Annotated in this window: 191 protein-coding genes, 1 tRNA gene and 2 riboswitches; of the genes, 77 read left to right on the forward strand and 115 right to left on the reverse strand. The window is 64.6% G+C overall.

Annotated elements, in window-relative coordinates; genetic code table 11:
* Positions 1–238: hypothetical protein (locus V8U06_RS14785; RefSeq protein WP_427141304.1), on the forward strand; the 238-nt coding region annotated here is incomplete at its 5' end.
* Positions 239–248: 10 nt separating this feature from the next.
* Here the strand turns inward: V8U06_RS14785 and V8U06_RS14790 are convergent.
* The 8 genes from V8U06_RS14790 to V8U06_RS14825 all read right to left on the reverse strand — a co-directional run bounded on the left by V8U06_RS14790 (position 249) and on the right by V8U06_RS14825 (position 9,505).
* A complete protein-coding gene (locus tag V8U06_RS14790; RefSeq protein ID WP_226917536.1) occupies positions 249–656 on the reverse strand; it encodes a F0F1 ATP synthase subunit epsilon in 408 nt (135 codons plus the stop codon).
* 70 nt (positions 657–726) lie between these two features.
* Positions 727–2,253: a F0F1 ATP synthase subunit beta gene (gene atpD, locus V8U06_RS14795; RefSeq protein WP_427141305.1), complete on the reverse strand. Its 1,527-nt coding sequence runs from the start codon at positions 2,251–2,253 to the stop codon at positions 727–729.
* A 26-nt stretch (positions 2,254–2,279) separates the two neighbouring features.
* Complete coding sequence (locus V8U06_RS14800; RefSeq protein ID WP_226917534.1) at positions 2,280–3,161, reverse strand: F0F1 ATP synthase subunit gamma; 882 nt, start codon at positions 3,159–3,161, stop codon at positions 2,280–2,282.
* A gap of 100 nt (positions 3,162–3,261) precedes the next feature.
* Positions 3,262–4,791, reverse strand: coding sequence for a F0F1 ATP synthase subunit alpha (atpA, locus tag V8U06_RS14805; RefSeq protein WP_427141306.1), 1,530 nt, complete (start codon positions 4,789–4,791; stop codon positions 3,262–3,264).
* Entirely contained in the window at positions 4,791–5,357 is a 567-nt protein-coding gene (locus tag V8U06_RS14810; protein ID WP_427141307.1) for a F0F1 ATP synthase subunit delta, read from the reverse strand. The genes atpA and V8U06_RS14810 overlap by 1 nt, the downstream gene beginning before the upstream one ends.
* 262 nt (positions 5,358–5,619) lie before the next feature.
* Positions 5,620–6,003 carry a DUF4345 domain-containing protein gene (locus V8U06_RS14815; protein ID WP_427141308.1) on the reverse strand — a complete coding sequence of 128 codons (384 nt, stop codon included), beginning with the start codon at positions 6,001–6,003 and terminating at the stop codon, positions 5,620–5,622.
* Between the two features lie 105 nt (positions 6,004–6,108).
* Positions 6,109–8,313: a primosomal protein N' gene (locus V8U06_RS14820; protein WP_427141309.1), complete on the reverse strand. Its 2,205-nt coding sequence runs from the start codon at positions 8,311–8,313 to the stop codon at positions 6,109–6,111.
* 58 nt (positions 8,314–8,371) lie between these two features.
* Complete coding sequence (locus tag V8U06_RS14825; RefSeq protein ID WP_427141310.1) at positions 8,372–9,505, reverse strand: AAA family ATPase; 1,134 nt, start codon at positions 9,503–9,505, stop codon at positions 8,372–8,374.
* Positions 9,506–9,665: 160 nt separating this feature from the next.
* On the opposite strand from V8U06_RS14825, the gene V8U06_RS14830 reads away from it, so the two are divergent.
* The gene (locus tag V8U06_RS14830) at positions 9,666–10,601 is read left to right on the forward strand and encodes a tyrosine recombinase XerC (protein WP_427141311.1); all 936 of its coding nucleotides are present in this window, start codon (positions 9,666–9,668) and stop codon (positions 10,599–10,601) included.
* A gap of 62 nt (positions 10,602–10,663) precedes the next feature.
* Positions 10,664–11,746 carry a TraB/GumN family protein gene (locus V8U06_RS14835; protein WP_427141312.1) on the forward strand — a complete coding sequence of 361 codons (1,083 nt, stop codon included), beginning with the start codon at positions 10,664–10,666 and terminating at the stop codon, positions 11,744–11,746.
* On the opposite strand, the gene V8U06_RS14840 is transcribed toward V8U06_RS14835, so the two are convergent.
* From V8U06_RS14840 to sdhC, 18 genes are all read right to left on the reverse strand, one after another.
* Complete coding sequence (locus V8U06_RS14840) at positions 11,730–12,248, reverse strand: DUF2867 domain-containing protein (RefSeq protein ID WP_427141313.1); 519 nt, start codon at positions 12,246–12,248, stop codon at positions 11,730–11,732. The genes V8U06_RS14835 and V8U06_RS14840 overlap by 17 nt on opposite strands.
* A gap of 58 nt (positions 12,249–12,306) precedes the next feature.
* Positions 12,307–13,713, reverse strand: coding sequence for a dihydrolipoyl dehydrogenase (gene lpdA, locus V8U06_RS14845; protein WP_427141314.1), 1,407 nt, complete (start codon positions 13,711–13,713; stop codon positions 12,307–12,309).
* A 23-nt stretch (positions 13,714–13,736) separates the two neighbouring features.
* Positions 13,737–14,489: an SDR family oxidoreductase gene (locus V8U06_RS14850; RefSeq protein WP_427141315.1), complete on the reverse strand. Its 753-nt coding sequence runs from the start codon at positions 14,487–14,489 to the stop codon at positions 13,737–13,739.
* Positions 14,486–14,971, reverse strand: a complete 486-nt coding sequence (locus V8U06_RS14855) for a hypothetical protein (protein WP_427141316.1) — start codon at positions 14,969–14,971, stop codon at positions 14,486–14,488. The genes V8U06_RS14850 and V8U06_RS14855 overlap by 4 nt, the downstream gene beginning before the upstream one ends.
* Positions 14,972–14,974: 3 nt before the next feature.
* Entirely contained in the window at positions 14,975–15,619 is a 645-nt protein-coding gene (locus V8U06_RS14860; protein ID WP_427141317.1) for a LysE family translocator, read from the reverse strand.
* Entirely contained in the window at positions 15,616–16,038 is a 423-nt protein-coding gene (locus tag V8U06_RS14865; RefSeq protein ID WP_427141318.1) for a VOC family protein, read from the reverse strand. The genes V8U06_RS14860 and V8U06_RS14865 overlap by 4 nt, the downstream gene beginning before the upstream one ends.
* A gap of 9 nt (positions 16,039–16,047) precedes the next feature.
* Positions 16,048–16,455 carry an MAPEG family protein gene (locus tag V8U06_RS14870; RefSeq protein WP_427141319.1) on the reverse strand — a complete coding sequence of 136 codons (408 nt, stop codon included), beginning with the start codon at positions 16,453–16,455 and terminating at the stop codon, positions 16,048–16,050.
* An 11-nt stretch (positions 16,456–16,466) separates the two neighbouring features.
* Positions 16,467–17,693 (reverse strand): 2-oxoglutarate dehydrogenase complex dihydrolipoyllysine-residue succinyltransferase, encoded by a 1,227-nt coding sequence (odhB, locus tag V8U06_RS14875; protein WP_427141320.1) that lies wholly within the window; start codon positions 17,691–17,693, stop codon positions 16,467–16,469.
* A gap of 53 nt (positions 17,694–17,746) precedes the next feature.
* Entirely contained in the window at positions 17,747–20,743 is a 2,997-nt protein-coding gene (locus V8U06_RS14880; RefSeq protein WP_427141321.1) for a 2-oxoglutarate dehydrogenase E1 component, read from the reverse strand.
* 143 nt (positions 20,744–20,886) lie between these two features.
* Positions 20,887–21,789, reverse strand: coding sequence for a succinate--CoA ligase subunit alpha (gene sucD, locus V8U06_RS14885; RefSeq protein WP_226917518.1), 903 nt, complete (start codon positions 21,787–21,789; stop codon positions 20,887–20,889).
* Positions 21,790–21,806: 17 nt separating this feature from the next.
* Positions 21,807–23,000, reverse strand: coding sequence for an ADP-forming succinate--CoA ligase subunit beta (sucC, locus tag V8U06_RS14890; protein ID WP_427141322.1), 1,194 nt, complete (start codon positions 22,998–23,000; stop codon positions 21,807–21,809).
* 26 nt (positions 23,001–23,026) lie between these two features.
* Entirely contained in the window at positions 23,027–23,989 is a 963-nt protein-coding gene (gene mdh / locus V8U06_RS14895) for a malate dehydrogenase (RefSeq protein ID WP_226917516.1), read from the reverse strand.
* Positions 23,990–24,155: 166 nt separating this feature from the next.
* Positions 24,156–25,349, reverse strand: coding sequence for a cell division protein ZapE (gene zapE, locus V8U06_RS14900; protein ID WP_427141323.1), 1,194 nt, complete (start codon positions 25,347–25,349; stop codon positions 24,156–24,158).
* Positions 25,350–25,383: 34 nt separating this feature from the next.
* Entirely contained in the window at positions 25,384–25,929 is a 546-nt protein-coding gene (locus tag V8U06_RS14905; RefSeq protein ID WP_427141324.1) for a protease inhibitor Inh/omp19 family protein, read from the reverse strand.
* Positions 25,930–26,072: 143 nt separating this feature from the next.
* Positions 26,073–26,852 (reverse strand): succinate dehydrogenase iron-sulfur subunit, encoded by a 780-nt coding sequence (locus V8U06_RS14910; protein ID WP_226917513.1) that lies wholly within the window; start codon positions 26,850–26,852, stop codon positions 26,073–26,075.
* 18 nt (positions 26,853–26,870) lie between these two features.
* A complete protein-coding gene (gene sdhA, locus V8U06_RS14915) occupies positions 26,871–28,712 on the reverse strand; it encodes a succinate dehydrogenase flavoprotein subunit (protein WP_427141325.1) in 1,842 nt (613 codons plus the stop codon).
* Between the two features lie 6 nt (positions 28,713–28,718).
* Positions 28,719–29,099: a succinate dehydrogenase, hydrophobic membrane anchor protein gene (gene sdhD, locus V8U06_RS14920; protein ID WP_226917511.1), complete on the reverse strand. Its 381-nt coding sequence runs from the start codon at positions 29,097–29,099 to the stop codon at positions 28,719–28,721.
* A gap of 10 nt (positions 29,100–29,109) precedes the next feature.
* On the reverse strand, positions 29,110–29,502 hold the full coding sequence (gene sdhC / locus V8U06_RS14925; RefSeq protein ID WP_226917510.1) for a succinate dehydrogenase, cytochrome b556 subunit: 393 nt from the start codon (positions 29,500–29,502) through the stop codon (positions 29,110–29,112).
* 300 nt (positions 29,503–29,802) lie between these two features.
* Between sdhC and V8U06_RS14930 the strand changes: the two genes are divergently transcribed.
* Positions 29,803–30,252: a hypothetical protein gene (locus V8U06_RS14930; protein WP_427141326.1), complete on the forward strand. Its 450-nt coding sequence runs from the start codon at positions 29,803–29,805 to the stop codon at positions 30,250–30,252.
* A 70-nt stretch (positions 30,253–30,322) separates the two neighbouring features.
* On the opposite strand, the gene V8U06_RS14935 is transcribed toward V8U06_RS14930, so the two are convergent.
* The 5 genes from V8U06_RS14935 to tsaD are packed head-to-tail and all read right to left on the reverse strand — an operon-like array spanning position 30,323 to position 33,848.
* Complete coding sequence (locus V8U06_RS14935; RefSeq protein WP_427141327.1) at positions 30,323–30,985, reverse strand: class I SAM-dependent methyltransferase; 663 nt, start codon at positions 30,983–30,985, stop codon at positions 30,323–30,325.
* 34 nt (positions 30,986–31,019) lie between these two features.
* Positions 31,020–31,451, reverse strand: a complete 432-nt coding sequence (locus tag V8U06_RS14940; RefSeq protein WP_427141328.1) for an EVE domain-containing protein — start codon at positions 31,449–31,451, stop codon at positions 31,020–31,022.
* Between the two features lie 5 nt (positions 31,452–31,456).
* Positions 31,457–31,750, reverse strand: a complete 294-nt coding sequence (locus V8U06_RS14945; RefSeq protein ID WP_427141329.1) for a YciI-like protein — start codon at positions 31,748–31,750, stop codon at positions 31,457–31,459.
* 20 nt (positions 31,751–31,770) lie between these two features.
* Positions 31,771–32,757 (reverse strand): NAD(P)H-dependent glycerol-3-phosphate dehydrogenase, encoded by a 987-nt coding sequence (locus tag V8U06_RS14950; RefSeq protein ID WP_427141330.1) that lies wholly within the window; start codon positions 32,755–32,757, stop codon positions 31,771–31,773.
* Positions 32,754–33,848: a tRNA (adenosine(37)-N6)-threonylcarbamoyltransferase complex transferase subunit TsaD gene (gene tsaD / locus V8U06_RS14955; RefSeq protein ID WP_427141331.1), complete on the reverse strand. Its 1,095-nt coding sequence runs from the start codon at positions 33,846–33,848 to the stop codon at positions 32,754–32,756. Before tsaD ends, V8U06_RS14950 begins: the two co-directional genes overlap by 4 nt.
* Positions 33,849–33,921: 73 nt before the next feature.
* Here tsaD and hemC point away from each other — a divergent pair, with 73 nt between their 5' ends.
* The 8 genes from hemC (at position 33,922) to V8U06_RS14995 (ending at position 40,582) form a co-directional block, all read left to right on the forward strand.
* The gene (gene hemC, locus V8U06_RS14960) at positions 33,922–34,851 is read left to right on the forward strand and encodes a hydroxymethylbilane synthase (protein ID WP_427141332.1); all 930 of its coding nucleotides are present in this window, start codon (positions 33,922–33,924) and stop codon (positions 34,849–34,851) included.
* A 3-nt stretch (positions 34,852–34,854) separates the two neighbouring features.
* A complete protein-coding gene (locus V8U06_RS14965; RefSeq protein ID WP_427141333.1) occupies positions 34,855–35,583 on the forward strand; it encodes a uroporphyrinogen-III synthase in 729 nt (242 codons plus the stop codon).
* Positions 35,584–35,686: 103 nt separating this feature from the next.
* The gene (locus V8U06_RS14970) at positions 35,687–36,922 is read left to right on the forward strand and encodes a COG4223 family protein (protein ID WP_427141334.1); all 1,236 of its coding nucleotides are present in this window, start codon (positions 35,687–35,689) and stop codon (positions 36,920–36,922) included.
* A 13-nt stretch (positions 36,923–36,935) separates the two neighbouring features.
* Positions 36,936–38,552, forward strand: coding sequence for a heme biosynthesis protein HemY (locus tag V8U06_RS14975; RefSeq protein WP_427141335.1), 1,617 nt, complete (start codon positions 36,936–36,938; stop codon positions 38,550–38,552).
* Positions 38,553–38,674: 122 nt separating this feature from the next.
* Positions 38,675–39,160 (forward strand): TerB family tellurite resistance protein, encoded by a 486-nt coding sequence (locus V8U06_RS14980; protein WP_427141336.1) that lies wholly within the window; start codon positions 38,675–38,677, stop codon positions 39,158–39,160.
* 3 nt (positions 39,161–39,163) lie between these two features.
* The gene (locus V8U06_RS14985; protein WP_427141337.1) at positions 39,164–39,880 is read left to right on the forward strand and encodes a glutamine amidotransferase; all 717 of its coding nucleotides are present in this window, start codon (positions 39,164–39,166) and stop codon (positions 39,878–39,880) included.
* 100 nt (positions 39,881–39,980) lie between these two features.
* Positions 39,981–40,271, forward strand: a complete 291-nt coding sequence (locus tag V8U06_RS14990; protein ID WP_226917498.1) for a YggT family protein — start codon at positions 39,981–39,983, stop codon at positions 40,269–40,271.
* On the forward strand, positions 40,268–40,582 hold the full coding sequence (locus V8U06_RS14995) for a DUF167 family protein (RefSeq protein WP_427141338.1): 315 nt from the start codon (positions 40,268–40,270) through the stop codon (positions 40,580–40,582). The genes V8U06_RS14990 and V8U06_RS14995 overlap by 4 nt, the downstream gene beginning before the upstream one ends.
* Before the next feature lie 43 nt (positions 40,583–40,625).
* Here the strand turns inward: V8U06_RS14995 and ppa are convergent, their stop codons facing one another.
* Complete coding sequence (gene ppa / locus V8U06_RS15000) at positions 40,626–41,159, reverse strand: inorganic diphosphatase (protein WP_226917497.1); 534 nt, start codon at positions 41,157–41,159, stop codon at positions 40,626–40,628.
* Between the two features lie 134 nt (positions 41,160–41,293).
* On the opposite strand from ppa, the gene V8U06_RS15005 reads away from it, so the two are divergent.
* Positions 41,294–41,920 carry a hypothetical protein gene (locus V8U06_RS15005; RefSeq protein WP_427141339.1) on the forward strand — a complete coding sequence of 209 codons (627 nt, stop codon included), beginning with the start codon at positions 41,294–41,296 and terminating at the stop codon, positions 41,918–41,920.
* A gap of 3 nt (positions 41,921–41,923) precedes the next feature.
* Here V8U06_RS15005 and V8U06_RS15010 read toward each other — a convergent pair whose 3' ends face one another.
* The 5 genes from V8U06_RS15010 to V8U06_RS15030 form a co-directional block, all read right to left on the reverse strand.
* The gene (locus V8U06_RS15010) at positions 41,924–42,430 is read right to left on the reverse strand and encodes an N-acetyltransferase family protein (protein ID WP_427141340.1); all 507 of its coding nucleotides are present in this window, start codon (positions 42,428–42,430) and stop codon (positions 41,924–41,926) included.
* 215 nt (positions 42,431–42,645) lie between these two features.
* The gene (typA, locus tag V8U06_RS15015) at positions 42,646–44,472 is read right to left on the reverse strand and encodes a translational GTPase TypA (RefSeq protein ID WP_427141341.1); all 1,827 of its coding nucleotides are present in this window, start codon (positions 44,470–44,472) and stop codon (positions 42,646–42,648) included.
* A 134-nt stretch (positions 44,473–44,606) separates the two neighbouring features.
* Entirely contained in the window at positions 44,607–46,169 is a 1,563-nt protein-coding gene (locus tag V8U06_RS15020) for an alkaline phosphatase D family protein (protein WP_427141342.1), read from the reverse strand.
* Between the two features lie 115 nt (positions 46,170–46,284).
* Positions 46,285–47,502: a multidrug effflux MFS transporter gene (locus V8U06_RS15025; protein WP_427141343.1), complete on the reverse strand. Its 1,218-nt coding sequence runs from the start codon at positions 47,500–47,502 to the stop codon at positions 46,285–46,287.
* Positions 47,499–47,984 carry a MarR family winged helix-turn-helix transcriptional regulator gene (locus V8U06_RS15030; RefSeq protein WP_427141344.1) on the reverse strand — a complete coding sequence of 162 codons (486 nt, stop codon included), beginning with the start codon at positions 47,982–47,984 and terminating at the stop codon, positions 47,499–47,501. The genes V8U06_RS15025 and V8U06_RS15030 overlap by 4 nt, the downstream gene beginning before the upstream one ends.
* A gap of 176 nt (positions 47,985–48,160) precedes the next feature.
* Between V8U06_RS15030 and V8U06_RS15035 the strand changes: the two genes are divergently transcribed.
* On the forward strand, positions 48,161–48,802 hold the full coding sequence (locus V8U06_RS15035) for a LysE family translocator (RefSeq protein ID WP_226917490.1): 642 nt from the start codon (positions 48,161–48,163) through the stop codon (positions 48,800–48,802).
* A 49-nt stretch (positions 48,803–48,851) separates the two neighbouring features.
* Here V8U06_RS15035 and V8U06_RS15040 read toward each other — a convergent pair whose 3' ends face one another.
* Both V8U06_RS15040 and V8U06_RS15045 read right to left on the reverse strand, forming a co-directional pair.
* Positions 48,852–50,237 (reverse strand): sensor histidine kinase, encoded by a 1,386-nt coding sequence (locus tag V8U06_RS15040; protein WP_427141453.1) that lies wholly within the window; start codon positions 50,235–50,237, stop codon positions 48,852–48,854.
* 2 nt (positions 50,238–50,239) lie between these two features.
* A complete protein-coding gene (locus V8U06_RS15045; protein WP_226917488.1) occupies positions 50,240–50,914 on the reverse strand; it encodes a response regulator in 675 nt (224 codons plus the stop codon).
* 77 nt (positions 50,915–50,991) lie between these two features.
* On the opposite strand from V8U06_RS15045, the gene V8U06_RS15050 reads away from it, so the two are divergent.
* The 5 genes from V8U06_RS15050 (at position 50,992) to V8U06_RS15070 (ending at position 55,565) form a co-directional block, all read left to right on the forward strand.
* Positions 50,992–52,059, forward strand: coding sequence for an ABC transporter substrate-binding protein (locus V8U06_RS15050; RefSeq protein ID WP_427141345.1), 1,068 nt, complete (start codon positions 50,992–50,994; stop codon positions 52,057–52,059).
* A gap of 225 nt (positions 52,060–52,284) precedes the next feature.
* A complete protein-coding gene (locus tag V8U06_RS15055; RefSeq protein WP_427141346.1) occupies positions 52,285–53,229 on the forward strand; it encodes a Bug family tripartite tricarboxylate transporter substrate binding protein in 945 nt (314 codons plus the stop codon).
* A complete protein-coding gene (locus tag V8U06_RS15060; RefSeq protein WP_427141347.1) occupies positions 53,226–53,714 on the forward strand; it encodes a tripartite tricarboxylate transporter TctB family protein in 489 nt (162 codons plus the stop codon). Before V8U06_RS15055 ends, V8U06_RS15060 begins: the two co-directional genes overlap by 4 nt.
* A 15-nt stretch (positions 53,715–53,729) precedes the next feature.
* Positions 53,730–55,247: a tripartite tricarboxylate transporter permease gene (locus V8U06_RS15065; protein ID WP_427141348.1), complete on the forward strand. Its 1,518-nt coding sequence runs from the start codon at positions 53,730–53,732 to the stop codon at positions 55,245–55,247.
* Positions 55,248–55,400: 153 nt separating this feature from the next.
* Positions 55,401–55,565, forward strand: a complete 165-nt coding sequence (locus V8U06_RS15070; RefSeq protein ID WP_226921787.1) for a hypothetical protein — start codon at positions 55,401–55,403, stop codon at positions 55,563–55,565.
* A gap of 129 nt (positions 55,566–55,694) precedes the next feature.
* Here V8U06_RS15070 and V8U06_RS15075 read toward each other — a convergent pair whose 3' ends face one another.
* Positions 55,695–56,813: a DUF475 domain-containing protein gene (locus V8U06_RS15075; protein WP_226921786.1), complete on the reverse strand. Its 1,119-nt coding sequence runs from the start codon at positions 56,811–56,813 to the stop codon at positions 55,695–55,697.
* Positions 56,814–57,189: 376 nt separating this feature from the next.
* Here V8U06_RS15075 and V8U06_RS15080 point away from each other — a divergent pair, with 376 nt between their 5' ends.
* Complete coding sequence (locus V8U06_RS15080; RefSeq protein ID WP_427141349.1) at positions 57,190–59,262, forward strand: M3 family metallopeptidase; 2,073 nt, start codon at positions 57,190–57,192, stop codon at positions 59,260–59,262.
* A 56-nt stretch (positions 59,263–59,318) separates the two neighbouring features.
* Here the strand turns inward: V8U06_RS15080 and V8U06_RS15085 are convergent, their stop codons facing one another.
* The gene (locus V8U06_RS15085) at positions 59,319–60,542 is read right to left on the reverse strand and encodes an argininosuccinate synthase (protein ID WP_226921784.1); all 1,224 of its coding nucleotides are present in this window, start codon (positions 60,540–60,542) and stop codon (positions 59,319–59,321) included.
* 180 nt (positions 60,543–60,722) lie between these two features.
* On the opposite strand from V8U06_RS15085, the gene V8U06_RS15090 reads away from it, so the two are divergent.
* Together V8U06_RS15090 and V8U06_RS15095 are read left to right on the forward strand one after the other, a co-directional pair.
* Complete coding sequence (locus V8U06_RS15090) at positions 60,723–61,574, forward strand: SDR family NAD(P)-dependent oxidoreductase (protein ID WP_427141350.1); 852 nt, start codon at positions 60,723–60,725, stop codon at positions 61,572–61,574.
* A 190-nt stretch (positions 61,575–61,764) separates the two neighbouring features.
* Positions 61,765–62,406, forward strand: coding sequence for a LysE family translocator (locus V8U06_RS15095; protein WP_427141351.1), 642 nt, complete (start codon positions 61,765–61,767; stop codon positions 62,404–62,406).
* A gap of 6 nt (positions 62,407–62,412) precedes the next feature.
* Here the strand turns inward: V8U06_RS15095 and V8U06_RS15100 are convergent, their stop codons facing one another.
* The 6 genes from V8U06_RS15100 to V8U06_RS15125 all read right to left on the reverse strand — a co-directional run bounded on the left by V8U06_RS15100 (position 62,413) and on the right by V8U06_RS15125 (position 68,330).
* On the reverse strand, positions 62,413–63,009 hold the full coding sequence (locus V8U06_RS15100) for a DUF1287 domain-containing protein (protein ID WP_427141352.1): 597 nt from the start codon (positions 63,007–63,009) through the stop codon (positions 62,413–62,415).
* Positions 63,010–63,068: 59 nt separating this feature from the next.
* The gene (locus V8U06_RS15105) at positions 63,069–63,863 is read right to left on the reverse strand and encodes an ABC transporter ATP-binding protein (RefSeq protein ID WP_427141353.1); all 795 of its coding nucleotides are present in this window, start codon (positions 63,861–63,863) and stop codon (positions 63,069–63,071) included.
* Positions 63,863–64,741 carry an ABC transporter permease gene (locus V8U06_RS15110; protein ID WP_226921779.1) on the reverse strand — a complete coding sequence of 293 codons (879 nt, stop codon included), beginning with the start codon at positions 64,739–64,741 and terminating at the stop codon, positions 63,863–63,865. Before V8U06_RS15110 ends, V8U06_RS15105 begins: the two co-directional genes overlap by 1 nt.
* A 123-nt stretch (positions 64,742–64,864) precedes the next feature.
* A complete protein-coding gene (locus tag V8U06_RS15115; RefSeq protein ID WP_226921778.1) occupies positions 64,865–65,818 on the reverse strand; it encodes an ABC transporter substrate-binding protein in 954 nt (317 codons plus the stop codon).
* Positions 65,819–66,042: 224 nt separating this feature from the next.
* A complete protein-coding gene (gene rlmN / locus V8U06_RS15120; protein WP_226921777.1) occupies positions 66,043–67,281 on the reverse strand; it encodes a 23S rRNA (adenine(2503)-C(2))-methyltransferase RlmN in 1,239 nt (412 codons plus the stop codon).
* Positions 67,282–67,409: 128 nt separating this feature from the next.
* Entirely contained in the window at positions 67,410–68,330 is a 921-nt protein-coding gene (locus V8U06_RS15125; RefSeq protein WP_427141354.1) for a LysR family transcriptional regulator, read from the reverse strand.
* 127 nt (positions 68,331–68,457) lie between these two features.
* Here V8U06_RS15125 and V8U06_RS15130 point away from each other — a divergent pair, with 127 nt between their 5' ends.
* On the forward strand, positions 68,458–69,855 hold the full coding sequence (locus V8U06_RS15130; RefSeq protein WP_427141355.1) for an MFS transporter: 1,398 nt from the start codon (positions 68,458–68,460) through the stop codon (positions 69,853–69,855).
* Between the two features lie 58 nt (positions 69,856–69,913).
* On the opposite strand, the gene V8U06_RS15135 is transcribed toward V8U06_RS15130, so the two are convergent.
* From V8U06_RS15135 to V8U06_RS15155, 5 genes are all read right to left on the reverse strand, one after another.
* Positions 69,914–70,417, reverse strand: coding sequence for an invasion associated locus B family protein (locus V8U06_RS15135; RefSeq protein WP_427141356.1), 504 nt, complete (start codon positions 70,415–70,417; stop codon positions 69,914–69,916).
* 316 nt (positions 70,418–70,733) lie between these two features.
* A complete protein-coding gene (locus V8U06_RS15140; protein ID WP_427141357.1) occupies positions 70,734–71,123 on the reverse strand; it encodes a YkvA family protein in 390 nt (129 codons plus the stop codon).
* 171 nt (positions 71,124–71,294) lie between these two features.
* Positions 71,295–71,603 carry a 4a-hydroxytetrahydrobiopterin dehydratase gene (locus V8U06_RS15145; RefSeq protein WP_427141358.1) on the reverse strand — a complete coding sequence of 103 codons (309 nt, stop codon included), beginning with the start codon at positions 71,601–71,603 and terminating at the stop codon, positions 71,295–71,297.
* Between the two features lie 72 nt (positions 71,604–71,675).
* Positions 71,676–72,401 carry a beta-ketoacyl-ACP reductase gene (locus V8U06_RS15150; protein ID WP_226921771.1) on the reverse strand — a complete coding sequence of 242 codons (726 nt, stop codon included), beginning with the start codon at positions 72,399–72,401 and terminating at the stop codon, positions 71,676–71,678.
* An 86-nt stretch (positions 72,402–72,487) separates the two neighbouring features.
* Positions 72,488–73,669 carry an acetyl-CoA C-acetyltransferase gene (locus V8U06_RS15155; RefSeq protein WP_427141359.1) on the reverse strand — a complete coding sequence of 394 codons (1,182 nt, stop codon included), beginning with the start codon at positions 73,667–73,669 and terminating at the stop codon, positions 72,488–72,490.
* A gap of 289 nt (positions 73,670–73,958) precedes the next feature.
* Between V8U06_RS15155 and phaR the strand changes: the two genes are divergently transcribed.
* Entirely contained in the window at positions 73,959–74,543 is a 585-nt protein-coding gene (phaR, locus tag V8U06_RS15160; RefSeq protein ID WP_427141360.1) for a polyhydroxyalkanoate synthesis repressor PhaR, read from the forward strand.
* Between the two features lie 36 nt (positions 74,544–74,579).
* Here phaR and V8U06_RS15165 read toward each other — a convergent pair whose 3' ends face one another.
* The 4 genes from V8U06_RS15165 to mtgA all read right to left on the reverse strand — a co-directional run bounded on the left by V8U06_RS15165 (position 74,580) and on the right by mtgA (position 76,948).
* Positions 74,580–74,987 (reverse strand): hypothetical protein, encoded by a 408-nt coding sequence (locus V8U06_RS15165; protein ID WP_064331869.1) that lies wholly within the window; start codon positions 74,985–74,987, stop codon positions 74,580–74,582.
* Positions 74,988–75,143: 156 nt separating this feature from the next.
* Positions 75,144–75,329: a 50S ribosomal protein L32 gene (rpmF, locus tag V8U06_RS15170; protein WP_226921767.1), complete on the reverse strand. Its 186-nt coding sequence runs from the start codon at positions 75,327–75,329 to the stop codon at positions 75,144–75,146.
* A 146-nt stretch (positions 75,330–75,475) separates the two neighbouring features.
* Complete coding sequence (locus tag V8U06_RS15175; protein WP_427141361.1) at positions 75,476–76,123, reverse strand: glutathione S-transferase family protein; 648 nt, start codon at positions 76,121–76,123, stop codon at positions 75,476–75,478.
* 69 nt (positions 76,124–76,192) lie between these two features.
* Positions 76,193–76,948 (reverse strand): monofunctional biosynthetic peptidoglycan transglycosylase, encoded by a 756-nt coding sequence (gene mtgA / locus V8U06_RS15180; protein WP_427141362.1) that lies wholly within the window; start codon positions 76,946–76,948, stop codon positions 76,193–76,195.
* A gap of 136 nt (positions 76,949–77,084) precedes the next feature.
* Here mtgA and V8U06_RS15185 point away from each other — a divergent pair, with 136 nt between their 5' ends.
* The 3 genes from V8U06_RS15185 to V8U06_RS15195 all read left to right on the forward strand — a co-directional run bounded on the left by V8U06_RS15185 (position 77,085) and on the right by V8U06_RS15195 (position 79,933).
* Positions 77,085–78,002, forward strand: a complete 918-nt coding sequence (locus V8U06_RS15185) for a polyprenyl synthetase family protein (RefSeq protein WP_427141363.1) — start codon at positions 77,085–77,087, stop codon at positions 78,000–78,002.
* Positions 78,003–78,006: 4 nt separating this feature from the next.
* Positions 78,007–79,062 carry a histidinol-phosphate transaminase gene (hisC, locus tag V8U06_RS15190; protein WP_427141364.1) on the forward strand — a complete coding sequence of 352 codons (1,056 nt, stop codon included), beginning with the start codon at positions 78,007–78,009 and terminating at the stop codon, positions 79,060–79,062.
* A 226-nt stretch (positions 79,063–79,288) separates the two neighbouring features.
* Positions 79,289–79,933, forward strand: a complete 645-nt coding sequence (locus V8U06_RS15195; RefSeq protein ID WP_427141365.1) for a LysE family translocator — start codon at positions 79,289–79,291, stop codon at positions 79,931–79,933.
* On the opposite strand, the gene ispG is transcribed toward V8U06_RS15195, so the two are convergent.
* From ispG to V8U06_RS15225, 6 genes are all read right to left on the reverse strand, one after another.
* Positions 79,934–81,187, reverse strand: coding sequence for a flavodoxin-dependent (E)-4-hydroxy-3-methylbut-2-enyl-diphosphate synthase (ispG, locus tag V8U06_RS15200; protein ID WP_427141366.1), 1,254 nt, complete (start codon positions 81,185–81,187; stop codon positions 79,934–79,936).
* A 133-nt stretch (positions 81,188–81,320) separates the two neighbouring features.
* Positions 81,321–82,514 carry an MFS transporter gene (locus V8U06_RS15205; protein WP_427141367.1) on the reverse strand — a complete coding sequence of 398 codons (1,194 nt, stop codon included), beginning with the start codon at positions 82,512–82,514 and terminating at the stop codon, positions 81,321–81,323.
* Entirely contained in the window at positions 82,511–83,311 is an 801-nt protein-coding gene (locus V8U06_RS15210) for a DeoR/GlpR family DNA-binding transcription regulator (RefSeq protein WP_427141454.1), read from the reverse strand. Before V8U06_RS15210 ends, V8U06_RS15205 begins: the two co-directional genes overlap by 4 nt.
* A 216-nt stretch (positions 83,312–83,527) precedes the next feature.
* Positions 83,528–84,271: a Bax inhibitor-1/YccA family protein gene (locus V8U06_RS15215; protein ID WP_427141368.1), complete on the reverse strand. Its 744-nt coding sequence runs from the start codon at positions 84,269–84,271 to the stop codon at positions 83,528–83,530.
* Between the two features lie 188 nt (positions 84,272–84,459).
* Positions 84,460–87,012 carry an ABC transporter permease gene (locus V8U06_RS15220; protein WP_427141369.1) on the reverse strand — a complete coding sequence of 851 codons (2,553 nt, stop codon included), beginning with the start codon at positions 87,010–87,012 and terminating at the stop codon, positions 84,460–84,462.
* Complete coding sequence (locus tag V8U06_RS15225; protein WP_427141370.1) at positions 87,009–87,722, reverse strand: ABC transporter ATP-binding protein; 714 nt, start codon at positions 87,720–87,722, stop codon at positions 87,009–87,011. The genes V8U06_RS15220 and V8U06_RS15225 overlap by 4 nt, the downstream gene beginning before the upstream one ends.
* Positions 87,723–87,781: 59 nt before the next feature.
* Between V8U06_RS15225 and V8U06_RS15230 the strand changes: the two genes are divergently transcribed.
* From V8U06_RS15230 to V8U06_RS15260, 7 genes are all read left to right on the forward strand, one after another.
* Complete coding sequence (locus V8U06_RS15230; RefSeq protein ID WP_427141371.1) at positions 87,782–88,426, forward strand: arylesterase; 645 nt, start codon at positions 87,782–87,784, stop codon at positions 88,424–88,426.
* 82 nt (positions 88,427–88,508) lie between these two features.
* Entirely contained in the window at positions 88,509–89,090 is a 582-nt protein-coding gene (gene thpR / locus V8U06_RS15235) for an RNA 2',3'-cyclic phosphodiesterase (RefSeq protein ID WP_427141372.1), read from the forward strand.
* Positions 89,091–89,366: 276 nt separating this feature from the next.
* Positions 89,367–92,396, forward strand: coding sequence for a helicase-related protein (locus V8U06_RS15240; protein WP_427141373.1), 3,030 nt, complete (start codon positions 89,367–89,369; stop codon positions 92,394–92,396).
* Positions 92,397–92,400: 4 nt separating this feature from the next.
* A complete protein-coding gene (locus V8U06_RS15245; protein WP_427141374.1) occupies positions 92,401–92,820 on the forward strand; it encodes an RNA-binding S4 domain-containing protein in 420 nt (139 codons plus the stop codon).
* Between the two features lie 192 nt (positions 92,821–93,012).
* Positions 93,013–93,351 carry a ferredoxin FdxA gene (gene fdxA, locus V8U06_RS15250; protein ID WP_427141375.1) on the forward strand — a complete coding sequence of 113 codons (339 nt, stop codon included), beginning with the start codon at positions 93,013–93,015 and terminating at the stop codon, positions 93,349–93,351.
* 369 nt (positions 93,352–93,720) lie between these two features.
* The gene (locus tag V8U06_RS15255; protein WP_226921750.1) at positions 93,721–94,290 is read left to right on the forward strand and encodes a CarD family transcriptional regulator; all 570 of its coding nucleotides are present in this window, start codon (positions 93,721–93,723) and stop codon (positions 94,288–94,290) included.
* Positions 94,291–94,525: 235 nt separating this feature from the next.
* Positions 94,526–95,386, forward strand: coding sequence for an RNA polymerase factor sigma-32 (locus tag V8U06_RS15260; protein WP_427141376.1), 861 nt, complete (start codon positions 94,526–94,528; stop codon positions 95,384–95,386).
* 181 nt (positions 95,387–95,567) lie between these two features.
* On the opposite strand, the gene V8U06_RS15265 is transcribed toward V8U06_RS15260, so the two are convergent.
* The 4 genes from V8U06_RS15265 to thiB all read right to left on the reverse strand — a co-directional run bounded on the left by V8U06_RS15265 (position 95,568) and on the right by thiB (position 100,595).
* Positions 95,568–97,046 carry a M48 family metalloprotease gene (locus tag V8U06_RS15265; RefSeq protein WP_226921748.1) on the reverse strand — a complete coding sequence of 493 codons (1,479 nt, stop codon included), beginning with the start codon at positions 97,044–97,046 and terminating at the stop codon, positions 95,568–95,570.
* 193 nt (positions 97,047–97,239) lie between these two features.
* Positions 97,240–97,959, reverse strand: a complete 720-nt coding sequence (gene thiQ / locus V8U06_RS15270; RefSeq protein ID WP_427141377.1) for a thiamine ABC transporter ATP-binding protein — start codon at positions 97,957–97,959, stop codon at positions 97,240–97,242.
* Positions 97,952–99,574 (reverse strand): thiamine/thiamine pyrophosphate ABC transporter permease, encoded by a 1,623-nt coding sequence (thiP, locus tag V8U06_RS15275; protein WP_427141378.1) that lies wholly within the window; start codon positions 99,572–99,574, stop codon positions 97,952–97,954. Before thiP ends, thiQ begins: the two co-directional genes overlap by 8 nt.
* A gap of 13 nt (positions 99,575–99,587) precedes the next feature.
* Entirely contained in the window at positions 99,588–100,595 is a 1,008-nt protein-coding gene (gene thiB / locus V8U06_RS15280) for a thiamine ABC transporter substrate binding subunit (protein ID WP_427141379.1), read from the reverse strand.
* A 39-nt stretch (positions 100,596–100,634) separates the two neighbouring features.
* Positions 100,635–100,747: riboswitch (TPP riboswitch) on the reverse strand.
* Between the two features lie 132 nt (positions 100,748–100,879).
* Here thiB and V8U06_RS15285 point away from each other — a divergent pair.
* On the forward strand, positions 100,880–101,056 hold the full coding sequence (locus tag V8U06_RS15285; protein WP_226921744.1) for a hypothetical protein: 177 nt from the start codon (positions 100,880–100,882) through the stop codon (positions 101,054–101,056).
* Positions 101,057–101,131: 75 nt separating this feature from the next.
* On the opposite strand, the gene V8U06_RS15290 is transcribed toward V8U06_RS15285, so the two are convergent.
* Both V8U06_RS15290 and V8U06_RS15295 read right to left on the reverse strand, forming a co-directional pair.
* Positions 101,132–102,436 carry an NAD(P)/FAD-dependent oxidoreductase gene (locus V8U06_RS15290; RefSeq protein WP_427141380.1) on the reverse strand — a complete coding sequence of 435 codons (1,305 nt, stop codon included), beginning with the start codon at positions 102,434–102,436 and terminating at the stop codon, positions 101,132–101,134.
* On the reverse strand, positions 102,436–103,779 hold the full coding sequence (locus V8U06_RS15295; RefSeq protein WP_427141381.1) for a glutamine synthetase family protein: 1,344 nt from the start codon (positions 103,777–103,779) through the stop codon (positions 102,436–102,438). Before V8U06_RS15295 ends, V8U06_RS15290 begins: the two co-directional genes overlap by 1 nt.
* 140 nt (positions 103,780–103,919) lie before the next feature.
* Here V8U06_RS15295 and V8U06_RS15300 point away from each other — a divergent pair, with 140 nt between their 5' ends.
* Both V8U06_RS15300 and V8U06_RS15305 read left to right on the forward strand, forming a co-directional pair.
* The gene (locus V8U06_RS15300) at positions 103,920–104,615 is read left to right on the forward strand and encodes a GntR family transcriptional regulator (RefSeq protein WP_226921741.1); all 696 of its coding nucleotides are present in this window, start codon (positions 103,920–103,922) and stop codon (positions 104,613–104,615) included.
* A gap of 57 nt (positions 104,616–104,672) precedes the next feature.
* Positions 104,673–105,926 (forward strand): NAD(P)/FAD-dependent oxidoreductase, encoded by a 1,254-nt coding sequence (locus V8U06_RS15305; RefSeq protein WP_226921740.1) that lies wholly within the window; start codon positions 104,673–104,675, stop codon positions 105,924–105,926.
* A gap of 40 nt (positions 105,927–105,966) precedes the next feature.
* On the opposite strand, the gene V8U06_RS15310 is transcribed toward V8U06_RS15305, so the two are convergent.
* On the reverse strand, positions 105,967–106,407 hold the full coding sequence (locus tag V8U06_RS15310; protein WP_226921739.1) for an Lrp/AsnC family transcriptional regulator: 441 nt from the start codon (positions 106,405–106,407) through the stop codon (positions 105,967–105,969).
* Between the two features lie 112 nt (positions 106,408–106,519).
* On the opposite strand from V8U06_RS15310, the gene V8U06_RS15315 reads away from it, so the two are divergent.
* Positions 106,520–107,620, forward strand: a complete 1,101-nt coding sequence (locus V8U06_RS15315; protein ID WP_427141382.1) for a saccharopine dehydrogenase NADP-binding domain-containing protein — start codon at positions 106,520–106,522, stop codon at positions 107,618–107,620.
* Positions 107,621–107,756: 136 nt separating this feature from the next.
* On the opposite strand, the gene V8U06_RS15320 is transcribed toward V8U06_RS15315, so the two are convergent.
* The 5 genes from V8U06_RS15320 to hglS all read right to left on the reverse strand — a co-directional run bounded on the left by V8U06_RS15320 (position 107,757) and on the right by hglS (position 114,483).
* Entirely contained in the window at positions 107,757–108,725 is a 969-nt protein-coding gene (locus V8U06_RS15320; RefSeq protein WP_427141383.1) for a MerR family transcriptional regulator, read from the reverse strand.
* 130 nt (positions 108,726–108,855) lie between these two features.
* The gene (locus V8U06_RS15325) at positions 108,856–110,088 is read right to left on the reverse strand and encodes a pyridoxal phosphate-dependent aminotransferase (RefSeq protein ID WP_427141384.1); all 1,233 of its coding nucleotides are present in this window, start codon (positions 110,086–110,088) and stop codon (positions 108,856–108,858) included.
* A 21-nt stretch (positions 110,089–110,109) separates the two neighbouring features.
* Positions 110,110–111,633 carry an L-piperidine-6-carboxylate dehydrogenase gene (amaB, locus tag V8U06_RS15330; protein ID WP_427141385.1) on the reverse strand — a complete coding sequence of 508 codons (1,524 nt, stop codon included), beginning with the start codon at positions 111,631–111,633 and terminating at the stop codon, positions 110,110–110,112.
* Between the two features lie 22 nt (positions 111,634–111,655).
* Positions 111,656–113,074 carry an FAD-binding oxidoreductase gene (locus V8U06_RS15335; protein ID WP_427141386.1) on the reverse strand — a complete coding sequence of 473 codons (1,419 nt, stop codon included), beginning with the start codon at positions 113,072–113,074 and terminating at the stop codon, positions 111,656–111,658.
* A gap of 11 nt (positions 113,075–113,085) precedes the next feature.
* Complete coding sequence (hglS, locus tag V8U06_RS15340; RefSeq protein WP_427141387.1) at positions 113,086–114,483, reverse strand: 2-oxoadipate dioxygenase/decarboxylase HglS; 1,398 nt, start codon at positions 114,481–114,483, stop codon at positions 113,086–113,088.
* Between the two features lie 166 nt (positions 114,484–114,649).
* On the opposite strand from hglS, the gene V8U06_RS15345 reads away from it, so the two are divergent.
* Complete coding sequence (locus V8U06_RS15345) at positions 114,650–115,546, forward strand: LysR family transcriptional regulator (RefSeq protein WP_427141388.1); 897 nt, start codon at positions 114,650–114,652, stop codon at positions 115,544–115,546.
* Positions 115,547–115,665: 119 nt separating this feature from the next.
* Positions 115,666–116,949: an NAD(P)/FAD-dependent oxidoreductase gene (locus V8U06_RS15350; protein ID WP_427141389.1), complete on the forward strand. Its 1,284-nt coding sequence runs from the start codon at positions 115,666–115,668 to the stop codon at positions 116,947–116,949.
* Positions 116,950–117,088: 139 nt separating this feature from the next.
* On the opposite strand, the gene V8U06_RS15355 is transcribed toward V8U06_RS15350, so the two are convergent.
* Complete coding sequence (locus V8U06_RS15355; RefSeq protein ID WP_427141390.1) at positions 117,089–118,291, reverse strand: MFS transporter; 1,203 nt, start codon at positions 118,289–118,291, stop codon at positions 117,089–117,091.
* Between the two features lie 106 nt (positions 118,292–118,397).
* Here V8U06_RS15355 and V8U06_RS15360 point away from each other — a divergent pair, with 106 nt between their 5' ends.
* The 6 genes from V8U06_RS15360 to V8U06_RS15385 all read left to right on the forward strand — a co-directional run bounded on the left by V8U06_RS15360 (position 118,398) and on the right by V8U06_RS15385 (position 123,594).
* Positions 118,398–119,219 (forward strand): AraC family transcriptional regulator, encoded by an 822-nt coding sequence (locus tag V8U06_RS15360; protein WP_226921729.1) that lies wholly within the window; start codon positions 118,398–118,400, stop codon positions 119,217–119,219.
* 140 nt (positions 119,220–119,359) lie between these two features.
* Complete coding sequence (gene cobF, locus V8U06_RS15365; RefSeq protein ID WP_427141391.1) at positions 119,360–120,133, forward strand: precorrin-6A synthase (deacetylating); 774 nt, start codon at positions 119,360–119,362, stop codon at positions 120,131–120,133.
* Positions 120,130–121,467 carry a precorrin-3B synthase gene (gene cobG / locus V8U06_RS15370; RefSeq protein ID WP_427141392.1) on the forward strand — a complete coding sequence of 446 codons (1,338 nt, stop codon included), beginning with the start codon at positions 120,130–120,132 and terminating at the stop codon, positions 121,465–121,467. The genes cobF and cobG overlap by 4 nt, the downstream gene beginning before the upstream one ends.
* Positions 121,464–122,096, forward strand: a complete 633-nt coding sequence (locus tag V8U06_RS15375) for a precorrin-8X methylmutase (protein ID WP_226921726.1) — start codon at positions 121,464–121,466, stop codon at positions 122,094–122,096. The genes cobG and V8U06_RS15375 overlap by 4 nt, the downstream gene beginning before the upstream one ends.
* A 5-nt stretch (positions 122,097–122,101) precedes the next feature.
* Positions 122,102–122,833 carry a precorrin-2 C(20)-methyltransferase gene (locus V8U06_RS15380; RefSeq protein ID WP_427141455.1) on the forward strand — a complete coding sequence of 244 codons (732 nt, stop codon included), beginning with the start codon at positions 122,102–122,104 and terminating at the stop codon, positions 122,831–122,833.
* Positions 122,830–123,594, forward strand: coding sequence for a precorrin-3B C(17)-methyltransferase (locus V8U06_RS15385; protein ID WP_427141393.1), 765 nt, complete (start codon positions 122,830–122,832; stop codon positions 123,592–123,594). Before V8U06_RS15380 ends, V8U06_RS15385 begins: the two co-directional genes overlap by 4 nt.
* On the opposite strand, the gene V8U06_RS15390 is transcribed toward V8U06_RS15385, so the two are convergent.
* Complete coding sequence (locus V8U06_RS15390; protein WP_427141394.1) at positions 123,558–124,328, reverse strand: cobalt-precorrin-6A reductase; 771 nt, start codon at positions 124,326–124,328, stop codon at positions 123,558–123,560. The two genes, V8U06_RS15385 and V8U06_RS15390, sit on opposite strands and share 37 nt — an antisense overlap.
* Here V8U06_RS15390 and cbiE point away from each other — a divergent pair.
* Both cbiE and cobM read left to right on the forward strand, forming a co-directional pair.
* A complete protein-coding gene (gene cbiE, locus V8U06_RS15395) occupies positions 124,312–125,577 on the forward strand; it encodes a precorrin-6y C5,15-methyltransferase (decarboxylating) subunit CbiE (protein ID WP_427141395.1) in 1,266 nt (421 codons plus the stop codon). The genes V8U06_RS15390 and cbiE overlap by 17 nt on opposite strands.
* Before the next feature lie 2 nt (positions 125,578–125,579).
* Positions 125,580–126,362: a precorrin-4 C(11)-methyltransferase gene (cobM, locus tag V8U06_RS15400; protein ID WP_427141396.1), complete on the forward strand. Its 783-nt coding sequence runs from the start codon at positions 125,580–125,582 to the stop codon at positions 126,360–126,362.
* Between the two features lie 76 nt (positions 126,363–126,438).
* Here the strand turns inward: cobM and V8U06_RS15405 are convergent, their stop codons facing one another.
* Positions 126,439–127,296 carry a LysR substrate-binding domain-containing protein gene (locus V8U06_RS15405; protein WP_427141397.1) on the reverse strand — a complete coding sequence of 286 codons (858 nt, stop codon included), beginning with the start codon at positions 127,294–127,296 and terminating at the stop codon, positions 126,439–126,441.
* Between the two features lie 75 nt (positions 127,297–127,371).
* Between V8U06_RS15405 and V8U06_RS15410 the strand changes: the two genes are divergently transcribed.
* A complete protein-coding gene (locus V8U06_RS15410; protein WP_427141398.1) occupies positions 127,372–128,406 on the forward strand; it encodes a YeiH family protein in 1,035 nt (344 codons plus the stop codon).
* A 6-nt stretch (positions 128,407–128,412) separates the two neighbouring features.
* Here the strand turns inward: V8U06_RS15410 and metH are convergent, their stop codons facing one another.
* Positions 128,413–132,204: a methionine synthase gene (metH, locus tag V8U06_RS15415; RefSeq protein ID WP_427141399.1), complete on the reverse strand. Its 3,792-nt coding sequence runs from the start codon at positions 132,202–132,204 to the stop codon at positions 128,413–128,415.
* 81 nt (positions 132,205–132,285) lie between these two features.
* On the reverse strand, positions 132,286–132,501 hold the full coding sequence (locus V8U06_RS15420; protein WP_226921718.1) for a hypothetical protein: 216 nt from the start codon (positions 132,499–132,501) through the stop codon (positions 132,286–132,288).
* A 100-nt stretch (positions 132,502–132,601) separates the two neighbouring features.
* Positions 132,602–132,817: riboswitch (cobalamin riboswitch) on the reverse strand.
* A 409-nt stretch (positions 132,818–133,226) separates the two neighbouring features.
* Here V8U06_RS15420 and V8U06_RS15425 point away from each other — a divergent pair.
* Both V8U06_RS15425 and V8U06_RS15430 read left to right on the forward strand, forming a co-directional pair.
* Positions 133,227–141,710: a GH36-type glycosyl hydrolase domain-containing protein gene (locus V8U06_RS15425; RefSeq protein WP_427141400.1), complete on the forward strand. Its 8,484-nt coding sequence runs from the start codon at positions 133,227–133,229 to the stop codon at positions 141,708–141,710.
* Positions 141,711–141,734: 24 nt separating this feature from the next.
* Positions 141,735–142,907 (forward strand): OpgC family protein, encoded by a 1,173-nt coding sequence (locus V8U06_RS15430; RefSeq protein ID WP_427141401.1) that lies wholly within the window; start codon positions 141,735–141,737, stop codon positions 142,905–142,907.
* Between the two features lie 208 nt (positions 142,908–143,115).
* On the opposite strand, the gene V8U06_RS15435 is transcribed toward V8U06_RS15430, so the two are convergent.
* Positions 143,116–144,873, reverse strand: coding sequence for a glucan ABC transporter ATP-binding protein/ permease (locus V8U06_RS15435; protein WP_427141402.1), 1,758 nt, complete (start codon positions 144,871–144,873; stop codon positions 143,116–143,118).
* A 303-nt stretch (positions 144,874–145,176) separates the two neighbouring features.
* Here V8U06_RS15435 and V8U06_RS15440 point away from each other — a divergent pair, with 303 nt between their 5' ends.
* The 3 genes from V8U06_RS15440 to V8U06_RS15450 all read left to right on the forward strand — a co-directional run bounded on the left by V8U06_RS15440 (position 145,177) and on the right by V8U06_RS15450 (position 150,323).
* Positions 145,177–145,917 (forward strand): helix-turn-helix transcriptional regulator, encoded by a 741-nt coding sequence (locus V8U06_RS15440; RefSeq protein WP_226921714.1) that lies wholly within the window; start codon positions 145,177–145,179, stop codon positions 145,915–145,917.
* A gap of 219 nt (positions 145,918–146,136) precedes the next feature.
* Positions 146,137–149,595, forward strand: coding sequence for a pyruvate carboxylase (pyc, locus tag V8U06_RS15445; protein ID WP_427141403.1), 3,459 nt, complete (start codon positions 146,137–146,139; stop codon positions 149,593–149,595).
* 176 nt (positions 149,596–149,771) lie between these two features.
* The gene (locus V8U06_RS15450) at positions 149,772–150,323 is read left to right on the forward strand and encodes an N-acetyltransferase family protein (protein ID WP_427141404.1); all 552 of its coding nucleotides are present in this window, start codon (positions 149,772–149,774) and stop codon (positions 150,321–150,323) included.
* 45 nt (positions 150,324–150,368) lie between these two features.
* On the opposite strand, the gene V8U06_RS15455 is transcribed toward V8U06_RS15450, so the two are convergent.
* The 3 genes from V8U06_RS15455 to acnA all read right to left on the reverse strand — a co-directional run bounded on the left by V8U06_RS15455 (position 150,369) and on the right by acnA (position 154,781).
* On the reverse strand, positions 150,369–150,743 hold the full coding sequence (locus V8U06_RS15455; RefSeq protein WP_427141405.1) for a DUF2794 domain-containing protein: 375 nt from the start codon (positions 150,741–150,743) through the stop codon (positions 150,369–150,371).
* 415 nt (positions 150,744–151,158) lie between these two features.
* The gene (locus V8U06_RS15460; protein WP_226921710.1) at positions 151,159–151,914 is read right to left on the reverse strand and encodes a DUF1223 domain-containing protein; all 756 of its coding nucleotides are present in this window, start codon (positions 151,912–151,914) and stop codon (positions 151,159–151,161) included.
* A 173-nt stretch (positions 151,915–152,087) separates the two neighbouring features.
* The gene (gene acnA / locus V8U06_RS15465; RefSeq protein ID WP_427141406.1) at positions 152,088–154,781 is read right to left on the reverse strand and encodes an aconitate hydratase AcnA; all 2,694 of its coding nucleotides are present in this window, start codon (positions 154,779–154,781) and stop codon (positions 152,088–152,090) included.
* 266 nt (positions 154,782–155,047) lie between these two features.
* On the opposite strand from acnA, the gene ccmA reads away from it, so the two are divergent.
* The 5 genes from ccmA to V8U06_RS15490 all read left to right on the forward strand — a co-directional run bounded on the left by ccmA (position 155,048) and on the right by V8U06_RS15490 (position 158,173).
* On the forward strand, positions 155,048–155,689 hold the full coding sequence (ccmA, locus tag V8U06_RS15470) for a heme ABC exporter ATP-binding protein CcmA (RefSeq protein WP_427141407.1): 642 nt from the start codon (positions 155,048–155,050) through the stop codon (positions 155,687–155,689).
* 169 nt (positions 155,690–155,858) lie between these two features.
* On the forward strand, positions 155,859–156,518 hold the full coding sequence (gene ccmB / locus V8U06_RS15475; RefSeq protein ID WP_427141408.1) for a heme exporter protein CcmB: 660 nt from the start codon (positions 155,859–155,861) through the stop codon (positions 156,516–156,518).
* Positions 156,519–156,621: 103 nt separating this feature from the next.
* Positions 156,622–157,383 carry a heme ABC transporter permease gene (locus V8U06_RS15480; RefSeq protein ID WP_427141409.1) on the forward strand — a complete coding sequence of 254 codons (762 nt, stop codon included), beginning with the start codon at positions 156,622–156,624 and terminating at the stop codon, positions 157,381–157,383.
* Entirely contained in the window at positions 157,380–157,562 is a 183-nt protein-coding gene (gene ccmD / locus V8U06_RS15485; RefSeq protein WP_427141410.1) for a heme exporter protein CcmD, read from the forward strand. The genes V8U06_RS15480 and ccmD overlap by 4 nt, the downstream gene beginning before the upstream one ends.
* Positions 157,559–158,173, forward strand: a complete 615-nt coding sequence (locus V8U06_RS15490) for a DsbE family thiol:disulfide interchange protein (protein WP_427141411.1) — start codon at positions 157,559–157,561, stop codon at positions 158,171–158,173. Before ccmD ends, V8U06_RS15490 begins: the two co-directional genes overlap by 4 nt.
* 136 nt (positions 158,174–158,309) lie before the next feature.
* Here V8U06_RS15490 and V8U06_RS15495 read toward each other — a convergent pair whose 3' ends face one another.
* The 4 genes from V8U06_RS15495 to dapF are packed head-to-tail and all read right to left on the reverse strand — an operon-like array spanning position 158,310 to position 162,684.
* Positions 158,310–158,960, reverse strand: coding sequence for a septation protein A (locus V8U06_RS15495; RefSeq protein WP_427141412.1), 651 nt, complete (start codon positions 158,958–158,960; stop codon positions 158,310–158,312).
* Positions 158,957–160,492, reverse strand: coding sequence for a signal recognition particle-docking protein FtsY (gene ftsY / locus V8U06_RS15500; protein WP_427141413.1), 1,536 nt, complete (start codon positions 160,490–160,492; stop codon positions 158,957–158,959). Before ftsY ends, V8U06_RS15495 begins: the two co-directional genes overlap by 4 nt.
* A 12-nt stretch (positions 160,493–160,504) precedes the next feature.
* Positions 160,505–161,788, reverse strand: coding sequence for a tRNA (N(6)-L-threonylcarbamoyladenosine(37)-C(2))-methylthiotransferase MtaB (mtaB, locus tag V8U06_RS15505; RefSeq protein ID WP_427141414.1), 1,284 nt, complete (start codon positions 161,786–161,788; stop codon positions 160,505–160,507).
* The gene (dapF, locus tag V8U06_RS15510; RefSeq protein WP_427141415.1) at positions 161,785–162,684 is read right to left on the reverse strand and encodes a diaminopimelate epimerase; all 900 of its coding nucleotides are present in this window, start codon (positions 162,682–162,684) and stop codon (positions 161,785–161,787) included. Before dapF ends, mtaB begins: the two co-directional genes overlap by 4 nt.
* Positions 162,685–163,043: 359 nt before the next feature.
* Here dapF and ffh point away from each other — a divergent pair, with 359 nt between their 5' ends.
* The 5 genes from ffh to trmD all read left to right on the forward strand — a co-directional run bounded on the left by ffh (position 163,044) and on the right by trmD (position 166,760).
* A complete protein-coding gene (gene ffh / locus V8U06_RS15515) occupies positions 163,044–164,588 on the forward strand; it encodes a signal recognition particle protein (protein ID WP_226921699.1) in 1,545 nt (514 codons plus the stop codon).
* Positions 164,589–164,599: 11 nt separating this feature from the next.
* Positions 164,600–164,920, forward strand: coding sequence for a chorismate mutase (locus V8U06_RS15520; RefSeq protein WP_226921698.1), 321 nt, complete (start codon positions 164,600–164,602; stop codon positions 164,918–164,920).
* A 31-nt stretch (positions 164,921–164,951) separates the two neighbouring features.
* Complete coding sequence (gene rpsP / locus V8U06_RS15525) at positions 164,952–165,317, forward strand: 30S ribosomal protein S16 (RefSeq protein WP_249228422.1); 366 nt, start codon at positions 164,952–164,954, stop codon at positions 165,315–165,317.
* A gap of 170 nt (positions 165,318–165,487) precedes the next feature.
* Entirely contained in the window at positions 165,488–166,063 is a 576-nt protein-coding gene (rimM, locus tag V8U06_RS15530) for a ribosome maturation factor RimM (RefSeq protein ID WP_427141416.1), read from the forward strand.
* Position 166,064: 1 nt separating this feature from the next.
* Complete coding sequence (trmD, locus tag V8U06_RS15535; protein WP_226921696.1) at positions 166,065–166,760, forward strand: tRNA (guanosine(37)-N1)-methyltransferase TrmD; 696 nt, start codon at positions 166,065–166,067, stop codon at positions 166,758–166,760.
* Here trmD and V8U06_RS15540 read toward each other — a convergent pair.
* Positions 166,742–167,488, reverse strand: a complete 747-nt coding sequence (locus V8U06_RS15540) for a sulfite exporter TauE/SafE family protein (protein ID WP_226921695.1) — start codon at positions 167,486–167,488, stop codon at positions 166,742–166,744. The two genes, trmD and V8U06_RS15540, sit on opposite strands and share 19 nt — an antisense overlap.
* Before the next feature lie 299 nt (positions 167,489–167,787).
* Here V8U06_RS15540 and rplS point away from each other — a divergent pair, with 299 nt between their 5' ends.
* A complete protein-coding gene (gene rplS / locus V8U06_RS15545) occupies positions 167,788–168,306 on the forward strand; it encodes a 50S ribosomal protein L19 (RefSeq protein ID WP_427141417.1) in 519 nt (172 codons plus the stop codon).
* Between the two features lie 75 nt (positions 168,307–168,381).
* On the opposite strand, the gene V8U06_RS15550 is transcribed toward rplS, so the two are convergent.
* Positions 168,382–168,972, reverse strand: a complete 591-nt coding sequence (locus V8U06_RS15550) for a peptidoglycan recognition protein family protein (RefSeq protein ID WP_427141418.1) — start codon at positions 168,970–168,972, stop codon at positions 168,382–168,384.
* Positions 168,972–170,285: a caspase family protein gene (locus tag V8U06_RS15555; RefSeq protein WP_427141419.1), complete on the reverse strand. Its 1,314-nt coding sequence runs from the start codon at positions 170,283–170,285 to the stop codon at positions 168,972–168,974. The genes V8U06_RS15550 and V8U06_RS15555 overlap by 1 nt, the downstream gene beginning before the upstream one ends.
* Positions 170,286–170,427: 142 nt before the next feature.
* Here V8U06_RS15555 and V8U06_RS15560 point away from each other — a divergent pair, with 142 nt between their 5' ends.
* Complete coding sequence (locus V8U06_RS15560; RefSeq protein ID WP_427141420.1) at positions 170,428–171,225, forward strand: transporter substrate-binding domain-containing protein; 798 nt, start codon at positions 170,428–170,430, stop codon at positions 171,223–171,225.
* Between the two features lie 9 nt (positions 171,226–171,234).
* A complete protein-coding gene (locus V8U06_RS15565) occupies positions 171,235–172,041 on the forward strand; it encodes an amino acid ABC transporter permease (RefSeq protein ID WP_427141421.1) in 807 nt (268 codons plus the stop codon).
* Positions 172,042–172,082: 41 nt separating this feature from the next.
* Here V8U06_RS15565 and V8U06_RS15570 read toward each other — a convergent pair whose 3' ends face one another.
* Complete coding sequence (locus V8U06_RS15570; RefSeq protein WP_427141422.1) at positions 172,083–173,981, reverse strand: CASTOR/POLLUX-related putative ion channel; 1,899 nt, start codon at positions 173,979–173,981, stop codon at positions 172,083–172,085.
* A gap of 358 nt (positions 173,982–174,339) precedes the next feature.
* Here V8U06_RS15570 and leuC point away from each other — a divergent pair, with 358 nt between their 5' ends.
* Positions 174,340–175,749 (forward strand): 3-isopropylmalate dehydratase large subunit, encoded by a 1,410-nt coding sequence (gene leuC / locus V8U06_RS15575; RefSeq protein WP_427141423.1) that lies wholly within the window; start codon positions 174,340–174,342, stop codon positions 175,747–175,749.
* A 72-nt stretch (positions 175,750–175,821) separates the two neighbouring features.
* Positions 175,822–176,334: a SixA phosphatase family protein gene (locus tag V8U06_RS15580; protein WP_427141424.1), complete on the forward strand. Its 513-nt coding sequence runs from the start codon at positions 175,822–175,824 to the stop codon at positions 176,332–176,334.
* A 45-nt stretch (positions 176,335–176,379) separates the two neighbouring features.
* Here the strand turns inward: V8U06_RS15580 and V8U06_RS15585 are convergent, their stop codons facing one another.
* Both V8U06_RS15585 and V8U06_RS15590 read right to left on the reverse strand, forming a co-directional pair.
* Positions 176,380–177,210, reverse strand: a complete 831-nt coding sequence (locus V8U06_RS15585) for an aldo/keto reductase (RefSeq protein WP_427141425.1) — start codon at positions 177,208–177,210, stop codon at positions 176,380–176,382.
* A 136-nt stretch (positions 177,211–177,346) separates the two neighbouring features.
* Positions 177,347–177,892 (reverse strand): L,D-transpeptidase family protein, encoded by a 546-nt coding sequence (locus tag V8U06_RS15590; protein ID WP_427141426.1) that lies wholly within the window; start codon positions 177,890–177,892, stop codon positions 177,347–177,349.
* 110 nt (positions 177,893–178,002) lie between these two features.
* Here V8U06_RS15590 and V8U06_RS15595 point away from each other — a divergent pair, with 110 nt between their 5' ends.
* Together V8U06_RS15595 and V8U06_RS15600 are read left to right on the forward strand one after the other, a co-directional pair.
* Entirely contained in the window at positions 178,003–178,686 is a 684-nt protein-coding gene (locus V8U06_RS15595) for a response regulator transcription factor (protein ID WP_226921685.1), read from the forward strand.
* Positions 178,687–178,756: 70 nt separating this feature from the next.
* Positions 178,757–179,212, forward strand: coding sequence for a cyclic nucleotide-binding domain-containing protein (locus V8U06_RS15600; RefSeq protein ID WP_427141427.1), 456 nt, complete (start codon positions 178,757–178,759; stop codon positions 179,210–179,212).
* A gap of 3 nt (positions 179,213–179,215) precedes the next feature.
* Here the strand turns inward: V8U06_RS15600 and V8U06_RS15605 are convergent, their stop codons facing one another.
* The 6 genes from V8U06_RS15605 to tesB form a co-directional block, all read right to left on the reverse strand.
* Positions 179,216–180,022 (reverse strand): exodeoxyribonuclease III, encoded by an 807-nt coding sequence (locus V8U06_RS15605; RefSeq protein WP_427141428.1) that lies wholly within the window; start codon positions 180,020–180,022, stop codon positions 179,216–179,218.
* A 111-nt stretch (positions 180,023–180,133) separates the two neighbouring features.
* Entirely contained in the window at positions 180,134–180,808 is a 675-nt protein-coding gene (locus V8U06_RS15610; RefSeq protein WP_427141429.1) for an outer membrane lipoprotein carrier protein LolA, read from the reverse strand.
* A gap of 97 nt (positions 180,809–180,905) precedes the next feature.
* Complete coding sequence (locus V8U06_RS15615; protein WP_427141430.1) at positions 180,906–183,581, reverse strand: DNA translocase FtsK 4TM domain-containing protein; 2,676 nt, start codon at positions 183,579–183,581, stop codon at positions 180,906–180,908.
* Between the two features lie 189 nt (positions 183,582–183,770).
* The gene (locus tag V8U06_RS15620) at positions 183,771–185,123 is read right to left on the reverse strand and encodes an ammonium transporter (protein ID WP_427141431.1); all 1,353 of its coding nucleotides are present in this window, start codon (positions 185,121–185,123) and stop codon (positions 183,771–183,773) included.
* A 30-nt stretch (positions 185,124–185,153) separates the two neighbouring features.
* Complete coding sequence (locus tag V8U06_RS15625) at positions 185,154–185,504, reverse strand: P-II family nitrogen regulator (RefSeq protein ID WP_427141432.1); 351 nt, start codon at positions 185,502–185,504, stop codon at positions 185,154–185,156.
* Between the two features lie 206 nt (positions 185,505–185,710).
* Complete coding sequence (tesB, locus tag V8U06_RS15630; protein ID WP_427141433.1) at positions 185,711–186,598, reverse strand: acyl-CoA thioesterase II; 888 nt, start codon at positions 186,596–186,598, stop codon at positions 185,711–185,713.
* A 99-nt stretch (positions 186,599–186,697) separates the two neighbouring features.
* Between tesB and V8U06_RS15635 the strand changes: the two genes are divergently transcribed.
* On the forward strand, positions 186,698–187,918 hold the full coding sequence (locus tag V8U06_RS15635) for a ubiquinone biosynthesis hydroxylase (RefSeq protein ID WP_427141456.1): 1,221 nt from the start codon (positions 186,698–186,700) through the stop codon (positions 187,916–187,918).
* Between the two features lie 120 nt (positions 187,919–188,038).
* Here the strand turns inward: V8U06_RS15635 and V8U06_RS15640 are convergent, their stop codons facing one another.
* The 4 genes from V8U06_RS15640 to V8U06_RS15655 form a co-directional block, all read right to left on the reverse strand.
* Positions 188,039–188,227 (reverse strand): Trm112 family protein, encoded by a 189-nt coding sequence (locus tag V8U06_RS15640; RefSeq protein WP_226921671.1) that lies wholly within the window; start codon positions 188,225–188,227, stop codon positions 188,039–188,041.
* 9 nt (positions 188,228–188,236) lie between these two features.
* The gene (locus tag V8U06_RS15645; RefSeq protein ID WP_427141434.1) at positions 188,237–188,917 is read right to left on the reverse strand and encodes an LON peptidase substrate-binding domain-containing protein; all 681 of its coding nucleotides are present in this window, start codon (positions 188,915–188,917) and stop codon (positions 188,237–188,239) included.
* A gap of 124 nt (positions 188,918–189,041) precedes the next feature.
* The gene (trxA, locus tag V8U06_RS15650; RefSeq protein ID WP_427141435.1) at positions 189,042–190,004 is read right to left on the reverse strand and encodes a thioredoxin; all 963 of its coding nucleotides are present in this window, start codon (positions 190,002–190,004) and stop codon (positions 189,042–189,044) included.
* A gap of 99 nt (positions 190,005–190,103) precedes the next feature.
* Positions 190,104–190,613 (reverse strand): prolyl-tRNA synthetase associated domain-containing protein, encoded by a 510-nt coding sequence (locus V8U06_RS15655; RefSeq protein ID WP_427141436.1) that lies wholly within the window; start codon positions 190,611–190,613, stop codon positions 190,104–190,106.
* A gap of 219 nt (positions 190,614–190,832) precedes the next feature.
* Between V8U06_RS15655 and V8U06_RS15660 the strand changes: the two genes are divergently transcribed.
* From V8U06_RS15660 to rfbC, 5 genes are all read left to right on the forward strand, one after another.
* Positions 190,833–190,907: transfer RNA gene (locus V8U06_RS15660), tRNA-Gly, on the forward strand.
* A gap of 293 nt (positions 190,908–191,200) precedes the next feature.
* Positions 191,201–192,262: a dTDP-glucose 4,6-dehydratase gene (rfbB, locus tag V8U06_RS15665; protein WP_427141437.1), complete on the forward strand. Its 1,062-nt coding sequence runs from the start codon at positions 191,201–191,203 to the stop codon at positions 192,260–192,262.
* A 3-nt stretch (positions 192,263–192,265) separates the two neighbouring features.
* On the forward strand, positions 192,266–193,156 hold the full coding sequence (gene rfbD, locus V8U06_RS15670; RefSeq protein WP_427141438.1) for a dTDP-4-dehydrorhamnose reductase: 891 nt from the start codon (positions 192,266–192,268) through the stop codon (positions 193,154–193,156).
* A gap of 2 nt (positions 193,157–193,158) precedes the next feature.
* The gene (gene rfbA / locus V8U06_RS15675; RefSeq protein ID WP_427141439.1) at positions 193,159–194,040 is read left to right on the forward strand and encodes a glucose-1-phosphate thymidylyltransferase RfbA; all 882 of its coding nucleotides are present in this window, start codon (positions 193,159–193,161) and stop codon (positions 194,038–194,040) included.
* A complete protein-coding gene (gene rfbC, locus V8U06_RS15680) occupies positions 194,040–194,582 on the forward strand; it encodes a dTDP-4-dehydrorhamnose 3,5-epimerase (RefSeq protein WP_427141440.1) in 543 nt (180 codons plus the stop codon). The genes rfbA and rfbC overlap by 1 nt, the downstream gene beginning before the upstream one ends.
* A gap of 74 nt (positions 194,583–194,656) precedes the next feature.
* Here the strand turns inward: rfbC and V8U06_RS15685 are convergent, their stop codons facing one another.
* From V8U06_RS15685 to V8U06_RS15740, 12 genes are all read right to left on the reverse strand, one after another.
* The gene (locus V8U06_RS15685; RefSeq protein WP_427141441.1) at positions 194,657–196,867 is read right to left on the reverse strand and encodes a glycosyltransferase family 2 protein; all 2,211 of its coding nucleotides are present in this window, start codon (positions 196,865–196,867) and stop codon (positions 194,657–194,659) included.
* 6 nt (positions 196,868–196,873) lie between these two features.
* A complete protein-coding gene (locus V8U06_RS15690; protein WP_427141442.1) occupies positions 196,874–197,614 on the reverse strand; it encodes an ABC transporter permease in 741 nt (246 codons plus the stop codon).
* A gap of 67 nt (positions 197,615–197,681) precedes the next feature.
* Positions 197,682–198,773 carry a hypothetical protein gene (locus tag V8U06_RS15695; RefSeq protein WP_427141443.1) on the reverse strand — a complete coding sequence of 364 codons (1,092 nt, stop codon included), beginning with the start codon at positions 198,771–198,773 and terminating at the stop codon, positions 197,682–197,684.
* Between the two features lie 29 nt (positions 198,774–198,802).
* Positions 198,803–200,077 carry a capsule biosynthesis protein gene (locus tag V8U06_RS15700; protein ID WP_427141444.1) on the reverse strand — a complete coding sequence of 425 codons (1,275 nt, stop codon included), beginning with the start codon at positions 200,075–200,077 and terminating at the stop codon, positions 198,803–198,805.
* A 51-nt stretch (positions 200,078–200,128) separates the two neighbouring features.
* Positions 200,129–200,782, reverse strand: a complete 654-nt coding sequence (locus tag V8U06_RS15705) for an ABC transporter ATP-binding protein (RefSeq protein ID WP_427141445.1) — start codon at positions 200,780–200,782, stop codon at positions 200,129–200,131.
* A gap of 8 nt (positions 200,783–200,790) precedes the next feature.
* Complete coding sequence (locus V8U06_RS15710) at positions 200,791–202,068, reverse strand: capsule biosynthesis protein (RefSeq protein WP_427141446.1); 1,278 nt, start codon at positions 202,066–202,068, stop codon at positions 200,791–200,793.
* A complete protein-coding gene (locus V8U06_RS15715; RefSeq protein ID WP_427141447.1) occupies positions 202,065–203,078 on the reverse strand; it encodes a hypothetical protein in 1,014 nt (337 codons plus the stop codon). The genes V8U06_RS15710 and V8U06_RS15715 overlap by 4 nt, the downstream gene beginning before the upstream one ends.
* Before the next feature lie 196 nt (positions 203,079–203,274).
* Positions 203,275–204,708 (reverse strand): SDR family NAD(P)-dependent oxidoreductase, encoded by a 1,434-nt coding sequence (locus tag V8U06_RS15720; RefSeq protein WP_427141448.1) that lies wholly within the window; start codon positions 204,706–204,708, stop codon positions 203,275–203,277.
* A 20-nt stretch (positions 204,709–204,728) separates the two neighbouring features.
* Positions 204,729–204,983, reverse strand: a complete 255-nt coding sequence (locus V8U06_RS15725; RefSeq protein WP_427141449.1) for an acyl carrier protein — start codon at positions 204,981–204,983, stop codon at positions 204,729–204,731.
* Positions 204,980–206,887, reverse strand: coding sequence for an HAD-IIIC family phosphatase (locus tag V8U06_RS15730; RefSeq protein ID WP_427141450.1), 1,908 nt, complete (start codon positions 206,885–206,887; stop codon positions 204,980–204,982). Before V8U06_RS15730 ends, V8U06_RS15725 begins: the two co-directional genes overlap by 4 nt.
* 2 nt (positions 206,888–206,889) lie before the next feature.
* A complete protein-coding gene (locus V8U06_RS15735) occupies positions 206,890–207,732 on the reverse strand; it encodes a class I SAM-dependent methyltransferase (protein ID WP_427141451.1) in 843 nt (280 codons plus the stop codon).
* A 24-nt stretch (positions 207,733–207,756) separates the two neighbouring features.
* Positions 207,757–209,187 (reverse strand): tetratricopeptide repeat protein, encoded by a 1,431-nt coding sequence (locus tag V8U06_RS15740; protein WP_427141452.1) that lies wholly within the window; start codon positions 209,185–209,187, stop codon positions 207,757–207,759.
* Positions 209,188–209,472: the final 285 nt, after the last annotated feature.

Consider the following 209,472-nt stretch of genomic DNA (forward strand, 5'->3'; position numbering starts at 1 on the left):
GATGACGGGGACGATCTTGCTGCTCATGATTTCCATCCTGGTCTCAAAGCCCGCCGTCATGGCGATCGGCAATTTCCGGCAGTCTCAAGGGTGTCCCGTAAAGAAACAGACAATCCGGGTGCTTGCCGCCCGCCGGGCCGCAACCATTCTCGCAGACAAGGTAAAGAGGAAGTTGCGGGCAGGTGCGATGCGGCCAACAAAAAACCCGCCGGAGGCGGGTTCGATGTTTCGCGTCTGAAAGCCGGCGATCAGACCGGCATCACGATACCCTGGAGGGTCGTCAGTTCCGCGAGGTAGCTTTCGATGCCGAACTTCTGGTCGTCCGACTTCGCATGTTCGAGCTCCTTGCGGGCAGCTTCGATGCGGCGCGTGATGTCTTCGTTGTTGAACTCGTCGACATGAACGGCCGATTCGGCCAGCAGCGTGCAACCGGTCGGGACGATATCGGCAAAGCCGCCGAAGACCACATAGCGGTCCTTCTTGCCATCCGCGGACTTCACGGTAACGACGCCAGGCTTGATCGTCGTCATGGTCGGCGCATGGTTGGCCATGACGGTCATCTCGCCCTCGGTCGCCGGAATGACGACTTCGCTGACGCTGCCGGAAACCAGCAGGCGCTCGGGAGAAACGAGTTCAAAGTTGAAACTGTCAGCCATGACCATTCACTTCTTCTGATTTCATACGGCCGGGGAAAGAGGGCGCCCGCTCGGGCGCCCGCCAATCAAATCAAGCGGCTTCGGCAGCCAGCTTCTTGGCCTTCTCGATGGCTTCTTCCATGGAGCCGACCATGTAGAAGGCCGCTTCCGGAAGGTGGTCGTACTCGCCGTTGACGAGGCCCTTGAAGCCCTTGATCGTGTCTTCGAGAGCGACGAGCTTGCCCGGCGAACCGGTGAAGACTTCGGCCACGAAGAACGGCTGGGACAGGAAGCGCTCGATCTTGCGGGCGCGGGCAACGGCCAGCTTGTCGTCTTCCGACAGTTCGTCCATGCCCAGGATGGCGATGATGTCCTGCAGGGACTTGTAGCGCTGCAGCGTACCCTGGACCTTACGGGCGACTTCGTAGTGCTCTTCGCCGACGATCATCGGGTCGAGCATGCGCGAGGTCGAGTCGAGCGGGTCAACGGCCGGGTAGATGCCCTTTTCGGCGATCGAACGCGACAGAACGGTCGTGGCGTCGAGGTGGGCGAACGAGGTTGCCGGCGCGGGGTCGGTCAAGTCGTCGGCGGGAACGTAGATGGCCTGAACCGAGGTGATCGAACCCTTGGTCGTCGTCGTGATGCGTTCCTGCATCGCGCCCATGTCCGTGGCCAGCGTCGGCTGATAGCCCACGGCCGACGGGATACGGCCGAGCAGAGCCGACACTTCGGAACCAGCCTGCGTGAAGCGGAAGATGTTGTCGACGAAGAACAGAACGTCCTGGCCCTTGTCGCGGAAGTCTTCGGCGATCGTCAGACCCGTCAGGGCGACGCGAGCGCGGGCGCCCGGCGGTTCGTTCATCTGACCGTAAACGAGAGCAGCCTTGGAGCCTTCGCCGCCGCCGTGCTTGTTCACGCCCGATTCGATCATTTCGTGGTAAAGGTCGTTGCCTTCGCGGGTACGCTCACCCACGCCGGCGAACACCGAATAACCACCGTGCGCCTTGGCGACGTTGTTGATCAGTTCCATGATGAGAACGGTCTTGCCGACGCCTGCACCGCCGAAGAGGCCGATCTTGCCGCCCTTTGCGTAAGGCGCGAGAAGGTCGACGACCTTGATGCCGGTGACGAGGATCTGCGCTTCCGTGGACTGCTCGACATAGGCCGGAGCGTCCTGGTGGATGGCGCGCCGGCCCTTGGTGACCAGCGGACCGGCTTCGTCGACGGGCTCGCCGATGACGTTCATGATGCGGCCGAGCGTTTCGTCGCCGACCGGAACGGAGATCGGGGCGCCCGTGTCGGCGACCGGCTGACCGCGGACGAGACCTTCGGTCGAGTCCATGGCGATCGTGCGGACGGTGTTTTCACCGAGGTGCTGAGCGACTTCGAGAACGAGGCGGTTGCCGTTGTTGTCGGTTTCCAGCGCGTTCAGGATGAGCGGCAGAGCGCCGTCGAAGGCGACGTCAACGACGGCGCCGATAACCTGGGTAACGCGACCGGTCGCGCCGGCTGCGACCGGAGCCGCCGCCTTGGTTGCAGCAGCGGTCTTCGCTGCCGGCTTGCGCGCAGCCGGCTTCTTTTCCGCTGCGGTTTCCTTCGGGGTAGCTGCCTTAGCCATGTCTCTTACCCTCTTTGTCCTGGTCCTTAGAGCGCTTCAGCGCCCGAGATGATTTCGATGAGTTCCTTGGTGATCTGAGCCTGGCGCTGACGGTTGTAGTTCAGCGTCAGCTTGTTGATCATTTCACCGGCATTGCGGGTCGCGTTGTCCATGGCGCTCATCTTGGCACCCATTTCGCCGGCGACGTTCTCGAGCAGCGCCCGGAAGATCTGCACGGAAATGTTGCGCGGGATGAGGTCGCCGAGGATCGCGCTGGCGTCCGGCTCGTAGTCGTAGATCGCCGTGGCGCCGGTCGTTTCGGCGACAGCCGCGGGAGCGGAGGCCGGAACGAGCTGCAGCGCGGTCGGGACCTGCGCGATGACCGACTTGAACTCGGAATAGAACAGCGTGCAGACGTCGAATTCGCCCTGCTCGAACAGGCCGATGACCTTGCGGCCGATCTGGTCGGCATTGGCAAAGCCGATGCGCTTGACTTCGCGCAGGTCGACACGGTCGATGATCAGCGAAGCGTATTCGCGACGCAGGATATCGAAGCCCTTCTTGCCCACGCAGATGATCTTGACCGTCTTGCCGCTCGCCAGAAGCTTGCGGGTGTGGTCACGCGCCAGACGCGCGATCTGCGAGTTGAAGCCGCCGCACAGACCGCGTTCGGCCGTGCAGACGACGAGCAGATGAACCTGGTCCTTGCCCGTGCCGGTCATCAGACGCGGCGCCGAATCGTCCTGGCCGACAGCCTGGGCGATGTTGGCGAGAACGGCGCTCATGCGCTGCGAATAGGGCCGGGCGGCCTCGGCCGCTTCCTGGGCACGCCGAAGCTTCGCCGCGGCGACCATCTTCATCGCCTTGGTGATCTTCTGCGTCGCCTTGACGGAGGCGATCCGGTTTTTCAGATCCTTAAGTGAAGGCATCCGTTTTCCGTCCTGTAACACGATCCCGGAGGGTCATGCGTCAAATCCAAAGTTCGGGGCGCCTGCGCGCCTGTCAGCGCGCAGGGCTTGAACCGTCAGCTCAGCCGAAGGTCTTGGCGAAGGCGTCCAGAGCAGCCTTGAGCTTGCCCTTGGTGTCGTCGCTGATGGCCTTGTCGGTGCGGATCTTGTCGAGGATGTCCTTGCCCTCGGAGCGCATGTAGCCGAGCAGGCCCTGCTCGAACTTGCCGACCTGTGCGACCGGAAGCTTGTCGAGGTAGCCGTTGACGCCAGCGAAGATCACGACGACCTGCTCTTCCGTCTTCAGCGGCGAGAACTGCGGCTGCTTCAGGAGTTCGGTCAGGCGTGCACCGCGGTTCAGCAGGCGCTGCGTTGCGGCGTCGAGGTCCGAGCCGAACTGGGCGAAGGCTGCCATTTCGCGATACTGGGCGAGTTCGCCCTTGATCGAGCCGGCGACCTGCTTCATCGCCTTGATCTGAGCGGACGAGCCCACGCGGGAAACCGACAGACCGACGTTAACGGCCGGACGGATACCCTGGTAGAACAGGTCCGTTTCAAGGAAGATCTGGCCGTCGGTGATCGAGATCACGTTGGTCGGGATGAACGCCGAAACGTCGTTACCCTGGGTTTCGATGACCGGCAGAGCCGTCAGCGAGCCAGCGCCCATGTCGTCGTTCAGCTTTGCAGCGCGCTCGAGGAGACGCGAATGCAGGTAGAAAACGTCGCCCGGGTAAGCTTCGCGGCCCGGCGGGCGGCGCAGCAGCAGCGACATCTGGCGGTAGGAAACGGCCTGCTTGGAAAGGTCGTCGTAGCCGATGAGGGCGTGCTTGCCGTTGTCACGGAAGTATTCGCCCATCGTGCAACCGGCGAACGGTGCGAGGTACTGCATCGGCGCCGGGTCGGAGGCGGTTGCAGCAACGATGATCGAGTACTGGAGAGCGCCGCGCTCTTCGAGAACCTTCACGAACTGGGCGACGGTCGAACGCTTCTGGCCGATAGCGACGTAGACGCAGTACAGCTTGTCGCCGTCCGGGCCGTTGTCGTGGATCGCCTTCTGGTTCAGGATCGTGTCCAGGATGATGGCGGTCTTGCCGGTCTGGCGGTCGCCGATGACGAGCTCGCGCTGGCCACGACCAACCGGGATGAGGGCGTCGATGGCCTTGAGGCCGGTCGACATCGGCTCATGAACCGACTTGCGCGGAATGATGCCCGGAGCCTTGACGTCAACGCGGGCGCGCTGCTTGGCATTGATCGGGCCCTTGCCGTCGATCGGGTTGCCGAGCGCGTCGACGACGCGGCCGAGCAGTTCCGGACCGACCGGAACGTCAACGATGGCGCCCGTACGCTTGACGGTGTCGCCTTCCTTGATGTCACGGTCCGAACCGAAGATAACGACACCGACGTTGTCGCTTTCCAGGTTCAGCGCCATGCCGCGGATGCCACCGGGGAACTCCACCATTTCACCGGCCTGGACATTGTCGAGGCCGTAAACGCGGGCGATGCCGTCACCGACGGAGAGCACCTGGCCGACTTCCGAGACTTCCGCCTCTTTGCCGAAGTTTTTGATCTGATCTTTGAGAATTGCGGAAATTTCCGCGGCGCGGATATCCATCAGCCGACCTCTTTCAGTGCAAGCTTAAGGGTAGAGAGTTTGGTGCGAAGGGAAGTGTCGATCTGGCGGGACCCGACCTTGACGATCAGACCACCGAGAATGGACGGGTCGACAGTGACGGCAACCGCCACGTCTTTGCCGGTGACGCCTTTCAGCGCCGCCTTCAATTCGTTTTCCTGCGCTGCGGTGAGCGCATGGGCCGAGGTAACGTCGGCCGTGATTTCGCCGCGGGCACGGGCCGCGATGACGCGGTAAGCCTGGATCATGCCGGGAACGGCGAAGAGGCGGCGATTTGACGCAACCACCTTGAGGAAGTTTGCCACGAGACCCGTGATGCCGGCCTTTGCCGCGATGGCCGCAATGGCCTTGGTCTGATCTTCGGCGGAGAAGACAGGGCTGACGATCAGCCGCTTCAGGTCATCGCTTTCGTTGATCAGCGCCTGGAAACGGGCGAGATCGGCACCGACACTGTCAGCCGAACCGGCTTCCTGAGCGAGGTCGAAAAGCGAAGACGCGTATCTTTCTGCAACACCGGAAACAAGCTGGGATGTGTCTGCCACGGGCACAAGCTTCTCTTCTTATCATCCAGAGCGCAGGGCTGTAGCAGCGCTACGGTCCTAACACACTGAAATCGTTGCGGTAATCTTCAGCTCCCACAGGCTTTCGCGCCCGCTTTTTCTGAATTTCGCGGTTCGTCTAGCATAGGAAACCGGGACTCGCAACACGCCCGACGCAGGAATGCGCCATAAGTCGGCCACAGTCGGAGCAAAAGTTGACTGGGCGGACTATGTTCTGGCGCTGATATGCGTCGAAAGCCGGATTTTCAGGTCAGAGAAAGCCGAAAGCGTAGCCGAGCGGCAGTGCGGCGAGCACCGCCTGCACGAGGAGCACGAGAAGGTTCTTCATCGAGAAGGACCCATCCGACATCAGCGAGAGAATGCGGCCGAACGCGGCGAGTGCAAAGCCGCCGCCGATCGCCATGTAGATCCAGCTCTGCGCCATCATCAGCGCCACGACGGCAAGGCCGGCATAAAAGCCACCGGTGGAGCGCACGAAGGCGAGGCCCTCGCGGCTGGCGTCCTTCGTCTCAAGGCCGGAGAGCTTCAGCGCGATACCGGGAGCGAACAGGGCGAACAGGCCGAAAAGCCCCGTCGCAATGGCTGCGCAGAAGGCCAGGAACTCGCCCGTTTCGGTGGGGATGTAGAATTCCATCTCGGCGTTTCTCCCGTGGATGCGCTGCGATTCTCTATTGCACAGGCGTCCGGACGGCAGAAGCCGGCCATCCGAATTCGCACAACTCTTTGTTAACCACGCCGCTCACAGGAAGCTCTGCGGATCGATATCGAGCTGCACCTGCAGCGATGCCCGCTCCTTCGGCCCGTTGGCCAGCATGGTGCGCAGGAAGGTCTGCATGTCGCTGCCCCGCCGCCCGTGCACCAGCAGGCGGAAGCGATGCCGCCCGCGCACCAGCGCCAGGGGGGCCTCCGCCGGACCGAGGATGGAGATGCCGTCGACATGGGGCGCGGCCTGCCGGAGGCCGCGCGCATGGGTTTCCGCCTCGCCGCGGCTGTCGGCCGACACGATGACGGAGGCAAGCCGGCCGAAGGGCGGCAGCAGCGCCTTTTCCCGTTCGCCGATTTCCCGGTCATAGAAGGCCTCCGCATCGCCGGAGACGATGGCCTGCATCACCGGATGCGTCGGCTGATAGGTCTGGATGAGGCCGTGGCTCTTGAGACCCGAACGCCCGGCCCGGCCCGTCACCTGCGAGAGAAGCTGGAAGGTCCGTTCGGCCGCGCGCGGATCGCCGTTGGAAAGACCGAGATCGGCATCCACGACGCCGACCAGCGACATCAGCGGGAAATTGTGCCCCTTGGCGACGAGCTGCGTGCCGATGACGATATCCGCCTCGCCGCGCGCGATGGCCTCCAGCTCCAGCCGCAGGCGCTTGACGCCCATGAGGTCGGAGGAAAGCACGATGGTCCGCGCTTCCGGGAAGTGTCGCTCCACCTCTTCCGCGATGCGCTCGACGCCCGGCCCGCAGGCCGCGAGGTGATCGAAGGTGCCGCATTCCGGGCAGGCCTCGGGCGTGCGCTCGGCATAGCCGCAATGATGGCACTGGATCTGGCCGCGGAAACGATGTTCGACCAGCCAGCTCGAACATTGCGGGCATTGGAAGCGGTGGCCGCAGACCCGGCAGAGCGTCAGCGGCGCATAGCCGCGCCGGTTGAGGAAGAGCAGTGCCTGCTGCTCCTTTTCGATGGTGCGGGCGATGCCGCGCAGCAGGATGGGCGAAAGGAAACCGCCCCGCGCCGGCGGATGCCGGCGCATGTCGACGAGATGCAGGTCCGGCAGGGCGGCATCGCCATAGCGCGTCGGCAGATGCAGTTTCCGGTAACGGCCGACATCGCTGTTGACCCGGCTTTCCACCGAAGGCGTCGCCGAGACGAGCACGGCCGGGAAGTCGCCGATCCGCGCCCGCACCACCGCCATGTCGCGCGCGTTGTAGAAGACGCGGTCTTCCTGCTTGTAGGCCGGGTCGTGCTCCTCATCGACGATGACGAGGCCGAGATTCTCGAAGGGGAGGAACAGCGCAGAACGCGCGCCAGCCACCACCCGCACGTCTCCCGTCGTCACCTGCCGCCAGACCTTTTCGCGGGTCCGTGGCGCAAGGTCCGAATGCCATTCGGCGGGCTTGGCGCCGAAGCGGTCGTGAAAGCGCTCCAGGAAGCTTGCGGTCAGCGCGATCTCCGGCAGCAGGATCAGCACCTGCCGCCCCTGCCGCAGCGTCTCGGCAATCGCCTCGAAATAGACTTCCGTCTTGCCCGAGCCGGTGATGCCGTCGATCAGCGAGACGGAAAAGACACCCTTGCGGACACTCTCGACCAGGTCCGCCGCGCTCTCCGTCTGCGGCCCTTCCAGCCGCGGCGCGACATAGTCGGGGTCGGGCATCGCCACGACGGGCGGCGGCGGCAGAAAGACGGTCTCGAAGCTTCCCTGCTTCACCAGCCCGTCGACCACGCTGGTCGAAGTGCCCGAGGCATGGGCAAGGCCGGAGCGGGTCCAGGGAATGCCGTCCTCGACCAGTTCCAGCACCCGTTCGCGGGCGCTCGTCAGCCGCTCCGGCCGGTGGCCGGTAAAGCGCAGGCCCTCGATCATCGGCTCGGGATCGAAGGCCGTCGGCGCGCGCAGCGCCATGCGGGCGACGAGGCCCGGCGGCGTCACGGTATAGGCCGAAACCCAGTCGAGGAAATCGCGCATCTCCCTGGAGAGCGGCGGGCAGTCGAAGACCTTTTCGATGGGCCGCAGCTTCTTCGGGTCGACCTTGCCGTCATCGCCGCCGTCCCAGACGACGCCCGGCACCAGACGCGGCCCGAGCGGCACCTGCACGATGGAGCCCGGTTCGACCGCCATGCCCTCGGGCACCGTATAGGAATAGGGCACAGGCGTCGGCACGGGCACCATCACTGGCACCGTACGCGGAAAGAGTTTCTCCCCGAAGAGGTTGGTCGAATCGCTGCTCATCGCCCGGCAAGATGCCCCCGCGACCGCGCGAAGAAAACCGCAAAGATCGCCGGCCCCGTCATTCGTCGTCATCCGCAATTTCGCCGGTCAGCCGCATGCCGTCGATCCAGGTCGCCCCGTCATTGCGCACGACGCGTTTGGCCCGGACGCCGCAGCGCATCTCCACCTCCCGCGCCAATCGTTCGGAATGGGTGACGATCCACAGCTGGCTCGATTGTGCGGCCCGCGCGATCATCGCGGCCAGCGGCGACAGCATGTCCGGATGCAGGCTCGCCTCCGGCTCGTTGAGCGCGATCAGCGGCGGCGTGCGATAGGAAAGCAGCGCGGCGGCGAGCGCCAGGAACCGGATCTGGCCGTCGGAAAGCTCGCGCGGCTGGAAGACGCGCTGCGGAAACTGCGGGAAGACAAGGCCGTAGGAAGCAAATTCCTCGGGTTCGGCAACGGAGAGCTTCGCTCCGCCGAAGGCATCCGCGACGGCGCGGTCGAGATCGACCGTGTCCTGCCGCGTCCAGGCCAGCGTGGCGAAGACCGCGGCCATATTCGCCCCGTCTTCGTCGAGCAGCGGCGCGGTGACGGCGAGGCAAGGCTGGCGCAGCGCCGAATCGCGATCCGAGCGGAAACCATGGAAGAAGCGCCATTGCGAGACCGCGCGGCGGAAGGTGCCGATCTCCGGATAGTGCCCGGCATCGCCGAGAAGCGCGACGGCGGTCTCAGAGGTCAGGGCCTGTTCGGGATGTTCCACCATGCGGCCCGCGTCGTTGCGCACCGTGATGCCTGGTCCTGCCCGTTTCATCACCGTCACCGGCCGCCGTCCGGTCTCGATGGAAAGCTCCTCGGCCTTCACCTGCGGCTCGAAGGCGAAGCCCGCGGCAGCCGGCGGACGCAGCCCGGCCTCGACCCTGTAGCGAAACGTGATCGCCCGGTCCTCGTCCATGAGTTCGGCTTCAAGTTTGATGCGCACCGGCTCGTTCGGCCGCCGCTTGCCCGTCCAGAGCGCCGACCCCATGCCCCCTTCCGCCGCGATCTCGTTGGCGAAGGTTCCGCGCACCGCCGCCTGAACCAGTTGCAGCGAGCGGTAGAGGTTCGATTTGCCGACCCCGTTCTCCCCCACGAACAGGTTCACGCGCCCGAGATCCATGCGGATCGCGCGCAGGGAACGATAGTTTTCGGCGGACATGGAACGCAGCAGCATGATGGACCCGGATCAGGAAGAAAGAACGTCTCTATACAGGTCACCGTGTCTAGAGGAAGGCGACGCCGCTTGCCCAGCCCTCCGGCGGAACGTTAGCAAATCCCTAACGCAATTCGCCGATCCTGCCGCAAACGCTGAGTGCGAACGCCAAGAGCAGGACATGACCGAACTTCTCATCATCGCCGATCCGGCGCTCATGGCCGAACGGCAGGGCTGGCTTGCCGCACTGGCCGACGAGCGCCGCCTTTCCGACAACACGCTGGAAGCCTACGAGCGTGACACGCGCCAGTTCCTCGCCTTCCTCACCGGGCACCTCGCCGCCCCCGCCCGCCTCAAGGACATCGGCGCCCTGCGCCCCGCGGACCTGCGCGGCTTCCTCGCCGCCCGCCGCCGCGATGGCGCGGGCGCGCGCACGCTCGGCCGGGGTCTCGCGGGCCTGCGCTCGTTCCTGCGCCATCTGGAGCGCAAGGGCCTTGCCAATGCGGCGGGCGCCGCCGCCGTCCGTTCGCCGAAGCAGCCGAAGTCGCTGCCCAAACCCCTTTCCGACCGCCAGGCCATCGCCGTGGTCGATGCCAGCGAGCAGCTGGCCGACGAGCCGTGGATCCGCACGCGCAACGCCGCCGTGCTCGCCCTTCTCTACGGCTGCGGCCTGCGCATTTCCGAGGCGCTGTCGCTGACCCCGGCGGATTTCGCCGGCAGCCCCACGTCGCTGCGCATCACCGGCAAGGGCGACAAGACCCGCATCGTGCCGCTGATCGCGCCTGCCCGCGCAGGTGTGGAAGATTACATCAAGCTCTGCCCCATCCCGCTTGCCGACGACAAACCGCTCTTCCGCGGCGTGCGCGGCGGCCCCTTGCAGCCGGCCATCATCCAGCGCGAGATGCAGCGGTTGCGCGGCGCGCTCGGCCTGCCGGACAGTGCGACGCCCCATGCGCTGCGCCATTCCTTCGCGACTCATCTGCTCGCCGGCGGCGGGGACCTGCGCACCATTCAGGAACTGCTCGGCCATGCCAGCCTGTCCACGACCCAGGTCTATACCGGCGTCGATTCGGCCCGATTGCTCGAAATCTACGACCGCGCGCATCCCCGCGCGTGATCCGTTAAGGGATTGTGAGGATGAGACGACTAGGGTCCGCCCCACATGCAGGGAGTTCGACCATGACAGTCCTTCTTCACAAAAGCCGGCTGATGCTCGCCGACCGCCTGGCCGATACGGGCCTGTGGGCACTGGCCGCGATCAACGTGCTCGTCGCGCTCGCCTTTCTTTTCGTGCTGGCGACGCTTTCCCCGGCGAAGGCTGAGGAACCGGCGGCCTGCGGCGGGGAAAACCTGCTGGCAAAATACGAGAAGGATGACCCAGCCGCCTTCGCAAGGCTGCGCGCCGAGGCCGATGCCGTGCCGAACGGCAAGGGTATCCTCTGGAAGATCGAGAAGGATGGCAAGCCGGCGTCCTGGCTGCTCGGCACCATGCACGTGACCGACCCGCGCGTGCTCGCCATGCCCGAGGCCGCGCGCACCGCTTATTCCGCCGCCGGCACGGTCATCGTCGAATCCGACGAGATCGCCGACGAGAAGAAGGCCGGCGCGGCGATCATGGCGCGTCCGGACCTCACCATGTTCACCGATGGCAAATCCATCACCGATTTCCTCGACAAGGACGATGCGGAGAGATTGGCCGAAGGTCTGAAGAGCCGCGGTCTGTCGCTGGCGGCCGTCGGCCGCATGAAACCGTGGATGATCGCGAGTTTCGTCGCGCTGCCCGCCTGCGAGATCACGCGCAAGGCATCCGGCGCCGCCTTCCTCGACCAGCGCCTGGCCAGGGACGCGCTGACGGAGGGCAAGACCCTGAAAGGCCTGGAAACCCTGATCGAACAGATTTCGGCGCTCGATTCCCTGCCCCTCGAACCGCAGATCCAGGGCCTCGTGCAGACGGTTGAGCTCGGCGATACCCTGGAAGACGTCATCGAAACGATGAGCCAGCTCTATCTTGCCGGCGATACCGGCATGATCATGCCCATGATGCGCGCCGCCAGCCCGGAGACCGACGAGGACGCCGAGGCCTATGCCGAATTCGAGCAGCGCATCATCGTCGACCGCAACCACGTCATGGCGACGCGCGCCGCGCCGATCCTTTCGGGCGGCAACGTCTTCATGGCCGTCGGCGCCCTGCACCTGCCGGGGCCGGAGGGCGTCGTCGAACTGCTGCGCAAAGAGGGCTTTGCCGTTACCGCCGTGAAGTGAGAAGCCGCCGGCCGATGCCCGACAGCATCCGTCGCACGATCAGCTTGTGAAACGGCATGACGACGGCAAGATAGAGCCGCCCCAGCAGATTGTTGCGATGGACGAGCGTCATGACGCTGAGGGTCTGCCCGCTCGGCCGGTCCTGCCGCACGTCGATGACGATGCGGAAATCGAGATGCCGGTCGTCGAAGCCGAGCACCACCCGGTCGTCGCTGGCACTGACCACGGGAAAGCCGCCGATCTCCGCCTCCGACGTCCTTACCTCCTCCGCCGCGCCCTTGAGACCGAACGGCGCGACAAGGGCGTTGCGCAACACCATCAGTTTGCGGACCCAGCCCGGCGGATGCTCCAGCGCCAGCCGCGCCGCCTCGCGCGCCGTCAGGTTTTCGACAGGCAGGCCGAGCGTGAAGCGGTCCGCCCAATCGGCGGCGGGCAGGATGGGATGGGGAAGTGAGACGGGTCTCGACACGGGCGACATGAAGGCCTCCTTGGCGGTCTTCATGCTGCCCCTGTTCGCGCAATGAAAACAGGCGGCTGGTTGTCGCAGCCGCCCGACCGGATCACATGTGGATCGGCTTGGCGAAGGTAGCCAGCGCGGCTTCCTTGACCGCTTCCGACATGGTCGGATGCGCGTGGCAGGTGCGGCCGAGGTCTTCGGAGGAGCCGCCGAATTCCATCAGCACGGCGGCCTCGTGGATCATCTCGCCGGCACCGAAGCCGACGATGTGCACGCCGAGAACGCGGTCCGTCTCCTTGTCGGCGAGAACTTTCACGAAACCGTCGGTCGCGAGCATGGCGCGGGCGCGGCCGTTGGCGGTGAAGGGGAACTTGCCGACCTTGTAGGCGATGCCCGCGGCCTTCAGTTCCTCTTCCGTCTTGCCGACGGAGGCGACTTCCGGCTGGGTGTAGACGACGCCCGGGATGACGTCGTAGTTCACGTGACCGGCCTGGCCGGCGAGGATTTCGGCAACGGCGACGCCTTCGTCTTCCGCCTTGTGAGCGAGCATCGGGCCGCGGACCACGTCACCGATGGCGTAGATACCGGCAACGTTGGTCTGGAAGTGCTTGTCGATCTCGACGCGGCCACGGTTGTCGAGCGCGACGCCGGCCTCCGTGAGGCCGAGGCCCTCGGTGTAGGGCTTGCGGCCGGTGGCGATCAGCACGATGTCGGCATCGATGGTGGTGGCGTCACCGCCCTTGACCGGCTCGAAGGTCACCTTGGCGCCCGAACCTGCCTTTTCGACACCCGTCACCTTGGCGCCGAGCTTGAAGTCCATGCCCTGCTTGGCGAGCATGCGCTGAAACTGCTTGGAGACCTCGCCGTCCATGCCGCCGAGGATGGCGTCGAGATATTCGACGACCGTGACCTTCGCGCCGAGGCGGGCCCAGACCGAGCCGAGTTCGAGGCCGATGACGCCGCCGCCGACGACGACGAGATGGCCCGGCACCTTGTCGAGTGCAATGCCACCCGTGGAGGAGACGATGACCTTTTCGTCGATCTCGACCGGAACGCCGGGAATGCCGGCGACGTCGGAGCCCGTGGCGATCACGATGTTCTTCGTTTCGAGGACCTGCTCCTCGCCCTTGTCACCGATGACGGCGACCTTGCCGGCGCCGAACACCTTGCCGGTGCCCTGGATGCCGTCGATCTTGTTCTTCTTGAACAGGAAGGCCACGCCGTCGACGTTCGACTTCACCGTCGCATCCTTGTGCGCCATCATCTTGGCAAGGTTCAGCGTCGGCTTCACGCCCTCGATGCCGAGCGCGTCCATGCCGTGGGCGGCGTGGCTGTAGGTCTCGGAGGCATGCAGCAGCGCCTTGGAGGGGATGCAGCCGACATTGAGGCAGGTGCCGCCATAGGTGGCGCGCTTTTCGACGACCGCGACCTTCAGGCCGAGCTGGGCCGCCTTGATGGCGCAGACATAGCCGCCGGGGCCGGAACCTATAACGATGAGATCATATGCCATGACAAGTCCTTCCTGCGCGGAGCCTAGCGGCCGCCGCTGACGTTGAGGGCGGCACCCGTCACATAGGATGCCGCGTCGGAGAGAAGATAGAGAATGGAATGGGCGACTTCGTCGGCCGTGCCCGGCCGCTGCAGCGGGATGAGCGAGGCCATGTCGCGCGCACGGTCCGGCAGGCCGCCGGAGGCGTGGATTTCGGTATCGATGATGCCGGGGCGCACAAGGTTGACGCGCACGCCCTCCGCCGCCACCTCGCGGGCAAGACCGATGGTGAAGCTCTCGATGGCGCCCTTGCTGGCGGCATAGTCAACATATTGCCCGGCCGCGCCGAGCAGCGCGGCGACCGACGACAGGTTGACGATAGCCCCGCCCTGCCCGCCATGGCGCGTCGACATGCGGCGCACGGCCTCCTGCGCGCAGCGGATCGACCCCATGATGTTGACGGCGAACATGCGCTCCAGCCGTTCGGCGGACATCTCGTCGACACGCTGGGGCGTCGCGACGATGCCGGCATTGTTCACAAGACCGTCGAGCCGGCCGAAGGTGCCGTCGATGGTGGAGAAGATGTTGGCAAGGCCAAGCTCGCTGCCGACGTCGCCCTGAACGGGGATCGCCGAACCACCGGCATCGCGGATTTCGGCCACCACGGCCTCGGCGGCCGCAAGATTGGAAACGTAGTTCACCGCGACCTGCCAGCCGGCCGCGCCGGCAAGGCGGCACACGCTGGCGCCGATGCCGCGGCTGCCGCCGGTGACGAGAAGAACGGGCGCTTCGCTCATGCCGCGCATCCTTTCCGTTTCAGAACGTCCCACGGGACGACCGTCGCCTTGCCGTCCTCCCAGAGCCTGGAATAGCGCAGCGACGCGCCGAAGCCGGCAAGAAGCAGGTTTTCCGCCGCCTTGCCGCCCTCATCGGGCAGGAGCGCGGCATCGCCACCATCGAGCGCATAGATCACGCCTTCCCAGACCGTGCAGGCGGCGATCTCCTCGCCGGTCGCATCGCCCTCGGGGCAATTGTGCATGACCATGCCGTTGGACCGCGCGGGATCGCCCGGCATGACGATGCCATCCAGCACCACGCCGCTCGAGAGAACCTTCAGCTTGAAATGATGGCTCGTCGCCGCGGCATTCGAGCCGACGGGTTCGAAGGTCAGCTCGTAACCCTGGTCGCGATCGGCATAGATCGCACGGTCCTGCCGGCATTCCGCCGCCGAGGCGGCGGTCGCGACAGAAAGACCGATGAGAACGAGGACGGCGCGCATTCTTCAGTGCGCCTTTTCCGTCGCGAGCTTGATGCCGAGCGCGATGAAGACGAGGCCGCTGGCGCGGTCGATCCACTGGCTCATGCGGGCAAAGGTCGCGCGCATCTTCGGCGTCGTCATGAAAAGCGAGACACCGACGAACCACGCGATGAGGCAGGTCGCCATGACGAGGCCGTAACCGAACTTGATGGCAATCGGCGTATGGGCGCTGACGACGGTGGAAAAGATCGACAGGAAGAAGAAGACGGGCTTGGGGTTCAAAGCATTGGCCAGGAAGCCGAGACCGAAGGCGCGCAGGGCGGACTGTTCGTCCTTGCCGTCCTCGTTGCCCTTCACCGCCTCGACGGAAAGGTCTGCCTTGCCCGCGCGCAGCGCCTTGATGCCGATATAGACGAGATAGGCGACACCGCACCACTTCACGATGTTGAAGAGATAGATCGACTGGGAGATGATGAGGCCGAGGCCAAGGATCGTATAGGTGACGTGGAACATCAGCGACGTGCCGATGCCGAAGGACGTCACGATGGCCGCGCGCCGCCCGTGCACGATGGACTGGCGCATGACCATGGCAAGATCCGCACCGGGCGAGACGATGGCGAAGGCGAAGATCGCCATCAGCGAGGCGAGTTCGAGAAGATACTGGCTCATGCGCGCTCCAGAGGTGCGTTGAAGGCCCAGACATGGCCGAAGGGATCGGTGATGCGGGCGTAGCGTGCGCCCCAGAAGACGTCGGCCGGCGGCATCAGGTCCCGTGCGCCGGCAGCGGCCGCCCTCGCATAGGCCGCATCGACGGCGGCCGGATCCTTCAGGTTGATGTTGATCGTCACGGATGCACCGCCGATGGTCGTCGGCGCGCTGACGGGCAGGCCGAACTCCGGAAACTCGTCATGCAGCATCACCTCGCCGCCGTAGATGGCGAGATTGGCATGTATGACGCGCCTGCCGTCTTCGGCGAGCTGGCAGAACGTCTTTTCCGCGCCGAAGGCCCGCTCATAGAAGGCGATCGCTTCGAGGCCATCCGCCACGCAGATATGCGGTTGAAGCGGGGGAACATTGGTGAAAGCCATGCCTGTCTCCTAGACGACGACGGTGGCAGCCATGATCGCAAGACCTGCCAGCGCGACGAGCCAGACGAGCGATCGGATATAGGGAATGCCCGCCAGATAAAGCGGAATATAGACGAGCCGGGCGGCAAGCCACAGCCATGCGCCGACAAGGTCCCAGCCCGATGGATCGTTTGCGATGGCCACCGCCAGCGCGAGCGCCACGAAGCCGGGATAGGTCTCGCGGAAATTGGCCGACGCGCGGGCCGCGCGTCCGGCGAGGATGCCTTTCGGTTCCCGCGCCTCGTCGCGCGGGCCGGCATTCCATTGGGAGCCAAGCTCCCGCGTGGCAAGCATGCCCTGAAGGGCGATATGGAAGACGAGCAGCGCCACGCTCAAAACGAGCGGCACGAGAATGGGCGAAGCCGCCGCCGTCTCCATCGATGCCTCCCTTAGAGATCGAGAACGAGGCGTTCCGGATCTTCCAGGCTGTCCTTGACGCGCACGAGGAAGGTCACGGCTTCCTTGCCGTCGACGATGCGGTGATCGTAGGAGAGCGCGAGATACATCATCGGACGGATGACGATCTGGCCGCCGACGACGACCGGGCGTTCCTGTATCTTGTGCATGCCGAGGATGCCCGACTGCGGCGCATTCAGGATCGGCGAGGACATCAGCGAGCCGTAGACGCCGCCGTTCGAGATGGTGAAGGTGCCGCCCTGCATGTCGGCCATGGAAAGCTCGCCGTCACGGGCGGCCTTGCCGAGGCGGCCGATTTCCTTCTCGATCTCGGCGATCGACATCTGGTCGGCATCGCGCACGACCGGAACGACGAGACCCTTGTCCGTGCCGACGGCGACGCCGACATGGCAGTAGTTCTTGTAGATGATGTCGGTGCCGTCGATCTCGGCGTTGACGGCGGGCAATTCCTTCAGCGCGTGGGTCACGGCCTTGGTGAAGAAGCCCATGAAGCCGAGCTTGACGCCATGCTTCTTCTCGAAGAGGTCCTTGTAGCGGTTGCGCAGGTCCATCACGGCCGACATGTCCACCTCGTTGTAGGTGGTCAGCATGGCGGCGGTGTTCTGGGCATCCTTGAGGCGCTTGGCGATGGTCTGGCGCAGGCGCGTCATCTTCACGCGTTCTTCGCGCGGCGCATCGGCTTCGGAAGACGCCGGGCGGGCAGCGACCTTGACCGGCTCGGCGGCAGCAGCCCCCGACGCCGTGATGCCCTTGGCGACGGCAGCGATGACATCGCCCTTCAGGACCTGACCGCGCTTGCCGGAACCGTCGACCTGATCGGCCGAGAGCTTGTTTTCGGCGAGCAGCTTGGCGGCGGCCGGAGCAGCCGGCATGGCCGCGGCAGCGGCAGGCTTTGCTTCGGCGGCGGGCGCTGCGGCAACGGCCTTCTCGGCGGCAGCCGGTGCGGCGGCGCCGGCGGATGCGCCAGCGGAAATCTGGCCAAGCAGACCGCCCGGCTCGACGGTGTCGCCGGCATTGGCGGTGATTTCGGCGAGAACGCCGGAGGCAGGCGCCGGTACTTCGATCGTCACCTTGTCGGTTTCGAGCTCACAGAGCGGCTCGTCGGCCTTCACGGTATCGCCGACCTTCTTGAACCAGGTGCCGACGGTCGCTTCACTGACGGATTCGCCCAAAGTCGGGACGCGGATTTCGGTAGCCATGAGTTGAGTTCCGTTGTTCGTGTCTTTGTCGTGAGTACATAGGGCCGGGCGGATCAACCGCCCAGCGCGTCCTCGAGGAAGGCGGCAAGCTGCGCGAGGTGCTTGGACATCAGGCCCGTCGCCGGCGAGGCGGCGGCCGGACGGCCGGTGTAGCGCACGCGCTGGTACTTGGCGTCGATATGCGCCAGCACCCATTCCAGATAGGGGTCGATGAAGGCCCAGGCGCCCATGTTCTTGGGCTCTTCCTGGCACCAGACCATCTCGGCGTTGCGGAAGCGCGAAAGCTCGTTGATCAGCGCCTTGGCCGGGAACGGGTAGAGCTGTTCCAGACGCAGCAGGTAGACGTCGTCAATGCCGCGCTTCTCGCGCTCTTCCAGAAGGTCGTAATAGACCTTGCCCGAGCACATCACGACGCGGCGGATCTTGGCATCCTTCTGGAGCTTGATCGGGCCGTCCTTGATGACCTCGGCGTCGTCCCACAGCAGGCGGTGGAACGAGCTTTCGCCCGCCATTTCCGACAGCGAGGAGATCGCCCGCTTGTGACGCAGCAGCGATTTCGGCGTCATCATGATCAGCGGCTTGCGGAAGTCGCGCTTCACCTGACGGCGCAGGATATGGAAGTAGTTCGCCGGCGTCGTGACGTTGGCGACCTGCATGTTGTCTTCCGCGCAGAGCTGCAGGAAGCGTTCGAGGCGGGCGGAGGAGTGTTCCGGACCCTGGCCCTCATAGCCGTGCGGCAGCAGGCAGACGAGGCCCGACATGCGCAGCCACTTGCGTTCGCCCGACGAGATGAACTGGTCGAAGACGACCTGCGCACCGTTGGCGAAGTCGCCGAACTGGGCTTCCCAGAGGGTCAGCGCATTCGGGCGGGCCAGCGAATAACCGTACTCGAAGCCGAGCACCGCTTCTTCCGAGAGCATCGAGTTGATGACCTCGTAACGGGCCTGCGTCGGCGAGAGGTTGGCAAGCGGGATGTAGCGGTCTTCGCTCTCCTGATCGTAGAGAACCGAATGGCGCTGCGAGAAGGTGCCGCGTTCGCAGTCCTGGCCGGAGAGACGGATCTTGGTGCCCTCGACGCAGAGCGTACCGAAGGCAAGCGCTTCGCCCATTGCCCAGTCGATGCCTTCGCCCGTCTCGACCATCTGCATGCGGTTGTCCATGAACCGCTGGATCGTCTTGTGGGCCTTGAAGCCTTCCGGGATCGTCGCGATCTTGCGGCCGATCTCCTTGAGCTGCTTCATCGGCACGGAGGTCTTGCCGCGGCGCTGTTCGTCCTGGTTGTCGGCCGAGCGCAGGCCCGACCAGGCGCCGTCCAGCCAGTCGGCCTTGTTCGGCTTGTAGGACTGGCCGATCTCGAATTCGGTTTCGAGATTGGCGCGCCAGTCGGCCTTCATCTTCTCGAATTCGCCCTCGCTGATGACGCCCTCGGCGATGAGGCGCGCGCCATAGAGATTGACGACCGTCTTGTGGGCGCGGATCGCCTTGTACATCTTCGGCTGGGTGAACGCGGGCTCGTCGCCTTCGTTATGGCCGAAGCGACGGTAGCAGAAGATATCCAGCACGACCGGCTTGTGGAACGTCATGCGGAATTCGGTCGCGACCTTGGCGGCATAGGTCACCGCTTCCGGGTCGTCGCCGTTCACATGGAAGATCGGCGCCTCGATCATCTTCGCCACATCCGACGGATAGGGCGAGGAGCGCGAGAAGGCCGGGTTCGTGGTGAAGCCGATCTGGTTGTTGATGATGACATGCACCGTGCCGGCGACGCGGTGGCCGCGCAGGCCCGAAAGGCCGAGGATTTCGGCGACGACGCCCTGGCCCGCGAAGGCCGCATCGCCGTGCAGCAGCAGCGGCATGACCTTGGCGCGCTCACGCAGCGGGATGATGTCGCCCTCGAAGACGGTCGCCATCTGGTCCTGCTTGGCGCGGGCCTTGCCCATGACGACCGGGTTGACGATCTCGAGATGCGAGGGGTTGGCGGTCAGCGACAGGTGCACCTTGTTGCCGTCGAACTCGCGGTCCGAGGAAGCGCCGAGGTGGTACTTCACGTCGCCCGAGCCTTCCACGTCGTCCGGCGCGTAGGAGCCGCCCTTGAACTCGTGGAAGACGGCGCGGTGGGGCTTGGCCATCACGTTGGTCAGAACGTTGAGGCGGCCGCGATGCGCCATGCCGAGCACGATTTCCTTCAGGCCCATCTGGCCGCCGCGCTTGATAATCTGCTCCAGCGCCGGGATGAGCGCTTCGCCGCCGTCGAGGCCGAAACGCTTGGTGCCCTTGTACTTGACGTCGATGAACTGCTCGAAGCCTTCCGCCTCGATCAGCTTCTGCAGGATCGCCTTCTTGCCCTCGGTCGTGAAGTCGACGCCCTTGTCCGGGCCTTCGATACGTTCCTGGATCCAGCCCTTCTCTTCCGGGTTGGAGATATGCATGAATTCGACGCCGATGGTCGAGCAATAGGTGCGCTCGAGGATTTCGACCATTTCGCGCACGGTCGCGTATTCGAGGCCGAGCACGTTGTCGATGAAGATCTTGCGGTCGAGATCCTTGTCCTCGAAACCGTAGTTCGAAGGCGAAAGCTCGTTATAGTCCTCGACCGGTGCGGCAAGGCCGAGCGGGTCGAGTTTGGCATGCAGGTGACCGCGGGCGCGATAGGCGCGGATCATCATGATGGCGCGCACCGAGTCGCGCGTCGCCTGGTTGACGTCGGCCTGGTTGACGGGCGTGCCGGTCTGGGCGGCAGCGGCCTCGGCCTTTGCCTGCACCTTCTTCTCCAGCACCTTCTCGACGACGCCCCAGTTGCCGTCGAGCGCCGAGACGAGTTCGCCGTTGGCGGCGATGGGCCAGTTCGCGCGCTTCCACGAGGCGCCCTTGGCCGCCTTGATCACGTCGGAGGGCTGGTCTTCGAGGGCCTTGAAGAAGGCCTGCCATTCCTCGCCGACGGAGGCGGGGTTCGCCTCGTACTTGGCGTAGAGCTGTTCGATATAGGCTGCGTTCGCCCCGTCGAGGAAGGACGTGGCCAGGAATTGTTCGTTGGCGTCTTGCCGTGCCATGGTGTTTTGCGGGCGCCGCGCCCGCCTCCCGAACGATCGTGTTGACCGGGCTTTCCCCGGCTTGCCGCCCGGCGCCGCTGTCGCTTCGCGCCGGGAAGAGACGGATCGGCCGGCATTTCAGCCGGCCCATCCAGTTTCGTTTCTCAGCCCTTGAGGACTTCGACGAGGGTCTTGCCGAGGCGCGCCGGCGAAGGCGAAACGCGGATGCCCGCCGCTTCCATCGCCGCGATCTTGGATTCCGCATCGCCCTTGCCGCCGGAAACGACGGCGCCGGCGTGACCCATGGTGCGGCCCTTCGGCGCCGTACGGCCCGCGATGAAGCCGGCCATCGGCTTCTTGCGGCCCTTCTTGGCTTCGTCGATGAGGAACTGCGCCGCATCTTCTTCGGCCGAACCGCCGATTTCGCCGATCATGATGATGGAGGTCGTGGCTTCGTCGGCCAGGAACATCTCCAGCACGTCGATGAACTCGGTGCCCTTGACCGGGTCGCCGCCGATGCCGACGGCCGTCGTCTGACCGAGGCCCTCGTTGGAGGTCTGGAACACGGCCTCATAGGTCAGTGTGCCCGAGCGCGAGACGATGCCGACCGAGCCCTTGCGGAAGATCGAACCCGGCATGATGCCGATCTTGCATTCTTCCGGCGTCAGGATGCCGGGGCAGTTCGGGCCGAGCAGGCGCGAGGAGGAGCGGTCGAGGCGAGCCTTGACGCGCACCATGTCGGCAACCGGGATGCCTTCGGTGATGCAGGTGATGAACGGGATCTCGGCTTCGATCGCCTCGATGATCGCGTCCGCGGCGCCTGCCGGCGGAACGTAGATCACGGAGGCGTCCGCGCCGGTCTTCTCGCGGCCTTCGGCGACCGAAGCGAAGATCGGCAGGGTTTCGCCCTTGGAGCCGGTCCAGGTTTCGCCGCCCTTCTTCGGGTGGATGCCGCCGACCATCTGCGTGCCGTAATAGGCGAGCGCCTGTTCGGTATGGAAGGTGCCGGTCTTGCCGGTCAGGCCCTGAACGAGGACCTTGGTGTTCTTGTTGACGAGAATCGACATGAGGTCTGGTCCTTCGGTTAGCCGTTGATCGCGGCGACGATCTTCTTGGCAGCATCATCCAGATCGTCGGCGGCGGTGATCGCCAGACCGGATTCGTTCAGGATCTTCTTGCCAAGCTCGACATTCGTGCCTTCGAGACGAACGACCAGCGGAACCTTGAGGCCGACTTCCTGCACGGCCGCAACGACACCCTCGGCGATGACATCGCACTTCATGATGCCGCCGAAGATGTTGACGAGGATGCCCTCGACCTTCGGATCTGCCGTGATGATCTTGAAGGCCGCCGCAACCTTCTCCTTGCCGGCGCCGCCGCCGACGTCGCAGAAGTTCGCCGGCTCCTTGCCGTAAAGCTTGATGATGTCCATCGTCGCCATGGCAAGGCCTGCGCCGTTGACCATGCAGCCGATATTGCCGTCGAGCGCCACATAGGCGAGGTCCCACTTGGAGGCCTCGATTTCCTTGGCGTCTTCCTCGGTCTCGTCGCGCAGCGCCTTGATGTCGTCGTGGCGGAACAGCGCGTTGCCGTCGAACGAGACCTTGGCGTCGAGAACGCGCATGCGGCCGTTCTTCATGACGATCAGCGGGTTGATCTCGAGCAGGCTCATGTCCTTCTCGACAAAGGCCTTGTAGAGGATCGGGAAGAGCTTTTCGGCGTCAGCCTTGGCTTCGCCGTCGAGCTTCAGGGCCGCGGTGAGCTTGGCGAGATCGGCGGCGGTGACGCCGGCTTCCGGGTTGATCGCGACATTGACGATCTTTTCCGGCGTATCATGCGCAACAGCCTCGATGTCCATGCCGCCTTCCGTCGAAACGACGAAGGCGACCTGGCCGACGGAGCGGTCGACGAGCAGCGACAGATAGAGTTCACGGTCGATGTCGGCGCCGTCCTCGATGTACAGGCGGTTCACCTGCTTGCCGGCAGGGCCGGTCTGCGCGGTGACGAGCGTGTTGCCGAGCATTTCCTTGGCATGGGCCTTGGCTTCGTCGATCGAGAAGGCAAGACGGACGCCGCCCTTGGCTTCCGCCGGCAGTTCCTTGAACTTGCCCTTGCCGCGGCCGCCGGCATGGATCTGGCTCTTGACCACGTAGAGCGGGCCGGGCAGCGACTTCGCAGCCGCTTCAGCCTCGTCGGCGGAGAAGATCGCAACGCCCTCGGCGACCGGCGCGCCAAAGCTCTTGAGCAGAGCCTTGGCCTGATATTCATGAATGTTCATCGGGAAAATCCTGTCTGGCTACCGGATTACTTCAGGGCGGGAGCGATGTTGATGCAGGCTTCGCAGAGGCCGGCAACGGCAGCGACCGACTTGTCGAAGGCTTCCTGTTCGGCCTTGTTCAGGTCGATCTCGACGATGCGCTCGACGCCGCCGGCACCGATGACCGTGGGAACGCCGACATACATGTCCTTGACGCCGTACTGGCCCGAGAGGTGGGCGGCGACGGGCAGGACGCGCTTCTTGTCCTTGAGGAAGGATTCGGCCATCTCGATGGCGGAAGCGGCCGGGGCATAGTAGGCCGAGCCGGTCTTCAGCAGGCCGACGATTTCGGCGCCGCCATCACGGGTGCGCTGGATGATCTCTTCCAGACGTTCCTTGGTGCACCAGCCCATCTTGACGAGGTCGGTCAGCGGGATGCCGGCGACGGTCGAGTAACGGGCGAGCGGCACCATCGTGTCGCCGTGGCCGCCGAGAACGAAGGCGGTGACGTCCTGAACGGAAACCTTGAATTCTTCGGAGAGGAAGAGGCGGAAACGGGCCGAGTCCAGGACGCCGGCCATGCCGACGACCATGTTCTTCGGCAGGCCGGAGAACTTCTGCAGCGCCCAGACCATCGCGTCGAGCGGGTTGGTGATGCAGATGACGAAGGCGTTCGGGGCATACTTCTTGATGCCGGCGCCGACCTGTTCCATGACCTTGAGGTTGATGCCGAGCAGGTCGTCGCGGCTCATGCCCGGCTTGCGGGCGACGCCGGCGGTGACGATGCAGACATCGGCGCCTTCGATGGCGGCGTAGTCGCTGGCACCCGTCAGCGAGGCATTGAAGCCTTCCACCGGCGAGGACTGGGCAATGTCGAGGCCCTTGCCCTGCGGAATGCCGTCGGCGATGTCGAAGAGGACGATGTCGCCCAGCTCCTTCAGGCCGGCGAGATGCGCCAGCGTGCCACCGATCATGCCAGAACCAATAAGTGCGATCTTCTTGCGGGCCATGAAAGCTTCCTCTTGCTCCGATCAACAGGTCCCCAATGTCGCAATTGCGGGACCTTTCGGCGCAAGGGCTTACGCTTCCTAGGTTAAAAATTCAACACATACTTTTGAGTTGAAGTTTTTCAATCGGTTAGATGTAAAAATTCTTACGTAAACGTAAGAATTTCCGTCATGCTTCCGTCACGTCCTTCGTGTAACGGGCCATGTGGTCGGCCAGATATTCCGTGCTGCGGATTTCGATGAGCCGCGAAACCGTCCGGTCGAACTCGAAGCCTTCCGTGCCCTTGCGCGTCACCAGCAACGCTTCCGGGGCCGCGGCGGCGGAGGCGAAGAGCCGCGCCCGGTGATCGTAGATCGTATCGATGAGATTGATGAAGCGCTTCGTCTCGTTGCGCTTCTCCGCTCCCAGGAAGGGGATGTGATCGACGAAAAGCGTGTCGTAATGCGCGAGGATTTCGAGATAGTCCGCAGCGCCCAGAGGCTTCTCGCAGAGATCGGCGAACGAAAAGCGCGCCATGCGCCCCGCAGCCTGCGGCACGGCAATGCTCCGACCGCGGAAGGAGATCGTCTGCGCTGCGACGGGCTTGCCCAACGTCTCGCGCCGCCAGGCCGCATCCAGCGCCATGTCCGCCGCCTCGCCGAGCGGATAACGGAAGACCGGCAATCCGCTATCCTTCTCCATGCGGTAATCCGTCAGGGAATCCAGCGGCACGATCTCGACATATTGCTTGAGAAGATCGACGAAGGGCAGGAAGAGGCCGCGGTTGAGGCCGTCCTTGTAAAGGTTGTCCGGCTCGACATTCGAGGTCGCGACGAGAATGCAGCCACGCTGGAAGAGTTCGCCGAAGAGGCGTGACAGGATCATCGCATCGGCGATGTCCGTCACGGAAAACTCGTCGAAGCAGAGGAGCCTTGCTTCCTCGACGAGGCTGGCCGCCACCGGCGGCACCGGATCGGCCTGTTTCGTCTCGCCCGCCTTCAGCTTCTGGCGATGCTTGTGGATGCGGTCGTGCACATCGGCCATGAATTCGTGGAAATGCGCCCGGCGCTTGCGCTTCACGCGCGCCAGATCGAAGAACATGTCCATCAGCATGGTCTTGCCGCGCCCGACGCCGCCATAGAGGTAGAGCCCCTTGGGGGCGCTGACGGTCTCGGGCTTGCGGGAGGCGAAAAGCCAGCCGAGCGCGCTGGATTTGCGCACCGGCCGCTGGGCATGGAGATCGCGCAGCAGGCGGTCGAAACGCGCCGCCATCGCCTTCTGGGCCGGGTCCGGCTTCAGCTCGCCACTGGCGACAAGGGCTTGCAGCCTATCCGAAACGCCATGGTCCGGATGTGTCGATCCGCTGTCCCAGTCCTTGCCCATGGGCGGCTATTATCCGTGTCGTATCGGAAGACGATCAGCGCGAAAGGCTGACGGGCTGGCCGGAATTGGTCGAACCGTCGAAACGCGTATCGGCCGTCTTGTAGAGGCGGGCGATGGGATTGCCGTTGCGGTCCTTCAGGATGACCTGCTTGCCGGCCACTTCCCAGGACCCCATCGAGGTGAGCTCGCCCGCGCAGCCGCGCGTGCCGCCGCGCGAACCGCTGCCGAGATTGGTGAGTGTCAGGAACATGTCGCAGGAGGACGCGCCATTCGCCACGCGCCAGTTGCCGACCATGCCTTCCTTCTTGACGTCGAGCGCGCCCGCGGCGGCCGCGTCGCCTGTGCCCGTCGTGCCGGTGCCGGTTGCCATGGCCGTGTCGGTCGTCGGCTTTTCCGGGAACTGGCTGGTCGTGTCGGTCGTCGGGTCGGGAAGCTGGCTGGAGGAGACAGTACCGATCGGCTGCGCCTCGAGCGGCGTGAGGTTCTGCTGCGTATTGACGCTGTCCATCGAGGAGGTCCGCTGGCAACCTGCCAGAGCAAGCGCCATCATCAGCCCGCCTGCCACATGATGAATCCGCATGTCGATACTCCCGATCTCTGCCCGTTACTGCTGCCATGCAGCAATTCCCGCCGAATTAACGTGAATCGCCCGCATGAATCAAGACGAAACGGCCTGATTGCTCAGGCCGCCTCCTCACGTTTCGTGAACGGTGATTATGTAGGTCAGAGACGGCGCTCGACCAGCATCTTCTTGATTTCACCGATCGCCTTGGCCGGATTGAGACCCTTCGGGCAGGCCTGGGCGCAGTTCATGATGGTATGGCAGCGATAGAGGCGGAACGGATCCTCGAGATTGTCGAGGCGCTCGCCCGTCGCTTCGTCGCGGCTGTCGATGAGCCAGCGATAGGCCTGCAGCAGCACGGCGGGGCCGAGATAACGGTCGCCGTTCCACCAATAGCTCGGACAGGACGTCGAGCAGCAGGCGCACAGGATGCACTCGTAGAGGCCGTCGAGCTTGAGGCGGTCCTCATGGCTCTGCTTCCATTCCTTGGCCGGCGTCGGCGAGACGGTCTTCAGCCACGGCTCGATGGAGCGGTGCTGGGCATAGAAGTTGGTGAGGTCAGGAACGAGGTCCTTCACCACCGGCATATGCGGCAGCGGATAGACCTTCACGGTGCCCTTCACCTCGTCCATGCCCTTGGTGCAGGCGAGCGTGTTGGTGCCGTCGATGTTCATGGCGCAGGAGCCGCAGATGCCTTCGCGGCAGGAGCGGCGCAGCGTCAGCGTCGGGTCGATCTTGTTCTTGATGTAGAGCAGCGCATCGAGAACCATCGGGCCGCAATCGTCGACGTCGATGTAGAAGGTGTCGATCGAGGGGTTCTTCCCGTCGTCCGGGTTCCAGCGATAGATGCGGAACTCGCGGGTGTTGGTGGCGCCGGCCGGCTTCGGCCAGACCTTGCCCTCGGTCATCTGCGAGTTTTTCGGGAGAGCGAGTTCAACCATGTCCTGTTCTCCTCGGGCTCAGTAGACGCGGGCCTTGGGCTCGATCTTCTTGGGATCGATCCCGTCGGCGATGAGGTCGGTGTGGACCGGGCGGTAGTCGAGCGTGACGTCGCCCGCCTCGTTCACCCAGGACAGCGTGTGCTTGCGCCAGTTGACGTCGTCGCGGCCACCGAGCGGGCCGGTCGCATAGTCCTCGCGGGCATGCGAGCCGCGGCTCTCCTTGCGGGCTTCGGCGCCGTAGACGGTCGTGATGGCATTGGCCATCAGGTTTTCCAGTTCCAGCGTCTCGACGAGGTCGGAATTCCAGATCATCGAGCGGTCGGTGACCTTGATGTCAGGCAGTTCCTTCCAGATCGCGGTCATGCGCTTGCAGCCGCTTTCCAGCGATTCCTGGGTGCGGAACACGGCGGCGTCTTCCTGCATGGTGCGCTGCATCTTGTCGCGCAGGATCGCCGTCGGCGTGCCGCCCTTGGCGTTCCGCAGGCGATCGAAGCGGTCCATGATCTTGTCGCAGGCGGCGATGTCGAGCGCCGGGATCGCCGCGTTGCGGTCGATGACCTGGCCGGCGCGGATGGCGGCGGCGCGGCCGAAGACCACGAGGTCGATCAGCGAGTTGGAGCCGAGGCGGTTGGCGCCGTGCACCGAGGCGCAGCCGGCTTCGCCCACCGCCATCAGGCCGGGCGCGATGCGCTCCGGGTTCTGGCTGTCGGCGTTCAGCACTTCGCCCCAATAGTTCGTCGGAATACCGCCCATGTTGTAATGGACGGTCGGCAGAACCGGGATCGGCTCGCGCGTCACGTCGACGCCGGCGAAGATCTTCGCGCTCTCGGAAATGCCCGGCAGGCGCTCGTGAAGAACGGCCGGATCGAGATGGTCGAGATGCAGGAAGATGTGGTCCTTGTTCTTGCCGACGCCGCGGCCTTCGCGGATTTCCATCGTCATGCAGCGCGAGACGACGTCGCGCGAGGCAAGGTCCTTGGCCGACGGCGCATAGCGCTCCATGAAGCGCTCGCCCTCGGAATTAACGAGATAGCCGCCTTCGCCGCGCGCGCCCTCGGTAATGAGGCAGCCCGCGCCGTAGATGCCGGTCGGGTGGAACTGGACGAACTCCATGTCCTGCAGCGGCAGGCCGGCGCGCGCGATCATGCCGCCGCCATCGCCCGTGCAGGTGTGGGCCGACGTGGCGGAGAAGTAGGCGCGGCCGTAACCGCCGGTCGCCAGCACCACCATCTTGGCGGCGAAGCGATGGATCGTGCCGTCATCGAGGTTCCAGGCGACGACGCCCGTGCAACGGCCGTCGGCCGACATGATCAGGTCGAGCGCGAAATACTCGACGAAGAATTCGGCGTTGTTGCGCAGCGACTGGCCATAGAGCGTGTGCAGGATGGCGTGGCCGGTGCGGTCGGCGGCGGCGCAGGTGCGCTGCACCGGCGGGCCTTCGCCGTAGTTCTGCATGTGGCCGCCGAACGGGCGCTGGTAGATCTTGCCTTCGGCATTGCGCGAGAAGGGCACGCCGTAATGCTCGAGCTCATAGACCGCCTTCGGCGCTTCCATGGCGAGATACTGCATGGCGTCGACGTCGCCGAGCCAGTCGGAGCCCTTGACGGTGTCGTAGAGGTGCCACTGCCAGCTGTCCGGCGTCATGTTCTGCAGCGAGGCCGCGATGCCGCCCTGGGCGGCGACGGTGTGCGAGCGCGTCGGGAAGACCTTGGTGATGCAGGCCGTCTTGAGGCCCTGCTCGGCCATCCCGAGCGTGGCGCGAAGACCCGCGCCGCCGGCGCCGACGACGATCACGTCGAAGGAGTGGTCCACATAATCATAGGCCTTGCCGTTGGCCGCCGGGGAGGAGATCGCTGCCATGATGGATTATCCTGCGAAAGCGATTTTGAGGACGGCGAAAAGACAGAGGCCGCCAACGAGGATCGCGAAGAAGGTGTTGAGCATGAGGAGGCCGATCTTGATGCCTTCCGCATGCACGTAGTCCTCGATGATGACTTGCATGCCGAGCTTCATGTGAATGAGGCCGGAAATGACGACGAGGCCCATGAGGACGGCGACGATCGGATGCGACAGCGCGGCCGTCACTTCCGCGTAGGAGGCGCCGTTGTAGCAGATGAGGAAGCCGACGAAGAACAGCATCAGCGGAACGTTGGCGACGGCCGTCAGGCGCTGGCGCCAGAAATGCTCCGTGCCGTCCTTTGCCGAGCCGAGACCACGAACCTTGCCGAGGGGAGTGCGCATGTCCATGGGTGTCTCCTCAGCGGGCCAGATAGCCGACGACCCAGATCAGCACCGTCAGGGCGACGGAGACGACCGGCGTGGCAAGCGCGAGCTTGGTGGAAAAATGCTTCTCGTAGCCGCGACCCATGTCCCACATGAAGTGGCGCAGGCCACCAAGCATGTGGTGCATCAGCGCCCAGGTATAGCCGAAGAGCACGAGACGGCCGATCCAGGTGCCGAAGAACCAGCTGACCCAGTCGAAATAGGCTTCGCCCGTCGCGGCCGCGATCAGCCACCAGGCGACGAGAACGGTGCCGAAATAGAGGGCGGCGCCGGTAATGCGATGCACGATGGACATGACCATCGTCGGGATCGGCTTGTAGACTTGGAGATGCGGCGAGAGTGGCCGGCTTCGAGTGACATTCGCCATCTGAACCTCACGGAACCCCGGAGAGCCAAAACTGGACAAATTTTCTCCGGAATTGCAGTATGTTGTGCACAATGCAGTGATTGCGACGTTTAATCACCGGAAAGCGGAACCACAAGCCTCATTGCAGTGCAAAATGAATTTAATCGATTAGAAAATCGGTGCCGATCTGCACCGTTCCGGCACGCTCCTCCAGCGTTAACCACAACGGCGAAATCCATAACCAAATCCGTGACTTTCGCCCGCGCCTGCCCCATCTTTCCGTTAAGGATTCGTTAAGCGTAACCCGGAAGGCAGGACAGAATGACTCTGTTATCGGCGCTCCGTGCGACCAAAGTCTTAGGGCTGGCGGTCGTGCTTGTCGCAGGCGGCATGACGGCCGCCGCAGACGCCCGCGATGGCTGGCACCGCGGCCACCATGGCCACCACACCCGCTTCAAGCGGCTCCAGAACATCGAAGAGGGTGGCGACGGCTGGCTGGGCACGACGCTCCGCTACAGCTCGCGCAACCGCCCCGTATGGCGCGAGGACGGCAGCTTCTACAGTGGCGCGATCGGCGCCTACCGCTATCGCAACGACACCTATTTCTACGTGAACGACGATGGCGTGATCGAGTGGAACGGCGAGCCGAAGAAGCGCTACAAGCAGGGGCCGAAGGTCATCACCGTCAAACCCGGCACTACCGGCTGCGCGTGGGAAGCCGGCGTCTGCGTCATCCGGCCGGGCTTCTCGAGCATGTCAGGTTCAGATTGAACCTGACATGCTCTAAGCCCTCCGCCGAAACGAGCGTGCCTGAACACAAACAGGATCGTGAGGCCAGGCTTCAGGCTGTGGCCGGCATCGCATCAAAACGCCAGACCGTGGTCTTCTTGACCTCGCTGTCCTCCAGGGCCCGCGTCACGGGCACCTGGTAGGTGCCGAGCGCCTTCATACGCTCACGCGGGCAATAGGCCCGGCCGGGATCGCCGACCAGCACCGTCGCCCCCCGCGCCGCAAGCGCCGAGAACCACGGGATCAGCACATCGGCAAAGGCGCGGTCGTAGAAGACGTCGCCGGCCAGCACCACGTCCCAACCCCCGTCGCGGCCGACGAGGTCTTCCGCCGTGCAGTCGACGGCGACGCCATTGAGCGCGGCATTCAGCCGGATCGCCGTTTCGCTCCAGGGATCGATGTCCGCTGCCAGCACGCCGGTCGCGCCGGCCATGCGCGCCGCGATGCCGACGAGGCCGGAGCCGCTGGCGAAATCCAGCACCGATTTTCCGGCAACGAGATCGGGATGATCGAGAAGATGACGTGCAAGTCCCTGTCCGCCCGCCCAGGCGAAAGCCCAGAAGGGCGGCGGCAGGCCGATCTCCTCCAGTTCCTCTTCCGTCTTCAGCCATAGCTCATGCGCCTCGGTGGCGAGGCGCAGCCGCACCTCGGGCACATGCGGCGGCGACAGCACATCCGTGTTGTCGCGGATGAAGACGTCGGGATCGGTCTTCACGGGAGCAACGGTCCGGCGATCAGAGCGGAGGCCATCAAAGAGGAGGATTGTCGAGACCGCCCATGCGGCAGACCTCGATCCACTCCTCCTCCGTCACCGGCTGCACGGAAAGGCGCATGGAGGTGACGAGCGACATGTTGGCAAGCTTCGCATTCGCCTTGATGTCCTTCAGCGAGACGGGCCTGGGCATGTCGCGGACCGCGCGGATATCCACGCAATCCCAGCGCGGATCCTCGCCGGCCGTCGAATCGGGATGCGACAGGGCGCAGACCTCCGTGATGCCGACGATCTCCAGCCCCTCGTTGGAGTGGTAGAAGAAGCCCTTGTCGCCGATCTTCATGGCACGCATGTTGTTGCGCGCCTGATAGTTGCGCACGCCCGTCCATTCCTCGCCGGCAGAGCCGACATCCTTCTGCATCTGCCAGGACCACTTGAAGGGTTCGGACTTGTAGAGCCAGAATGCCATGCGGATCAGGCCTCCGGATTGTTGAAGACCCAGTTCCAGGCCTTCACCTCGACCTCGGCGAAGAGGCCCGCCTTGGCATAGGGATCGTTTCCGGCGATCTGCCGTGCATCCTCGATCGTTTCCGCCTTGACGACGACCAGGCTGCCGGTGGGCTTGCCGTCATCGCCGAGGAAGGGGCCGGCGAAGGCGAGCTTACCTTCGGCATTGAGCGCATTGAGATAGGCGAGGTGATCGGGGCGCGTATCGAGGCGCACCTGAAGCGCACCCGGCTTGTCCTTGCAGAGGAATGCGAAATGCATGCGGCGGTCCTTCCCTTCCGTTATTCCTGGGTAATGGGGCGCGTCATCAGCTGCCCGATGGCGGTCTTCACGTCGAGCGTGCCGTCGATGATGCGCGCGACCGCGTCGGTAATCGGCATGTCGATGCCCTTGCCGGCTGCCACGCCCGAGGCGACCGAGGCGGCAAAGGCGCCCTCCACGAGATCGCCCGACCAGCCCGCGGCATTGCCATGCCGGCCGAGCGCGATGCCGAAGCGAAGATTGCGCGACTGGTGGCTGGTGCCGGTCAAAACGAGGTCGCCGAGACCGGACAGGCCCGTCACGGTAATGCCTTCCCCGCCATGCGCTTCGACGAAGCGCGACAGCTCCGCAAGCCCGCGCGAGATCAGCGCCGCGCGGGCGGAATCGCCAAGCTCAGCACCCTCGATGATGCCGCAGGCGATCGCCAGCACGTTCTTCAGCGCGCCGCCGAGCTGGACGCCGATGCGGTCGGTCGAGGGATAGAGGCGGAAGGTCGGACCGGACAGCGCCTGCGCCAGCGTGGCGCCGATCGCTGCTGTGCGCGCGGCGATCACCATCGCCGTCGGCAGGCCCTTGGCGATATCGGCCGCGAAGCCGGGGCCGGACAGCACGGCGATCTCGCGGCCCGGCAATTCCTCTTCGAGAACATCCGTCAGCAGACGGCCGGTACCCTTTTCCATGCCCTTGGCGCAGATGACGACCGCCGCGCCCGGCGCCAGCAGCGGGGCCAGCGACCGCGCGGCTTCGCGTTGCGCCTGCGAGGGCATGGCGAAGAGCACGATGCCGGCGCCCCGCACCACTTCCGCATCCGCGCTGAAGGCAAGGGCTTCCGGCAGGTCGATGCCGGGCAGGACCTTGTCGTTTCGCCGGGTAGCGCGCATGGCCGCGACGGCCTCGGCATTGCGGCCGATCAGCGTGACGTCGCCGCCGCTGGCGGCAGCCACGCTTGCCAGCGCCGTGCCGAAAGCCCCTGCGCCGACGACGGCGATCCGCGAACTGACCGTCATGCCTTGGCTCCCCGCTTGCCGGATCCCAGAACCGTCGCCGCCTCCCGGTCGAGCGGCCAGCGCGAGCGCGGCGCGACCGTGAGATCATCAGGCGCAAAACCGGCCGCCATGCGCTCCAGCCCCGCCCAGGCGATCATCGAGGCATTGTCGGTGCAAAGCGCCAAAGGCGGTGCGATGAAACGGAACCGGTTCTTGTCGCAGAGCGCCTGCAGCGTCGCGCGCAATTCCGCATTCGCCGCCACGCCGCCGGCGACGACGAGCGCCGGCATTGCCACGTCGGGATGGAGCTTGCGGAACCGCTCCAGCCCGCGGCCGATGCGATCCTTCAGGGTGCGCGAGACCGCGCGCTGGAAGGAGGCGCAGATATCGGCGATATCCTGTTCCGTTACGGGCTCGATGGATTGCGCTGCCTGCCGCACCGCCGTCTTGAGACCGGAGAAGGAAAAATCGAGCCGCGCCTCGCCGACGAGCGGGCGCGGGAAGGTGAAGCGCTCGGGATTGCCCATCTTCGCCATGCGTTCCACCGCCGGGCCGCCGGGATAGGGCAGGCCGAGCAGCTTTGCCGTCTTGTCGAAAGCTTCGCCGAGCGCATCGTCGATGGTGGTGCCCCAGCGCTCGTAGTCGTCGACGCCGCGCACCAGCACGAGCTGGGTGTGCCCACCGGAAACGAGCAGCATGAGATAGGGGAAGGAGAGGCCGTCGGTGAGCCGCGCCGTCAGCGCATGGCCTTCGAGATGATTGACCGCATAGAGCGGCTTGCCCGTCGCCCGCGCGATGGCCTTGCCGGTCATCAGCCCGACGATGAGCCCGCCGATCAGCCCCGGCCCGCTCGTCGCGGCAATGGCATCGACATCGTCGAGCGAGCGCCCGGCCCGCAGCAGCGCCTCGGAAATCAGGCTGTCCAGCGCTTCGACATGGGCGCGCGCCGCGATCTCCGGCACCACGCCGCCATAGGCGCTGTGCTCTTCCAGCTGGCTCAGCACGACCTCGCCGAGGATCTCGCCCTTGCCGTCGGCATCGCGCACGACGACCGAGGCCGCGGTCTCGTCGCAGCTCGTTTCGATGCCGAGAATGGTCAGGTGGGGCGACATGAAGCACTAGGATCGATTGCGGGCGGCTCTAAAGCCGGTTACGAGACATCCCGGTAACAATGGATCAAGGCGGATGCAAACAAAACCTTTCAGGATCGGCACCCGTGGCAGCCCGCTGGCGCTCGCCCAGGCCTACGAGACCCGTTCGCGCCTGATGGCGGCGCACGGCCTGCCGGAGGATATGTTCGAGATCGTCGTGCTCTCGACGAAGGGCGACCGCATCACCGACCGTTCGCTGGCGCTGATCGGCGGCAAGGGCCTGTTCACCGAGGAGATCGAGGCGCAGCTTTCCTCGGGCGAACTCGACCTCGCCGTGCACTCCTCCAAGGACATGCCGACGAAGCTGCCGGAGGGCCTGCACCTTTCTGCCTTCCTGCCGCGCGAGGACATCCGCGACGCCTTTATCGGCCGCGCGGCAAAGCGCCTGCTCGACCTGCCGCAGGGCGCAACGGTCGGCTCTGCCTCGCTGCGCCGCCAGGCGCTCATCCGCCGCCTGCGCCCGGACCTCAACGTCATCGTCTTTCGCGGCCAGGTCGATACGCGCCTCGGCAAGCTCGCCAGCGGCGAAGCGGACGCGACCTTGCTTGCCTATGCCGGCCTGAAGCGCCTCGGCAAGCTCGACGTGCCCACGGAAATCCTTGACCCCGTCTCCTTCCCGCCCGCTCCGGCGCAGGGCGCGATCTGCATCGAGAGCCGCATCGGCGACGCCCGCATGGAAGCCCTGCTTTCCGCCATCGACGACCGGCCGACCCGCGCCGCCGTCTCCTGCGAACGCGGCTTCCTCGCGACGCTCGACGGTTCCTGTCGCACGCCCATTGCCGGCTATGCGACCGTCGAAGGCGATCACCTCACCTTCCGCGGCATGATCCTGACGCCCGACGGCAGCCAGTTCCACGAGATCGAGACGAGCGGCCCAACCGCGAAGGCCACCGTGCTTGGCGAACAGGCGGGCGAGGCGGTGCGCGCGAAGGCGGGAGCCGATTTCTTCGCCAGCTGGACCTGAGCCATGCGCGTCCTCGTGCTTCGCCCCGAGCCCGCGGCGTCCCGCACCGCGGCCACGCTCGCGGCGCGCGGGCACGAGACCGTGCTGCTGCCGCTGTCGAAGGCCGAACACGCTCTTGACGCCGTAAAGACGGCCCTTGCCGAACCCCACGCCGCTCTCGCCATCACCAGCGCGGAGGCGGCCCGCCTTCTGGGCAGGCTCGGCGATGGCCTCACGCCTCATCTTGCAACGACCGTCTTCGCCGTCGGCGAGGCCTCTGCAACGGCTGCACGCACCATCGGCTTTGCCAACGTGCTCAGCGCAAACGGCGACGGCGAAGCCCTTGCAGGATTGATCGCCGCCCATGCCGCGCGCAGGGACAAATCGGCGCAGCCCATCCTCTATCTCGCCGGCAATCCCCGAGCCGCCGGCTTCGAGACACGGCTCGCGGCGACCGGCATTGCCCTCCACATCGTCGAAGCCTACCGCATGGTGCCGCTCGCCCCGAGCCGGACGGAAACGGAAACCGCCCTGCTGCAGCCGGTGCCGGATGCCGTTCTGCTCTATTCGCGCCAGAGCGCCCACGCCTTCTTCGCCCTTCCCCCTCTCATGGAGGCGGCTCCCGGACGGTTCGACGCGATGCGCCTTCTCTGCATGAGCGCCAATGTCGCGGCTGCCGTGCCGGCGCGTTTTACGGGCCGGATCGCCGTCGCCGCCACGCCCGACGAGAACGGCCTGCTCGCGCTTCTCTAGGCTAAGCGCAGGACGCGACGGACGAAATTGCCGCAAGGGTCTTTCCCTCTCTGCCATCCCTGTCTACGTTTAAGGCACTGCACATGAACGCGAGGAGGTCGCCATGGAACCGGAAACCCCGTCCCGTCGCACGAAGGCCGGCGACGAACCCGTGACGATCGATCTGGAAGCCGTTCCGGCCTCCGCCAGCAACGAAGCCCTTGCCGCCGACGAAAAGGTCGAGGCGGAGGAATTGACGGCGGAAGCCTCCGAAGCCACGGCGTCGGAACCATCGGACGAAACCGTCGCGGAAAGAGAAGAACCCATCGCGCCTGCCCGCTCGACCTATGAGGAACCGGCAAAGGAACCGCTGCGCGCCGAAGCCCCGCCACCGCGCGCCAGCGCCGGCACGCTTGCCGCGGGCATCCTCGGCGGCCTGATCGCGCTTCTCGGCGCCGGCAGCCTGCAATATGGCGGCTACCTGCCCGCGCTCGGCCCGGACCGGGCCGGCGACAGCAACGCGGTCACGGCCCTTTCCGGCGAGATCGCGGCTTTGAAAACCCGCCTTTCCGAAGCCACCCCCGCAAACACGGTCGATCTCCAGCCGCTTGAGGCCCGCCTTGCCGCCCTCGAAAAACCGGCGGGCGGTGGCACCGCCGCCGCCGGTGCGACCCCGGAAGCCGTCAGCAAGCTGGAGGACGATGTTAGCCGGCTAACGACAGAGCTTTCCACCCTGCGCGAGGCTATCACCCGCACCACGGAGGCCGTCAGCTCCACCGAAAGCCAGTTGACCGAGCGCATCGCCGCCGCCGAGCAGAAACTCGACGAGCCGCGCAGCGATATCGAGATGGCCCGCGCCGTCGCCGCCAGCGCCCTGAAGACCGCCATCGATCGCGGCGGCTCCTATCTCGCCGAACTCGAGGCCTTCGCCAGCGTCGCGAAGGACGACCCTTCCGTCGCGGGGCTGCGCGAACATGCCGCCCTCGGCGTTTCCTCCCGCTCGGATCTGGTGCGCGATTTCCAGCCCGCGGCCGACGCGATTCTCGATGCCGTGCACCAGCCGGACGGCGATCAGGGCATCTTCAACCGCCTGATGTCCAGCGCCGCCTCGGCCATCCGCGTGCGCCCGGTCGGCAGCGTCGAAGGCGACAGCCCGGAAGCGGTGGTCGCCCGCATCGAGACCAAGTTGCAGAACGGCGATTTCAAGGGCGCGCAGATCGAGTGGCAGACCCTGCCGGAAAAAGCCCAGGCTGCAGCCTCGGACTACAAGCGCAAGCTGGACGAGCGCGTCGCCGTCGAGGATCTGATCGGTGCCGTCGTTTCCGGCGCCATGACGACCGGCACCGGCAACCAGGGCTGAGGAGAAAGACGACATGATACGCATTCTGGTCTTCGCTCTCTTCGTCCTCGCGCTTGCCGCCGGCTTCGCCTGGCTTGCCGACCGCCCCGGCGAACTCTCCATCATCTGGCAGGGCCAGCGAGCCGACATGAGCCTGATGGTGGCGGCCACGCTGATCGTTTCGCTGATAGCCGCCGTCATGCTTTCCTGGTGGCTCGTCCGCGTCATCTGGACGTCGCCGCATTCCATCCAGCGTTACTTCCGCGCCCGCAAGCGCGACCGCGGTTATCAGGCGCTCTCGACCGGCCTGATAGCCGCCGGCGCGGGCGACGCCGCCGGCGCGCGCAAGATGCTCGGCCGCACCAGGGGTCTGCTCAGCGCCGACCAGGAACCGCTCATCCATCTGCTCGAAGCACAGGCCGCGATGATCGAGGGCCGCTACGACGACGCGCGCAAGAAATTCGAACTGATGGCGGACGACCCGGAGACGCGGGAACTGGGCCTGCGCGGCCTCTATCTCGAAGCCCGCCGCCTCGGCGCCAACGAGGCCGCCCGGCAATATGCCGAACGTGCCGCCGAGAAGGCCCCGCAGCTGCCCTGGGCGACGGAGGCGGCGCTGGAATACCGCTCGCAGGCCGGCGATTGGGATGAGGCGCTGAAGCTTCTCGGCGATGGTCGCACCGGCTCGCCGGAGGAGAAGAAGGCCTATGCCCGCCGCAAGGCCGTGCTTCTTACCGCCCGCGCCGGCGCAAAGCTCGATGCCGACCCGAAGGGCGCGCGCGAGGATGCGCACCAGGCCCTGAAGCTCGACGAGACCTTCGTGCCGGCCGGCCTGATCGAGGCAAAGGCCTATCTGCGCGAAGACAACCTGCGCAAGGCGGCCTCGATTCTCGAAAAACTCTGGAAGTCGACGGCGCATGGCGATGTCGCACGCCTCTATGTCCGCGCCCGCAGCGGCGATTCGGCCACCGACCGCCTGAAACGGGCGGAAAAGCTGGAGGCTCTGCGGCCGAACAATGCCGAAGCGCTCTTTGCCGTCGCGGAAGCCGCGCTGGAAGCGCGCGATTTCCCGCTCGCCCGCGGCAAGGCGGAAGCCGCCGCGCGGCTTTCCCCGCGCGAAAGCGCCTTCCTGCTGCTGGCCGATATCGAGGATGCCGAGACCGGCGACCAGGGCCGCATCCGCCACTGGATGAACCAGGCGCTCAAGGCGCCGCGCGATCCGGCCTGGACCGCCGACGGCATCACGGCGACCGAATGGCATGCCGTCTCGCCCGCCAGCGGCCGTCTCGATGCCTTCGAGTGGAAGACGCCGGTCAGCGAATTGCAGGGCCCGGTCGAGGAAGGCTCGACTGATGCCGTCGACGAGGCTATCCGCACCCTGCCGCCGCTCGCCATCGAGACGAGGCCAGCCGCCAAGACCGATCCGATCGTGAAGGTCGAGCGCGTCGACGCGGAAAAGCCGGTCGTCGTGACCAAGGTCGCCGAACCCGTGGCCGTGAAGGAGGCCGTCGTGGAAAAGGCGAAGCTGGAACCGGCCGGCGCACAGGACGACCGCCAGGAGCGCCCGTTCTACGGTCTGCCGGACGATCCCGGCGTCAAGGAAGGCGCCGCCGCCAAGCGCGACGGCACCAGCGGTTTCAGGTTGTTCTAGAGTTTGTCAGGGAAAAGTGGGAACCGGTTTTCCCGAAAAGACAAACGAAAACAAAAGAATTTAGAGTATGTCTGGTTCAATCTGAACCAGACATACTCTAGGGTTTAAGGGTACGGGGCTTCATGTTCGAACGCTTGCAGCAGTTTCTCGCGAGCCTTTCCGGCGGCGACAAGCCCGTCTTCGCCGCCGATGACCCGCGCGTCGCCGTCATGGCGCTCTGCATCCAGGTGATGGAGGCGGACGGCAAGGTGCTGGACATCGAGAAGACGGCGCTGCGCGCCCGCTTCAAGGAGTTCTACGGCGTCGAGGAGGCCGAGCTCGATGCGCTTGTCGCCGCCGGCACCGATGCCGAAAGCGAGGCGATCGACTTCTTCCGCTTCACCTCGGAGCTGAAACGCCAGCTTTCGGAAGAACAGCGCGTCAGCCTGATCGGTCTGCTCTGGGAAATCGTCTATGCGGATGGCGAGCGCAGCGAGATGGAAGATCACGCCATCTGGCGCATCGCCGATCTGCTCGGCGTGTCCGGCCGCGAGCGCATCATGAAACGGCAGGAAGTCGCCGGACGGGTCGGCGCGGCGACGGGCCAGGAGGAGGCGGACGAAGGCTGAGCCATGCTCGATTTTCCCCGCACGTCCCGCCGCAAGCGCCCCGTCCTCGTCGTCCTGCACCAGGAGACGTCCAGTCCAGGGCGCGTTGGCCAGATCCTGCAACAGATGGGCCATGCACTGGACATCCGCCGCCCGGTCCTCGGCGATCCCCTGCCCGCAACGCTGGCGCACCATGCCGGCGCCGTCGTCTTCGGCGGTCCGATGAGCGCCAATGACGCCGAACCCTATCTACGACAGGAAATCGACTGGCTCTCGGTTCCCCTTGCCGAGGATCGCCCCTTCCTCGGCATCTGCCTCGGCGCACAGATGCTGGTGAAGAACCTCGGCGGCAGCGTTTCCGGTCACGCCGACGGCTGGACGGAAATCGGCTGGTACCCCCTGAAGGCGACCGAGGCCGGCACGGCGCTGATGGCCTGGCCCGATATGGTCTACCAGTTCCACCGGGAAGGCTTCGACCTTCCCTCGGGCGCGACGCTGCTCGCCACCGGTCACCACTATGAGAACCAGGCCTTCCGTTACGGCGACAACGCCTGGGGCATCCAGTTCCACGGCGAATTGACGCTGGCCATGATGCATCGCTGGGTCGTGCGCGGGGCGCATCGCTTCGAGCTGCCCGGCGCGCAGATCGGCCGCGCCCATCTCGACGGCCGCCTGCTGCATGATGCGGCCCTGCGGCTGTGGATGACGTCCTTCCTCGACCGTATCTTCCACGAGGCATGAGGCCTGCCCGTTAAACATGTTGCGGCGGCCACAGGCCCCCGGCCTTGCTGGCAGGGCCGGCAATGGCTACATGTCGGGGCGAAACCAATTGGAGACGTCAATGATAGCGGTCATCAACACCCTATTGTTCATTATCAGCATTGCATGGTTCCTGGTGATCGCCTCGGCGATCTTCTCCTGGCTCTATGCCTTCAACGTCATCAACGCGAACAATCAGGTGATCGCCACCATCGGCCGCTCGCTCTACCAGCTGACCGAGCCGATCTACCGCCCGATCCGCCGCGTGCTGCCGAATTTCGGCGGCGTCGACCTGTCGCCGCTCGTCGTGCTCGTCATTCTGTTCTTCCTGGAGCAGCTGATCCGCACGGTCCTCGTCCCCGCCGTCCTGTGACGGGCGCGCTCCGGCGCCATGACGATCATGTGCGCCTGACCGTGCGGCTGACGCCGAACGGCGGGCGCGACGCCATCGACGGCTGGGAAACCGGCGCCGATGGCGAAAGCCACCTGAAGGCGCGCGTCAGCGATCCACCGGACAAGGGCAAGGCGAACAAGGCGCTGATCGCGCTGATCGCCAGGGCCGCAGGGACCCCGAAATCCGCCGTCAGCCTGATCTCCGGCGATACCCAGAGAAAGAAAATCCTCCGGATCGAGGGCGACCCGGAGGATATCGTTTCAAGGCTCGAAAGCGCCGCGCGGCGCTAGAGTATTTTCAGCCGAAGCGCCCCAGCCGAAGCGCCAAAGGCGCTTACTTCTGCGCCTCGTAGCGCGCGACGGCTTCGAGGATCATCTTCTTCGCGGTGCCGACATCCTGCCAGCCGGCGATCTTCACCCACTTGCCGGGCTCCAGATCCTTGTAGTGCGAGAAGAAGTGCTCGATCTGCTTCAGTGTGATCTCGGGCAGGTCCGTATAGTTCTCGACCTTGTCGTACCGGCGCGTCAGCTTCGGCACCGGCACGGCGATGATCTTCTCATCCTTGCCGCCGTCGTCTTCCATGACGAGAACGCCGATCGGGCGCACATTGATGACGCAGCCCGGAACGAGCGGGCGCGTGTTGGCGATCAGAACGTCGATCGGGTCGCCGTCTTCCGACAGGGTGTGCGGAACGAAGCCGTAGTTGCCCGGATAGGTCATCGGCGTATAGAGGAAGCGGTCGACGACCAGCGCACCGGCTTCCTTGTCCATCTCGTACTTGATCGGATGGCCGCCGACCGGGACCTCGACAATGACGTTCACATCGTCCGGCGGGTTCTTGCCGACGGAAATCGCATCAATACGCATGGGATACTCCCTGAAGTGGAATTGGCGTCGTGTGCGGGCTTCCTAATGCGAATCCCGTTGCAGCGCAACATGACTTTCGCCGAAGCCGAATAGAGCGGGACGGTCCGCCGTCTTCAAAGGACTGGAGGACACCCATGGACCTGAAGCACATTCTTCTCGCCGCCGTCTTCGCCACAAGTCCGGCCGCAACCATGGCCACGGCTGCCCATGCCAACGAGAGCGCCTATACCGACCGCGACCTCGATGCCTGCAAGACCCTCTCCGAGGAGGAGGAAGGTCCGAGCGTCACCCTGCTATGCGCCGGCTACAAGGATCTTCCCGTCTATTTCAAGGAAGGGGACCTCAGGCAAAGCCAGGCCTACGGCCCCCTGAGCAAGACCTATATAGACAGCGCCTTCGAGACCTTCGGTCCCTTCAATCATACGGGCGCCAAGATCGAATGGCGGCTTGGCGCCAGCGGCATCCCGGTTGCGGCCATCGCACGCTGGTTCGTTGCCGACCCGGAACAGACCAATGATACGGACACGCGCTACGGTCAGGTCCTCGTCGTATCGACCGTCGCCACGACGGAGAACCCGACGAGCTGCGTCGTCGGCTATGTCGATGCGCTGGAAAACAAGGATGCCAACACGCTTGCCCGCACGGTCGCGGACGAAGAGGCTGCCGGTTTCATCTGCGGCAAGTCCAAGCCGCAATGGCACGGCAAGCGCGGCGGGCTTGCCGGCGATCCGATGCACTATCTGCCGGATGCGGTGGAATAGCCGTCAGGGCCAGACGAAGCCGACCTTCTTCAGTTCCTTCTCGCCGAAATTCTCCATGCCCTCGGCAATGTCACGTCCGCCGGCCGAGCGGAAGAACCGGTCGGCATGCTCGCTGTCTTCCAGGCACCAGACGATCAGCCCGTTGCAGCCGAGCGACTTCAGCAGCCGCCGCGCTTCGCCGAACAGCAGACGGCCAAGGCCGATGCCCTGATATTCGGGACGCAGATAGATTTCGTAGATCTCGCCTTCCTGCGGCAGGGCGCGGGCGCGGTTGAGGCCGAGCGTGGCATAGCCGGCGACGGTGCCGGCGACATCGACCACGAGAAGCGTCGCAGGGCCGCGCGTCGCCTTGCGCCACCAGGTCTCGTCCCGCCGGTCGACCATCTGATTGAGCGGCCGGTGCGGAATGAGGCCGCCATAGGCCTGCAGCCACGATACCCGATGCGTCTCGGATATCGCGCGCGCGTCCTGCGGCTCGGCGCGCCGCACATCGATCGACAGTGTCTTCATAACCGACTCTTATTCCCGCCCTGTTGCCGCCGGAATCCCGCGTCTGGCGGAAATCCCTCTCGCCCACAGGCGAGTTGGTGACGGCAACCGGAAAAGTTAACGCTTTTTTAACAAACGTCACAAGTCGTAAAACGATGGCACACACATGAAAAACCCCGGCCCTCAAATCTATGGGGGCCGGGGTCCGAATTTGTGCCGTTACGGGAATGCCGTGCTTATGCGGCGCCGGCGGCGCGCTGCTTCTCGAATCGCTTGCGATCGTTCGGGTCGAGGTACAGCTTGCGCAGGCGGATCGACTTCGGCGTCACTTCCACGAGTTCGTCGTCCTGGATCCAGGACAGCGCACGCTCGAGCGTCATCTTGATCGGCGGCGTCAGGCGGACGGCTTCGTCCTTGCCGGCGGCGCGGATGTTGGTGAGCTTCTTGCCCTTCAGCACGTTGACTTCAAGGTCGTTGTCGCGCGTGTGGATGCCGACGATCATGCCCATATAGACCTTCTCGCCTGCATCGATGACCATCGGGCCGCGATCTTCGAGGTTGAAGAGCGCGTAGGCGACGGCTTCACCGGCTTCGTTGGAGAGCAGCACGCCGTTGACGCGGCCGCCGATCTCGCCCTTGTAGGGCTGGTAGTCGTGGAACAGGCGGTTCATGATCGCCGTGCCGCGCGTATCCGTCAGCAGTTCCGACTGGTAGCCGATGAGGCCGCGGGTCGGGGCGAAGAACACGAGACGGACGCGGTTGCCGCCCGACGGACGCAGCTCGACCATCTCGGCCTTGCGCTCGGACATCTTCTGCACGACGACGCCGGAATGCTCTTCATCGACGTCGATGACGACTTCCTCGATCGGCTCGAGAAGCTGGCCGCTCTCGTCCTTGTGCATGACGACGCGCGGACGCGAAACGGCAAGCTCGAAGCCTTCGCGGCGCATGGTCTCGATGAGAACGGCGAGCTGCAATTCGCCGCGACCGGAAACGAAGAACGAGTCCTTGTCGCCCGATTCCTCGATCTTGAGCGCGACGTTGCCTTCGGCTTCCTTGAACAGGCGGTCACGGATGACGCGGCTCGTGACCTTGTCGCCCTCGGTGCCGGCGAGCGGCGAGTCGTTGACGATGAAGGACATGGTGACGGTCGGCGGGTCGATCGGCTGGGCCTTCAGGGCTTCGGAGACCGACGGGTCGCAGAACGTATCGGCGACGGTGCCCTTGGTGAGGCCGGCGATGGCGACGATGTCACCCGCATGGGCCTCTTCGATTGCCGTGCGCTCGATGCCGCGGAAGGCGAGGATCTTCGAGATGCGGCCGTTTTCGATCAGCTGACCGTCCTGGCCGATGACCTTGACGCTCTGGTTCGGCTTGATCGAGCCGGAATGGATGCGGCCGGTGATGATGCGGCCGAGGAAGGGGTTGGCTTCCAGGATGGTGCCGATCATGCGGAACGGGCCTTCGGCAACCTTCGGCTCCGGAACGTGCTTGAGCACGAGGTCGAGCAGCGGCGCCATGCCCTCGTCCTGCGGGCCCTCGGGGTTGACGTTCATCCAGCCGTTGCGGCCCGAACCGTAGAGGATCGGGAAGTCGAGCTGCTCGTCGGTGGCGTCGAGATTGGCGAACAGGTCGAAGACCTCGTTCAGCACTTCCTCGTGACGGCCGTCCGGACGGTCGATCTTGTTGATGGCGACGATGGGCTTCAGGCCGACCTTGAGAGCCTTGCCGACCACGAACTTGGTCTGCGGCATCGGGCCTTCCGAGCTGTCGACGAGAACGATCGCGCCGTCCACCATCGAGAGGATGCGCTCCACTTCGCCGCCGAAGTCGGCGTGGCCGGGCGTGTCGACGATGTTGATGCGAACGCCCTTCCATTCGACCGAGGTGGCCTTGGCGAGAATGGTGATGCCGCGCTCTTTTTCGATGTCGTTCGAGTCCATGACGCGTTCGGCGACGCGCTGGTTTTCACGGAACGAGCCGGACTGCTTCAGAAGCTCGTCGACGAGCGTGGTCTTGCCATGGTCGACGTGCGCGATGATCGCGATATTGCGAATGGACATTGTGTAATCTCTGAGGTTCGGGGCGCGCGATGAAGGAGGGCGCCGTCTTCAATGGCCGGGCTCATACATGTTTTTCCGCAAATGCGAAAGGGGCGGGCCGCAACTCTGTTGCCCGCCCGGCGCACGGCAGCCCTTCACGACGTGCGGACGGGCGGTAGCGTGACGCGCCAGAGTTCCTGGTCCTCCCGGTCCATCAGCCGCACGGTCATCTCTTCGCTGGCGCCGTGGATGTCGACGAGGCCGAAGAACTGCAGGCCGGCCGAAGGCGGCAGATTGCTGTCGATGCCGCCCGCAGCAGCCTTGATGAAGCGCACCTCCGGCCCGAAGGTCGTGTCGAGCGGCTTCGGCCCGTAGGTGCCGCAATGGAGCGGTCCAGAGACGAACTCCCAGAATGGATTGAAATCCTTGAATTTCGCCCGCGACGGATCGTAGTGATGCGCTGCCGTGTAATGCACGTCCGCCGTCAGCCAGACGACATTGTGGATGGCATTGTCGCGCAGGAAGGTGAGAAGATCGGCGATCTCGCGCTCGCGTGCCGCCGGCGGACCGTTCAGCCCGTCCGCCACGCCCTCATAGCCGAGACTGTTGGCATGATCGTCCCAGATGACGAGGCCGAGCGGCATGTCGCAGGCAATCACTTTCCAGACGGCACGGGAGGCGGCCAGCTCCCGCCTAAGCCAGTCCGCCTGCCGCCAGCCGAAAAGACCGTTTTCCGTACCGCCCTTGTTCGGGCTGCGATAGGAGCGCAGGTCCACGAAGAAGACGTCGAGCAGCGGCCCGTAGGCAACCTTGCGGAAGATGCGGCCGGGCTCGGTGGGGAAATAGCGGATCGGCGTCATCTCGTGGAAGGCGCGGCGCGCGCGGGCCTCGTAGACGCCGATGTCCTTTTCCGGATATCGCCGGTCGCCAGAGAGGTCGCTCGATTCCGACCAGTTGTTCAGCACTTCGTGGTCGTCCCACTGGAAGAAGGTGGGGCACTGGCTGTTGAAGGCGAGCAGGTGATCGTCGAGGAGATTGTATTTCCACTGACCGCGGAATTCCGTGAGCGTGCGCGCCACGTCGCGCTTCTCGTCCGTGACGATGCGGTTCTTCCAGACGCCGCCGTCGCGCAGCTTTATCTCGTCCGGGATCGGCCCGTCCGCATAGACCGTGTCGCCGGAATGGATGAAGAAATCCGGCTCGTGGCGCAGCATGGTCGAATAGGTCTTCATGCCGACATCGTCGATGCCCCAGCCCTGCCCCGCGGTATCGCCGGACCAGACGAAACGCACCGAACGATTGCGCATCGGCGCGGTGCGGAAGCGGCCGACGATGGGCTCGGAAACGAGGTGGCTGGAATAGGGATCGTTCGCGGTGAAACGATAGAAGATGTCCTGGTCCGGCAGCAGCCCCTGCAGCATCGCCTTGACCGTGTTGTCGGACGCCATGGTCGCGGCCTGCAGCGGCAGGCGCGCCGCCTCGGAGAAGCTTTCCGTCGTCGAATATTCGAGCGTCACCTCTGCCGGACGGTCGGTGCGCGCCCAGACCATGCCCGAAGAACAATCGACATCGCCGGACTGTACGCCATGGGAAAAGGCCGGGCTGCCATGGCGCCGCGCATAATAGGGCACCGCCAGCGCCGAGGACGCCGCGAGCACCCCCGCTCCGCCGGCCAGAAGAAACGAGCGCCGCGTAAGCGTCTCGGGAACCATCGCCATGCCACCTCCGGCCAAGCCCGCGAATCGACGGCCAGACCTTTCCGTACCGGCATGTCAGTCCGGTAACGGCGGGATGACGTTTCCCCGAAAGTTCGGTGACGGGACGATGACGGCCCTATTCGGCCGGCTCCGTGGCAAGCTGCGCATCGCGCGTGCAAATCGCGCGGTACCAGACGTAGGACAGGATCGCCATCAGGCCCATGCAGGGGATGATGGTGCCGAAGGCGAAGAGCGGAAGCCCGATGGCGGCCGCGAGAAGGCCGGCGAGGAAACCGGCGCCCATCTGGATGAAGCCCATGGCGGCGGATGTCGAGCCGGCGATATGCGGGAAGGGCTCCATGGCGGCCGTCATCATATAGGGCATGACGAAGGCGATGCCGAAGGCATAGAGGCCGACCGGCCCCATGACGCTGAGGAAGGTCGGCTCCAGAAGATGCGAGCAGAGCGCGATCAGGACGCTGCCGAGGCCGATGAAGCAGAGACCGGGAAGCACGATCCGCGCCGGCGCCATCCTGCGCATCAGTAGCCGCACGACGACGGTGCCGGCGAAGAAGAAACCCGACTGCATGAGCATGCCGACGCCGAACTGGGTCGGCGTGAGGCCCACCCGGTCGATCAGCACGAAGGGCAGCATGGTTGCCTGCCCGTAGAGCGCGCCGACCGCGCCTGCCATGACCAGCGTGGCGGAGACGAAACGGGCGCTGCCGGCCAGTTCGCCATAGCCGCGCAGGATGGGCCCGATGCGGCCCTTGGCCGGATCGGGCGTGGTGGTTTCCACCATGAAGAAATAGACCGCGCCACAGGCCGAAAGCGCAAAGCCGACCATCAGGAAGAAGATCGACTGCCAGCCGAACAGGCCGAGCGCAAAACCGCCGAGCGTCGGGGAGACGGCCGGCCCGATGGCGAGCATCATGCCGACCATGTTCATGATGCGGGCGGCTTCCGTGCCGGTGAACTGGTCGCGCACGATGGCGCGCGAGACCGTCATGCCGACGGAGGCGCCGATTCCCTGAACGAGACGGCCGAGCAGCAGCACGCCGACCGTAGGGGCGAAGGCGGCCATAAGGCTGCCGGCAAGATAGACCGTCATGAAGATCAGCGTCGTCTTCCGCCGGCCGAGCACATCCGACATCGTGCCGGAGACGAGCTGGGAGAGGGCGAAGCCCGCGAAGTAGAGCGAGAGCGTCAGCTTGATCGCCGATTCCGTGGAGGAAAAGGCATGCACCAGCTGGGGCATGGCGGGCGTGTAGAGCGCCATCGACACGGGGCCGAGCGCAACGAGGAACGCGCTGATGATGCTGGTGCGGCGCTCGCTCATGCGCGCCCGCGTCATCGGCTGGCTCCCCGGGCGAGCGAAAGCGCGGTGCCGTCTTCCTCGATGGCGCAAAGATTGGCCCGCAGGTGCTTCAGCTGGCCCCGCATCACCTCCAGGTCCGTTTCGCCGAGGCCGCTCGTGACATGCTGCATCAGTTCGATCTGCTCGAAGCGGATGCTGGCGATGAGCTCGTTTGCCGCCTGCGTCGTGAAGATCAGCTTGGCGCGACGGTCGGCCGGGTCCGGGCGGCGCTCGATGAGCCCGAGGCTCTGCAGGCGGTCGAGATAGGTGGACAGCGTCATCGGCTCGATGCCCATGCGCTGGGCGATGTCGAGCTGGCGGCTGCCTTCCAGCGTGGCGATGCGCACGAGCGTGCGCGCCTCCCCCGGCGTAAGGCCGAGACCGGCGGTGGCGATGCGGCGCTCGAAGGCGCTACGCAGCATGCGGGCAACGTCGATAAGGACGAAACCGAGGGCGTCGGGATCGGGTCGAAGGGGCATGATCGCTTTCTGGCTTGATTGTAAGTTTAACTTACTTTGCGCAGGGAGAATGGGCAACTGCCGAGCTGCGGCCACAATGCATGGCTGACCTGCGAAAGAGCAATTTCGCAGCCGCCCCACCTTGACGAATGGCGCCGTAAAGGCTGGAATACCTTGAGATTCAAGGGGAAATTCCGATGACCGGTTCCATGCTATTCGGCGCTTTCATGGCTGCCCTGCTCTACGTGCTCATCCCCGGCCCCGCCTTCCTCGCCCTGCTCGGAATCGGAGCCGGACAGGGGCGCAAGGCGGGCGCGCTGTTCATGGGCGGGCATCTTGCCGGCGATCTCGTCTGGTCGACCCTGGCGCTCGTCGCCATCGTCGGCGCCAAGACCATCGGCACCTTCGTCTTCGACGTGCTCGGTCTGCTCTGCGGCTTCTATCTCGCCTGGATCGGCTGGTCGGCCCTGCGCGCGAAACCGCGGCAGGATGGCGGCGCGGTCATGACGGTGGAACGGCCGCTGCGCCGCGGCCTCGTCTTCGGCCTCACCAACCCGAAGGGCTATCCCGTGGCGCTCGCCACCTTCACGGCTCTGCTGGCGGGCTCGTCCAATGCGCTCGATTTCGATGCGCTGCCGGCGCTCCTCGGCGTGTCCTTCCTTGGCTTCCTGATGGCCGACGTGATCCTGATCGGCATCATCGGCGCGGCGCTGGTGCGCAAGTTCTACCGCCGCCACGAGCTGACCATCGTGCGCATGTCCGGCCTGCTCTTCATGGGCTTTGCGGTACAGGCCGTCTGGCATGCCGCGCCCGGCCTTCTCGGCTGGCGCAAGCCCTAAGAACCATCGCCCTGAAGGTCATGCAGGGGTCGGCAAAGGACGGTCGATCCTAGCCGTTCGCGGCCGGGAAGCGGATGACCACGCGCAGCCCCCGGCCGCCCGCACCGCTCTCCAGCGTCATCGACGCCTCGAACAGGCTGGCGATTTCCTCGACGATGGGCAGGCCGAGACCCATGCCCGGCGCATCGCGATGCTCGCCGCGGGAAAACCGCTGGCGCACGAGGCCGCGGCGTTCGGGCGGAATGCCGGGACCATTGTCCTCGACGGTGAGCTGCACCGCCTCCGCCATCGCCCGCACGCTGACCGTCACCTCCGCGCCGCGACCGGCATAGGCGAGGGCATTTTCCAGAAGGTTGCGCAGGAGCTCGCCGAAGAGCAGCGGTTCGGCACGGGCAAGCGCCGGCCCTTCGCCCTCGTAGCCGAGATCGATGCCCACCTCGGCGGCGGCCGGCACGCGGTCGGCGGTCAATTGCTGGGCGAGCGCGGCGATGTCGATGGGCGCCGGCTTCTGCGGTTCGTCGGATCCGGCCGCATCGATCTTCGCCATCAGCAGAAGCTGGGCGAGGATGCGTTCGGCATGGGCGACGGCGGCGTCGCCCTTGCGCGCGGCCTCCTGCGCCTCCTCCAGCGTGCCGGCGCGGCTGGCCAGCGCCAGTTGCGTGCGGATGATAGCGAGCGGCGTGCGCAACTGGTGGCTGGCATTGCCGGAAAAATGCCGAAGCGCGTCGAGCGCCGCCTGCAGGCGCACCATGAAGGAGTTGACCGTATCGACAAGCCCCTGCACCTCGCTCGGCGCCTGCTGCTCGATCGGGTGCAGGTCCTTCGGGTTGCGCTCGGCGATGGCGTCGCCGAGCCGGTAGAGCGGGCGGAGCGACACGGTGACGGCAATCCACACGATGAGGGCCGCGCCCGCGATCATCATGGCAAGGCGTAGCGCCGAACGCAGCAGGATCGTCTGCGCGAGCTGGCGGCGGGCGATGGTGGTCTCGGCCACCGTCACCGCGAAGGGCACGGAATTGATGCCCGTGGAGGCCGAACGTTGCAGCACGGCGATGCGGATGCGCTCGCCCCGGAAGGTGGCGTCGTCGAAACCGATCGACTGGCCCTTCATGTCGGCGATGGTTGGCAGGGTCTGGTAGCCGGTGATGAAGCGTCCGGGCGGGCCGTCGACGCGGTAGAAGACCCGGTCCTGCGCCGCCGAGGTCAGCATTTCCAGCGCGACATAGGGAATGTCGACCTCCAGCGTGCCATTCTCCGTCACGACGACGCGCTCGGCAATTGCCAGCGCCGAACCCGCCAGCACGCGGTCGGAAACCGCATTCGCCGTCTTCACCGCCTCGTTATAGGTATCGATGAGCGCGACGACCCCGATGACCGCCGTCGAGACGAGCAGCCAGAGAAGGAGCCGCCGGCGGAGCGAGGAGGCCGGGAGCATCATCAGGCGGCCGGCGCCTTGTCGAGATAATAACCGATGCCGCGGGCGGTGCGCACGGTCAGGCCATGCGGGGCGAGCCGTTTCCTGAGCCGACTAACATATTGCTCGATGGCATTGGCAGAGAGATCGTCGTCGAAGGCGGCGAGCGACTGCATGATCGCTTCCTTGGCCACCACCTTGCCCGCCCGCATGAAGAGGATTTCGAGGAGGCCGAGTTCGCGGGCCGGAATGTCGAGCGGCGCGCCCTCGGCGGAAAAGGTGCGCGAATTCAGATCGAGCGCGACGCCGCCGAAGGTGATGGCCGAGGAGCGCAGGCCTGCCTGCCGGCGCAGCAGCATGCGCACGCGCGCCTCGAACTCCGAGATATCGAAGGGCTTGATCATGTAGTCGTCGGCGCCGAGATCGAGGCCGCGCACCCGCTCGTCCGGCGCCCCACGCGCCGTCAGGATCAGCACGGCCGCCTTGCTCTGGCGCGCCCGCATGGCGCGCAAGACGTCGAGCCCGTCCATTTCGGGCAGCGTCAGGTCGAGAATGACGAGGTCGAAGTTTTCCGAAGCGATGGCGGCATCGGCGGACGTGCCGTCGCGCACGACATCCACCGCATGGCCGGTGCCCTTCAGGATCGCGAACAGGCCGTCCGCGAGGGCCTCATTGTCCTCCACCAGTAGAATGCGCACGTCTTCGTCCTCCCTGCCCGAACTTAGCGGCGGGCGGCGGACTTGTGAACGGGCTCGCGCTTTGGCAAGGTCCTCCCATGCGTCTTGTCCTCATTCTTCTTGCGCTTCTTGCAGCGCCCCTCCCCGCGCTTGCCGATGCCACCGTCTTCCCGGCACGCGACGGCAATGCGGATGCGCCCGTTCTCGTCGTCTATTCCTCGCTCGACGAGCCGCTCGCCCGGCCGATGATCGAGGGCTTCCAGGCGGCCAATCCCGATATCGCCGTGCGTTATGACGAGATGCTGACCGGCGAAGTGTACGATCGCATCGTGCGGGAGACGGATGCGGGCGAAAAGACGGCCGACTTCGCCTTCTCCTCGGCGATGGACCTGCAGGTGAAACTCAGCAACGACGGCTATGCCCAGCGCAGCGACCTGCCGATGAGCGACCGCTGGCCGGCCTGGGCCAACTGGCGCAATACCGCCTATGCCCTCACCTTCGAGCCCGCCGTCTTCGTCTATCACAAGCCGAGCTTCAAGGACGGCAAGCCGCCCGCCTCGCGGGCGGAGTTCGTCGCCTACCTGAAGAAAGAGGGCGAGAAGGTCTACGGTCGCATCGGCACCTACGATATCGAACGCTCCGGCGTCGGCTTCCTCTTCATGGCGCGCGACCAGGAGCAGTTCGGCGATATCTGGACGGTGATCCAGGCCATGGGGGCGGCCGGCGTGAAGCTCTATTCGACGAGCTCGGCGATTCTCGAGCGCGTCGCCGACGGGCGCTTCGTGCTCGGCTACAACATTCTCGGCTCCTATGCCGCCGACTGGGCCTCGCGCCATCCCGATGTCGGCATCGTGCTGCCGAAAGACTATACGGTGGTCATGTCGCGCATCGGCCTCGTGCCGCAGGCCGCCGCCTCGCCGGAACTCGGCCGGCGTTACCTTGCCTTCTTCATGTCGAAGGAGGGACAGGAAATCCTGTCGCGCGAATTGCAGATCGCCGCCGTCAGCCCGGATGTCTCCGGGTCCAACACCGCCCGCACCATGAGCGCCCTGCTCGGCGCGCAATTGAAGCCCGTACCCGTCAGCCCCGGCCTCATGGTCTATCTCGACCAGGTCAAGCGCGCCCGGCTGATTGCCCGGTGGAACGAGGTCTTGCGCACGCAGTAGCACCCATGACGCTCGACAATGCGGGTTCATGCGCTACCATGTCAGGTAGATGTCAGCTTCTTGTGGTGGCTTGAGGGTCTTCGATGTCCGTGGAGGCGGACGGAAGACCGGGAGGAGAATTCAGCCGCATTGCGCCCGCGAACGAACATTCGCGCCGCCACGGCCGCCTATCCTCTCGCCAAAAGCAACAACGCGCGAAAACCGCGCCTGACGGAGGATAGACTCTTGAAACATTTCTTCCTGGCAACCCTCATCGCCGGCGCTATGGCGCTTCCGGCCCTTGCCGCCGATTACTCGATCATGGCGCCGGCCGGTCCCGGCGGCGGCTGGGACCAGACGGCCCGCTCGCTGCAGACGGTTCTGCAGGATGAGAAGATTTCCGGCAGCGTGCAGGTGGTGAACGTTCCGGGCGCTGGCGGCACGATCGGCCTTGCCCAGTTCGCCAGCCAGAACAGCGGCAACCCGAACGCCCTCATCGTCGGCGGCTACGTTATGGTCGGCGCGATCCTGACGAACCAGTCGCCGGTTTCGCTGAAGGACGTGACGCCGATCGCCCGCCTGACGGGCGAATACGAGGCAATCGTCGTTCCCGCCGCCTCGCCGATCCAGAACATGCAGGACCTCGTGACGGCGCTGAAGGCCGATCCGGGCGCGGTTTCCTGGGCTGGCGGCTCGGCCGGCGGCACGGACCACATCACGGCGGGCCTGATCGCCAAGGCGGCCGGCGTCGATCCGACCAAGATCAACTACATCGCCTATTCCGGCGGTGGTGAAGCGCTTGCCGCCATCCTCGGCAACCAGGTCACGGCCGGCATTTCCGGCTATGGCGAGTTCGAAGGCCAGGTCAAGGCCGGCACGCTGCGCCTGATCGCCATCTCCAGCGCCGAGCGCATCGAAGGCATCGACGCCCCGACCATCAAGGAAGGCGGCCTCGACGTCGTCGTCGAAAACTGGCGCATGGTCGCCGCGGCCCCCGGCCTTTCGGCCGAGCAGGTAACGGTCATCAATGCCGATATCGAAAAGGTCGTGAACTCTGCCGCCTGGAAGGACATCCTGAAGACCAAGGGCTGGCAGAACACCTACCTCGCCGGCGATGCCTTCAAGGCGCAGCTCGACAAGGATATCGCCGCCACCGAAAGCATCCTCAAGGACATCGGGCTCGTCAAATGAGCGAGGTCCCGTCCTCTCGTGGAAAGCGCCGCCCTGACCGGGCGGCGCTGGTTATCGCACCGGCCCTCATCCTTGCTGCGGGCGTGATCTGGTGGGATGTCGCCCGCCTCACCGCCGTCAGCAACGTCGCCCCGATCGGTCCGGCCACGGTGCCGCACTGGATCGCGATCGGCCTCGTCATTCTCGGCATCTGGACCGGCTTCGAAGCCTGGCGCGGCGATTTTCCGGCGCGCGAATCCATCGCCCGGTTCCCGGTCATCTGTCTTGTCGCCGGCCTTGCCGCGCAGATGCTGCTCTTGAAGCCTGCCGGTTTCTCCATCGCGACTGGGATGCTCTTCGCCCTCACCGCCTGCGGTTTCGGGCGGCGCAAGCTCTGGGCGACCATTCCCGTGGGCATCGTCCTGTCCTTCATCGTCTGGATGATCTTTGCCAAGCTCTTGCAGCTGTCCCTGCCTGCCGGGCCGCTCGAACGACTGTTTTTCTAGGAAGGGCGGCAGATCATGTCGACATTCGAATTCTTCCTGCAGGGCCTTGCCATCGCGGTTCAGCCGATGAACCTGCTCTATGCGCTGATCGGCGTGACGCTCGGCACCGCCGTCGGCGTGCTGCCCGGCATCGGCCCGGCGCTCACGGTCGCCCTCCTGCTGCCGGTCACCTACAAGCTGGACCCCGCCGGCTCGCTGATCATGTTCGCCGGCATCTATTACGGCGGCATGTATGGCGGCTCGACCGCCTCGATCCTGCTCAACACGCCCGGTGAAAGCGCCTCGATCGTCACCGCGCTCGAAGGCAACAAGATGGCGCGCGCCGGCCGCGGCGGCCCGGCGCTGGCGACAGCCGCCATCGGCTCGTTCGTCGCCGGCCTCATCGCCACGCTCGCCCTCGCCTTCATCGCCCCCTACATCGTCAAGCTCGCGCTGGTCTTCGGCCCGCGGGAATATTTCGCTCTGATGGTGCTCGCCTTCGTGACGGTCTCCTCCGCCTTCGGCGACTCGACGCTGCGCGGCCTTACCTCGCTCTTCGTCGGCCTGACACTGGCGATCATCGGCATCGACCAGTTGAGCGGCCAGACACGCCTTTCCTTCGGTATTCCCGATCTTCTGGACGGGGTGGAAGTGACGACGCTGGCGGTCGCGATGTTCGCCATCGGCGAGTCGCTCTATATCGCCGCCAAGGGCGATTCCGAGCCTGACAAGGTCGAGGCCGTCAAGGGATCGGTCTGGATGAACGCGGCCGACTGGGCGCGCTCATGGAAGCCCTGGCTGCGCGGCACCGCCATCGGCTTCCCGATCGGCGCGATGCCGGCCGGCGGCGCCGAGATCGGCACCTTCCTGTCCTATGCCACGGAAAAGCGGCTGAGCAAGCATCCGGAAGAGTTCGGCAAGGGCGCCATCGAAGGCGTCGCAGGACCGGAAGCGGCCAACAATGCCTCGGCCGCCGGCACGCTCGTTCCGCTGCTGACCCTCGGCCTTCCGACATCGGCGACAGCCGCGATCATGCTCGCCGGCTTCCAGCAATACGGCCTGCAGCCCGGCCCGCTGCTGTTCGCATCCAATCCGCAGCTCGTCTGGGGCCTCATCGCCAGCCTGCTAATCGCCAACTTCATGCTGCTGGTCCTGAACCTGCCGCTGATCGGTCTGTGGGTGAAGCTGCTGACCATTCCCAAGCCCTGGCTCTATGCCGGCATCCTGGTCTTCGCGACGCTCGGCACCATCGGCGCCAATCCGTCGGTCTTCGAGCTCGGCATGCTGCTCGCCTTCGGCCTGCTCGGCTTCGCCATGCGCCTCTTCGGCTATCCGATCGCGCCCGTCGTCGTCGGCCTGATCCTGGGACCGATGGCCGAACAGCAGCTCCGCCGCGCGCTGGCCATCAGCCAGGGCGACGTGACGGCGCTCTTCATGTCGCCGATCGCCGTCTTGCTCTTCGGCCTCGCCTTCCTCGCCATCGTCGTGCCGCTCATCCTGCGCGCCCGCGGCAGGGGCGAAGTCCTCTCGCAGCTCGCGGCAAACGAAGACTGACTTTCCCTCGACGCTTGAAAGCAATGCAGGTCGGAAACCCCGCGTTTCCGGCCTGCATCCGTTGCATGGCTGGGCTGAGATTCCATCGGTTGTTCTTTCCCGCCCGAGGCACCATCTTGTGCTCGTAAGCTAAAACAGAAAGCGAGCAATCCAATGACCACCCTCCGCAACTCCTTCGCCCAGGGCTTCTTCGGCCGGGCCTTCGCCGTACTGAGCGCTGCCAACGCAGCCGCCGCGGCTGTCGAAGGGCACCGCCGCCCGAAGGAACGCGACCTGAAGACGCTCGGCATCGATCCGGCCGGCTTCCCCCGCGTCTAACGCGATCCAGAGAATTCCCCAATGAAAAGGCCCGCTGGTCGCAAGACCAGCGGGCCTTCTGTATTTTGAGCTTGTGCTTGTCTTCCGCAGAAGAAGGCCGGCCGCTATTGCGGCCGGCCTCAGACGGGATCAGGCGTTCTTGCCGAGCTGGGCCGCCACGCGATCGCCGGCATGCGGCGCCTCGTGAAGACCCTCAGCCCGTTCGCGCTTGTTGTAGCGGATCGAGGACCACAGTGAGATGCCGATCAGCGTCGCGCCGCCAAGGCCGGTGATGACCTCGGGAATGTGCACCAGCGTCTGGAAGTACATCACGACCGAGAGGATCAGGATCGCGTAGAACGCGCCGTGCTCCAGGTAGCGGTATTCGGCCAGCGTGCCCTTCTCCACCAGCATGATCGTCATCGAGCGCACATACATGGCGCCGATGCCGAGACCGATGGCGATGACGAAGAGGTTCTGCGTCAGCGCGAAGGCGCCGATGACGCCGTCGAAGGAGAAGCTGGCATCGAGCACTTCAAGATAGATGAAGGCGCCGAGGCCGCCCTTGGCCGCTTCCGACATCGCCTTCTGCGAGGCGTCGAGCAGACCGCCGACCACTTCCACCGCAAGGAAGGTGAGAAGGCCGTAGACCGCGGCATGCACGAAGGTATTGGCCGCCTCGCCCTCGAGCAGGTTCGAGAAGATGAGGATCAGCGCGAGGACGAAGGCGATCTCGATGCCCTTGACCGTCGCCGAGCGGGCCATGTGCTTCTCGATGAAGCCGATCCAGTGCACGTCCTTCTCATGGTTGAAGAAGTAGGTGAGGCCGACCATCATCAGGAAGGTGCCGCCGAAGGCGGCGATGGGCAGATGCGCGTCGTTCATGATGCGGGCATATTCCGCAGGCTCGCGCGCGGCGAGGATGAGCGCCTCGATCGGGCCGATGCCGGCGGCGATCACGACGATCAGCAGCGGGAAGACGATGCGCATGCCGAAGACGGCGATCACGATGCCCCAGGTCAGGAACCGGTGTTGCCAGACTGGCGTCATGTCCTTGAGCTTGTTGGCATTCACGATGGCATTGTCGAAGGAGAGCGAGATCTCCAGCACCGCGAGAACGGCACAGATGAAGAAGACGGTCGCCATGCCGGAAAGGGTTCCGGTGGTCTGCCAGCCCAGCCACGCGCCAAGCGCGAGGCCGATGACCGTCGAGATGAGTGCCCATTTGAGATAGGAAAGGGTGGTCTTGCCTTCGCCGTTGCCGATCATGACAGAACCTCCAGGCTGGAGGTACGGGAAGTGAGATTGCGCATACCACGACGGGCATGCGGGTGAGGCATGGTCAGGATGTTCATGTGCGTATGAATCCGCCGGCTAATTTGCTGGCGGTACCGACATCACGAGAGCGCCGTAAAAACTCTCGCCAGAGGGGCCCGGCACCAGGGTTCACCGCGGCAACGATGTCAAAGGGCCGCGGATGGCATGTGTTTTCACCGAAGTTGCCGTCCGCGTCAAGAGGCAGCATGCCGCAGCCCCCTCAACGCGGCGGGAGCCAACCGGTTCCCGTATTTTTGTCAGCGCCCTGTACCGATGCCCCTTCCCCTTCCTATATTCGCTGCACAGTGATTTGCAGAAAGGACAGCCCATGACCGAAACGCGCATCGATCCCGCCATCGATCTCGCCCTTGTCGAGTGGAGCGGCCTCAACGGCCTGCCGCGTTTCGACCGGGTGAAGGACGACGCCTTCGCGGCCAGCTTCGATGCGGCGCTTGCGGCGCATGAAGCCGAGATCGACGCAATCGCGGGCAATGCCGAACCGCCGACCTTCGAGAACACGGTCGTGGCGCTCGAAATCGCCGGGGACGAACTCTCGCGCGTCTCGGCCCTCTTCTGGAGCCGCGCCGGGGCCAACACCAACGATACGATCCAGGCGCTGGAGCGCGAGATCGCACCGAAAATGTCGCGGCACTATTCGAAGATCGGCACGAACGCCGTCCTCTTCCGGCGCATCGACACCCTGTGGGAAGGCCGCGCGGCGCTGAGCCTGTCGCTGGAACAGACCCGCGTGCTGGAACGGCACTGGAAGGGGTTCGTGAAGTCCGGCGCCAAGCTCGAAAAACCCCAGCAGGATCGGCTGTCGGCCATCAACGAGACGCTGGCCGGCCTCGGCGCGAAATTCGGCCAGAACGTGCTCGCCGACGAGAAGAGCTGGGCGCTCCTCCTCGACGAGGGCGAAGCGCTCGACGGACTGCCGGACTTCCTGAAGGACGCCATGGCCGCCGCCGCACGCGAACGCGGCGAGGACGGACGCTATGCCGTCACCCTGTCGCGCTCGATCATCGAACCGTTCCTGACCTTCTCCGCCCGCCGGGATCTGCGCGAACAGGCGTTTCGCGCCTGGGTGGCGCGCGGCGAGAATGCCGGCGACACGGACAATCGCGGCATCGTCAAGGATACGCTGGCGTTGCGCGCCGAAAAGGCCGGCCTGCTCGGCTACGCCAACTTCGCCGCGCTGAAGCTCGACAACACCATGGCCAAGACCCCTGAGGCGGTGAACGGGCTTCTCATGCAGGTCTGGGAAAAGGCCGTGGCGCGGGCGCGCGAGGAGGAGGCGGAGCTTGCCGCCCTTGTCGCCGAGGAGGGCCGCAACCACGAAGTCATGCCCTGGGACTGGCGCTACTATGCCGAAAAGCTGCGCGCGAAGAAGTTCAACTTCTCCGAGGCGGAGCTTAAACCCTATCTCCAGCTTGAAAAGGTCATCGAGGCCTGCTTCGACGTCGCCGAACGGCTCTTCGGCATCCATGCCATCGAGAAGAAGGACGTGCCGGTCTATCACCCGGACGTGCGCGTCTTCGAGATCCGCGACCGGGAAGACCGGCTCGTCGCCATGTTCCTCGGCGATTACTTCGCCCGCGCGTCCAAGCGCTCCGGCGCGTGGATGAGCTCCTACCAGAGCCAGCACCGCCTGCCGCTGAAGAACGGCGCCATTGGCGAACTGCCGATCATCTACAATGTCTGCAACTTCGCCAAACCCGCCGAAGGCAAGCCGGCGCTCTTGTCGCTCGATGACGCGCGCACGCTCTTCCACGAATTCGGCCATGCCCTGCACGGCATGCTCTCCGATGTCACCTATCCCTCGGTATCCGGCACCGGCGTCTCGCGCGACTTCGTGGAACTGCCTTCCCAGCTTTACGAGCACTGGCTGACGGTACCGGAAATCCTCACCCGCTATGCCGTGCACTATCAGACGGGCGAAGCGATGCCGCAGGCGCTGCTCGACAAGGTGCTCGCCGCACGCACCTTCAATTCCGGCTTTGCGACGGTGGAGTTCACCTCCTCCGCGCTGGTCGACATGGCCTTCCATACCGAGGGCGCGGTGGAGGATCCGATGGCCGTGCAGGCGGCGGTGCTGGCGCGGATCGGCATGCCGAAATCCATCGTCATGCGCCACGCGACGCCGCACTTCCAGCACGTCTTCTCGGGTGACGGCTATTCGGCCGGCTACTATTCCTACATGTGGTCGGAAGTGCTGGACGCCGACGCCTTCGCCGCCTTCACCGAGACGGGCGACGCCTTCAACCCGGCGATGGCCGAGCGTCTGAAGACCTATATCTACGCCGTCGGCGGCTCCGTCGATCCGGAGGATGCCTACAAGGCCTTCCGCGGCAAGCTGCCGAGCCCGGAGGCCATGCTGGAAAAGAAGGGCCTCGCCGCCTGACGAAAAAAGGCCCGCTGCCGTCTCCGGCAGCGGGCCTTTTCATTCACGGAAGCCGATCAGCCGCGCTTGTTGCGGGCGGCGAGCGTGCGCAGGCGCAGCGCGTTCAGCTTGATGAAGCCGGCGGCGTCCTTCTGGTCGTAGGCGCCCTGGTCGTCCTCGAAGGTGACCAGCTTGTCGGAATAGAGCGACTTCGGCGATTCGCGGCCGGTGACCATGACATTGCCCTTGTAGAGCTTCAGCGTCACTTCGCCTTCGACATGCTCCTGGCTGCGGTCGATCAGCGCCTGCAGCATCTCGCGCTCCGGCGAGAACCAGAAGCCGTAGTAGATCAGTTCCGCATAGCGCGGCATCAGCTCGTCCTTGAGGTGGGCTGCGCCCCGGTCGAGCGTGATCGATTCGATGGCGCGGTGCGCGGCGAGCAGGATCGTGCCGCCGGGCGTCTCGTAGACGCCGCGCGACTTCATGCCGACGAAGCGGTTTTCCACGAGGTCGAGACGGCCGATGCCGTTGTCGCGGCCGTAATTGTTGAGGGTCGCGAGCAGGGTCGCCGGCGACATGCGCACGCCATTGATGGAGACCGCGTCGCCGCGCTCGAAGCCCACCTTGATGACGGTCGCCTTGTCGGGGGCGCTCTCCGGCGAGATGGTGCGCATGTGCACGTATTCGGGGGCTTCGATGGCCGGGTCTTCCAGAACCTTGCCCTCGGAGGACGAGTGCAGCAGGTTCGCGTCGACCGAGAACGGCGCTTCGCCCTTCTTGTCCTTGGCGACCGGGATCTGGTGCTGCTCGGCGAATTCGAGCAGGTGCGTGCGGCTCTTGAACGTCCAGTCGCGCCACGGCGCGATGATCTTGATATCGGGGTTCAGCGCATAGGCCGACAGTTCGAAGCGGACCTGGTCGTTGCCCTTGCCCGTCGCGCCATGCGCGATGGCGTCCGCGCCGGTCTTCGCGGCGATCTCGATGAGGTGCTTGGAGATCAGCGGACGCGCGATCGACGTGCCGAGCAGGTAGACGCCTTCATAGACCGCGTTGGCGCGGAACATCGGGAAGACGAAATCGCGCACGAATTCCTCGCGCACGTCCTCGATGAAGATCTCCTTGATGCCGAGCATCTCGGCCTTCTTGCGGGCCGGCTCCAGCTCTTCGCCCTGGCCGAGGTCGGCCGTGAACGTCACGACTTCCGCGCCGAGTTCCGTCTGAAGCCACTTCAGGATGATCGAGGTGTCGAGGCCGCCGGAATAGGCGAGCACGACTTTCTTCACGTCTTTATGTGATGCCATGATGATGAGGTCCGTTGCATGAAGGGCCGCAGCAAACCCGCGAAAGCCCGGTATCGCGGCACTTTTAGCGAGATTGTCGCGTGACGCAAGGGCGCAGCCCGACGGTTCCTGACGCAGCCGGGTTTGACCCTGCCGGGGAAGACCCCATATTCGGTTGCGTGGACCAGGGAGGGTGATCCCATGACGACCGTTTCAGACATCATCAAGCCGGGCAATGTCGCTGTCATTACAGGCGGCGCGTCCGGCATCGGCCTTGCCGCCGCAAGACGTTTCGCCGAAGCCGGCATGTGCGTCGCCATTGCCGACCGCAGCGTGGATGCGCTGGGCGAAGCCCGCGCCGAACTCGAATCCATCGCCGGCGAGGCGAATATCATGGCCGTGGAGACGGACGTCGCCCATCGTCATGAGCTGGAAGCACTGGAGCGGGCCGTGCTGCAACGCTTCGGCCGCGTGCATGTTCTGATGAACAATGCCGGCATCCAGCCCGATACCTCGATCTTCAGCGCCGAGGCCAACTGGGACCATATCCTCGCCGTCAACCTGATGGGCGTCCTGCACGGCACGCAGGTTTTCGGGCCGAACATGCTGGCGCATGGCGAACCCGGCTTCATCATCAACACCGGCTCCAAGCAGGGCATCACCACACCGCCCGGCAACCCCGCCTACAATGTCTCCAAGGCCGGCGTGAAGGTCTTCACCGAAGCGCTCCAGCACGAGCTGCGCAACACCGAAGGCGCAAGGCTCTCCGCCCATCTGCTGATCCCCGGCTTCGTCTTCACGGCGCTGACGCGGGGCGAGCGCACGGAAAAGCCCGATGCCGCCTGGACGCCGGCGCAGACGGTCGACTTCATGATGGAAAGCCTCGAGCGCGGCGACTTCTACATTCTCTGCCCGGACAATGACGTGTCCCGTGCGCTCGACGAACGTCGCATGGCCTGGGCCATCGGCGACGTCATCGAGAACCGCCCGCCTCTCTCGCGCTGGCACAAGGACCATGCGGAGAAATTCCGGGCCTTTGTCGAGGAAACGTGACCGCCCCGCCGCGATACCATGCTCGGCCTTGCGCCGAGTGTGGCGTCGGGGACGATGGATGGTCATGACGGGGAGAAGCCTCCCCGCATCCATCGACTGCGCGTAACAGCCCATCATAGACTTTGATTGGTAATTCCCCGAAAGCCGGATAAAAATCCTCTCATCTTCCCCGGTTTCGAGACCCTTTGCCATGGACTTCCTGCCCACGCTCCCGACGCTTCTCGCCTTCACGGCCGCAAGCCTGCTGCTGGCGATGACGCCCGGTCCCGACATGACGCTGTCCATCAGCCGGGCGCTCTCGCAGGGCCGCGGCCCGGCCCTCTATGTGGTGATCGGCACCAGCCTTGGCATCGTCGTGCACACGCTGCTGGTCGCCTTCGGCATTTCGGCGCTCATCACCGCCTCGCCCACCGCCTTCATGATTCTCAAGACCGGCGGCGCGGCCTATCTTCTGTGGCTTGCCATCCAGGCGATCCGCTACGGCTCCAACCTTTCCGTCAAGGCGGCGACCGGTCCGCGCGGCACCGCGCTCGCCAACATTTCCACGGGCTTCTGGGTGAACCTGCTCAATCCCAAGGTCATCATCTTCTTCATGACCTTCCTGCCGCAGTTCATCTCGGCCGGCGATCCCGGCATCACCGGCAAGCTGGTCTTCCTCGGCCTGTTCTTCATCGTCGTCGGCATACCGGTCAACGTCATCGTCATCCTCGCCGCCGACCGGCTCGCAAGCTGGCTGCAGCAGAATCCGAAGGTCCTGCGCGGCATCGACTATACCTTCGCCGGCGTGTTCTCGGTCTTCGCGATGAAGATCTTCTTCACGCAGGCGCGATAGGCCCGCTCACAGCCGGAAACGGTAGTGCCCGGTGAGGGGATAGGCGAAGAGCACATCCTCCAGCCGCGCACCGGCGCCGATATTGTGCACGAGAAGCGGTCGCGCGCCGTCGGCGCTGCGCTCGTCCGTCGCGATGCCGATATGCGGCAGGTTGCCGGGCAGCATTTGCGAAACGATATCGCCCGGCCGGTAATCGGCTCCGTCCTCGCTGACGGCGAGCGCGGCGCCAGCCCGCTTGAAGAAGGTCTGAAGGTTCGGCACCCGGCGATGGTCGATGTTGCGATCCGTTCTCTTCAGGCCCCATAGCGCCGGATAGGCCGAGAAGGCGCGGCGCATGTCCTCATGCACCAGAACCTGCAGGTCGACGGCGAGCCCGTCGCGATAGGCGCGCACGATGACATCGGTGCAGACGCCGCGCTCGCGCGGCACGTCGCCGCCGGGATAATCAAGCCGGGAATAGGCGGGATCGTAAGTGAGCGTGACGCCGACCTGGCGGCGCGCCGCGGCCACGAGCCTCTGCGCGGCATCGGCCCTCGCCGTCGCGGGCAATGCGAGAACAAGACCGGACGATAGACCGCCCGCCAGGAAATGCCGTCGCCGCATGCGCCCTCCGAAAATCCGACCCGCAAAGGCTGCGGGCGGATTCGGGCGCTTTGTGGGCGTCAGCCGATCAGCAGCGCGTCGTCGTCGAGCGTCTGGCCGCGCATCTTGCGGAACATGGCGATGAGGTCTTCGACCTGCAGCGTCTTGCGGCTGTCGCCGACGACGTCCAGCACGATCTCGCCGCCATGCAGCATGACCGTGCGGTGGCCGTAATCGAGCGCCTGGCGCATCGAATGCGTCACCATCAGCGTCGTCAGCTTGCGCTCGGAAACGATCTTCTGAGTGAGGGTCATGATGAACTCGGCCATGCCGGGATCGAGCGCCGCCGTATGTTCGTCGAGCAGCAACACGTCGGAACCGGCAAGCGTCGCCATGACGAGCGAGACCGCCTGCCGCTGGCCGCCGGAGAGCAGGTCCATGCGGTCGCGCATGCGGTTTTCAAGGCCGAGATTCAGTTCCGCGATGCGCTCGCGGAAATGCCCGCGGCGCTGCGGGCCGAGTGCCGAGGAAAGGCCGCGCCGTTCGCCGCGACGGGCGGCGAGCGCCAGGTTCTCCTCGATGGAGAGCGCGCCGCAGCTGCCCGTCAGCGGGTCCTGGAAGACGCGGGCGACGCGGCCGGCCCGGGCAGCGGTGCCCTGACGGGTGACGTCCGCCGTGCCGATCTTCACCTGTCCCTCGGTCGCGATGACGTCGCCGGCGAGAACGCCGAGCAGCGTCGACTTGCCCGCGCCGTTGGAGCCGATGACGGTGACGAACTGGCCTTCCTCGATGGTGAGGCTGACGCCGTTCAGCGCCTGCTTCTGCAGCGGCGTGCCCTTGCCGAAGACGACCTTGATATCGGAGACGGAGATCATCAGGCGGCTCCCCCGCGGCGAAGACGCGGCAGGACGAGCGCCACGGTGACGAGCAGCGCCGTCACGAAATTGAGGTCGGAGGCCTGCAGGCCGAGCACGTCGGAAGACAGCGCGAGCTGGATGGCGATGCGATAGAGGATCGAACCGAGCACGCAGCCGATCAGCGCCATGAGAATGCCGCGCGCACCGAACAGCGTTTCGCCGATGATGACGGCGGCGAGGCCGACGACGATGGTGCCGACGCCCGACGTGACGTCGGCAAAGCCGTTGGTCTGGGCGAAGAGCGCGCCGCCGAGGGCGACCAGCGCATTGGAGAGCGCGATGCCGAGATAGATCTGCCGGTTCGTGTCGACGCCCTGCGCGCGGGCCATGCGGGCATTCGCCCCCGTCGCGCGCATGGATAGGCCTGCATCGCTCTCCAGGAACCGCCAGACGACGATGACCGCGACGACGACGAGGATGCCGACGAAGAGCGGCCGGACGTAGAAGTCGCGCAGGCCAAGGCCATAGAAGGGGCTGATCATCGTCTCGGCATTGATCAGCGCGACGTTCGGCTTGCCCATGACGCGCAGGTTCACCGAGAAGAGCGCGATCATCGTCAGGATCGAGGCGAGCAGGTTGAGGATGCGGAACCGCACGTTCAGCATGGCCGTGACAAGGCCGGCGACGGCGCCCGCCGCCATGGCGACCAGCGCGGCAAGCCAGGGATTGAGGCCCGCGATGATCAGCACGGCCGCGACGGCCGCGCCGAGCGGGAAGGACCCGTCGACGGTGAGATCGGGAAAATCCAGCACGCGGAAGGCAAGGTAAACGCCGATCGCGACGAAGGCATAGACCAGCCCCAGTTCGACGGCACCCCAGAAGGCAATCAGGCTCACGGCTCTCGGCTTTCTTTGTTCCCCATTCCGCGTCTCGCGGGATGGGCCTTTCTAACAGATCAACCGCCGCCGGGCGATCCGGCAGCGGTTGATTCCGATCTCACATGTCCGGCAGGGCCGGGATTATTCGATCACGCGGGTCGCGCGGCCGACGACGGCTTCCGGCAGGGTGACGCCCATCTTGGCGGCGGCGCCCTTGTTGACGACGAGATCCGTGCCGGCGGCAACCTTCACGGCGATGTCGCCCGGGTTCTCGCCCTTGAGGATGCGCACGACGATTTCGCCCGTCTGCTTGCCGACGTCCTTGTAGTTGAAGCCGAGTGCCGCGATGGCGCCGCGCGAGACGGAGTCCGTGTCGGCGGTGAAGAGCGGCAGCTTGGCTTCCTCGGCAACGGCGACCGCGCCTTCAAGGGCGGAGATGATCGTGTTGTCCGTCGGAATGTAGATCGCATCGGCGCGGCCGACGAGCGCACGGGCGGCGCCCTGCACTTCGGCGGACTTGGTGGCGGCGGATTCGACGACCGTCAGGCCAGCCTTCTCGGCTTCCGTCTTCAGCACGGCGAGCAGCGAAACGGAGTTCGCCTCACCCGAATTGTAGAGGTAGCCGATGGTCTTGACGTTCGGCAGGATTTCCTTGATCAGCGCCAGGTGTTCGGCGACCGGCGACAGGTCGGAAAGGCCGGTTACGTTGCCGCCCGGCTTGTCCATGTCGGTGACGAGCTGCGCGCCGAGCGGATCGGACACGGCCGTGAAGACGACCGGGATGTCCTTCGTCGCGGAAACGACGGCCTGCGCGGACGGCGTGGAGATCGGCACGATGACGGTCGGGCCTTCGCCGACGAACTGGCGGGCGATCTGCGCGGCCGTCGCGGGGTTGCCCTGCGCGGACTCGTAGAGGAACTTCAGGTTTTCGCCTTCCTTGTAGCCGGCCGCTTCCAGCGCTTCCTTCACGCCGTCGCGGGCGGCGTCGAGCGCGGGATGTTCAACGATGGCGGTCACGGCAACCGTGACGTCTTCCGCCTTGGCGGGCATCGAAATCGCAAGGGTCGCCGCAACGGCGAGAAGAAGATGGCGCATGAAAGGTCTCCCTAGAATGATTTTAGGCTGTTTCTAGGCAAAACCGCCGTTCAGATCAATTCTCGGAAAGCGCTTCATCAATCACATTTTCTGATAGGAAGCGCCGGTCAGGCAGCAGGTCTTCGGCGGGCGACAAACCCCGGAGTGGTCACGGCATCGGCCCACCTGCTCGCCTCCGCCATCCAGGCCTTGAACCGGCACGACGGAGGAGAGGCGGAAGAACCTCAGTCGTCCTCGCCGTGGCCGACGATCATCATCGCCTCGAAGGCCATGCGTTCGACCTTGCGCATGCGCTCGGATTCCGACTTGAGCTGACCGCAGGCGGCGAGAATGTCGCGGCCGCGCGGCGTGCGGATCGGCGAGGCATAGCCGGCCTGGTTGATGAAGTCGGCGAAGCGCTCGATCTGTTCCCAGTCCGAGCACTGATAGTTGGTGCCCGGCCAGGGATTGAAGGGAATGAGGTTGATCTTCGCCGGAATGCCCTTGAGCAACTGTACGAGCAGCTTGGCGTCTTCGAGCGTGTCGTTGACGTCCTTCAGCATCACATATTCGAAGGTGATGCGGCGAGCGTTCGACAGGCTCGGATAGGCGCGGCAGGCATCGAGCAGGTCCTTCAGCGGATACTTCTTGTTGATCGGCACCAGCATGTCGCGCAGTTCGTCGCGCACCGCATGCAGCGAGATCGCCAGCATGACGCCGATCTCCGAGCCGGTGCGATAGATTTCCGGCACGATGCCCGAGGTCGACAGCGTAACGCGACGCTTGGAGAGCGACAGGCCGTCGCCGTCCGTGGCGATCAGCAGCGCCGTCTTGACGCTTTCGAAATTGTAGAGCGGTTCGCCCATGCCCATCATGACGATGTTGGACACCTTGCGGCCTTCGGCGGGCACGATGGCGCCGGCCGGCGTGTCGCGGTCCGGAAAATCGCCCAGTCGATCGCGGGCGAGCAGCAGTTGCGAGAGGATTTCCTCCGCCGTCAGGTTGCGCACCAGCTTCTGCGTGCCGGTGTGACAGAAGGAACAGGTGAGCGTGCAGCCGACCTGGCTGGAAATGCACAGCGTGCCGCGGCCCTCTTCGGGAATGTAGACGGTCTCGATCTCGACGGGCCGGCCGGCGCCGCGCGCGGGAAAGCGCAGCAGCCACTTGCGCGTGCCGTCATTGGAGATCTGCTCGTCGACGATCTCCGGCCGCGCGATGGTGAAATGCGTCTTCAGCATTTCGCGCATGTCCTTGGAGACATTCGTCATGTCGTCGAAATCGGAGACGCCGCGCACGTAGAGCCAGTGCCAGAGCTGGCTGACGCGCATCTTCACCTGCCGCTCCGCCACGCCCTTTTCGACGAGGGCGCGCCCCATGTCCTCGCGGGAAAGACCGATCAGCGACGGCTTTTCGGCGGTCGGGATGCTGCGGACGACCGGTGTCTTGACGGTGTCCGCCGTGTTGAGAAAATCCATGCTTGCCATCGGCTCGTCCTCAAGAACAGGAAGCGCCGGCGCAGGCTTTTGCGCCGCTCGCGGTCCATGCTCGACTGAAGTTCATTGTTGGGCCAAAAAGCGCCTGTCGCTACGGCGCAGGCCCGGTTGCCGGCCCTTTAGCATTGTTCCACCGGAAAGTCACCTGCCTTGCCGGTGCAGACCGCGCGCAGGCATGTCCGCAGCCAGCGATGCGCCGGATCGGCGTCCATGCGCGGGTGCCAGAGCATGGAGATGGTATAGGCCGGCAGATCGAACGGCAGGTCGAAGGTCGCCATGCCTTCGCGCAGCCGCGCCGTCGACCGTTCGGAAACCTGGGCGATCAGGTCCGAGCCACGGGCGAGCGTCAGCGCCTCGGAAAAGCTCGCGACCGTGACGGCAATGGTGCGCGCAAGACCGAGATGACCGAGCGCCTCGTCCGCCGGACCAGAATCGCGCTGGCGGCGCGAGACGACGACATGGGTGCCGGCCGCATAGCGCTCCGCCGTCATCGGGCTGTCCAGCAGCGGATGGCCCTCGCGCACGACGCCGACGAAGCGATCACGGAAAAGCGCCTGCGTCATCACCTCCGGCCCGGTCGTATCGCCGATCACGCCGGTTTCCAAATCCACCGAGCCATCGCGCAGCGGCGTGCTTTCCTTGTCCGGCTTGGACACGAAGCGTAGCCGCACCCGTGGCGCGTCCCGGGCGACGCGCGCCAGCAGCGCCGGCCCGAACGTATCGACGAAACCCTCGCGGTTGCGCAGGGTGAAGGTGCGCTCCAGGCGCGCAAGGTCAAGGATCTCCATCGGCCGAAGCAGCGCCTCGGCTTCCCGCAGCACCCGGCCGACATCCCCTCGCAGCTCCGCCGCCCGCGGCGTCGGCACCAGTCCGCGCCCGGCGCGTACCAGCAGCGGATCGCCGGTCGCCTCGCGCAGACGCGCCAGGGCACGGCTCATTGCCGAGGGGCTGAGCCGCAGACGCCGTGCCGCGCGCGCGACGCTGCCCTCGGCAAGAAGCACGTCGAGCGTGACGAGAAGGTTGAGATCGGGGCGGGTCATGCACGCAATCTAGCATGCCGCCGTTAAACTGACATGGCGTTTCATGCACGAATAGAATGCAAACCATGCGCGTTCCGCGCTGTTTTGAGGAGGCTTACTTTCTTCGCAAACGACGAAGGAGCCCACCATGAGCATTTCCCGAAGCACGCCCGTAGCCAGCAGCAGGACCGGGGCCCTCGCCGGCCTCTCCCTGTCCATCCTGCTTTCCTCGCTCGGCACGAGCATCGCCAATGTCGCCCTGCCGACCCTGGAAACGGCCTTCGCGGCGTCTTTCGGCCATGTGCAATGGGTGGTGCTCGCCTATCTCCTGGCAAGCACTGTGGTGATGGCAGGCATCGGCCGGCTCGGCGACCTCTTCGGCCGGCGCCGATTGCTGCTCGCGGGCCTTCCGCTGTTTTCCGCAGCGTCGCTGCTGTCGAGCCTCGCCCCGTGCCTGCCGGTCCTCATCGCCGCCCGCCTGCTGCAGGGCCTCGGTGCCGCTGCGATGATGGCGCTTGCCATGGCCTTCGTCAGCGAGACGGTGGAGAAGGAGCGGATCGGCAGCGTCATGGGCCTGTTCGGCACCATGTCGGCCGTCGGCACCGCCCTCGGCCCATCGCTCGGCGGCGTGCTGATTGCCGGTTTCGGTTGGCGGGCGATCTTCCTCGTCGCCACGCCCTTCGGCCTCTTCGCTTTCCTGCTGATCCAGCGCTTCCTGCCCGCCGAGCGCCCGGCGGCGGCCGGCCGTTTCGACCTCCCGGGCGCTGCATTGCTGGCCGGCGCGCTGACGGCCTATGCGCTTGCCATGACGCTCGGCAAGGGTGGCTCCGGTCTGCCGACAATAACACTCATCGCCGCCTCTATTTCCGGAGCAGTGCTTTTCGCCCGCCGGCAGCAACGCACGCCTTTCCCGCTGGTCCAGCCTGCCGCCTTTCGCCGCCCCGGCTTTACCGCCAGCCTTCTCGCCAACGTCCTTGTTGCAGCGGTCGTCACGACCACGCTGATTGTCGGCCCGTTCTATCTTGCCCGCGCGCTCGGTCTCGGCCCGGCACAAGTCGGTTTCGTGCTGGCGACCGGTCCGGTCGTCTCCGTGCTGACGGGCGTGCTCGCCGGACGCATCGTGGATCGCGTCGGCACACCGGTTGCGGTTCTCGCGGGCCTTGCCACGATGGCGATCGGCGCAATCGGCCTGCCGGTGCTTTCCGCCCTGTTCGGCCTTGCTGGCTATGTCGCGGCCATCGCCATCCTGACCCCCGGCTACCAGCTCTTCCAGGCCGCCAACAATGCGGGTGTCATGGCGGGGATCGCCCCGGACGAGAGGGGCGTCACGTCGGGTCTTCTCAATTTGTCGCGCAATCTCGGCTTCATCACCGGCGCTTCGCTGATGGGCACGGTTTTCACCTGGTCCGTTGGAGGACACGATGTGGCCAGCGCCAGCGCAGCTGCCGTCGACGCCGGCATGCGGATCACCTTCGCGGTTTCCGCGGCGCTGATCCTTGCCGCGCTGTCCCTCATGCTCGTCAACCGGAAAAACAGGGCAGCATAGGCATGCAAACGAAAGGGCCGGCATAAAGCCGGCCCTTTCCTGGTTTTCGGAAGACCGCTTAGCGGCAGCCCTCGATCTGTTTCAGCGCCGCCGAGATCCCGGACAGCGAATAGGCATAGGACGTGCCCGTGCCGCGGCGGGATTTCGCCTGGACCTGCATGTCCTTGCCATTCTTCATGGCCGAGACAAGCGCCGGCTCTTCGGCAGCATTCTCGACCCAGGCGGAGTTGCCCTTGGTGAACATCACGAAGGTGCGACCGTCGATGACGACGTTGACCTTGGAGTTCTCCTGCAGCGGATAACCCATCATCGCCTGCGGCTCATAGCTGATGTTCTGGCCCGGGCGCTGCGAGACGAGGAAGAAGACATCGCCATGGTCGACGCCATCCGGGTTCTTCGTCTTCGGAATGGAGAGCACGTAGCAGACCTTGCCGCCGTTCGCCTGATAGGAATAGGCGCCCCAGGCATTGAACTGCTGAATGCGCGTCGGCGTCTGCGCCGAGGCAACGCCAGCGGTCGCAAGGACGAGGGCGAGTGCGGTTGCGAGCTTTCTTACGAACATGTTTTCCTGCCGGTTGTCTTGCCAGTGATTGCCGGCCGAAGGCGGAAACCCTCGATGCCGGTGTCGGCCATGCATGATGACGATTTGATTTATTTTGACTTAATTCAGGTTACCAAACCGTCAACATGCAGGCATTTTCCAAGGGTCTTCCGCGCCGCACCGGGACAAATTTGCGTCGAAATCCGCCGCTACCTTTCTTCTGAAAGGCGGGCGTGCCCAGTCCCCATTTGGTGAAGTGAACCCGTCGAAGCCTTAATGGCACAAGGAATAGGGCAAGAATTTGACCCGCATTCACGCGGGCAAAATCGGCAGCGGCCTAAGCCGTCGGTTGCAGGTCCGGCTCGTCCGCAAGCGCCTTGTCGGCGGAGCTGTAATGGTCGTCCCTGATATGGCCGCGGATCGCGGCGAAGGCCGCCGTCAACACCGCGATATCGTCGGAAAAGCCGACGAGCGCGAAGAAATCCGGAATGCCGTCGAGCGGCAGCACAAAGTAGGCAAGCGCAGCGAGCAGGATGCCGCGGACCTTGGTCGGCGTGCGCGGATCGAGTGCGCAATAATAGGAGGCGACGAGATCGCGACCGAAGGGAACCTGCCGCATGGCGCGCTTCAGGACCGGCCAGAACCGCTTCTTGACGCGCTGGCTCTGACGCGCCTGCTCGTCCTCATCTCCCGGCAGAAGAATCTCGCCGATCTTCACATCGTCCATGCAAGGCCTCCCTCAGAGCAGTTCCGGCAAGGCAAAACGGGTTTGCAGGCGGAATTGCGTAGAACCCAGAGACAGGAGCATTTTCGCATTTCACGGGAAAAGCGAGCTTGCTCCAGGTGGCAGCGCCGGAAAAGCCCGGCGCGGATGATATGGGGATGCGATCACGCCGCTTCAACTCTTCGTGCGAAGGGCGGCGGCCTTCTCCATCGCCGTCGCCAGCTTGAAGTCGAGTTCGGTGAGGCCGCCGGCATCGTGATTGGTCAGCCGCACGTCGACGCGATTGTAGACGTTGAACCATTCGGGGTGATGGTTGAACTTCTCCGCCGCCAGTGCCGCTTCCGTCATGAAGCCGAAGGCCTCGCGGAAGGACTTGAATTTGTAGCGCTTCTCGATGGCGATACCGTCGTCCGAACGGGTCCAGCCCTCAAGCGCCGCCAGTCCCTCGGAGATGGCCGCATCATCCAGCTTTTCCTGTTTCATGGCGCCCTCCTGTTCCGACCCTGTCATGAAAAACGGCGCCCGAAGGCGCCGTGTTCCGTTTGCCGTATCGTCTCAGACGAAGAACTGGCCACCGTTCGCCGAGATCGTCGATCCGGTGATGAAACCGGCATCGTCGGAGGCGAGGAAAACGACGATACGGGCGATTTCGTCCGGCTCGCCGAGGCGACCGACCGGGATTTGCGGAATGATCCGCTCGTTCAGCACCTTTTCCGGAATGGCGCGCACCATTTCCGTGCCGATGTAACCGGGGCAGATCGCATTGACGGTGATGCCCTTGGCGGCGCCTTCCTGCGCCAGCGCCTTGGTGAAGCCGAGGTCGCCGGCCTTGGCGGCTGAATAGTTCGCCTGGCCCATCTGGCCCTTCTGGCCGTTGATCGAGGAGATGTTGATGACGCGGCCGAAGCTGCGATCACGCATGCCGGACCAGATCGGATGGGTCATGTTGAAGAGACCCGTCAGGTTGGTGTTGATCACCGCGCCCCACTGGTCGGGCGTCATCTTGTGGAACATCGCGTCCTTGGTGATGCCCGCATTGTTGACGAGAATGTCTACCGGGCCGAGATCGGCCTCGACTTTCGCAATGCCCTCGGCGCAGGCCTCGTAGCTCGCGACATCCCACTTGTAGACCGGAATGCCCGTCTCCGCCTTGAAGGCGTTGGCGGCATCGTCATTGCCAGCATAGCTCGCAGCTACCTTGTATCCGGCCGCCTTCAGCGCAACCGAAATGGCTGCGCCGATGCCCCGCGATCCCCCCGTTACCAATGCTACTCTGCTCATGTGGCTCACTCCCCTAGGCTATTTTTCGAGTCGACCCGTCGCCCTGCCGGCGGCAGGTCATGGCAAAGCAGTTTGCAAGCGAATGCTTACATGCTCTCAACGCACAACGCCACGCCCATGCCGCCGCCGATGCAGAGCGTGGCGAGACCCTTGCGGGCGCCGCGGCGCTTCATTTCGAAGACGAGGGTGTTGAGGATACGGGCGCCGGATGCACCGATCGGGTGACCGATGGCGATGGCGCCGCCGTTGACGTTGACGATGGACGGATCCCAGCCAAGGTCCTTGTTGACGGCGCAGGCCTGGGCCGCGAAGGCTTCGTTGGCTTCCACGAGGTCGAGATCGCCGATCTTCCAGCCGGCGCGCTCCAGCGCCTTGCGGGAGGCCGGGATCGGGCCGGTGCCCATGATCTTCGGGTCGACGCCGGCCGTTGCCCAGGACACGATGCGGGCGAGCGGCTGGATGCCGCGGCGCGAGGCTTCCGCTTCGCTCATCAGGAGGGCGGCGGCAGCGCCGTCATTGATGCCGGAGGCGTTGCCGGCCGTGACCGTGCCTTCCTTGTCGAAGGCAGGGCGAAGCTTGGCCATCGAATCGAGCGTTGCGCCGTGGCGGATATATTCGTCGGCATCGACCGTCACGTCGCCCTTGCGGCCCTTGACGATGAAGGGAACGATCTCGTCCTTGAAGCGCCCCTCCTTCTGGGCGGCCTCGGCCTTGTTCTGCGAGGCAACGGCGAAGGCGTCCTGCTCGTCGCGGGAAAGCTGCCACTGCTTGGCGACATTCTCGGCTGTCGTGCCCATGTGGTAGCCGTAGAAGGCGTCGGTCAGGCCGTCCTTGATCATGGTGTCGAGCATCTTGAAATCGCCCATCTTCACGCCGCCGCGCAGATGCGCGCAATGCGGCGCCATCGACATGGACTCCATGCCGCCGGCGACGATGATGCTGGCATCGCCCGTGGCGATCTGCTGCATGCCGAGCGCGACGGCGCGCAGGCCCGAGCCGCAGAGCTGGTTCAGGCCCCAGGCGGTCGCTTCCTGCGGAAGGCCGGCCTTCATGGCGGCCTGGCGTGCCGGGTTCTGGCCTTCGCCGGCCGGCAGGACCTGGCCGAGGATCACTTCGTTCACTTCGCCCGCCGCAACGCCCGCGCGCTCCAGAACCGCCGAAATGACCGTCGCCCCGAGTTCGTGGGCAGGCGTGTTGGCGAAGGCTCCGTTGAAGGATCCGACCGCGGTGCGGCCGGCGCTGGCGATGACGATGGATGGAGTGCTCATGGTGTCTTCCTCAGTTCTGACGGCCTTGCGACCTGCCTTGGAACCGGGCCGACGCGCGAACGGCGCGAGCCCGGCGGTTCTCCCAAAATCAAAACTGGCAAAGCAAAGGGGGAGAGTCAAACGGGATATCCGGTGCCGCTAAAATTTCATGGGGGCGCGTGCAGCATGAAATTCCATGTTGCGCAGCATTCCTCGCCGCATCGCACAATTCGATTGTCAGGAAGCCTCTTTTTGCAGATACTTGCGGCAAGCAAAAAAGATTTAGGAACACGGGGATGAGGAGACCCTAATGGCCAGGAACGACGGTCAGATCGTCATCAAGAAATATGCCAACCGACGGCTCTACAACACGGGCACCAGCACCTATGTGACGCTGGACGATCTCGCGGTCATGGTGAAGAAGGGCGAGGACTTCACCGTGCAGGACGCCAAGTCCGGCGACGACATCACCCATTCCGTGCTGACGCAGATCATTTTCGAACAGGAATCCAAGACCGGCAACACGCTGCTGCCGATCTCCTTCCTGCGACAGCTGATCTCCTATTACGGCGACCAGATGCAGATGGTGGTGCCGAGTTATCTCGAGCACTCCATGCAGGCCTTTACCGAGCAGCAGACGCAGATGCGCGAGCAGATCAACAAGACCTTCGGCGACACGCCGCTCGGCAAGAACCTGCAGGTGCCGATGCAGCTGGTCGAGGAAACCGTGCGGCGCAATACGGAAATGTTCCAGCAGGCGATGAAGATGTTCTCGCCCTTCGCCAATGCCGCCCCGCAGCAGCCGAAGGAACCGCGCAAGGCCGAGGCGAAGGATCTCGACGAATTGAAGGAACAGTTGCGCGCGCTGCAGACGAAGCTCGACAACCTCAGCTGAGAATGACGGACCGGCGCGGGGTTCTCCCGCGCCCGTTCAGAGCCCGATCGAAAGATCCCGGCTCGCCGTGCGGATCGAGACGGCAAAACCTGCGATGACGTCGATGAACGTGATCGTCATCAGGATGAAGAAGATTTGCGTCGCCGCGCCCTGCACCAGCAGGAACTCGACCAGAAACACCACGAACAGAACCATGGACAGCATGTGATCGAGGAGGGCCCGCGAGCCCGGACGCGTGGCCTTCAGGATTTCCACGAAGAGCAGCACGAGCGCGATCAGGATGAGGAGATCGCCGAAGGCCATCGTCCAGGTCGTCCCGGAGAGCATGTTGACCGCCATCACCTCGCTGTCGAGCACGGCGACCCCGCCATCGCCGAAGAGCCCGGTCATGGCGAGATTGTAGAGGGCGAAGGGAATGATCAGCAGCGGTATGGCCAAAAGCATCGGCAAAGCTCCCAGTGGCCGCGCGCAAAAGGCGGCGTTGCGGCCGTCTTAGCCGAAGAATCGGCACAAGAAAATGTCGCGCCTGCCGAAGCCGCGCAAAAGAAAAGGGCCGGCGCGAAGCCAGCCCTCGATCTCAGCTGATGCCGAAAACGCGAATTATGCGTTTTCCTTCGGCGTCAGAACCTGGCGACCGCGGTACATGCCGGTCTTAAGGTCGATGTGATGCGGACGGCGCAGTTCGCCCGAGTTCTTGTCTTCGACGTAGGTCGAACCCTTCAGAGCGTCTGCGGAACGGCGCATACCGCGCTTGGACGGGCTCGTTTTTCTTTTCGGTACAGCCATTTCACTAACTCCACTTATCGGGCAAACACATCCTTACGGCACCGGACGGGCGACAGGACATGTCTTTTTCTCGGAAATTGGGCGGGCTTATACATGGCAAAACCCCGCTTGACCAGTCCCCGGACTGATTTTTTCGCGCCGATCGTTCAAGCCTCGTCTTCGGCCACGATCCAGGGCTCGGCAAGAGCCGCCGCCTGCCATTTCTGCCAGGCCGGGTGCGCCTTCATGCGCGCCATATAGGCAAGGACCGTTTCGTCGTCCGTCAGGCAATAGGCCTCGAAGCGATTGACGACGGGCGCATACATCGCGTCCGCCGCGCAAAAGACGCCGAAGAGGAACGGTCCGCCGGAGCGCGCCAGCGCATCCTTCCAGAGCGTTTCGATGCGCGCCACGTCATCCGCCACATCGGCCGGCACGTCGATCCTGCCCGGCTTGCGGCGGATGTTCATCGGGCAGGCGTTGCGCAGGGCACGGAAGCCGGACAGCATTTCCATGGAGATCGCCCGCGCCTCGGCGCGCGCCGCACGATCCTGCGGCCAGAGGCCGGCATCGGGAAAGAGTTCGGCCGCGTATTCGATGATGGCGAGCGATTCCCAGACCTTCGCGTCGCCGTGATGGAGGACCGGCACCTTGCCGGTCGGCGAGACCTTGCGAATCTCCGGATTGCCGGCGGCGAAATCGAACGGAATGACCCGGTCCTTGAAGGGCACGCCCGCCGCTTCGAGCGCGATCCACGGCCGGAAAGACCAGGAGGAATAGTTCTTGTTGCCGACGTAGAGGACGAGGTCCGACATTTTGATGCTCCCTGAGAGCGACGGACCCTAGGGCTTCATGCGCGCCCGCGCCAATGAAAACCCGCGATATCAGTCATAAAGACATTTGATATATTCGCCGGACCCGCTCGCCCGCCGTTCGATGAGACGGGCAAGGCGCTGCAGCCCGCGCCCCGGCTTTCCGGCATTGCGCTCGTAGGGATTGGGCAGCGAGACCGCGAGAAGCGCCGCCTGCCGGCGCGAGAGCTTTGCCGCCGACACCTTGAAATGGTGCTGCGCCGCCGCCTCGATGCCGTAGATGCCCGGGCCCCATTCGGCGATGTTGAGATAGATTTCCATGAGCCGCCGCTTGCTCCAGACGAAATCGGCGACGACCGCCAGCGGCAGCTCCATTGCCTTGCGCATGAAGGAGCGGCCGTTCCACAGGAAGAGGTTCTTGGCCGTTTGCATGGGGATGGTGCTCGCGCCGCGCGTCTGCTCGCCGGCGAGCGCCTCGTTGACCACCGCGCGCATCTCGCCCCAGTCCACGCCGGCATGGCGGCAGAACTGCCCGTCCTCGGACATCATCACCGCCTGCACGACATTGGGCGAGATATCCTCGAACTCCACCCATTGCCGGTCGTAGCCGCGCAACAGCAGCAGATCGCGCAGCATGAGGGTGGAGATGGGACGGACGAAGTCGACCGTATAGAGGACGATCAGCACATAGGGCAGCGCCGCAAAAGCGACGGCCGCAAGCACGACCCGGCGCCAGTTCCGGCGCAGGCGGGTCATCCAACCATCCTTGCCACCGGCGTCTGCCTCCGAATTGACCGTCTCTGCCCGTGTTTCCGGTACGATGTCCAAGTGCCGGCGCCCATCCTTGCGTCGTTGCGCCTTCATACCGTCACGGCTCGCCAAAAACCAGCGCCGCCCCGCGATTCTTTGCCGCCATCCCGGCATTCCCGTTGCTTCGCCGGAAGGCCCATGCCAAAGAGCGGCCATGAGCGAACGTTACCAGGAATTCCAGTCCCTTTTGCGGTCCAATGCCGAAGCGGTGGAGACGCTGCTGACGTCCCTGTTGTCGGCCGAACCGCAAACGGACGAGATCGCCCGCCCCGAACGCCTGCTCGCGGCCATGCGCCACGGCGTGCTCAACGGCGGCAAGCGGCTGCGCCCCTTCCTCGTCATCGAATCCGCCGCGCTTTTTCCCGGCGTGGAACGCGAGACGGCGCTGCGCATCGGCGCCGCGCTGGAATGCATCCACTGCTATTCCCTCATCCATGACGACCTGCCGGCCATGGACGACGACAAGCTGCGCCGCGGCCAGCCGACCGTGCACATCGCCTTCGACGATGCGACCGCGATCCTCGCTGGCGACAGCCTGCTGACGCTCGCCTTCGACATCGTTGCCGCGCCTCAAACGCGCCTGCCCGACGCCACCAAGACGGCGCTGGTTCTGGCGCTTGCCCGGGGCGCCGGCATCGGCGGCATGGCGGGCGGCCAGGCTCTCGACCTCGCCGCGGAAAAACAGGCGCCGGACGAGGACGGCATCGTTACCCTTCAGGCCATGAAGACGGGCGCGCTGCTGCGCTTTGCCTGTGAGGCCGGGGCGATCGTCGCCGGCGCTTCGGAAGAAGACCGCCGGACGCTGCGCCGCTATGGCGAGACCGTCGGTCTTGCCTTCCAAATCGCCGACGACCTGCTCGATCTCACCGCCGACGCGGCGACCATGGGCAAGGCGACGGGCAAGGACGCCGACCGCGGCAAGGCGACGCTCGTTTCCCGCCGTGGCCAGGCCTGGGCGGAAAACCGCCTGACCGAACTCGTGACGGAGGCCGAGGCGCTTCTTGCGCCGTTCAGCCATCGGGCCGGCATTCTCGTCGAAACCGCCCGATTCATCGCCACTCGCAGGAACTGACCCCATGAGCAAATTCTGGTCGCCCATCGTCGCCACGCTCAAGCCCTATGTCGCAGGCGAACAGCCGCGCATAGCCAACCTCATCAAGCTCAACACCAACGAAAACCCCTATGGCCCCTCGCCCAGGGCCATAGCCGCCATGCAGGCCGCCGTCGCTGACAGCCTGAAGCTCTATCCGGATCCGAGCGCGCTGGCGCTGCGCCAGTCCATCGCCCGCTTCTATGGCGTGGAAGCCGACGAAGTCTTCGTCGGCAACGGTTCGGACGAGGTGCTGGCGCATGCCTTCGTCGCGCTGCTCAAGCACGACAAGCCGCTGCTCTACCCCGACATCACCTATAGCTTCTATCCGACCTATTGCCGTCTCTTCGGCATCGAGCCGGTGGAAATCCCGCTGAAGGACGATTTCACCGTCGATCTTGCGGATTACGACCGCCCCGCCGGCGCGATCATCCTGCCGAACCCGAATGCCCCGACCGGCATCGGCCTGCCGCTGTCGGCCATCGAGACGCTCGTTGCCGAACACCCGGACCTGCCGGTGGTCGTCGACGAGGCCTATATCGATTTCGGCGGCGAAAGCGCGATCCCGCTGACGCGCAAATACGACAACCTGCTCGTCATCCATACGCTCTCGAAGTCCCGCTCGCTGGCGGGCCTGCGCGTCGGCTACGCCGTCGGCCAGCGCCCGCTGATCGATGCGCTGGAACGCGTCAAGGACAGCTTCAACTCCTATCCGCTGGATCGCGTCGCCCAGGCCGGCGCGGCGGCCGCCATCGATGACCGGGAATGGTTCGACGAGACACGCGGCAAGGTCATCGAATCGCGCGAGCGCGTCACCGGAGCGCTGCGCCAGCGCGGCTTCGAGGTGCTGCCCTCGCAGGCGAACTTCGTCTTCGCCCGCCACCCCGATCACAGCGGCGAAGCGCTGGCAAAAAGCCTGCGCGAGCGGGCCGTGCTGGTGCGCCATTTCGCCAAGCCCCGCATTTCGGATTTCCTGCGCATCACCATCGGCACGCCGCAGGAATGCGACCGCCTGATCGCGGCGCTCGAAGAGATCCTCTAGAGTTTGTCAGGGAAAAGTGGGAACCGGTTTTCCCGAAAAGACAAACGAAAACAAAAGAATTTAGAGCATGTCTGGTTCAAGCTGAACCTGACATGCTCCAGGACCACGGACGACCTCCTTCCCGCCCCGCTTTCGGGCGGCGGGAAGGGGACAAGTGGTGCAATTCTCCCGCTTGGAGCGGCAAGAATCTTCGCGTAACGTCCACCGACACATTCCCGGTGGCTCCATGACCGACCTTGCACCCTACCTGCCCCAGCTCGCCATTGCCTGGATGGCCTATTTCATCGCCACGGCCTCGCCGGGACCGGCGATCGTCGCCATCATCGCGACCTCCATCAGCCAGGGCCGCCGCGCCGGGCTGGCGCTCGCCTCGGGCGTCCTGACGGGATCCTATATCTGGGCGATCCTGACCGCCTCGGGCCTTTCCGCCCTCATCCGCACCTATGGCGAAGCGATCATCGTGCTGAAGATCGTCGGCGGCTGCTACCTGCTGTGGCTTGCCTGGAACGCCTACCGCGCCGCGCGCAGGAGCGAGGAAACCTACCGCGCCCAGATGGCCGCGCTGCCCGCCCTCTCGCCGCGCCGGCACTATCTCCGGGGCCTTGGCATCCACATCACCAATCCCAAGGCGATCTTCAACTGGATCATGCTGACATCGCTCGGCATGCCGCCCGGTGCGCCGGGCGGCGTCATGGCGGCTTTCATTGCCGGCTGCATGGTGATCGGGATCTGCGTCTTTCTCGGCTTCGCGCTGGTCTTCTCGCTCGGCCCCGTGCATCGGGCCTATCTGCGGGCGCGCCGCGGCATCGAAGGCGTGATGGCCGCCTTCTTCGCCTTTGCCGGCTTCAAGCTGCTGACGACGCGCCTCTGACTACTCGGCCGCCGCCTGCCCGGTGCCGTAGCGCTTTTCGATATAGTCGTTGACCAGCGCCTCGAATTCACCGGCGATATCGGTGCCGCGCAGCGTCATCGCCTTCTTGCCGTCGACATAGACGGGGGCGATGGGAAGTTCGCCCGTGCCCGGCAGCGAGATGCCGATATCGGCATGTTTGCTCTCGCCCGGCCCGTTGACGATGCAGCCCATGACCGCGACCTTAAGGCCTTCGACGCCGGGATACTTCTCGCGCCAGACCGGCATGTTCTTGCGGATATCGTCCTGAATCTTCTGCGCGAGTTCCTGGAAGACCGTCGAGGTCGTGCGCCCGCATCCCGGACAGGCGGCGACCACGGGGATGAACTGGCGGAAGCCCATGACCTGCAGCAATTCCTGCGCCACCTGCACCTCGCGGGTGCGGTCGCCACCCGGCTCCGGCGTCAGGGAAATGCGGATCGTATCGCCGATGCCCTGCTGCATGAGAATGCCGAGCGAAGCCGAGGAGGCAACGATGCCTTTGGTGCCCATGCCCGCCTCGGTAAGGCCGAGATGCAGGGCGTGGTCGGAACGGGCCGACAGCATCGCATAGACGGCGATGAGGTCCTGGACGTTGGAGACCTTGGCCGAGAGGATGATATGGTCGCGCGCAAGACCGATCTCCTCGGCAAGCTCGGCGGACAGCAGCGCCGACTGGCAGATCGCCTCGCGCATCACCTGCTGGGCCGTCAGCGGCGAGCCCTTGTCCTGGTTCTCGTCCATCAGCCGCGTCAGCAGCTCCTGGTCGAGCGAGCCCCAGTTGACGCCGATGCGCACCGGCTTGTCGTGGCGGATCGCCGTCTCGACGATGGCGGCGAACTGGCGGTCCTTCTTGTCCTTGAAACCGACATTGCCCGGATTGATGCGGTATTTCGCCAGCGCCTCGGCGCAAGCCGGATGATCGGCAAGCAGCTTGTGGCCGATATAGTGGAAGTCGCCAACCAGCGGCACGTCCATGCCAAGGCGCAGGAGGCGCTCGCGGATCTTCGGCACCGCCGCCGCGCTCTCGTCGCGGTCGACCGTGATGCGCACGATCTCGGAACCGGCGCGGAAGAGCGCCGCGACCTGCGCGACCGTCGCATCCACATCGGCCGTATCCGTGTTGGTCATCGACTGCACGACGACAGGCGCACCGCCGCCGACCAGCACGCCGCCGACATCGACGCCGACGGACTGGCGCCGCGGCTTCGGTTCAAAGTCGAAGGAAAAGGACATTTTGGAGCCTCTTGCTCGAAAAGCGGCCGCGGGTTGCCCAGCGCGACCTTTGCCCTCAGGTGGATCAGGAAACGGGGCTTGTCAACCGCAAGCGCGGGCGCGCGCGACGATTTGATCGCCGCGCGCGGCTGGCTCAGTGCCGCTCGTGCACGTCCGCATGCACCGCGTGGTGCGAGAGCAGCAGCACGACAATGAACAGAACCGGCAGCAGCGCGAAGATGATCGCAAAGCCGACATGCTCGGCGATGAAGCCGATGACCGACGGTGCGAAGAGCGAGCCGGAATAGCCCATGACCGTCGCGACCGATAGCGCCACGCCCTGCGCGAAGCCGGGCAGGTTGCCCGCGGCGGAAAAGGCGATCGGCACCATGTTGGAAATGCCGACGCCGCAGAGGGCAAAGCCCACCATGGCGACATAGGCATTGGGCGCGGTGCCCGCGATGACCATGCCGACGATGGCGATAACGGTGCAGGTGCGCAGCGTCTTCACGGCGCCGAAACGGTCGCGCACATGGTCGCCGGCAAAGCGCATGACGGCCATGGTCAACGAGAAGGTGCCGAAGGCGAAGCCCGAAAGCGCGAGCGAGGCGCCGAGTTCGTTGCGCATGTAGAGCGCGCCCCAGTCGAGGATCGCGCCTTCCGGCACCATGCAGAACAGCGCCATCAGGCCGATCAGCCAGGGCAGCGGCGTCATCGGCAGGCGCACCTTCTGGCGCTCCTCGCTCGGATGCGGCGCATCGTGCAGGATGCGCGGCCAGATGAAGACGAGCAGCACCGCCGCTGCAACGGTGAGCAGCACGGCATGGCCCATCACCCCGAGCGCCGACATGAGGAAACCGCCGGTCGTCGCCCCGATGAAGGCGCCGAGGCTCCAGAAGGCATGGCAGGACGACATGATTGCCCGGCGCATCGACTTTTCCACCTCCACGGCATTGCCGTTCATGGCGACGTCCATCGCTCCCATCAGCCCGCCGAAGAAGAAGATGGCGATGACGCCGAACGGAATGTTGGGCGCAAGCGAAAGCAGCACCATGGTGCTGAGGAACAGGATCGTCGCACCCTTCACCGTGCGCGTCGTGCCGAAATGGGCGATCAGGATGCCGGCGATGGGCATCAGGATCAGCGAGCCGACGCCGAAGCACATGATCATCAGCCCGAGCTCGCCCTCCGAAAGGCCGAGGCGGCTGGCGAATTCCGGGATTTTCGGCGCCCAGGCGCCGGCAAAGGTGCCGTTCAGCAGGAAGAGGCCGGAAACCGCCAGGCGCGTTGCGGGAAAATAGGTCTTGGCGAAGGATTTGCCGGGAAGGGCGTTTTCGGGCGTCGTCATGGGAGATCCGTTCGGGAAGCGCCGGCGCGGCCGGCTCGCAAGGTTTCGAGACCGGCCGCCGCCAGGGCGGCGGCCTCCGTCTCATCGGCATCCGCCTCGATGACGGCGCGCGCCACGCGGGAAAGCGGCACGACCGAATAGGGGGCGGCGGTGGAAAGCTTGTCGTTGGTCACGGCAACGAGGACCGTCTTGCTGCGCGAGGCGAGGAAGCGCTTGAACTCGGCATCCTCGAACGTATAGGCCGTCACCCCCGCCTCCGTATCGATGCCGCAAACGCCCAGCATGAGAATATCCGGGCGAAATGCCTCGGCATCGCGCATCGCTTTTGCGCCGATCGCGCCGCCGACGCGGGGATCGATCAGCCCGCCGAGCTGGATCGTCGCGATGTCGCGCTCGAGGAGCGCCGCCGCGATGGCCGGCGCATTGGTGGCGACCGTGAGATCGGCGCCGGTTGGCAGGGCGCGGGCAAGCGCCAGATTGGTGCTGCCGGCATCGAGAAAGACCGTCGAGCCCGCCGGAAGGAGATCGGCCGCCGCCTTCGCCAGCATCGCCTTGCGCTCGCCGGCAATGCCCATGCGCTCGTTCATCGTCGTCGGCGACGACGATGGCGCAAGCCGCAGCGCCCCGCCATAGACACGCCGGCAAAGCCCCGATGCCGCCATTTCACGCAGGTCCCGACGGATGGTGTCTTCCGAGACGCCAAGCTCCTGCGCCAGCTCCGCCGCAATCACCCGCCCCGAAAGGTCGAGCCGCGTGCGGATCAACGCCTGCCGTTCACCGAGAAGAAGATCCTGTATCGACATTGCCAGACCAAATCATGCACGATTGCGCGACAATGCGCACAAACGGGCACGAACGTCAACGAACGGAGGATCACGTTTGATTGCGAGGAAACATCGGGGCGAAAGGGTCTTCCCACCGCGAGGTCGTGGCCCACCCCGTGCAGGCCGGAAAAAACAAAAACCCCGCCGTTTCCGGCGGGGTTTTCGCAATCAGCCATCCGGCTGCCGGCATTACTCGCGGTTGCCGAGGAAGCGCAGCAGGAACAGGAAGAGGTTGATGAAGTCGAGGTAGAGCGTCAGCGCGCCCATGATGGCCTTGCGACCGGCGACGGCGGCGTCATCGGCGTCGAAGTACATTTCCTTGATCTTCTGTGTGTCCCAGGCCGTCAGGCCGGCGAAGACCAGGACACCGATCGCCGAGATGGCGAAGTCGAGCGCCGAGGACTGCAGGAACAGGTTGACGAGCGAGGCGATGATCAGACCGAAAAGGCCCATGATCAGGAACGAGCCCATCGCGGAAAGGTCACGCTTCGTCGTGTAGCCGAACAGCGACAGGGCGCCGAAGGCGGCAGCCGAGACGAAGAAGGTCTGCACGATGCTGGCGCCCGTATAGACAAGGAAGATCGACGACAGGGACAGCCCCATCAGGCCGGCATAGACCCAGAAGGTCGCCTGCGCGGCGCCGACGCTCATCGTGTGAATGCGGAAGCTCAGGAAGAAGACCAGCGCGAGCGGGGCGAGCATGACCACCCACTTCAGCGGGCTCGCATAGATCGCGTAGCCGAAGCTCGTCAGCTGGCCACCGGAAATGGCGGCCTGCGAGGCGAAATACGCCACGATGCCCGTGATCGCGAGACCCAGCGCCATCAGGTTGTAGACCCGAAGCATATAGGTGCGCAGGCCCTCGTCGATGACAGCGCCGGTCTGGGCGCCGGCATTCGCCGTTCGGGTCTGGTAGTTGCGGAGATCAGCCATGGTATCCTCTTGGTTCAAGCCCCCTGTGGTGACGGTGTCGGTCTCCCGATTATTCGCCTCTATTTTTGAAGCGCTTTCGGGGTCCAGGCAACCGCTGCGGGGCTCCAGCTTGCCTGCGGTCAATATGTGCATGAATTGTGTTCCGCACAAGACCCGCGACGCCGGCGGCATCGCGGGTCACGGCAATGTCAGAGTTCGCGCAGCACCGGCGCGGCCTTCTGCCCCAGAATGCGCCAGGTGCCGGCAAGGCCCATGCCCACCGTGAGGACGAGCGCCGTCGCTACGGTCATGACCGCGACGTCGGGCAGGAAGCTCGACGGCAGCGTCATGATGCGGCTCACCACGAACCAGGCGGCCACCCCGCCGGCAAAGAGCGCGAAGACGGCGGTCGCAAGGCCGAGCATCAGATATTCGTAGCTGAAGGCGCGGATCAGCGTCGCACGCGTTGCACCGAGCGTCTTGAGCACGACGGCATCGTGCACGCGCGCCCGGTTGCCGGCGGCAAGCGCCCCGGCGAGCACCAGCACGGAGGCTATGAGGGCCACCGCCGCCGCCGCGCGGATCGCCGTCGCGAGTTGGCCGACGAGCTCGTTCACCACGTCGAGCGCATCCTTGACGCGCACGCTGGTGACGGTCGGATAGGCATTGGTGATCGCCTTCAGGGCGGCCGCTTCCTGCTGCGCCGTCGCGGATGGGTCGATGACGGTGGCAAGCCAGGCATGCGGCGCGCCGGCGAAGGTGTTGGGCGAGAAGACCATGACGAAATTGATCGACAGCGATTCCCACTCGACGGTGCGGAAATTGGCGATACGCGCCGTGATGTTGCGGCCGAGCACGTTGACCGTCACGGTATCGCCGATCTTCAGGCCCAGCTCGCGTGCCTCCTCCGCCGAGAAGGAGACGAGCGGTTCGCCGGCATAGTCCTCCGGCCACCATGCGCCCTCCGCCAGCGCCGAATTTTCCGGTACGCGCTTGGCATAGGTGATGCCGCGGTCGCCGCGCAGCACCCATTGTCCCTCGGGCGGCACCGTCACCTTCGCCACGTCCACGCCGTTGAGTTCCATCACGCGGCCGCGCAGCATCGGCACTTCGATGATCTTGCCCTCTGGCAGGTTCGCCTTCAGCACGTCGCGGAAACCATCGACCTCGCTGCTCTGGATATCGACGAAGAAGAAGTTCGGCGCGCGCTCCGGCAGGTTGCCGGTGAGTTCACGGCGCAAATTCCCGTCGATCAGCGTCAGGGTGACGAGAAGCGCAAGGCCGAGGCCGAGCGACAGCACCACGGAAGAGGTGAGCGCCCCCGGCCGGTGGATATTGCCGATGGCAAGCCGCAGCGCGGGAGAATTGACCCTGGGGCTGCGGCGGGCGAGCGCGGTGATCAGCTGCGCCACGACGCGCAGCACGACGAAGGCGAAGGCAATCGCCCCGAGGAAGGTGAGCGCGATGCGCCGGTCATAGGCCATGACGATCGCAAGCCCGGCAAGCGCCGCGAGGAAGAGGGCCGCGCCCAGCACATAAGGCCAGCCCGGCAGGCCGCTGGCATTGAAGCCCTGCTCGCGGAAGAGCGCCGTCGCCGGCACTTCGCGGCCATGGCCGAGCGGCAGGATGGCGAAGGCGAGCGCCGTCAGCAGGCCGAAGACGGCGGCGAGCAGCAGCGCCGAAGGATAAAGCTGCGCGTCGGTCGGCACCGGCAGCACGCCGCCCAGGAACTGCATCGCCACCATCGGCATCAGCGCGCCGGCAACGAGGCCGATGGCGATGCCGATCGCCGCGATCAGCGCGATCTGCGTGAGGTAGATGAGCGCCACCAGCGAGGCCGGCGCGCCGAGGCATTTGAACGTGGCGATGACCGAACGCTTGGAATCGAGATAGGCGCGCACGGCATTCGCCACGCCGACGCCGCCGACGATCAGCGCCGTCAGGCCGACAAGCGTCAGGAACTGCGAGAAGCGGGTAATGTTGGCGGTCAGCGCCGGCGCGGCGCTGTCGGAGGTGCGGATCGACCAGCCGGCCGTCGGGAAGGCCTTGCCCGCCTCCTCCCGAAGCGTGGCAAGCGGCCTGGCGTCCTCGCCGATGCGGATGCGATAGGCGTTTTCGACGAGGCTGCCGGTCTGCACGAGACCGCTTGCCTGCAGGGCGTCCTGCGACAGCATCAGTCGCGGCGCGAATCCGAAGCCTTCCGACACCGCATCCGGTTCACGAACCAGCGTCGCGGTGATCTTGAGCTTCGCCGTTCCGAGCAGGATTTCGTCGCCCACGGCGACGCCGAGCCTGTCGAGCAGCAGCGGCGCGACGATTGCACCATAGGCCTCGCCCGTCTTGGCCAGAAGCGTGCCGGTCGGCAGTTTCGGCTCGGTCTCGACCGCGCCGTAAAGCGGATAGGCGCCGTCAACGCCCTTGGTTTCGACCAGTGTCTGGTCGGAGCCGTCGGGCAGGCGCACCATGGAGCGCAGGCCCGTCGAGAGGGAGACGTCGCCGAGACCCTGGAGATACTTCAATTCGTCCGGTGTCGCGACGCGGTTGCGCAGCTCGAAGCGCATGTCGCCGGCAAGCAGGGTCTGGCCCTGCGAGGCGATGGCCTGCGTGATGGCGCTCGAGACCGAATTGACGCCGGCAATCGCCGCCGTGCCGAGCGCGATGCAGGCGAGGAAGATGTAGAAGCCCCGGAGGCCACCGCGCATCTCGCGCAGCGCCAGGCGAAAGGCCAGCGGAAACTGCCGGAGGACGGTTCCGCCCCTCATGCCGGCACCGCTTCGGCCTGAAGCCGGACAGGCGCCGCGCCCGAGACGATCTCGCCGGAGCGCATGGCGATCTGCCGGCCGCAGCGGGCGGCAAGGGCGGGATCGTGCGTCACCAGCACCAGCGTCATGCCGCGCTCGGCCTGCTTGGAGAACAGGAGATCGGCGATCTGCCGACCAGTCTCGGTGTCGAGATTGCCGGTCGGCTCGTCCGCGATCAGCAGTTTCGGCGCGGGCGCCAGGGCGCGGGCAATCGCCACGCGCTGCTGCTCGCCGCCGGAGAGCTGGCCGGGATAATGCGACAGCCGCTCGCCGAGCCCGACGGCCACGAGCTCGCGCCGGGCGATCTCGAAGGCATCGCGCACATTGGCAAGCTCCAGCGGCACCGCGACGTTCTCGAGCGCCGTCATGTTGGGAATGAGATGGAAGGACTGGAAGACGATGCCGATGTTGCGGCCGCGGAAATCGGCCACCCGGTCCTCGTTCATGCCATGCAGACCCGCGCCGTCGATATGGATCTCGCCCCTGTCCAGCCGCTCGAGCCCCGCCAGCACCATCAGCAGCGTCGACTTGCCCGACCCCGACGGGCCGACGATGCCGACCGATTCCCCTGCATCGATGACAAGGTCGATCCCCTTCAGCACATGAACGGAAGCGGCCGCCTGGCCGAGGGTGAGATCGGCTTTTTTGAGATCGATGATGGTTTTGGCCAAGGAATTCTGCCCTATATGTATGGGAAAGACTGGAATGCCAGCAATCTAGGAATAGCTCTATGTCGTTTAAAGCGGCGCTCGGATTTTTCGCCTCACTTGCAATCACAGCTTTGTTATCCGCCGGCTTCGCCAGGGCCGAGCCCGTGAAACTGGTGGGTTTCGGCGACAGCCTCATGGCCGGCTACCAGTTGCCCGCCGCCGACGCCTTTCCCGTGAAGCTGGAAAAGGCCTTGCGCGACAAGGGCCACGACGTCGAGATCGCCAATGCCGGCGTTTCCGGCGACACGAGTTCAGGCGGCCTTGCCCGCCTCGACTGGTCGATTCCGGAGGGAACCGACGGTGTGATTCTCGAACTCGGCGCCAATGACGCTCTGCGCGGCATTGCCCCGGAGGAGACCGAAAAGAACCTCGACGCCATGCTGACGCGCCTCAGGGAGCGCGGCATCGCGGTGCTGCTCGCCGGCATGATGGCACCGCCCAACATGGGCGCGGACTATGCCGAGCGCTTCAACGGCATCTACAAGCGCCTCGCGGACAAACATGGCGTGCCGCTCTATCCCTTCTTCCTCGACGGCGTGGTGACGCATGCGAACCTGCAGATCGAGGACGGCATGCATCCCAATCCCGAGGGCGTGGACGTCATGGTCCGGTCGTTCCTTCCCGCGGCGGAAGCCTTCCTCGCGTCCATAAAGGCGGGGGAGTAGTTTTCGCGGGTGCGAAATAAGGGTTGCCTAAAAATCCGTTGCGTGATTCGCTGACGGTACATTCCAGTAGGGAGAAGTCGCCATGCCGAGACTTTTCGTTGCCCTCGAAGTGCCGCGGAATGCGGCAATGAGCCTCTCGCTTCTGAGGGGCGGCCTTCCCGGAGCCCGCTGGATCGATGTCGAGAATTTCCACATCACCCTGCGCTTCATCGGCGATATCGACGGGCGCACCGCCGACGAGGTGGTCGACAGGCTCGACCGCATCGAGCGGCCGGAATTCCAGCTCTCCCTCTCCGGCATGGGCTCCTTCGGCTCGAAGAAACCCCATTCCGTCTATGCCAGCGTGACGCCCGCCCCGGAAATGTATGCCCTCCAGGGCGAAATCGAGCGGATCTGCCAGCGCCTCGGCCTGCCGGCCGATCCGCGCAAGTTCACCCCCCATGTCACGCTCGCCCGCCTGCGCAACGCCCGCCCTGAGGACGTCGCCCATTATCTCACCGGTCGCGGCAATTTCTACACCGCCCCCTTCACCGTGAATCGCTTCGTGCTGATGTCCTCGAAGGAATCGGTCGGCGGCGGCCCCTATCTCACGGAAGAGGTCTTCCCGCTCTACGAGGCCGGCGGCGGCTGGGATGGCGCGGATCTGCACGATCATCCGGCGTGACGGTTCCCGCCGGCGCGCATCGCCGCTTACCATTTGATCCGATTCAATATTTCGTGGCTCCCGATCTGGGAGCCGCCTACCCCTTGCGGTGAACAAACCCGGAATCGCGCCGAGTCAGCGATTCGTCTCCGTTTCGTTCGCACCCTGTTCCAGGGCGCCGGCAAAAAGCCCCCAAAACCGCCGCATTTCGCCTTGCCTCTTGCCATTCCCCGCCCCGATGGGCATCTGTGAGCCGACGTTTGAAACCTGCCGGGACGTGACTTGTCGCAAGCACCCATGATCTTGAGCGGCCGCGGGGTCACCGCGGTGCTCGGCCCGACCAACACGGGCAAGACCCACTACGCAATCGAGCGCATGGTGGCCCATGAGACAGGCATTATCGGCCTGCCTCTGCGGCTGCTCGCGCGCGAGGTCTATACGCGGCTCGTCGAGAAGGTCGGCCAGCACAATGTCGCCCTCGTCACCGGCGAGGAGAAGATCACGCCGCATATGGCGCGCTTTTCGGTCTGCACCGTGGAGGCGATGCCGCGCGAGACACGCGCCGCCTTCGTCGCCATCGACGAGGTGCAGCTGGCCGGCGACCTCGAGCGCGGCCACATCTTCACCGACCGGGTGCTGCACCTGCGTGGCCGCGACGAGACGCTGCTGCTCGGCGCGGCCACCATGAAGCCGATCCTCGAGCAGCTCCTGCCCGGCATCCATGTCATCGAGCGGCCGCGCCTCTCCCAGCTCTTCTATGCCGGCTCCAAGAAGATCACCCGTCTGCCGCAGCGCACCGCCATCGTCGCCTTCTCGGCCGACGAGGTCTATGCCATCGCCGAGCTGATCCGCCGCCAGCGCGGCGGGGCTGCCGTCGTCCTCGGCGCGCTCAGCCCGCGCACCCGCAATGCCCAGGTCGCGCTCTACCAGGAAGGCGACGTCGAATATCTCGTCGCCACCGATGCCATCGGCATGGGCCTCAATCTCGACGTCGACCATGTCGCCTTCGCGCAGGACCGCAAGTTCGACGGCTACCAGTTCCGCAACCTCAACCCCGCCGAACTCGCGCAGATCGCCGGCCGCGCCGGCCGGCACCTGCGCGACGGCACCTTCGGCGTGACCGGCCGGGTCGATCCCTTCGACGACGAGCTGGTGAAGCGCATCGAGACGCATCACTTCGATCCCATCAAGGTGCTGCAATGGCGCACGACGCGCTTCGACTATGCCTCGCTGCAGGCGCTCCGCCAGTCGCTCGACGCCCCGCCGCCGATCAACGGCCTGACGCGGGCGCTGCCGGCCGTCGACCAGCAGGCGCTGGAACATCTTTCGCGCTACCCCGATGTCCGCGACCTCGCCACCACGCCCGAGCGTGTCGAAAAGCTCTGGGAGGCCTGCGCGCTGCCGGACTATCGCCGCATCACGCCCGCCCAGCACGCCGACCTCATCTCGACGCTCTATGCGGACCTCGTAAAACGCGGCACGGTTAACGAAGACTTCATGGCGGACCAGGTGCGCCGGGCCGATCGCACCGATGGCGAAATCGACACGCTTTCGGCGCGAATCGCGCAGATAAGGACCTGGACCTATGTGTCGAATCGGCCCGGATGGCTTGCCGATCCGACACACTGGCAGGAAAAGACGCGGGAAATCGAAGACCGATTGTCCGATGCGCTACATGAACGGTTGACGAAACGCTTTGTTGATCGCAGGACATCTGTGCTCATGAAGCGCCTGAGAGAGAATGCGATGCTGGAAGCTGAAATCAGTGTGAATGGCGATGTCTTCGTAGAAGGACATCACGTAGGGCAGTTGGCCGGGTTCCGGTTCACGCTCGCCTCCGGAACGGAAGGTCCCGACGCGAAGGCCGTGCAGGCCGCCGCGCAGAAGGCGCTTGCGCTGGAGTTCGAGGCCCGGGCCGCACGCCTGCACGCCGCCGGCAATGCCGATCTCGCGCTCGGCTCCGACGGCACGGTGCGCTGGCTCGGCGATCCCGTCGCCCGTCTTGCCGCGTCCGACCATATCATGCGCCCGCGCGTCATCCTGCTCTCCGACGAGCAGCTGACCGGCAACGCGCGCGACCATGTCGCCGCCCGCATCGAACGTTTCGTCAATCACCATATCGCGACCGTGCTGAAGCCGCTCGACGATCTTTCCCGCGCGGAAGACCTGCAGGGCCTTGCCAAGGGCCTCGCCTTCCAGCTCGTGGAAAATCTCGGCGTGCTCTTCCGCCGCGACGTCGCCGACGACGTGAAGTCGCTCGACCAGGACGCCCGCGCCTCCATGCGCAAGCACGGCATCCGCTTCGGCGCCTACCACATCTTCATGCCCGCGCTGCTGAAGCCGGCCCCGGCCGAGCTGATCACGCTGCTCTGGGCGCTGAAGAATGACGGCCTCGACAAGCCCGGTTATGGCGACCTCATTCCCGTGCTCGCCGCCGGTCGCACCTCCGTCGTCACAGATCCGAGCTATGAGCGCGCCTTCTACAAGCTCGCCGGCTTCCGTTTCCTCGGCAAGCGCGCCGTGCGCATCGACATTCTGGAGCGCCTCGCCGATCTCATCCGCCCGCTGCTGCAGTGGAAGCCCGGCACGCCGCGCCCAGACGGCGCCTATGACGGCCGCCGCTTCATGGCGACGACCGCTATGCTCTCCATCCTCGGCGCGACGCCGGATGACATGGAAGAAATCCTGAAGGGTCTCGGTTACCGCGCCGACAGCGTGAAGGCCGAGGAGGCAGCCGCCTTCCTCGCCGCACAGGCGCCGTCTGCGGCCGCAGCCGAAACCCCGGTGGAAGCCGCAGCAGAAACCTCTGACGAGCACGATGCCGACGCATCGGACGACAGCGAGGCGCCGGCGGCAAGCACCGAGGCGCCGGCCGCCGAGGTCGCGGAAGCCCCGGCAGCAGCGGAAGCCGCCGCCGAAGGCGATCCGGCCGAAGCCAAGCCGGTCCTGCTCTGGCGTCCGGGTTCGCGTCACGACAACCAGCGCCAGGGCGGTCATCGCCAGGGTGGCGAGCGTCAGGGTGATCGTCAGGGCCAGGGCGAACGCCGTAGCGGCGATCGTCGCGGCCAGCCCTCGGGCGAGCGCGGTGAACGGAACGAACGCGGCGAGCGCCGCGACGGTGGCGGCCGAGGCCGCCCGGATCAGGCCAAGGGCCGCGACGGAAAGCCGCAGGGCGGCAACCGCCCGGACCGCGGCGAGCGCAACGAGCGCGGCGGCAAGCCGCAGCAGGCGAAGTTCGAGGCCCGGCCGCCCCGCAAGGAAAAGCCGATCGACCCGGATTCACCCTTCGCCAAGCTCGCAGCGCTCAAGGAGCAGCTGAAGAAGTAAGTCCATGGCACGCGACGAGGGACAGCCGGCAGGTCAGGCGCGACAGCGCATCGACAAATGGCTGTTCTTCGCGCGGCTGCGCAAGTCCCGTTCGCTGGCGGCCAAGTCGGTGGAAGCGGGCGATGTCAGCATCAACGGCGCAAGTGTCCGCCAGCCCTCGCACATGGTGCGGCCCGGCGATGTGATCGTGCTGTCGCTCGACCGGCACGACATGGTCGTGAAAGTGCTTCAACCCGGCGAACGCCGCGGTCCCTATGAGGAAGCGCGCCTTCTCTACAGCGACATGACGCCGCCTCCGCCGCCCCGCGAGGAGCGCACTCTTTTTGCGCAGGCGACGCGCGAACGGGGCACCGGGCGGCCGACCAAGCGGGAACGGCGGGAAACGGACCGACTCACCGGTTTTCCCGGCGAGGACGAGGATTAGAATTCTATACCTCGCCCGCGCCCGACGGCGCATGTATTACGCTTGCAAAGCGCCCGCAAAGCCTTTACCTCAGCCACCGGACAGCCTCGCGTGCGCGGTCCTTTTCCTCTCCGGCAAGCTGATCGCGTGACAGGTTCTGCGGTGCTGGATGGCCCCGCTGCCGCCCGCCTTGTGACTATTCTGGAGTGACGCATGACCTATGTCGTGACCGACAACTGCATCCGCTGCAAGTACACGGACTGCGTGGAGGTATGCCCCGTCGACTGTTTCTACGAGGGCGAGAATTTCCTGGTCATCCACCCCGACGAATGCATCGACTGCGGCGTCTGCGAGCCGGAATGTCCCGCCGAGGCGATCAAGCCGGATACCGAGCCGGGCCTCGACAAGTGGCTGAAGGTCAACGCGGAATTCGCCTCGATCTGGCCGAATATCACGGTCAAGCGCGACGCCATGCCGGAAGCCAAGGAAATGGACGGCGTGGACGGCAAGTACGAGCAGTTCTTCTCGCCGAACCCCGGCCAGGGCGACTGAGCCTCCCGCCGGCCGCAAGCGAACACTGGGGAAAAAAGCCTGACGCCGCCGAAAGGCGATGGGACAGGCTTGATGACCCATGCGAAGCAAATTATTGATTTCGGCACTTTTTTGTGATAGGGTCACGATACTGATCCAAATCGCGGCATTTTGCGTGCCCGAACACCACCACGAAAGCAAACGATCCCTCAACGTCGCTCACCTCCCATAGGCAACTCCGGTTGCTCAAATGTGAACGCGTCGCAGGGACCTTTTTGCGCATGGCGGACGGACCAGAGTGGTGACACCCCCAAGGTGCCCCCCGTCTTTCCCGGGTCCCCGGACCCACCCGGCCCCCGCCGGGAGCGTAACAGGGAGTATTTGAACAGAATGACGACCCAGCAGAAGAAATCTTCCACGCGCCAGGGCTTCAAGACCGGCGAGTCGATCGTCTATCCCGCTCACGGCGTCGGCCAGATCGTCGCCATCGAGGAGCAGGAAGTCGCCGGCATGAAGCTCGAGCTTTTTGTCATCGATTTTGAAAAGGACAAGATGCGTCTCAAGGTGCCGGTTGCCAAGGCCGTTTCGATCGGCATGCGCAAACTGTCGGAGACCGATTTCGTCGAACGCGCGCTGAAGGTTGTCCAGGGCAAGGCCCGCGTGAAGCGTACCATGTGGTCGCGCCGCGCGCAGGAATACGATGCCAAGATCAATTCCGGCGACCTGATCTCGATCGCCGAAGTGGTCCGCGACCTCTACCGCGCCGAGAACCAGCCGGAACAGTCCTATTCCGAGCGTCAGCTCTATGAAGCTGCCCTCGACCGCATGGCACGCGAAATCGCCGCCGTGAACAAGATGTCGGAAACCGAAGCTGTCCGTCTCGTCGAAACCAACCTTGCCAAGGGTCCCAAGCGCGGCAAGGCCATCGAAGAGGACGACTCCCAGGACGAAGCGGCCTGATTTAGGGCACATCGTCGAAATTTAAAGCCCGGCTGGCAACAGCCGGGTTTTTTTATTGGAACTTTTTTGCGCTGCAACCGTTTGAGGTGCGAGGACGACCGGCTTCGGGCGGCGCGGGGTTTTGGCTCGAAAGCCGCTTTCGAGCAATCCATCGGCTCATCTGAAACGTCACCGTCCATGAGGGCGCAAGGCATCCCGGTCTTGCGCCGGTTCGGTTCACATGGAGAGACCTGCCATGGCTACGACGACCGCAGACCGACGCATGATCAAGCTGGCAATGTCAGCCCCCTATCTCCAGCGCGACGAGGAACAGGCCCTCGCCCAGGCCTGGAAGGACAACAAGGATCAGGAAGCCCGCAATCGCATCGCCATGGCCCACATGCGCCTTGTCGTGTCCATGGCCGGCAAGTTCCGCAATTTCGGCCTGCCGCTCGGCGACCTCGTGCAGGAAGGCTATATCGGCCTGCTGGAGGCCGCCGCCCGCTTCGAGCCGGAACGGCAGGTGCGCTTCTCGACTTATGCCAGCTGGTGGATCCGCGCCTCGATCCAGGACTATGTGTTGCGCAACTGGTCGATCGTGCGCGGCGGCACGAGTTCGGCCCAGAAGGCGCTGTTCTTCAATCTGCGCCGGTTGCGGGCCCGCCTTGCCCGGGGCGACGCCTATCTCACCAGCGAGGCCATGCACCAGGAGATCGCCGCCGCGCTTGGCGTGTCGACGGCCGATGTACGCACCATGGACGCCCGCCTTTCCGCCTCCGACGTCTCGCTCCAGGCGCCGATCTCCTCGGGGGAAGGCGACGGCGCCAACCGCCTCGATTTTCTTCCCAGCGACGAGCCGTTGCCCGACGAGCAGGCCGAAGGCAGCATCGACGGCGAACGCCGCCACAACTGGCTCCACGCCGCCCTCGGCCAGCTCAACGAGCGCGAAATGAAGATCATCCGCGCCCGCCGCCTCGCCGAAAACGGTGCAACGCTGGAAGAGCTCGGCGCCGTTCTCGGCATCTCCAAGGAGCGGGTGCGACAGATCGAGAACCGGGCGCTGGAAAAGCTGAAGGCCGTTCTGCTCAGCAAGACGACCGATTTCGCCTACGCGTAAGACCCTCCAATCTCTCGCTGCAAAAAGCAAACCACCGCGCGGCCGTGCGGTGGTTTGATTCATTCAGGTTGATGAGACCGTCTCTTGCAAGCTTAGAAGCGAGTGTACCCGGATTGAGTCCGGCGTGATGCCAAGAGGGGAAACGGCAACCGCCATAAGGGCAACCCGTAACCGTGTCGCCTCACTCGCTGATGATCTTGAACTTCTCGCCCGCCCGCACCGTGCTCGTCGCCGACATGGCATTGATGAGGCGGAAGAGATCGAGCTTCCTGTCCGTGCCCATCATGCGACCGGCGAGCGAGGCGACGGTATCGCCCGGCCGCGCGGTGATGACCCGCACGCGCAGCGGCTTCAATGACGCGACTTCTTCCGACGTCAGCTTGCGGAACGAGGCCTTGAGGATCGCGGCGGTCGGTTCGAGCGCCTTCGAGCCGGCCGGAACGGCCGTCAGGAAGCGGTAGATCTGGTTGTCGATGCGAACGACCGTGACGTCGAATTCCCAACGATCGGCCGCCGCCTTGGCGGTGGCGCCCTGCAGGCCGTTGATCGAGACGGGCTGGATCGTCTCGGGCTTCAGGCCCGTCACCCAGCCGCTGGAAATGTAGTTCACCAGATCCTGGCCGCGGCTGTCGGCAACGCCGTCGAAACGGATCGCGACATCGCCGGGGCCGGTCGCCAGAACCGCGTCGGCCTTGTTGTCGATCTGGAAGCCGGCCGGAACGTCGAAGCGGATACCGAGCTTGCCGTGCAGGAAGGTCTGCCCGCGCACATAGCCTTCTTCCGGCGCATCGCCATAGAGCAGGCCATCGATGCCGGCGAGATAGTAGTCGCGGCCACGGTCGCCGATCGTTCCTTCCGCGCCGAAGGCGCGCGCGTGCAGGCGCGCCAGTTCCACGCGCTGCGGCGCGTTCGGATGGCTCGACAGGAAGTCGAGGCTCTGGTCGGCGTCGGGATCGACAGCGGAAAAGCGCGCATAGGCCGCCATGGAATCGAGGAAGCGCGCGGCGGCATAGGGATCATAGCCCGCCTCGCCCAGCATGCGCACGCCGATGACGTCGGCCTGGAGTTCCTGGTTGCGCGAGAAGGCGGCGAGCCGCAGCTTTCCGCGCGCAAGCGCCTGCTTGCCGGCGATGTTGCTGGACAGGACCTCGGCCACCACGCGGCTGGCGATGACCTCCGCCTCTTCCTTCTTCTGCCGTTCGATGCCGTGGTTGGCGGTGACGTGCGCCATTTCATGCGACAGAACGGCGGCCACTTCCGATGCATCGTTGGCAAGCGCCAGCAGGCCCCGCGTGACATAGAGATAGCCGCCCGGCAGCGCGAAGGCGTTGATGGCGGGCGAATTGAGGATGGTAATACGGTAGGACTGGTTCGGGTTCTCGGAAACCGCGGTCAGTGCGCCGGTTATGCGCGCAACGAGACGCTCGGTCTTGGCGTCCTTGTACTCGCCGCCATAGCTCGCCACGATGCGCGGATGCTCGCGGGCGCCCATCTGGGCGCGCGGGTCGTTCTTCTGCACCTCGTCGACGATCTGCGGGTTCGAGGACGGCGAGATCGTCGGCTCGTAGGTCTGCTCGATGATCGACTGGCAGCCGGCAAGCAGCGTGCCGGCAAGCATCAAGGCCACGGCAGGCCTTGCGACCCCGCGTCCGGATACCATTGCAGCTGCCTGCGTCGCTTTCGCCATGTCTCTTGCCCATGCCCCTGAACCGGGTCTTCGAACGGATGAGATAGACGCGCCATACCCGGCGGGCAACTCCCGATTCGACAAACGGTTCTCATGTGGCTCCGGTGACACAGGGGGGCGACCAAATTGTGGCGCGGCGACCGGCTCGAACATGGGGTTTCTCCCGCTAAAGCGCGGAATGACCGAGGAATTTTGCAACGGCAGGTGGATCCCGGCGCGAGAGGAAGTCGCGGGCGGGCGCGTCGACGACGATGGCGCCCGCCTCGAGGAAGATCACCCGTTCGGCAAGCCGGCGGATATCCTCCGGCTGGTGCGTGATGAAGAGCATGGTGCTTTTCGTCTCAGTGCGAAGCTCCAGAAGAAGTCCGGCCATTTCCGCGCGCATGGCCGGATCGAGCGCGGCGAAGGGCTCGTCCAGGAGCAGGATCGGCCGCCGGCGCACCAGCGCGCGGGCAAGCGCCACCCGCTGCCGCTCGCCGCCGGAGAGCGAGCCCGGCAGGCGCCGCTCGTAGCCGCCGAGACCGACACGCGCCAGGGCGGCAAACACCCGTTGCCGCGCGGCGGAATCGAGCTTCAGGCCCGGATCGATACCGAGCCCGACATTGTCGGCGATGGAAAGATGGGCAAAGAGATTGTTGTCCTGAAAGACGATGGAGACGGGCCGTTCCGCCGGGTCCCGCCCGGCCACGTCCTCACCCAAGAGCGTGACACTGCCGCTTGCCGGCTTTTCAAAGCCCGCGATGACATTGAAGAGGGTCGACTTGCCCGCGCCCGAGGGGCCGGCGACGGCAACCGCCGCTCCGGCCGGAATGGTGCAGTCGAAGGCAAGCTGCTTTTCCGCAAAGCGCACGGTGACGTCGGCAAGGCGAATGGCGGTATCAGGCATCGGGGCCGGGTCTTTCGGTTGTGCGCTCCGGCGCGGTCGAGGGCAGCGTGAGCAGAAGGCATAACACGCCGAGGATCAGCGCGATGCCCGCCGCATCCGCCGTGCGATAGCTCGCCATGCGGGAGAAGAGCAGCCAGGGCAGGGTGACGAAACCATCCGCGCCGAAAATGGCGACGGCGCCGAGATCGCCGAGCGACAGGGCCATGGCGAAGGCGAAGGCGGTGAGGAAGGGTTTCTTCAGTGCCGGCCAGTCGATCCGCAGGAAGCGCCGGATGCCGGTGATGCCGAGACTGAGCGCAAGGCGCGCAGTGCGCGAAAGGTGCGTGCGATAGGCAGGCTCCAGCACGCGCACGACGAAGGGCAGCGCCATCAGGGCGTTGAGCACGGTGACGACCGCGGGCGCAAAGCGCCCCGTCTCGCCGAAGGCCCGCAGAGCCAGGAACCAGCCGGTCGCCACGACGACCGGCGGCACGAGCAGGATCAGCGACCCGACGGCCGGCAGCGCCCGGCCCATCAGCCGGGTTGCGGCGCCGGCATCGCCAGCCTCCGCCAGCCGCGGCACCAGCACCACCGGCAGCGCGATGGCAAGGCTGAGGCTCGCCGAGGCGAGCGAGATGAGAAGGCTGGTGAGAAAGGCCCGGTGCAGCAGCGGATCGGTAGCGAGCTTGCCGAAATCGGCGGCAAGGCCGGACAGGAGCGTCGCAACGAGCGGCGCGGCCGTGAAGAAGGTGAAGACGAGGATGATCAAACCGTCGGCGAGACGGCGCCGGCGACCGTCGAAGCGGCGAATGGCGCGGCCGGCGGTCATGCCCTCCTCCGGCGGCCGATCGAACAGCGATATGACCCAGAGAAGGCTTGCCGTCACCGCGATCTGCAGGAAGGCGAGCAGCACTGCCCGCTCTGGATCGAAATCGAAGCGCAGCGCCTGGTAGATGGCGACCTCGATGGTCGTCGCCGCCGGTCCACCGCCCAGCGTCAGCACGATGGTGAAACTCGTCGCGCAGAGCATGAAGACGAGGCCGGCAATGCCCGGCAGGACACGGCGGATGACCGGCCATTCGATCAGGCGGAAGACCGCGCCGCTGCCCATGCCGAGATTGGCGGAGGAGAGCCAGTATTCCGGTGGAGTGCGGTCGAGCGCGGCCAGCAGGAAGCGGGCGGCGAGCGGCAGGTTGAAGAAGACATGGGCGATGAGAATGCCCGTCAGCCCATAGACGCTGACCGGGTTCTGCAATCCGGCAAGGCGCAGCAGGTCGTTGACGAAGCCCTGCCGCCCCCAGATCTCGATCACGCCGAGCGCCGCCACCAGCGCCGGCAGGCCGAGGGGAACGACGGAAAGCCGGATGATCCAGACACGGCCGGGAAAGGCGCGCTGCCGCGCCAGCGCGCGGGCAACGGGAATGGCGAGGGAAAGGGACAGCAGCGTCGAAAGCACCGCCTGTAGAAGCGTGAACTGCGCGACGCGCCCGATATAGGCGTCGAAGAGCGGGGCGGCGCTGCCGCCCGCATGGCCAAGCAGGAGAGCCGTCGCCGCGCCGACAAAGAGAAGAACGCCGCCGAGGGCAACGCCCCCGGCGACGCGCAATCCCGTCCGCTCGGCACGAGCGAAGATCATCGCGGCGATCCCGTTACTTGGCGCTCATCGCGCCGAGCCATTCGTCGATCCAGGCCTTGCGGTTGGCCGCCACCTCGTCCGACGACATCAGGAAGGTCTTTTCAGGCTTCACCAGCGCATCGAAGGCGGCCGGCAGCGGGTCGCGGGTCTTGGCGGCCGGCATCATCCAGTTGGTTTCCGGGATGATCGACTGGAAATCCGGCCCCGTCATGAAAGTCAGGAACTGGCGGGCAAGGTCCTTGTCATGGGAAGTGCGCGTGAGACCGGCGACCTCGATCTGGACATAGTGCCCCTCGGAGAACGCGGCCGCCTTGTAGCGTTCGGTCTTTTCCGCGATGACGTGATAGGCCGGCGAGGTCGTGTAGGACAGCACCATCGGCGCTTCGCCCTTGGTGAACAGGCCATAGGCTTCCGACCAGCCGGGCGTGACGGTCAACACACGGTCCTTGAGCTTGGCCCAGGCTTCCCCGGACTTGTCGCCATAGACCGACTTCACCCAGAGCAGCAGGCCGAGGCCGGGCGTGGAAGTGCGCGGATCCTCGATGACGATCTTCTGGGAAGCATCGCCCTCGACCAGTTCCTTCAGGCTTGCCGGCGGCGTCTTCAGCGTTTCGCTGTCATAGACGATGGCGAAGTGACCGTAGTCATAGGGCAGGAACGTATCGTCGGAAAAACCGCCCGGCACCGTCAGGCCTTCCGGCTTGAGGCCATGGGCTTCGAAAAGGCCTGTCGCCTTGGCTTCGGCGATGAGATTGGTGTCGAGGCCGAGCACGACGTCGGCCTTGGTGCCCTCGCCTTCGAGCTTGAGGCGGGTCAGGAGCTCCACGCCGTCGGCGACGCCGACCCACTCGACCTTGCAGCCGCAGGTCTTCTCGAAGCTTTCCTTGACCTTCGGCCCCGGACCCCATTCGGAGACGAAGCTTTCATAGGTATAGACGGTCAGCGTCTTTTCCTGCGCGAAGGCGGGAAAGGCGAGGGATACGGCAAGCGCCGCGATGGAAGAAAGAAATGCCGTGCGCATCAGCGCCTCCTTGTCTGGTCACAAACGGGAATAGGGCGCTGGAATGAGCCGTCTAATCCCTCCGCCGGTGCTAACCGGATCAGGTTCTTCGGGTTGGCGTTGCGCCTCTCAGCCCGGCAGGTCGAAACCCGCGAGCACCCCGTTAGAGCAAGGCAAGGCATAATCCCGCTTTGCGCGGCGCGCAAGAGGCCTGTTCCCTTTGGAACAGCGGCGGAAGGGGCAATGTGAGACCTTCTGATCACCGGATGAGAGAGGCTCATCCTTCAAGAGATCAGGAGAGACCCATGCGCAAGATCATCGTTTCCGCCACCATCGCCGTCGTCGCCGCCCTTTCCTTCGCCGCTCCCTCGCAGGCTGGCTACTACAGCTACGACTACCAGCCGACCTGCTTCATCAAGAAGATCAAGTCCTACGACTACTACGGGAATGTCGTCGTCAAGCGCATCAAGGTCTGCCATTAAGCGTAAGGCCATCTGAACGGCAAAAAGCCCGGATGCTCGGCACCCGGGCTTTTTCCATGTTGCGTACAGGCCCTCTCAGAGACCGAAGGCGTCCTTGAACTGGTACCACCAGGAACCGATGGTGGAATACTGGGCGCGGAACATGCGGCCTCCCGGGAAGGGAATCCAGGGGAGCTTCTCGAACTGGCTGAAGCGCGACAGGTCGCCATGGATCGCTTCGCTGAGGATCTTGCCGAAGAGATGCGAACCGGTGACGCCATGGCCGCTATAGCCGTGGGCGAAATAGGTGTTCTTGCCGATCTTGCCCATCTGCGGCACGCGCGAGAAGGAAAGGGCGAAGTTGCCGCTCCAGGCATAGTCGATCTTCACGCCCTTCAGCGACGGGAAGACCTTTTCGAGATTTGGCCGGATCTTGGCGCGTACATCCGCGGGGTCCGTGCCACCGTAGACGGTACCACCGCCGAAGATCATGCGCTTGTCGGCCGACAGGCGGAAATAGTCGAGGATGTAGCGCACGTCCTCCACGCACATGTCGCTCGGGATCAGCGCATCGGCGCGATCGCCGAGCGGCTCGGTCGCGACCATCTGGGTCGAAACCGGCATGACGCGCGAGACGAGCTTTGGCACGACATGGCCGAGATAAGCGTTGCCGCAGAGCACGGCGGTGTTCGCCGTCACGCTGCCTTTGGCGGTGTGGATGACGGGCTTGTCGGCCTCGTGCTCGACGCGGATGACGGGCGACTGCTCGTAGATCACGCCGCCGAGCGATTCCAGCGCCTTGGCCTCGCCGAGGGTCAGGTTGAGCGGATGCATGTGGCCGCCGGTCGTGTCCAGCATGCCGCCAATATAGGCATCGGTCTTCACCAGCTTCTGGATGGCCGCCTTGTCCAGCATCTGGTGGTCGTCCATGCCGTAGCTCTTCCACAGCGCCTTCTTGTGCTCCAGCTCCTTCATGTGGGCGGGCGTATAGGCGGCGTAGATGTTGCCGTTCTTCAGGTCGCAGTCGATATCGTATTGCGAGACCAGGCGGCGGATGATCTTGCCGCCTTCCTGCACCAGACTGCCGACGAAGGCGCCAGCCTGATCGCCGTAGCGGCGCTTGATCGTGTCGAGGCTGGCATTGAGGCCGTTGACGACCTGGCCGCCATTGCGCCCGGAGGCGCCCCAGCCGATGCCGGCACCTTCGACCATCACGACCTTGTAGCCTTTCTCGGCAAGGTGGATGGCGGTGGAGAGGCCGGAATAGCCGGCGCCGAGCACGGCGACGTCGGCCGTCACGGCGCCTTCCAGCACCTTCGGCGTGCGGACGATGTTGCGCGAAGCAGCGTAGTAGCTATCGGGATAGGCGCCGTTGCCGGCATAGGAAGCTTTGTTGTCCATCAGACGATTTCCAGGTAGGCGCTGAACTCGAAGTCGGTCACCTGTTCGGCGAAGCCGGCGATTTCCTGCCGCTTGCAGGCGATCAGCATGGAGCGGAGATCCGCATCGAAGATTTCCGAAACGATCGAACCGTTCTCGAAGGCGGTGACGGCAGAGCCCCATTCACTGGGAATGCGCGGCAGCTGCGAGAGATAGGCGCGGCCCGAGACCGGTGCCGGCGGTTCCCACTTGTTGCGGATGCCGACGAGGGCGGCACCGAGAATGCCGGCCATGACGAGATAGGGATTGGCGTCGGCGCCGGCGACGCGGTGCTCGATGCGCCGGGCCTTGTTGTTGCCGCCGGGGATGCGGATGGCGGCCGTGCGGTTCTCGTAGCCCCAGGAGATCGAGGTCGGGGCGTGCGTATCGGGACGCAGGCGCCGGTAGGAATTGTAGTGCGGGGCGAAGAGCAGGGTCGATTCCGCCATGCCGCGCGTCAGGCCGGCCACGGCATGCTTCATGATGGCCGATCCCTCGGGCGTGCCGTCGTCGAAGACATTGTTGCCGTCCTCGTCGATCACGCTGAAATGCATGTGCATGCCGCTGCCCGAGCGCATGCCATAGGGCTTGGCCATGAAGGTGGCGGCAAAGCCGTGTTTGCGCGCGACGCCCTTGATAATGCGCTTGAAGAACAGCGCGTCGTCGGCGGCCTTCAACGGATCGTCGGAATGCATCAGGTTGATTTCGAACTGGCCGATGCCGTTTTCGGCGACGGCCGAATCCGCCGGCACGTTCTGCCGCTCGCACTCCGCATAGACGTCGGAGAAGAACTGGCCGAAATCGTCCAGCTCGTCGATGGAAAGGATGGCGTCGGAATCGAGACGCTTGCCGGTATAGGGCGAGATCGGCGGCTCGGCATGGTCGGGCTCGGCGTCGATCAGATAGAATTCCATTTCCGAGGCGACGACGGGGCGAAGGCCGAGTTCGTGATACTGGCGCACGATATGGGCGAGCGCCTGGCGCGGATCGGCCAGGAACGGATCGCCGTTTTCCTTGTAGAGCCAGAGCGGCACGACGGCGGAGGGCTTCAGCGTCCAGCTGATCGGCAGCGCGCCGCGGCCGGTCGCCGCGCAGATACCGTCCATATCGCCCGAGGCGAAGACGTGGCTCGAGCCGACGATATCCTCGCCCCACACGTCGACCCCGACGATGGACAGCGGCATGCGGATACCGCCTTTCAGCACTTTCTCCGCCTGCCCGACGGGCACGCGCTTGCCGCGCAGGATGCCGTTCAGGTCGCAGACGACAGCCTGGATGCTTTCCACGCCATCGGCATTGGCCAGCCAGTTGGATTCGTCGCTCACGTTCGTCCCCTTCCGTATCACATAATTATTTTTGTGATCACATTTTCAAGATATGCACACTTTCTTGTCGTGGGTCAAGCTGCTAGAACCTCTCACAAAGGATAGGGTAGCACCCGGCAGCCTTTCACAGGAGGGATGGATTGGGCAATTTGGCGCTTGAGCCGCTGGACCGGCCGGACGGGATGACGACCCATGAATACGCGCATCGGCGCCTGCGCCAGGCGATCATGGTCGGCTCGATCCGCCCGGGCGAATCGCTGACGATCCGCGGCATCGCCGAAGCGATGGAGAGCAGCCCGACGCCCGTGCGCGAGGCGCTGCGGCGTCTGTCCTCCGAGGGCGCGCTGCGCGTGCTCGACAATCGCCGCATCATGGTGCCGCGCATGACGGCGGATCGTTTCAGCGAGCTCGTCTCGCTGCGCTCCATGCTTGAGCAGCATGCCGCCCGGCGGGCCGTGCCGCACATCACCGAGCGGCGCATCGACCAGCTCGCCGAGATCGACCGCGCGCAGGACGAGGCCATCTCGCGCAAGGACAACGCCAACGCCCTCCTCCTGAACCAGGAATTCCATCGCACGCTCTACACCGCCAATCCCGAGCAGGTGATCATGCCGATGGTGGAGAGCATCTGGCTCCAGCTCGGCCCCTTCCTCGGCATCGCCATGGAGCATGTCGCCCAGCTCTATTTCGTCGACCGCCACCAGGAGGCCATCGAGGCGCTGCGCAAGCGTGACGAGGATGCCGTGGCCGCGGCGATCAAGGCCGACATTTCCGAAGGCATCGGCGGGTTCGAACGCTCGGCCATCGAGAATCTCTTGAAACTTGCAGGACAGTGAAACGCATCGGCCGAACGCCGTGCAGGAATGAAACCTGATTTTCCCTTGGGGTCGCAGATGAAGACGGATGTGATTGTTCTCGGCGCGGGCGTGGTCGGCATTTCGACGGCGATCCATCTGGCACGGCGCGGCAAGAAGGTGGTGATGATCGATCGCCGCGGCCCGGCGGAGGAGACGTCCTACGGCAATGCCGGCCTCATCCAGCGCGAAGGCGTCTTCCCCTATGGCTTCCCGCACGATTTCGGTGCGCTCTTCCGCTATGCGCTGAACAACACCATCGACGCCCACTACCACCCCTCGGCGATCCCCGGCATCATCCCCTTCCTCGCCCGCTACTGGTGGCATTCTGGCTTCCGCCAGCACCAGAGCATCGCTCATCTCTATGCGCCGCTCATCGAGAACTCGATCAGCGAACATGCCGATCTCATCGCCGCCTCCGGCGCCGACGATCTCATCCGCAAGGACGGCTGGATGAAGGTGTTTCGCTCGGAAAAGGAGCGGGACAAGGCCTATGCGGAAGCGGAAAAACTCTCGGCCAATTTCGGCGTCAACCACCAGAAGCTGACGACGGCGGAAGTGGCCGCCGCAGAACCGCATATCCGCGCGGAACTGACCGGGGGCCTGCGCTGGACCGATCCATGGTCGATCCTCGACCCGCAGAGCCTTCTCAAGCGCTATCTCGCCTATTTCCAGTCTCTCGGCGGCGAATTGAAATCCGGCGACGCGGCGACCATCGAACATGTGCTGGAGGGCGAAGGCTGGCGCATCGCGACGCCCGAGGGGCCGCTGGAAGCCAAGGACGTCGTCGTCGCACTCGGCCCCTGGGCCGATACCGTCACACGCAAGCTCGGCTACCACTTCCCGCTCGCCGTCAAGCGCGGCTATCACATGCATTATGGCGCGGAAGAGGGCGCAACGCTCAACAACTGGGTGCTCGACGCCGAGCGCGGCTATTTCCTCGCGCCCATGCTGCGCGGCATCCGCCTGACCACGGGCGCTGAATTCGCCAAGCGCGACACGCGCAAGACCCCGGTCCAGCTCCGCCGCGCCGAGAAGGTCGCGCGCGAGTTCTTCCCGCTCGCAGAGCGGCGCGACGAGGAGCCGTGGATGGGCGCGCGTCCCTGCACGCCGGACATGATGCCGATCATCGGCAAGGCGCCACGCCATGCCGGTCTCTGGTTCGCCTTCGGCCACGCCCACCACGGCATGACCCTCGGCCCGATCACCGGCCGCGTGCTGGCGGAAAAGATGCTGGGCGAGCGCACCGTGATCAATATCGGGCCCTACCGGCCGGAGCGGTTCATCGCCTGAGAGCGACGCCTCCGGCACTCCCCTCCATGCCTGTCCTTGCCTAGCGCCTGATGCGCGTCGACAGAATGATCGACGACAGCGTGCGCTCCACGCCGTCGATGGCGCCGATGCGGTCGATCAGGTGGTCGAGTTCCGCGATGGACGCCGCCTCGACCACGGCAATGAGGTCGAAGCTGCCGCTGACCGAATGCAGCGTGCGGACCGCGGAGATGGCGTGCAGTTCCGTCGTGATGCGGGCCAGCGTCTTCGGCGCGATGGTGATCAGCACATGGGCCTTCACCATGCCGCTTTCATAGGCGTCCGAGAGCTTGACGCCATAGCCGGCGATCACGCCGTCGCGCTCCAGCCGGTCGATCTTCGCCTGCACGGTCGTGCGTGAGAGACCCAATTTGCGCGCGATGGTGGCCGTCTGCTCGCGGGCGTTTTCGCTGAGAATGGCGAGAAGCTCGCGATCCTTGGGCCCTAGCGTCGTAATGCTCATTTCCACCGTCATTCTGCCGATATCGATAATGTATTATGTCAGATATGGCGCTTTAAATCGACAGTCGCTGCCCTCAAAATGTGAACATCAATTCATGCCGGAGGGTAATCACATGAAGGACATCGTCGTCATCGGCGCAGGCAAGATCGGTTCGACCATCGCGCGCATGCTGGCTCACAGCGGAGACTACCGCGTCACCGTCGCCGACCGCTCGGAAGAGCAGCTCGCCGCCATCGAGCGCCACGATGCCGTCACGACGGCCGTCGTCGATATCGCCGACGCCGCCGCCATGAAGGCCCTCCTGACCGGCAAGTTCGCCGTTCTCTCGGCTGCCCCCTACCACCTGACCGTCGCCATTGCCGAGGCGGCCGCCGCTGCCAGCGTGCACTATCTCGACCTCACGGAAGACGTCGAATCCACCCGCCAGGTCAAGCGCATCGCCGCAGATGCCAAGACGGCCTTCATTCCGCAGTGCGGCCTCGCACCGGGCTTCATCTCCATCGTCGCCAACGATCTCGCAAGCCGCTTCGACACGCTCGACAGCGTGCGCATGCGCGTCGGCGCCCTGCCGCAGTACCCGTCCAACGCTCTCAACTATAACCTGACCTGGAGCACGGACGGCGTCATCAACGAATATATCGAGCCCTGCGAAGCCATCGTCGAAGGCGCGCTGATCGAGGTTCCGGCCCTCGAGGAGCGTGAAGAATTCTCCCTCGACGGCGTCACCTACGAAGCCTTCAACACCTCGGGCGGTCTCGGCACGCTCTGCGAGACGCTGAAGGGCAAGGTCCGCACGCTGAACTACCGCACGATCCGCTATCCGGGCCACGCCGCCATCATGAAGGCGCTGCTCAACGACCTCGGCCTGCGTCATCGCCGCGAAGTCCTCAAGGACATCTTCGAAAACGCCCTGCCGACCACCACACAGGACGTCGTGATCATCTTCGTGACCGTCTCCGGTCGCAAGGGTGGCCGCCTCATCCAGGAAACCTACGCCAACAAGGTCTACAGCGCCCCGGTCGCCGGCGCCCTGCATTCCGCCATCCAGATCACGACAGCCGGCTCGATCTGCGCCGTGCTCGACATGCTGGCCGACGGCTCGCTGCGCGCTGAAGGCTTCGTCCGCCAGGAAGAAATCGCCCTCGACGCCTTCCTCGCCAACCGCTTCGGCCACTACTACGCCCAGGAAAACCGCGGCGCCCACGCCGCCTGATTTCCTGACTCCTTCGACGCCCCGGCCAAAACCGGGGCGTTTTTGCATCGTGGCTCGGCCGCGGGGAAGCAGAGAACGCCGGCAAGGCGCGAGCAGATAAAAATGGGGCCTCTTGCGAGGCCCTTTTCTTTGCCCGTCAGGCGGCGCTCGGCCGCCAGGCGATCACGCCCTCCGTCCGCGCCCGGACGGCCGGCGTCGCAAGGCAGGTGGCGACCGCCTCGTAGCCCCGCGCACCCTTGCGAGGCGAAACGACCATCGGCACGTCGTGATTGGCGGGGCAGTAGAGGATCGCCTCCTGCGCCGAGACATCGGCGAGATCGAGCATCGCCGAAGAGCGCGTGAGCAGGAAAAGCGGACGCTCGGCAAAGGGCCGGCTCCGCAGATAGCGGCGCAGCACCTGCTGCGTGATCTGGTCCAGCCCCTGCTCCACCATGTCGATGACGAGGACTGCTGCCGTCGATGCCTCTACGGCAAGGATCAATGCGGTCAAGGCTGGCGACAGGTCCGCGCCCATTCCAACCAACTGCCCAAGATGCACCTCGCCCCGCGCCACCGCCGCCGCATCGCCCTCCGCCGATCTTTCCAGTCCGATAAAGGCGGCGTCCGGCAGGGCTTCGGCGATCGCCCGCGCCAGCCGCGTCTTGCCGCTTCCGAGCGGGCCGGTCATGTAGGTGATGGGCTTCAGGTCCGGCAGCGTGAAACGCTCACCGCCCCAGGGCCACGGCAATTCCAGCGAAACCGCCGCGTCTCCCACATCCCCTTTCGGTGCCGCATCCTCGCGCGCCGCCGCGACGGATTGCACGGTCCGGACGATCTGGGCAAGCTGGCGCTCAAGCCCGGCCTGGTGCACGGCAAGCGCCGCATCGCGGCCTTCTCCGCTGCCCGACAGGACGTCCCTGATCTGTGCCAGGCCCATCCCGAACCGCCGCAGGGCGGCGACCTCCGTTGCGCGGGCCATCGCGCGCGGGTCGTATATCCTCCAGCCGGCAGCGGTGCGCAGCGGCGTCAGCAATCCATGGCGCTCGTAGAGACGCAGGGCCTTGATCGAGATGCCGAGTTCCCGCGCCGCCTCGGAGGCGGTCAGATGAAGGTCGGACTTGTGCACGAATCACCTCCTCGTCGTTCACCGCCCCTCTATGAGGCCGGCCCCTGGGGCCGGGTCAAGCCGGCGAACGGCAAGGAAAAGCCCGCCGCAGGCTGGCTGCGGCGGGCTGGAAGGCGACAGGCGAGACGCTTCAGGAAAGCCGGGCGCAGGCTTCCGCGATGCGCTTCAGCGCTTCCGCCAGTTCCGCTTCCGACGTGGCGTAGGAGATGCGGAAGTAGGGCGAGAGGCCGAAGGCCGAACCCGGGACGACGGCGACATTCGCGTCTTCGAGCAGGTAGTCCGTGAAGTCGCTGTCCGCTTCGATGCGCTTGCCCTTGGGCGTCGTCTTGCCGATCACGCCGGCGCAGCCGGAGAAGGTATAGAACGCGCCTTCCGGCGTGCGGCAGGCAAGGCCGGGTATGGCGTTCAGCGCGGAGACGACGAGATCGCGGCGGTGCTTGAAGCCCGCCTGGCGCTCCCTGAGAAAGTCCTGCGGGCCGTTCAGGGCCTCGACCGAGGCGGCCTGGCTGACCGAGGACGGGCAGGATGTCGCCTGGCTCTGGATCACGGCCATGGCCTTGATCAGCGCCTTCGGGCCACCGGCATAGCCGATGCGCCAGCCGGTCATGGCATAGGCTTTCGAAACGCCGTTGATCGTCAGCGCGCGGCTTTTCAGGCGCGGCTCGATGGCAACGGGCGTCACGAACTTGAAGCCGTCATAGACGATGTGCTCGTACATGTCGTCGACCATCAGCCAGACATGCGGATGGCGCAGCAGCACGTCGAGCAGCGGGCGATAGTCCGCTTCGCTGTAGGCAGCGCCCGACGGGTTGGACGGCGAGTTGAAGAGCACCCAGCGGGTCTTCGGCGTGATCGCCTTTTCCAGCTGCTCGGCCTTCAGACGGAAGCCGGCTTCCGCGTCGCAGGGGATCAGCACCGGCACGCCGCCGCAGATCTCCACGATATCGGAATAGGACGTCCAGTAGGGCGTCGGGATGATGACCTCGTCACCCGGATTGACCGTCGCCATGAAGGCATTGAAGAGGATCTGCTTGGCGCCCGTGGCAACGGTGACTTCGTCGACGGCGTAGTCGACGCCGTTCTCACGGCGGAACTTTTCCGAGATCGCCTTCTTCAGCTCCGGCGTACCGTCCAGCGCGGTGTACTTGGTGTCGCCGCGGTCGATGGCGGCCTTAGCGGCCGCCTTGACGTTATCGGGCGTGTCGAAGTCGGGCTCGCCGGCGCCGAGGATGATGACCGGCAGGCCTTCCTTCTTCATGGCAGCGGCGCGGGCGCCGATCTGCAGGATCTTCGAGACGCCGATGGCGGCGATGCGCGAGGCGGGTACAAAACCCGCCTCCTCGATCTTGGTCTGGCTGTTCATGGCGCTTGTCCGATGTCGCTCTTATTCGATATCGAAGGAGACGCCCTGGGCGAGCGGCAGGGCCTTGGAGTAGTTCACCGTGTTGGTGGCGCGGCGCATATAGGCCTTCCAGGCGTCGGAGCCGGATTCGCGGCCGCCACCGGTTTCCTTTTCGCCGCCGAAGGCGCCGCCGATTTCAGCACCGGACGTGCCGATGTTGACGTTGGCGATGCCGCAGTCCGAACCGTCAGCCGCCAGGAAGCGCTCGGCTTCCTGCATGTTCAGCGTGAAGATGGACGAGGAGAGGCCGGCTGCGACGGCGTTGTGGTCGTCGAGCGCGCTGTCGAAGTCGGAATACTTCATGACGTAGAGGATCGGCGCGAAGGTCTCTTCGAGAACCGGGCCGGCCTGCTTCGGCATTTCGACGATGGCGGGCTTCACGTAATAGGCCGTGTCCTTGCCGGCATCCGCGACGCGCTCGCCGCCGGTGACGGAACCGCCTTCGGCCTTGGCAGCTTCCAGCGCCTTCTGCATGCCGTCGAAGGCCTGCTTGTCGACGAGCGGGCCGACGAGCGCGGAGGTTTCCAGCGGGTTGCCGACGGAAACGCTGGTGTAGGCCTTCTTCAGACGCGGAACGAGCTGGTCGTAGACGCTGTCATGCACGAAGAGGCGGCGGAGCGTCGTGCAACGCTGACCGGCGGTGCCCATGGCGCCGAAGGCGATGGCGCGCAGCGCCATGTCGAGATCGGCCGAGGGGCAGACGATACCGGCATTGTTGCCGCCGAGCTCGAGGATCGAGCGGGCGAAGCGCTTGGCGAGGCGCGGGCCGACTTCCTTGCCCATGCGGGTGGAGCCGGTGGCCGAAACGAGCGCGACCTTGTGGTTGTCGACGAGGGCTTCGCCGATGGCACGGTCACCGATGAGAACCTGCGAGAGGTTCGCCGGAGCTTCGCCGAAGCGGGCGAGCGCCCGTTCGAAGATGGCCTGCGAGGCGAGCGCCGTCAGCGGGGTCTTTTCAGAGGGCTTCCAGACGATGGAGTTGCCGGCGACGAGCGCGAGGGCAGCGTTCCACGACCAGACGGCGACCGGGAAGTTGAAGGCCGAGATGATGCCGACGACGCCGAGCGGGTGCCAGGTTTCCATCATGCGGTGGCCGGGACGCTCGGTGGCGATCGTCAGGCCGTAGAGCTGGCGGGAGAGACCGACGGCGAAATCGCAGATGTCGATCATTTCCTGCACTTCGCCGAGGCCTTCGGAGGTGATCTTGCCGGCTTCGATGGAAACGAGGCGGCCGAGATCGGCCTTGGAGGCGCGCAGTTCTTCGCCGAGCAGGCGAACGAGTTCGCCGCGCTTGGGGGCCGGCACGAGGCGCCAGGCCTTGAAGGCTTCATGGGCGGCATCGATGGCCTTGTCGGTCTCGGCGCCCGAAACGGTCTTCAGCTTGCCGATCTCCTCGCCGCTGACCGGGCTGTAGGAGGCCATGTCGCCACCCTGCCAGGCGGAACGGGCAACGCCGAGCTTGTCGAGAAGGGCTGCGGTTTCGGTTTTCACGTCGACTTTCGTCATCGGGTATCTCCCTGGTTGTCTCTTAAAATGTCATGGCGCCGAGCGGACCCGGCGAGGTGATGGTTTTCAACCCGGCCGCCAGCTTGCGGATTTCGTCCGGGGTGTATCTGTCGTAGAAGGCCTGGTTCTTGCGGCCGATGGCGTGTTCCGCGCTGAAGCTGCCGCCGAAGTGCTCGACCGCAACGGTGAAGACCCATTCGCGCAGGTCCGCCTCGAAATCGGGATCGGCAAGGCGCGGGTCGTCCTTGGCGACGACGAGATTGAAGTGCACGCCGCCATCGCCGATATGGCCGAAATCGCAGATCGTCACGTCCTCGAAGTGGTCGGGCATTTCCGCCTTCATATGGGCGAGGAAGGGCATGATGTCACCCCGGCGGAAGGAGAGATCGAAGGCGATCAATCGCCCGCTATGCTTCACGCCTTCCGAAAGCGCGTGACGCAGGGCCCAGATCTCGTGCGGCGGGCCGACGAAGGCATCGGCAAGCGGCGCGTCTTCCCGCTCCCAGATCGCGGCCAGCACCTCTTCAAGCACTGCGTCGAGCGGCTGCTCGCCTTCGCGCGGCGGAGTGGAACGGGAGATTTCCGCAAGGATGACGAAGTCAGGCACCACGCCGCCCTGGAAGGGATTGCGCAGCGAGGGCACGTGGTCGAGCGCGGCGCTAACGGCGTTGCCGGACATGCCCTCGAAAGCCGAGAGATAGCTGCCGAGCGCGTCTTCCATGGCGACGAGCAGCGGTGCGACCTGCTCCGCCGAGGCGGGAACGAGCAGGGCCGTCGCCGACTGCTTCGGCGCGGCTTCGAGGTTCAGGACGCATTCGGTGACGATGCCGAAGGCGCCGGACGTGCCGATGAAGAGCTGCTTCCAGTCGACGCCGGTATTGTTCTTGCGCAGGCTGGAGGAAAGGTCGAGCACCGTGCCCGCCTCGTCCGCCAGCACCACGGTGAGGCCCAGCGTGTTGCGACGCACGTCCCCGTAGCGCAGGAAGCGCGAGCCGCCGGTATTCGTCGCGATCATGCCGCCAAGACGCGGGTCCGCGCCGAGGTCGATCGGGAAGAAGAGACCGGTTTCCGCAAGCTTGCCGTTGAGATCGGAAAGGCGAAGACCTGCGCCTGCCGTCACCGTGCGATTGACGCGGTCGAGCGCGAAGGGGGCGGTCAGGCGATCGAGGCTGAGGATGCCCTGGCCTCCGCTTCCGTCCGGCGTCGAGCCTGAGACGAGGCCGGTATTGCCGGACTGCGGCACGAGGGCGATGCCGTTCTTCACGCAATAGGCGACGACGGCGGAGGTTTCCGCTGTCGTGACCGGGCGGGCGACGAAGGCGGCACGCCCCTTGTCGTAGCGTGCGCCGGTTTCATAGGCGGCCATGTCGGCGGGCGCGGTGAGAAGACCCTTCTCGCCGAGCATGCCTTTCAGTGTATCGATATGGCGTGCCTCGATCATGCTAGCGTCCGTCACTCCGCGGCGGCAGCCATGTTGACGATGCCGAGGCACATTTCAAGCGAGGCGCGCTGGATGCCGGCATAATGGGCGAATTCGTCCAGCACGGCCGCGCCGAGATCGCGCTCGAACATGATCTGGTTCGGGCTGGCGACGAATTCCTGCGTCGCGTCGTCGCCGAGGTTCGACTGGAAGATGCCCGCGGCGCTGACCGGCAGGAAGTCTTCATAGACGATCGGGTCGAACTGGATGAGGCCGGCTTCGATGGCGGTTTCGAGATCGGCATTGCGGCCGGTGACCGAAATGCCCTTCTCCGTCAGCGAATAGCGGAAGTAGCCGAGGCCCGCCTTGCGGATGCCGTCCCAGCTGTCCGGGAAAGCCTTGAAGACGTCGGCGAGCGCCGCTTCGTATTCGGCGGCGTTGGAACCATCGGCGGCCGGGCGCACGCGGGCGCGGGTGTCGGCAAGCAGCTTGTCGTAGAGCGCACGGCCCTTCGGGGTCAGCGCCACGCCGCGCTGCTCGATCTCGCCGAAGCGGGCGGTGTGCGAACCCTTCTGCCAGCTGCCGTCCTCGGCGATGAAGGAAACCGCCTCTTCCAGCGCCTTGAACGAGGTCTGGCGCAGCAGGATCGGGCATTGGCGGGTCGGCGGGCCCTCGACCACGGCCTTGGGCGCGATGCCTTCATCCGGCATGCGCGCCTGCACCTTGTCGATATCGAGCGTGCGCGGCGTCAGGTGGTTGATGTGGGGCCCCTTGAAGGAGACGACGTCGGCGATCAGCCGGTGCGCATCGTGCAGGCGCTTGTACATGTCGGCGCTAACGATGGCATGGTCGTGCCAACGGAAGGTTTCCAGCACTTCGGCGACGAAACGCGCCGCATCGGTGCGGTCGAGCCCGCCATCCCGCTCGGCCTTTTCGACCAGCAGCACGGCCGTGGTGGTGAAGATCTTGCGGCCGGCCAGAACCGTCGCGGCCTCCTCGCGCAACGCTTCGTCGGCAATGAGATCGAGGCGCAGCAGCGAGGTGAAGACACGGAAGGGATTGCGGCTGAGGCTTTCCGCGCCAACCGGGCGGAAGGCGGTGGAATGCACCGGCACGCCGGCCGTGGACAGATCGTAATAGCCGACCGGGAACATGCCCATGACGGCAAAGACGCGGCGCATCATGGAAAGCTCTTCGGGCGTGCCGAGGCGGATGGCGCCGTGGCGCTCCTCGGAAATGCGCTCCAGCGAGTCGGTCGCTTCGAGACGCGTCTTCAGATGCGGATCGGCGGACAGCGTCTCGTCATTCACCCTGGCGACCAGCGACATCAGCGTGCCGTAGGCCGGAACTTCGTCGCGATACATGCCGGACATGGCGGCAGAGAAATCCGAGCGGATCTTGTCGGCGGAAACGTACGAATTTGCGTTCATGGAAAGCGTCTCGTTTCGTGGTTGCGCAATTGCCGACGGAAAACCGCTTCACACTTTTCCTGCAATTGCTTAAAAAGGGTGGCCCTGATCATTCTCAAAACGGATCATACCGGATCGTTTCATGGAGCGATTGCGACCGTTCTGACTATGTTGATGCGAGGAATGAATGAAGCTCAGTCGAAGGCTGATCCCTGACGTCACGACGCTGCAGGCGTTCGAATGCGCCGCGCGCCATGGCAGCTTCACGCAGGCGGCGCATGAACTCAATCTCACCCAGAGCGCCGTCAGCCGCCAGATCAAGGACCTCGAGGAACAGCTCGGCGTCCTGCTCTTCGAGCGCGTGCGTCAGCGCGTCGTTCTCTCGGACGACGGGCGCCGTTTCCTGCCGGAGGTGCGCAAGCTGCTGCACCAGACGGAAGAGACCATGCTGCGCGCCATGGCTTCGGCCTCCTCCGAGCACAGCCTCGCCATCGCGACCCTGCCGACCTTTGGCAGTCGCTGGCTGACGCCGCGCATTCCGGGTTTCCTCGCGGAAAATCCGGGCACGATCATCAACATCGCCTCCCGCTCCGCGCCGTTCGATTTCGACGAGGAGAATTTCGACCTCGCGATCCACTACGGCCAGCCGGTCTGGGCGCGCGCCGCCTGCTCCTATCTGTGCAGCGAAGAGATCCTGCCGGCGGCGAGCCCGGACCTGCTGAAATCCTGGAACCTCTCCGAGCCGAAGGACCTGGAACAGGCGCCCCTTCTCCATCTCGCCACGCGGCCGAAACTCTGGGCGCAATGGTTCGAGCTGATCGGCGCTTCCGCCGACACGGCCTATCGCGGCCATCGCTTCGACCAGTTCTCCATGGTCATCGAATCCGCCGTCGCCGGCCTCGGCTTTGCCCTGCTGCCGAAATATCTCATCGAACAGGAGCTGGAGACCGGCCGCCTCGCCGTCGTCTTCGACCGGCCGATGGAGACGGAGAACAGCTATTATCTCGTCGTGCCCGAGGGGAAGCTGGAAAACCCGCTCAGTCAGGCCTTTCGCGCCTGGATCGCCAAGCAGGTCCCGCGATAACCGTCCCGCGCCCTCTTCATGCGGAGGGGGCATGACCCGGTTCTGATTTTTTGCTTTAGTGATGGTGCCGCATCACCGATGGTGCGGCGACAATCCTCCTTCCGAAAAGACAGACCACAATGCTCAACGATCCGCGCTCCCATGGCCTTTGGGAGATGACCGCTCCGCCCGCCCCCGAAACGACGGCCTTCTCCGGTACGGCGGAGGCGGATGTCGTGATCGTCGGCGGCGGCTATACGGGCTTCTCGACGGCGCTGCACCTTGCCGAGCGCGGCACTCGGGTGATCCTGCTGGAAGGCGCGGAAATCGGCTATGGCGGCTCTGGCCGCAATGTCGGCCTCGTCAACGCCGGCATGTGGGTGATGCCCGACGAACTGCCCGGCGTGCTCGGCGACCTCTATGGCAGCCGCCTGCTCGAACTTCTCGGCAATGCGCCCCGCCTCGTCTTCGATCTCGTCGAGAAGCACAAGATCGACTGCGAGATCAACCCGGCCGGCACGCTGCACTGCGCGGTCGGCCAGTCCGGCCTCGACGAATTGAAGCAGCGTGCCGAACAATGGGCCCGCCGCGGCGCGCCCGTGCGCCTGCTGGACGCGGCCGAAACCGCCCGCAAGGTCGGCACCGAGGCCTATGCCGGATCGCTGCTCGACATGCGCGCCGGCACGATCCAGCCACTCGCCTATGCCCGCGGCCTCTCCCGCGCGGCGATTGCCGCAGGCGCGCAAGTCTTCACCGGCAGCCCGGTGACGGGTGCGGAACGGACAGGCAAGCGCTGGACGGTGAAGACTGCGCGCGGTTCGGTGACGGCGGACTGGGTGGTGGTGGCGACCAATGCCTACACGGTTGCACCGTGGAACGAGGTGCGCACCGAACTCGTGCACCTTCCCTATTTCAACTTCGCCACGGTGCCGCTCTCCGCCGAGATGCAGGCGAAGATCCTGCCCGAGCGGCAGGGCGCATGGGATACCCAGGAAGTGCTGTCCTCCTTCCGCTTCGACAAGCGCGGCCGGCTGGTCTTCGGCAGCGTCGGGGCCCTGCGCGGCACCGGCACGGGCATTCACAAGGCCTGGGCGCGGCGTGCGCTGAAGAAGCTCTTCCCCGCCATCGGCGATGTCGCCTTCGAGGCGGAATGGTACGGCAAGATCGGCATGACCGCGGACAACCTGCCGCGCTTCCACCGCCTTGCCGAAAACGTCGTCGGCTTTTCCGGCTATAACGGCCGCGGCATCGCGCCCGGCACGGTCTTCGGCAAGACGCTGGCGGAACTCGTGTCCGGCGAGATCACCGAAGGCGACCTGCCCCTGCCGGTCAGCGATCCCGAGGCCCAGGCCTTCCGCTCGGTGCGCGAAGGCTATTACGAACTCGGCGCCCAGATCGCCCATTTCGCCGGCGCCCGCTTCTAAGAACCTTCCAACAAAACGCCCGGCTTCAGGCCGGGCGCAAGACGATTGTCGAAGGTTCCAGAACCGCAGCGGGCGGGACCTTTGCCAGCAAAACCAGCGCCCGGCCTGAAAAGCCGGGCGCTTTGCTTTTCCGAAGGTCTCAGTGCTGCTTTGCCGGCAGGCGCGGCAGGAAGATCGTGAGGACGCCGAGCAGCGGCATGTAGGAGCAGATCTTGTAGACGAACTCGATGCCGTGGCTGTCGGCGACGCCGCCGAGCAGGGCCGCGCCGAGGCCGCCCGCACCGAAGGCGAAGCCGAAGAAGATGCCGGCGATCATGCCGACCCGGCCCGGCACCAGTTCCTGCGCGAAGACGACGATGGCGGAGAAGGCCGAGGAGAAGATGAGGCCGATCAGCACCGTCAGCACGCCCGTCCAGAACAGGTTCGCATAGGGCAGCATCAGCGCGAAGGGGATGACGCCGAGGATCGAGAACCAGATGACGAAGCGCGTGCCGAAGCGGTCGCCGATCGGGCCGCCCATGAAGACGCCGAGCGCGGAGGCGCCGAGGAAGAGGAACAGCATCAGCTGCGCCTGCTGCACGTCGAGGCCGAAACGGTCGATCGTGTAGAAGGTGAAGTAGCTCGAAATGCTGGAGAGATAGGCGTTCTTCGTCGTCGTCAGCAGCACGAGCACGACGAGCGCCCAGGCGACGCGCCCGCGCGGCAGCGGCAGTTCACGGCTGGCCGCCGGCCGGCCTGCGGCCAGGCGGCGCTCGCCGGCATACCAGTTGCCGACCCAGGTGAGGATGACCATGCCGACCAGCGCGACCGCGGAGAACCAGGCGACGCTCGTCTGGCCGAAGGGCAGCACGATGAAGGCGGCGAGCAGCGGGCCGAGCGCCGTGCCGGCATTGCCGCCGACCTGGAACATCGACTGGGCGAGGCCATGGCGGCCGCCGGAGGCAAGGCGGGCGACGCGCGAGGATTCCGGGTGGAAGATCGCCGAGCCGAGACCGATCAGGCAGGCGCCGAAAACGAGCACGGGGAACGAATGCGCATAGGCCAGCATGATGAGGCCGACGAAGGTGCTGCCCATGCCGACCGGCAGCGAGAAGGGCATCGGCCAGCGGTCCGTGACGATGCCGACCGCCGGCTGCAGCAGCGAGGCCGTGACCTGGAAGGCCATGGTCAGAAGGCCGATCTGCACGAAGTCGAGCGCGTAGTTCTGCTTCAGGAGCGGGTAGAGCGACGTCAGCAGCGACTGCATGATGTCGTTCAGCATGTGGCAGGCGCTGACCGCAACGATGATGGAATAGGTGGTGGCGGCGGCGTGACGCGGCGCCGCGGGAACGACTGTCGACATGAGGGCCTCGAAATGATGCGCCGCAACGGGCGTTTTTGCTCAAATACAAGGATTGCTCGCGGCCTGCTTTTGTGCTGAGGTCCATTTCTTACGCGAGTGGGCCAAAATGGAAAAACTGAACGCCGCGCGCCTGAAGGCTCTCGATGCCGAGCATGTGCGCAACCTCGCCCGGATGGAGCAGTCGAACGCGGACGTGCTGGTGCACAGCTCGGACATTCCGGGCGGTTATACCGTGCCGCCGCACCGGCATCGCCGCACCCAGTTTCTCTGCGTGTTCGGTGGGGTCGTGCTGGTGGCGACCGACCGGGGCCGCTGGATGATCCCGCCCGGCCACGCGCTGCTCATCCCGCGCGGCCTCGAGCATTCCGTCGAGATGTACAGCGATGTCAGCATGCGCTCGGTCTATATCTATTCGCCCGAGGGCCGCGCCGCATCGCTGGAGCCAGCCGTGCTCGAAGTGACCGACCTTGCCCGCCAGCTCCTCGCCGAGGCCGTGCGCAAGGACGCCATGGCGGAGGACCGTGGACGGGCCGATCTCGTCATGGCGCTGCTCATCGACGAGATCGGCCGCCTCCCGGAACGACGGCTCGGCCTGCCCTTCCCGCTGAGCGGCCGGCTGGCCGGCCTCTGCCGCGATTTCGTGGAAGAACCCTCGCCGACGGCGAAGATCGACGACTGGGCCAGGCGCCTCAACATGAGCCGGCGCACCTTCACCCGCTTCTTCCGGCAGGAGATGGGCATCAGCTTCGTGACCTGGCGCCAGCAGGCCTGCCTTTTCGCCTGCCTGCCACGCCTTGCCGCCGGCGAGCCAGTAACGCGCGTGGCGCTCGATGCGGGTTACGAAAGCGTGCCCGCCTTCACCACCATGTTCAAGCGCATGCTCGGCGCCTCGCCCCGCGCCTACCTCACCAGCCGCGAGGCGGCCTGAGACGCCGGCCCGGAGTCTCAAAAAGACCGGCAAAGGACGCGAATCGGGGACTGTTTTCCGGCGGCTTTTGGGATTAGGAAGGGGAGCGGGACCCAAGTCGGGCCGCAAACCGGGAGCGCAAGCCGCACGGGAGACGGATTTTGAGAAAGATACTGGTCATCGGGATCGGCGCGGGCAATCCCGAGCATATGACCGTTCAGGCGATTGGCGCACTGAACCGGGCCGACGTGCTGCTCATTCCCACCAAGGGCGACGAGAAGGCCTATCTTGCCGCCGTGCGTCGCGACATCTGCGACCGGTTCCTCACCAACGCCGACTGCCGAATTCTCGACTATTCCGTGCCGGTACGCCGCGCCGACGGCGCCTATGCGGATGGCGTGCACGACTGGCACCGCGCCATCGCCGCCATCTACGAGCGCACGCTTCTCGGCGAGGTGGGCGAAGACCAGACGCTCGGCTTGCTCGTCTGGGGCGATCCGATGCTCTACGACAGCACGCTGCGCATCATCGAACACGTGCGCACGGCCGGCAACGTCACCTTCGAGACCGAAGTCATTCCCGGCATCACCAGCGTGCAGGCGCTGTGCGCCGGCCACGGCATCGCGCTCAACCGCATCGGCCTGCCCGTCGAGATCACCACGGGCCGCCGCCTTTCCGAGGGCTGGCCCGGGACGGCGCGCGATGCGCTTGTGATGCTCGATGGCGTGCAGGCCTTCCGCACCGTGGACGACCCGGAAGCGGAAATCTGGTGGGGCGCCTATCTCGGCACGCCGCACGAAATCCTTCTCTCCGGCCGGCTTGCCGACATGGCCGAGACCATCACCGAAACGCGCCGCAAGGCGCGCGAAGAGCACGGCTGGATCATGGATACCTATCTGATCCGCCGCCCCGCCAGCGAAGAGGGCGCAGCATGACGGCGCCCCTCGCCCGAACCGAGCCGAATGCCCTGCGCCGCGGTTCATGCCCGTCGGTCGCCACGCCGATGCAGACCGGCGACGGCCTGCTGGTGCGCCTGCGGCCGGTCGCGCCTGCCCTCAGCGCCCGGGACCTCGTGGCCATCGCCACCCTCGCCCGCGAGCACGGCAACGGCCTCATCGAAATCACCGCCCGCGGCAACCTGCAGCTTCGCGGCCTGACGGAGGCTTCGGTGCCTCGCCTTGCCGCCGGTCTAGAGGCGGCCGGCATCGCGCCGCAGACGGGCGTCGCCATCGAAACGCCGCCACTCGCCGGAATCGATCCCTCGGAAACCGCCAATGCCGCGCCGCTCGCCGATGCGCTGCGCCGCGCCATTGCCGAAGCGTCCCTCGTACTTGCGCCCAAGCTCGCCATCGTCGTCGATGGCGGCGGCGTGCTTTGCCTTGCCGACATGGTCGCCGACATTCGTCTCGACGCCGCGGCCGAAGGAACGGCATGGCGCCTCTCCGTCGGCGGCGACCGCGCGACGGCAAACGGGATCGGCCTGTTTCCGGCAGGGGACGTGATCGACAGGACGATGGCCGTCGTCGCCGCGCTCGCCGCCAACGGCCCCGCCGCCCGCGGCCGCGACCTCGACGCCCGGATGCTGGCGGCACGCCTCGATGCAGCCGTGGCCCCGGAACGCCTTTCCGCCTCCGCCCGTCACCCGATCGGCAGCCACAGCATCGGCACGGAAACCGTGCTCGGCCTCGCGCCCGCCTATGGCCAGATGCATGCCGACCGCCTCGCCGCACTCGCCCACGCCCTTGAAGCTTGCGGAGCCACGGAATACCGCCTTGCCCCGCACCGGACCCTTCTGGCGCGCGGTCTGGAAGAACGGGGACTGGCCGAAGCCAAGCGCGTCGCCGAACGCGAAGGCTTCTGGAGCGCCGACGACGCGCCCGGCCGGTCCATATCGATCTGCGCCGGCGCCGCCGGCTGCGCCTCCGCCGCCTTCGACACGCGCGCCGCCGCCGATGCCCTGGTCGCGCATGCCGGCGTCCTGCTGGACGGCTCGGTCGACCTTCACGTCTCCGGCTGCCCGAAGGGCTGCGCCCATCCGGCGAAAGCCGCCGTCACGCTCTGCGGCACCGCTGCCGGCATCGGCCTCGTGCTCGATGGGCGCGCCGGCGATCCACCCGCGACCCTCCTTCCGGCCGATACTCTGAAGCCGGCTATCGAACGCCTCGGCTCGTTCCTGCTGAGCGGCCGCAGGGAGAAAGAGACCGCCCAAAGCCTGCTCGAGCGCACCGCGCCCGCCGCCCTCGTTTCCGCATTTCAAGGCCAACAATGACAGAGTACGACTACATCAAGGATGGCACGGCCATCTATGAGAAATCCTTCGCGATCATCCGCGCCGAAGCCGATCTTTCCCGCTTTTCCGAAGCGGAATCGGACGTCGCCGTGCGCATGATCCATGCGGCTGGTCTTGTCGAGGCGGCGGCGCATTTCGTCTTCTCGCCGGATTTCGTGGGTTCCGCCCGCGCCGCCCTGCAGGCCGGCGCGCCGATCTTCTGCGATGCCGAGATGGTCGCGCGCGGCGTCACCGCCGCCCGCCTGCCGGCGAACAACGACGTGATCTGCACGCTGCGCGACCCGCGAACGCCCGATCTCGCCAGGGAGATCGACAATACCCGGTCGGCCGCCGCCATCCGCCTCTGGCTGGAGCGCATGGCAGGCTCGGTCGTCGCCATCGGCAATGCGCCGACCGCCCTCTTCTACCTGCTCGAGCTTCTGCGCGACGGCGCGCCGAAGCCGGCGGCGATCCTCGGCATGCCGGTGGGCTTCGTCGGTGCGGCGGAATCGAAGGACGCGCTGGCGGAAAACTCCTATGGCGTGCCCTTCGCCATCGTGCGCGGCCGGCTCGGCGGCAGCGCGATGACCGCGGCCGCTCTCAATTCGCTGGCGAGGCCGGGGCTATGAACATGATGACGACGACGGGACGACTTTACGGCGTGGGCACGGGGCCGGGCGATCCGGAACTCCTGACGCTGAAGGCGGTGCGGGCGATAGGCGAGGCCGACGTGCTCGCCTATTTCGCCAAGGCCGGCCGCTCCGGCAACGGCCGAGCCATCGTCGAGGGGCTCCTGAAGCCGGGCATGACGGAACTGCCGCTCTACTATCCCGTGACGACGGAGATCGACAAGGATCACGACGACTACAAGCAGCAGATCACGGCCTTCTACGATGCCTCGGCTGCCGCCGTCGCGGAGCACCTTGCTGCCGGCCGCACCGTCGCGATTCTTTCCGAGGGCGACCCGATGTTCTACGGCTCCTACATGCACCTGCATGTGCGGCTCGCCGACCGTTTCCCGACCGAGGTCATTCCCGGCATCACCGCCATGTCCGGCTGCTGGTCGCTCTCCGGACTGCCCATCGTGCAGGGCGACGACGTGCTTTCGGTGCTGCCCGGCACGATGAAGGAGGAGGAACTGTCCCGCCGCCTCGTCGACACGCAGGCCGCCGTCATCATGAAGATCGGCCGCAACCTGCCGAAAATCCGCCGGGCGCTGGCGAATGCCGGCAGGCTGGGCGAAGCGGTCTATGTCGAACGCGGCACCACGCCGTCGAGCAAGTCGATGCGGCTTTCCGAAAAGCTCGACGATAGCGCGCCCTATTTCTCGCTGGTCCTCGTGCCCGGCTGGAGCGGCCGTCAATGACCGGCAAGCTTTTCGTGATCGGCACCGGTCCCGGCAATCCGGACCAGATGACGCCGGAAGCGCTTCACGCCGTTGCGGCTTCCACCGAGTTCTTCGGCTACTTTCCCTATATCGACCGGCTGAATCTGCGGCCCGACCAGATCAAGGTCGCGTCCGACAATCGCGAGGAACTGAACCGCGCCGAGGCGGCCCTGACGCGGGCAGCGGCGGGCGTTAATGTCTGCGTCGTTTCGGGCGGCGATCCCGGCGTCTTCGCCATGGCGGCGGCGGTCTGCGAGGCGATCGATGCCGGACCGGAAGCGTGGAAGACGGTCGATCTCGTCATCGTGCCCGGCGTCACCGCCATGCTGGCGGTCGCCGCGCGCATCGGGGCGCCGCTCGGGCACGATTTCTGCGCCATCTCGCTTTCCGACAATCTGAAGCCCTGGGAGATCATCGAGAAGCGGCTGCGGATGGTTTCCGAAGCCGGCCTCGTCATCGCGCTCTACAACCCGATCAGCAAGGCGCGCCCCTGGCAGCTCGGCAAGGCTTTCGAGATCCTGCGCGAAACACTTCCGGCGCAAACGCCTGTCATCTTCGGCCGCGCCGCCGGCCGGCCGGACGAGCGCATGCTGGTCATGCCGCTGGACGAGGCCGAGGCCGAGCGCGCCGACATGGCGACCTGCGTCGTCATCGGTTCGCCGGAAACGCGCGTCATCGCCCGCCCCGACCTGCCCGATCTTGTCTATACGCCGCGCTTCCTGAAGGCGCCGAGCACATGATCCATCAGCCGCACCGCATCCTCGACCGTCCCGGCGCGGTGGCCGTCCTCCACGGCCGCCCGCTCGACCATCACGACGGGCAGGCCGAGACGGCGGGCGGCGGCGATTTTTGCAGAGGTGGCCTCGCCACCGGAATTCTTGCTGACGACGATGTCGATGCGGTGATCCCGCAGGAGCGCGATTTCCGCCTCGAGCGCGAAGGGGCCCCGCGCAAGCAGGTAGTCGACATCCGGCGCATCGAGCGGCGGATCGACGGGATCGACGCTGCGCACGAGATAGTGATGCTGCGGGGCGGCATCGAAGGCCTTCGCCTCCTGACGGCCGATGGCAAGGAAGACCCGGCGCGGTTCCAAGCCCAGTGCCGCCACGGCCTCGTCCATGTTCGCAACGCGGCGCCAGAGATCGCCCGCCTGCTCGTCCCAGCCGAGCCGTTCCAGCCGCAGCAGCGGAATGCCGGTCGTGGCGCTCGCAGCACGGGCATTGGCGGAGATCTGCCGGGCAAAGGGGTGGGTTGCGTCGATCACGAGATCGATGCTCTCGCCATCCAGATAGGCGGCAAGCCCTGCCGCACCGCCGAAGCCGCCGGTGCGCACCGGCGCGGGCTGCGGCGCGGGATCGAGCGTGCGGCCGGCCAGCGACAGCGTGACGGCGAGATCGGCCCGGCCGGCAAGGCGCGCCGCAAGGTCGCGGGCCTCGCCCGTGCCGCCCAGTATGAGGATGCGTCTCTTGTCCACGCCTGATCCCGCCTCTTCCGCCGCCGCCCCGTGGCTCACCATCGTCGGGATCGGCGAGGACGGTCTAGCCGGTCTCGGCGACGAGGCCAAGGCCGCCCTCGCGGCAGCCGACCTCGTCTTCGGCGGCGCCCGCCATCTGGAGCTTGCCGGCGCCGCCATCCGCGGCGAACGACATGCCTGGCTCAGCCCCTTCGAGCGTTCGGTCGAAGCGGTATCGGCGGCCCGTGGCCGGCCCGTCGCGGTGCTGGCCTCCGGTGACCCCTTCTTCTTCGGCGTCGGCGTCACACTCTCCCGCCGCATCGCGCGGGCGGAAATGCGCGTCCTGCCCGCCCCGTCCTCCTTCAGCCTTGCCGCCGCGCGCATGGGCTGGGCGCTGCAGGACACGGTCTGCGTTTCCCTGCACGGCCGCCCGATCGATCTCATCCGCCCGCATCTTCATCCCGGCAGCCGCGTCCTCGCCCTGACCTCGGACAGCGACGGGCCTGCTGCCCTGGCGGGCCTGCTTACGGAAAGCGGGTTCGGCGCATCGGATCTCACGGTTCTCGAAGCGCTCGGCGGGACGCGCGAACGGATCAGCAGCCACCGCGCCGAAACCTTCGCCCTTCAAGATGCCGACATGCTGAATGTCTGCGCCGTGGAGGTTACGGCCGGTACAGGCGCGCGCATCCTTGCCTATACGCCGGGTCTCGACGATGCGCTCTTCGAGCATGACGGCCAGATCACCAAGCACGAAATCCGCGCCCTGACGCTCTCGGCGCTGGCGCCGCGCCGCGGGGAGTTGCTCTGGGATGTCGGCGCCGGCTCGGGCTCCATCGGCATCGAATGGATGCTGGCCGACCCCTCGCTCAAGGCCATCGCCATCGAGGGCCATCCCGAGCGTGCCGCCCGCATCCGCCGCAATGCGACGGCGTTCGGCGTGCCTGGCCTTTCCGTCGTGGAAGGCACGGCACCGGAAGCGCTGGCCGGGCTTGCCCCGCCGGATGCGATCTTCATCGGCGGTGGCGGCAGCGAGGCTGGCGTGATGGAGGCCGCCATAGCGGGTCTGAAACCCGGCGGGCGGCTGGTCGCCAATGCCGTGACCACCGAAATGGAAGCCGTGCTGCTCGCCCGTCACGCCCGGCTCGGCGGCTCGCTCCTTCGCATCGATATCGCGCGGGCCGCGCCCGTCGGCCAGATGACGGGCTGGCGGCCGGCCATGCCCGTCACACAATGGCGCTGGATGAAGCCGGCCAACAAAATCGAGGACTGACAATGACCGTTCACTTCATCGGCGCCGGCCCCGGCGCTGCCGACCTCATCACCGTGCGCGGCCGCGATATCATCGGCAAATGCCCCGTCTGCCTCTATGCCGGCTCCATCGTCTCGCCGGAACTGCTGCAATATTGCCCGCCCGGGGCGCGCATCGTCGATACCGCACCGATGTCCCTCGACGAGATCGAGGCAGAATATGTCCGAGCCGCTGAAGCCGGCGAGGATGTGGCGCGCCTCCATTCCGGCGATCTTTCCGTCTGGAGCGCCGTTGCCGAGCAGATCCGCCGTCTCGAGAAAAACGGCATCGCCTATACGATGACGCCGGGCGTGCCCTCCTTCGCCGCCGCGGCGTCGGCGCTCGGCCGCGAACTCACCATTCCGGCCGTCGCGCAGAGCCTCGTGCTTACCCGCGTTTCCGGCCGCGCCTCGCCGATGCCGGGCCGCGAAACGCTGGCAGGCTTCGGCGCGACGGGCGCGACCCTCGCCATCCATCTCGCCATCCATGCGCTCGACAAGGTGGTCGAAGACCTGACGCCGCTCTACGGCGCCGATTGCCCCGTCGCCATCGTGGTCAAAGCCTCCTGGCCGGACGAGCGTGTGGTGCGCGGCACGCTGGCCGATATCGCGGCCAAGGTGGCGGAAGAGCCGATCGAGCGCACGGCACTGATCTTCGTCGGTCGCACGCTGGCGGCAGAGGATTTCCGCGAAAGCTCGCTCTACGATCCCGCCTATCAGCGCCGCTTCCGCGGCCGCGGCGACGAGAGCATGTCAGGTTCAGATTGAACCAGACATGCTCTAAATTCTTTTGTTTTCGTTTGTCGTTTCGGGAAAACCGGTTCCCACTTTTCCCTGACAAACTCTAAAGCAGCGCCTCGAAGGCAAGCGCGGCCCTGGAACGATACCGTTCCTTGTGCCGCAGCAGCCGGAAGGCGCGCTCGGGCAGATCGAAGGCGACGGTCACGAGCCGGCCGGCGGCAAGGTCGTCCCGCACCACATATTCCGACACCGCCGTCAGCGCGTTGCCGGCAAGCACGGCACTGCGCACCGCCTCGTTCGACGGCAGCGACAGGGCAACGTCCAGCGCCGTCTCGTCGAGCACCGAGGTCAGCGCACTGCGTGTGCCGGATCCGGGTTCGCGCAACACCCAACGGGCCTGCGTGAGCGCGTCGGGCGTAATCGGCCCGTCCGCAAGCGGATGGCCGGCGGGCGCGACGACGAGCACCCGGTCGCGGGCGACGATGCGCTGCGACAGGGCCGGGTGGTCCACTTCGCCCTCGATGATGCCCAGTTCCACCCGCCCCTCCAGAACGGCCTCGGCCACCTGTTCCGTATTGCCCCCCACCATGCGGATGGCGATGGCCGGATAGACCGCGTGGAAGCGCATCAGCAGCGGCGGCAGCCAGTAGCCCCCCACCGTCTGACTGGCGGCCACGGCCAGCGTGCCGCGCTTCAAACCGCCGATTTCGGTGAGGAAAAGGTCCGCGCTTTCGGCACGCGCCAGCGTCGCCTTCGCTTCCGGCAGGAAGGCAAGGCCCGCCTCCGTCAGTTCGATGCGCCGGCCCGTGCGGTGGAAGAGGGCGATGCCGTAGCGGTCCTCCAGCACGCGCACTGCTGAACTCACCGCCGAGGGCGTGAGATGCAGAGCGTCGGCAGCCTGGGTCAGATGCTCCCGCTCCGCCACGGCGACGAAGATGCGGAGCTGTTCCAGCGTCATCATTGTTCGATCCAATCGAATGAAATGTCAGATATTAACCGATGGATTGAACGGTTTTTCAAGCGCATTGCTTGACGCATGGAAAAAACACCCAAAAAACATTCGTTCCTTGGAATTCGTGCCGTGGCGCCGGGCGTGCTTCTGTCGGTACTGGTTTCTGGCCTCGCCGTGCTGGCCGAGCGGCTGGAACTGCGGCTGACAGGCGGCGCATGGATCGAGGCGCTGGTGCTGGCGATCCTCATCGGCGCCGTCGGCCGGCTTTTGCTGCGCCGGCCGGAACGGTTCGATGCGGGCATCGCCTTTTCGGCGAAATACTTCCTGGAAGTGGCCATCGTGCTGCTCGGCGCGGGCGTCAGCGCGGCCGCAATTGCGGATATGGGCCTGCCGCTGATCGGCGCCATCGCGGCGGTGGTGGCCGTCGCCCTTCTGGCCAGCTACGGCATCGGGCGTAGGCTGGGCCTGTCCCGCCGCGTCGCGCTGCTGGTCGCCTGCGGCAATTCCATCTGCGGCAATTCCGCAATCGCCGCGACGGCCCCGGTCATCCATGCGGATGCGGAAGACGTCGCCTCCTCCATCGCCTTCACCGCAGTTCTCGGCATGGTGACGGTGCTGCTGCTGCCGGCGCTGGTGCCGCTGCTCGGCCTTTCCGCGACGGGGTATGGCGTGATGGCCGGCATGACGGTCTATGCGGTGCCGCAGGTGCTGGCCGCGACCGCGCCGGTCTCGGCGCTCAGCATCCAGATCGGCACCTTCGTCAAGCTGGTGCGCGTGCTGATGCTCGGTCCCGTGGTGTTCGTGCTGTCTCTCGTCTCGGGCAAGACCGGCGGCCGCCGCCCCGCCCTGCACCGACTCGTGCCGTGGTTCATCCTCGGCTTCCTCGCCATGCTCGCCGCCCGCAGCTTCGGCCTCATCGATGCGGATCTCGCCGCCACGATGGGCAAGGCCGCGACCGTGCTCACCATCCTCTCCATGGCCGCGCTCGGCCTCGGCATCGATCTCAAGCGCGTGATGCGCGCGGGACCACGGGTGACGGCGACCGTCGTGCTGTCGCTCGGCGTGCTGACCGCCGCCAGCTACGCCATGGTGCTTCTCCTGAACCTTGCGACGGCCTGAGCCTCGTCAGGCCGCGTTCTCCCGGACACTTGCCGGCACATAGTTGAGCACGGGGCCGAGCCACCGCTCAACCGCGCCGACCGTCATGCCCTTGCGGCGCGCATAGTCCTCCACCTGGTCTCGCTCCACCTTGGCGACACCGAAATAATAGCTTTCGGGCGAGGCGACGTAGAGGCCGGAGACGGAGGAGCCTGGCCACATGGCATAGCTCTCGGTCAGCGCGACGCCGATCGCCTTCTCCGCATCGAGCAGACGGAAGAGCGTCGTCTTTTCCGTATGGTCCGGCTGGGCGGGATAGCCCGGCGCGGGACGGATGCCGGCATAGGGCTCGCCGATCAGCTCGGCGGGCAAGAAGGCCTCGTCCGCCGCATAGCCCCAGAGTTCCTTGCGGACGACTTCGTGCATGCGTTCGGCAAAGGCCTCGGCGAAACGGTCGGCCAGCGCCTTGACGAGGATCGCGTTATAGTCGTCGTTCGCCCGCTCGAAGCGCTCGGCAATGGCGATCTCGCCGATCCCCGCGGTGACGACGAAGCCGCCCAGATAATCCTGCTTGCCGCTTTCCACCGGTGCGACGAAATCCGAAAGCGCCACGTTGGGGCGGCCATCGCGCTTGGAAAGCTGCTGGCGCAGCGTGAAGAAGGTGGCGAGGTCCGTGTTGCGCGCCTCGTCGGTGAACAGGCGGATATCGTCGCCGACGGCGCCGGCCGGCCAGAAGCCGACAACCGCCTTCGGCGTGAACCATTTTTCCGCGATGATCTTTTCCAGCATGGCCTGCGCATCGGCAAAGAGCTGGCGGGCCGCAGGCCCCTGCTTCTCGTCGTCGAGGATTTTCGGATAGACGCCCTTCAGTTCCCAGGTCTGGAAGAAGGGTGTCCAGTCGATGTAGCGGGCAAGCTCGGCAAGGTCCCAGTCCTGCCAGACACGGGTGCCGAGGAAGGACGGCGTCTTCGGCTTGTAGGCGGACCAATCCGCCTTGAAGGCGTTTTCGCGGGCCCTTGCGAGCGGCAGGCGCTGCTTCTCCGCTTCGCTGCGCGCATGGGCGTCCGCGACCTTGCGGTATTCCGCCTTCAGCGTCTCGACATAACCCGGCTTCATCTCCGCCGACAGCAGGCTGCCGACGACGCCGACGGCGCGGCTGGCATCGGTGACGTAGACGGCCTGCCCGCGCTCGTAGCGAGGATGGATCTTCACCGCGGTATGCACGCGGCTCGTCGTCGCCCCGCCGATGAGGAGGGGAATGTCGAAGCCCTCGCGCTCCATTTCCGACGCGACATGCACCATCTCGTCGAGCGAGGGGGTGATGAGGCCGGAAAGACCGATGATGTCGACCTTCTCGGCTTTCGCCGTTTCGAGGATTTTCGTCGCGGGCACCATGACGCCGAGGTCGATGATCTCGTAATTGTTGCAAGCGAGCACGACGCCGACGATGTTCTTGCCGATATCGTGTACGTCGCCCTTGACGGTCGCCATCAAGATCTTGCCGGCGCTCTGTCGCTCGCCGCCGCCGCCATTGGCGCGCTTCTCGGCCTCCATGTAAGGCAGCAGCACGGCAACGGCTTGCTTCATCACCCGGGCGGATTTCACCACCTGCGGCAGGAACATCTTGCCCGCCCCGAAGAGATCGCCGACCACGTTCATCCCGGCCATCAGCGGCCCCTCGATGACATGCAACGGACGGTCGGCATTCTGCCGCGCCTCCTCCGTGTCCTCTTCGACGAATTCGGTGATGCCGTTGACGAGCGCATGCTCCAGCCGCTTTTCCACCGGCCAGTCGCGCCAGGCGAGGTCGCGCTCCCTGGCTTCCTTGCCGCCCGCGCCCTTGAAGCGCTCGGCGATCTCGAGCATGCGCTCGGTCGCCGTGCCTCCGGTCTTCGGCGCCCGGTTCAGCACCACGTCCTCGCAGGCCTCGCGCAACTCCGACTCGATCGTATCGTAGACGGCGAGCTGGCCGGCATTGACGATGCCCATGTCCATGCCCGCCTGGATGGCGTGATAGAGGAAGACCGCGTGCATCGCCTCGCGCACGGGTTCGTTGCCGCGGAAGGAGAAGGAAAGGTTGGAAACGCCGCCGGAGATATGGGCATGCGGCAGGGTCGCCGTGATCTCGGCCGTCGCCTCGATGAAGTCGACGCCATAGTTGTCGTGCTCTTCGATGCCCGTGGCGACGGCGAAGATGTTCGGGTCGAAAACGATATCTTCCGGCGCAAGGCCGGCGACCTCGGTGAGCAGCCTGTAGGCGCGGGCGCAGATCTCCACCTTGCGCGCCCTGGTATCGGCCTGTCCCGTCTCGTCGAAGGCCATGACGACGACGGCCGCGCCATAGGCGCGCACCAGCTTCGCGTGATGCAGGAAGGCTTCCTCGCCTTCCTTCAGCGAGATCGAGTTGACGAGCGGCTTGCCCTGCACACACTTCAGGCCGGCCTCGATCACCTCCCACTTGGACGAGTCGATCATGACGGGAACGCGGGCGATGTCGGGCTCGGCAGTGATGAGGTTGAGATATTCCACCATCGCCTTGCCGGAATCGATGAGGCCCTCGTCCATGTTGATGTCGATGACCTGCGCACCGTTCGCCACCTGGTCACGCGCGACGTCGAGCGCGGCGGCATAGTCGCCGGCGGTGATCAGCTTGCGGAATTTCGCCGAGCCCGTGACGTTGGTGCGTTCGCCGACATTCACGAAGGGAATGGCATCGGTCAGCGTGAAGGGTTCAAGGCCGGACAGGCGCATATGGCGCGGAATGTCGGGGATCTCGCGCGGCCTGTGGCGTGCGGCGGCCTTAGCGATGGCGCGGATATGGTCCGGCGTCGAGCCGCAGCAGCCGCCGACGATGTTGACGAGGCCGTCGCGCATGAAGCCCTCGATCTGCGCGGCCATTTCCTCGGGCGTCTCGTCGTATTTGCCGAAGGCGTTCGGCAGACCGGCATTCGGATAAGCGCAGACGAAGGTGCCAGCGACGGCCGAAATCTCGGCGAGGTGCGCGCGCATGGCGTTTGCCCCGAGCGCGCAGTTGAGCCCGATGGAGACGGGGTCGGCGTGCCGCACCGAATTCCAGAACGCTTCCGGCGTCTGGCCGGAAAGCGTGCGGCCGGAAAGGTCGGTGATCGTGCCCGAGATCATGATGGGCAGGTCGATGCCCTTTTCCTCGAAGACCGCGCGCGTCGCGAAGATCGCAGCCTTGGCGTTCAGCGTGTCGAAGATCGTCTCGATCAGGATGATGTCGGCGCCGCCGTCGATGAGCCCGCGCACCTGATCGCCATAGGCGCGCGTCAGATCGTCGAAGGTGACGGCGCGGTAGCCGGGATTGTTGACGTCGGGCGAGATGGAGGCGGTGCGGTTGGTCGGACCGAGCGCGCCGGCGACGAAGCGGCGACGACCGTCCTTCTCCTGCGCCCGCAGGCCCGCGCGGCGGGCCAGGCGCGCGCCGTCGCGGTTCAGCTCATAGACCATGTCCTCCATGCCGTAGTCGGCCTGGGCGATGGTTGTGGAGGAGAAGGTGTTGGTCTCGAGGATATCAGCGCCGGCAAGGGCATAACGATAGTGGATATCCTCGATGGCGCCGGGCTGCGTCAGCGTCAGGAGATCGTTGTTGCCTTGCTGGTGGCAGGCGCAATCGCCGAAGCGCGCCCCGCGGAAATCCTCTTCCACCAGCTTCAGTGTCTGAATTTCCGTGCCCATGGCGCCGTCGAGCACGAGAATGCGTTCGCGGGCAGCGGCTTCGAGCGCGGCGCGGATGTCGCGACCGTCCCGTCCCGGCTGTTCGGGGCCGAACAGGGTGTCCAGATGAGAAACGGCCATGGGAAACCCTCCGATGCAAGATGACTTGCATCGGAGTCACATAAAGATATCTTTATGTCAACATGTCTTTATGCGAAGTATCTAGTGCAGGCGCCCATCCGCCCCGGCAAGCGAGGCGAACAACGCCTTGAGGCGGGCGACATCGGGATCACCCCCCTCATAGCGCGCCAGCTTGCGCACTTCCTTCAGCGCCTCGACGGCAAGGTCGGCGCCGCGCGGTTGCCAGAGCAGCCAGGAGATGAAGACGGATTCCGGCTTGCCGGTGCCCGATGGCTTGGTTTCGGTGAATGCAAACATGTCTTCCCCAATCGGTAATTGGGGGATGGCCGGACGCACGCTGCTGGAATTCCGCCCGCGGCGGAAGCAGACGTACACCATTGGGACACCCCGCCCATGGACGTTACGAACTGTCAGGGCAGGTCTCCTGGCTTCGGGTCGTCGCCGCTGTCTCGCCTTCCCGGTGAAAACACCAGTGGCATGGAGCGACAGCAGCTCGCCGTTCACAGTTGCGGGGGCAGCGCCGGCCTTGCCGCTCTTTTGGAGCATCGCACCGGCTTCCCTCTTAGCCTCCGAGCCGCAAACGACTCGGAAGACCCTGACGGCGGCAACACTGGCGTGGCGGGCAGGCCAAGTCAATGGCGCGCACCCTCCGTTCACAGCCGCGGGAACTTTTCCGTTCGCCCGGCATTACGGCTCGGCCCGCATCCTGCGCGGGCTCGCCTTCTGGGAGGGGCTGGCGATTCACCAAAACCGCAGATGAGGGTCCATGCTGCGCCATCTCGCCCTGTTGACAGGTTGCAAGTCTCTGTCCTTACGGCTAAAAAATGCCGTTTTCATGCACCACGCGGCCAGGATGCCAATCAGCGTGTCGCTTGAGCCAGTTCCCCCCGTGAGGCACCCGTTGGGTGCAGCCCGGTGTCATGGCTGATCGCGGCACCGAGATGAAGCCTGCCCGCGGAAAACCCTCCGGCGCAAAGGCCATCGCCGAATGGTTCAACAAGGCCGGATCCAGAATCAGAAACATGCCCCTTCACAATACGCCGCAAGCTCCGCGCGACGCCGATGCCAAGCAGATCGACTATAACGACTCGATCCGCGCCACCTATCTGACGCTGGAGGAGCTGGCCGACTGCGGCGAAGCGCTCGCGCGCGACAGGACGGCGACCCTGCCGGGCTATCAGCCCTTCGAGTTCCGGCCGCGGCACAAGGAAAACGAGAAGGAGATCTTCCGTGTCTACCAGGCGACCGCCAAGGACGTGGAAGCCGGCGCCCAGATCACGCCCGCGGCCGAGTGGCTGCTCGACAATTACTACGTCATCGAAGAGGCGATCCAGGAAGTCCGCCGCGACTTTCCCCGCCGCTTCTTCCGCCAGCTTCCGACGATCGACATCGAAGGCCAGCCGATCCCCCGCACGCTGGCGCTCGCCTGGATCTATGTCGCGCACACCCATAGCGGCGTCTCCGTCGAAAGCCTGACCGCCTTCGTGCAGGGCTTTCAGAAGCAGGACGCCCTGAAGATCGGCGAACTCTGGGCGCTGCCGTCCTTCATCCGCTTCGTGCTGCTCGAAAACCTCCGCCGCATTTCCAGCCGCGTCGAGCGCTCGCGCAAGATGCGCTTCAAGGCCAATGAAGTGGCCGACGAGCTGGTGCGCCTCAACGACCCGGAGAAGTGCATCGCGCATCTGCGTTCGATGGAGAGCTTCGTCGAGGACAATACCTTCGTCATCCAGCTACTCTACCGCCTGCGCGACGGCCTGCAGGCCTCCGGCGCGGTGATCCAGTGGCTGGAGCGCAAGATCGAGAGCCGCGGCAGCGACCTCGAGGAGCTGATCGTGGCGGAGAACAACCGCCTGTCCTCCGGCAACGTCACCATGAGCTCGCTCATCAAGAGCCTGCGCTCGGTGGACGATACGGAATGGCCGGTCTGGTTCGAGAGTGTCAGCCGCCTCGACGAGGCGCTGCGCCAGGGCTCCGACTATAGCGACCTCGATTTCGGCTCGCGCAACAAGTACCGCAACTCCATCGAGCGCTTCGCCCGCCGCTCCGGCAAGACCGAGCTGGAGGTCACGGAAACCGCGCTCGCCATGACGGCGGAAGACGCCGCAGCGAATGCGGAGGATCCGGACTACGAGGCCAATGTCGCCGCCTTCCTCGTCGGCAAGAAACGCAAGCTGCTGGAAAAACGCATCGGCTACCGCCCGACCGCCGTCCAGCGCGTGGTGCGCCTGACGCGCAAGCTCGACTGGTTGGCCGTCGCCGGCCCCAACATCATCCTCACGCTGCTGGCGATGATCGCGGTCTATTACTTCCTCGATCAGCTCGACATTCCGAACGGCGCCTGGCTGATCATGCTGGTGCTCTTCGCCCTACCAGCCTCGGAAGGCGCGACGGGCCTCTTCAACACGCTCGTCACCTTCTTCGTCACGCCCTCGCGCCTCGTCGGCTACGAGTTCAAGGACGGCATTCCCGAGGACGCACGCACGCTGCTCGTCGTGCCCTGTCTCATCTCCAAGCGCGACCATGTCGACGAGCTGGTGCGCAATCTCGAAGTCCACTACCTCGCCAATCCGCGCGGCGAGATCTATTTCGCCCTGCTCAGCGACTGGGCCGACAGCCAGGCGGAGGAATCCCCCGCCGATCTCGACGTGCTGGAATACGCCAAGCGCGAGATCGCGACGCTCTCCGCCCGCTACGCCTATGACGGACGCACGCGCTTCTACTTCCTGCATCGCCGCCGCCTCTACAACCCCTCCGAAGGGGCCTGGATGGGTTGGGAGCGCAAGCGCGGCAAGCTGCACGAGCTGAACCTTCTCCTGCGCGGCGACGGCGACACCACCTTCCTGCCGGGCGCCAACATCGTGCCGTCGGACGTCAAGTACGTCATGACGCTGGACTCCGACACGCGCCTGATGCGCGATGCCGTGACGAAGCTCGTCGGCAAGATGCACCACCCGATCAACCGCCCCGTCATCGACGAGGCGACGGGCAAGATTACCGCCGGCTATTCCATCCTCCAGCCGCGCGTCACGCCCTCGCTGACGACGGGCAAGGAAGCCTCGACCTTCCAGCGCATCTTCTCCGCCGATCGCGGCGTCGACCCCTACGTCTTCACCGTTTCCGACGTCTATCAGGACCTCGCCGGCGAAGGCACCTTCACCGGCAAGGGCCTCTATCACGTCGATGCCTTCGAAGCCGCCGTGAAGGGCCGCATCGAGGAGAACTCGGTTCTCAGCCACGATCTGCTCGAAGGCTCGCTCTCGCATTGCGCACTGGTGACGGATGTGGAGCTCGTCGAGGATTTCCCGACCCGTTACGGCGTCGAGACCTCGCGCCAGCATCGCTGGGCACGCGGCGACTGGCAGCTCCTGCCCTATCTCTTCGGCCCGTCGAGCGGCATTTCCATGCTCGGCCGCTGGAAGATGTACGACAACCTGCGCCGCAGCCTCATTCCCATCGGCTGGCTCGTCGCCTCCGTCATGGGCTGGTACTACATGGAGCCGCGCCAGGCGCTGATCTGGCAGCTGGTGCTGATCTTCCTGCTCTTCGTCGCTCCGACGCTCTCGCTCATTTCCGGCGTCATGCCGCGCAGCAGCGATATCGTCGCCCGCGCCCATGTGCACCGCGTTCTCTCGGACATCCGTGCTGCCAACGCGCAGGTTGCGCTGCGCATCGCCTTCATCGCCCATTCGGCGGCGCTGATGGCCGACGCCATCGTGCGCTCGCTCTACCGCACCTTCGTCAGCCGCAAGCTGATGCTGGAATGGCGCACGGCCGCGCAGGCCGACAGCGCGGCGCGCGGCGGCATCCTCGCCCACTACAAGTCCATGTGGCAGGCCCCGGCGCTCGCCGTGGTCTCGGTCGCGCTCGCGATGATTTCGGACACCGGCCTGCCCTTCATCGGCGTGCCCTTCGCGCTGGTCTGGATGCTCTCGCCCATGATCGCCTGGTATGTCAGCCAGACGGCCGAAACCGAGGACCAGCTCGTCGTCTCCGACTATGTCGCGACCGAACTGCGCAAGATCGCCCGCCGCACCTGGCGTTACTTCGAGACCTTCGTCACCGCCGAGCAGCATTTCCTGCCGCCGGACAATTTCCAGGAAACGCCGCAGCCCGTGCTGGCCGAGCGTACGTCGCCGACCAATATCGGCGTCTACCTGCTGTCCGTCATCTCCGCCCGCGATTTTGGCTGGATCAGCTTCGAGGAGACGGTCCGCCGCCTCGAACAGACCATCGCCACCATCGACGGCATGCCGAAATACCGCGGCCACCTCTACAACTGGTACCGCACCAACACGCTGGAAACGCTGGGGCCGCGCTACGTCTCGGCGGTCGACAGCGGCAACCTCGCCGGCCATCTCATCGCCATTTCCTCCATGTGCCGCGAATGGGCCGAAGCCCCGTCCGCGCATCTGCAGGGCAGCCTCGACGGCATCGGCGACGTCGCCTCCATCCTCTCCGAAACGCTGAAGCAGCTGCCGGACGATCGCAAGACCGTGCGCCCGCTCCGCCGTCTCATCGAGGAGCGCATCGAGGGCTTCCGCAACGCGCTCGCCGCCGTCAAGCGCGAGCACGAATTCGCCTCCATCCGCGTCATCAACCTCTCGGTGCTGGCGCGCGACGTCAACAAGCTGATCGTCAACCTCGACCACGAGATCAAGTCGGCCGAAAGCGGCGAGCTGGCCAAATGGGCCGGCGCGCTGGTCGCGACCTGCGAGGCGCATATCGCCGACAGCGTCTTCGATCTCGGCTCCATCGAGGCCCTGCGCGACCGCCTCGTCGTGCTGCGCGACCGTTCGCGCGACATCGCCTTCTCGATGGATTTCGGCTTCCTGTTCCGCCCGGAACGGCGCCTGCTCTCCATCGGCTACCGCGTCGAGACCAACGAGCTGGACGAGGCCTGCTACGACCTGCTCGCTTCCGAAGCGCGCCTGACGAGCCTCTTCGCCATCGCCAAGGGCGACCTTCCCACCGAGCACTGGTACAAGCTCGGCCGTCCGGTCGTGCCGGTCGGCTCGCGCGGCGCGCTGGTCTCCTGGTCGGGCTCGATGTTCGAATATCTGATGCCCCCGCTCGTCATGCAGGAGCGCCAGGGCGGCATTCTCAACCAGACGAACAATCTCGTCGTGGTCGAGCAGATGAATCATGGCCGCCGCCTCGGCACGCCCTGGGGCATTTCGGAAGCGGCCTTCAACGCCCGTGACCATGAGCTGACCTACCAGTACACCAATTTCGGCGTGCCGACGCTCGGCCTCAAGCGCGGCCTCGGCCAGAACGCCGTCATCGCGCCCTATGCCTCGCTGCTCGCCGCGCAATATGCACCGAAGGAATCGCTCGAAAACCTCGAGCGCCTGCGCAAGCTCGGCGCGCTCGGCGTCTACGGTTTCCACGATGCCGTCGACTTCACGCCGACCCGCGTGCCGGAAGGCAAGACCTGCGCCGTCGTGAAGAACTACATGGCGCACCATCACGGCATGTCGATCGCCGCCGTCGCCAACGTCGTCTTCAACGGGGCGCTGCGCGAACGCTTCCATGCCGATCCCGTCATCGAGGCGGCCGAACTGCTGCTGCAGGAAAAGGCCCCGCGCGACATTCCGGTCATCAACGCCAAGCGCGAGCCGGAAACCGTCGGCAGCACGCAGGCCGACCTGCTGCGCCCGGAAATCCGCATCTTCAAGGATCCGATCGCCCGCGAGCGCGAGACCGTCTTCCTGTCGAACGGCCACTACTCGGTGATGCTCACCGCCACCGGCGCCGGCTACTCCCGCTGGAACGGCCAGTCCGTCACCCGCTGGAAGCCCGATCCGACGGAAGACCGCTGGGGCTCCTTCCTCTTCCTGCGCGACATGGCGACGAACGAATGGTGGTCCGCCACCGCCGAGCCGAAACGCATCGAGGGCGAAGAGACGAAGACGCAGTTCGGCGACGACAAGGCGGAATTCGTCAAGACCATCGGCAAGCTCACCAGCGAGGTCGAGGTCATCGTCGCGACCGAACACGATGCCGAGGGGCGCCGCCTGACGCTGCTCAACACCGGCACCGAAGACCGCTTCATCGAAGTGACCTCCTATATGGAGCCGGTCATTTCGACGGACGATGCCGACAGTGCCCATCCGCTCTTCTCGAAGATGTTCGTGCGCACCGAGATCGGCAAGCGCGGCGACGTCATCCGCGCCGAGCGCCAGAAGCGCAACCCGAACGAACCGGACATGGCGATCGCCCACCTGATCGTCGACAATGCCGGCCCCTCGCGCCGCACCGAAATCGAGACGGACCGCCGTCGCTTCATCGGCCGCGGCCGCTCGCTGACGAATGCCGCCGCCTTCGATGCCGGCGCGCAGCTCTCCGGCACGGACGGCTTCACGCTCGATCCGATCCTGGCCTTGCGCCGCGTGGTGCGCGTGCCGGCCGGCAAGAAGGTCAAGGTCATCTTCTGGACCATTGCGGCCCCGAGCCGCGCCGAGGTGGACGCGGCCATCGACCGCTACCGCCACCCCGACGCCTTCAACCATGAAATGATCCATGCCTGGACGCGCTCGCAGGTGCATATGCGCCATGTCGGCGTCACCTCGCAGGAGGCGGCGAGCTTCCAGATGCTCGGCCGCTACCTCACCTATCCGGACATGCATCTGCGGGCCGATACGGGCACGATCCAGACCGGCCTCACCGCGCAGTCGGCGCTCTGGCCGCTGGCGATCTCCGGCGACTTCCCGATCTTCGTGCTGCGCATCAACGACGAGATCGACCTCGACGTCGCCCGGGAAGCGCTGCGCGCCCAGGAATATCTGCGCCATCGCGGCGTCACCGCCGACCTCGTCATCCTCAACGAGCGCGCCGCCTCCTATGCGCAGGACATGCAGCACACGCTCGACCAGATGTGCGAGAATCTGCGCATGCGCGGCCAGTCGGACGGCGTGCGCCAGCATGTCTTCACCGTGCGCCGCGACCTGATGGAAGTCTCCACCTGGCAGGCGCTGCTGGCGACCGCCCGCGCCGTCTTCCACGCGCGCAACGGCTCGCTTGCCGACCAGATCGCCCGCACGGTCTCGCTCTTCTCCACCCCGCGTGGCGAGGAAGAGACCAAGACGGACGCGCTGCCGAAGCTGCCGGCACCGACGGGCGACCCCGTCACCATCGATGGCGACGGCCTGTCCTTCTGGAACGGCTTTGGCGGCTTCAACGCCGACCGCCGCGAATATGCCGTGCGCCTGCGCGGCGGCGAGGCGACGCCCCAGCCGTGGATCAACGTCATCGCCAACCGCGATTTCGGCTTCCACGTTTCGGCGGAAGGCGCAGGCTTCACCTGGAGCCGCAATTCGCGCGACTTCCAGCTGACGCCCTGGACGAACGATCCGGTCGTCAACCGCCCCGGCGAGGCCTTCTACGTGAAGGACCGCGAGCGCGGCACGGTCATGACGCCCTTCGCCGCCCTTTCCCGCAAGCCGACGGTGAAATTCGAGACCTGGCACGGCCTCGGCTACACCGCCTTCCGCAGCTGGGAGGACGGCATCGAGCTCGATCTGGTGCAGACGGTCGATCCGGAAGACCCGGTCAAATATTCGCGTCTCGTCGTGAAGAACACCGGCGATACGGAACGCAGCCTCTCCGTCTACGGCTATGTCGAATGGGTGCTGGGTAACAATCCCGCCAAGACCGCACCCTTCGTTCTGACCAGCCAGGACGAGGAGAGCGGCGCGCTCTTCGCCACCAATCCCTACAGCTTCGATTTCGCCGGCCGGACCAGCTTCTTCGCCGTCGATGCGCCGCTGACGGGCTTCACCGCCAAGCGCCGCGACTTCATCGGCCGCACGGGCGACATCGTTCTGCCGGCCGCCGTGGCGACGGGCGAGCCGCTCACGGGCAATGCTGACGGCATCGGCGATCCCTGCGCGGCGCTGACCGTCGACATCATGCTGAAGCCGGGCGAGAAGCGCGAACTGCTCTTCGTGCTCGGCGACACCGCCGATACGGACATGGCCCGCGCGCTGGCCGACAAGGCCCGCACCGCCGATTTCGACGCGGTCATGGCCTCGGTCCGCGCCTTCTGGGAAGGCTTCACCGGCACGTTGCAGGTGAAGACCCCGGATGCGGCGCTCGACCGCATGGTCAACGACTGGCTGCCCTATCAGGCACTCGGCTGCCGCATCATGGCCCGCACCGCCTTCTACCAGGCAAGCGGCGCCTATGGCTTCCGCGACCAGTTGCAGGACACGCTGGCCTTCATCCTTCATCGGCCGGAGCTTGCCCGGAAGCAGATCCTCAACGCGGCCGCCCGCCAGTTCGTCGAGGGCGACGTGCAACACTGGTGGCTGCCGGACAGCGGCGCCGGCGTGCGCACGATGATCTCCGACGACGTCGTCTGGCTCGCCCATGCCGTCGAATATTACTGCCGGGTGACCGGCGACGGAGCCGTGCTCGACGAAACGCTCGCCTTCATCGAAGGCCCGGCGCTCGCTGAAGGCCAGCACGACGCCTTCTACAAACCCGGCCGTTCGGCCGAGGAGGCATCGCTCTACGACCATTGCGCCCGCGCCCTCGACCTTGCCCTGAAGCGTACGGGGGAGAACGGCCTGCCGCTCATCCTCGGCGGCGACTGGAACGACGGCATGAACCGCGTCGGCGAAGCCGGCCGCGGCACCAGTGTCTGGCTCGGCTGGTTCCTGGCCGGCACCTTGCGCGGCTTCATCCCGCTCGCCCGTACGCGCGGAGATCATGGTCGCGCCGATGCATGGGAAGGTCATCTCGGCCGTCTCAAGGAAGCGCTGGAAACGGCCGGCTGGGACGGCAGCTACTACCGCCGCGGCTACTATGACGACGGCACACCGCTCGGTTCGGCCGAGAGCGCCGAATGCCGCATCGATTCTATCGCCCAGAGCTGGAGCGTGCTGTCCGGCGAGGGCGACAGTGAGCGTTCGCATCAGGCGATGGACGCCGTCATGGCGGAACTCGTCGACCGGGAGAACGGCATCATCCGTCTGTTCACCCCGCCGCTTTCCGAAACCCCGCAGGACCCGGGCTACATCAAGGCCTATCCGCCGGGCGTACGCGAAAACGGCGGCCAGTATACCCACGCCGCGACCTGGGTCGTGCTGGCGCTGGCGCGGCAGGGACGGGGCGACGATGCCTTCGCCTGCCTCGACCTGCTCAACCCCGTCAAGCATGCGCTCGATGCGGACGCCGCGGAGCGCTACCGCGTCGAACCCTATGTGGTCGCCGCCGACGTCTATGGCGAAGGCGAGCGCACCGGCCGCGGCGGCTGGACCTGGTACACGGGATCGGCCGGCTGGCTCTACCGCGCCGCCGTCGAGGGTATTCTCGGCATCCGCAAGGAAGGCGGTCGCCTCTTCGTCGCGCCGGTCCTGCCGGCCGCGTGGAACGGCTACACGGCGACGCTGGTGCTCGACGGCAAGAAACTTTCCATCCGCGTCGACCGCGCGGACGAAGGTGGATGGCAGGCGACAATCAACGGCTCTGTCATCAAATCTTCAAACGAGGGCTATTTGCTCTGATCCACCCATGTGGATCGAAGCACCATGACAGAGACGACCAGACTGACAGGCGCCGTGCCGCGGCAACGCGACACGCGCCTCGATGTCTTCCGGGCCCTCGCCCTCCTGACGATCTTCGTCAATCACGTTCCGGGCCAGTATCTGGAACACCTGACGCACAAGAACGTCGGCTTTTCCGATTCGGCGGAGGCCTTCGTGCTGATTTCCGGCATGTCGGTCGGCCTTGCCTATGGATCGCGCTTTGCGGTCGGCGAACGGCTGGCGGTCACCTTGCGCATCCTGCGCCGGGCGCTGACGCTCTATGTCGCCCATATCATGACGAGCATCATCACCTTCGCCATCTTCGCCGGCGGGGCCCTCTGGTTCGGCCGGCAGGATCTCCTGTCGGAAATCAACCTGCGCGCCGTCGTCGACCGTACGGAACAGGGCGTCGTCAGCATGGTGCTGCTCGGCCACCAGTTCGGCTACAACAACATCCTGTCCATGTATGCCGTGCTCTTCCTGATGCTGCCCGGCTTCCTCTGGCTCTACCGGCAGAGCCCGCGCCTCCTGCTCGCCGTCTCCGGTACCATCTGGCTGTGCGCCGGCATCTGGCGCATCGCTCCATCGAACTTCCTCGATGACGGCTACTGGTTCCTAAACCCGCTGTCCTGGCAATTCCTCTTCGTCATCGGCTTCGTCGGCGTCCTGAAGGCGAAGGCTGGCGGTATCCCGCGCCATCTTTTCCTCACGGTCCTCTCGGCCGCCTATCTCCTGGCTTCGATGCTGTGGGTGGTGTTTTCCTGGTGGAACATCGATTTCTCCTACGGGCTGCCCGCCGTGCTGACCGGCTTCGACAAGACCTTCCTTTCGGCCACCCGCCTCCTGCATGTGCTGGCCGGCGCCTATCTCGTCGCGACCATCCCGGCCCTGTCGGCCTGGGCGGCGCTCCCGCTCGCCCACCCGCTGGTGGCCATCGGCCGGCATTCGCTCGCCGTCTTCATCTTCGGCACCATCCTCGCCATGGTCGGCCAGGTGCTGATGTTCGTCACCGGCAAGAACCCGATCCTTGGCACGCTCTACGCGCTTCTCGGCATCGCGTTGCATTTTGCCTATGCGCGTTATCTCGATTGGCAGGCCGCCGTCATCGCCCAGAACGCAAAACGGCAGGGCCTGCAGGCCCTGCCGGTCAAGAACAGCGATACGCGCAAGCGCTAGAGTTTGTCAGGGAAAAGTGGGAACCGGTTTTCCCGAAAAGACAAACGAAAACAAAAGAATTTAGAGCATGTCTGGTTCAATCTGAACCTGACATGCTCTAGAAACATCCAAGCCGGAGCGCCGTCGCTTCCGCGTCGGATCATGCCACAAGCGCAAGAGGCTGGAGCAATTCCGGTGAACGGCATTCACCGGAATTGCCTCGGGCGGATCAAGCCGCCGTGTGGCTCTTGCGCACGTCGTCGTCCGTGAGGATGCCGCTGGCGCGCAGCAATGCGGCGAAACGGCCATTGCTCTGGCTGAGATCGTTGAACGTGCCCATCTCGGCGATCTGGCCGTGATCCATGAACACGACGAGATCGGCCTCGCGCACCGTCGACAGGCGGTGGGCGATGATGAAGGTCGTGCGGTTGCGGCGAAGGGAATCGATCGCGGCCTTCACGCGCGCCTCCGTCTCCACGTCGAGCGCGCTGGTCGCCTCGTCGAGCACGAGGATCGGCGCGTTCTTGAGGATGGCGCGTGCAATGGCGATGCGCTGGCGCTCGCCGCCGGAAAGCCTGTTGCCGCGCTCACCGACATGGGTGTCGTAACCGTTCTGGCGCGAGAGGATGAAATCGTTCGCCGCCGCCGCTTCCGCCGCCGCGACGATCTCCTCCTCGCTCGCACCTTCCCGGCCGAGACGAATGTTGTCGGATATCGAGCGGTTGAGCAGGCCCGCATCCTGGAACACGGTGGCGATGGACCGGCGCAGCGACTTGCGCGTCACCGTGGAAATATCGACGCCGTCGATGAGGATCTGGCCGGATTGCGGCTCGTAGACGCGCTGCAGCAGGTTGACGAGCGTCGTCTTGCCGGCCCCCGTCGGGCCGACGATGGCGACGGTCTGGCCGGCTTCCACCGTGAACGAGACATCGCGTACGCCCTGCGTGGCATTGGCGAAGTCGAAGCCGACATTGCGGTATTCGACCTTGCCCTTCACATCGCCGAGGTCGCCGGCGCCGATCGGCTCCTCGCGATCCTTCACGGCATCTTCCAGCGTGAAGAAGTCTTCCAGCTTGGCGCGCGCCTCGAAGATCTGGGTGGCGAAGGCCTTCATCTGGTCGAGGCGGCCGATGAGCAGGCCCGCAAAGCCGATGAAGGCGATGACGTCGCCGACGCGGATTTCGCCGCGCTGCACCAGCACCGTGCCGATGACGAGGATGGTCATCATCGAAATGGTCGACGCGATGCGGTTCAGCGCGCTGGCCAGCGCCCACCAGTCGAGCACCGGGAACTGCGCATTGATCAACCGCTCGGCGAAGCGCTTCAGTTCGCGCGTCTCCGCCTCGATGCGGTTGTAGCTGTGCACGACCGAAACGTTGCTGATGGAGTCGGACACGTGGGAGAACACCGTGTGGTAGTGGTTCTCCACCGAGGCCTGTCCTTCGCGCGTGCGATTCATCACCACCTTGCCGATCAGCACATAGAGCACGCCGAGAACGACCAGCACCAGCGACAGGCGGTAGTCCATCGCAAAGGCCGTCGGGATGAGCAGGGCGAGCGCCACGGCCGTGGCGAGGTGCGTGCGCATGAATTCGAGCCACAGGCCGAACAGCGTCTCGCAGGCGCGCAGCAGCGTGTGCAGCGCATTGGACGTGCCGCGCTGGCTGTGCCAGGCGAGCGGCATGGAGATGATGCGGCCGAAGGCCTCCGTCAGGAGGCTGGCGCGACGGCCATGGGCCAGCCGGTCCGCCTCACGCGCGACGAGCACATAGGCGATGGTGTTGAACAGGCCGAAGCCCGCCCACATCAGGAGCATCGGCGTGACGTCGCCCTTGGTGGAGATGGCGTCGATGATGCGACCGAACAGGATGGGTTCGGCAATGGTGATCACCGCAAGAACGATGTTGGCGGCGACGACCAGCCCGACGCGAAGCTTGTAGATGCCGAGGTAGCTGAGGGCCCTGGCATAGACCTGAAACAAAGACACGGAATGGAGCCTTTCCGGCAATAGCTGTTGTGCGGTGCTGTTTTCGCACCTTCAGTCCCTTCGCTGAGGGTATTAATCAGCGGAAGCGGCAAAAGTTCTTCCCAGTCAAGCAAATTTCATGACGCCCCTGAAATCTTGCGTGATTATGCAATTTCAGGCCAGCCATGCATGCAAAGCAATTGATTTCCGCGCGCCGATCCTGCCATTTGTCAGGCGGGGATATTGAGTGGGGCGCTTGGGCCGGTTGCCGGCCAGGTTCAGCTTTATCAGTTGGTTAAACAAAGCTAGTCAAGCGCGGGGCACATGAAGATCAACTTACTGGTGCAGTTTCTTGCACTGATCGACGAGTTGCGCGGTCGAGAAGAGACGGCCGCCGAATTCGAGCGCCTTCTGGCGCATTACGGCTTCGATTATTATGGCCTCATCCAGGCTCCCAAGCCGGCGGAGAGCCTGTCGAGCCTGCTTCTTTCCGGCCGCTGGCCGAAGGGCTGGCCGGAAACCTATCTGCGCAAACGCTACATGCAGGTCGATCCGACCGTGCGCTATCTCGGCCATGCGCAGGAGGGCTTTCGCTGGCGCGACACGCTGGGCGCCTTCCGGGCCAGCCCGCACCGCAAGCGCATGGAGCGCATGATGGTGGACGCGCGCCAGAACGGGCTGGAGGACGGCTACATGTTCCCCATCCACGGGCGGCGCGGCCTGCTCGGCAGCCTCAGTCTCGGCGGCAAGCCCGTCGAGCTCGAAAACGTCGAGATCGGCCTTTTCGACAACATCGCGCGGCGGCTCTACTGGAAGCTCATCCACGCGGCCGACCCGGAGGCGGCAGCACGGCTGTCGGCGGTCGTCGACGTCGAATTGACGCGCCGCGAAATGGAGGCCCTGAGCCTGCTTGCCGAAGGCATGACCTCGCATGAAATCGGCCGCGTTCTCGGCATTTCCAGCCATACGGTCGACTGGTACATGAACGGCATCCAGGAGAAGCTGGGCGCCCATAACCGCCATCATGCCATCGCCATCGCCTTCCGCCTCGGCCTCGTCTCCTAGACCGGCCGCCAGCGCGCAGGAAACATAAGCTTCTGTTTTTAAAACGATAAGCACGTCAGGACTGTTTGCACCGCCGTCGGGATTGTTTCCGGCGGCGCAAATCTTTTGTTCCATGACGACTACAAAATTGCACTTTGGAAATTACCCGCTAATAATTCTCTTCGCGGGTGCAGCATTTCCCGCTCCAAGTCCCCTATTCAAGTCAATGAGGAGTCCGACTTGCCCATTTCCAAGATCCTTGTCGCCAACCGGTCCGAAATCGCCATCCGCGTCTTCCGCGCGGCCAATGAACTCGGCTTGAAAACAGTTGCGATATGGGCGGAAGAGGACAAACTGGCGCTGCACCGGTTCAAGGCGGACGAGAGCTACCAGATCGGCCGTGGCCCGCATCTGACGCGTGATCTCGGCCCCATCGAAAGCTATCTTTCCATCGAGGAAGTCATCCGCGTCGCCAGGCTCTCTGGCGCCGACGCCATCCATCCGGGCTACGGCCTTCTGTCGGAAAGCCCGGAATTCGTCGATGCCTGCGATGCCGCCGGCATCACCTTCATCGGTCCGCGCCCGGCCACCATGCGCCAGCTCGGCAACAAGGTCGCCGCGCGCAACCTCGCCATTTCCGTCGGCGTGCCCGTCGTGCCCGCCACCGACCCGCTGCCAGAGGACGAAGCCGAAATCCACCGTCTCGCCGCCGAGATCGGTTATCCCGTCATGCTCAAGGCCTCCTGGGGCGGCGGCGGGCGCGGCATGCGCGCCATCCGCGACCCGAAGGACCTGATCCGCGAGGTGACGGAGGCCAAGCGCGAGGCCAAGGCCGCCTTCGGCAAGGACGAGGTCTATCTCGAAAAGCTCGTCGAGCGCGCCCGCCACGTCGAAAGCCAGGTCCTTGGCGATACCCATGGCAATGTCGTGCACCTGTTCGAGCGTGACTGCTCCATCCAGCGCCGCAACCAGAAGGTCGTCGAGCGCGCACCGGCGCCCTACCTTTCGGAAGCGCAGCGCCAGGAGCTCGCCGCCTATTCGCTGAAGATCGCCAAGGCGACCAACTATATCGGCGCCGGCACGGTCGAGTATCTGATGGATGCCGATACCGGCAAATTCTACTTCATCGAGGTCAATCCGCGCATCCAGGTCGAGCATACGGTCACGGAAGTCGTGACCGGCATCGACATCGTCAAGGCCCAAATCCACATCCTCGACGGCGAGGCGATCGGCACGCCGGAATCGGGCGTGCCCGCCCAGGCCGACATCCGCCTCAACGGCCACGCGCTGCAGTGCCGCATCACCACCGAGGACCCGGAACAGAACTTCATTCCGGACTACGGCCGCATCACCGGCTACCGCTCCGCCGCCGGCTTCGGCATCCGCCTCGACGGCGGCACAGCCTATACCGGCGCCTATATCACCCGCTATTACGACCCGCTGCTCGTCAAGGTCACGGCCTCGGGCAGCACGCCGGCCGAAGCGATCAGCCGCATGGACCGCGCGCTGCGCGAGTTCCGCATCCGCGGCGTCGCCACCAACCTCACCTTCCTCGAGGCGATCATCGGCCATGAGGCCTTCCGCGACAACACCTACACGACCCGCTTCATCGACACGACGCCGGAGCTGTTCCAGCAGGTCAAGCGCCAGGACCGCGCGACCAAGCTGCTGACCTATCTCGCCGACGTCACCGTCAACGGCCATCCGGAAGCCAAGGGGCGTCCGAAGCCGCCGTCCGACGTCGCCAAGCCCGTCGTGCCCTTCATCGGCGGCGATATCCCCGCCGGCACCAAGCAGAGGCTCGATGAACTCGGCCCGAAGAAGTTCGGCGAGTGGCTGCGCGCCGAAAGCCGCGTGCTCCTGACCGACACGACCATGCGCGACGGCCACCAGTCGCTGCTGGCGACGCGCATGCGCACGCATGACATCGCTCGCGTCGCCGGCACCTATGCCCGCGCCCTGCCGCAACTCTTCTCGCTGGAATGTTGGGGCGGCGCGACCTTCGACGTCTCGATGCGGTTCCTGACGGAAGATCCGTGGGAGCGCCTCGCCCGCATCCGCGAGGATGCGCCGAACCTGCTGCTCCAGATGCTGCTGCGCGGCGCCAACGGCGTCGGCTACAAGAACTACCCCGACAATGTCGTGAAGTATTTCGTGCGCCAGGCGGCCAGGGGCGGTATCGACGTCTTCCGCGTCTTCGACTGCCTCAACTGGGTCGACAACATGCGCGTCTCGATGGACGCCATCGCCGAAGAGAACCGCATCTGCGAAGCGACGATCTGCTATACCGGCGACATCCTGAATTCGGCCCGCCCGAAATACGACCTGAAGTACTACACCAATCTCGCCGCCGAGCTGGAAAAGGCCGGCGCGCACATGATCGCGCTGAAGGACATGGCGGGCCTCCTGAAGCCCGCCGCCGCCCGCGTTCTGTTCAAGGCGCTGCGCGAGGCGACGGACCTGCCGATCCACTTCCACACCCATGACACGTCGGGCATCGCCGCCGCGACCGTGCTGGCCGCCGTCGATGCCGGCGTCGACGTGGTGGACGCGGCCATGGACGCCCTTTCGGGCAACACGTCCCAGCCCTGCCTCGGCTCCATCGTCGAGGCGCTGAAAGGATCGGAGCGCGATCCGGGCCTCGATCCCGAATGGATCCGCCGCATCTCCTTCTACTGGGAGGCCGTGCGCTTCCAGTACGCCGCCTTCGAAAGCGATCTCAAGGGGCCGGCCTCCGAAGTCTACCTGCACGAAATGCCGGGCGGCCAGTTCACCAATCTCAAGGAACAGGCTCGCTCGCTCGGCCTCGAAACCAAATGGCACAAGGTCGCCCAGGCCTATGCCGACGCCAACCAGATGTTCGGCGACATCGTCAAGGTGACGCCGTCCTCCAAGGTGGTGGGCGACATGGCGCTGATGATGGTCAGCCAGGACCTGACCGTCGCCGACGTCGAGAATCCGGCCAAGGACATCGCCTTCCCCGATTCGGTCGTTTCCATGCTCAAGGGCGATCTCGGCCAGCCCCCGGGCGGCTGGCCGGCCGGTCTGCAGAAGAAGGCGCTGAAGGGCGAACAGCCCTATACCGCCGTGCCGGGCTCGCTGCTGCCGCCCGCCGATCTCGAGGCCGAACGCAAGGCCATCGAAGACAAGCTGGAGCGCAAGGTCGACGATTTCGAATTCGCATCCTACCTGATGTATCCGAAGGTCTTCACCGATTATGCGCTCGCCGTCGACACCTACGGTCCCGTCAGCGTGCTGCCGACGCCGGCCTATTTCTACGGCCTTGCACCGGGCGAGGAACTGCAGCCGGAAATCGAGCGCGGCAAGTCGCTCGTCATCCTGCACCAGGCGAGCAGCGAACCGGACCAGCAGGGCATGGTGAAAGTGTTCTTCGAGCTCAACGGCCAGTCGCGCCTCATCAAGGTGCCGGATCGCAACCGCGCCGCCACCTCGGCCGTCCGCCGCAAGGCGGACAACGGCAACGTCGCCCATCTCGGCGCGCCGATGCCGGGCGTCATCTCGACGGTTGCCGTTGCCGCCGGCCAGCCGGTCAAGGCCGGCGACGTGCTGCTCTCCATCGAGGCCATGAAGATGGAAACCGCGCTGCATGCCGAAAGGGACGGCATGATCTCGGAAGTGCTCGTCCGGGCCGGCGACCAGATCGACGCCAAGGACCTGCTGATCGTCTACGGCGCCTGACCGGCACCGCAAATCACGGTCATGCCCGCGCCGGTTTCGGGCATGACGGCAGCGCCTGACGATCCAGTTTTACCAAGCGCCCCGGGATGGCGTTAACGCCATCCCCTTTTCGCCCTTGCTTTCCGGCAAGGGCGGACGCAAAACGCGGCGGATTGTTCAACGAAACGCAGGCTTCCATGAGCTTCGTCATCCGCACCGCCGCCCCCGGCGACATCGCCGCCTTCACCGAGATCTACCGCGAGTCCGTGTTGAACGGCGTGGCAAGCTACGAGATCGACCCGCCCTCGCTCGACGAGATGCAGGCGCGTTTTGTGGCGATCACGGGCAAAGGCTATCCCTATATCGTCGCCATCGAGCAGACCGGCCTCATCCTCGGCTATGCCTATGCCTCGGCCTTCCGGACCCGCCCGGCCTATCGCTGGCTCGTCGAGGATTCGGTCTATCTGGCGCCGGAAGCGCGCGGCAAGGGTGTCGGCAAGGCGCTGCTCGCGGAACTCATTCGCCGCTGCACGGAGCTTGGTTTTCGCCAGATGGTCGCCGTCATCGGCGGCGCGCATCCCGCCTCCATCGCCGTCCACAGCGCTGCCGGCTTCGCGCATTCGGGCCGCATGACGGCGACCGGCTTCAAGCACGGCCGCTGGCTCGATACCGTCTTCATGCAGCGCCCGCTCGGCGATGGAGCCGAGACGGAGCCATCGGCGGCGGATTATCCGGGAACGATGGGGTAAATCGGAAAAGGCGGGCGTGCCGGCGTCGACCGCCCGGGAGACGGGTCACGTCTCGACGAGACGCAGCACCTTGTCGAAGACCTTCAGAACCTGGTTCAGTTCGTGCCCGCGCTTCAGGATGGTGCCGTGCTGGTTGATGACGCTGTAGGCGCCCTGCTTGGCCGCGAGCTTCGGGTTTTTCTCGACGCGGTAGAGCGGCATTTCGCCGGATCGTTTGAAGATCGAGAAGACGGCCTTGTCACGCATATGGTCGATGGCATAGTCGCGCCACTCGCCCTCGCCGACCATGCGGCCATAGACCCAGAGAATCGCGTCGAGCTCCCGCCGATGGAAGGTAACCGGCAGCGGATCCTTGCTGCTGCGGTATTCCTTGAGGTCGACCACGACATTGGACGCCTGCAAATCCGGCTGATCTGTCATCGAATCTCCGCACCTTTTCTGTGACGGCACGGTGACAGTGTGCCTGACCGATGCCGAAAAGCAAGGCGGATGGGTCGGGCCGGGCAATTTTGCAAAAATCCGCCCCGCCGCATTTCAGACAAACAGACGCCCAATTTTGAGGAGACAGTCCGCCAGTCGCCGCTCCTACCGGCCTTCTGCCTTGTGCGGGAAGACGGTTCGTTAGGGCCAGCGTCTGTCGAAGTTGCCCTGTATTCCGTTGCCGGCAGCTTCGTCTCGGTCCGGTCCGTCTATCTTCGAACCCTCAAGCCCCAGCCCCTCGAAGAAGCCGGACCGGACCTCCCCGAAGCGCAGGCGCTTCGGTGTTCTGCGGGCTCGTTCTCACAAATCGCTGCACGGTTCGGCCCTGCGCCAGGCGCTTACCGGTATGGCGTGTCTACCGGGATGCCTTGTCGCCGGTCAGCACCGTTGCTCCCAGGATCGCGCCCGGCGTGTCGGCCGTCTTCATGCGCTGGAGCAGCACGGCGCAGCCGCCGGCCTTCTTTTTCTTCTTCAGCATGTCGGCGGGCAGCACGAGGTTCGTCTCCTTGCCCTCCCACATGCCGATCGTTTCCATATCGGTCACGGCATGCCAGTAGTTCACCGTCTTGCCGCGGTTCTCGCCCTTGTCGATGTCGATAGTGCGTTCGCGCTCGAAATAGGCGATGACGATATTGGCCTTGCCCTCGCCCGCCCCGACGCGGATGCGCAACTCGTCGTTCTGCACCGCCACATCGACCGGCACTTCCAACCCCTTGCCCTCGTCGGGCATGGCGGCGATGCGGTCGCGGATGCCGGAAATGTCGGCGCCGTTGATATGCTCCCGGCCGTTCAGCACGGCCTGGGGCGTATAGACGCCGTTGCGGCCGAACATGCGGGCATAGGCATATTGCCGGTCGGTATTGTCCTTGGAGGCGAGCGTGTCCGCCCAGCCGAGATAGTTCCAGTAGTCGACATGATAGGAGAGCGCGACGACCTTGCCCTCGCGGGCCAGCGTCTCAAGGGCCTTGTCGGCCGGCGGACAGGAGGAGCAGCCCTGGCTGGTGAAGAGTTCGACGACACCCTTGGGCTTTATCGCTTCCTGCGCGTGAGCGGCGCCGGCTCCCAGCGTCAGCAGGATCGCCAGACATTCCGATATGTACGGTCTCGGCATGATCAATTCCAATGGAGCGCCGGCAGGAGCCAGCCATTTGCGCCCGTCATACGCCCTTGCCGCTTCAACAGGAAGTCACGATGGAGTGAAACTGTTGGTTGGATTCGCGTGCCTCAGAACGAAAAATGCCGGGGCTTTGGGCCCCGGCACGTCATTGTTCAGGCTGTATCCGCTCAGGCGGCGAGATCGCGAAGAACGGTCTGCAGGATGCCGCCGTTGTTCATGTAGGTCACTTCGTCGAGCGTATCGATGCGGCAAAGGAGCGGAACCTCCTTCACCGTGCCGTCGGAGTAGGTGATCTTGGCGATCTTCTTCTCGCGCGGCTTGATGTCGCCTTCCAGGCCCTCGATCGTGACGACTTCGTCGCCCTTGAGGTCGAGCGATGCCCAGGTCGTGCCTTCCTCGAAGACGAAGGGCACGACGCCCATGCCGACGAGGTTGGAACGATGGATGCGCTCGAAGGACTGCGCCACCACGGCCTTGACGCCGAGCAGGTTCGTGCCCTTGGCCGCCCAGTCGCGCGAGGAGCCGTTGCCGTATTCGACGCCGGCGAAGATGACGAGCGGAACGCCCTCGGCCTTGTACTTCATGGCCGCATCGTAGATCGACATCTCTTCCTTGGACGGATAGTGGATGGTGTAGCCACCTTCCTTGCCGTTCGGGCCGAGCATGTGGTTGCGGATGCGGATATTGGCGAAGGTGCCGCGCATCATGACTTCATGGTTGCCGCGGCGCGTGCCGTACTGGTTGAAGTCCGCGACCGCGACGCCGTTGCCCGTAAGGTACGCGCCGGCCGGCGAGGCCGCCTTGATCGAACCGGCCGGGGAGATGTGGTCGGTGGTGATCTTGTCGCCGAAGAGACCGAGGACGCGGGCGCCTTCGATGTTCTTCAGGCCCGAGCCGGTCTTGCCCATGCCGACGAAGTAGGGCGGGTTCTGCACATAGGTCGACTTGTCGTCCCAGGCATAGGTCTGCCCTTCCGGAACCTGCACCGCCTGCCAGTTCTCGTCGCCCTTGAAGACGTCGGCATACTTCGTGGCATAGAGCTCACGCGTGACGTACTTCATGATGAACTCCTGGATCTCCTTGGAGGAGGGCCAGATGTCCTTGAGGTAGACGGGGTTGCCGTTCTGGTCTTCGCCGATCGGCTCCTTGGTGAGATCCTTCTGGACCGAGCCGGCGAGCGCGTAGGCGACGACGAGCGGCGGCGAGGCGAGGTAGTTCGCCTGCACGTCCGGCGAGATGCGGCCTTCGAAGTTGCGGTTGCCCGAGAGCACGCCGGCGGCGATCAGGCCCTTGTCGTTGATCGTCTTGGAGATCGGCGCCGGCAGCGGGCCGGAATTGCCGATGCAGGTCGTGCAGCCGAAACCGACGAGGTTGAAGCCGAGCTTGTCGAGATCGGCCTGCAGGCCCGACTTGGCGAGGTATTCGCCGACGACCTGCGATCCCGGTGCCAGCGAGGTCTTGACCCACGGCTTCGTCTTCAGGCCCTTGGCGACCGCGTTGCGGGCGAGCAGGCCGGCGGCGATGAGGACCGACGGGTTGGACGTGTTGGTGCAGGAGGTGATGGCGGCGATGGCGACGTCGCCATGGCCGAGATCGTAGTCCGTGCCCTCGACCGCGTAGCGGTTGGCAAGCTGGCCGGGCTTCTTGTAGTCGTTGTCCATCGCGGTGGCGAAGCCGGAAGCGATGTTTTCGAGCGGGATGCGGCCTTCCGGACGCTTCGGGCCGGCCATGGCCGGAACCACCTCGCCGAGGTCGAGTTCGAGCGTGTCGGTGAAGACGAGGTCGGAACCGTCGCTGTCACGCCACATGCCCTGCGCCTTGGAATAGGCTTCGACGAGGGCGATGCGCTGCTCTTCGCGGCCGGACATGGTGAGGTAGTTGACGGTCTCGCCGTCGACCGGGAAGAAGCCGCAGGTCGCGCCGTATTCCGGGCCCATATTGCCGATCGTCGCGCGGTCGGCGAGCGTCATGTTGTCGAGGCCGGGGCCGAAGAATTCGACGAACTTGGAGACGACGCCCTTCTTGCGCAGCATCTGCACGACCATCAGCACGAGGTCGGTCGCCGTGACGCCTTCCTTGAGCTTGCCGGTGAGCTTGAAGCCGATGACCTCGGGCAGCAGCATGGAGACCGGCTGGCCGAGCATGGCGGCTTCCGCCTCGATGCCGCCCACGCCCCAGCCGAGAACGCCGAGGCCGTTGATCATGGTCGTGTGGCTGTCCGTGCCGACACAGGTATCCGGGTAGGCGATGATCTCGCCGTCTTCTTCCTTGGTCCAAACCGTCTGGCCCAGATATTCCAGATTGACCTGGTGACAGATGCCGGTGCCCGGGGGAACGACGCGGAAGTTCTGGAACGCCTGCTGGCCCCACTTGAGGAAGCGGTAGCGCTCGCCGTTGCGCTGGTATTCCAGCTCAACGTTGCGCGCGAAGGCGGTCGGCGTGCCGAATTCGTCGACGATGACGGAGTGGTCGATGACGAGATCGACGGGAACGAGCGGGTTGATCTTTTCCGGATCGCCGCCGAGCGAGACCATCGCGTCGCGCATGGCCGCAAGGTCGACGACGGCGGGAACGCCGGTGAAGTCCTGCATCAGAACGCGCGCCGGGCGATAGGCGATCTCGTTTTCGACCGTGCCCTTGTTCGTCAGCCAGTCGACGACGGAAAGGATCTGCTCCTTGGTGACCGAGCGGCCGTCCTCGAAGCGCAGCAGGTTCTCAAGAAGCACCTTCATCGAGTAGGGCAGCTTCGAGACGCCGGCAAGGCCGTTCGCCTCGGCCTTGGGCAGGCTGTAATACACATAGTCGGTGCCGTTGACCGTAAGGGTCGAACGACAATTGAAACTGTCTAGGGATTTGGACACTTTATACCCCGTCTCGTCTGGCGCCAGAAAGCTGACGTACGAACGCCCGTGCGCGTTGAGCGCGTATGGGATGCGGGTGCGGCCATTTCCGCTGTCCGTACGCGGAAATCATTCCCGTGTTCGGCGCTTGGATGAAATTCACGCCGACCGCTGGCGTGTTGCGGGGGTTATAGATAATTTCCAAGAAACGTTCCAGACCGGTTATAGGCAAATCGGGACAATTTTTTTGCGTTGCGACCAAGGTCGTAAAGGGAAAGTGAAACACCATGCGGCTCGTCGCCGAGGGATTGGGGGCCAAGCGTGGCGAGGACCTGATTTTCCAAGATATTTCCTTTGAAATCGCCAGCGGCGAGGCGCTCGTCGTCAAGGGTCCGAACGGTTCTGGAAAGTCGACGTTGCTGCGGGTCCTCGCCGGTCTTCTGCCGGCCGAAACGGGCACGGCGAAACTGCTTGCTGCAGCGCACCCGGTCGAGCGCGTCGGCGAGGCCGCGCATTATCTCGGCCACCGCAATGCAATGAAGCGCGAACTGACCGTCGAGGAGAATCTCGCCTTCTGGAAATCCTTTCTCGGCGATGTCGAGGGCGGCGCGGGCACCTCCATCGACGCAGCGGTGGAAGCCGTCGGTCTCGGCGGCATCGCCCACCTTCCCTTCGGCTATCTCTCCGCCGGCCAGCAACGCCGCATGGCCATGGCGAAACTCCTCGTCGCCTGGCGCCCCGTCTGGATCCTCGACGAGCCGACGGCCGCGCTCGACGCCGCCGCCGAAGCGATGTTCGCCGGCCTCGTCACGACACATCTCGCCGCCGGCGGCATCGCGATTGCCGCGACCCATCAGCCGCTGGGGCTGGAGGGGGTGAAGGAATTGCGGATGCAAGGCTTTGCCGGGGTGATGGAGGACGTGTGGTAATGGGTGCGCATGTGGTTCTCCCCGTCCCCTCCGCCGGGCACCTCCATCTTCGGACATGCGGTCTGCATGCGGCGAGACGGCACCGCGGTTCTTTCACCCTTCTTGAGCGGACGACACCCGGCGCGGCGGAGCGGAACAGGCAGTGCCCGCGCCACCGGAGGATCGCCGCATGATCGCCCTCCTTTCCCGTGACATCAGGCTCTCCGTGCGCGCCGGCGGCGGCGCGCTGATCGGCGTGCTCTTCTTCATGACCGTCGTCGCCGTCATCCCCTTCGGCGTCGGCCCGGATCTCAACCTTCTCTCCCGCATCGGCCCCGCCATCCTCTGGATCGGCGCGCTGCTCGCCGCCCTGCTCGGCCTCGACCGACTGTTCCAGGCCGAGCGCGAGGACGGTTCGCTCGACCTCCTCCTGATGCAGGAGACGCCCCTCGTCCTGACCGTCTTCATCAAATGCCTCGCGCACTGGATCGCCACCGGCCTGCCGCTGGTGATCGCCTCGCCGCTGCTCGGCCTTTTCATGAACATGGACGAGACGGCCATCGGCGCGACGACGCTGACATTGCTGGCCGGCACGCCCGCCATCACTTTCATCGGCGCGGCCGGCGCGGCCATTGCCGTGGCGCTGCCGCGCGGCGGCCTGCTCGTCTCCATCCTCGTCCTGCCGCTTGCCATCCCCGTGCTGATCTTCGGCGTCAGCGCGGTCTATGCGGCGATCCAGGAACCGGCGCCCTTCCTGCCGCCCTTCCTCATTCTCGTCGCCCTCAACCTGTTCTTCGCCGTCATCGGACCGGTCGCCGCAGCCGCGGCACTTCGTCTTTCGAGCGACTGAGGACCGGCTGGCGGGCCGACTGACAGGAAAGTGATTGCGGCAGATCAATTGAAGATGCCGGCCTGACGCGTTAAAGAACCATCCGACACGTTGAAGGGCAGACATGAGCGAACCGAGCCTTGCCATCCGCAAATTCAGCGATCTCGCCAACCCGACGCGGTTCCTGGCGCTGGTCGCCACCCTCTGGCCCTGGCTTGCCGGGCTGACGCTCTGTCTGTTCGCCGCCGGCCTCTATCTTTCCTTCACGACGACGGGCGACTACCAGCAGGGCGAGACGGTGCGCATCATGTATGTGCATGTGCCGGCCGCCTGGCTCTCCATGATGTGCTATTCGGTCATGGCGCTCTCGGCGCTCGGCACGCTCGTCTGGCGCCACCCGCTTGCAGACGTCTCGGCCAAGGCCGCCGCGCCCATCGGCGCCTGCTTCACCCTGCTCGCCCTCGTCACGGGCTCGCTCTGGGGCAAGCCCATGTGGGGAACGTGGTGGGTGTGGGATGCCCGGCTCACCTCCGTCTTCGTGCTGTTCCTGATGTATCTCGGCCTCATCGCGCTCGGCCGCGCCATGGACGACCCGACGCGCGCCGCCAAGGTCAGCGCCGTCCTCATCCTCATCGGCTTCGTCAACATCCCGATCATCAAGTTCTCTGTCGAGTGGTGGAACACGCTGCACCAGCCGGCGAGCGTCATCCGCATGGACGGCCCGACCATCGATCCGGAGTTCCTCTGGCCGCTCATCGTGATGGCCATCGCCTTCACCATGCTGTTCTTCACGCTGCACGTTCTTGCCATGCGCAACGAGATCTTGCGCCGCCGCATCGCCGTGCTGCGCCGCCATGCCGCCCGCGCGGCGGGAGAGGCCGCATGAGCCACGCCTTCTATGTCACCGCCTCCTATATTGCCGCTTTCGGCGTCACAATCGGTCTGACGCTCTGGGTCTGGCTCGACCATCGCGGCCGGCACCGCGAGCTGGAAAGGCTCGAAGCCGCTGGCATCCGCCGCCGGTCCGCCCGCACCGACGACGTCAGCACCGGGGACGCGCGATGAGCGAGACGGAAAGCCAGACCGAAAGCGCCGGCACGCGCACGCGCCTGATTCTCGCCGCCCTGCCGCTGGCGATCTTCCTCGGCCTTGCGCTGATCTTCTGGACGCAGCTCAATTCCGGCCGCGACATTTCGGAGATCCCGTCCGCGCTGATCGGCACCAAGGCCCCCTACCGCGATCTCGAACCCCTCGCCGGCGCGACGAAGGACGGCGCGCCCGTTCCCGCGCTGACGGCGGAAACCGGCAAGGGAAAATTGACGCTCGTCAATTTCTGGGCCTCCTGGTGCGTGCCCTGCCGGCAGGAGCACCCGGTCATCCTCGCGCTCTCCAAGGACCCGCGCATCACCGTCGTCGGCGTCAACTACAAGGATGGCAGCGAAAACGCCCTGCGTTTCCTCGGCGAACTGGGCAACCCCTTCTCCGCCATCGGCCTCGACCCTGTCGGCAAGATGGCCATCGACTGGGGCGTCTACGGCATCCCTGAATCCTACCTCGTCGGCCCCGACGGCACGATCCTCTACAAGCGCGTGGGACCGTTCGATGACAAGAGCCTGAAGGACGGGCTCTATCCTGCCATCGAAAAGGCCCTGGGCACGTCCGCGCAAGCGGGATAGCCTCCCCCATCATGCTGATTTGATCCCGACACCGGCCACGCGCGTCCGCCGAACCCCGGATAAAATCCGGGATCGCGGAGGAGAGGTGGCAATGAGAGGATAGAGGCCCGCTCGCCGGCCCGGCCTGACGCGCCCGTTACGGCGCCTTGCCCTCTTCCGGCGGTTCGATGGCGTGGCGCATGATCAGCGGCATCTGGGAAAGCGTGAAGAGGATGGTGATGGGCATGGTGCCCCAGACCTTGAAGGCCACCCAGAAATCGGTCGAGAAGTTGCGCCAGACGATCTCGTTCATTGCGGCCAGCACGAGGAAGAACAGGCCCCAGCGCAGCGTCAGCTTGCGCCAGCCCTCGTCCGTCAGCCGGAAGGCCGCGTGGAAGACATAGCCGAGCAGGGACTTGCCGAAGAGCAGGCCGCCGAGCAGGATCGTGCCGAACAGCGTGTTGACGATGGTCGGCTTCATCTTGATGAAGGTATCGTCCTGCAGCCAGAGCGTCAGCGCGCCGAAGATGAAGACGACCACGCCGGAAATGAGCGGCATCATCGGCAGGGTCCGCGTCAGGGCCCAGGACACCGCCAGCGCAATTGCCGTCGCAGCCATGAAGAGACCGGTCGCGATGAAGAGCGGCCCGCCCATCTCGGCCAGCATCGGAAAATGCGCGGCCAGCCATTCGCCGCGCGAATTGGCGAAGAAGAAGACGACGAGAGGGCCGAGTTCCAGCACCATCTTGAGGAGGGGGCTGATCTTCTCCTCCGTCTTGGCCGGGGCGTCCAGCGTTGCCTTGCTCATCTTTCAACTCCTGCGATCGCTTCCGCGAAATCCTTGGCCTCGAAGGGTTCGAGATCGTCGATCCCTTCGCCGACACCGATGAAATAGACCGGCAGCTTGTGCTTTGCCGCAATCGCCACAAGGATGCCGCCGCGGGCCGTACCGTCCAATTTTGTCATGATCAGGCCCGAGACGCCCGCGACGTTGCGGAAAATCTCCACCTGGTTCATCGCGTTCTGGCCGGTGGTGGCATCGAGCGTCTGCAGCACGGTGTGCGGCGCGTCGGGGTCGAGTTTGCCGAGCACGCGCACGATCTTCTCGAGTTCCGCCATCAGCTCCGCCTTGTTCTGCAGGCGGCCGGCGGTATCGACGATGAGCACGTCGCTCTTCTTCAGCTTCGCCTGCTCGTAGGCTTCATAGGCAAGGCCCGCCGCATCGGCGCCGAGCTTGGAGGAGACGATGTCGGAACCGGTCCGCTCCGCCCAGATCTTCAACTGCTCGATGGCCGCGGCGCGGAACGTGTCGCCGGCGGCCAGCATCACCTTCAGGCCCGCGCCGGAAAGCTTTGCCGCAAGCTTGCCGATGGTCGTCGTCTTGCCCGTGCCGTTGACGCCGACGACGAGGATCACATGCGGCTTGTGGCTGAGATCGAGTTCCAGCGGCTTTGCGACGGGCGCCAGCACCTTGGTGATCTCGGTCGACATGATGCGCGAAACGTCGGCACCGGTCACGTCCTTGCCGTAGCGCTCCGAGGCGAGCGTGTCGGTGATGCGTAGCGCCGTCTCGACGCCGAGGTCGGCCTGGATCAGCAGGTCTTCGAGATCCTGCAACGTCTCGTCGTCCAGCTTGCGCTTGGTGAAAAGGCTGGTGATCTGCCCGGTCAGTTGCGAGGAGGTGCGGGCAAGGCCTTCGCGCAGGCGCTGGAACCAGGTGCGCTTCGGCTGGGCAACCGGCGCGACGTCCTCGACCGGAGCCTTGTCCGCGGAAGCAAAACCCTTCGGCAAGGCGGGCGCGGCGGCCGGCTGCTCGATGCGCAGGGCCTCTTCGAGAACGGGATCCTCGACGGCAGCAGGCGCCGCGTCCGCGGGCATGCTGTCTTCGACGGAAGCAACATCCTCTTCGGCACCTGCTTCGACCGCGTCGTCTTCCGGCGCGACAGGCTCCTGCGCCACAGGCTCTTCCTCGACCTGTTCTTCTTCAACCTCGGTGTCCGGCTCTGCGGCAGCCTCATCTTCGACCGGGCCTGCCTCCGTCTTCGTCTCAGCCGCCGGCTCTTCGACGACCGGCAGATCGTGCGCATGCGGAAGCGGATAGATCTCCGGCTCGACATCCTCGGAAATGTGATACTCGGCCTCCGGATTGGCGGCTTCCGCTTCCTCCAGCAGCGCGTCGCGCTCGTCCTCGGCAGAGTGGACCGCCGGGGTCTCCGCCACGTCTTCGACCGCCGGCGTGACGACCTGCGATTCCGCGGCAGGCGTTTCCGCCTCCGGCTTGGGCTCGGCAGCGCTGTCTTTTCCGAATGTGAAAATCTTCTTGATGAAGCCGAGGGCCATGAACTGTATCCGCTAGTTACGGGAAGAGGCGGTTGCGAGAAGGGGCCGCATCGTCAGATGTTTTCCATTGTGTCCGGTGATCGCGACCGGCACAAGATCGCGCGGCTTGAGGCCGGCGGCATCGACGAGCGTGAAGTTTTCCGTATGGGCGAGGCCGTTGTTTTCCACAAGGATCGTTTCCTGCCTGCCGATCATCGAAACGAGATGGGCCTCGTGCAGCCGTTTTCCAGTCTCCCGCAGCCGCCCGGCGCGCTCCTTGATCAGTGCACGGTCGAGCTGCGGCATGCGCGCGGCCGGCGTGTCGGGGCGCGGGCTGTAGGGAAAGACGTGGAGATGGGCGATGCCGCAATCCTCGGCAAGGCGCACGGCGTTGGCGAACATTGCCTCGGTCTCCGTCGGAAACCCGGCGATCATGTCCGCGCCGAAGCTGGCATCCGGCCGTTCCGCACGCACGCGCTCGCAGAAGGCGCGGGCATCGGCGCTGGAATGGCGACGCTTCATGCGCTTCAAGATCAGGTCGTCGCCGTGCTGCAGCGACAGGTGCAGGTGCGGCATGAAGCGCGGCTCATCGGCGATGAGATCCCACAAATGCGCGTCCGCCTCGATGCTGTCGATCGAGGAAAGGCGAAGCCGCCTTATATCCGGCACCTGCTTCAAAAGCGTCTTCGCAAGCTGGCCAAGGCTCGGCTTGCCCGGCAGGTCCGCGCCGTAGCTCGTCGCGTCCACGCCGGTCAGCACGATTTCGCAGTAGCCGCTCTCGACGAGTTTGCGCGCCTGATCGACCACGGCCCCCATCGGCACGGAGCGGGAATTGCCTCGGCCATAGGGGATGATGCAGAAGGTGCAGCGATGGTCGCAGCCGTTCTGCACCTGCACAAAGGCCCGCACATGGCCGTCGATCAGCCTGACCATCTGCGGCGCGGTCTCGCGCACGCTCATGATGTCGTTGACGCGCAGCTTTTCTTCGGCCGAAACGCCGAAATCCGGCAGTGCCCGGTAGGAGGCGCTTTTCAGCTTCTCCTCGTTGCCGAGCACGGCGTCCACCTCCGGCATGGCGGCGAAGGTCTGCTTTTCCGTCTGCGCGGCGCAGCCGGTGACGACGATACGGGCGTGGGGATTGTCGCGCCGCGCACGGCGGATTGCCTGCCGGGCCTGGCGCACGGCCTCGCCGGTGACGGCGCAGGTGTTCACCAGCACGGCATTGTTCAGCCCTGCCTTCTCGGCTTCCGCGCGCATCACTTCCGATTCGTAGGTGTTGAGCCGACAGCCGAAGGTTATGACGGTAACGCCGCTCAAAGGGCGGCCGCCTCGGCATCGTCCCGGCGGAAGGCGCCGGTCTGGGGATCGAGCAGGCCCGACCATTCCCATTCGGCGGGGCCTGTCATGACGACGTGGTCGTCCGCGCGCCATTCGATGGTGAGCGTGCCCCGGTTCGGGCTGCTGGCGACGGTGATTGCGACCTTGCGGCCGGTACGGCCGGTGCGCGCGCCGGAAACGCCGGCCGCGCAGGCCGCGGAACCGCAGGCGAGCGTCAGGCCCGCGCCGCGCTCCCAGGTGCGCGTCGTCATGGTGGAGGCGGACGTCACCTGCGCCAGCGTGATATTGGCCTTTTCCGGGAACATCGGATGGTTTTCGAGCAGTGGCCCGAAACGGTCGAGATCGAAGCTCATCGGGTCGCGGTCGACCCAGAAGACGGCATGCGGGTTGCCCATCGACATGGCGGCGGGCGAATGCAGCACCGGCGCATCGATCGGCCCGATCTGGAGTTCGATGCGGCTCGTGTCGAAGAACTCTTCCGCGAGCGGAATGCGGTTCCATTCGAAGACCGGCTTGCCCATGTCGACGGAGATCGTGCCATCCTCGTGTTCGACGGCATTGAGGATGCCGGCCACCGTCTGGAAGGTGAAGACCTTCTTGCCCGTCTCGGAAGCCAGCGCCTGCACCACGCAACGCGTGCCGTTGCCGCAGGCCTGCGCCTTCGTGCCGTCGCAGTTGAGGATGTCGATGAAGGCGTCCGTGCCGTCGACCTTCGGATCGTGGATCGCCATGATCTGGTCGAAGCGTGTGGCCGGGTCGGCATTCAGCGCGATGGCCGCGGCGGGCGTCACGGCATCGTCGCGGCCGCGCATGTCCACGACGAGGATCATGTTTCCCAGTCCGTTCATACGGGCAAATTGCGCTTCAGCGGCCATGTCGGATATTCCTTGAAAAGACCCGTCCGGAGTCCTTCATTTCCAGCGCGCATATGGCGCACATTACTCGCGCGTATATGGCGCAAACGTGCCGGAATTACCAGACGGAGTCTTCGAATCCTTGCCGGGCCGGACTCCAATCCTTGACTTTCCGGCCTCTTTCCTGTTTAAGCCGCGCATCTGCGACAAGTGAGACTGCTTGAAGCCGCCGACCGGGACCCATTGCGGTATAAACAGATCCCGGAGGTCAACACCCGACAGCGCGATGCGCCCTCGGGTGCTTTTTGGCTTTGCGTCTTGTTTTTGTCGCCGATTGCACCGACGTTTCCGCCTGATGTGGAAACAAGAAGGAAGACGTGATGTTTGAAACACTCCAGGACCGCCTTGGCTCCATTCTGAATGGATTGACAGGCCGCGGCGCGCTTTCCGAGGCTGATGTCTCGGCGGCGTTGCGTGAGGTCCGCCGTGCGCTGCTCGAAGCGGACGTGGCGCTGGAAGTGGTGCGCGGCTTCACCGATGCGGTACGCGAAAAGGCCGTCGGCGCCGAAATCGTCAAGTCGATCAAGCCCGGCCAGATGGTCGTCAAGATCGTGCATGACGAGCTCGTCTCCATGCTCGGCTCCGAGGGCGTCTCCATCGACCTCAATGCCCCCGCCCCCGTCGTCATCATGATGGTGGGTCTGCAGGGCTCGGGCAAGACGACCACCTCGGGCAAGATCGCCAACCGGCTGAAGACGCGCGAGAAGAAGAAGGTCCTGATGGCCTCGCTCGACACGCGCCGTCCGGCCGCGCAGGAGCAGCTTCGCCAGCTCGGCGTGCAGACCGGCATCGATACGCTGCCGATCATCGCCGGCCAGTCGCCGACCGATATCGCCGCGCGCGCCGTCCAGGCCGCAAAGCTCGGCGGCCATGACGTCGTCATCCTCGACACCGCCGGCCGCACGCATATCGACGAGCCGCTGATGATCGAGATGGCGGAGATCAAGCGGAAGTCCAATCCGCACGAAATCCTGCTCGTCGCCGATGCGCTGACCGGTCAGGACGCCGTCAACCTCGCCCGCAACTTCGACGACCGCGTCGGCATCACCGGCCTCGTGCTCACCCGCATGGACGGCGACGGCCGCGGCGGTGCGGCCCTTTCCATGCGCGCCGTCACCGGCAAGCCGATCAAGCTGATCGGCGTCGGCGAAAAGATGGGCGAGCTGGAAGAATTCCATCCCCGCCGCGTCGCCGACCGCATCCTCGGCATGGGCGACATCGTCTCGCTCGTCGAGAAGGCGGCGGAGAACATCGACGCCGAGAAGGCGGCCGCCATGGCCGCCAAGATGGCCAAGGGCAAGTTCGACCTCAACGACCTCGCCGACCAGCTGCGCCAGATGCAGAAGATGGGCGGCATGGGCGGCATCATGGGCCTGATGCCCGGCATGGCCGGCATGAAGGACAAGATGTCGGCCGCAGGCCTCGACGACAAGCTGTTCGGTCGCCAGATCGCCATCATCAATTCGATGACCAAGGCCGAGCGGGCCAACCCCGATATGCTCAAGCATTCCCGCAAGAAGCGCATCGCCGCCGGTTCCGGCACCGATGCCGCCGACATCAACAAGCTTCTCAAGATGCACCGCCAGATGGCGGACATGATGAAGATGATGGGCGGCAAGAAGGGCGGCCTGATGAAGCAGATGATGGGCGGCCTTGCCGGCAAGATGGGCCTTGGCGGCGGCATGGGCGGCATGCCGGACCTGTCCAGCATGGACCCGAAGCAGCTCGAGGCGCTCGCCAAGCAGGCGGAAGCGGCCGGCATCAAGCCGGGCAGCCTGCCGGGCCTCGGCGGCAGCGGCGGTCTTCGCCTGCCCGGCCTTGGCGGCGGCCTTCCGGGCCTGCCTGGCCTGCCGAAGAAGAAGTGAGGGGCTGAGGCATGACGATCGACCCGAAGGTCAAGCAGCAACTGGGTGAATACCGGCAGTCGATCGACAATATCGACGCTGCCCTTGTGCATATGCTCGCCGAACGCTTCCGCTGCACCCAGGCAGTGGGCGTGCTGAAGGCGACGCATGAACTGCCGCCGGCCGATCCGGCGCGCGAGGAATACCAGATCGAGCGCCTTCGCCGCCTGGCGAAGGATGCCAATCTGGATCCGGATTTCGCGGAGAAGTTCCTGAACTTCATCATCCGCGAGGTGATCCGGCACCATGAAGCCATTGCCGCTGAACACAGCGGTACAAACCACACCGCTTGAAGAAGCGGCCATCTACCCAAGGAGAAATGACATGTCCCTGAAGATTCGTCTCGCCCGCGGCGGTTCCAAGAAGCGCCCGTACTACCAGATCGTCGTTGCCGACGCCCGTTCGCCGCGTGACGGCCGCTTCCTCGAGAAGCTCGGCTCCTGGAACCCGATGCTCGGCAAGGACGACGCAAGCCGCGTCCAGATCGACACCGACCGCGCCAAGGAATGGCTCGCCAAGGGCGCACAGCCGACCGACCGCGTTGCCCGCTTCCTCGACGAAGCCGGCGTTCTGAAGCGCGACGCCCGCAGCAACCCGGAAAAGGCAAAGCCGGGCAAGAAGGCGCTCGAGCGCGCTGCCGAAAAGAAGCAGAAGGAAGAAGAAGCCGCTGCTGCCGCCGCTGGCGAATAATCGGCCGCGACTTGCTTTTCAGGACGGGCGGCGTGCTTCATGCCGCCCGTTTTCATTTTTATCCGACGCACGTGCGGCCGCGGAGCCGCTGCATACTTTTGCTGCAAGGGCACTAGGAGCCTCCGCGCGAACGTCGTAAGAGGCTTTGCAGGACCACACGGAACCGAACCATGGCGAAACTGGAAAATCCCGTCCTCATGGGCACCGTCGGAGCGGCACAGGGCCTGCGCGGCGAGGTCCGCGTGAAATCCTTCACCATCGACCCGACATCCATTGGCGATTACGGCCATCTGCACACCGAGGACGGCCGGACCTTCGAGGTGCTGGAAGTGCGCGAAGCGAAGAACGTGGTCGTCGTGCGCTTCCGTGGCGTCAACGACCGCAATGCCGCCGAGGCGCTGAACGGCGTCGATCTCTATATCGAGCGCGACAACCTTCCGGACGAGGAACTGGACGAGGACGAGTTCTTCTATGCCGACCTCGAAGGGCTGGAGGCCGTCGACACGACCGGCCGCAGCCACGGCAAGGTGACCGGCATCTTCGATTTCGGCGCGGGCGACCTCCTGGAACTCAAAGGCCCCGGCAAGCGCCCCGTGCTCATTCCCTTCTCCGAAGCCGCCGTGCTGGAAATCGACCTCGAAGGCGGACGCCTGCTGATCGATGCCATCGCCGCCGGCCTCGTCGATGAAGAGAAGGACGGCCCGGGCAGCCGGCGCCGCCGCCCGCCGCAGGGCGAGGGGACGTAACGTGGCTTTCCGCGCCACCATCCTGACGCTCTATCCGGACATGTTTCCGGGCCTCCTCGGCCAGTCTCTCTCCGGCAAGGCGCTCGAGCGCGGCGACTGGACGCTGGACTGCGTGCAGATCCGCGACTTCACCACCGACCGCCATCGCACCGTTGACGACACGCCCGCCGGCGGCGGGGCGGGCATGGTGCTGAAGCCTGACGTGCTGGCGAAAGCCATCGACCACGCCTCGCAGGGCGACGGCCGCCCGCGCCTGCTGATGAGCCCGCGCGGCAAGCCGCTGACCCAGAAGCGCGTGCGCGAGCTTGCCGCCGGGGACGGCGCGATCATCGTCTGCGGCCGCTTCGAGGGCGTCGACCAGCGCGTCATCGACGGACGGCAGCTCGAAGAGGTCTCCATTGGCGACTACATCCTGTCCGGCGGGGAGCCGGCGGCGATGATCCTGTTGGACGCCATCGTGCGCATCCTGCCCGGCGTGATGGGCAATGCGCTGTCCGGCGAGCACGAAAGCTTCGAGGGCGGGCTGCTGGAACATCCGCACTATACCCGCCCGCAGGTCTGGGAAGGCCTGGAAATCCCCGGTGTCCTCACCTCCGGCAACCATGCCGCCATCGATCGCTGGCGGCGGGAGGAAGCCGAAAAGCTGACACGCGCGCGCCGTCCGGACCTTCTCTCCGATCAGCCCTTCAGGAAATAATAAACCGTCAGCGCAAGGCCGACGGTCACCACCAGAACGCGGATCACCGGCTGCGGCACCCGCCGGGCCGCCCAGACGCCGGACCAGCCGCCGAGGGCTGCCGCCGGCACCATGACGACGGCCTGCGGCCAGCCGATCACTCCGCCGCTGGCGAAGACGACGACCGCCATGGCTGCGATGACCACGGCGACGAAATTCTTCAGCGCGTTCAGTCGGTGATAGTCGCCGCCCTTGGTGAGGCCCAGCACGGCGAGCGTCATGATGCCCATGCCGGCGCCGAAGAAGCCGCCATAGATCGAGGTCACGAACTGGCCGGCAAGACCGAGCGGCGAGATCGGCTTTTCCGGGCTCAGCGTCTTCGGCTTGAGATAGGGGCCGGCCGCGAAGATCGCGGTCGCCGCGAGAAGCAGCCAGGGCACCAGCGCGCGGAACGAGGGGTTGGAGAGCGACAGCAGCAGCAGCGCTCCGGCAAGGCCGCCGACGAGCGAGAGGCCGCCGAGCAGCGCTGCTTCCTTCCAGTCCGCGCGGATTTCCTTGGCATAGGCGAGCGTCGAGGTGACGTAGCCGGGAAACTGGGTGATCGAGGAGGTGGCATTGGCCACGATGGGCGGCAGGCCGGTCAGCGACATCGCGCCGAAGGTGAGAAACGTGCCGCCGCCGGCAATGGCGTTCACCACGCCGGACAGGAAACCGGCGATAAACAGAAAGATGGCATCGAAAACGGTCATGGCGATCCCCGGACGCGCACAAAGGCCGCGTCCCCTCCTCCACGGCGTGATAGCGTGGTGCCGGAAGACCGGCAAGGCCAGAAAACCGGCGGCCCGCGCGCGGATTCTTTTGCTTGCGGGGATGACAAGCCCGCCCGATTGGTGTATTGGCCCGCACGGATTTGGGATTACCCAGCCGACCTGCAATCAAAGAATGGCGAATCCGCTCCGTCCGGCAACGGACTATCCTGACGAGGCATGACCTCGAAGGCGACCGTCGAGCGCTCTGGCTGTTTCAGAAGAACCAGAAGGTTAGACCGATGAACATCATCCAGCAGCTCGAGGCCGAACAGGCCGCCAAGATTGAAGCCAAGCGTCAGCTCCCGGAATTCTCCCCGGGCGACACCGTCCGCGTCAACGTACGCGTTACGGAAGGCACGCGTACCCGCGTTCAGGCCTATGAAGGCGTTTGCATCGCCCGCTCCGGCGGCGGCCTCAACGAGAGCTTCACCGTTCGCAAGATTTCCTACGGCGAAGGCGTCGAGCGCGTATTCCCCGTTTACTCGCCGCTCGTCGAAAGCGTCGAAGTCGTTCGCCGCGGTAAGGTCCGCCGCGCCAAGCTCTACTACCTGCGCGATCGTCGCGGCAAGTCGGCTCGTATCGTCGAGAACACCGGCACGCGCGCCCGCAAGCTGAACGACGCCGAGCGCGCCGCCATTGCCGAGGAAAAGGCACGTCTCGAAGCCGAGAAGGTTGCAGCCGCTCAGGCACTCGCCGCTGAAAAGGCCGCAGCAGAAGCTGCCGAAGCCGCAAAGGCTGCGGAAGCCGCCGCCGAATAATCCGGCAGCGCATAAATTCGAAAAAGCCGTCGGCACCTGCCGGCGGCTTTTTTGTTTCCGGGACCTGAAAACGTCTCAGCGATTGGCCGCAAGCTCGGCGGCGATGCGGCGCACCTCGCCCTCGAGGTTCTTTCCCGGACAGGCCGTTTGCGCGAAATCCTTGTGTGTGCCGATCCTGTCGGCCGGGATGCCGTATTGCCGCGACAGGTCCCGTATCAGGTCCTTCAGCGCCGCCAGTTCCTCCGCGGTCGGCGTCTCCTTCTCGAAATTGCCTTCCACGACGATGGTGACATGGCCCGTCGGGTCATATTTCGTGTTCGTATCGCCGACGAAGCCGATAGGCCGCCCCTCGGCGATCTTGCCGTCCACGGCGATATAGAAGTGGTAGGGAATATCCGCCCAGGCCTCTTTCGTCCGTCCGTCGGCAAGCTTGGATCTGGCCTGCGAAAAGGCCTGCAGGGACGTCATCTTCTTCACGATGGAAAAGCCGTGTTTTCCGCGCGTCGCGGTGTGGTGCACGGTGATGCGCCGGGGCGTCTGCTTTTCCATGGCCAGCACCGGCTTGCGCGCACCCCATTCGCTGCGGCTCATCACCTCGGCGGCGCCTGCGGAAGAAACCGTCGCCAGCAAGGCGAGGAGAAGGAGGGACGACCTGGGAAGACCCATCAGCGGATTTCCTTGATGTAAGCGTCACCCACAACTTGCTGCGCAGTGCCAAGTTCCCGCAGCGCCGTGCTTTTCTTGTAAGGCCCCATCACCACGGAATAGAGCCCGTCGGCGAGGCTGCGATAGGCGTTCGTGTCGATGATCGAGACGTCGTAGCCCTGGTTCTGCATCAGGCGGGCGCGCTGGCGGGCCTTTTCCGGCTGGGCCTGCGGGAAGGAACCGAGAACCACGAACCACCCGGACGAGACACGCACCGTCTGCAGGCCGCCGCGCGTCTGCGACTCTTCTGCGGCGGCATCGGGCACCTCCCTGACCTCCTCGACCTTGGCCTTGCTTGCGACCTCCGCCTCCAGTTCCTCCACGAGGGCGCGGGCATAGTCGGCGTAGCGGCTGTCCGGATACTTGCGCAGGAAGGCCTGGTGGATCTTCAGGCTGCGCAGATCCTTGATCGCGTTCCACTCCTCCAGCGCCGGGTCGATCTCGACCTGAACGGGATCCTTGCCCCCCGTCATCGCCGGCGTCTCGACCGGCTTGACCTCGCCGCCCTCCGGCAGCAGCACGATCTCGCCGGTGATCTGGTCGTAGAAGGCCGGCTGCTGGTTGCGGCCGATGGTCTTCGCCGTCGCCTCCACCTCGCGCTGCACGGCCTTGGCGAGCGCGATATGGCTCATGCCGGGCTTTTGCAAAAAGGGCAGCAGGGTACGGGTAAAGACGGAGTTCGGATTGGCATCGTTTTCGCCGAGCCGGTCCAGCGCCTCCTGCCCTGCCCCAGCCGACATCAGCACGAACGTACCCGTCGGCGGCGCCACGACCTGCAGGCCGCGCGTCGCACCGACGCTGCGCCCGCCCTTCGAGGCGAAGGGATTGTTGCGGCAGGCATCGAGCACGAAGAAGCTGACGGCCGCGCCCTTGCCCTGGACCCGCGCCAGAAGGTCGTCGACCACATGGGCCTCGTCGCGCACCAGTCCGGCATTGCTGGTATCGGGAATGTCGACCGGCAGCAGGATGTTCTGCCCGTCGAGCGCCACGCCGTGCCCGGCGAAGAAGAAGAAGGCGGTATCGCCCGGTTCGATGCGTTCGACGAAATCGGCAAACTTCGCGTTGATCTGCCGGCGCGTCAGGTTCTCGCCGAGATCGACGGCGAAATCGAGCCTGGCCAGCGACTGCGAGACGGCGCGGGCATCGTTCACCGCCTTCTGAAGCTGCGGCACCGCTTCATAGGCGTCGTTGCCGATGATGAGCGCGACGCGCTTCGCCGCGGCCGGATCCACGCCCAGCAGAAGGAAGGTCAGGACGACGAACAGATATCTCATGAGTGCCCCCCGGCCACATTGTTTCCCAAGACTATCGCCGTGCCTTTCCGGCGAAAAGAGCAAAGGTGAAAGACCGCTCGGCTTGCCTATCGGGAGGGAACTGTGACAGTGTTCCGCCGCCACAATTCAGGAGCATATTTTGATGTTTTCCCGCCGCACCGTTCTTGCCGGCCTTGCTGCCGCTGTTCTCATGCCCGCCATTGCCGTTGCGGCCGACCTTCCCGATCTCGGCGGCAAGACCGTCGTGGTCGTGACGGAAAACGCCTATCCGCCGCTGCAGTTCGTCGACCCCAAGACCGGCGAGCAGATCGGCTGGGAGTACGACGCGATGAACGAGATCGCCAAGCGGCTGAACTTCAAGGTCGAGTACCAGAACACCTCCTGGGATGCGATGATCCAGGCCGTCTCCGACAACCAGTACAACATCGGCATGACCGGCATCACCATCAAGGACGACCGCAAGGCAAAGGTGGACTTCTCCGACCCCTACATGCGCTCGCAGCAGTTCATGCTGGTGCGCGGTGACGAAAACCGGTTCACCGACGCCAAGAGCTTCGGCGCCTTCGCGGACGGCCTGATCGCCGCCCAGCCGGGCACCTCGCCCTTCTACACCGCCGTCTACGAAATCCTCGACGGCAACGAGCAGAACCCGCGCATCAAGCTGTTCGAGACCTTCGGCGCGACGGTTCAGGCGCTGCAGGCCGGCGACGTCGACCTCGTGCTCACCGACAGCGTCGCGGCCAAGGGCTATGTCGACGCCTCGGGCGGCAAGCTGAAGGTCGTCGGCGGCCCGCTCGGCGCGGAAGACTTCGGCTTCATCTTCCCGAAGGGCTCCGACCTCGTCGCCCCCGTCAACGCCGCCATCGCCGCCCTGAAAGCGGACGGCACCCTCGATGCGCTCGATAAGAAATGGTTCCTCGACTACAAGATGGGTCAGTGACCGGCGGCCATGGCTCCCGTTTCCTCTGACGCCGGCAAGGACGACTATCCCTGGTGGCTGGTCGCCCTCGCCGTGATCGCGCTGGCGCTTGCCGGCGTGATCGTCGCCAACGATCTCTACACCCAGGTTTTCGGCGTCGTGCTGAAGGGGCTGTGGGTCACGATCTTCGTGACCCTCGTCGCCTTCCTGCTCGCCACCATGCTCGGCCTCGGCGTCGCGTTGATGGCCCTTTCGGAAAGCAAGGCGCTGCGCCAGATCGCCCGCTTCTACACGGAGGTCATCCGTGGCGTGCCGATTCTCGTCTTGCTCTTCTATATCGCCTTCGTCGGCGCGCCGGCGCTGGTGGCGGTGATCAATGTCGCCATCGGCCCGCTGGTCGCCGCCGGATACATGGAACCCGTGCTGGTGCGCGATCTCTCCTTGATGTGGCGGGCGATCATCGCGCTGATGATCGGCTATTCCGCCTTCATCGGCGAGGTTTTCCGCGCCGGCATCCAGTCGGTCGACAAGGGACAGGTGGAAGCGGCCAAGGCACTCGGCCTGTCGCGTTTCCAGCGCTTCCGCCTCGTCGTCTTCCCGCAGGCCGTGCGCGTCATCCTGCCGCCGCTCGGCAACGACTTCGTGGCGATGGTCAAGGACAGTTCGCTCGTCTCCGTGCTCGGCGTCGCCGACATCACGCAGATGGGCAAGGTCTATGCCTCCGGCTCGTTCCGCTTCTTCGAGACCTATTCCATCGTCGCCTATGTCTACCTGATCCTCACCATCGGCCTGTCGCTCGGCCTTCGGGCGCTGGAAAGGCGCATGCGGCGAAACTAAAACATCCCGCGACTGGCACGCCCGAAACGGACGGCGGCGCTTTAGTCGCGGGCAAGGATGATCAGGCGGTCGCTCGGCCCGAAGGCGACCAGTTCCGACTTCACCGGATTGACGACGACCCCGCCCATGTTGCGCGGGTCCTCCCCGGCCGGATTGGCGCGGCTATAGCCGAGCGCCACCTCACCGCGGATGAGCGCGGCGAGATTGACGGTGTAGAAATTCACCGGCCGGTCGATGGCGATATAGTCGGTGACGGGACGCATGTAGATTTCCGAACCGTCCTCGTCGAGCAGCTCGTCGAAGATCTGCGCCATCAGCTCGTTTTCCGAGGCCTGCGCCAGCATCAGGCTGACCAGCTTGTTGCTGACGACGAAATCGTCGGCGCGGGTGACGGCGGCAAGGTTGCGGTTGCGCACGTCGATCATCTCGCTGACGATGCCGATATGCTTGTTCGCCGCATCGGCGATCTTGCGCAATTGCAGCAGCGTCACCAGCGTCGCCGTATCGGCCGGCTGCGGCGCCATGTCGTCGCTGTAGCCGAGCACCAGCACGTGGTCATAGGCGGGCACGTCGAGCGCATCCAGCGCCGTGCGGTTCGTCGTGTCGATGACGGCGCAACGAACGCTCAGGTTCTCCGCAAGATAGGACAAGCCCGCGACCTCCGTCTCCAGTTCCGGCCGGTTCGCGGCGATCATCAGCTCCGAACCCGGCGCAACGTAGCGCGACAATTCCTGCGTGATGATCGGCCCGCGCCGGTTCCAGCCGAGCAGCAGGGTGCGCTCCGGCCCCGGCTCGCGATGGACCCGCGGGCGAACGATCTCGCGATCGACAACGAAATCGCCCGTACGCGGCTTGATCGTCGCATCGTCCTCGGCGATCAGGATGGCCCGTTCGCCGGCTGCGATCACCCGGCTCGTCGGCGGGTTGAGATGCACGACGCCGTCCGTGTCGCAGATGCCGATCAATGTCGAGGTGTCGTAGGCCATGACGGCATTGCCGAAGGATTTTCCCGTCAGCGCCGGCTGCTCCACGGCATAGATTTCCGAACCGTCGAAATCGAGCAGTTCCGTATAGACCGCCGAAAGGCCGGCCTGCCGGCTGGAACTGACGACGATGCGCGAGATCAGCTCGTCCGCCAGCACGAGTTGAAGCTCGGAACCGCCGACGATGCGCGCCACCTCGGCATTGCCCGCGTCGCGGATTTCGGCGGCGATCTGGTAGGGTTCCTTGCGCCGTTCCGGATCGTTGACGAGGGCGAGCACCGTCTTGATCACCTCGGAATCGGCGTAGTCGCTTTCCGGCGACAGCACGATGATGGAGCGCGAGGCCTGCGGATTGACGATGTTGACGTCGTAAAGGTCGGTCGGGTCGCCGCTGCGGCATATGATGCGAGTGTTGCCGAGATCGGCTATCTTGTCGGCGATCTCGTCCTCCATCTCCACCTTGTCCTTGCCGGCCATGATGACGATGCGCGGATTGCGGCGGCTCTGGTTGGCGATGACGAGTTCGGAAATGACGTCGAAGATCGAGGGCGACCAGTTGAAGATGATCGTGTGGTCCTTCTCCAGGACGTGCGAACGGCCCTTGCGCAATTCGTCCAGCTTTTCGTCGAGACCGGAGGAGAGCACGCCGATGAGGGCGGAGAAGACGAAGATGCCCGCCACCGTCACGACCAGCGAGACGCCGCGGAAACCCCAGCCGACATCCCCGCCCATCGCACCGGCATCCATGGTGCGCATCAGCGATTCCCAGGAGCCCTCGATGAAGGAGACGGGCTCGCCGCCCTCCTGCGCAATCCCCGTGATGGCGAGGAAAAGGCCGGCGATGACAATGACGATGAGGGAGATGACGGTCAGCCACCCGATCAGCGCGATCGGCCCTGCCGCCATGCTCTTGTCGAACTGGTAGCGCAGGCGGTCACGCCATGTAATCGTCTTCATCTAGATCCCCTCAAACCGGCTTCCCGCCGGAGACGTCTATCGAGTCTCAAAAATTCGTGAACACGGCAAGGAGGGCACGCGGAAATATTCGCAAGCAGCGTGAATAGCGGCAGCCGGCGCCAACTTGCCGAGATCGGGAAAAATCGCTATATGCGGAATATGGAATCCAAGTTCGGATGCACGGAAAAGCATGTCGTCGTGCTGCAGGATCACAAGCGCCTGCCGGCACGCTTCTTTGCGCGTGTCTTCGGGGCGCTCATAAGCCGCCTATCCTGATCGCCCGTTTTTCGATGCGATCCCGCTAGCTGCGCGCTGCGGATTTCCAGACCCCCTTAACATGCCCAGCGGATGAAGAGCCATGAGCGCACCCCGTACCCTCTACGACAAGATCTTCGACGACCACATCGTCAGCCGCCAGGAAGACGGCACCTGTCTTCTCTACATCGATCGTCACCTCGTTCACGAAGTGACGAGCCCCCAGGCCTTCGAGGGCCTGCGCATGGCCGGCCGCAAGGTCCGCGCGCCGGAAAAGACGCTGGCCGTCGTCGACCATAACGTTCCGACCTCGCCGGACCGCCACCAGGGCATCAAGAACGAGGAAAGCCGCATCCAGGTCGAGGCGCTCGCCAAGAACGCCGCCGATTTCGGCGTGGAATACTATTCGGAAAAGGATGTCCGCCAGGGCATCGTGCACATCGTCGGTCCCGAACAGGGCTTCACCCTGCCGGGCATGACCATCGTCTGCGGTGACAGCCATACTTCGACGCATGGCGCCTTCGGCGCGCTGGCGCATGGCATCGGCACGTCGGAAGTGGAGCACGTTCTGGCCACCCAGACGCTGATCCAGAAGAAGGCCAAGAACATGCTGGTGCGCGTCGACGGGCAGCTCCCGGACGGCGTGACGGCGAAGGACGTCATCCTCGCCATCATCGGCGAGATCGGCACCGCCGGCGGCACCGGCCACGTCATCGAATTCGCCGGCGAAGCCATTCGCTCGCTGTCGATGGAAGGCCGCATGACGATCTGCAACATGACGATCGAAGGCGGCGCCCGCGCCGGCCTCATCGCACCGGACGAAAAGACCTTCGAATACATCAAGGACAAGCCGCGCGCGCCCAAGGGCAAGGCGCTGGAAATGGCGCTCGACTACTGGAAGACGCTCTACACGGAAGACGGCGCGCATTTCGACCGTGTCGTCGTGCTCGACGCCGCCAACCTGCCGCCGATCGTTTCCTGGGGCTCCTCGCCGGAAGACGTCGTCTCCGTCGAAGGCGTCGTGCCGAACCCGGACGATATCGAAGACGAAACGAAGCGCTCGTCCAAGTGGCGCGCCCTTGACTACATGGGCCTGAAGCCAGGCACCAGGATCACCGACATCGCCATCGACCGCGTCTTCATCGGTTCTTGCACCAACGGCCGCATCGAGGACCTGCGCGCCGTCGCAGCCGTCGTCGAGGGCAAGAAGGTCGCCGCCACCGTCAATGCCATGATCGTTCCGGGCTCCGGCCTCGTGAAGGAACAGGCCGAGAAGGAAGGCCTGGACGCGATCTTCAAGGAAGCCGGCTTCGACTGGCGCGAGCCGGGCTGCTCCATGTGCCTTGCCATGAACGACGACCGCCTGAAGCCGGGCGAGCGCTGCGCCTCCACCTCGAACCGCAACTTCGAGGGCCGCCAGGGCTTCAAGGGCCGCACGCATCTCGTCTCGCCCGCCATGGCCGCTGCCGCCGCCATTGCCGGTCACTTCGTCGACATCCGCGACTGGCAGTAATCGCGATCGCGTCGTCCGAGAGAATAGAAGGCCGGGAGCGTACTCCCGGCCTTTTCGTTTGAGAAGGATCCCATGAAACAGCTTCTCTTGCTGCGCCACGCCAAATCCGCCTGGCCGGACGGCGTTGCGGACCATGATCGCCCGCTCGGCGACCGTGGCCGCCGCGACGCACCCCGCATGGGCGCCTATATCGCCAAGGCGGGCCTCCAGCCGGATTTCGCCCTGGTTTCCTCTGCACGACGTACCCAGGAGACCTGGGGTCTGGTCGCCCCGGAACTCAAGGCCCCCTGCCCCTCCCGCACCGTACCCTCTATCTACGAGGCCGATCCGTCCGCCATTCTTGCGGCGATCCGGCAGGCTCCCGAGGAAAGCGGGACCGTTCTCGTCATCGGGCACAATCCCGGCTTCGAGGACCTGGCATCGCTGCTCGCACCGACCGGCGAGACCGAAGCCGTTAGCCGACTAAAAGAAAAATACCCGACCGCCGGCCTTGCCGTGATCGCCCTCGACATCGAACACTGGACCGACGCCACGCCGGGCAAGGGTCGGCTCGAAATCTTCGCCACCCCGAAAATGGTGCAATGAAAAGGGCGGCCGAAGCCGCCCTTCCGTAAAACCCTGAAAACAGGGTCAGAACGTTGCCGTCATCGGGTCGGGGCCGATGCGCTTGCCGCCGGCTTCGAGGCTCGCGAAGATCTTCATGTCCTCGGCATCGAGCTTGAAGTCGAAGACCTTGAAATTCTCCTCGATGCGCGAGGGGGTTACCGATTTCGGGATGACGACGAGGCCATTCTCGATGTGCCAGCGGGTGATGACCTGCGCCGGCGTGCGGCCGTGTTTTGCCGCGATGCCGGCAATGACGGGATCGTCGAGCAGCTTGCCCTGTCCGAGCGGGCTCCAGGACTGGGTAGCGATGCGGTGCTTCTCGTGGTAGGCGCGCGCCTCCTTCTGCGGGAAGTCCGGATGCAGCTCGATCTGGTTGATGACGGGCGTGATACCGGTCTCGTCGATGATGCGCTGCAGATGCTCGGGATAGAAGTTGGAGACGCCGATGGAGCGAGCGCGACCTTCCTTTTGGATCTGGATCAGGGCCTTCCAGCTGTCGACGAACTGACCGCGCTTCGGCGCCGGCCAGTGGATGAGATAAAGGTCGACATAATCGGTACCGAGCCGCTTGAGGCTGGCGTCGAAGGCCTTCAGTGCCGCGTCGTACCCCTGGTCGGCATTCCAGAGCTTCGTCGTCAGGAAGATTTCCGCACGATCGACGCCGGAAGCGCGGATGCCCTCGCCGACACCCTGCTCGTTCTCGTAGATCGCCGCCGTGTCGACATGGCGGTAGCCGGCAGCAAGGGCGGCCTTGACCGCCGTCACGGCCGTATCGTTCGGGGCCTGCCAGACGCCGAGGCCGACCTGGGGAATGCTGTTGCCGTCGTGAAAGGAAATTGTCGGCTGATCGCTCATCAGAATGTCTCCATGAAAAGGTTTGGCGTGCTTGAACCCGGACGGGCTTCCCGTGGCGCCTTGAAGCCCGGCGACGGTCGAGGCTGGATATAGGCCTTGCATCGCATGCTTTCAGCCCGCCACCGGGGAAAAATCGTCAGAGGACCCGCACCACCGTGCCGCGCCCGATATGCGGCAGGATGCGCAGCATGTCGCGCCGCGCGACGGCGACACAGCCCGCCGTCGGCTCATAGCCGGGGCGAATGAGGTGGAAGAAGATCGCCGAGCCCGCATGGCGCTTGCGCGCGGTCACATTCCAGTCGAGCACGAGGCAGATGTCGTAGAGCTCGTCCCTGCGCTGCATCTCTTCGTGGCTCGGCTTGAACGGTGCACGGACGAGCCGGTTGTAGGAAGGATGCCGCGGCTCGTCGCACCAGAGCATGGAGGGCCGGATGCGCCGCAGCGGCAGGCCGGTCTTCGGCGAAGCGACCCGGTCGCCGCGCAGAAAGCCGGAAAGCAGCGGCATGGCGGCGATGGGCGTTGCCCCGTCGCCCTCCCGCTTGCGGCTGGTGCGGCCCGACCGGCCGATGGCGGCGGGAATGCGCAGGGAACCGACCTGCACGATGGCGCGCGTCTTCTTCCCCGGCGCGGGGCGCACGAGGACCGTCTTCACGCAATGTTTAGGAGATGTGATCCGGCTCATGGTCCTCCGCCATATTCGCGCCACGCGGCACCGTATCTGGCTAAGCCGCAGCCGGGCTTGCCAAAAATGTCAATTCACTTACTTTCCAGAGGAATGCCGAGAGGTAAAGCATGACATCCCGCACAATCCTTCTTGTCGACGACGACAACGACCTTCGCGAGACGCTCGTCGAGCAGCTTTCGCTTTACGAGGAATTCTCGACGCTGGAGGAAACGACCGCCGGCAAGGGCATCCAGACGGCGCGCGCCAACCAGATCGACCTTCTCATCATGGATGTCGGCCTGCCGGATATGGACGGCCGCGAGGCGGTGAAACTCCTGCGCAAGGGCGGCTTCAAGGCGCCGATCATCATGCTGACGGGGCACGATACCGATTCGGATACGATCCTCGGCCTCGAGGCCGGCGCCAACGACTACGTGACGAAGCCCTTCCGCTTCGCCGTGCTGCTCGCGCGCATCCGCGCCCAGCTGCGCCAGCACGAGAGCAGCGAGGACGCCACCTTCACCGTCGGCCCCTACACGTTCCGACCCGGCCAGAAGCTGCTGACGATGGAAAACGGCCAGAAGATCCGCCTCACGGAGAAGGAAGCGGCGATCATCCGCTATCTCTACCGCGCCGACCAGAAGGTGGTGACGCGCGACGTGCTGCTGGAGGAAGTCTGGGGCTACAATTCGGGCGTGACGACCCACACGCTGGAGACCCATGTCTATCGCCTGCGCCAGAAGATCGAGCGGGACCCTTCCAATGCGGAGATTCTCGTGACAGAGAACGGCGGTTACAAGATCGTACCCTAGAGTTCACGCAGTTCCGGGCGGATAGCCTATAGGCTTTTCCGGAACTGCATTTCAGTAAGGAGCGCCCGACGTGGCTCTCAGCGACGACATCGTCCTTCTTTCCAAGGTGCCGCTCTTTGCCGGCCTTGCCGACGACAAGCTGCGGCTGATGGCGTTCGGCGCCGAGCGCCGGCGGCTGGTCGAAGGGCAAACGCTGTTTCGCGAGGGTACCTCGGCCGATTGCGGTTTCGTCGTCGCCTATGGCGCGTTCCAGCTGACATCCACGCTGCGCGACGGGACGACGCGCGACGAAGGCACGGCGGACGCCGGCACGTTGCTCTCCGAGCTTGCGATGATTTCTGCGGTCGAGCGCAAATATACCGCGGTCGCACTGGAGGACAGCGAGGTCATCCGCATCAACCGCCCGCTCTTCCGCCGCATGCTGGAGGAATACCCCGATGTCGCCGTGCTGGTCGATGCGCGCATCCGCGAGAATCTCGCGGCGATGATCAGCCAGATGCGCCGCCTTGCGGGCCGTTTCGCCTGATCCTCAGAAATCGAATTCCGCAATGACGGGCACGTGGTCGGACGGCCGTTCCCAGCCGCGTGCCTCGCGAACCACCGAAATGTTGGTCAGATGCGGCTCGAGGTCGGCGGAAGACCAGATGTGGTCGAGGCGACGCCCCTTGTCGGCGGCCTGCCAGTCGGCCGAGCGGTAGCTCCACCACGTATAGAGCTTCTCCTGCATCGGCACCTTGCGGCGCATCAGGTCCACCCAGGCGCCCTTCGTCATCACGTCGATCAGCCCTTCCGTCTCGATCGGCGTGTGACTGACGATCTTGAGAAGCTGCTTGTGCGACCAGACGTCATGCTCCAGCGGCGCGATGTTGAGATCCCCGACGAGAACGGAGGAGATACCGGCTTCCGCCTCCGCATGCAGCAGCTTCATCTCCTCGATGAAGTCGAGCTTGTGGCCGAATTTCGGGTTGATCGTCCGGTCCGGCTCGTCGCCGCCCGCCGGCACATAGAAATTGTGAAGGCGGATCGACTTGCCCCGGTGATGGAAGACCACGGAGACGTGGCGCGCATCGCCGACGCCGCAGTAATCGCGCCGCTCGACGATCTCGGTCAGCGGCAGGCGGGAGACGGTGGCGACGCCGTGATAGCCCTTCTGGCCATGCATGACGATATGCTCGTAGCCGAGCGCCTTCAGGGGCTTGGAGGGGAACTGGTCGTTCGGGCACTTGGTTTCCTGCAGGCACAGGATGTCGGGCGAAAAGGTCTTGAGAAAATGCTCGACAAGCGGCATGCGCAGCCGCACGGAGTTGATGTTCCACGTCGCGATCGAAAGTGCCATGCCTGCCCCCGGAATATCGTCCGGGGGGTCTTAAAGCATTTTGGCGCCAAGGGAAATCACCTGGCGCCACGCGTGCAGCAAATGGGCCGGAACGGCTTTCCGGCCGCCCGGTCAGTTCGAACCGCGGTTGCGGATCTCGTCATAAGGAATGGCGAAGACCTTGTCGTCGAGCGGCACACCGGTCTTGACGTTGAAGATCATCACCGACGTGTCCTTGCCCTGGGCATCGGTGATCGTCCACTGGCGCAGATCGTAGGTCTTCGGGTCGAACATCATGGTGATGGTCGAATCGCCGAACATGTTCTTGTCGCCGAGCACGATGGTCGTCAGATCGGCTTCTTCCTTCACGTTGCGCACCATCTTGGCGGACAGGTCGATCTTGTTGCCAAGCAGGAGGTTCAGCGGCGTCTTGGAGAGCGGGTAGATGTCCCAGGTCTTGAGCTTGCGGTTACCGATGACGACGGACTTGCCGTCCGCAATCACGCGCATCGGCGAGGGATCCTCGTAATTGAAGCGGATCTTGCCGGGGCGGTCGATGAAGAACTTGCCGCCGGTCTGCTCGCCACGCGGGCCGAACTGCACGAATTCGCCCATCATGGTCTTCACGGACGAGAAATGGTCGGCGATTTTCTGGGCGGTGCCGCTCGCCTGCGCCGAAGCGTCGACGGGCGAAAACAGCGAAAGGCCGGCAGCGAGCGCAAAGGCGGCAAGGCCGACGAAGCCACGGCGGGTCAGCGTTCCGGTCGCGCGGCCGTTCTCGGATCGGATCATGTTGGTCTCCTTCATGCGATTTTCATGCGAGCCAAACGCGGCGCCATAATGGCAGTTGGCCCTAACGCGAGACTTGCCGGTCGAAACGTCGCAGAGGAGGCTGCGTTCCGGCTCATCGTCCCGAAATTTCATCTTCCGTCGGCACGAGGATCTCGCGCTTGCCGGCATGGTTGGCGGGGCCGATCAGGCCCTCCTTCTCCATGCGCTCGATCAGCGAGGCGGCGCGGTTGTAGCCGATGCCGAGGCGGCGCTGGATGTAGGAGGTGGATGCCTTGCCGTCGCGCAGCACCACGGCCACCGCCTGATCGTAGGGATCGTCGGAATCGTCGAGGTTCGACGTACCGGCCGGTCCATGACCGCCCTCGCCGTCCTCGTCGTCGTCCTCGGTGATGGCATCGAGATATTGCGGCGCGCCCTGCGCCTTCAGGTGCGCGACGACAGCCTCGACCTCGCCGTCGGAGACGAACGGGCCGTGCACGCGCTGGATGCGCCCGCCGCCGGCCATGTAGAGCATGTCGCCCATGCCGAGAAGCTGTTCGGCGCCCTGTTCGCCGAGGATGGTGCGGCTGTCGATCTTCGACGTCACCTGGAAGGAGATGCGCGTCGGGAAGTTGGCCTTGATCGTGCCGGTGATGACGTCGACGGAGGGACGCTGCGTCGCCATGATGACATGGATGCCGGCGGCGCGCGCCATCTGGGCAAGCCGCTGCACGGCGCCCTCGATGTCCTTGCCCGCCACCATCATCAGGTCGGCCATCTCGTCGATGATCACGACGATATAGGGCATCGGCTGCAGATCGAATTCTTCCGTTTCGTAGATCGCCTCGCCCGTCTGGCGGTCGAAACCGGTCTGCACGGTGCGGGTGATCGTCTCGCCCTTGGCAAGTGCCTGTTCGACGCGGCTGTTGAAGCCGTCGATGTTGCGCACGCCGATCTTCGACATCTTCTTGTAGCGCTCCTCCATTTCGCGCACCGTCCACTTGAGGGCGACGACGGCCTTCTTGGGATCGGTGACGACGGGGGAGAGCAGATGCGGGATGCCGTCATAGACGGAGAGTTCCAGCATCTTCGGGTCGATCATGATCAGGCGGCACTGCTCGGGCTTCAGGCGATAGAGCAGCGACAGGATCATAGTGTTGATGGCGACCGACTTGCCCGAGCCGGTGGTGCCGGCAACGAGCAGGTGCGGCATCTTGGCGATGTCGGAAATGACCGGCTCGCCGCCGATCGTCTTGCCGAGCGCCATGGCGAGGCGTGCCTTGGAGGTCTCGAAATCGCGGCTCGCGATGAGTTCGCGCAGATAGACGGTCTCGCGGCTCTGGTTCGGCAGTTCGATGCCGATGGCATTGCGGCCCGGCACGACGGCGACGCGCGCGGCGATCGCACTCATCGAACGGGCAATATCGTCGGCAAGGCCGATGACGCGGGAGGACTTGATGCCAGGCGCCGGCTCCAGTTCGTAAAGCGTGACGACCGGGCCGGGACGGACATGGATGATCTCGCCCTTGACGCCGAAATCCTCCAGCACGCCTTCCAGCATGCGGGCGTTCTGTTCCAGCGCGTCGGCCGAAAGCGTCGTGTCGCGCACCTTGCCCTTGGGTTCGGCAAGAAGATGGATCGGCGGCAGCTGGAAACCGTCCGGACCGACGAAGGAGGTCTGCGCCTCGCGGTCGGCGCGCTGGCCGGGCTTCGGCCGGGCGGCGGGTGCGGCAACACGCGCCGTCGCGGCAGGCATGGCCGGACGGGCCGGCGGAGGACGTCGCGCCCAGTCGGCAGCGATATCGTCCGCATCCGCATCGGGCAGAATGCCGGAGGGGCGAACCATCGGTTCGCCGTCGTCCATGTCGAAGGGCAGATCGTCGTCATCGAGCGCGATCGAGGGCGCTGAGACGGGGCGGCGCCCTTCCATCGAGGGTTCCACACGCTCGGCGGAACGGCCGGAAGTGCGGGCGCGGACAGGCTCGTTCAGCGTGCCGAACTCGTCCTCGTTGAAATCGTAGGGCTGCTCTATGCCGCGCGCCCTGCGGCGCTGGCTGGAGAGGCCGAAGATGCGGCGCACGCGCGCCTGACCCGTAAACCAGGCATGGGTCATCGCACCGGCAAGCACGGTGAGGGGTCCTTCCCGCTCCTCGTCCTCGTCGTCTTCCTCGGCAACGGCGCGGGCACGGCTCGCCGCCGGCACAGGCGCAAAATCCTCTTCGTCGTCGATGGCGGCCGAGCCGATCAGGCCGGCGCTGAAAATCATCAGCCAGGCGGCGGGAACGGCGACGATGCAGCCGATGATGGTGGCGAACAGGCCGGTCGGGTAGGCGCCGGTGAAGAGCGCCGGGAAGCGCAGGATCATGTCGCCGAAGACGCCGCCAAGGCCGGTCGGCAACGGCCAGGTAACGGGTCCGGGCACGCAGGCGAGCGCGGCGGAGGCAAGGATCGCCCCGCCAAGCCAGGCGGCCGCCCGCTGCGGCACGCGGTTGAAGCGCCGGCCGCTGATCATCGCAAGGCCCCAGGCGACGACCGGCAGCAGCGCGATGACGCTGGCAAGGCCGAAGAACTGCATGAAGAGATCGGCGAAGACCGCGCCGGAATAGCCGAGAATGTTCTTCGGCTCGCCGCCGGAAGCATAGGAAAGGCTGGGATCGGAGACATTCCAGGTGGACAGCGCCGCAATGGCGAGCGCCAGGGCGACGAAGATACCGAGGCCGACAAGGACCTGTATCTGCCGCCAGACGAATGCCGACAGAACGAAGCGGTCGTGACGGTTGTCCAGTCCTGCCGAAATGCTTCTGCTCATGGTTTTTGCCTAGTCCACGCAAGAAAATCGCGACACTCCGCCCGATTCGCGGAATGTGCCTGACTGCGAACCCTACGAAGGAAGCCTTAATGGCGTGTTAACCATGCAGGCTTCGCCATGGTTTCTGGCAAGTAAACGAAAAAAGCCCGGACCGAAGTCCGGGCTTGGAGGCGGAAATACCGCCAATTCTTACGAGTGATAGGCCGCTTCGCCGTGGGACGAGAGGTCGAGACCCTCGCGTTCGGCTTCGACGGAGACGCGCAGGCCCACCAGGAGATCGACGACCTTGTAGAGGATCGCCGAAACCACGCCGCACCAGACGATGGTGATGGCGACGGCGGTCAGCTGGGTCATGAACTGCGAGGCGATGGAGAAGTCGGCAGCGCCCGTGCCGCCGAGCGAGGGCGCGGTGAAGATGCCGGTACCGAGCGCGCCGACGAAGCCGCCGACACCGTGCACGCCGAAGACGTCGGCCGTGTCGTCATAGCCGAACTTGTTCTTCACCACGGCGACGAAGAAGTAGCAGATCGGCGAGACGATGAGCCCGAGCACGATGGCACCGAACGGGCCGACGGAGCCGGCCGCCGGGGTGACGACGACGAGGCCAGCGATCATGCCCGAGGCCGCGCCGAGCAGCGAGGCCTTGCCGCGGGTGAAGGTTTCGACCACCGACCAGGCGAGGATCGCCGCCGCCGTCGCGACGAAGGTGTTGACGGTGGCGAGAACCGCGCCGCCCGAGGCTTCGAGGTTGGAGCCGGCATTGAAACCGAACCAGCCGAACCACAGCATGGCGGCGCCGACGAGGGTGAGCGTCATGGAGTGGGGCGCCATCATGTCCTTGCGGAAGCCGATGCGCTTGCCGACCATGATCGCGCCGATGAGGCCCGCCACACCCGCATTGATGTGCACGACGGTGCCGCCGGCGAAATCGAGCGCGCCCATGTTGAAGATCAGACCGTTGCCGTCCCAGACCATGTGCGCGATCGGGAAATAGACGAGGGTCGCCCACAGAAGGGTGAAGAGGATAACGGCCGAGAACTTGATGCGTTCGGCGAAGGCGCCGACGATGAGGGCGGGCGTCAGTGCGGCGAAGGTCATCTGGAACAGCATGAAGATGTATTCCGGAATGACGACGCCTTCGGAGAAGGTCGCCGACGTGCTGTCGACCGTCACGCCCGACAGGAACATCTTGGCGAAGCCGCCGAAATAGGGGCTCGTGGAACCGCCAAAGGCGAAGGAATAGCCGTAGGTCACCCAGACGATCATCATCATCGCGCCGATGACGGTGCACTGCATGAGCACCGACAGCATGTTCTTGGTGCGCACCAGGCCGCCGTAGAAGAGGGCAAGGCCGGGGATCAGCATGAAGAAGACGAGAAGCGTCGACACGAACATGAAGACGGTGTCCGCCTTGTCAGGCACGGGCGCAGCGGCCGCGGCTGCCGGTGCGGCCTCCTGTGCGAAGGCGACGGCCGGGGCGAGCACGGCCGTCGCGGCGGCGGCCATGCGGGGGAGGGTATGCGAAAGCTTGAACGAAGACATGTTGAGAATGCTCCCTGAAAGGCCGTTTGCTTAGAGCGCTTCGGAATCGGTTTCGCCGGTGCGGATGCGCACGGCATGGTCGATGGCGTAGACGAAGATCTTTCCGTCGCCGATCTGGCCGGTTTTGGCGGCAGCCGCGATCGCTTCGACCGCCCGGTCGACCAGGTCGCCGGCGACGGCGATCTCGATCTTCAGTTTCGGCAGGAAGCTGACGGCATATTCCGTGCCGCGATAGATTTCCGTGTGCCCCTTCTGGCGGCCATATCCCTTCACCTCGGTGACGGTAAGGCCCTGGATGCCAACGGCGGTGAGGGCCTCACGCACCTCATCGAGTTTGAACGGCTTGATAATGGCCATTACGATTTTCATCTGGTTTCCCATCCTTCGTGCTTGTCCCCAGCCGGGGCCATCTCTCTGGCCGTTGGCAACCAACGACTGAGACTACACATTCAAGGGGCGTGCCAGATTTGAACGTCATGGATAACCGATTGAAATATATGATATAAAAATCGCGACCATGCTGCAGCGCAAAAATTCCGCACCGCAAATGAACAAAAAATAGGCTCAAATAGTACTATGAATAAATTTTAGCCAGTTGCCTTTTTCCGAATCAGCCCTTCCTGGGCGACGGAGGCAATAAGGGTGCCGGAGCGGGTGAAGATCGCCCCGCGCGTCATGCCGCGCCCGCCGAAGGCGGAGGGACTGTCCTGGCTGTAGAGAAGCCAGTCGTCGAGCACCGGCGGACGGTGGAACCACATGGCATGATCGAGGCTCGCCACCTGCAGCGTCCGGTCGAGCACCGAGGTGCCGTGCGCAAAGAGCGAGGTATCGAGCAGCGTCATGTCGGAGAGATAGACGAGAACCGCGGCCTGGAGATGCCGATCTGCCGGCACCGGCCCCGTCGTGCGCACCCAGATGTTCTGCTGCGGCTCCAGCTTTTCCGTGGAGAGATAGTGGGCGAGCGAGACCGGCCGCAATTCGATCGGGCGAGGACGCTCCCAGTAGGCGCGAATGTGCGGCGGCGCGGCCGCCATGAACTGCGCCTTGAGATCCGCTTCGCCGAGCAGCTTTTCCGGCGGCGGCACCTCCGGCATCGCCGCCTGATGCTCGAAGCCATCCTCGTCATCCTGGAAGGAGACGGTCATGAAGTAGATCGGCTTGCCATGCTGGATGGCGACGACGCGCCGCGTGGCGAAGGATCCGCCATCGCGGATGTTCTCCACGTCGTAGAGGATAGGGACGGAAGGGTCGCCCGGCCGCACGAAATAGGCGTGCAGCGAATGCACGAAACGGTTTTCCTCCTCCACCGTACGCGTGGCGGCGACAAGCGCCTGACCGATCACCTGCCCGCCGAATACCCGCTGCCAGCCGACCTGCGGGCTCTGGCCGCGAAACAGCCGCACTTCCAGCCGTTCGAGGTCGAGCGTTTCGAGAAGCATATCCATGGCAGGATTCTTGGCCGGTTGACGCGACATTTGGACGTGGCCTCCACGGTAGGAAACTGGTTCTTCCTCCTCTATATAGACGCAAGGAAGACCTCAAGCGGCCAGGAGAACACCATGACCGAAGCCCCCATGCTCGACGTGCTCGTCGCCGGCAGCGGCTATGTCGGCCTGTCACTGGCTGTCGCCGTCAAGAAGGCCGCACCGCATCTCGCGGTGGAAGTGGTCGACGGGGCGCCTGCGCATGTCTGGCAGAAGGACGAGCGCGCCTCCGCCATCGTCGCGGCCGCACGCAACCTTCTGTCCGTGCTCGGTGTGTGGGAAGAGATCGCGCCCGAGGCCGAACCCATCCGGCGCATGGTCATCACCGATTCGCGCACGGCCGATCCCGTCCGCCCTGTCTTCCTCACCTTCGAGGGAGCGGGCTCCGGCGATGATGGCGAGCCTTTCGCCCATATGATCCCCAACCGCGCCATGACCGGCAGCCTGCTGCGCCAGGCCGAAGCCCTCGGCATTGCCGTTCACTGGTCGACCTCCGCCGAAGGGTTTGCGACCGGTCAACATGCAACAGCCGTCACGCTTTCCGACGGCACGCAGCGCCAGACCCGCCTGTTTGTCGCCTGCGACGGCGTGCGCTCCAAGCTACGTGACATGGCCGGCATCAAGACCGTGCGCTTTGATTACGGCCAGTCCGGCATCGTCACCACCGTCGAGCACGAGCGCCCGCACGAGGGCACCGCCGAGGAGCATTTCCTGCCCGCCGGCCCCTTCGCCACCCTGCCGCTCACCGGCAACCGCTCCTCCCTCGTCTGGACGGAGCGCACGGAGGATGCCCGCCGCCTCGTCGAAAGCGACGACCTCGTCTTCGAGGAAGAACTGGAGCGCCGCTTCGGCCACAAGCTCGGCGCCCTGAAGGTCGCCGGCGGCCGCCGCGCCTTCCCGCTCGGCCTGACACTTGCGCGCGCCTTCATTGCCCCGCGTTTCGCGCTGGCCGGCGATGCTGCGCACGGCATACACCCGATTTCCGGCCAGGGCCTCAATCTCGGCTTCAAGGACGTCGCTGCGCTTGCCGAAACCATCGTCGAGGCCGACCGTCTCGGTCTCGATATCGGCGCGCTGTCGGTTCTGGAACGCTACGAGACCTGGCGCCGCTTCGACACGGTGCGCATGGGCATGACCACGGATGTGCTGAACCGCCTGTTCTCCAACGACGTGACGCCCTTGCGCGTGCTACGCGATGTCGGCCTCGGCGTCGTCGACCGCCTGCCCGGCCTCAAATCCTTCTTTATCCGCCAGGCCGAAGGCACTGCCGGCGGCGGCCATCCGCGCATGCTGGTGGGGCAGAGGATCTGATCGAGCAGGGCGTGACAGGGCAAGTCGGAAGCGGGGCTTCTCCTTGGGCGTCCGTGCACTTCCGCACTGCCCCGCGGGAGAGTGGAGAACAACAGGCCCCCTCAGCGCCCGCCTTCCGCCTCAGTCCTTGATTTCCCGGGCTTCGGAAACGAGCATGATCGGAATTCCGTCGCGGATCGGATAGGCGAGCCTGGCCTTTTCCGAGACGAGTTCCCCCGCCTCCGCATCATAGCTGAGGCGGCCCTTGGTCAGCGGGCAGACCAGAAGTTCGAGCAGCTTGGGATCGACCCGGCTGGTGCTGGCATCCATCGCTATCCCCTATTGCAGGCGCGCATCGACGTCGCCGTAGCTGCGCGCCAGGACGATCTCGGTAATGGCAATCAGCGTTTCCGCCCGCGTCTTCAAATCCGGCGCTTCCAGCAGCGCCTGCTTTTCCGCCGGTCCATAGGGCGACATCATCGCCATGGAATTGACCAGCGTCGTGTTGCTGGCGCGCTCCACGCTCTCCCAGTCCGCCTCCAGCTTGTTGGCGTCGAGATAGGCGCGGAACGCCGAAAGCAGCGCCTCGCGATCGACGCTCTGCTCGTCGTCGCCCGGCGAAAGGTCGGTAATGAAGGGTGCGATGCGGAAGGAGCGATAGGATTTTCCGCTCCTGACCTCCTCGAGCAAGCGATAGCGGCAGACGCCGGTCAGCGAAACGATAGAACGCCCGTCGCCGGTTTCCGCGAAGGAGGTGATGCGGCCGATGCAGCCGACCTGGCAAAGCGCCGGCAGGTCAACCGCCGGTTCATCCGCGCGATGCTCACCGAAAACCGGCTGCACCATGCCGATCAGCCGGTGCGTCGCAAGCGCATCGTCGAACATGGCGAGATAACGCGGCTCGAAGATATTCAGCGGCAATTGCCCGCCGGGCAGAAGCAGCGCCCCCGTCAGCGGAAAGACGGGGATGGCCTCCGGCAGGTCCTCCGGTTTCAGATAACGCGCATTCCCCACATGCATGGCCTTGCCTTCCCATTGCGCGGCGCAACGAAGTGTCTTCCGCCTCTCCTCGTCATACCTTCCCCGAATGTGGGGTAGGCACCGCATTTCTCAAGGGAGACCGCGCCGCGGCGCAGAAAAAACCTCAGGAAAACAGGATGGACGACAGCTTGCGGCGGGCGGCGATCGTCGCCGGATCCTTGGGTCCCCAGACATCGAAGAACTGCAGCAGCTCGCGGCGCGCGCCGTCGTCATCGAAGGCGCGGTCGCGCTTCATGATGTGGAGAAGATGATCGGCCGCCGCCTGACGGTCCCCCTCCACATTGCGGATCTTCGCAAGGTTCAGTCGCGCCGCATGGTCGTCCGGGTTCTGCACCAGCGCCTGTTCGAGCGCCGCGGGATCGCCGAGCTTGCGTGCCTCCTCGATCTGGTCGAGTTTCTTCAGCACCGCTGCAACGGCTGCATCGGCCGCCACCTCCGGCGTCACGCCGGACAGCAGCTGACGGGCATTCTCCGGCTGGCCGGCGGCAATCATGCATTCGGCAATGCCGGCCAGCGCGGCCGGATTCTCCGGATCGGCCTGCAGCAGCGCGCCGTAGAGATCGGCTGCCCCACCGAGATCGCCCGCGTCGAAGAGGCTCTTGGCCTCCGTCAGCAGCGCTTCCAGTTCGGCTTTCTCATCCGCGCCCGCCGGGCCGGCGATCTTGTCGATGAACTCACGAATCTGGCTTTCCGGCACCGCGCCCATGAAGCCGTCCACCGGCCGGCCGCCGACGAAGGCGATGACGGCGGGAATGGACTGGATGCCGAGCTGGCCGGGGATGGAGGGATGGTCGTCGATATTGAGCTTAGCGAGCTTCACCCGGCCCGCCCCCTCGCGCACCACCTTCTCGATGATCGGCTGGAGTTGCTTGCACGGGCCGCACCAGGGCGCCCAGAAATCGACGAGAACCGGCTGCTGGCGCGAGGCCTCAAGCACATCACGGGTAAAATTCGCCGTCGTCGTGTCCTTGATGAGGTCATCCGCCGGTGCTGCGCCGCCATAGCTTGCCGAAACGTTCATCTGCCCGCCATAGGACGATGCATAGGGGTTTTCGCCTGCACTCATGGTCTCTCCTGTGGCGCGCTGCGCCTTCCCTTAGCGGGCCGGTCCCGCAAGGCCGGCGATCAAATCAGCCAGCCCTCAAAGTGTCCTGTAAATCGTATGTCAGGCCGTGACTTTCAAGACAAGCGGCTCGTGCCCCGTCGCCTCGATGAAGCGCAGGAGGTCCTTCGCGCCGATCGAGGTCGTCGCATCGTTGCGCAGCGGATGGCAGTTGATCGTGTCGAAGGCCATCAGGTCCGCATCGACGATGATCTTCACCTTGCCTTCGACATCGTTGATCACACCAAAGGCGGTGACCGCGCCCGGAATGACGCCAAGATATTCCAGCAGCTTTTCGGGCTTGCCGAAGGAGACGCGGCTCGCCGCGCCGATGACCGTATGCACCGTCTTCAGGTCCACCGCCGCATGTTCCTCGACTGTCATCAGGAAATAGTTGTCCTTCTTGTCCTTCACGAAGAGGTTCTTCGTATGACCGCCGGGAATTTCATCGCGCAGGGCCACCGATTCGGCAACGGTAAAGACCGGCGCATGCTCCTTGGTGGCATGGGCGATGCCCAGCCCGTCGAGAAACTGGAAAAGGTCCTTGTCGGTCTTCGGCTGCCTGTCGGTCATGTCTCGTCACTCTGCTCTCAATTGCGCCTTCCGCTGATAGGGCCTCCGCCCGCCGAGCGCAACCGCCTGAAAATCCGGCAGTTTGAAAGCCCACGCGATTTTTTCTTCAAAATCCGACATTTCCCTGTTGCATTTGAAAAAGGCTTGGGCCATATACCGCCCGTCGCCGCAACGCAGCGACCTTCGGCCAAGCGAACTACCCCGGGCCGTAGCAGATGAGCGGGTGTAGCTCAGGGGTAGAGCACAACCTTGCCAAGGTTGGGGTCGAGCGTTCGAATCGCTTCACCCGCTCCATTCTTCCTTTAAGAACAAGTTATTCAAAGCTTTAGGCTTTCGCTCCTTTGCGAGCGACCGAAATTGGTTCGCCCTCTCCTCCTTGCCCCGAAGCAAATAGCCTCGACGCTTCCGCAGTTTCGCCACGATCCTTGCGGTTTCCCGGATGGGAACAGGTACGGGAAGCGTGACTGATGCAACCCGATTTCCTTGAGCCGAATTTGACCAATCTGGAAAGCCACTGTATTCGCCTAAATACATGCTTGGTCCTTATCCATCCCATAACGCAACCTGCAGAAATCAGAGCCAGCAGAATGACGATCTTCGTAACGGGCGGCGCCGGTTTTATCGGAAGCAACTTTATTCTGGACTGGCTCAGCGCCTCGGACGAAACCGTCGTCAACATCGACAAGCTCACCTATGCTGGCAATCCAGATAATCTGAGGAGCTTGGCGGGGAATGCCCGGCACGTGTTCGTGCAGGCCGACATCGGCGATTCCGATGTTATCCGCGCGCTGCTGACGGAGCATATGCCTCGCACGGTCATCAATTTTGCCGCAGAATCGCATGTCGACCGGTCGATACACGGTCCGACCGCCTTCATCGATACGAACATTGTCGGCACGTTCCGCCTGCTTGATGCCGTACGGGCCTACTGGAATGACCTTGCCGAAGACGGCAAGCGGGACTTCCGCTTCCTGCACGTGTCGACAGACGAGGTCTATGGCTCACTGGGAAAAGAAGATCATCCTTTCCTGGAGACTAACCGATACGAGCCGAACAGCCCCTATTCCGCGAGCAAGGCGGCATCCGATCATCTGGTACGCGCCTACCACCACACCTACGGATTACCGGTGCTGACGACCAATTGCTCCAACAATTACGGTCCCTACCATTTTCCGGAAAAGCTTATTCCACTCTGTATCCGCAACGCGCTGACGGGGCAGCCCTTGCCAATCTACGGCGACGGTCAGCAGGTTCGCGACTGGCTCTATGTGAAGGACCATTGCTCCGCGATCCGTCGCGTCCTTGAGGCGGGCCGGATCGGTGAAACCTATAATATTGGCGGCTGGAATGAGAAAGCCAATCTCGATGTCGTCAAGATCCTCTGCGCCATTCTTGATGATCTACAGCCGCGGGTAGATGGCCTCTCCTATGCCAATCAGATCACCTTCGTGAAGGATCGGCCGGGCCATGATCGTCGCTATGCCATCGATGCAGGCAAGATCGAACGCGAACTCGGCTGGAAACCCGCGGAGACCTTTGAAACGGGCATAGCCAAAACGGTGCGGTGGTATCTCGACAATCAGGACTGGGTTGAGAACGTGACCAGTGGAGCCTATCAGCGTTGGCTCGGCCAGCAATATGGGCGCTGAGCCATGCGGATTCTGCTGACAGGCAAGAACGGACAAGTCGGGTTCGAGCTGCAGCGGGCACTCGCGCCACTTGGAACCGTTATCGCCGTCGAGCGCTCCGAATGCGATCTCGAAAGCGAAACGTCTTTGCGCAATGCCATCCGCGGCGCGGAACCAGACATTATTGTCAACCCGGCAGCCTATACGGCTGTGGACCGCGCTGAGAGCGAAGTAGCTCGCGCCCACGCCATCAATGCAGTCGCTCCCGGCATCATCGGCACGGAGGCGGCGCGACGTGGCGCGCTGGTGGTGCACTATTCGACGGACTATGTTTTCGATGGCGCCGCCAGCGGCTGGTATGATGAGCAGGACGCCCCCAACCCGCAGGGCGTCTACGGAGAGAGCAAACTTGCCGGCGAAAAAAGCCTTGCAGCCAGCGGTGCCCGCCATCTTATTTTCCGCACCAGTTGGGTTTTTGGTGTTCACGGCGCAAATTTTGCCAAGACCATGTTGCGGCTCGCTGCAGAACGCGACGAATTGAAGATCGTCGCCGACCAAATTGGTGCACCGACATCTGCCGCCCTGATTGCCGACGTGACCGCTCATGCTATTCGGAAAATACAGTCAGACCGAAATGGTTCTCCGGACGGGATTTATCATCTCGCCGCAGGTGGCGAGACCAGCTGGCATGCCTATGCGCGCCATATTATCGAGACCGCCCGGCGTGCCGGGCTGCCGATCCGGGTGGCCGCCGACGCGATCCTCCCGATTGCCACCGCAGAGTATCCAACGCCTGCTTGTCGACCGGCGAACTCCCGACTGAACACGGCGAAACTCCAAAAAACCTTTGGCCTGATCTTGCCGCACTGGCAGCGGGGCCTTGACCACGTCCTTCAGCAAATCACTCGAGGCTGAAAATGCAACGCAAGGGTATCATTCTGGCCGGTGGCTCTGGCACGCGGCTTCATCCCGCGACGCTCGCGATGTCGAAGCAACTCCTGCCCGTCTACGACAAGCCGATGATCTATTATCCGCTGACGACCTTGATGCTGGCGGGCATTCGCGATGTGCTGATCATTTCCACCCCGCAGGATACGCCGCGCTTTCAGGCGCTTCTCGGTAATGGCAGCCAATGGGGCATCAACTTGGCCTATTGCGTGCAACCGAGCCCTGACGGATTGGCCCAGGCCTTCATTCTCGGACGTGAATTTATCGACGGCCACCCAAGCGCGCTGGTTCTCGGCGACAACATCTTTTTCGGTCATGACTTCCAGAAGCTGCTGCGTAGCGCATCGAACCAGGAGCGCGGCGCGACGGTGTTCGCGTACCATGTCACCGATCCCGAACGCTACGGCGTGGTGGAGTTCGGCCAGGACCAGAAGGCCTTGTCGATTGAAGAAAAACCGGAACGGCCGAAATCGAACTATGCCGTGACGGGACTCTACTTCTATGACAGCCAAGTATGCGATATCGCTGCAGGAATCCGGCCTTCACCGCGAGGCGAATTGGAGATCACGGACATCAATCGCCACTACCTGTTGCAGGGTGACTTGAATGTCGAGATCATGGGGCGCGGCTATGCTTGGCTGGATACGGGCACGCACGATTCTCTGCTGGAGGCGAGTCATTACATTGCCACGATCGAGAAACGTCAGGGCCTGCGTGTCGCCTGTCCAGAGGAGATTGCTTATCGCCTGGGCTGGATCGACGCGGTGCAGCTTGAGGACCTGGCTCGGCCATTGCTGAAAAGCGGCTACGGCCGTTATCTGCAGAACATTCTGAACGAAAAAATATTCTGATGCTGATCACCGCCACCACCATTCCCGATGTCGTTATCCTCGAGCCGAAGGTGTTTGGCGACGAGCGCGGCTTTTTCCTCGAAAGCTTCAATGCTCGCGCCTTCAAGGAGGCGACCGGTCTGGAGCGGGATTTCGTGCAGGACAACCATTCGAAATCCGCTCGCAACGTATTGCGCGGTCTGCATTATCAGATTCAGCAGGCGCAGGGTAAGCTGGTGCGTGTGGTTCAGGGCGAGGTGTTCGATGTGGCGGTCGACGTTCGCCGGGCTTCCCCAACCTTCGGACATTGGGTCGGCGTGCATCTGAGTGCACAGAACAAGAAGCAGCTCTGGGTGCCGGAAGGTTTTGCCCATGGCTTCGTCGTCCTCAGCGACACCGCTGAATTCCTCTACAAGACGACGGACTACTACAACCCGGCATTCGAGCGGGCGATCCTCTGGAACGATCCGGATCTCAATATCCAATGGCCGATTTCGGGCGAACCGCAATTGTCGGGCAAGGACAGTGCAGCCAGCCGTTTCCGGGACGCCGAAACCTTCTGACGATCGACTGTCCCGTCTGGCTGAACGCGTGGTCCAGCAGACCACGCGCCCGAATCATTTCGTCTTCTGATCCCTTAGCGCGCTTGGAACGTCGCAAGTCCTCGGCGGGGCTTGGCGAGCTTCGTCGGAGCTTCGAGGCCGGGTGTGGAATGCCGTTTCTCATAGCCGGGATTGAGTGCGGGATCTTCGAAAGTATCCGTGCCGTGAATCCGCCGCAGGTTATCCTTCTCGCGCTCGAAGCGCCGTTTACGCTCGCCAACAAGGTCGGAGCCGCGGGAGGCGGATTCGTGGTGGAAAAGACAGGCGAAGGGTGTCCAGACGATACGGAAGCCGGCTTTGTGTGCCCGCACGCAATAATCGACGTCGTTATAGGCGACGGCAAAATTCTCCTCGTCCCAGGCACCGACCGCGCGGGCGCAGTCCCCGGAAATCAGCATGGCCGCGCCGGTGACGCAGGTCATGGAATTGCGCAGGTGCAGGCGGCTCATCGGGCCACCGAAATTCGCTGGCTTGTTCAGATACCAATGACCCGCAAGGCCGCCGAAGCCGATGATGACGCCAGCGTGCTGGAGTTTCTTGTTGGGATAGAGCAACTTTGCACCGACGATGCCCGTCGCCGCAAATTTCAAGCAGGACACCATTTCCTTGAGCCAGCCGGCATCAGTAATCTCGATGTCGTTGTTGAGAATGAGGAAATGCTCACCCGTCGCTCGCGCGATACCGCTGTTGATGGCGCGGGCGAAGTTGAACGTTTCCTCGTTGATCACCGCCGAGAAGCCTGCATGGGCCTCGCCATATTGCCGGTAAAGGTCGAGAACCCGCTTTTCTCTGGTGCCGTTGTCGATGACGATAACTTCGAGATTGGGATAGTCAGTCTCTTCGAGCAGACCTTTGAGAACCGTGCTGATAAGATCGTAGCTATCTTTGCTGGGAAGAATTACCGAAATCTTCGGCCAGCGAGTTTGCCCTAAATCGGCGAACTCGACCCGGTGCAGCGTGTTCGTCAGAGCAGGCTGCACCGTGACGTTTTCGCCCTCGCGTTCGAAACGATCAACGAGCGCGGCGCGGGCGGCCGCAGTTGCCTTGTCGATAAAACGACGGGAATAGGTCTGTCCAGTTCGGCGCCAGCAATAAGCGAGATAGGGAATGTGCAGGACGCGGTGTTCCGGAATGCCTTCCAGATAGCGTAACAACAGGTCGTAGTCCTGCGACCCGTCGAAGCCCTCCCGCAGATATCCAATCTCGCGCATGCGGTCGTGCCGGTAGATGGAAAAATGATTGATGTAGTTCACGCCCGATAAAAGGACTGGATCGTAGGCTGGCTTTAGCATCAGGGCACTTGGCGCCAAACGCTCATCGACCACGAGTTCGTCCGTATAGAGGAAAGCCACATCCGGATGGTCGATGATTGCGTTAGCAATAACCTTCAACGCATGAGGCGCGATGACATCATCATGATCGAGGAGGGTGACCCAAGTCCCTGAGGCTTCCGCCAAGCCTGCATTCGTCGCCTTTGCGATACCGCCGTTGGTAGCATTGCGCACGATCCGTATATGCTTTCGAGCCCCGAAAGACTTATACCAGCGTGCAGTCTCCGCCGAAGTGGATGCATCGTCACTAAGAATCAGCTCGACACCTTCGATGTCTTGCGCCTCGAACGACTTGACGAGATCATCGAGGTACTGCTTAGGGGCATCGTAGATGGGAACGACAATGCTGAGCCAACACATGTCCCCCAAGCCGGGCCCTAGCGCCGGCAACTCTGCGGCAAGCGCGCGTTGCATGCTCACGAACTTAGACAATTCGAACTTCTTGCTTCTCAGACGCAGAGGCGGCAACCCGATACGAAAACGTGGCAGGCGGCCAATATCCCACAACACGGCTTCCGCCATGTCGTTCTCTCGGCGCGAGCTGATTGCCTGTCGTGCACTCTCCATATTGGCAAAAGAATGAACAGAGAAGGTGAACTCGCTTGGGCCGCTGGCCGGATCAAAGCGCAGGGAACGGATCAAGCCCGAACGCCCGACATCAGCGACCAAAATGAAACTGGTACCCGCTTCCCGGGTGACGGTATCCTTTTCCCGGTAACCGTGCCCACGGTTTACATAGACTTTCGGCTCGATCGTCTCCCCGTCAACCGACTTAATAAACACGACAACAAAGGGATCACGCAAAGAGCCGAAGCGGATATCGAAGAACGGATCATCACCGCTACTGGACCAAAGATCTCCATTTGGCGAAGGCAATGATTCCAGATCATGACTGGTGACAATTTTTAATGCCATACCGGCTCAGCCTTCCCTCATCTTCATCCGCAGCATCCGCTCAAGAAGAAGACCGATGCAAAGAGATACTGCGCCATAGCTGATGAGATAGGTTTTATCGAGCCATTTGTCGCTATAGCCCGGATAATAGGCAAGGCGCATCCATTCCACAGCATGAAAAGCTGGATTCCAGGAAAAGGCATAAGCGATTGGTTCGGGAAGCGACGCGGTAACGAACAACGTACCCGACGCCATGTAGACAATGATCATCGACAATCCGAAAATTGTGGCGAAGAGCGGCAGGAACATAGTGATCACACCTGCGACGAAACCGCAGCCGACCGCCAACAAAATGGTCGCGAGGTAGGCATAAACGGCTTCAAAGGGGTCGACAGGGAAGGGGTTTTCCCCGGCGGCAATCAGAATGACGAACATGAAGAGCAAAGTGAGCGCCGCTGCTATAGTTTCAAGGAAAGCCCGCGCCATCATAATATCGGTGACCGTCACGATAGGAAAAGACAGCATCGTGCGGTTTATCAAAAGCGATATCGACATGAAACGAGCAACGTAGGAAAAGGCCAACGTTGGGATCAACCCAGTCGCAATGAAGACGCTCAGGCTGTCTCCATAGGGCGCTTTGCGCCCCATGACTGCATAAACTCCAATCAGAATAATCATGTGAGCCAGCGGCCAGAGGGAGACGACAAGAAAGCCGAGGCCATGATTAAAAAAACGACTTCTCATATCTCGCAGGATCACGGCAGTCATGACGTGCTTCTTCTCTACGAGTGCATCGAGGGTAGTCATCCGATAAGCTTGCTTGCTTGCTGTCATATCAGGGCCTTGTCTCGGGATTGACCAGCATCGCTGGAAACAATACACTCGTATTGGCAAGATGACTTCTAACGGCGTTCATCGTGGCTTCTCGGCTGCGGCGCCGCAGGTCGCCGTCCTCGGCAAGCCGGCAGATCGTCTTAATCCAGGACTGCGCATCATTATCGATCAGTATTTCATCCGCATCGGCAGCGCGGTCATAGGCTGCGCAAAGAGAAAAAACAGCAGCGGCACCCATTCTCGCAGAATCGAAGCGTTTCGTGCTGGATCTTACGTCGTTCATTCTACTTTGCAGTAATGGAACCAGCAGAATATCGACATGTCGCCGTGCGGTTTCAGCAAGATAAGTGACCCATTCTTGCTTCGGGCATAGGGTAAAACGCTCCGGCGGCAACCCAGATGAAACCCACAACCGTGCGGCTGTGCCTTCAGCCACAACCTCAAAATGCACCTCCCTGCAGCGCTGCAGAATCTCTCGGACGATAGGTATAAGAAACGCATGTTCGGCATCGTGGCTACCGGTGGCATGAAACGCCATAACGAGGCGACCATCATCTTTCCTGCTGGATGCGAGTGGTGTGAACGCTTCTTCCGGGGGAAAGGGAGGCAAGACTATATTCGTGTTCACGCCGCCGCCAGCCAGAGCGGCAGAAAGTGCCGGGGTTGAGACCCAAATATCTGTCAGAACTCGATTAAGAACAGGCAGCGGTGCAATGCCCATCGCCATCAGATATGCTTTGTATAGGCGGCTTCCACGCGGCGCCGTGACAGTTGCTGCCAAATCGTCATCGATGAACAGGCTAGCGCCAGCTAACCGCCTGCGGTTACGGTACAGCCACAGCAACTGCCGCGGACGGATGTAGCGGCAAACGATGACATGAAGGCCGTCCGGATCGACATCCCCTAGCCGTTCTGTGAGGCCGCGCACATGGACGTCGAAGGGAGAACGGGCCAGCCGCTCCTCCAGATAATAGGTGAAGGTCGGATTGTGGCCGTCCGTAAGGACCAAAAGCCGCGTGGCTTGTCGCGCATTGTCCGTGGCCCGATTGCGCGCAACGGGTTTTGGCAGCAGGGCGTAGATCAGGTCAAGCATTCTCAAAACCGGCGCATCCTTGCCACGGGTCAGTGCGCAAGCCGACTACGCACAAGATAGAGCAGGCTTAGGAAGATTGCCCATATGATCAGGCTCGCGAGAAAGGTTACGCCGATCCAAAGGCCTCGCCGCGGATAGAGCGCCTCGTCCGGCACACGCGGCGCAAGGAAACTGTCGAGATAGAGCAGTTGCTGGCGGCTGATGAAGCGAACCTGCTCCATCGTGCGCACACTGGAGGCGAACTGCTGCTCAGCGAGGGTTTGGGCCAGCTCGAGCTGCGACAGATCCTGCGAGACATCGGCGAGGCTGCGATCCTTGCCACTGCCGGCGAGTTGTCCGTTGAGATCGGCGATCTGCCGCTCCTTGCTGTCGATCTCGCGCCGCAGGACACGCATCTGCGGTGACTTAGCGGAGACAACCGCGATCTGCGCGTCATACTGCTGCTGGAGCTTCAGGCGCTCGGTCTCGATCGTGGTGATGATTGTCGAAATGATCTTGGAGCTGCTGTCCACGTCGAGGACGCCTTCACGGTTGCGCGCCGCCGCCACCGTTTCCCGCGCCTTGGCGAGCTGCTGCTTTGCATTGTCGAGATTGGCCTCGGCCGTCGCGATCACATCCTTCCAGATGCGATCATTGACCTCGTTGACGACAACTTCCGAGGCCTTGAGGATTTCGCGTACAAGCATAGCCGCGTCCTCGGCCCTGAAGGCGCGCACATAAAGCCCCACAATACCGCTGGAAGGGCTGACGGACGTCGAGACCATGGAATCCCAGTAGCGCCGCAATTCTTCTGCCGTGGCGTCCTCGGGCAGGCGCGCCCACACGTCGATAGAATCACCGTCGAAAATCTTCTTGATGTCGATCTGACGCTCCTGCAGCACATCGAGTATTTCCCGGCTTTTGATGAAATTCAAGACGATCTGTGTGTCCTGGACGATCTTCGCGGCGGGGATGCCCGTCACCTTGGCAAGCTGGTCCTTGCCGAGCGCTGGCGTCGAAGAGCGGACCGTAAAGCGCGTTTCGGACTCATACTGATCCGACGCCAAATAACCGTAGTAGACGATCGAAACGAGATTCGGCAGGACGAAGGTGAAGAGAGTCAGCATCACCACCGCGACCGTGAAGAGCCGGTCGGTCAGCCGGGGACGAAGGCCGACGGCCTTGTAGAGGCCGCTGCGCGATGACGTTGAGAAACGCAGCTTGCGGGCGGACGTCGCCAGCCGTTCGGAAATCTTGCGGCTGGCGTCGAGACCAATCAAAGAGCCACCGCCACTGTTTTCGTGATGCTGTGCCAAGGTTTCCATCCGCGCTTCGCAGCTCCCCCCACCAAGAACGGACCGGAGCTGCAGTTCATTTCACCGATTCAGCCGGTAGTAGGCTTCGATAGCCTGTTCTATATCTTCATAATACATCATCCGCCCGTCCACGAGCAAAAAGCCCTTTTCGCAGTAGGCCTTGATCGTATCCATACCATGCGAAATCATGATGATGTCTGCATTCTTGCGGCGACTCTCGAAAGCATCCCTGCAACGCTGCTGGAAGCGCGCGTCGCCCACTGCCGTCACCTCGTCAACGAGATAACATTCAAATTCGACCGCCATCGACAGACCAAAGGCGAGGCGCGCGGCCATGCCGGAGGAATAGGTACGCACAGGCGCATTGATGTAGTCCCCGAGTTCTGCGAACTCCTCGACAAATCGGGACACGCGCCTGACGTCCTCGCCATAGGCCCGGGCGACGAAGTTGAGGTTTTCCTTGCCCGTCATTTCGTTGTTGAAGCCGCCGGAAAAGCCAAGCGGCCAGGAGACCCGGACATCCTTGGTAATGCGACCCGAATTCGGCAGCATTGTTCCCGCGATCATGCGCATGGTCGTTGACTTGCCGGCGCCGTTGACCCCGAGAATGCCGTAGGAATAGCCACGCTGAAACTCGATATTGGCACGGTCGAGAATAATCTTCTTATGGCTTTTTGTCTTGAAGTGCTTCGAGACATTGGTGAAACGGATCATGGCGGGACCTATAGCCGATGATCCTCGACCGACGCCCAAGCGAGCGCCAGCGTGGCCCAAGCAACGAGGAAGCCGAGGAAGATCAGGACCGGGGACAGGAGGCGCTTCGGATAAAGTGCTTCCTCAGGCAAGGCAGGATGAACGAAAACCGTCAGGTAAAGCGCCTTGCGCACCGCTGCTGCAAAGGCCTGGTCGTAGTTGCGCCGTGCTGCCTCATAGAGTTTTTCGGCAACCACACGATCCGTCTCAACCGCCGAAAAACCAGTGATCACGCTGGCCAGCGAAGCGTCGGCATCACCCGTCAGTTGCGCGCCCATCTTTTCGATCTGCTGGTCGAGACTCTGCTGGGCGAGGACAAGCTGGCGATAGCGTGGCGAATCCGTCTTGTTCGCCTGACGTGCCACGAAGAGCTGGCTTTCGATCTCCATCTTGTTGGCCAGAAGTCCCGTCATCAGGACGCTCTTCTGCTTTGCCTGCTCTTCCGGACTCAAAAGACCGAATTGCTGCTGGAACTTTTTGAGCTTCGCGAGAGCCTCCTGGTAGAGGTGGTCTGTCCTTTCGACCTCCTTGCGGAAGCTGGCCATCATGTCTTCTCGTGCGCGAACCGTCAGCTCGTTCACCAACTTCTCGCTCTCGTCGAGGATGGCCTGGGCAAGTTTGACTGAATCGCCCGGCGTGAAGGTCTGGACTTTCAGCGTAACGATACCCGAGGGACCGTCGATATAGGCAGAAACATGCTTCACCCAGTACTTCAGGAAGGCTTCGGTGGAATCGGTCTCATCGAACCGGGCCACGAAATCCGCATCCGAATTCTGGAAGATCGCGCGGTAGTCGACCTTGCCCTCCAGTCGCTTCAGGATTTCCGACGAATGGATGAAGCTCGTAACGACGAAGGCATCCTGTGTGGCGGATTGCATGTTCATGACACCCGCATCGAGCTTCTCCTCCGATCCGTCGTCCGCCATCGAGCGAACCGCAAAACGCGCTTCGGCCGTGTACTGATCGGACGCGATGAAGACGAAATAGACCAGCGCAGCCAGGAATGGGACGATCACCATCAGAAGGAAGGACAGGAGCATCCACGGCGGACCGCCTCCGGCCTTCGTCTCGGCTTCGTTCGCCGTCTCATGCTCGATCTCCGGCTCGCTTCGCCGTGACAAATGGCGCTTGCCGGCATCGTAAAGGCGCATCCAACCGCCCCGGCGGTTATTCTCGCGAATTTCGCCGTAGAGAATCTCCGCATCCGCGGACTTTTCGATGGTTCGGGTCTCGATCGTGTTCGTCATTGTTGCGCCTTGCCCTGGCGTCCGGCGCGCGGCGCGACGGCCTGGCGAACGTAGTGATCGAAGATCAGGTCTTCTTCCAGCATCTGCTCGGCGATCGGCATCGCGCGCAGTCGTTCAGCAAGTTCCTCAAGCACCGAATGAGGCGGAATGATCGGAATATTCATGGGTGGAAGCGACAACAATTCCCCGACAGCCTGTTGGAAATGCGCATGATCGTTTCCATGACCGACGACCACGAAACGCGAAAGGGTGCTGATCGCCGCCGCAACATCCCGCCGCGTCACCCGCTGTTCCGGATAGGTGCAAACAAGCTGGCGCGTGATGGGCGATATCAAGACGCTTCTCACCTTGTCTGGCGACTTTTTTAAGGCACGCCTGATGGCCTTCTCATCCTCGAGATTGACCTCGGCAAAGTGCTCGGCCGCCGGGGCGAGGATGAGCCTGTCGCGGTCGCCGAGGAACGTCACCGGTCCTTTGGCAAGGCGCTTCAGAATGAAGAGCCGGCATGCCATCTCGTAGTAGGGGTTGGGAATGTCGGCGATGGCCTGAAAGCCCTTGTCGAGGAAGTCCTCGTAATTGCGCAGCAGGAGCCGACCGCTAATATAGACCGATCTCTCCGCGTTGAGATGGAAGGCCTGCATGGTCGTCTCGTGCCCGAAGCGCTCGACGGCTGATATCGCATACTGGAAATGCCGGCCGCAATACGCATCGAACTTCAGCATCGGCACGATATTCAGCTCCAGACGGAGGAGCTTGTGCGGCACCGGCTCGTCCACCGGCGGCCGGCGATAGATGAGCAGGCCCGTCTTGGCGTCCTGGATCACCAGCCGGCGCTGCGAGGCCAGATCCGGCATCCGCTCCTCGTCGACCCGGAAGCCCACCATGCCGGTGGCGTGACGGCCGGCCTGCATGACGCCGAGGCGCAACTGGTCGCACGGAAACGACATAGCCGTGCCGTCATCGCGCGTAACGATAACGCTGGCCTCGTCGGAAAAACCGTCGGGGATCATGTATCCCTCGATGAGGTTTCCGTGATCACATTCCATGTTGAAGAGCAAGATCGCAACCCATTGACATGCTTGGCAAAGGCAAACCCGCCCGGACCGCGTGCAGGTTCGGCCTGCGGCGCATTGGTGGCTCTGTATAACCGCAACGCCCGTAAAGCGACAACCCCGGACGAACGGCAATTGGCTGCTGGACCGGCCGCTACTCTGTCGCACCCCTGCGCATTTTCATGGCAATGCCGGCGAGGACGTCGACCGTGTCGGGAAAGTTCTCTTCCGCGAGTGTTCGCGTCTGGTCGGTCAGCAGGCGCGGAAGGCGCTCGACCAGCACCTTCCGCACGATCCCGCGCGACTGGAATTCGCGGCAGAGAAGCTCACCGGCTGCCTTGGCCATCGCGTATTCCGCAAACCCTGTCGGCGCATCCTCGATGAACACGGTCGACGGATAGAACACGTCAAGTTTTTCGTCCGCGTTCGCAGCGACCATCTCGACCACCCGCGCAAAACCATCGACGTAAAAGGCGGCATATTCGACAAAGCGCGCCGCATTGTAGGCGCTGTTGCCGGGCCGGATGGTGGGGGTAGCGAGATAGTAGAGCTGGTTCGGCGAAAAGCCGGCGATCCGCAGCCCCTCCGCAACGCCAGCGGTCGTATCATAGGCAAGGACATGACAACGGCCGCCGGTTTCGCGGATTTCCCGCGCAACCCGTTCCGCATCGTCCTTGCCGATGCGGTAGGTGATCGCCACTTCCGCCGATCCTGCGGCAAGAACCTTCGCCAGCGTTTCGCCGAGACCGCGCGATCCGCCCACGACAAGCGCCCGAACACCCGCGAAGGCTGTCGCGCCGATACGAGCGGCAATCTCTGGCATTGCGGGCTGAACCACAGGCTCCGGGCGGATATGCGCGTCGATACGCCCCGTCCAACCCGCCCCCGATAGGGCTATCCGCACCATACGGAAGCGCTCGTCAAGGGAGGAAACAGCAAAGTGCAACGCCTCGTCGACCGCAGCCTCTTCGGCCGCAGCAAGATCAAGGCTGCGGAAAATCGAATGCAGGCCGGGGCACACCATGCCGACGATGAAGGTGGCGGCGGCCAGGCCGGTGATCCGTCGTTGCCCGATCCGGGAAGCGAGTGCAGGAAAAAGCTCGGCAAGTGCAGTCGCCTCCGGCCTCGGAACGACATGGCCGGCAAGCGCCGCCATCTCGGCAAGGGAAAGCGACAGCGGCTGCGAGGGAGTGAAGGCCTGCCCATGCAGGAATACCGGCTGGCGCTGCGCGGGCGTGGAAAGGCCGACGAGGACCACGGCAGCCGGCCGGCCATCGAGCCGGATTTCCAGCCGGACGCGATCGGCCTTCCGGTCGGCGAGTACGGCTTCCACCCGCGTGCCGATCGGGACCATCTTCTCGAAATTGACCCGCAGGGAACAGAGGGTAACCGATGGTTCCAGATGCCGGCACAGCGCATCGAGCCCCCAGATGAGGAGGTGCACGCCATGCACCAGCGGCGCGCCGGCAAGGCTGCGCCGGGCGGCGAGCGGATCCACATGGATCGGGTTGGCATCGCCCGTCAGGCGCGCGAAAATCTGTTGATCTTCCAGCGTAAAGGTGCGCTGGGCGAGGATATCGGCCGTCATGGACGCCTCCGCGGCGGATCTCAGTCCGGCAGTTTGCCACGTTCGGCGATGATCTTCACCATATCGCCGAGCGTCGAGAGCCTGTCGAGTTCGGCCGAGGTGAACTTTACACCAAAGGCCGCCTCGCTCGCCATGATGATCTCGATATGCTTGAAGGAGTCCCATTCCTCGACATCGCGGGCCGACAGCGCATTCGAGATGACGATATCGTCACGCAGGAAGACGTCGGAGAAAATGTCGACCAGAACGGCGTGAATTCTGTCTTCTGCGATCATGCGATCCTCACGGCTTGGATGGGCGGTGTATGCGGGGTGAAGGCATCGAGTTCGAGCACGAATGTCCTGCCGGTCTCATCGGCGGAAAGCGGGGCGAAACCGAGCCGCGGATAGAGTTCCGCCACCATGCCGTTACGCTCCGTCGGCAGGTAGACGCCGACGACTTTTCGCGCATGGCGGGCAGCAGCCTCGGCGACGACGACGTTCAACATGGCTTCCTCGACGTGCCTGCCCAGGACGCGGCAACTCATCAGCCAGCTGTCGATCTCGATGGTAGCAGCCGCGCCGAGGCGGCCGATGACGACGCCGATCAAGCCGTTGTCGCCGAACCTGTCGAGAAGCCGGAAATGCAGGCAGAAACCCGTCTCGTCGGCTTCCATCGCCTTGACCTGCGCTTCGGTATAGCGGCGGGTGGTGACGTTGAACTGGTTGGTCTTGTTGATGAGCTGGGTGACGCGGGCGCGCGAGGCGTCGTCGACGTTCCCCCATTTCATTGTCATGCCGAGAGACGCGAGATAGGCTGGCAGGTCCGTCGAGGGATCCGTGAGGTCCGGCATGCGCCGTTCCGGCGCATAGAGACCTGCGCGATCGAAATCCTCCGCCGTCAACGCCAGGCTCTCGAAGCAGCCCGCGTCCGAGAGAGCCGCCGGAATCAGCGCCGGCTCCTCGGGCAACTCCGGCACGAAGACCATCGGCAGGGTCTGGCGGACCAAGTCGCGCTCGAACGGATTGTCATCGACGAAAACGAGGGAATCGAGGCCGATATTGAGCTCCCGCGCGATACGGCGCAGGTTGGACGGCTTGTCCTCCCAATTGGCGACGAAGGAGGCGAAATCACCGGCCTTGAGCGTCATGTTGGGGTTTTCCTCGAAGGCGCGGCGGGCGACGGACTCGTCGTTCTTCGAGCAGACAGCAAGGAGGATGCCACGCCGGCGAAGGCTGGCGGCATAGGCTTGGATAGCCGAGAACGACTCTGCTTCCGCTGATCCCTGCCCGACGATGATACCATTTATCCCATGATCGCCGACGACCCCACCCCAGAGCGTATTGTCGAGATCGAGCACGCAGCATTTGGCGACCTTGCCCTTGCGAGCCGCGATCTGGCGCAACGGCAATTCACCGAACATCGGCGCGGCGGCCGGGTTGATCTCCTGCTTGGACTTGAACCAGAGCGCCGGATTGAACCAGGCAGCAAGCCCGTCCGTCGCCGCACGCGCATCGAGAGCGACGAGGCCGACGCCGGCCGCAGCGGTGCGCGGCCTCAGGGCTTCGTTGATTGCCCGAAGATGCGCCGCGGCAGAACCTGGATTGCAGTGTTCGTTGCCGCCGAGCGTTTCGGGCAGGCGCGGCAGGAGCGTCTGCTGCAGAACCTGCGCTCCGAAGCGTTCCACGCTACGCGCCCACAGTGCCTCCAACATGGCGAGAAGGCTTTCCTTCTGCTGCTCCGCCTCGGTGAGGGCGCGGCATGCGCCGATCCCGCGTGTTGTATGTTCGGCATCGAGGCTGAAGAGTACGGCAGTTGGCGCGAAACCCTCCAGCGGCGTGTCACGGTCGAGGACCGCCTGATGGTAGAGCCCGTAGTCGTTCTCCCATGTGTCCAGCCAGATGCCACGACGCAAGGCCGAAACACGCAACGACGGCAGGAGGTGTGTCATCGTCGCGGAGGAAAGAACGGCGAGCCGCTCGGGCGCGGTGGACAGGAGGTCTGCTGGCACCGTGGTGAAAAGCCGGTGCACGATAGTGTCGAGCGCGCTTGCCTGGGTGAAGTTCAGCGCGAAGCCGGCAAGCGCGATACTCTCCGCCCAGGCCTCGGGCGAAGCCTGGGCCGCAGCGAGCGCTCTGAGGCGCATGCGCCAATCCTCCGGAACGGCCGGCAGGAAGTAAAGATCGGGGCTGGCAGCCATGCTTATCCCTTTCGGGCAAAGATGGAGAGGCAGGGTTCCAACGGGAGCGGCTTTGCCTCATGCGCGATTTCGATCGACGTGAAGCCGAGGAGCCGCAATGTATCGAGCAGGCTCGAACGATCCATCCAGCGCGGATCGTCGAAAATGCCGCCACAGAATTTCGCCGTGTGCTCCGCACCGAGATAGCCCCGGCGGTAGAGCGTCACAGGGTGATCGCGGAACATGACATCCTCGCGCTCGCGCCTGTAGATTTCGGTCTCGGCCGTCTCGACCTTCGCCGCCTCATCGATGCAGCTCGTCCAGAGATAAAGCGTATCGGTGCGGCTGGCGACGGCTTGCAGGAAACGAAGCGGGTCGCGCATATGATAGAGCACGCCGCTCGCGACGATGAGGTCGTAGCGCGTCTGGTTCTCCTCCAGGAAGGGAACACAGTCGCCGAGCAGGAAGCGCGTGCGCTTCAACCCGGCGATCTCCTTGGTGATCAGACATTTGAGGAAAGCGTTCTTGCTGGCCTCGACCGCAGTAACATTGGCGCCGTGCCGCTCCAGCAGAGCGGAATGCGCCCCTTCCATCGGGCCGATCTCCAGCACGTTGCGATCGCGCGCATCGCCGAAGCGTTCAAGTGCCCAGATGATTCGCTCGTCGGTGAAGTCGATCACGTTGCCGGCAACGACACCGATCTCATCAGGAAAACGCGTGTTCCAGCCGGGAATGACATCGACGCAGTTCTGCGCCGATGGCGCGCGCGTCTCATAGCTGTCGAAAGCGAGGATTTCCTGTTGTGGCGAGGCCTGCCGCTCCTGTCTCCTGAAAAGAGAACGCCAACGCTTCCCTCTGCCACTCATCGTCACTTCTCCGCTTCCGGTCTTTCAGCCGCCATCGACTGCCGTTCTGACCTTGCGGCAGACGGTGAGCCAGTCGTCGAAGGCTATGTCCCAAGCACCGGTCGCCGTTCGGCCGGTCCGGCTGAGATAGCCGATGTAAAGGTCCGGTGCAACGACATCGATCCCGCCACCTTCGGCCGCAAGCCCCTGCGCCAGGGCCGAATCCGCCGTGGTGACGTGCAGCAGTTTGACCGGCCCGACCTCCCGCAACGCCGCGTGCAGCATCTTCACGTCGCTGAGCGCAAGCCCGGGCGCAAAGAAAACGAAAACCTTGCGTCCCTCGCCAAGATCGGAAAGCAGCTTGTCGCGAAGGAAAACGACCCGTTCGCAGAACTTGCGGAAAAGAAGATCACCGTCGATCTGCCCAACGAACTTGAACGTGTGCATGCCGAGGCCCCAACGCCGGTCGCGCACGAAGTATTCGCCGTTCGCAAGCGTGATCATTTCGGTGTTTTCCTGCAGACCCATGCCGTCAAAGCGCGTGGCGAGACCCGTCATGAGGCCTCCAAAGGTCACGGCATTGAAGCGCAGCAAGCTCAGCGGTTCGGCGCCGAAGCGACGCTGCGCGAGGCCGAATTCGCAGTCGCTGCCCAGCCCCTCGAAGCCGATTAGAAGCTGGCGGGCCTCTTCGTCATCGAGAATGTCGACCTTGACCTGCTCCATGGGCGCCACCGAGTGGTCGTCGCCGCACTCGGCCATCCGGGCATATTCCAGTTCCTGGTGCGCACGGCCATAATGTTCCCAGCCTACCGGCTCGTTGGGGAAGGCCTCGCGAAATCCCTGCCATAACCGAACGGCCGTTTCCCAGTCCTCCCGTTCGCTGGCGAGCATAGCCTCAAGGCTGATGAAGCTGCTCTTCTTAGGGTAAAGCGCGCGGAACCGCTTCAGCGCCGCTTCGAGCCTGTCGTACTCTCCACAGATCAGCAAGGCGTGGCCGTAGATATGCAGCCAGACCGGCTGAGCGTCGTTGCGGTCAACGATGCGCTCCCACATCGCCACACTACCAGTCCAGTCGCCCCGCGCCTGCAGGTTTTGCGCGGCCTCGGAGATCAGGTTGCGTTCGGCAGGGAACCGCGACAAGCCTTCGGCCGTGATCGTTTCGGCGCGGTCGATCTGCCCCAGTTGACGCGCACAAGAAGCTGCCCCTACATAAGCTGCCGCATCCTGCGGCCAGCGCGCACGCACATCTTCCCACAAGTCTAGTGCTGCCGATAGTTCTCCTGCCACCTGCCGTGCATGGGCCTCTTCGGCGGTCAGCGCGAATTCGCGGCCATTAGCGGAAAACACGCGCATGCGCCGGGTAAGCTGGAGCCGCTGCTCCTGGGCAAAACGAAGGAGTATAGACCACAACCGCAGCGACTGCATCTTGAGAAAAGACAAAGCGTCGGCGTCCGGCCGTTGTTCAGTAGACTTCATACGAGGAGGCATCCCTAAAATCGCGGGGAAACTACAATAAATGCAGCCGGCTTTCTATAGAAGCCTGCCAGAAACAAATGCAAGGAAATCAATCTATTGCAAAACTACCTCGCGCCCTAATTGCTTTCTGTAATTCAAAAGCGCAAGCGGAGCGATAGAATGAGCCGGAAAGCCGAAGCGTGGCCGGGATTGTCCCAACCACGCTTTTGAAAGGCAAAATGGGCCGAGGTGTGTGGTCCTGGAATGAGATGGTGCGGATTAACTTTGAAGATTGACGGGTCTTTT

Origin of the sequence: Shinella sp. G-2 (genome assembly GCF_050172695.1) — a bacterium.
Lineage (GTDB): Bacteria > Pseudomonadota > Alphaproteobacteria > Rhizobiales > Rhizobiaceae > Shinella.

What these genes read in the sequence shown, in the direction of transcription:
- V8U06_RS14980 (WP_427141336.1), top strand. Translation starts at nt 38,675, where the DNA reads ATGTTCGAACGCTTGCAGCAGTTTCTCGCGAGCCTTTCCGGCGGCGAC.
- V8U06_RS15460 (WP_226921710.1), bottom strand. Translation starts at nt 151,914, where the DNA reads ATGCCGAGACCGTACATATCGGAATGTCTGGCGATCCTGCTGACGCTG.
- V8U06_RS15710 (WP_427141446.1), bottom strand. Translation starts at nt 202,068, where the DNA reads ATGACGAACACGATCGAGACCCGAACCATCGAAAAGTCCGCGGATGCG.
- rpmF (WP_226921767.1), bottom strand. Translation starts at nt 75,329, where the DNA reads ATGGCTGTACCGAAAAGAAAAACGAGCCCGTCCAAGCGCGGTATGCGC.
- V8U06_RS15380 (WP_427141455.1), top strand. Translation starts at nt 122,102, where the DNA reads ATGACGACGACGGGACGACTTTACGGCGTGGGCACGGGGCCGGGCGAT.
- V8U06_RS15480 (WP_427141409.1), top strand. Translation starts at nt 156,622, where the DNA reads ATGAGCGAACCGAGCCTTGCCATCCGCAAATTCAGCGATCTCGCCAAC.
- V8U06_RS15305 (WP_226921740.1), top strand. Translation starts at nt 104,673, where the DNA reads ATGAAGACGGATGTGATTGTTCTCGGCGCGGGCGTGGTCGGCATTTCG.
- V8U06_RS15360 (WP_226921729.1), top strand. Translation starts at nt 118,398, where the DNA reads ATGGAAAAACTGAACGCCGCGCGCCTGAAGGCTCTCGATGCCGAGCAT.
- V8U06_RS15455 (WP_427141405.1), bottom strand. Translation starts at nt 150,743, where the DNA reads ATGACAGATCAGCCGGATTTGCAGGCGTCCAATGTCGTGGTCGACCTC.
- thiP (WP_427141378.1), bottom strand. Translation starts at nt 99,574, where the DNA reads ATGATCTTCGCTCGTGCCGAGCGGACGGGATTGCGCGTCGCCGGGGGC.
- thpR (WP_427141372.1), top strand. Translation starts at nt 88,509, where the DNA reads ATGCCGAGACTTTTCGTTGCCCTCGAAGTGCCGCGGAATGCGGCAATG.
- V8U06_RS15220 (WP_427141369.1), bottom strand. Translation starts at nt 87,012, where the DNA reads ATGAGGGGCGGAACCGTCCTCCGGCAGTTTCCGCTGGCCTTTCGCCTG.
- V8U06_RS15385 (WP_427141393.1), top strand. Translation starts at nt 122,830, where the DNA reads ATGACCGGCAAGCTTTTCGTGATCGGCACCGGTCCCGGCAATCCGGAC.
- V8U06_RS14790 (WP_226917536.1), bottom strand. Translation starts at nt 656, where the DNA reads ATGGCTGACAGTTTCAACTTTGAACTCGTTTCTCCCGAGCGCCTGCTG.
- V8U06_RS15335 (WP_427141386.1), bottom strand. Translation starts at nt 113,074, where the DNA reads ATGATCGAGGCACGCCATATCGATACACTGAAAGGCATGCTCGGCGAG.
- V8U06_RS15030 (WP_427141344.1), bottom strand. Translation starts at nt 47,984, where the DNA reads ATGCCCCTTCGACCCGATCCCGACGCCCTCGGTTTCGTCCTTATCGAC.
- fdxA (WP_427141375.1), top strand. Translation starts at nt 93,013, where the DNA reads ATGACCTATGTCGTGACCGACAACTGCATCCGCTGCAAGTACACGGAC.
- V8U06_RS15240 (WP_427141373.1), top strand. Translation starts at nt 89,367, where the DNA reads ATGATCTTGAGCGGCCGCGGGGTCACCGCGGTGCTCGGCCCGACCAAC.
- V8U06_RS15690 (WP_427141442.1), bottom strand. Translation starts at nt 197,614, where the DNA reads ATGACTGCCGTGATCCTGCGAGATATGAGAAGTCGTTTTTTTAATCAT.
- V8U06_RS15095 (WP_427141351.1), top strand. Translation starts at nt 61,765, where the DNA reads ATGGACTTCCTGCCCACGCTCCCGACGCTTCTCGCCTTCACGGCCGCA.
- V8U06_RS14815 (WP_427141308.1), bottom strand. Translation starts at nt 6,003, where the DNA reads ATGGAATTCTACATCCCCACCGAAACGGGCGAGTTCCTGGCCTTCTGC.
- V8U06_RS15325 (WP_427141384.1), bottom strand. Translation starts at nt 110,088, where the DNA reads ATGAACAGCCAGACCAAGATCGAGGAGGCGGGTTTTGTACCCGCCTCG.
- V8U06_RS15075 (WP_226921786.1), bottom strand. Translation starts at nt 56,813, where the DNA reads ATGATCGGCAACGGCGAAGGCAAGACCACCCTTTCCTATCTCAAATGG.
- V8U06_RS15230 (WP_427141371.1), top strand. Translation starts at nt 87,782, where the DNA reads ATGTCGTTTAAAGCGGCGCTCGGATTTTTCGCCTCACTTGCAATCACA.
- V8U06_RS15440 (WP_226921714.1), top strand. Translation starts at nt 145,177, where the DNA reads ATGAAGATCAACTTACTGGTGCAGTTTCTTGCACTGATCGACGAGTTG.
- V8U06_RS15205 (WP_427141367.1), bottom strand. Translation starts at nt 82,514, where the DNA reads ATGACGACGCCCGAAAACGCCCTTCCCGGCAAATCCTTCGCCAAGACC.
- V8U06_RS15070 (WP_226921787.1), top strand. Translation starts at nt 55,401, where the DNA reads ATGACCACCCTCCGCAACTCCTTCGCCCAGGGCTTCTTCGGCCGGGCC.
- rlmN (WP_226921777.1), bottom strand. Translation starts at nt 67,281, where the DNA reads ATGGCAAGCATGGATTTTCTCAACACGGCGGACACCGTCAAGACACCG.
- V8U06_RS15595 (WP_226921685.1), top strand. Translation starts at nt 178,003, where the DNA reads ATGACATCCCGCACAATCCTTCTTGTCGACGACGACAACGACCTTCGC.
- V8U06_RS15705 (WP_427141445.1), bottom strand. Translation starts at nt 200,782, where the DNA reads ATGATCCGTTTCACCAATGTCTCGAAGCACTTCAAGACAAAAAGCCAT.
- V8U06_RS14975 (WP_427141335.1), top strand. Translation starts at nt 36,936, where the DNA reads ATGATACGCATTCTGGTCTTCGCTCTCTTCGTCCTCGCGCTTGCCGCC.
- V8U06_RS15165 (WP_064331869.1), bottom strand. Translation starts at nt 74,987, where the DNA reads ATGCTTTTGGCCATACCGCTGCTGATCATTCCCTTCGCCCTCTACAAT.
- sucD (WP_226917518.1), bottom strand. Translation starts at nt 21,789, where the DNA reads ATGTCGATTCTCGTCAACAAGAACACCAAGGTCCTCGTTCAGGGCCTG.
- V8U06_RS15315 (WP_427141382.1), top strand. Translation starts at nt 106,520, where the DNA reads ATGAAGGACATCGTCGTCATCGGCGCAGGCAAGATCGGTTCGACCATC.
- V8U06_RS14930 (WP_427141326.1), top strand. Translation starts at nt 29,803, where the DNA reads ATGACTCTGTTATCGGCGCTCCGTGCGACCAAAGTCTTAGGGCTGGCG.
- rimM (WP_427141416.1), top strand. Translation starts at nt 165,488, where the DNA reads ATGGCGAAACTGGAAAATCCCGTCCTCATGGGCACCGTCGGAGCGGCA.
- V8U06_RS14855 (WP_427141316.1), bottom strand. Translation starts at nt 14,971, where the DNA reads ATGCGCGCCGTCCTCGTTCTCATCGGTCTTTCTGTCGCGACCGCCGCC.
- V8U06_RS15130 (WP_427141355.1), top strand. Translation starts at nt 68,458, where the DNA reads ATGAGCATTTCCCGAAGCACGCCCGTAGCCAGCAGCAGGACCGGGGCC.
- V8U06_RS14870 (WP_427141319.1), bottom strand. Translation starts at nt 16,455, where the DNA reads ATGGAGACGGCGGCGGCTTCGCCCATTCTCGTGCCGCTCGTTTTGAGC.
- V8U06_RS15700 (WP_427141444.1), bottom strand. Translation starts at nt 200,077, where the DNA reads ATGGAAACCTTGGCACAGCATCACGAAAACAGTGGCGGTGGCTCTTTG.
- lpdA (WP_427141314.1), bottom strand. Translation starts at nt 13,713, where the DNA reads ATGGCATATGATCTCATCGTTATAGGTTCCGGCCCCGGCGGCTATGTC.
- V8U06_RS15145 (WP_427141358.1), bottom strand. Translation starts at nt 71,603, where the DNA reads ATGAAACAGGAAAAGCTGGATGATGCGGCCATCTCCGAGGGACTGGCG.
- V8U06_RS14840 (WP_427141313.1), bottom strand. Translation starts at nt 12,248, where the DNA reads ATGAAGACCGCCAAGGAGGCCTTCATGTCGCCCGTGTCGAGACCCGTC.
- V8U06_RS15010 (WP_427141340.1), bottom strand. Translation starts at nt 42,430, where the DNA reads ATGAAGACACTGTCGATCGATGTGCGGCGCGCCGAGCCGCAGGACGCG.
- V8U06_RS15520 (WP_226921698.1), top strand. Translation starts at nt 164,600, where the DNA reads ATGACGATCGACCCGAAGGTCAAGCAGCAACTGGGTGAATACCGGCAG.
- V8U06_RS15150 (WP_226921771.1), bottom strand. Translation starts at nt 72,401, where the DNA reads ATGAGCAGAGTAGCATTGGTAACGGGGGGATCGCGGGGCATCGGCGCA.
- ispG (WP_427141366.1), bottom strand. Translation starts at nt 81,187, where the DNA reads ATGTCCTTTTCCTTCGACTTTGAACCGAAGCCGCGGCGCCAGTCCGTC.
- V8U06_RS14985 (WP_427141337.1), top strand. Translation starts at nt 39,164, where the DNA reads ATGCTCGATTTTCCCCGCACGTCCCGCCGCAAGCGCCCCGTCCTCGTC.
- V8U06_RS14905 (WP_427141324.1), bottom strand. Translation starts at nt 25,929, where the DNA reads ATGCGGATTCATCATGTGGCAGGCGGGCTGATGATGGCGCTTGCTCTG.
- V8U06_RS15590 (WP_427141426.1), bottom strand. Translation starts at nt 177,892, where the DNA reads ATGAGCCGGATCACATCTCCTAAACATTGCGTGAAGACGGTCCTCGTG.
- V8U06_RS15090 (WP_427141350.1), top strand. Translation starts at nt 60,723, where the DNA reads ATGACGACCGTTTCAGACATCATCAAGCCGGGCAATGTCGCTGTCATT.
- V8U06_RS15425 (WP_427141400.1), top strand. Translation starts at nt 133,227, where the DNA reads ATGCCCCTTCACAATACGCCGCAAGCTCCGCGCGACGCCGATGCCAAG.
- sdhA (WP_427141325.1), bottom strand. Translation starts at nt 28,712, where the DNA reads ATGGCAGCGATCTCCTCCCCGGCGGCCAACGGCAAGGCCTATGATTAT.
- V8U06_RS15285 (WP_226921744.1), top strand. Translation starts at nt 100,880, where the DNA reads ATGCGCAAGATCATCGTTTCCGCCACCATCGCCGTCGTCGCCGCCCTT.
- V8U06_RS15135 (WP_427141356.1), bottom strand. Translation starts at nt 70,417, where the DNA reads ATGTTCGTAAGAAAGCTCGCAACCGCACTCGCCCTCGTCCTTGCGACC.
- V8U06_RS15245 (WP_427141374.1), top strand. Translation starts at nt 92,401, where the DNA reads ATGGCACGCGACGAGGGACAGCCGGCAGGTCAGGCGCGACAGCGCATC.
- V8U06_RS15255 (WP_226921750.1), top strand. Translation starts at nt 93,721, where the DNA reads ATGACGACCCAGCAGAAGAAATCTTCCACGCGCCAGGGCTTCAAGACC.
- V8U06_RS15125 (WP_427141354.1), bottom strand. Translation starts at nt 68,330, where the DNA reads ATGACCCGCCCCGATCTCAACCTTCTCGTCACGCTCGACGTGCTTCTT.
- V8U06_RS15035 (WP_226917490.1), top strand. Translation starts at nt 48,161, where the DNA reads ATGACCGGTTCCATGCTATTCGGCGCTTTCATGGCTGCCCTGCTCTAC.
- V8U06_RS15080 (WP_427141349.1), top strand. Translation starts at nt 57,190, where the DNA reads ATGACCGAAACGCGCATCGATCCCGCCATCGATCTCGCCCTTGTCGAG.
- V8U06_RS15695 (WP_427141443.1), bottom strand. Translation starts at nt 198,773, where the DNA reads ATGCTTGACCTGATCTACGCCCTGCTGCCAAAACCCGTTGCGCGCAAT.
- V8U06_RS15620 (WP_427141431.1), bottom strand. Translation starts at nt 185,123, where the DNA reads ATGTCTTCGTTCAAGCTTTCGCATACCCTCCCCCGCATGGCCGCCGCC.
- V8U06_RS15215 (WP_427141368.1), bottom strand. Translation starts at nt 84,271, where the DNA reads ATGGCTGATCTCCGCAACTACCAGACCCGAACGGCGAATGCCGGCGCC.
- sucC (WP_427141322.1), bottom strand. Translation starts at nt 23,000, where the DNA reads ATGAACATTCATGAATATCAGGCCAAGGCTCTGCTCAAGAGCTTTGGC.
- V8U06_RS15740 (WP_427141452.1), bottom strand. Translation starts at nt 209,187, where the DNA reads ATGAAGTCTACTGAACAACGGCCGGACGCCGACGCTTTGTCTTTTCTC.
- trxA (WP_427141435.1), bottom strand. Translation starts at nt 190,004, where the DNA reads ATGAGTGCAGGCGAAAACCCCTATGCATCGTCCTATGGCGGGCAGATG.
- rfbD (WP_427141438.1), top strand. Translation starts at nt 192,266, where the DNA reads ATGCGGATTCTGCTGACAGGCAAGAACGGACAAGTCGGGTTCGAGCTG.
- V8U06_RS15085 (WP_226921784.1), bottom strand. Translation starts at nt 60,542, where the DNA reads ATGGCATCACATAAAGACGTGAAGAAAGTCGTGCTCGCCTATTCCGGC.
- V8U06_RS14825 (WP_427141310.1), bottom strand. Translation starts at nt 9,505, where the DNA reads ATGCTGCTGCGTTCCATGTCCGCCGAAAACTATCGTTCCCTGCGCGCG.
- hglS (WP_427141387.1), bottom strand. Translation starts at nt 114,483, where the DNA reads ATGAACGCAAATTCGTACGTTTCCGCCGACAAGATCCGCTCGGATTTC.
- tesB (WP_427141433.1), bottom strand. Translation starts at nt 186,598, where the DNA reads ATGTCGCGTCAACCGGCCAAGAATCCTGCCATGGATATGCTTCTCGAA.
- V8U06_RS14880 (WP_427141321.1), bottom strand. Translation starts at nt 20,743, where the DNA reads ATGGCACGGCAAGACGCCAACGAACAATTCCTGGCCACGTCCTTCCTC.
- V8U06_RS15570 (WP_427141422.1), bottom strand. Translation starts at nt 173,981, where the DNA reads ATGAAGACGATTACATGGCGTGACCGCCTGCGCTACCAGTTCGACAAG.
- dapF (WP_427141415.1), bottom strand. Translation starts at nt 162,684, where the DNA reads ATGGCCGCTGAAGCGCAATTTGCCCGTATGAACGGACTGGGAAACATG.
- V8U06_RS14950 (WP_427141330.1), bottom strand. Translation starts at nt 32,757, where the DNA reads ATGACGGTCAGTTCGCGGATCGCCGTCGTCGGCGCAGGGGCTTTCGGC.
- V8U06_RS15615 (WP_427141430.1), bottom strand. Translation starts at nt 183,581, where the DNA reads ATGAGCAGAAGCATTTCGGCAGGACTGGACAACCGTCACGACCGCTTC.
- V8U06_RS15355 (WP_427141390.1), bottom strand. Translation starts at nt 118,291, where the DNA reads ATGTCGACAGTCGTTCCCGCGGCGCCGCGTCACGCCGCCGCCACCACC.
- V8U06_RS14910 (WP_226917513.1), bottom strand. Translation starts at nt 26,852, where the DNA reads ATGGTTGAACTCGCTCTCCCGAAAAACTCGCAGATGACCGAGGGCAAG.
- sdhC (WP_226917510.1), bottom strand. Translation starts at nt 29,502, where the DNA reads ATGGCGAATGTCACTCGAAGCCGGCCACTCTCGCCGCATCTCCAAGTC.
- V8U06_RS15410 (WP_427141398.1), top strand. Translation starts at nt 127,372, where the DNA reads ATGGAAAAAACACCCAAAAAACATTCGTTCCTTGGAATTCGTGCCGTG.
- V8U06_RS15405 (WP_427141397.1), bottom strand. Translation starts at nt 127,296, where the DNA reads ATGATGACGCTGGAACAGCTCCGCATCTTCGTCGCCGTGGCGGAGCGG.
- sdhD (WP_226917511.1), bottom strand. Translation starts at nt 29,099, where the DNA reads ATGGACATGCGCACTCCCCTCGGCAAGGTTCGTGGTCTCGGCTCGGCA.
- V8U06_RS15430 (WP_427141401.1), top strand. Translation starts at nt 141,735, where the DNA reads ATGACAGAGACGACCAGACTGACAGGCGCCGTGCCGCGGCAACGCGAC.
- V8U06_RS15490 (WP_427141411.1), top strand. Translation starts at nt 157,559, where the DNA reads ATGAGCGAGACGGAAAGCCAGACCGAAAGCGCCGGCACGCGCACGCGC.
- V8U06_RS14865 (WP_427141318.1), bottom strand. Translation starts at nt 16,038, where the DNA reads ATGGCTTTCACCAATGTTCCCCCGCTTCAACCGCATATCTGCGTGGCG.
- thiQ (WP_427141377.1), bottom strand. Translation starts at nt 97,959, where the DNA reads ATGCCTGATACCGCCATTCGCCTTGCCGACGTCACCGTGCGCTTTGCG.
- V8U06_RS15060 (WP_427141347.1), top strand. Translation starts at nt 53,226, where the DNA reads ATGAGCGAGGTCCCGTCCTCTCGTGGAAAGCGCCGCCCTGACCGGGCG.
- V8U06_RS15375 (WP_226921726.1), top strand. Translation starts at nt 121,464, where the DNA reads ATGACAGAGTACGACTACATCAAGGATGGCACGGCCATCTATGAGAAA.
- V8U06_RS15635 (WP_427141456.1), top strand. Translation starts at nt 186,698, where the DNA reads ATGCTCGACGTGCTCGTCGCCGGCAGCGGCTATGTCGGCCTGTCACTG.
- V8U06_RS15345 (WP_427141388.1), top strand. Translation starts at nt 114,650, where the DNA reads ATGAAGCTCAGTCGAAGGCTGATCCCTGACGTCACGACGCTGCAGGCG.
- V8U06_RS14990 (WP_226917498.1), top strand. Translation starts at nt 39,981, where the DNA reads ATGATAGCGGTCATCAACACCCTATTGTTCATTATCAGCATTGCATGG.
- zapE (WP_427141323.1), bottom strand. Translation starts at nt 25,349, where the DNA reads ATGGGCAAGGACTGGGACAGCGGATCGACACATCCGGACCATGGCGTT.
- V8U06_RS15540 (WP_226921695.1), bottom strand. Translation starts at nt 167,488, where the DNA reads ATGACCGTTTTCGATGCCATCTTTCTGTTTATCGCCGGTTTCCTGTCC.
- V8U06_RS15565 (WP_427141421.1), top strand. Translation starts at nt 171,235, where the DNA reads ATGGCTCCCGTTTCCTCTGACGCCGGCAAGGACGACTATCCCTGGTGG.
- V8U06_RS15560 (WP_427141420.1), top strand. Translation starts at nt 170,428, where the DNA reads ATGTTTTCCCGCCGCACCGTTCTTGCCGGCCTTGCTGCCGCTGTTCTC.
- V8U06_RS14820 (WP_427141309.1), bottom strand. Translation starts at nt 8,313, where the DNA reads ATGAGCAGCGATTCGACCAACCTCTTCGGGGAGAAACTCTTTCCGCGT.
- V8U06_RS15065 (WP_427141348.1), top strand. Translation starts at nt 53,730, where the DNA reads ATGTCGACATTCGAATTCTTCCTGCAGGGCCTTGCCATCGCGGTTCAG.
- V8U06_RS15020 (WP_427141342.1), bottom strand. Translation starts at nt 46,169, where the DNA reads ATGGCGATGGTTCCCGAGACGCTTACGCGGCGCTCGTTTCTTCTGGCC.
- ftsY (WP_427141413.1), bottom strand. Translation starts at nt 160,492, where the DNA reads ATGGCCCTCGGCTTCATCAAGAAGATTTTCACATTCGGAAAAGACAGC.
- V8U06_RS15685 (WP_427141441.1), bottom strand. Translation starts at nt 196,867, where the DNA reads ATGGCATTAAAAATTGTCACCAGTCATGATCTGGAATCATTGCCTTCG.
- V8U06_RS15495 (WP_427141412.1), bottom strand. Translation starts at nt 158,960, where the DNA reads ATGAGCAAGGCAACGCTGGACGCCCCGGCCAAGACGGAGGAGAAGATC.
- V8U06_RS15585 (WP_427141425.1), bottom strand. Translation starts at nt 177,210, where the DNA reads ATGAGCGATCAGCCGACAATTTCCTTTCACGACGGCAACAGCATTCCC.
- V8U06_RS15640 (WP_226921671.1), bottom strand. Translation starts at nt 188,227, where the DNA reads ATGGATGCCAGCACCAGCCGGGTCGATCCCAAGCTGCTCGAACTTCTG.
- thiB (WP_427141379.1), bottom strand. Translation starts at nt 100,595, where the DNA reads ATGCGCACGGCATTTCTTTCTTCCATCGCGGCGCTTGCCGTATCCCTC.
- phaR (WP_427141360.1), top strand. Translation starts at nt 73,959, where the DNA reads ATGGCCAGGAACGACGGTCAGATCGTCATCAAGAAATATGCCAACCGA.
- V8U06_RS15185 (WP_427141363.1), top strand. Translation starts at nt 77,085, where the DNA reads ATGAGCGAACGTTACCAGGAATTCCAGTCCCTTTTGCGGTCCAATGCC.
- rpsP (WP_249228422.1), top strand. Translation starts at nt 164,952, where the DNA reads ATGTCCCTGAAGATTCGTCTCGCCCGCGGCGGTTCCAAGAAGCGCCCG.
- rfbC (WP_427141440.1), top strand. Translation starts at nt 194,040, where the DNA reads ATGCTGATCACCGCCACCACCATTCCCGATGTCGTTATCCTCGAGCCG.
- V8U06_RS15115 (WP_226921778.1), bottom strand. Translation starts at nt 65,818, where the DNA reads ATGCGCCATCTTCTTCTCGCCGTTGCGGCGACCCTTGCGATTTCGATG.
- cobM (WP_427141396.1), top strand. Translation starts at nt 125,580, where the DNA reads ATGACCGTTCACTTCATCGGCGCCGGCCCCGGCGCTGCCGACCTCATC.
- V8U06_RS15350 (WP_427141389.1), top strand. Translation starts at nt 115,666, where the DNA reads ATGCTCAACGATCCGCGCTCCCATGGCCTTTGGGAGATGACCGCTCCG.
- V8U06_RS15005 (WP_427141339.1), top strand. Translation starts at nt 41,294, where the DNA reads ATGGACCTGAAGCACATTCTTCTCGCCGCCGTCTTCGCCACAAGTCCG.
- metH (WP_427141399.1), bottom strand. Translation starts at nt 132,204, where the DNA reads ATGGCCGTTTCTCATCTGGACACCCTGTTCGGCCCCGAACAGCCGGGA.
- V8U06_RS15025 (WP_427141343.1), bottom strand. Translation starts at nt 47,502, where the DNA reads ATGACGCGGGCGCGCATGAGCGAGCGCCGCACCAGCATCATCAGCGCG.
- V8U06_RS14830 (WP_427141311.1), top strand. Translation starts at nt 9,666, where the DNA reads ATGACCGAACTTCTCATCATCGCCGATCCGGCGCTCATGGCCGAACGG.
- ppa (WP_226917497.1), bottom strand. Translation starts at nt 41,159, where the DNA reads ATGCGTATTGATGCGATTTCCGTCGGCAAGAACCCGCCGGACGATGTG.
- V8U06_RS14850 (WP_427141315.1), bottom strand. Translation starts at nt 14,489, where the DNA reads ATGAGCGAAGCGCCCGTTCTTCTCGTCACCGGCGGCAGCCGCGGCATC.
- V8U06_RS15260 (WP_427141376.1), top strand. Translation starts at nt 94,526, where the DNA reads ATGGCTACGACGACCGCAGACCGACGCATGATCAAGCTGGCAATGTCA.
- V8U06_RS15645 (WP_427141434.1), bottom strand. Translation starts at nt 188,917, where the DNA reads ATGCATGTGGGGAATGCGCGTTATCTGAAACCGGAGGACCTGCCGGAG.
- V8U06_RS15725 (WP_427141449.1), bottom strand. Translation starts at nt 204,983, where the DNA reads ATGATCGCAGAAGACAGAATTCACGCCGTTCTGGTCGACATTTTCTCC.
- ccmB (WP_427141408.1), top strand. Translation starts at nt 155,859, where the DNA reads ATGATCGCCCTCCTTTCCCGTGACATCAGGCTCTCCGTGCGCGCCGGC.
- V8U06_RS15450 (WP_427141404.1), top strand. Translation starts at nt 149,772, where the DNA reads ATGAGCTTCGTCATCCGCACCGCCGCCCCCGGCGACATCGCCGCCTTC.
- atpD (WP_427141305.1), bottom strand. Translation starts at nt 2,253, where the DNA reads ATGGCTAAGGCAGCTACCCCGAAGGAAACCGCAGCGGAAAAGAAGCCG.
- V8U06_RS14970 (WP_427141334.1), top strand. Translation starts at nt 35,687, where the DNA reads ATGGAACCGGAAACCCCGTCCCGTCGCACGAAGGCCGGCGACGAACCC.
- V8U06_RS15715 (WP_427141447.1), bottom strand. Translation starts at nt 203,078, where the DNA reads ATGATCCCCGACGGTTTTTCCGACGAGGCCAGCGTTATCGTTACGCGC.
- V8U06_RS15625 (WP_427141432.1), bottom strand. Translation starts at nt 185,504, where the DNA reads ATGGGAAACCAGATGAAAATCGTAATGGCCATTATCAAGCCGTTCAAA.
- leuC (WP_427141423.1), top strand. Translation starts at nt 174,340, where the DNA reads ATGAGCGCACCCCGTACCCTCTACGACAAGATCTTCGACGACCACATC.
- V8U06_RS15580 (WP_427141424.1), top strand. Translation starts at nt 175,822, where the DNA reads ATGAAACAGCTTCTCTTGCTGCGCCACGCCAAATCCGCCTGGCCGGAC.
- V8U06_RS15155 (WP_427141359.1), bottom strand. Translation starts at nt 73,669, where the DNA reads ATGAGCACTCCATCCATCGTCATCGCCAGCGCCGGCCGCACCGCGGTC.
- V8U06_RS15040 (WP_427141453.1), bottom strand. Translation starts at nt 50,237, where the DNA reads ATGCTCCCGGCCTCCTCGCTCCGCCGGCGGCTCCTTCTCTGGCTGCTC.
- V8U06_RS15050 (WP_427141345.1), top strand. Translation starts at nt 50,992, where the DNA reads ATGCGTCTTGTCCTCATTCTTCTTGCGCTTCTTGCAGCGCCCCTCCCC.
- ccmA (WP_427141407.1), top strand. Translation starts at nt 155,048, where the DNA reads ATGCGGCTCGTCGCCGAGGGATTGGGGGCCAAGCGTGGCGAGGACCTG.
- V8U06_RS14940 (WP_427141328.1), bottom strand. Translation starts at nt 31,451, where the DNA reads ATGGCATTCTGGCTCTACAAGTCCGAACCCTTCAAGTGGTCCTGGCAG.
- V8U06_RS14835 (WP_427141312.1), top strand. Translation starts at nt 10,664, where the DNA reads ATGACAGTCCTTCTTCACAAAAGCCGGCTGATGCTCGCCGACCGCCTG.
- V8U06_RS15265 (WP_226921748.1), bottom strand. Translation starts at nt 97,046, where the DNA reads ATGGTATCCGGACGCGGGGTCGCAAGGCCTGCCGTGGCCTTGATGCTT.
- V8U06_RS14965 (WP_427141333.1), top strand. Translation starts at nt 34,855, where the DNA reads ATGCGCGTCCTCGTGCTTCGCCCCGAGCCCGCGGCGTCCCGCACCGCG.
- V8U06_RS15735 (WP_427141451.1), bottom strand. Translation starts at nt 207,732, where the DNA reads ATGAGTGGCAGAGGGAAGCGTTGGCGTTCTCTTTTCAGGAGACAGGAG.
- typA (WP_427141341.1), bottom strand. Translation starts at nt 44,472, where the DNA reads ATGTCCATTCGCAATATCGCGATCATCGCGCACGTCGACCATGGCAAG.
- rplS (WP_427141417.1), top strand. Translation starts at nt 167,788, where the DNA reads ATGAACATCATCCAGCAGCTCGAGGCCGAACAGGCCGCCAAGATTGAA.
- V8U06_RS15605 (WP_427141428.1), bottom strand. Translation starts at nt 180,022, where the DNA reads ATGGCACTTTCGATCGCGACGTGGAACATCAACTCCGTGCGGCTGCGC.
- V8U06_RS15730 (WP_427141450.1), bottom strand. Translation starts at nt 206,887, where the DNA reads ATGGCTGCCAGCCCCGATCTTTACTTCCTGCCGGCCGTTCCGGAGGAT.
- V8U06_RS15175 (WP_427141361.1), bottom strand. Translation starts at nt 76,123, where the DNA reads ATGTCGGACCTCGTCCTCTACGTCGGCAACAAGAACTATTCCTCCTGG.
- V8U06_RS15610 (WP_427141429.1), bottom strand. Translation starts at nt 180,808, where the DNA reads ATGAAGGAGACCAACATGATCCGATCCGAGAACGGCCGCGCGACCGGA.
- hisC (WP_427141364.1), top strand. Translation starts at nt 78,007, where the DNA reads ATGAGCAAATTCTGGTCGCCCATCGTCGCCACGCTCAAGCCCTATGTC.
- tsaD (WP_427141331.1), bottom strand. Translation starts at nt 33,848, where the DNA reads ATGTCGCCCCACCTGACCATTCTCGGCATCGAAACGAGCTGCGACGAG.
- V8U06_RS15310 (WP_226921739.1), bottom strand. Translation starts at nt 106,407, where the DNA reads ATGAGCATTACGACGCTAGGGCCCAAGGATCGCGAGCTTCTCGCCATT.
- V8U06_RS14800 (WP_226917534.1), bottom strand. Translation starts at nt 3,161, where the DNA reads ATGCCTTCACTTAAGGATCTGAAAAACCGGATCGCCTCCGTCAAGGCG.
- mdh (WP_226917516.1), bottom strand. Translation starts at nt 23,989, where the DNA reads ATGGCCCGCAAGAAGATCGCACTTATTGGTTCTGGCATGATCGGTGGC.
- V8U06_RS15140 (WP_427141357.1), bottom strand. Translation starts at nt 71,123, where the DNA reads ATGGACGATGTGAAGATCGGCGAGATTCTTCTGCCGGGAGATGAGGAC.
- ffh (WP_226921699.1), top strand. Translation starts at nt 163,044, where the DNA reads ATGTTTGAAACACTCCAGGACCGCCTTGGCTCCATTCTGAATGGATTG.
- V8U06_RS15720 (WP_427141448.1), bottom strand. Translation starts at nt 204,708, where the DNA reads ATGACGGCCGATATCCTCGCCCAGCGCACCTTTACGCTGGAAGATCAA.
- V8U06_RS15195 (WP_427141365.1), top strand. Translation starts at nt 79,289, where the DNA reads ATGACCGACCTTGCACCCTACCTGCCCCAGCTCGCCATTGCCTGGATG.
- odhB (WP_427141320.1), bottom strand. Translation starts at nt 17,693, where the DNA reads ATGGCTACCGAAATCCGCGTCCCGACTTTGGGCGAATCCGTCAGTGAA.
- atpA (WP_427141306.1), bottom strand. Translation starts at nt 4,791, where the DNA reads ATGGATATCCGCGCCGCGGAAATTTCCGCAATTCTCAAAGATCAGATC.
- cbiE (WP_427141395.1), top strand. Translation starts at nt 124,312, where the DNA reads ATGCGTCTCTTGTCCACGCCTGATCCCGCCTCTTCCGCCGCCGCCCCG.
- V8U06_RS14860 (WP_427141317.1), bottom strand. Translation starts at nt 15,619, where the DNA reads ATGAGCCAGTATCTTCTCGAACTCGCCTCGCTGATGGCGATCTTCGCC.
- V8U06_RS15655 (WP_427141436.1), bottom strand. Translation starts at nt 190,613, where the DNA reads ATGACCGACAGGCAGCCGAAGACCGACAAGGACCTTTTCCAGTTTCTC.
- V8U06_RS15420 (WP_226921718.1), bottom strand. Translation starts at nt 132,501, where the DNA reads ATGTTTGCATTCACCGAAACCAAGCCATCGGGCACCGGCAAGCCGGAA.
- V8U06_RS14945 (WP_427141329.1), bottom strand. Translation starts at nt 31,750, where the DNA reads ATGCATTTCGCATTCCTCTGCAAGGACAAGCCGGGTGCGCTTCAGGTG.
- V8U06_RS15105 (WP_427141353.1), bottom strand. Translation starts at nt 63,863, where the DNA reads ATGATCTCCGTCTCCGATATCAAGGTCGTCTTCGGCAAGGGCACGCCG.
- amaB (WP_427141385.1), bottom strand. Translation starts at nt 111,633, where the DNA reads ATGACGAAAGTCGACGTGAAAACCGAAACCGCAGCCCTTCTCGACAAG.
- ccmD (WP_427141410.1), top strand. Translation starts at nt 157,380, where the DNA reads ATGAGCCACGCCTTCTATGTCACCGCCTCCTATATTGCCGCTTTCGGC.
- rfbA (WP_427141439.1), top strand. Translation starts at nt 193,159, where the DNA reads ATGCAACGCAAGGGTATCATTCTGGCCGGTGGCTCTGGCACGCGGCTT.
- hemC (WP_427141332.1), top strand. Translation starts at nt 33,922, where the DNA reads ATGCAAACAAAACCTTTCAGGATCGGCACCCGTGGCAGCCCGCTGGCG.
- V8U06_RS15555 (WP_427141419.1), bottom strand. Translation starts at nt 170,285, where the DNA reads ATGAGATATCTGTTCGTCGTCCTGACCTTCCTTCTGCTGGGCGTGGAT.
- V8U06_RS15550 (WP_427141418.1), bottom strand. Translation starts at nt 168,972, where the DNA reads ATGGGTCTTCCCAGGTCGTCCCTCCTTCTCCTCGCCTTGCTGGCGACG.
- cobG (WP_427141392.1), top strand. Translation starts at nt 120,130, where the DNA reads ATGACGGCGCCCCTCGCCCGAACCGAGCCGAATGCCCTGCGCCGCGGT.
- V8U06_RS15100 (WP_427141352.1), bottom strand. Translation starts at nt 63,009, where the DNA reads ATGCGGCGACGGCATTTCCTGGCGGGCGGTCTATCGTCCGGTCTTGTT.
- V8U06_RS15290 (WP_427141380.1), bottom strand. Translation starts at nt 102,436, where the DNA reads ATGGACAACAAAGCTTCCTATGCCGGCAACGGCGCCTATCCCGATAGC.
- rfbB (WP_427141437.1), top strand. Translation starts at nt 191,201, where the DNA reads ATGACGATCTTCGTAACGGGCGGCGCCGGTTTTATCGGAAGCAACTTT.